We start from the raw sequence: 226343 nt of genomic DNA, 5'->3' as shown, positions 1-226343 counted from the left end.
GCGACCCAGACCATGACGGTCGCGGTGCGCGCGCTCGCCACCCGCGAGCTCGGGTCGGCCAACGCGATGCGCGTCGTCTTGCGCGAGACCATGGTCGGTCTCGTCAACGGCCTCGCCTTTGCCGTGATCACCGGCATCGCGGCGGTGGCCTGGTTCAAGATCCCCGGTCTCGGCCTCGTGATCGGGCTTGCGATCATCTGCAACCTGGTCGCCGGCGCGCTCGGCGGCATCCTGATTCCGATCGTGCTGGATCGGGTGCGGGCCGACCCCGCGGTCGCCTCCGGCACCTTCGTCACCACCGTCACCGACGTGGTCGGCTTCTTCTCGTTTCTCGGCATCGCCACGCTGTGGTTCGGGCTGAAATAGGAGCATGATCCGGAAAAGTGCGAAGCGGTTTTCCGAAAAGATCATGCTGTTAGCGGGGGGCCAGCGGGCCGGTTTATCGTTAATCGCGCCTTAACGGGGTTGGCGGATGATGCTCGCATCTCCACGGGGGCCATTACGGGGGCCATCATGCAGCGCTTGCGGCTCAAGGCGGACGGACGGATCGTCGAACTGCGCGACGGACAGGAAATCCCGCTCGTGCCCGCACACCCGGCGGTGCCGGCGATGCAGCCCTCGGCCACGCAACCGGCCGTGCGGGATCTGCGCCGCCGCGCCCAACTCACCCAGCTCGAATTCGCCGCCAAGCTCGGTGTGCCCGTGGAAACCATCCGCAACTGGGAGCAGGGCAAGCGCGCCCCGCGCGGCCCCGCCCGCGCGCTGCTCGCCGTGATCGCCCATTCGCCGGAGACGGTGTTCGCCGCGCTGTCGAGCGAGCCGACGGCGGCATAGTCCGCCACAAGACGCCATCGCCCCATCCCCGGTGTCATCACCCGCGCATGCGGGTGATCCACTATTCCAGAGGCACCGGTTGTTGAGCCGCGAGGCCGCGGCGTACTGGATCGCCCGGTCGAGCCGGGCGATGACAGATGTAGTGCGGATGCAGTTTCGCGTTCTCGCGACATGATTGTCCGAGTCTTGCTTCTTTCGTTCCGCCCTCTCTTGAAGAGGGCGCAGGGAAAGCCGGGTGCCGATCGCACCCATGGGCCCTGTGCAACAAAAAAGCACAGGGGTAGGACCACAGGTGTAACCGGGAACTCCGGCTTTCCCTGCGCGATGGTTTTACGGCTTATACGTGCTCGCCCCGGCGAGACTGGGCTTGCTTGTCACCGCCCTCGCAAAAACGCTTGCGCGCTTTACGAGAGGACACCTGCCGCTAGGGCGTCAGGCCTGCACGACTTCGCCGTTCGCCTCTTGCGTCCTCGTCAGTTGCGCAATCGGCGTCCACCGCATCTCACCGCAACGTTCGTGACGATCGCGAGCGCCCCTCAATCGGGTGAGACGGCGGCATTAGACCGGTGAGTTGGGGTCCACGTCAAGAGCAAATTCGGAAAAAACGAAGTGGCTCGCGCCCAATCCCTCATCACCGGTTGCTCAATCGCAATGCTACAATGGAAAAATATGTTGTGATATCAATGTATTTTAATGAATTGCATGCAGAATACAAAATGTGCTTGTCGCCTCGCGCGGCTTGAAGCAGACTTTGCGCGGGCAGGAGAGACCGATGACCTTCGATGACGAGGGTAGTGCCAGGGGCACACTACAATCTGCCGGCAGAGGAGCGAGCAATGAGCGATCAGGTGTCCACCATCGCAATGGCAGATACGGCGAAGCCTTCCGGCGTGCGCTGGAAGATCTTCCTGCTGATGCTGTTCCTGATCTCGATCAACTATATCGATCGCGCCTCGCTCTCGGTCGCGATGCCGGTCATCGCCAAGGAGTTCGACATCGATCCGGCGATGCAGGGCCTGATCCTGAGCTCGTTCTTCTGGAACTACGCGCTGATGCAGGTGCCCGGCGGCATGCTCGCCGACCGCTTCAAGCCGCGCATCGTGATCGCTCTGGCGACGCTATTCTGGGGCTTCTTCCAGGCGCTGGCGGCGCTGTCCACCAGTTGGATGCTGCTGCTGTTGACCCGGCTCGGGCTTGGCGCATCGGAAGCGCCGATCTATCCGGCCGGCGGCAAGCTCAACGCGATCTGGATGAGGCAGACCGAGCGCGGCCGCGGGGCCACTCTGCTGGACGGCGGCGCGCCGCTGGGCGCTGCGCTCGGCTCGATCGTGGTTGCCTGGCTGATGGCAGCGTTCAGCTCCTGGCGCGTCGCCTTCGTCGTCGCGGGTGTCGGCACCATGCTGTGCGGGCTGTGGGCCTGGTACTACATCCGGAACGCGCCGCGTGAGCATCCGTCGGTCAATGAGGCCGAGGCGCGCTATCTCGAAGCGGCGCATGCGATCGAGGACGCGGCGACGCCGGCCGCGTCGGGCGCCAGCTGGGTGGCCTATTTCCGCTTTCGCTCGGTGTGGTGCATGTGCCTTGGGTGGATGTTCTTCAACACCACCTTCTACGGCCTGCTGACCTGGATGCCGACCTACCTGTTCAAGGTGCACGGCTTCGACATCAAGGCGCTGGGCGGCGCCTCCTTCATCATCTTCTTCGCAGGCTTCGTCGGCGAACTGGTCGGCGGCTGGATCGGCGATGGCTGGCGGGAGCGGGGCGGGGCGCCGAACACCGTGTTCCGCACCCTGTTCGGCATCGCAGCGATCATGGCGACCATCTCGATCTTCCTCGTCGCCTACGTCACCAATCCCGTTGTGGTCGTGGTGCTGCTGTCGACGACGCTGTTCTTCCTGCGCTGGTGCGGCATGTACTGGGCGATCCCCTCGGCGCTGGCCGGCCGCGGCAAGTCCGGCTTCCTCGGCGGCTGCATGAATCTCGGCGGCAACATCGCCGGCATCACGACGCCGTTGATTGTCGGCTTCATCGTGCAGGCCACCGGCTCCTACTTCCTGGCCCTGATGTATTTCGCCGCCGCGGGCATTGCGCTGTTGATCTGCTCGCCCCTGATCGATTACAGCCGCAAGCTCCCGGTCTAGAGCGTTTTCGAACGAAGTGGATACCGGTTCGCGTGAAGAAAACGCGTCAAAAAAAGTATCTAGAGCCCAATTCCGATTCAATCGGAACGGAAGAGGCTCTAGAACGGATACGGCCGAACCTGCGTTGGGTTCGGCCGGTTGATGAGGTCCGTCCATGACACGTCCTATCCGGCTCGGCATGCTGACGCCGTCGTCGAACACCGCACTCGAGCCGATCACCTACGCGATGCTCGGTGGGATCGACGACGTATCGGCGCATTTCTCGCGCTTCAAGGTGACCGAGATCGCGCTGTCGGAGCAGGCGCTGCGCCAGTTCGACGCCACCGAGATTTTGCGCGCAGCAGAGTTGCTCGCGCATGCCAAGGTTGACGTCATCGCCTGGAACGGCACCTCGGCAAGCTGGCTCGGCTTCGATCGCGACGAGAGCCTGTGCGAGCGGATCACGGCTGCGACCGGGATCAAAGCCTGCACCACGGTGCTGGCCTATCGCGAGCTGTTGCGGCGGATCGGCGCCAAACGCGTCGGGCTGGTGACGCCGTATCGCAGGGATGTGCAGGAGCGGATCATCGCCAACTGGAATTTGGAAGGACTGCACTGCTTTGCCGAACGGCATCTCGCCTTGCAGGACAATTTCTCCTTTGCCGAGGTCAGCGAGGCCGAGGTCGCCGGGATGATCGAAGAAGTGATCCGCGAGGGCTGCGATGCCGCGGTCGTGCTCTGCACCAACATGCGCGGCGCCGGTGCCGCCGAACGGCTCGAGCGGCGATTTGGCGTGCCCGTGCTGGATTCGATTGCGGTGACGCTGTGGGCATGCCTCGCAGCTGCCGCCTGCGATCCGTCGCGCGTGCGCAGCTGGGGCAGCCTGTTCTCGAACCCCGATCTGCGCGCGGCGACCGCGATCCAGATCGAGGATGCGATCTCCAATCATGAAAATGAAGGCAAGCGGTGACTGAAGCCAAGACCGAAGTCAGGGCGACCAGACGCAACAAGGAACCCAAGCGCGCGATGACCGCGCTGCAACGGCGCCGCCTGCGCGTGCCGCGGGTCGGGCTGCATGAGCAGGCGGCGGCGCGGCTGCGCACCATGATCGTGCGCGGCGAGCTGGCGCCGGGGCAATCGCTGGGCGAAGCGGACCTGTCCGACGCGCTCGGCATTTCGCGCACCCCGCTGCGCGAGGCGCTGAAGCAATTGGCGAGCGAAGGCCTGGTCGAACTGCGGCTCAACCACAGCGCCGTGGTGGCGCCGTTCCGCCGCGCCGAGCTGACCGAATTGTTCGAAGCCGTCAGCGGCATCGAGCGCTGCGCCGCCGAGCTCGCCGCTTTGCGCATGGAGGGCGCCGACTTCGAACGGCTCGAGGCGCTGCAGGACAAGATCGAATGGCATCACCGCCGCGGTGAGCTGCGCGACTATTTCCAGGTCAACCAGCAGATCCATTCCGCGATTGTCGGCTTCGCCCGCAATGCGGTGCTGAAGGCAACCCATGAGGCGCTGCTGGCGCGGGCCGAGCGCGCGCGCTTCTTTGCGCTGTCGGTGCTCGGTCGCTGGGATGAATCGGTGCGCGAGCACCAGGAGATTCTGGCCGCGCTTAAGCGCCGCGATGCGGCCCGTGCCGGGCAGATGCTGGCGCATCACGTCCGCCGCACCGGCGAGATCGTCGCCGAAACGCTGGACAATACGCCGGAAGACGCGGCCGTGCCGGACGCACCCGCGAAGCCACGCGGCCGCAAGACGAGGAAAGTTGCGCCATGAAGATCCTGCTGCTCAATCCCAACACGACGGCAGCGGTGACCGATCTTCTGCATGCCGCCGGCAGCAAGGTGGCGTCTGAAGGTACCGAGCTGGTGCCGGTCACCGCCGCGCGCGGCGTGCCTTATATCGCGACCCGCGCCGAGGCGCAGATCGGCGGCGCGATCGCGCTGGAGATGCTGGCCGAGGCCGGCCCCGGCATCGACGCCGCAATCATCGCCGCATTCGGCGATCCCGGCCTGTTCGGCGCGCGCGAGCTGTTTGCGTTTCCCGTCGTCGGCCTCGCGGAAGCCGCGATGCTCACCGCCTGCATGCTCGGCCGGCGGTTTGCCATCGTGACTTTCGCCGGCGCGCTGGCACCCTGGTACGAGGAATGCGTCACCATGCATGGGCTGAGCTCTCGCTGCGCCGGGATCCGCGCGCTCGATGGAAGCTTCCAGTCGATCTCGGAGGTACAGGCCGAGAAGGAAGAGCTGCTGGTCGCGCTCGCCAACCAGGCGGTAGAGCAGGACAAGGCCGACGTCGTGATTCTGTCTGGCGCGCCGCTGGCCGGGCTGGCCGCAAAAGTCCGCGACCGCATTCCGGTGCCGGTGGTCGATCCGGTTGCGGCCGCGGTGCGCCAGGCCGAGACGCTTGCTGTGCTGAAGCCGCGCAAGGCGGTCGTCGGCACCTACCGCCGTCCCGATCCCAAGCCGACGCTTGGGCTCGCCGAGCCGCTTGCCGCAATCATCGAACACCGCTCACCGAAGGAGGGGACGCGCTGATGTCCTTCGACACCATCATCCGCGGCGGCACCGTCGTCACCGCCGCCGACACCTTCGCCTGTGACGTCGGCATCTGCGACGGCAAGATCACCGCGCTCGGTCATGATCTCGGCGCTGCGACCGAGATCATCGACGCCACCGACCGCCTGGTGCTGCCCGGCGGCATCGACAGCCACGTCCATTTCGCCCAGCCCTCCGGCGACGGCATCGTGATGGCCGACGGCTTTGCCAGCGGCACCCGCTCGGCGGCGTTCGGCGGCAACACCACCGTGCTGCCGTTCTGCCTGCAGGAGAAGGGGCAGACGCTGCGCGAGGCGCTGAAGCATTACCATGCGCTGGCGGAGGGCGAATGCCATGTCGACGTCGCCTTCCATCTCATCGTCACCGATCCGACCGAGCATGTGCTGGGCCAGGAGCTGCCGGCGCTGGTCGAGGACGGCTACACCTCGCTGAAGGTCTTCATGACCTATGAGGGGCTGGCGTTGTCGGATCGCGAGCTGCTCGAGACCATGTCGGTGGCACGTGAGAGCGGCGCCATGCTGATGGTGCATGCGGAGAATTTCGACGCCATCCGCTTTCTCACCGATCGGCTGGAGCGCGCTGGCAACACCGCGCCGCGCTTCCACGCGACCTCGCGGCCGATCCCGGTCGAGCGCGAGGCCACCCATCGCGCGATCTCGCTGTCCGAGCTGGTCGATGTGCCGATCATGATCGTGCATGTGTCGAACCGCGAGGCGATGGAGGAAATCCGGCGCGCGCAGCAGCGGGGCTTGCGTGTGATGGGCGAAACCTGTCCGCAATATCTCATGCTGACCGAGAAGGATCTCGATCAGCTCAACATGGAAGGCGCAAAATACGTCTGCTCGCCGCCGCCGCGCGACCTCGCGAGCCAGAAGGCGTGCTGGGAAGGCCTGCAGCAGAAAGTGTTCTCGGTGTTCTCGTCGGATCATTGCCCGTTCCGCTACGACGACCCGCAAGGCAAGCTCGCGCCGAAAGGGCGCACCAGCTTCCGCTGGGTGCCGAACGGAATCCCCGGCGTCGCGACGCGGCTGCCGATCCTGTTTTCCGAGGGCGTGGTGAAGGGCCGGATCGACCTCAACAGCTTCGTTGCCTTCAGCGCCACCAACCACGCCAAGATCTACGGCCTCTATCCGCGCAAGGGCACGATTGCGGTCGGCTCGGATGCCGACATCGCGCTGTGGGACCCCAAGCGCAAGGTGACGATCCGCCATGAGCTGATCCACGACGGCGCGGACTACACGCCCTATGAAGGGCTCGAGGTCACCGGCTGGCCGGTGCTGACCATGGTGCGCGGAAAGGTCGTCGTTGACGAGGGCGCCCTTGTCGGCAGCAAGGAGCACGGCACATATTTGCCGCGCGCCAAGCCGCCGGCGGGAGCAACCATCCCATAACACCCAAAGCAAGAAGGCAGGAGACCACCATGCCCTACGCAACAACTGATGACGGCGTCCGCCTCTATTTCGAGGAGACCGGATCGGGCCATCCATTGATCCTGGTGCACGAGTTCGCCGGTGATTTGCGCAGCTACGAGCCGCAGATGCGGCATTTCGGCAAGCGCTTCCGCACCATTGCCTACAATGCGCGCGGATTTCCGCCGTCTGACGTGCCGGAGCAGGTCGCGTCCTACTCGCAGGCGCGCGCCGCCGACGACATTCTGGCCGTGCTCGATCACATCGGCGCGCCCAAGGCCCATATCGTCGGTCTCTCGATGGGCGGCTTCGCCACGTTGCATTTCGGACTGCGCCATCCGGCGCGGGCGCTCTCGCTGTGCATCGGCGGCTGCGGCTACGGCGCCGAGCTCGACAAGCGCGAGACGTTTCGCGCCGAGGCCGATGTGATTGCGGGCATGATCCGGAAAGGAGGCATGCCGGCCTTCGCCGAGCGCTAGGCCTACGGCCCGACGCGCGTGCAGTATGAGAACAAGGACCCGCGCGGCCACGCCGAGTTCAAGGCCATGCTGGCCGAGCACTCGGCGGTGGGATCGGCCAACACCCAGCAGGGCGTGCAGAAGGAGCGTCCCTCGCTGTACACGCTGGTCGATGAGATGAAGCGCATCAATGTGCCGACGCTGATCATCACCGGCGACGAGGATTGGCCGTGCCTGCTGCCGGGCATCCTGATGAAGCAGAGCATCCCGTCGGCGGCGCTCGCGGTGATGCCGAACTGCGGCCACGCCATCAACATCGAAGAGCCCGACGAATACAACCGGATCGTCGGCGAATTCCTCTCGCAGGTCGAAAGCGGCCGCTGGCCGCAGCGCGATCCCAGAGCGGTGAGTGCCTCGATCACGGGCATGAAGGATTAGGGCTATTCGTATTCTCCCGAGGATTGGAGCAACTCCCGTAACACCGTTGAAGGTGCCGTGATGGAGCCTCTCCTGCGTCTTGATTCGATATCACCGGGTTTGGCCGGTTCATTTCGGCGGGCAAACGACGACCAACGGCGACATGCAGTTGTGGTGACCTGTCTCGTTGCCGTTGCGCGAGTGGGATTGCAGGGGGCCGAAGTGGACGCTGCCCTTGATCTCCTTCGTCATGGCGGAAGCGCCCCGCCCGATATCCGGCAGAAGCTCGACTCCTTAGCCGCGCAGTTTGACGAGCAGTACTTCAAGCTCAGCGGGGAATCTGACGCCACGACGTCAGAAGCTTTACTCGTATTCCGAAAAGCGCGTGCGGCGGCAGCGCTGGCATTTGCCCTCTCTCCCGACTCTGGACAACTTCACGAGGCAATGTACGAAGCGATCATTGCATCGGATGACCATGCGGAAGCTATACGGGTGGCGGATGCGGCACTGAGAGCAAGACAATAGGGTTGGGCTGCGTATAACGCCGGCGCGCGAGCCGACGCCACCGACACTGCAATCGCTTCAATGACATCGATTCAATATCCGTTCGGGCGCGCTGCAACCGCCGCGTGAATCGAATGCGCGACGATTATGTCGCGATGATGCGGCAATCGCAAAACCGACACAGAGCTGTTACGCGCGCTGGCTAATGTGTCGCATGTCGACGTCATAAATCCTTAAAAAATGGGGCAAGAAGTGAAGGCGAAATTCCTTTCAACGGTCGGATTCTGTGTGGTCGCCGCGGCGATCGCGAGCAGCGCTCCGGCGGCGCAAGACGATCACGACCGCGATCATCGTCATCCGCATGACATCCACCCGGCCAGGCCGATCAAGCATCTCGTGGTCATCTTCAACGAGAACCGTTCGTTCGATCATTACTTCGCGACCTACCCGAAGGCGGCGAATCCGTCGGGCTCGATTCCGTTCGTTGCCAAGCCGCATACGCCGAAGGTGAACAACCTCGCCAACGCCAATCTGTTGACCAACAACCCGAACCTCAATCCGGCCAACGGCACCGGCGCGACCAATCCGTTCCGTCTCGACCGCACCCAGGCCAACACGCGCTCGCAGAACCACTCCTACACGCCCGAGCAGCAGGCGGTCGACAACGGCAAGGAAGACCTGTTTCCGGAATTCACCGGGCGCGGCACTGCCGGCGGCGTCGGCGCCTTCGGCACCAACGGGCAGGTGATGGGCTATTTCGACGGCAACACCGTCACCGCGTTCTGGAACTACGCCCAGAACTTCGCGATGAGCGACAATAACTGGACCGACACCTTTGGTCCGTCGACGCCCGGCGCGCTCGAGGTGGTTTCCGGCCAGACCAACGGTGCGCAGAACATCGTCGGCACGTCATCGTCGATCGCCGATGGCCAGGGCGGCCTGACGCTGATCGGTGATACCGATCCTGCCTACGACTCCTGCTCGAGCACGACCAGCCAGGTCTTGATGACCAGCAAGAACATCGGCGACCTGCTCAATGCCGAGCAGATCAGCTGGGGCGCTTCATGGGCGGCTTCGACCTGACGCTCAAGAACGCCAACGGCACCACCAACTGCGGCCGCAGCACCTTCTCGAGCAACGTCAACGGCACGATCGTGGACTACATCCCGCACCACGCCTGGTTCCAGTACTACAAGTCGACCGCCAACCCGACCCATGCGCGGCCGAGCTCGGTGAACGCCGTCGGCCACACCTACGTTCCCGGCAGCAAGGCCGTCGATCCGGCCAATCACGCCTACGATCTCGACGACTTCTACGCCTCGGTGAAAGCCGGCAACTTCCCGGCCGTCTCCTACATCAAGATGCCGGCCTATCAGGACGGTCATCCCGGCAACTCCGATCCGCTCGACGAGCAGGCCGGCAATGTCGAGCTGATCAACTTCCTGCAGAAGCAGAAGGAGTGGGGCGAGACGGCGGTCATCATCACCTATGACGACTCCGACGGCTGGTACGACCACCAGTACGTTGCGCCGACCAGCGCCTCGTATGATCCGACCGCCGATCAGATCAACGGTCCCGGCCAGTGCGGCCGCGGTATCGGCAAGCAGACGCAGCCGAAGGGCCTCGACGGCAAGCCGGTGAACGGCCGCTGCGGACCGGGCACCCGCGTCCCGTTCCTGGTGATCTCGCCCTTCGCCAAGAGGAACTTCGTCAGCCACACCCGCATCTCGCAGGCCTCCGTGGTTCGCTTCATCGAAGACAACTGGCTGCACGGCCAGCGTCTTGGCGGCGGCGCGTTCGACGACAGCGTCGAATCGATCGCGGACATGTTCGATTTCGATCACGGCCGCGGTCACGACCACGACCACGACCATGACGATCGGCAGGATGCGCTGTTCCTCGATCCGACCAGCGGCACCGTGATCGTCAGCCCGCCCGACGACCACCATCATCACTAACGCGCTCGGATTACGGGACGTCAGATGAACGGCCGCACTTTGTGGCTCCTCGGCGCCGGCCTGCTTTGCATGGCCGGCGCTGTCGCTGCGGTGGAGACGCAGCAGCTTCCGGATGCAAGCCAGCTTCCGGGCGCCAATCCCAATCCGGTCCGGCTCGTGCGCCCGCCGGTCGCGCCGCTCTCGGCGATGGCGCAACTCGGCCGCGAGATATTCTACGACGCGTCGCTATCTTCGTCGGGCGCGCTGTCCTGCGCCTCCTGCCACAGCCCCGACCACGCCTACGGCCCGCCCAATGACGGCCCGGTGATGCTCGGCGGCCGCACGCTGACGCGGCAGGGCGCGCGCGCCGTTCCGTCGCTGACCTATCTCGAACGTCACCCGAATTTCAGCATCGGCCCCGAGAAGGACGAGGACGACAACGTCGTCGACCTCGCGCAGATGGCGGCGCTCGGCCAGCAGACCGCGCGCGCGAAGAAGACCGCGACCGCGACCGCCGCGTCGGCAGCGAACATCGTGCCGCAGGGCGGCCTGTTCTGGGACGGCCGCGCCGACACGCTGCAGGATCAGGCGATCATGCCGCTGCTCGACCCCAATGAGATGGATGGTGGCAGCCTCGACATCGTGGCCGACAAGCTGCGCCGCGAGCCCTACGCCAAGCGCTTCGCCGAGCTGTTCGGCGCCGGCATCTTCGACAACAGGCGGCTCCTGGTCGCGGAGGCGATGTTCGCGGTGGCGCGCTATCAGGTGGAGGAGGTGAGCTTCCATCCCTACACCAGCAAGTTCGACTACTGGCTGGAGGGCAAGGCGCGGCTGAGCGAGACCGAGCTGCGCGGCCTGCAATTGTTCAACGATCCCGAAAAGGCCAATTGCGCCGGCTGCCATACCTCGGCGCCGACCCGTGACGGCCTGCCGCCGCTGTTCACCGACCATCAGTATGAGGCGCTCGGCGCGCCGCGCAATGCCGCGCTCGCCGGCAACGCCGATGCCAATTACTTCGATCTCGGGGTCTGCGGTCCGCAGCGCACCGACGTCGCCGAGCAAACGCAATATTGCGGGATGTTTCTGACGCCGACCTTGCGCAACACCGCAACGCGCCGCGCCTTCTTCCACAACGGTGTCTTTAGCCCGTCTTATTCGTCAGAGTGCGCCTGAGAGGCTGGCGAGCGTGGTGTAAAGCGCTGATGCGGCGTAGGATTCGGTTGCAAAGCCAACCCCATCACCTCAACCGCGAACGCCAGGCCCGCCATGACCGATGATACGATTCTGCCCTTCTCGTTTCCAGCCGTTCACGCCAAGAAAGTCACAGCTGCCTTCGATGGCGGTCGGCTGACCTCGAACGGGGCGTGATGCTTCTGGCGATGGCCGAGCGGCGTCTCGGCTTGGCCGACAATTTGGCCCGGGTGTTCCCGGATCGGCGCGATCCGACGCGGGTCGTGCACAGCCTTGTCGATATGTTCCGCGCGCGCATGTTCGCGATCTGCTGCGGCTACGAGGACGCCGACGACCTCGATCATCTGCGGTCCGATCCCGCATTCAAGCTGGCCTGCGGACGGCTGCCGGACACGGGTCGCGATCTGTGTTCCCAACCGACGCTGTCGCGGCTGGAGAATGCTCCGCGCCTGCGCGACGTGATCCGACTGACCTACACTTTGGTCGACGCATGGATGGATAGCTACCCGCGCGAGCCGGCATCCGTCACGCTCGACATCGATGATACCTGCGATGTCGTCCACGGCCATCAGCAGCTCTCGCTGTTCAACGCTCATTATGACGAACGCTGCTTCCTGCCGATCCACGTCTACGACACGGAGAAGAGCCGGCCCGTGGCGGTCGTGTTGCGGCCCGGCAAGACGCCGGGCGGCGTCGAGGTGCGTGCCCATCTGCGCCGCCTGATACGGCATATCCGGACGCGGTGGCACAACACGCGAATTACGTTCCGTGGCGACGGGCACTATGCCCGGCCGGAGGCAATGGCGTGGTGCGAGACCAACGGCATCGACTACATCTTCGGTCTGTCCGGCACCAAGCCGCTCGCCAGAAAACTCGACGAGGCCGCCGACGACATCCGCACGCGACGCGCCATCGAGAACCTGCCGGTTCTGCGTGGCTATACCGAGACGCGCCACAAGGCCAAGTCCTGGGATCGCGAACGGCGTACCGTCGCCCGTATTGAGGCGACGATGCTCGGCCTCGACATCCGTTTCGTCGTCACCAGCCTCGATGTCGGCTCGGCCGAGTGGATCTACGACAGCCTGTATTGCGCGCGCGGCCAAGCCGAGAATCTGATCAAGCTGCATAAGACACAGCTCGCCTCCGATCGCACCAGCTGCCGTTCGGCGCTCGCCAATCAAGTCCGCCTCGTTCTCCACACCGCCGCTTATTGGCTGATGCTGACCGTGCGCGACGCGATTCCCAAAGCCCGGGAATTGGCCACAGCCGAGTTCGCGACGCTGCGTCTTCGTCTCTTGAAACTCGCTGCCCGTGTCGTCGAGACCACGAGCCGCATTCGCCTTGCGTTTGCCGCGGCATGTCCCGAAGCCGACCTGATCCGCGGCTTGCCAGGCGCGCTGCTGCCGCTCGGTCCTTGACCGGCGGGGCGTCCGCCCCCCGTTCGCCCAACCCATCCCTCAAGCGCGTTGCAAAGTACGGGTCGTCAGGCGGTGAAAAGCCGAAGGCAATCCCGCGCGCCTCGTCAGAGCAGATGTGCGGCCACATCAATCGGACTAAAAAAAGCACTCTCACGAATAGGACGGGTTAGCAGCCTCGAGCAGGTGCTCGATTTCTATAATTTCCGCGATACCAATCCGGAGAAGGTGTATCCCCGTGCAGCCGACGGAACAGTACGCAAATACGACGACCTGCCGGGGAAATACCATGGCAATGTCGACGTCAGCGATCCGCCGTTCGAGCGCCATTTGGGCGACACGCCTGCGATGACGGCGCAGGAGGAAGCCGACATCATCGCCTTCCTGAAGACGTTGACCGACGGCTACCAGGTGGAGCGGTAAGCCGCCGCGACCGCCTGCGGAACCGATACGTGAGTTGGCAGGCCGTTATCATGCGCGCATAATGGCCGTATGAATGTCGTCGAAGGCAACGGCGCCAGCATCCCCGCGATCGGGCTCGGCACGTGGGAATTGCGCGGGCGGACCTGCGCGCGCATCGTCGAGCAGGCGCTGCGGCTCGGTTACCGCCACATCGACACTGCCCAGATCTATGACAATGAGCGCGAGGTGGGCGAGGGACTGCGCGCCTCGGGCATCAAGCGCGACGCCGTGTTCGTGACCACCAAGGTCTGGACCACGCATTTCATGGCAAAGGATCTCGAACGCTCCGCCAGGGAGAGCCTGGCGCGGCTGCGCCTGACCGAGGTCGACCTGCTGCTGCTGCACTGGCCCAATCCGCATGTGCCGCTGGCCGAGACGCTCGGCGCGCTGGCGCGGGTAAAGCAGGCGGGACTGGCGCGGCATATCGGCGTGTCGAACTTCAGCGTGGCGCTGATCGAGGAGGCGGTGGCGGCGTGCCCCGAGCCGCTCGCCTGCGACCAGTCCGAGTACCATCCCTATCTCGACCAGACCGATGTGATCTCAGCCTGCGCGCGCCATGGCATGGGCTTCGTCGCCTACAGCCCGATCGCGAAGGGGCGGGTCAAGGGCGACCGTGCGCTGGGCCGGATCGGCGACCGCTATCGCAAGACGGCCGCCCAGGTCTGCCTGCGCTGGTTGCTGCAACAGAATGTGTCCGCGATCCCGCGCACCTCGAAGCTCGAGCGGCTCCAGGAAAACATCGACATCTTCGATTTCGAATTGTCGGATGAAGACATGCGCGAGATTTCGGCAATCGGCAGCGGCAACGCGCGATAGTCGGCGCATTGCGCATGGGCGCCTTGCCCGGCCACCGGGTGACCCGCTGCATCGCCTGACTGGTCTTCGGCCCTGCTTGCAATCTCTGGTTCCAAAATACCTTGACTTCGAAATCCTTTTCCGTTCGCCTTGCTGCGGCCGATCTCTTTTGCCCGATTTTCCCGGCCGACATTTTCAAGGGAGGTTTCGATGAAAATCATAGTCGTTCTCTTGAGTATTCTGTTCGCGGGTGCTGTAACGGCGCCGCTTTTAGTGACTGATGCGGTCGCCCAGCAGAACCCGCCGAAGGCCGGTGCCAAGAAGGCCGGGCAAACGACCGGGCAAGCCAACAACCGCCCCTGCAGGACACGCAACCGCGCGTGCTACTGAGACGTTGCTGCGCGCTGATGATGGGCGGTGGCTCCCGGCCGGGATCCGCCGCCCGAACCAGAATGGGATTGAGGCCGGTCCTGATTGCCCGCTATGGTGCCGGGCAGGGGAGCATCACGACGTGATCGAGTGGGATGAAGTTTCGGCCAAACGCGGATCTGATGGCGTCGGTGTTCGTGCACCTGATACTGCTCGCGCTGATTTTCCTTTATTCGGAGGTCCATCAGTTCGATCCCGTCGCCGCTGACACGGTGCCGGTCGAGATCGTGACGCCGCAGGAGGTCGCCAAGTCCGAGATCAAGGCCGAGCCCGAACCGGTGCCGAGCCCGTCGCCGACGCCCGAATTGCAATTGCCGTCGCTCGACAAGCCGATCGACACCGCCAAGCCGGAGCCCTCCGCGCAGGCGCCGGCACCACAGCCGCAACAGAACGCGCCGCAGCCCGCGCAGAAGCAGCCGAGCCCGCCGGCGCCCAAGCCCAGCCCGTCGCCGCAGCAGACGGCGGCGGCCGTGCCGCCCGCGCCGCCGACGCCTCCACTGACGCCGCAGCCACCGGCGCCGCCGGCATCACCCGCCTATGTGCAGCCCGAGCCGGATCTCTCGGTCAAATACAACGTCATGCTGGGCCTGCCGCCCGACATCTCCGTGCAGGCGCCCGCCGACGCGCCGGCCGGCCCCGGGCCCGGCAAGGACAATTTCGACGCGGCGGCGACCGAGAAGGCCGACGTCGGCTCCAGCGTAGCAGCCGAATTCCGCCGCCATCTGAAGAGCTGCATGAAGCTGCCGCCGACGCTGAGCAGCGGCGACGACGTCAGGGTCAAGCTCAGGGTGTTCATGAAGCCCGACGGCAAGCTCGCCTCATCGCCCTTGCTGATCGAGGCCAGCGCGTCGGCCAAGGGGCCGCTGTTGCTGAAGAGCGCGACCGATGCGCTGGAGGCCTGCCAGCCCTATGCGATGCTGCCGAGGGATCGCTACGGCGAATGGAAGGTGCTCGACCTCGACTTCACGCCGCGCGACTTCGCGTCGTAAGGGCAGGGACGAGCGTCAGCTTCCCATCGCCTGCCAGGCATTCGAGGCGAACTGCCGGCGCCAGATCACGATGACGACGGCGGCGGTGGTGACGAACAGCACCCAGGGGCTGACGAACCAGCCGAGATAGGCGAGCGCGAAGAAGAACGCGCGCTGGCCGCGGTTGAAGTGCCGGCCCGCCGTCTCGAACAGCCGCGTGGTGCGGACCACATGGGCCTCGGCCTCCGGCGTGTCGCGCTGGCCGGCCGGCGGCATCGCGCCGAACAGGATCGCCACATAGTTGAACAGGCGATAGGCCCAGGCGAATTTGAAGAACGTGTAGATGAAGATCAGGATCAGCCCGATGCACTTGATCTCCCACAGAGCGGGCGAGGGCGAGAGGTCGACCGGCAATGCGCCGAGCACGGCGAGCGCGTCGTTGGTGGCGCGCAGCAGCGCCAGCCCGCCGCCGATCGCGATCAGGCTGGTGGAGGCGAAGAACGCGGTGCCGTTCTGCAGGCTGGCCATGATCTGCATGTCGACCATCCGCGCCTCGCGATTGAGTAGATTGCGCACCCAGATCTCGCGATAGACATGCATTCGCGCCGACAGGCTGTCGCGCCCATAGGCGCTGTGCTCCAGCGTGATGGCGTAGACCAGCCATTCCAGCGCGAAGAAGCTGACGGCCAGGATGTCGGCCCAATAGCCGGTCATGGTGCCTTCCTTCGTGAACGCGCGGCTGCCTCTGTGAATGCGCGGCTGCCGCGCCGCGCGGCGTTCCGCGTCATGTACAGGTTGAACGCGTGCAATGCACTATGGCAACATGCGGTGACAACAGGATTCTCCGGACATGCTCAAGCTCGTCATAGGCAACAAGAACTATTCGTCATGGTCGATGCGGCCCTGGCTGGCGCTGCGCGCCAACGCCATCCCGTTCGAGGAAGTCTTCATTCCGCTCTACACCGACAACAAGGCCGACAAGGATCGCATCCTGAGCTTCAGCAAGGCCGGCAAGGTGCCGACGTTGATCGACGGCGACGTCACGGTGTGGGATTCGCTGGCGATCATCGAATACCTCGCCGAAAGATTTCCCGAGGCGAAGCTGTGGCCTGCGGATCGCGCCGCGCGCGCGCATGCCCGCGCGGTCTCAGCCGAGATGCATTCGGGCTTTGTGCCGCTGCGCAGCGAGTGCGGCATGAACCTGCACCGGCCGATCCGTGCCGTCGCGCTGTCGGACGACGCGCGCGCCAATGTGGCGCGGATCCAGGAGATCTGGGCCGAGTGCCACGCGCGCTACGGCAAGCAGGGCCCGTTCCTGTTCGGCGCATTTTCCGGGGCGGACGCGATGTACGCCCCCGTGGTGCATCGTTTCCGCACCTACGCGATCCCGGTGAAGGCCGAGGCGCAGCATTACGTCGACGCCATGATGTCGCTGCCGGCGTTCCAGCAATGGACGCGGGACGGCCTTGCCGAGACGCTATTGATCGATCGATTCGAGGACGCCTAACTGCGTCTTGCGCTTCCGAAATGTGACAGCGGCGGCAAAGATCGCGGCTTGACGCCGCGGGGCCGAAGACGTCGAATCCGAAGAACCGGTTTTGCAAGTCGTGAAAGGACTTAGACCATGGGCATTCTGGATTCCCTGGAGAACTCGCCGGAGTTGAAGGGCATGCTTGGCCAGCTCGGGGCGGCGGTGATCCCCGTCGTGCTCGGCGAGGTGATGGGCAATGGCGGGCAGGGCGGATTGTCGGCGATCGTCGCCAAGCTCCAGCAGGCCGGCCTTGGCGAGCAGGTCAAATCCTGGATCGGCACCGGCCAGAACCTGCCGATCACGGCCGAACAGCTTCAGGAGGTGCTCGGCAGCGACACCGTCAGGCAGCTTGCCGCCAAGTTCAACATTCCGGTCGACGAACTGTCCAAGGTGCTGGCCCAGCAACTGCCGACGGCGGTCGACAGCGCGAGCCCCAACGGCAAGCTGCCGCATACCGCCTGAGGGACGGTGGAACCCGGTTTCGGCCGGGTCTGCGGGCAATTTCCGGCTGGCACATAAATTGCTGCCTATCGCCCTGAAAAACCTGCAAAAATGGTACCTTTGCCATGCCCCAATGTTGCTGGATTTTGAGCCCTGCCCTGTGCTAGGTTGCCGCAGGGTTCTCAAAATGCCGGCCAGAGCTATCGGGACTGTCAGCTCAGCCAGCAATCTCTAAGAAAATGGAGAGGGCGTTGAAGCATAAGTACTCGATTGGCGAGACCGTCTATTTCACGGCCAGCAATGTGGCGCGCCCCGCCGCGAGCGGCACCTACCAGGTGATCCGCCTGCTGCCGACCGATGGTGACGACTGCCAGTATCGAATCAAGAGCTCGACCGAAGCGTTCGAACGGGTGGCCAAGGAGAGTCAGCTCGCGCTGTCCTGATGGAGTTGTGCGCAAGCCGGTGGCTGGAGCGGGTTCCGCGCCGTCGCCGTCAAAAGGCCCTGTTCGCAGACACATTCTGCTGAAGGTCGAGTGCCGGGGTGGCGGCGTTGGCCGTCGCCGATTGTGCTTACGCTGCGTTGAGGGACATCGCGCATGAACTGGGCTTGGACTTCGCTGGATCAGGTGTGGCGCTCGCCGACCTTCCCGATGTGGCTGACCTTGGCCGCCGCCGGGTTCTTTGGGGTGGTCGTTTTGGTCACGCTGCTGCGCGCGGAAAAATCCGTCGCCAACGGCGCGCTGACCGTCATCACGCTGCTGTCGATCGCGGTTGCGGTCGCCGCGACGATCCGCGGCTTCGGGCCGGGCGGAACGGCGTCGCCGGCCGAGACACGCACGGCGCAATTGACCGGCCAGACGGTGCCGGCGCTGGCCTGCGTCGACGACCTCGCGGGAGATGCCGTTCTCAATGCCTGCGAGAAGGTGCTGTTCGGCTCATCGGATACCGCGGCGGCGGCAGTCAGCTATGCGGCAGCCCAGGTCTCGCGCCTGACCGCGCTCGGCGACCTCGCCACGGCGGAGCGCAACGCGACCACCGAGCTGCAGGCACTGCGCCGCGCCATCGAGCATGACCGTTACGGCCTGGTCGCCTATGCGCTGATGGCGCGCGACCACTGCACACCGACCGCGTGCCCCGCGTTCCGCTCGCTCGGCGACAATCATCAGATCATCGCCAACATGAACGAGCGCACCTACGAGAACCTGGTCACGCGCTACGCCTCGTCCTGGAACGCGCCCGCCGGCCAGCCGTCGGCCGCCGGTCTGGTCGCGGCGCTGCCGCAGTCGATACCCACGGGCAGGCCAACCAACGCCGAGTTCCCGAGCGCGGCGTCGACGCCGCCGGTCAGCATCATGACGCCTGAACCGTCGGCGAAGCCGGCTGCCGCGGCTCCGCCGACGGCCGCCCGTGCTGCCGCCGCGCCGCCTCCCGCTCCGAAGCGGCCACCGGCGGCGAAGCGCCCGGTCCAGATCGCGCCGGCTCCCGCCGCGCCCGCGGCACCGGCCGCTGCGAGTGCGCCGGCGGCGGCCGAGGGCCAGGAATAAGCGTGATGATGAGCGCGATGACCGCGGCCTGAGCCGTCGCCATTGCACTGTTTCGCGCAGTAAATCCCGATATCCACCGCCGTGGATAGCGCTCCCTTTTCAAAGTGCGCGCCGGCCGCTACATCCGGCGCATGCCGCTTCATCTCATCAAGCTCGCCGTCGGTTGCGACTCCGTCAAGGAACTCAAGGGCTGGGTCGCCGAACGGATGGCGACCGCGAAGAAAAAGGGCCTGCCGCTCCGTCACGTCCACATCACGCGGATGACACCGAAGCGCGAGGAGGAGCTCCTTGCCGGCGGCTCGCTCTATTGGGTGATCCGCGGCGAGATCGCCGCGCGCGAGAAGATCATCGCCATCGAGCCATTCCGCGACAAGGACGGCATCGGACGCTGCCGGCTGGTCATGCAGCCCAAGGTGATCGCAGTTTCGCCGCGGCCGATGCGGCCGTTCCAGGGCTGGCGTTATCTGACCGCGGACTCCGCGCCGGCAGATCTCACCAAATCGAGCGCGGCCAGCGTGGCGTCGATGCCCGAGCCGATGCGCCGCGAGCTGCGCGACCTCGGATTGCTGTAAGCAATCGGATTGCTTTAGAGTGGCGCTGTGGTCAGATGCAGCCGCGTCCATTCGGACGGTGGCACATCGATGTTCTGTGCGGCCGCCGCACTTTGCTCCATCATATCGATCAGGTCTTTCCCGACGCCCATCTCGCGCAGATACGTGCGGTACTGCTTGGTATAGAGCGCGGTAAGGCCCTCACGGCGTTCTTCGGAGACGTTCGGCGCGATGCGGTGATGGATCGACATGCCGCTCACGACCACATGGCTGTCGGGCGGCAGCGTGCGATGCACACCGCCCGCGAGCATCAGCGCGCAGGCGAGGTCGCAGACGATCCTGGAGACATTTTCCTTGGCGTCCAGCGGGCCGCCCGGCCGTTTGAGCGCGAAGCAGTCGGCTTCGGACTTGCCGCTGCAAGCCTCGACCTCCGTGGTTGCAACTATGGCATCGATGCCGCGGTCGCGCAGGATCCGGCCGAGACTGACCGCGACGTTGAGGTTGGACGCACCCCGGCTATTGATCACGACCGGCAGCTTGCGGCCTGCCTGCCGGTCCAGGATCGCGATTAGCCGCTTGAAGGTATCGAACTGAATGACGCCCTCGGCCGCGATCCACTCCGAACAACCCGGGCCGCAGGCATCGGGGCCGCCATGGGCGACATAGAAGATCATCGCATCCGGCGCCGATCCGATGCCGCCAATCGGTGGCCGGGTCTGCGCCTGCGCCAGGCCCGCGGCCAGCAGCGCGATGCCGAGCAGAATGCCGTGCTTGAAGTAACCAGTCATTCCGACCGCCCCTGAAAGGCGCGATCATCCCTGCGTCGCGGCATCGGAGCAAGCTCAACCGGGCATGGCTACACAGCGATGTTGTCGATCAGGCGTGTGCTGCCGAGCCGTGCCGCCACCAGCATCCGCATCGGGCCGTCCTTCAGCGAGCCGATCGGCGCCAGCGAGGCGGCGTGACGAACCTCGAGATAATCGAGCACGAAGCCGACCTTGGTGATCAGCGCGGCGCCGGCGGCCATCGCGGTTGCGGTGTCCTCGCCGGCACGCAGGCGCCCCGCCGTTTCCTTCATCACCCGATGCAACTCCGGGGCGGTGCGCCGTTCCTCCGCCGAGAGGTAGACGTTGCGGGAGGACATCGCGAGGCCATCGCGTTCGCGCACCGTCCTGGACCCGATCACCTTGACGCCGAGGTCGAGGTCAACAGCCATCTGGGTGACGACCCGGAGCTGCTGAAAATCCTTTTCGCCGAAGATCGCAACGTCGGGCCGGACCTGGGTGAACAGCTTGCCGACCACGGTGGCCACGCCGCCGAAGAAATGCGGCCTGAAGCGATCCTCGAGTCCGGCGGTGGCCGGACCCTCCGGCACGATCCTGGTGGCGAAGCCGTCCGGATACATCGCCTTCACCTCCGGATGCCAGATCAGGTCGACGCCTTCGGCCGCGAGCTTGGCGACGTCTTCCTTCCAGGTGCGCGGATAGGAGCCGAAATCTTCCGTCGGCGCGAACTGGGTCGGGTTGACGAAGATCGAGACGACGACCCGCTTGGCGCGGCGCTTGGCAAGCCGCACCAGCGACACATGGCCGTCATGGAGGGCTCCCATGGTCGGGACCAACGCGACGGCCGCCTTCTTGGCGCGGAAGGCGTCGACGGCGCGACGAAGGGCAGGGACGGTACGAACGACGGTGGGATTTCTCGGCATCTGGTCTCAACTCGTGGGGCGATCCGGGTGGGATGTTTGCGGTTCGGCGGGTGGCGCAGCTTATCAAGACCGCACCGCTATCGGCAAACCGTCGCGTCGCGACCAGCCTTACCCGATCCCGGACGCGAGCGTATTACGCAAGTCATGCCGCCGATCGACGCAGCCATCTTGCCTGATCGATTCATCATTAAGGACGGCTGCAATTGATTTCCTCTCGCGGTGATGCATTTCACTTGACCGCAGCCGTGCGCGATTTGAAGATCATCGCCGGGGTTTGAATCATGTTGGTGCAGGCTAGTCAGGGTCAGTCCGGCTCCGCACATGTCATCGTGCTGGGCAACGAGAAGGGTGGTTCGGGCAAGTCGACCACCGCCCTGCATATCGCCGTCGCGCTCCTGAAGGCCGGACAACGCGTCGCCAGCATCGATCTCGATTGCCGCCAGCAAAGTTTCACCCGCTACATCAATAATCGCCAGGCTTGGGCGCGGCGCTCCGGGCTCGATCTCGAACTCCCGGCGCACCACTGCATCAAGTACGGCGAGACGATGCAGATCGAGGACAACGAGAACGCCGAGTTCCAGCAGTTCATGGCAGCCGTGAGCGCGGTGGAACGTGGCTATGATTTCATCGTCATCGATACGCCGGGCTCGGACAGCTACCTGATGCGGCTCGCGCATTCGATGGCCGACACGCTGGTGACGCCGATCAACGACAGCTTCCTCGATTTCGACGTGCTGGGCACCGTCGATGCCGCGACCTATGCAGTGACCGGCGAGAGCCACTATGCCGAGATGGTGCGCGACACCAGACGCAAGCGCCGCCAGCTCGACGGCGCCTCGACCGACTGGATCGTGGTGCGCAACCGCCTGTCGATGCTCGGCTCACGCAACAAGCAGCTGGTTGCCGACGGCCTCAAGCAGCTCTCGCTGCGGCTCGGGTTCCGTTCGGTCGACGGCTTTGCCGAGCGGGTGGTCTATCGCGAATTCTTCCCGCGCGGGCTGACGGCGCTCGACGACATCGACGAGGCGACGCTCGGTACCCGCCCGAATCTCGGGCACGTCACCGCGCGCGAGGAGGTGATGGGCCTGTTACGCCAGCTCAAGCTGCCGCTCGACGAGCGCGGCCGCCGCCGGGCCGCCAACCGGGCGGAATGGTTCAGCCAGGTCGACAAGCCGCTGGAAGTCCACGACATCATCGGCAGCTAGCGATCGTGAGCAGCAGCGCGTTGATGGCGATCGATCTGAGTTGTCGGGGCGCGGCCGTCGGATTGGCGTTGCTGATCGCCGGCGTGTTGCTGCGCGACCGCAGGGACGCGCCGGCGCGCCTGAGCGCCGCCCTGCTGGTCGCCGTCGCGGCATCAGCGATTTCCTCAGCGCCGGGATTTCCGCGGCCATGGCCATATTGGAGCCTGATCTTGGCCGCTCTTTCCAGCAGCGGGGCAGTCCTGCTTTGGCTCTGGGCGCGCGCGACCTTCGATGACGATTTCGTGCTGCGGCCCTGGCATGGCGCCTTGCTGGTCGCCATTGTCGGCACGCAACTGTTTGACCTCTGGCCCGCAAGAACCGTGCTCAGAGGCGACCTCGATCGACCGCTGTCGTTCGTCTATCTCGGCCTCGCTCTCCTGGCCGCGGCGCAGACGCTCGCGACATGGCGGCTGGACCTGGTGGTGGGACGACGGCGATTGCGCGCCGTCGTCCTGGTCGGCGCGGTGACCTATAGCGTCGCGGGGTTTTTTCACGGCCTTTGGCCCGCGTTCGGCTCCTCCGTTTGGAGCATCGCCAACGCGGTCGGGCTGTGGGCGCTGCTGAGCCTCAGTGGATGGAGCCTGTTTCAGGCGGCCCGAATGCAGCAGGCATCCGCTTTTCTGCCCACCACGGACAGGGTTCCGGGCGAGACCAGTGCTGTGGCACCTGGAGAGGACAAGCCGTCCGCGGTCGACGCCGAATTGCTGCGCCGGTTGCAGCGGCTGATGACCGTGGAACGCGCCTATCGGCGTGAAGGACTGACCATCGGCGCGCTGGCCGCAGAGCTCGGCGTTCAAGAGTACCGGCTGCGGCAGTTGATCAATGAAGGGCTCGGGCACCGCAACTTCAATGCCTTCCTCAATGGCTACCGGATCGATGAAGCCAAGGCGGCCCTGGCCGACCTCGGGCAAAAGCAAGTGCCTGTGCTGACCATCGCCATGGATGCCGGATTCCAGTCGGTCGGTCCGTTCAATCGGGCCTTCAAGGCGGCCACCGACCTGACACCGACTGAATTCCGGCGCGTCGCGCTCGCGAAGCACGCGTCCGGGGCGGGCAACCCGGATGACGTCCCAGGAATCGGCCAGCCGGACTGAGGAATCGGCCAACCGGGTTCAGAACCCGGCGCAGGCGCGGCCGGCTGCGTTTCGAATACGCCAGTTTCCAGGCCAATGACGATCCCGGCCTGAAGCTGGTCATTTACACCGAAATCGGTTGAAATCCGTGGTTTTCCGGTGATTTTTGCCACAGAGTGGCCAAAAAGCCGGAACAAAGCAGCCGAAATCCGGTTTGACTAGGGCGCCATCGCTCCCTTATCCGTCATGCCGGCGGGTGAGGTGCTGCGGTGCCATCGCGCCAACGCGGTAGAAGCAAATGCACAAACTATAGGTGCAGCGCACAACGTTATGGCGTCAAAGCCACAATATTTGGACTTCCTGTCACGGCGCTGTGACATATATTCTGAGAAAGGAGGCCGAAGAGCCTCCGGCGAAAATCAGCCCTGTAAGGCGGGCGCCTTGAGGACGTCATGAAGCGTGGAATTTCCGTTCTGCTTTCGCTCTGTGTGGTGGTCACGGCGGCTTACTTCACCGCGAGCAAGTGGGCGATCCGTCACGAAACCATCATGTTCAAGGATCCGACTCGCGATGCGCGACCGGTCGCAGTCGACGTCGCCGTGCGCTTCGACAAGGAGATGCAGGCCGACGCTGGCATGATCAAGTTGCCGGTTGCGATCCTCAATCATGGCAATACCGTCAAATTCACCGAATATTCCTTCCTCGCGAACGTGTTCGCGGCGCGCGGCTATCTGACCATCAGCATTCAGAACGACCTGCCGTCGGACGGACCGATGGTGACCAAGGTCGGCGAGATCTATGTCGGCCGCTTGCCGCAGTATCAGCGCGGCATCACCAACATCAAATTCGCGATCGAGGAGATGAAGAAGCGTCACCCGAACGCCGATTACAGCAAGCTGACGATGGTCGGCCATTCCAATGGCGGCGACATCGCGATGTATTTCGCCAAGCAGTATCCCGACGAAATCAAGAAGGTCGTGACGCTGGACAATCTGCGCGTGCCGTTCATGACCGACGGCAGGTTCAAGATTTTGTCGTTCCGTTCCCACGACTCGCAGTTCAAGCCTGATCCCGGCGTCGTTCCCGATGCCGAGGAGTGCGAGAAGGCCGGCATCACCGTTGTGAACACCAACTTCCAGCACAACGACATGCGCGACACCGGACCCGAGAAGGCCAAGGACTCGATCCAGGCGATGCTCGATAAATTCCTGGCCGACACCGACAGCGATGTCGCGGCGGTCGACACAAGGAATGCGCCGCCGAAGATTCTGGAGCCGGGTCCCGTCTCGCTCTACGTGCCGATCGAGAAGCGTCAGACCTTCACCGACAAGGTCAAGAAGTCGCTCTCGCTGACCAAGACCGAGACGAAGAAGGATCCGTCGATCACCAATTGACGGGGCCGCCCGGGATCCGATCCGGGCAGAGGGGTCCGCGATCTTGATCGATCCGCTACGTTGACCAACTCGACGGCGCGGCCCACATAGTGTTTGCTGCACGAGGCAAGCGCTGATGGCCGGCAAGACAATCAAACCGACATCCGGAAGCGATGTACGCCCGGCCGACACTCCGGACGTGCCGTCGTCGACCGCGAACGACATCGCCGCGTTCGTGGCGAAGGCGCGGGCGATGTCGCCGCATCGCGCCGGCGCACGCGGCCGGCTGGTGTTCGCGCTCGACGCCACGATGAGCCGGCAGCCGACCTGGGACATGGCATGCACGCTGCAGGCCGACATGTTCCGCGAGGCCGGCTTGCTCGGCAGCCTCGATATTCGCCTAGTGTACTACCGCGGCTTCAATGAATGCCGTGCCACCGGCTGGATCTCCGACAGCGCGCAGCTCGCGCGGCTGATGAGCAAGATCGATTGCCAGGGCGGCAATACCCAGATCGGCAAGGTCTTGTCGGAGACGCGTCGCGAGGCGGTCGCATCGGGCGTGCGCGCGCTGGTGTTCGTGGGCGACGCGATGGAGGAGAGCGTCGACGAGCTCTGCAGCAAGGCCGGCGAGCTCGGCCTGCTCAAGGTACCGGTCTTCATGTTCCAGGAAGGGCACGACGCGGCTGCCGAGCAAGCGTTCCGCGAGATCGCGCGGCTGACGGGCGGCGCATGGTGCAGGTTCGATCCCGGCGCGGCCGCGCAGCTCCGCGAGCTGCTGCGCGCCGCCGCGGCCTATGCCGCGGGTGGCCGCGAGGCGCTATTGCAGTTGGCCAAGACCGCAAGCGGTGCGGCGAAGCTGATCGGTCAGATGAAGTAGGGCGGCGCTGCGTCAGGCCCCGCCTGACGTCACGGTCTTTGCAATTGCGCCGAGCAACGCCGACATGGCGGCGGTCACCGCCTGGGTGTTGTCCGCGACGCCGTGCCGTTCGGCGAGCCAGGCCGGATCGTTGTAGGAGAGCCAAGTGTCGCCGCCGGCGTCCTGCCAGACCAGCGCCTTGAGCGGCAGATCGATCCCGATCGTTTGTGTGGCCTGCATCAGCGGGGTGCCGCCCTTCGCATTGCCGAACACGAAGAGCTCGGTGGGGCGGAGCGCGAGACCGGCGCCGTCGGCGCCCGCGGCGTGATCGATTTGCGCGAACAGGGTCAGCCCGCGCGCCTCGAGTTCGGACTTGAGCCGATCGGCCGTTTGCTTCGGCCCGACATTGCTGCGAAGGCTGATCAGTCCGTCAATCGCCATCAACTGTCCTCCGGTGCGGTCGGCGCAAGCTACTCAATGGCGGGGGCTGGCGCCACGCGGCTGCGCTTCACGCTCCGGTGAGACGAAGGTTCGCATGCTTTTTGTCGCCGGGCCGCCTATATTCTGCGCATGCCAACCCTGATCGCCGGCGTCGTCGCAATTGTCGTCCTGTATTCCGCGCTGCAGATGTTTCGTGCGGCCAATCCCGCCGTGCTCGCGCGCGCAATCAAGATCGGAGGCGGGGTGCTTGCGCTCGCCGTTGCGGCCTTCACCGGTGTGCGGGGCGAATTGGCGGTGGCCATTCCGCTCGGCATCTTCGGCGCCGGACTGCTCGGCTGGTCGCCGTTCGGCAATACCGGCTTCCCCAATTTCGGCGGCATGTTCGGCGGTTCGCGCAGCGCGGGGCAGAGCTCGCGGGTGCGCTCGCAATATCTCGACATGAGCCTTGATCACGGCAGCGGTGTGCTCAGCGGTCAGATCGTGGCCGGACCGCAGGCCGGCCGCATGCTCGACGAGTTCGACCTGTCGCAGCTCCTGGCGATGGTCCCGAGCTTCGACGCCGAGAGCGTCGCGCTACTTGAAAGCTATCTGGACCGCCGCTTTCCCGCCTGGCGTCAGGACGCGCAGGGCGACCGGGCAGGGCGGCAGGGCCGTGCGGCGGCGAGCGGCAAAATGACTGAGGAGGAGGCCTATCAGATCCTTGGCCTGCAGCCGGGCGCGTCGCGCGACGACATCAGCCGGGCTCACCGCACCTTGATGAAGAAACTCCATCCCGACCAGGGGGGCTCGACGTACCTCGCGGCCCGTGTGAACGAGGCCAAGGATACTCTGCTTCGCACGCATCTCTAACTCCGGCTACGCGAACAACGCCACAGCCGAGAGCTGCCTTCCGTCTCTGATCGATGCCCCATGTGGCCCGTCGCTGTCCGGCGTGACCGATGTTCTTTCGGGAAAACTTAACCGTAAAAGCTTGACGAGAAGTTTCATGATTGCGCCGCGCGCTGACGGCTCGGTTTTTCTTGCGGCGGCATGCCAAGCAAAAGGCCGGCGCTTTTGGCGCCGGCCCTTTGAGATCAGCGGTCAAAAGCGTTTTCGAGCGAAGTGAACACCGGTTCGCGTGAAGAAAACGCGTCAAAACAAGGAAGCGAGAGTTTCGGTTCTGATTCAATCAGAACCGAAACTCCGGCGTCGATCAGTTGCGAACGGTGATGCAGGAAATCTCGGCGCGCTTCAGCGTCTTGCAAGCCGCTTCGGCCTGGTCACGCTCGAGACCGGCAAAGCGGGCGCGGTAGAGCTTGCGATTGTCCTTGGCGACGACCTCGGTGAACGGATCCGCCTTGCTGAGCAGGCCGCGGGCCGAGCTGCGCGCGAGATCGATACGCTTGTTGGCTTCACCTTCGGTCTCCAGCGCACCAACCTGGATGATCCAGCCGGTGTGCGCGGCGCTCGGCTTGGCGGCGCTGGTCTGCGGCGCGGCCTGCAGGCTGCGGGTGGGCTCGATCGACGCCACGGCCTGAGGCGCCGGCGGGGCGGGCGCACGCACGGCCGAAGCCGGCAGCACGCCGAGGATGCCATTGCCGGTGCCGAAATTGGCCGGCTGCGGCGGCATCTCCGGCCTCGAGGTCTCGGCGGCGCGCGCCATCATCGCATTGGAGGTCTCGGGGATCTCGCCGCGCGACGGGATCGTGCTGGTGATCGGGGGCGCGGCCTGTGCCGGGCCGGCAGCGGCGAGCTTGATCTGGCCGGCCTTGACCTGGACGGTCTTCACCTTGACCGGCTTCATCGGTTCAGCCGAGCCCGGGATCGCGGCGATCGGCTGGGTCTGGATCACGCCTGAGGTCAGCGGCGCCGGCTCGGGCTTGGCCTGCGGCTCCGGCTTTGCCGGGGGCGGCGGCAGGGCGGCGGCTGCGGCCGCCATCAGGGAGGGCTTGGCCGGGCGCGGCGCCGGCATCGGCGCAGGCGCGGCGGGCTCCGCCGCTGCGACCGGCGTGGTCTCAGCCGAAGCGCGTGCATCGTCTGCATCGGCGACCTCGACATTGGCGTCGGCCGGATTGCGTTCGGTGATCGCTGCGGCCGTGCGGGTGGTCGCACCCTTGCCGATGTTCTCGGCCAGCAGGTTGCGCATGATGGCGTCGCGGGAGCCGCCGCTGCGGCCGCCGAGCACCACGCCGACCAGGAAGCGATTGCCGCGATGGATCGAGGTCACGAGGTTGAAGCCGGAGGCGCGGGTGTAGCCGGTCTTGATGCCGTCGACGCCCTCAACGCTGCCGAGCAGGCGATTGTGACCGGTGATGGTGTGGCCGCGGAAATTGAAGGCCGTCGTCGAGAAGTAGCGATAATAGCGCGGGAAGCGGTCCTGGATCGCGCGGCCGAGGGTCGACTGATCGCGCGCGGTGGTGATCTGCTCGTCGTTCGGCAGGCCCGAAGCGTTGCGATAGGTGGTCCGGCTCATGCCGAGCGCGCGGGCCTTGCGGGTCATCATGCGGGCGAAATCGTCTTCGCTGCCGCCGATCGCCTCAGCGATCACGACCGCGGCGTCATTGGCGGAACGGGTGACCAGGCCCTTGATGGCGTCTTCGACCTTGATGGTCTGGCCGGGCCGCAGGCCGAGCTTGGTCGGGTCCTGTTCGGAGGCGTGCTCGGACACCGGCATCTCGGTGTCGAGCTTCATCTTTCCGGAATCGAGGCGCTCGAACAGCAGATAGAGCGTCATGATCTTGGTGAGCGAGGCGGGGTGGCGCAGGCCGTCGGGACTATTTGATGTCAGCACCGAGCCGGTGTTGCCGTCGACGATGATCGTCGCGAATTGCGGGCTGTAGCTTTCGCGCGCGGGCTCGCTGTTGTGGTGCCGGGCGTAGTGGCGCCGGTGCCGGCGCGCCTCCGCGCTATCACTGGTGATCAGGATCGCCGTCGTGACGGTAACGAGCCCAAGAACGCCAACTCGCAGCGCCCGCGAGGAGGCCAAGGTTGTTCGAAGCATCTACTTCCCCGTCCCAATTTCTATCTAGATCACTGGCTCGTGAGGCGAAATTGTGCCCGGCGGCCATCGATCCTTGCCTGCGCAACCAACCACTTCGGGCAGAACCCATTCGCCGCGGTGGCCGCTCAGGTCGCTCTTCTAGCTAAGGTGTTGTTCACAAACAGCTTTCGGGGCCGTCTGTTGGAAGGCGAACAAGAGCCCGGGAATCAGGTTAGGCGGACCGAGTTTCCAAAAGATTAAGCAACCGTTGCGCAGTCGCCCGGGGTTTAGCGCAAATGCCGAAGATTCGGGCTGTGTGATTGTGCGTTGCACAATATTTGTTGACTTTATTGTGCGATGCGGTATTCTGATCAAGTCAGGGGGCCGGGAGCTTCCCGGCATGGGAAGCTGCGCGTTCAAGTCTGGGAAAAGGACATTCTATCCATGGTCAAGATCGAAGACATTCAGAGCTACGGCAAAGAGCATATGGAGTCGGTTACCGCCTCCGCGAACAACCTGCAGAGCGGCGTCCAGGCCATTGCCACCGCCTATGGCGACTATGCCAAGAAGTCCTTTGAGGACACCAAGTCGTTCGTCGAGAAGCTGTCGGGCGTGAAGTCGCTGGACAAGGCGCTCGAGGCGCAGACCGAGTACCTGCGCTCGTCCTACGAGACCTTCGTCGCGGAATCGCAGAAGATCGCCGGCCTGTACAGCGACTGCGCCAAGCAGACCTTCAAGCCCTATGAGGGCCTGGTCTCCAAGTTCACGCCGGCTGCTCAGTAAGCCCCGCTGATCGAGACAAACGAAAAGCCCGGCCGTTGCGGCCGGGCTTTTTTGTTGTGCCTGAAGCGGGCGGCTACTTCGCCAGCCGCAGCTTGCTCAGCGCCGTTCCGATCGAGTTGAACGCCGACACGATCTGGGTCGAGCTGGTCAGCATGTAGAATTTGTCGGCGCTGCTCGCACAGTTCTGCAAGACGGTCGAGGTCGGATCGGCAGGCGTACCGGTGTTCACCTGGATCGTGTAGATGGTGTACATCGGCCGGCCACCGCTATCCGTCGCGGCCTTCAGATTCTGGCACATCAGCGCCTGCCTTGCGTCGATCGGATTGCCGGATGCCTGCGAGCTGCCGTCGCCGTAGTCGGGCCAGCGGTCCTCGGTGTTCAGACCGTCGGACAAAAGGATGATGACCCGGTTGTAGGTCGTATTGGAATCTTCCGCCGGTGCGTTCAGCGGACCGCCCACCAGCAGTGACTGCCAGGCCCAGGCCAGTCCGACCGCCTGGTTGGTGCCGCCCGTCGGCTGCATGGCGTTGACCGCATTCTTGAGCGTAGTCCAGTTGTAGCTTAGCGGAATGATCGCCTCGAGCGGCGTCGAAACGCTGGTGTTGCAGTAGTACGTGCTGTTCTCATAGTACTCGTTGGCCGGGAACAGCGTGGTGACGTCGGACGACGCCGGCAGCACGCCGGTCGCATCGTTCGGCTGGGTGCGGTCGGCGACGCAGCCCGTCCAGTTGCTGATCGGATTGGTGGACGCCTGCCGCCAGTCGTTCTGCACGGTGGGTGTCTGAGTGGTCGCGGTCCATTTGTTGTTGGTCCATCCGACAACGGCGCTGACGCGGGGCTGGCCCGGATTGTCGGTCGTGTCGTTGGGGCCCGGCTGCGTCCAGTTGTGGGTATACAGATTGCCGGTGCACGACTTGACGCCACCGCTGGTGCTGCAGCTGCAGCCGGACACCGTAGTGCCGCTGGAATCCGTCGGGCAGGCGCAGGACGACGACCCCGTGCAGAATACGCCGGTGCCCGCCGCCGTGCTCACCCAGCAGCCATTGTAGCGCGTGTGAGAGTTCGCATCGACGCTCGGGCAGATGTAGCCTGAATAGGTGCCGCTGGAGGGGATGTTATTCGTGGTGGACGTGCTGGTCGGGTTCCTCACGCAGCTGAAGCCGCCGTTGCTGGTGGTCCAGGGGCATTTCGCGCCAGGTCCGACCGCATGCCAGTTCATCGGCAGGCTTGCCTGCATGGTGCCGTTGGCGGGCTGCGTGGTCGGCGGATTGAGCCAGTCGGTCCAGTCGATCCAGCTCTGGCCGGAATTGCCGGTGCCGACATTGACGACCTTGGCGAACGGAATGACGGAGATGTAGACGTCGCCGTTGCTCTTGCTCAGCGCGCTGAGCTGGTCGATCAGTCCGCCGGTTGCGGCCACCGCGTTGCGCAGCGCGGTAATCTTGCCGTCCTGGGCCATCGATCCGGTGTTGTCGAGGGCGAGCGCGACGCGCATCTTGACGTTGCCCCAGGTGGTGGTCGTCGAGCTGCTGAAATTCATGGTCGGGAAGCCGGCAAGCAGCATGAAGTCAGACTTGATGAAGCCGGATCCGCTCAGCAGAATGGTCGCCGCCGTGCTGGCGGTCGGGGTCGTATAGGTGGCCGAGACGGAAATGCCCTGGCCGTCCTTGTTGGTATAAAGGCCAGTGAAATAAGTCGTGGCCTTGCTCGGGATCTGGGCGGCCGTGATGCTGCCCATGGTCAGATCCTTGGACAGCATCAGTGCGGTGGAATCGAGCGCCGCCTGCATCGAGGAGCGGGCGTTGTTGGCGCGGGTGTAGTCGATCGCGGCACCCACGAAGGCGATCAGCGGCAGGATTGCGAGGGTGAAGATCACCGCGACATTGCCGTCGGTAGCCCTGGAAAACCGGCGGGCAGCCGAGCGGAAGCGATTGGAAATGGCTGAACCAAGCATGGCGCTCTCGTCAAAATGGATTGCTGGGCCATCTCTACGCGCGCGGCTAAACAGATGGTGAATCGGGCTGGGGAAACCCGGCAGCCGGCCCTGCGGAAGGGTCAAAATCAGGGCAAAAGCGCTCGCTATCCTCAATGGCGTCTAAATTGGACGCCCTGATCCTTTGTCAACCTTCCGAGGGTTGCCGCGCCGGGAATCGGACCGGTGGGCCGCCGGGGTTCTGCGCTTGCGGCAGGGCGTCGCGAGGCCCATATTCAGGAGGTCGATCCGGCCGCCGGATCGAACCGGGAGCGGCAATCTGGAAAGCATTGCTGGGGGTTCCGCGATCAGTCTTGCGGCCATCGCGACCACGTTCCAATCGCCAACCGGTTTCCCCTGGGGAATTCGAACGCCTGAGCCATGTTGCGACTTACGTCTACAGCCCTGATCTCCGAGCCGGTTTCGTCCATGCCGGCGGTCGCCGCCGCGCATGCGCCGACAATGAGCAATGACGACAACCGCAACGGCGCGGGCACCGGCCCGTCGACCTCGGTCATCACCAAGGTCAAGCCGAAGACCAAGCGGCCGAACCTGTATCGTGTCCTGATCCTGAACGACGACTACACGCCGATGGAGTTCGTCGTTCATGTGCTGGAACGATTCTTCAACAAGGACGCCGAGGCGGCGACGAAGATCATGCTGCATGTTCACCATCACGGGATCGGTGAGTGCGGCGTGTTTACCTACGAGATCGCCGAGACCAAGGTGACGCAGGTCATGGACTTCGCGCGCAAGCATCAGCATCCACTGCAATGTGTGATGGAAAAGAAGTAGTTCGCTGGAACGATTGACCCGCCGCGGGCCGCGGAACGGGTCTTGCATCGCGTTTCATGACGCAGCCGCACGTCCCGTATGATCACGGGCGTGGCCGCATGCGACGTTCCGGAGCCTGCAATTTAGAGGAAAACCATCGTGTCGGGGCCGGTCTTTCGCCACGATCCGTCGTAACTATATCAATGGCGATCACGAAGGTTGTTATTGCCTGACCCGGTAATGGCGATCATGATGGCCGGGGGCCATAGAGGACGCGAATGCCTACTTTTTCTCAAAGCCTTGAACAATCCTTGCATCGTGCATTGGCGATCGCGAACGAGCGTCACCATCAATACGCGACGCTCGAACATCTGCTGCTGTCGCTGATCGACGACTCGGATGCGGCGGCGGTGATGCGGGCCTGCAGCGTCGATCTCGACAAGCTCAGGACCAGCCTCGTCAATTATCTCGAGACCGAATTCGAGAACCTGGTGACCGACGGCGCCGACGACGCGAAGCCGACGGCCGGGTTCCAGCGCGTGATCCAGCGCGCGGTGATTCACGTCCAGTCGTCCGGTCGCGAGGAAGTGACCGGCGCCAATGTCCTGATCGCGATCTTCGCCGAGCGCGAGAGCCACGCTGCGTACTTCCTGCAGGAGCAGGACATGACGCGCTACGACGCCGTCAACTATATCAGCCACGGCATCGCCAAGCGGCCCGGCGTCTCCGAGGCGCGGCCGGTGCGCGGCGTCGACGAGGAAACCGAGACCAAGGGCAACGAGGACGCCAAGAAGAAGGGCGAGGCGCTCGATACCTATTGCGTCAACCTCAACAAGAAGGCGCGTGACGGCAAGATCGATCCGGTGATCGGCCGCAATGCCGAGATCAACCGTGCGATCCAGGTGCTGTGCCGCCGCCAGAAGAACAACCCGCTGTTCGTCGGCGAAGCCGGCGTCGGCAAGACCGCGATCGCCGAAGGCCTCGCCAAGCGCATCGTCGACAGCGATGTGCCGGAAGTGCTGGCGGCCGCGACCGTGTTCTCGCTCGACATGGGCACGCTGCTGGCCGGCACCCGCTACCGCGGCGATTTCGAGGAGCGGCTCAAGCAGGTCCTGAAGGAGCTGGAGGCGCACCCGAACGCCATCCTGTTCATCGACGAGATCCACACCGTGATCGGCGCCGGCGCCACCTCCGGCGGCGCGATGGACGCGTCCAACCTGCTGAAGCCGGCGCTGGCCTCGGGCACGATCCGCTGCATGGGCTCGACCACCTACAAGGAATACCGTCAGCACTTCGAGAAGGACCGCGCGCTGGTGCGGCGCTTCCAGAAGATCGACGTCAACGAGCCGACGGTGGAAGACGCGATCGCGATCCTCAAGGGCCTGAAGCCCTATTTCGAGGATTACCATCGGCTGAAATACACCAATGAGGCGATCGAGGCGGCCGTCCAGCTGTCCTCGCGCTACATCCACGACCGCAAGCTGCCCGACAAGGCGATCGACGTGATCGACGAGTCCGGTGCGGCGCAGATGCTGGTCGCCGAGAGCAAGCGCAAGAAGACGATCGGCATCAAGGAGATCGAGACCACGATCGCGACCATGGCGCGGATCCCGCCGAAAAGCGTGTCGAAGGACGATGCCGAGGTGCTGAAGCATCTCGAGCAGACGCTGAAGCGCACGGTGTTCGGTCAGGACAAGGCGATCGAGGCGCTGGCTGCGTCGATCAAGCTGTCGCGGGCCGGCTTGCGCGAGCCGGAAAAGCCGATCGGCTCGTATCTGTTCTCGGGCCCGACCGGCGTCGGCAAGACCGAGGTCGCAAAGCAGCTGGCAGCCTCGCTTGGCGTCGAGCTGTTGCGTTTCGACATGTCCGAATACATGGAGCGGCATACCGTGTCGCGCCTCATCGGCGCGCCTCCCGGCTATGTCGGCTTCGACCAGGGCGGCCTGCTCACCGACGGCGTGGACCAGCATCCGCATTGCGTGGTGCTGCTCGACGAAATCGAGAAGGCGCATCCGGATCTGTACAATGTGCTGCTGCAGATCATGGACCATGGCCGGCTCACCGACCACAACGGCAAGCAGGTCAACTTCCGCAACGTGATCCTGATCATGACCACGAATGCGGGCGCGGCCGACCTCGCGCGGCAGGCCTTCGGCTTCACTCGCTCGAAGCGGGAAGGCGACGACCACGAGGCGATCAACCGCCAGTTCGCGCCGGAGTTCCGCAACCGGCTGGATGCGATCGTCTCCTTCGCGCACCTCAATGCCGACGTCATCGGCATGGTGGTCGAGAAGTTCGTGCTGCAGCTCGAGGCGCAACTCGCCGACCGCGACGTCACGATCGAGCTGTCCGAGCCTGCCAAGGCCTGGCTGATCGAGCACGGCTATGACGAGCAGATGGGCGCGCGTCCGATGGCGCGCATCATCCAGGAGCACATCAAGAAGCCGCTCGCGGATGAGGTTCTGTTCGGCCAGCTCAAGGGCGGCGGGCATGTCCGCGTCGTCCTGGTCAAGGACGAGGCGACCGCCAAGGACAAGATCGGCTTCGAATATGTCGAGGGCCCGGTCACGCCGAAGCCGGAAAACCTGCCGCCGCGCAAGCGCAAGCCGCCGAAGGGCGGTCCCAACAACGGCGGCGGAGGCGGCACCAAGGGGCCGGCCTCGAAGGGGCCGATGGTCAAGGCCTGAGGCGCAGTGAGCAATCAAATGAAAAGGCCGGCTGAACAGCCGGCCTTTTTGTTTGGCGACGATTGGCGCATGACGCGATCAATCCGGATCGTGTGCCGCATCACTCGCCCTTCAAGCGCTGACCCTCATGAACCCGCACCTGTTCGGCGCCGCGGCTGCCGACCGATGACAGCCGCAGCGTGCTGAGCACGGCACCGACCAGCGCAAAGCCGACGCCGACCATCAGCGAGATCCTTGTGCCGTCGGTCGGAAACCGCGCCAGCAGCAACGCCACCAGGGCAGCACCGATGGTCTGTCCGAGCAGGCGCGCGGTGCCGAGCATGCCGCTGGCGCCGCCCGAGCGCTCGCGCGGGGCGGCGGCGATCATGGTGCGGTTGTTCGGGGTCTGGAACAGGCCGAAGCCGACACCGGCAAGCGCCATCCGCCAGATCACGTCGATCGGCGTCGCGTTGGCCGGCATGAATGCCAGCGTGCCCAATCCCAATGCGAACAACAGCAGGCCGATGCCGCCGAGCAGGCCGGCCGGATAGCGCTCGACCAGCCAGCCGGCGAGCGGGGCGGCGAAGGCGACCGCGATCGGCCACGGCGTGATCAACAGCCCGATCTGCACCGCGGAATATCCGAAATGGTTCTCGAGATAGAACGGCATCGCGACAAAGGCCAGCATCTGGCCGCAGAACGAGGCGATCGAGGTGCCGATCGACAGCGCGAAGATCGGAATCCGCAACAGGTCGACCGGCAGCAGCGGCGAGGGCAGATGCTGTTGCCGCCGGTACAGCAAATGCGAGGCAACCACGGCGACGGCGAACTCCAATGCGCAGAGATACAGCGCCTCGCCATGGCCGGCGCTATCGAGCGCGCTGATGCCAAACCCGAATGCGATGGCGCTCATCGCAGCGCTTTGCCAGTCGAAGGCGTGCACGGCGGGCATGGTGTGCGGCAGAAAGCGCCAGCCCAGTGCCAGCGTGATGATGCCGAGCGGGACGTTGATGGCGAACAGATAGGGCCAAGTCCCGATCGCCAGGATGAACGAGGCGATGGTCGGGCCGACCGCGGCCGAGATCGCGACGACCAGCGCGTTGACGCCGATGCCGCGGCCGAGCAGCGAATGCGGATAGATGAAGCGAACCAGCGCGGTGTTGACGCTGAGGATTCCGGCGGCGCCAAATCCCTGCAGGATGCGGGCGACGGTCAGCAGCGGCAGCGTGTGCGACAGTGCGCAGAACAGCGAGGCCAGCGCGAACAGCAACAGTCCCGCCAGATAGACCCGGCGATAGCCGATGATCTCGCCGAGCGAGGCCAGCGGCAGCAGTGAGATCGTGATCGCCAATTGGTAGCCGTTGACGATCCAGATCGAGAATGCGGGGCTGGCGTCGAGATCCCGGGCGATGGTCGGCAGCGCCACGTTGGCGATCGAGCCGTCGACGACGGCCATCACGAGGCCGAGTGCGATCGTGAGAATGGCCCAATTGCGCTGCGGCTGCGGCAGCCCGTCGGGATGCTCAATGATCGCGGACGACATGTCGTGAAGTTGCTTTCGGTTCCAGCATCGGCGCGCTTACCGGATGCTGGATTAGCCTGACCTTTGCAACCCCCGAAATGGCAGACGCCGGCCGCGATCGAAACGAGGCCGGCGAGCCGCGCGAGGACGCCTTAGTCCTGACCGAGCAACTCCTTGATGCGACGCTGCAGCTGCCGCTTCTTGATCTCGCTGCGGCGGACCCGCTCGTCGAGATCGCTGACCGGCGTGTCCGAGGTCATGATCCGGAACGCGAGGCCGACCTTGTTGGCCTGGCGCCAGATCAGGCGCGCCAGGAACGAGCGGCCCTTGCGCGCGATGCTTAAGTTCATCTCCTCGGGCAGGCGTGCGGCGTCGCCGAATTCGACGCAGGCTCCACTTTCGCTGATGTTGCGGACGACGCAATCCATCGTCGAGCCGCGCTCATTGATCTCCGCAACCGCACCGTAAAATACCTTGTCGCGTGGGCTCTGGCGCCGGTCCTGCATGCGAAATACTCCAAATGAACGGCAGGACTGTACCGGTCCGGACCTGCGAAAAGAAGGGCGCGGCGGGAACCGGTTGCAGTTAGCGTAAATTGTTAGCATCCGTGAGGGTGCGGATTCTCGGCTATTTTGCGCCGCAAACCGCCATCTGACGCTAATTCGGCAGCCGGCTGTGCCGCCAATCGCGCGGCGACAGGCCGTAATGGTCGCGGAACACGCGGCCGAAATGCGAGAGATCGTTAAAGCCCCAGGCGAACGCTATCTCGCCGATATGGCGATGCGCGTGCGCCGGGGAAGCGAGGTCGCGCTTGCAGCGCTCCAGCCGCTGCGCCAGCACGAAGCGCTGGAACGAGGTGTCCTCATCGGCCAGCAGGCTGTTGACATAGCGCGGCGAGATGCCGAGTGCGGCGGCGGTCTCGGTGTGGCCGAGATCGGGGTTTTGCAGGTGCGCGAGCACATGCGCCTTCAGTCGGTACAGCAGGGCGGAGCGGTGGGTCGAGGCCTGTAGCGCCACGCCGCCGAGACGTTCGCTTATCGCCATCGCGAGCAGGTCGGCGGCCTGATCGGCGAGGCGGATCGCGCTGTCCGGATCGAGCTTGTCGGCGACGTCGGACAGGCCCGAGATAAACTGCCAGGCCAGCCGCTGCACCGGACGATCCGATGAGAACGTGGTCGCGGTGAGGCCCTGGGTGCCGGCAAAGCGCCGGTGCAGCATCGCGCGCGGCACCTGGAAGATGGTTTGCGTGAAGTCGTCGTCGAAGCGCAATTCATAGGGCCGCGTCGTGTCGTAGAACGCGAACTCGCCAGGCTGGATCACGGTCTCGCGGCCGTCCTGCAGCACGGCGCCACAGCCGCGCTGGCCGAGCGCGACGAGGACAAAGTCCTCGCTGGCGCGCGCGATCCGCGACGGGGTGCGCAGCACCCGCTGCTGGCCCGACGAGACGACCGAGCATTTCGCCGCGCCGAGTTGCGCGCTGGTGATCGCGCCGTGGAAGGCGCTGCCGAGCTCGGACTTGCAGTCGAGCTGCACGAACACGTCGCAGACGATGTCCCGCCAGAGCGCGAGGCGCCGATGCGTGGGCGCGTTGTCCGTGGTGAACAGGGCCGGCATGATTTCCTCCCTTCACGAGTGCAAACGCTGGCCACTCCAACAAAGCAAGCTTCGTACCGGGGGCGGCTGGGGGAATCGCCTCCGCAGTCGAATTTTCCTTCCGTCCTGGTCGAACGGCATTCCCGGTCCCGGGGCAGCATGATGTCAGAGGCTGATAGGGCCGATCAAGTACGAACCGGCCGGAATGGCCGGCCGCGAGGAGGACATCATGGGTATCGAACATCCGAAATATCGCGTTGCGGTGGTGCAGGCAGCACCGGCCTGGCTCGACCTTGACGCCTCCGTTGCGAAGAGCATCGCGCTGATCGAGGAGGCCGCCGCGAAAGGGGCGAAGCTGATCGCGTTTCCGGAGGCCTTCATCCCCGGCTATCCCTGGTATATCTGGCTGGACTCGCCGGCCTGGGCGATCGGGCGCGGGTTTGTGCAGCGCTATTTCGACAATTCGCTGAGCTACGACAGCCCGCAGGCCGAGAAGCTGCGGCTCGCGGTGAAGAAGGCCGGCATGACAGCAGTGCTCGGCCTGTCCGAGCGCGACGGCGGCAGCCTCTATCTCGCACAATGGCTGATCGGACCCGACGGCGAGACCATCGCCAAGCGGCGCAAGCTGCGGCCGACCCATGCCGAGCGCACTGTCTATGGCGAGGGCGACGGCAGCGACCTTGCGGTGCATGACCGCCCCGGCATCGGCCGGCTCGGCGCGCTGTGCTGCTGGGAGCACCTGCAGCCGCTGTCGAAATACGCGATGTATGCCCAGAACGAGCAGGTCCACGTCGCGGCCTGGCCGAGCTTCTCGCTGTACGATCCGTTCGCGCCGGCGCTCGGCTGGGAGGTCAACAACGCGGCCTCGCGCGTCTATGCGGTCGAAGGCTCGTGCTTCGTGCTGGCGCCCTGCGCCACGGTCTCGCAGGCGATGATCGACGAGATGTGCGACCGCGAGGACAAGCACGGGCTGCTGCATGTCGGCGGTGGACACGCGGCGATCTACGGGCCGGACGGCAGCTCGATCGCCGAGAAACTGCCGCCCGATCAGGAAGGCCTGCTGCTCGCCGATATCGATCTCGGCGCGATCGGGATCGCCAAGAACGCCGCCGATCCGGCCGGGCATTATTCGCGGCCCGACGTCACGCGTCTCTTGCTGAACAAGAAGCCCTCGAAGCGGGTCGAGCATTTCGCGCTGCCGCTCGACAGTCTCGAGGAGATCGACGCGGCCGCGAGCTGAAGCATCGGGAAATCCAACCGGAGGCGACTGCCATGGAATCCGCGATTCCCACTCATCTGCAAGCAGAACGGTCGCGTCATCGTCGCGTGCCCGACGACTACGCGCCGCCCTATCCGTCGTTCGTCGCGCGCCACAAGCCCGCGGTCAAAAGCGTCATCATGGCCTATTTCGGCGTGCAGGTTCGCGGCGAGCCGACCGCAGCAGCGGCCGAGGCGCTGGCGCAAATCGCAAAGCGCTTTGCCGGGGAGAACGGCTCGACCCATTGGGATCGCGCGCAATATGTCGACCATGCCGGCTTCACCAATGTCGTCTCGGTGGCCTATTGGGACGATGCCGGGCGTTTCGATGCCTGGTTCGACGGCGCGCGCGAGGCCTGGACCGGCAGCGCCGCGGCGGGTGGCGGCGTCGGCCGCTTCATCGAGGTGCTGCGGCCGCATGTTGCGCGCTACGAGACGCTGTTCTCGTCGCTCGGCCGCCCGGAGGGCGTCGCCGTTCTTGCCGATGGCATGAGCGGCGAGGTGCAGGAGCACGCCTATTGGGGCGGCATGCGCGACCGCATCCCGCTGTCCCAGACCGACGCGATGACGCCGGGCGGGGAGCCTCGCGTGATCCGCGAAGGCGCGCGGATCCGCGTGGTTGCGCATGACAATCTCTGCCTGATCCGCTCCGGGCAGGACTGGAGCGACACCGAGGCGTCGGAGCGCAAGATGTATCTCGACGATGTCGAGCCGGTGCTGCGCGAGGGCATGGATTTCCTGCGCGACGAGGGCGTGCCGATCGGCTGCTACGCCAACCGCTATATGCGCGTCGTCGACGCCGAGGGAAGGCCTACCGAAAAATCCTACGGCCAGAGCTGGTGGAAGAGTCTGGCGGCGCTGGAGCGCTGGGCGAAATCGCATCCGACCCATGTCAGGATTTTTGGCGCGGCGATGAAGTATCTGTCGACCTTGGGACCGAACGCAAAGCTCAGGCTGTATCACGAGGTCACCGTCGCCGCCGCCGACGAGCAGTTCTTCGAATATCTCGGTTGCCACGAACGGACCGGCATGCTGGGCGCGGTGCAGGTCGCGACGGCGCAGCCGACCTGAGACGCTGTCTCAAAATGCAGCCGTTAGCCCCCGGGCCTTCCAACTAGCTCCGTCATGCCCGGCCTTGTGCCGGGCATCCACGTCTTTGCTTCCGCACGGCAAAGACGTGGATGGCCGGGACATAGGCGAGCAGAAGCGACGCCGTCCTTCGGACGGCTATGCCCGGCCATGACGAGACCATTAGCAGTCCCCGAAACGCCGGCGGTCAAGCACTGACGCGGTGTCGACCTACGGCCGCAGCCGGCCGCCGCGCTCGATGATCGCCTGCGCCAGTTCTGTGGCCGGGCCGCGCCGGGTCCGGCGGGCGGTGCGGACCACGAATTCAACGCTGCCGAGCGGCGGCAGGCCCGCCGCCGGCATGGCTTCGAGGCCGTCCGGGATCAGACCTTGCGCCTGCGGGGTGATGCCGAGACCGGCGAGCGCCGCGGCGCGCAGGCCGCTCAAGCTGCCGCTGGAGCAGACGATGCGCCAGGGCCTTCCGAATCGCTCCATTGCCTCCAGCACCACGCTGCGGCTGACGCTCGGCGGCGCGTAGAGGATCAGCGGCAAAGGCTGGTCGGGATCGAGCCGCATGCCCGGCGCGGCGGTCCATACCAGCCGGTCCTGCCACACCAGCTGCCCCGCTGCGTCGCCGGGCCGCCGCTTGCCGAGCACGAGGTCGAGCTCGCCGGCGTCGAGCTGCTGGTACAGCACGGCGCTCAAGCCCACCGTCAGCTCGAGATCGACCTGCGGATGGCGGCGGACGAAGTCGCGCAGCAAATCGGGCAGGCGCGAGCTGGCAAAATCCTCCGCGGCGCCGAACCGGACCTTGCCGCGTACCTGCGACCCCGCGAAGTAGTCGCGGGCGCGCGCATTGGCCTCGAGGATCGGGCGCGCGAAGCCGGTCATCGCCTCGCCGTCGGCAGTCAGCACGACCGAATGGGTATCGCGCACGAACAGGCGCCGGCCAGCGGCGGCCTCGAGCTTGCGGATGTGCTGGCTCACTGTCGACTGCTTCAGGCCGAGGCGGCGGCCGGCCTCGGTGAAGTTCTGCGTCTGCACCACGGTGAGGAAGGTTTCGAGCTGGGTCGGGTCGAACATGGCGGCCGGTCCGTCATTACGTAACGTAATGACAATAACACCGGTAAGCGCGGTTCACAATCGACCCGCAAAGACGCACTTTCCAGTCGAGGAAAGGAAGCCACCATGACCACCGCGCGCCTGCGTTCATTCGTGCCCGTCGCCCCCTACATCGCCGCCATCGTCGGCATGGTCGGCCTCGCCACGCTATTGCCGCTGCACGGGCAGGGCACCGTGATCGGCGGCTATGCTACGGATGCTGCGATCGCGCTGCTATTCTTCCTGCACGGCGCCCGCCTGTCGACCTCAGAGGCGCTGGTCGGCGCCCGGCACTGGCGCCTGCACCTCGTGATCTTTCTTTCGACCTTCGCGCTGTTCCCGCTGCTCGGGCTCGCGGCGCATGCGCTGGCGCCGCATCTGCGCTGACGCCGGCGCTCTGGGCCGGCGTGATCCTGATCTGCATCCTGCCGTCGACCGTGCAGTCATCGGTCGCCTTCACCTCGATCGCACATGGCAACGTGTCGGCCGCGCTGTGCTCGGCGACCGCCTCCAATCTGCTCGGCATCGTCGCGACGCCGCTCTTGGCGGGCGTGCTGCTCTCGAGCCATGGCGGGTTCTCCGGCAATGCCGCGCTCGACATCGTCGTGCAGCTGCTGCTGCCGTTCGTGGCGGGGCAATTGTCGCGGCCGCTGATCGGCCGCTGGGTCGCGCGGCACCATGCGATGCTCGGCCTGGTCGACCGCGGCTCGATCCTCTTGATCGTCTACACCGCGTTCAGCGACGGCGTCAGCCACGGCATCTGGCACCAGGTCAATGCGACCCAGATGGCCATCGTGCTCGGCCTCGATGCGCTGCTGCTCGCAACCGTGCTGCTGATCACCCATTTCGGCTGCCAGCTGCTCGGCTTCTCCCGCGCCGACCGCATCGCCATCATGTTCTGCGGCTCGAAGAAGAGCCTCGCGAGCGGACTGCCGATGGCGAGCGTGCTGTTGGCCGGCCAGTCGGGCTGATCGTGCTGCCGCTGATGCTGTTTCACCAGATCCAACTGATGACCTGCGCAGCGCTCGCGCGGCGTTATGCGGGCAACGACGACACGGCCTCACATGATGCGGTGCCGGTGCTGGTGAAGGCGCAGTAAGAGAGGCCTCTCGCCTGTCGTCCCCCGGCTTGACCGGGGGACCCAGTACGCCGCGGCTTCTCCATCACCGACTGGTGCCTCTGGAATACTGGATCGCCCGGTCGAGCCGGGCGATGACACTGTCGGTTTGGAAAAGTCTTCCACGCTCGGCCTTACGCTACGCGACGCGCAGGCCTTTGGCGATCTCCTTCTGCGCGTCGAACTCGCGGCGCAGCCGCGCCAGCTCCTCGGCGCTCAGCGCGTCGGCGTTGCTGTAGTCGCGCTTCCAGGACGCGTCCTCGCTCCAGCGCAGCGGCGATTGCACTGTGGTCTGCGGACCGGGGGCCTGCTCCAGCACGCGCAGCGCGAGCTCCAGCGTGAACGCCTGCGAGGCCTCGTCATGCGGCTTGCCGGCGGAGTTGCCGAGCGGGAAATCCGAGAACAGGAAGCGCGGCACCGCGGCGTGCTCGACGATATCCTTGGCGCAGCCCATCACAACGGTGGGAATGCCATTCGCCTCGAGGTGCCGCGCGACCAGACTGACGGTCTGGTGGCAGACCGGGCAGTTCGGCACCAGCACCGCGGCGTCGACCTTGTCGTCACGGCAGCGCTTGAGGATTTCGGGCGCGTCGGTCTCGATGGTGACGCGATGGCTGCGGTTGGTCGGGGCGCCGAAGAAGCGCGGGGCGACTTCGCCGATCTTGCCGGCCGCAGCGAGGTGCTTGAGCTGCGCCAGCGGGAACCAGGTGCCGCTGTCGGTCGCCGTGGTGTGCGTGCGGTCATAGGCGATGTGCGAAATCCTCAAATCCTGTGGCTGCGACGTGTCGCCGTCATAGACCGAATAGAATTTGGCCCCGCCATTGTATTTCGCGCCGGGACCTTGGTCGCCCCTGATGGGATCGAACGGTGCCGCTGTCGTGATGATGGCGACGCGGGACTGGCTCAGCGGTTTGTTCAGGGGCTGGAACGGGGCGGAGGTGTAATGCGCCCAGCGGTAGGGGGGGGTGTAGCCGATCGCCGCATAATAATCGCGGGTTCGCTTCATGTAGCCGATCGGGGCGTCGTCGTCGGGGGCAAAGCCTGCTTGATCGTCGGAGGCTGCGGCCATTTTGCGCTCCCTTTTGCGCGCCATCATTTCAGTCCATAGCTAGACCACGAGCCTGCGGTGTCAAGCCGCGTTGCGCGGGAACAGATTTGCGATGCGAACGGGTCTTTGCGCCGCATTGGTCATGCTTCTGACGCTGCTGCCGCCGGTCGGCGCCGGCGCGGAGGACGCGCCTGCCGCAGCCCCGGCGACGCCGCCAGGCCCCGAACAGCCCGCATCGCCGCCGGCGGACAAGCCGGCCACACCTGCCGAGACTCCCGCGGCTGCGCCAGCGGAGCAGCCTGCGACGCCTCCGGGGACGCAGGCCGACAAACCTGCGGCGCCTCCCGGGGACACGCCTGCGGCGGCGAGCGACAAGCCCGCAGATGACGCGCGCGAGAGCGACACCCGCGAGGCGATGTGCCTGATGATCGAGTCGGCGGCACGCGCGAATGATTTGCCGCTCGAATTCTTCGCCCGCGTGATCTGGCAGGAGAGCCGCTTCCAGGCCGATGCGGTCGGGCCCATGACCCGCAACGGCCAGCGCGCGCAGGGCATCGCGCAGTTCATGCCGGGCACCGCCAACGAGCGCGGGCTGCTCGATCCGCTCGATCCGGTGCAGGCGCTGCCGAAGTCGGCCGAATTCCTCAGCGAGCTGCGCAACCAGTTCGGCAATCTCGGCCTCGCGGCGGCCGCCTACAATGCCGGCCCGCGTCGCGTGCAGGACTGGCTCGCCGGCTCCGGCTACATGCCGCAGGAGACGCGCAATTACGTCTCCGCGATCACCGGCTCCAGCGTCGACGACTGGGCTGCCGCCGGCCGCAGCGGCAAGATGCCGGCGCGTGCGCCGACCACGAGCTGCCGCCAGCTGATGGCGCTGTTGAAGCGCGCGCCCAATCCGTTCGTGACCGGGCTCGAGCAGCACGTCACGCTGTCGGCAGCCAAGCTGTGGGGCGTGCAGCTCGCCGCCGGCTTCAGCCGCGACAAGGCACTCGCGATGTATGCTCGCGCCATCAAGCGGCTGTCGAGCGTGATCGGCGATCAGGATCCGAGCCTCTTGAGCTCGCGGCTGCGCACCCGCGGCAGCGCCACCTTCTACCAGGTGCGGATCGGCGCCGACACGCGCCCCGAGGCCGACGGCCTCTGCAGCCGCATCCGCAAGGCGGGCGGCGCGTGCTTTGTTTTGAAGAACCGGGCGTGATCCCGTAGATGGGGTAACGGGCCGGCCGCCCGCTCGCTACGGCGCGATTTGGAAGCGCGCTCGCGAGCGGCCTGTTGGTTGGAAGGCGGTCGTCCCTCAAACTGATGGTGTCAATAAACGGAGTCGGGCAAGCCCGCTCCAAGCATCATTAAGGGACGACCATGTACCACTATGCAGGAATCGACGTGTCTTTGGAATGCTCGAGCGTCTGCCTTGTCGATGGGACAGGTAAGATTTTGCGCGAGGCGAGGGTTGCGAGTGAGCCGGAGGCCTTGATCACCTGGTTGCGGTCGCTGGGGTTGGTGCTGGAACGGATCGGGCTGGAGGCTGGTCCGCTGTCGCAATGGCTCTACGCAGCGATGCGGGATGCGGGCCTGGCAGTCGAACTGTTGGAGACGCGGCACGTCCGCGATGCCTTCAAGGCGATGCCGGTGAAGTCGGACCGCAACGATGCCCGCGGGATCGCGCAACTGATGCGGCTGGGCTGGTTCCGGCCGGTGCACTGCAAGTCGATCGAAGCGCAAGAGACGCGGGCGGTTCTGACGGCACGCAAGCTGCTGCAGTCCAAGCTGCGCGACATCGAGAACAGCCTGCGCGGCGTGCTCCGCGGCTTCGGTCTGAAGGTCGGCACGACCACCGAGCGCACGTTCGCCGAACGCATCCGGGAGCTCGTAGCGGGCCATCCCGGACTTGAGATCGTGGCACAGGCGCTGCTCGAAGCCCACGCCGTGCTGCGGCGCGAGTTCAATGGCCTGGATAAGCACACCCAAAAGCTCGCCAGGTCGCACCCTCAAGCCCGCCTCCTGATGACGACACCGTCCGTCGGCCCGATCGTGGCGCTTACCTACGCCTCGGCGGTCGACGACCCGAAGCGCTTCCGGTCCTCGAAGGCGACGGGAGCGCATTTTGGCCTCACCCCGAAGAAGTACCAATCGGGCGAAACCGACTATACCGGCCGCATCAGCAAGATCGGCGATGCCTCCGTGCGCGAGGCGCTCTATCAAGCGGCTCACGTCATGCTGACCAAGCCGGTCAGGAACTGCTCGGCGCTGAAAGGCTGGGCGATGCGGATCGCCCGGCGCGCAGGCCTGCGCAAGGCCAAGGTGGCGCTCGCACGCAAGCTCGCCGTCGTTCTGCATCGCATGCTCGCCGACGCCAAACCGTTCAACCCGATGGCCAAGGCCTCGGCAACCTAAGCAAGGAGCAGCAATCGGTTCTGGGCGGGCCACGACACCAGGCTCTCCCTGAGCGAGGTCCCTGCGCCGGGACGATGGATTCGGTCAGGCCGCCATCCGGGAAGTGGCTCACAACCACGCTTCCGTAGATTGGCCGGCCGGCTCCTCAATGCACCCCATCAGGCGACGGCCTTCGCGCCGATCCCGTACAGAAGCAAGTGCCCGGCGAGTGGATCACGCAAAAAGGGATTGACTTACAAAGGCCCGTTACAGAAGCCCGGATGCAGCGAAGCGAAATCCGGGGCCGGTGCGCCAACGCGAGAAGAGTCCCGGATTGCGCTTCGCTCCATCCTGGCTACTGCATAGCAGCGCTGTGCCGTCACTTGCTTGACCCGTTGAGCATCGCGCCCTAAGCCGCCGCCATTGCAGAACCATCCGGTATCCCGTGGCGCTTCCTCCGCTCGATTCTCCGCAATGGCAGACCTCGTTCCGCGCTTTCCTGTGGGGCGCGCGGTCGATCGGCGCGACGGTGCTGACGCTGGTGCTGTTTGCGACCTATCTCGGCATCGGCGCGCTGGCGCATGATTCCGGCTTCTCGCTGGGCTGGACCCTGGCGAGCACGGCGTTCGTCTGGGCTGGGCCCGCGCAGATCATCGTGATCACGACGCTCGGCTCCGGCGCCACCGTGCTGCAGTCGGCGATCGCGGTCACCGTCAGCGCGATCAGGCTGTTCCCGATGGTGGTGTCCGTGTTGCCGATGATGCGCACCGAGGACACCAAGCGGCGGCATCTGATCCTGGTGGCGCATCTGACGGCGGTGACACTGTGGGTCGAATGCTTCCGCTTCCTGCCGCAGGTGCCGCGTATCAGGCGGATCGCCTTCATCCACGGGCTCGGCTGCGGGCTGGTCACCGTCTGCCTGATCGCCAACACGATCGGCTACACGCTCGCGGCCAACCTCACGCCGCTGCTGGCTGCCGGCATGCTGATGCTGACGCCGCTGGCGTTCCTGTTCTCGACTGCGCGCAACTGCCGCGAGCTCGCCGATGTCATCGCGCTGGTGCTCGGGCTGTTGTTGTTCCCTCTGGCGGCGATGCTGAACAGCGGCGTCGACATCCTGGTCAGCGGCGTCATCGCGGGAACTATTGCGTATGGTGTGCACCGGGCGAGGGCAGGCAGCGTGAGGGCTCGCGCATGAGCAGCTTCATCGGCGACTGGCACGCGCTGGCGATCCTGTTCGTTGCCGGCGTCATCCCCAACCAGATCTGGCGCATGCTCGGCCTGTGGTTCGGCGGCGGCATCGACGAGAATTCCGAGCTGCTGGTCTGGGTGAGGGCAGTGGCCACCGCGATCCTCGCCGGGATCATCGCGCAGATTGTGGTGCAGCCGCCGGGCGCGCTCGCCAGCGTGCCGGACTGGCTGCGCTACGGCGCCGTCGCCGCAGGCTTCGTGGTGTTCATGCTCACACGGAAATCGATCTTCGCCGGCGTGATCGCGGGCGAAATCGTGATGCTGGCAGGCAAATACTGGCTCGGCTGATTGCGGCGAGCGCATTATCCGCTAGTCTCGTTCCCCAAGAACAACAATGGGGGAAACGGCATGCAGCGGCGCGCATCATCGGCATTCATCGTTACTCTGGCCGCGCTGCTGGCGGCGGCGCTGCCGGTCCGTGCCGCCGATTATCCGGCGCGTCCGATCAAGCTCGTGGTGCCCTATGCCGCGGGCGGACCGACCGACGTGCTCGGCCGCATGGTCGGCGAATATCTCGGGCGCGATCTCAAGCAGGTGGTCGTGGTCGAGAACAAGGCCGGCGCGCAGGGCGCGATCGGCGCCGAGGCCGTCGCGCGCTCCGATCCCGACGGCTACACGCTGTTCGTGACGGCCGCCTCGATCTTCGTGCTCAATCCGCTGCTCTACAAGAAGCTGCCCTACGATCCCGCGAAAGACTTCCGCCTGCTCTCGGTGATCACGGATGCGCCGATGATCATGGAGGTTCATCCCTCGGTGCCGGCAACGACGATCGCCGAGTTTGTCGCCTACGCGAAAAAGAATCCCGGAAAACTCAATTTCGGATCGGCCGGCACCGGCGGCACCGTTCATCTTGCCGGCGAGATGTTCAAGCAGATGGCCGGCATCGAGATGACCCATGTGCCCTACAAGGGCGCCGGGCCGGCGCTGACCGATCTGCTGTCCGGCAATATTCAGCTGATGTTCGACACGCTCGGCACCGCGCTGCCGCCGGTCAAATCCGGCATGCTGCGCGCGCTCGGCGTCAGCTCGACCGAGCGGATCTCCGACTTGACCGATCTGCCGACGATTGCCGAGAGCGGCTATCCCGATTATGCGGTCAGCGTCTGGTATGGTATCGCAGCGCCGTCGAAAGTGCCTGACGAGATCGCCGACAAGATCAAGGCCAGCCTCGACCGGGCCTTGATCGACGAGGCGTTTCGCGCTTCGCTGGTCAAGATCGGTTTTCCGCCGCTGCGCCCGAAGAGCCTGGCCGAGATCGACAAATACGTAGGTGCAGATCGCGCGCGATGGGCGGGCGTGGTCAAGGCACTGAACATATCGCTGGACTGACACATGGTACGTGAAATGGAATTGCGCCAGGGCGAGGTCGCCGTCGACATGCCGGCGGCGCGCGATGCCGGCCTGGTCTTCATCGGCCGTATCCGCACGCCCTGGACCTCGCGGCTGGCGACGCCGCGGCAGGGGCGGCATGACGGCCCGGTGTGCCGGCTCGAGATCTTCGAGCCCTGGGTCGCCGCGATCAAGGGCGTCGATTTCTATTCGAACCTCGAAGTGCTGTACTGGCTGCACCAGTCGCGCCGCGACATCGTGCTGCAAAGCCCGAAGAACAACGGCAACACCCGCGGCACGTTCTCGCTGCGCTCGCCGGTACGGCCGAACCCGATCGGCACCTCGATCGTCAAGCTGGTCGGCGTGGAGGGCAACGTCATCCTGGTGCGCGGCCTCGACTGCCTCGACGAGACGCCGCTGATCGACGTCAAGCCCGACCGCTGCGAATTCACCCCACTCGCCCCGCCGCAGGCTGGGGATTTCGAGACGGAGTAGGATTTCTCCGTTGTCATTCCGGGGCGATGCGAAGCATCGAACCGGAATCTCGAGATCCCGGGTTCGTCGCTACGCGCCGCCCCGGGATGACGCCGAGGGCGTCACTTCAACGCCGCGATCAACTTCGCCGCATTCGTCTCCAGCACCTTGCCGTCTTCCTTGTGACTGGCAGGCGGCAGCAGCGCGACGCCGTCCTTGCGCGGCATCACATGCATGTGGAGATGGAAAACCACCTGGCCGCCGGCGGGCTCGTTGAACTGCTGCACCGTGATGCCGTCGGCCTCGAACGCTTTCATCGCGGCGGCGGCGATCTTGTGGGCGGCGCGCGCGACATGGGCGTAGTCGTCAGCCTTGATGTCGAGGATGTTGCGGGCAGGGGCCTTTGGGATGACAAGCGTGTGCCCGGGCGAGCGCGGCATGATGTCGAGGAAGGCAAGCACGTGCTCGTTTTCATAGACCTTGTAACAGGGGAATTCGCCGCGCAGGATCTTCGCGAACGGATTGTTGTTGTCATAGGCGGCGGGCATGGCGGCGGCTCCTCAAAGTCTGCAAGTCTAATGTCTCGGTCGCGGCTGAAACGTCAAGCGTCGTCGTCGACGGTCTTCCGGAACGGACCGGCCTCGGCCAGTTCGCGTCCGACTTCGGCGACATAGTCGCGCTCGCGCTTGAGGTAATCGGCAATCGCTTTGCGCAGGCCGGGGTCGGCGATGAAGTGTGCCGAATAAGTCGTCTGCGGCAGGTAGCCGCGCGCCAGCTTGTGCTCGCCCTGCGCGCCGGCCTCGACCACCTTGAGCCCGCGCTGAATCGCGAAATCGATCGCCTGGTAATAGCAGACCTCGAAATGCAGGAACGGGTGGTGCTCGACCGCACCCCAGTTGCGGCCGAACAGCGTATCCGAGCCGATGAAGTTGATGGCGCCCGCGATCCAGCGGCCGCTGCGCTTGGCCATCACAAGCAGCACGTCCCGGCTCATGCTCTCGCCGATCAGCGAGAAAAACTGTCGGGTGAGATACGGCCGGCCCCATTTGCGCGAGCCGGTCTCCATGTAGAATTCGAAGAACGCGTCCCAGGCGTCCTCGGTGATGTCGGAACCGGTCAGCCAGTGGATGGTGATCCCGGCGGTTACAGCCTCGCGGCGTTCGCGCTTGATCCCCTTGCGGTGGCGCGAGTTCAGCGAGCCGAGGAAATCGTCGAAGGTCTTGTAGCCCTCATTGTGCCAGTGGAACTGCTGGTCGGTCCGCTGCAGGAAGCCATGCGCGCCGAGGAATTTTGCCTCATCCTCACGGGCAAACGTCACATGCACCGACGAGGCCTCGGTGGCGTTGCAGAGCGCCCGCAGGCCCCGTGCCAGCGCCGAGCCGATCGCCTCGCGGTCAGCGCCGTCGCGGATCAACAGCCGTGGTCCGGTCGCGGGCGTGAAGGGAACGGAGACCTGCAGCTTCGGGTAATAGCTGCCGCCGGCGCGGTGATAGGCCTCGGCCCAGCCGCGGTCGAACACGTATTCGCCCTGCGAGTGCGATTTCAGATAGCATGGCACGATGCCGACGATCCGGCCATCGAGCTTTGCCACCAGATGCCGGGGGCCCCAGCCGGTCCGCGGGCAGGCCGAATTGGAGGCTTCGGCGGCCGCGAAAAAAGCGTGGGAAACGAACGGGTTATAGCTCGAACTTGCGGTCGCCTGGCAATTGCCTGCGGAGCCGGGCGAGGCCAGCGTGTCGAGGTGATGGATGCTGTCCGCGTCCGCCTTGGGATTGGCGCAGGCGTCCCATTCGGCGGCCGGAATGCCGCCGATGTCAGCTACAGCCTCTAGGGTGATTTCAGAAGACGCCATCGAGAATGAAGACCGGTGCCTCGTTCGAGCATGATCTTTCCGGAACAGCTGGCTCCACTTCCGGATCATGCTCCGCATTCCGCCATCGCCGATGACGACCAACGCTTGACCAACGCCTTACCAGCCCTTGCCAAGATCGTGCATCGCAGCGACGACTTCAAGGCTGCAAGGGGACATGTCAGGTTCCCGGTGTAAACCCCTCGAAAATGATCTGGTCGGCGTAGCGCGCCGCGCGCTCGCGCTGTTCCGGCGTCCGCACGGTCCAGGCCAGCAGCGGGCAGCCGAACACCTTGCGGGCGATCCAGGGCGCCGGCGCCGGTAGCTGGTTGACCCAGAAGGCGACGAAATGCGGCTCGGTTTTAAAGCCGTGGCGCAGATAGACCATGCTGTCGCGCTGCGCCTGCGTCAGCTTGGTCCAGGAACTGTCGTCATAGGTGCGCTGGGCGGTGATGCCGCGCGGCAGGCCCGGCATGATCTCGCGCAGCGCCAGCACCTGGTCGGGATCGAACGACATGCCGACCACGGGGCCGGAGTAGGACGACAGCACCTCGGCCATCCGAGCTACCAGCTTGCGGTCGCCGTCGAAATGGCTCTTCACCTCGACCACCAGCGGAACGCGGCCGGCGACCAGCGCGCAGAGATCGCTGAGCGTCATCATCTGCTCGGAGGTATTCTTGAACTTCACCGCCTTCAGCTCGGCTGCGGTCTTGCTCGACAGCAGGCCCGAGCCCTCGGTGAGGCGGCCGAGCGCATCGTCATGATGCACCATCGCCTCGCCGTCGGCGGTGAGCTGGATATCGCACTCGATGGCAAAATTGCCCGCGACCGCGGCGGTGGCCGCGGCCGGCATGTTCTCGATGATGCCGCGTGCGGCATCGTGCAGGCCGCGATGGGCGACCGGCCGCTTTGTCAGCCAATCAGGGGCGCGCATCGCTCAGGAGACTTCGAACACGCCTTCGACTTCGACCGCGGCATCCGCCGGCAGCGAGGCGACGCCGACGGTGGTGCGGGCGTGACGGCCCTTGTCGCCGAACGCCGCAACCATCAGGTCGGAGGCGCCGTTCAGCACCTTCGGTCCGTCGAAGAAGTCCGGCGCGGAGTTGATGAAGCCGCCCAGCCGCACCACGCGCACGACCTTGTCGAGGTCGCCGAGCGCGGCCTTGATCTGCGCCAGCAAATTGATCGCAGAGCCGCGCGCCGCCTCGGTGCCTTGCTCGATCGTGACGCCGGCGCCGAGCTTGCCCTTGGCGATCAGCTTGCCTTCGGCGTTGAAGCAGACCTGGCCGGACACGAACAGCAGGTTTCCGCTGCGGACGAAGGGGACATAATTCGCGACCGGGGAGGTCGGCTCGGGAAGTGTGATGCCCTGTGACGCCAGTTTCTGTTCGACGGTACCCGCCATTTTTGATCCCCAGATTGGATTTGAACGAAGCCTGAAACGCGGTCAGGGCCCGGTTTGTTTCGCGCATCATGCCGCCCGTTGCAAGCTAGGGTACGGCAGCAATGACGTTGCTGTTGCGAGTGGAATCGCACGGAAGCGGTCGAAATTGACGGCATTTTCACTGCGCACATTGCCATTTTGTAAAATTTGCCCCAGTTGCGGCGCAATACCACCGTCACTATTGTGGCGAATCCCTGCCTCCCTGAGGAGAAATCATGATTCTGCCGTTTCGGAAGCCGTCGCGTGCCCTGGTGCTGTCGATTGCCGTTGCCGCAGGGTCCGGTCTGGTTCAGGGGCCGGCCGCCGCTGCGGCCAGCGGGCCGTTTCTCGCGCATCAGGCGCTGTACGATCTGAGCCTGGTGAAGTCGCGCGGCTCCAATTCGGTCAACGATGCGCGCGGGCGCATCCTCTACAATTTCTCCGGCAGCTCCTGCGAAGGCTACACCTCCGAATTCCGCCAGGTCTCGGAGCTCGACAGCGGCGAGGGCAAGGTGACGCTCTCAGATCTGCGCTCCTCGTCCTGGGAGGATGCGGCGGGCAAAAGCTACCGCTTCAAGATCGACACCCGAATGAACGACAGCGAACCGGCGCCGGTGGACGGTATCGCCGAGCGCGTAGGCGATCATATCACCGTGAAGCTGACCCAGCCGGTGAAGAAGACGTTCAATATCGACGGCAAGGTCGTGTTCCCGACCGAGCAGATCCAGCACATCATCGTCGCCGCCCGCGACGGCAAATCGGTGCTCGAGCAGACTGTCTATGACGGCTCCGACAATGGCGAGAAGGTCTACAACACGCTGACCGTGATCGGCCGGCCGATCGCAGGCGACCGCGCGCCGTCGTCGCCCGATCCGTCGACGGCGAGCGATGCGATGAAAACGATGACGCGCTGGCCGGTGACGGTGAGCTATTATGACAGCGACGCACGGGCCAAGGACGGCGAGCAGACCCCGGTCTACGCGATGTCGTTCGAGTTCTACGAGAACGGCGTCTCCCGCGCGCTGGTGCTGGACTACAACGATTTCGTGATCTCGGGCGCGCTGGACAAGTTCGACGTCAGGGATTCCAAGCCCTGCAAGTGAGGGGCTAAGCACGCGATACAAACAGCCGTCGTCCCGGGCAAGCCAACGGGTCGGCGCGAAGCGCCGCCCGATGACAGGCTCCGCGCGACCCCGGACCCATAACCACAGGGTTGCGTTGTTGAAGGGGGCTGTGGCCCCAACGTCGCGCAACAATCACCTTCGGTGGTTATGGGTCCCGGCTTTCGCCGGGACGACAACGGAGCAAGCCTGCGGTCCCCGCGAGACCGCTCTGGCCGGAACCGTCCGACGCGAGTACGCTTCCCAAAACACGCGTGTCAGGGAGGCACATCATGAGCAAGCGCGACCATCTTCGGCCCAGCGGCCTTCATCACAATCCGGCTTACTCCCACGTCGTCGTCGCCTCGGGTGCGCGCACGATCTACATTTCGGGACAGGTGTCGGTCGACGAGGAGGGACGGGTGGTTGGCGCCGGCGATCTCGCCGCGCAGACGACGCAGGTGATGCAAAATCTCGGCATGGCGCTGAAGGCCGCCGGAGCCAGCTACGGCAACATCGTCAAGATCACGACCTACGTGGTCGGCTACAAGCCGGAGCTCCGCCCGATCATCGGCAAGGCGCGCTCGGCGTTCTTCGAAGGCATGGAGCCGCCGGCCAGTACGCTGGTCGGCGTCAGCGCGCTCGCGGCTCCGGAATGGCTGATCGAGATCGAGGCTGTCGCGGTCGCGGATTGAGGGCCGTGTCTCTGCCGGACGACGTCATTCCGGGGCGATGCGAAGCATCGAACCCGGAATCTCGAGATTCCGGGTCTGGTCCTTCGGACCATCCCGGAATGACAATCTCCTACTCCTCCGCCGGCTTTGCCGGCCCCTCATAAGCAATGCCCCTGATCACGGCGGCATTGCCGAACTTCTTGCGCAGATTGTCGATGGCGCGTTCGGCGTGCGCCGATCGGCGGTCGAGCATGTCGGAATCGTTGGCCTGCGAGCCTGGGCGCAACGCGCTGACGCCGGTGCCCATCAGGCGGAAGGCGGTGCCGTCGATCTCCTTCGCCAGCATCTCGCGCGAGACCGCGAAGATCTTCGCGGCAAGCTGGGTCGGGGTCTGGATCGATTGCGAGCGGGTGCGTTGACGGAAGTCCGCGGTCTTCAGCTTCAGCGTGATGGTGCAGCCGGAAAGCTCAGAGGTCTTCAGCCGCGCCGAGACCTTTTCGGACAGTTTCCAGAGCAGCCGTTCGAGCGTTGCGAAGTCGCGGATGTCGGTCTCGAAGGTGGTCTCGCTCGAAATGGTCTTGGCGCCGCGGTCGGGCACCACGCTGCGGTCGTCGATGCCGCGCGCCAGCCGCCACAGCCTGCGGCCTTCGCTGGCAAACTGCTTCATCAGCTCGTTCTCGTCGGCGCGCTGCAGGTCGGCGATGACGCGGAAGCCGCGCTGCACCAGCTTCTCCTGCGTGGCAGGGCCTACGCCGTAGATGAAGCCGACCGGTTTGCTTGCGAGCATCTCGCGCGCCTCGTCCTGGTCAAGCGTGGCGAAGCCCCTGGGCTTGTCGAGGTCGGAGGCGATCTTGGCGAGGAACTTGTTGCAGGACAGCCCGACCGAGACGGTGATGCCGATGTCGCGCTCGACATCGCGGGCGAATTTCGCGAGCACCTTGGCCGGGATCATGCCGTGGACGCGCTGCGTGCCGGCGAGATCGAGGAAGGCCTCGTCGATCGACAGCGGCTCGACCAGCGGCGTCAGCGCCTGCATCGCGTGGCGCACCTCGCGCCCGACCCGGACATATTTCGCCATGTCGGGTGGGATCACGGTCGCATCGGGGCACAGTTCCAGCGCCTTGAACATCGGCATCGCCGAGCGGACACCGTAGGTGCGGGCGATGTAGCAGGCGGCAGACACGACGCCGCGCTTGCCGCCGCCGATGATGACGGGGCGGTCGGCGATGTCGGGATTGTCGCGCTTCTCGACGGTGGCATAGAACGCGTCGCAGTCGATATGCGCAAGCGTCAGCGCGGGAAGGGTGCGATGCCGCACCAGCCGCGGCGATCCGCAATGGCTGCAGCGCTTCACCTTGATATCGAGATCGCCGAGGCAGTCCCGGCAGAAACTGAGGGGGCCGTCGTGAGCTGCCGCGGCCGTCGTCACGGCACGTCGCGCTCCCATTGCGGGTCGCCCAGCACCTGACGGGCGGCAGCGATGTTGGTCGGGTCCAGCTCGGAGGCCTTCGCGAACGCCGTCACGGTGGCGTCGTCGCGCATCACGAAATCGAGCACGCTCGCGAGAAATTGAGGGTCGGATGCGGCGTTCCGCAGCGTCTCTGGACCGATTCCAGTCTCGGCCAGAAACAGGCCCAGCCGCTCAGGATCGCCGGCAATAAAACCGAGCGCCTGAATCGCAACGATTTCAGCAACTTCCCGGGGGTTGTGAACAGGCTTTTTCAACGCGCCGGTTTGCCTTTCCGTTAACTTATGGTGTCTATTGAGAGGCCCATCATGCCTGAGTCTTCCGCACGTGTTCAAGCAACGGAAACCACACTGCGGACGTTTGGACTACGGGATTAACGGGTTAGACCGATTCTGGCGCTAGTTTGAATTCACTTTTTCGACGCGCCCCAAGCGCGGTGCGTGAGGTGCCGCAGCGGGGCCTGTCTCCTGGGTTTGGGAGGGACGGGATGGCCAAAACCGTCCTGATCGTGGAGGACAACGAGCTCAACATGAAGCTCTTTCGCGATCTGTTGGAAGCGCACGGCTATCAGACTTCGGGCACCAGCAATGGCTTCGAAGCGCTCGATCTCGTCCGCAAGCTGCGCCCCGACCTGATCCTGATGGATATTCAGCTGCCGCAGGTTTCCGGCCTCGAGGTCACGCGCTGGATCAAGGACGATCCCGATCTGCGCGCGATTCCGGTGGTCGCGGTCACCGCCTTCGCAATGAAGGGCGACGAAGAACGCATCCGCGAGGGCGGCTGCGAAGCCTATTTGTCCAAGCCGATCTCGGTCGGCAAATTTATTGAGACTGTCCGACGCTTTATCGGATAGGGGAGTTGTGGTGCCATGTCCGCGCGTATCCTCGTCGTCGATGACGTTCCGGCGAACGTCAGGCTGTTGGAAGCCCGCCTGTCAGCCGAATACTTCGATGTGCTGACTGCGTCCAACGGGACGGAGGCGCTGGAAATCTGCACCCGCGCCGAATGCGACATCATCCTGCTCGACGTCATGATGCCTGACATGGATGGCTTCGAGGTCTGCCGCCGGTTGAAGTCGAACCCTGCGACCCATTTCATTCCCGTTGTCATCGTCACCGCGCTCGACAGCCCTGCCGACCGCGTGCGCGGCCTTGAGGCCGGCGCCGATGACTTCCTCACCAAGCCGGTGTCCGACGTCGTGCTGATCGCGCGCGTGCGCTCGCTGACGCGGCTGAAGATGATGACCGACGAACTGCGCATGCGCGCCATCACCTCGCTCGAGATCGGCATGCAGGCGCCCGAGCGCAGCGCGATCGCCGACCGGGGCACCGGCGGCCGCATCCTCCTGGTCGACGACCGGCCGTCGTCCTACGAGAAGCTGGCGCCGATCCTGTCTGCCGAGCACACCGTCGATGTCGAAATCAATCCAGCGGACGCACTGTTCCACGCCGCCGAGGGCAATTACGACCTGCTGATCGTTTCGCTCAGCCTCGACAACTACGACGGCCTGCGGCTGTGCAGCCAGGCCCGCTCGCTGGAGCGCACGCGCCAGGTGCCGATCCTCGCCATTTCGGATGCCGACAACAACGCGCGGCTGATGTGCGGGCTCGAGATCGGCGTCAACGACTACCTGCTGCGTCCCGTCGACAAGAACGAACTGCTGGCGCGCGCGCGCACCCAGATCCGCCGCCGCCGCTACACCGATCATCTGCGCGACAATGTGCAGAACTCGATCGAGATGGCGATCACCGATGCGCTGACCGGCCTCAATAACCGCCGCTACATGGAGAGCCACCTCGCGACACTCGCGGAGCAGGCCTCGGTCCGCGGCAAGCCGCTGGCGCTGATGATCCTCGACATCGACTACTTCAAGGCGATCAACGACACGTACGGCCACGATGCCGGCGACGACGTGCTGCGCGAATTCGCCGTCCGGATCCGCAAGTCGATCCGCGGCATCGATCTCGCCTGCCGCTATGGCGGCGAGGAGTTCGTGATTGTGATGCCCGAGACCGACCTGCATGTCGCCGGCATGGTCGCCGAGCGGCTGCGCCGCTCGATCGCAGGTGAGCCCTTTTCCGTCGAAAAGGGCGGCAAGCGGATCACCGTCACGATCTCGATCGGGCTCACCACGCTGGAGCGCAAGGGCGAGCAGGTCACCGACGTGCTCAAGCGCGCCGACACCGCGCTCTATCGCGCCAAGCACGACGGCCGCAACCGCGTGGTTTCGGCGGCGGCGTAACGTCCGCGTTTCACACCATCATATACGTCGTCATACCCCGCGAATGCGGGGTATCCAGTACGCCGCGGCCTCTCGTTTTAAACGACACTGCCTCTGGAATACTGGGTCACCCGCATGCGCGGGTGACGACAGGATAGATGAACCTAGGAGCTTGTCTGGATAGTCGCTGTTCAAATCTGGTCGGGTCTGATTCAACATTGGGCGATGAGCAAGTATTTTCGGCCTTGGAACATCGATCAGACGCTGCTTCTGCCGCCGAATGTGCAGGACTTCGTGCCGAAAGGCCATGTCTCGCGGTTTATGGTTGATCTGGTGCGGGAGAGCCTCGATCTCAGGGAGATCATGGGCAGCTATGTGAGCGGGCTTGGGCAGCCGCCGTTTGATCCGCGGATGATGGTGGCGCTGCTGCTGCATAGCTATGCGAGTGGGCTGTATTCGTCGCGTCGGATTGCCAAGGCCTGCCGGGAGCGGAACGATTTTGTGATGATCGTGGCGCTGGATGCGCCGGATTTTCGGACGATCAGCGACTTTCGCAAGCGACATTTGAAGGCGCTCGGCGCGCTATTCGTGCAGGTTCTGAAGTTGTGCGAGACGGCCGGGCTGGTCAAGCTCGGTCATGTCGCGCTGGATGGTACGAAGATCAAGGCGAACGCGTCGAAACACAAGGCGATGAGTTATGAGCGCATGAAGAAGCGCGAGGCGGAATTGAAGGCCGAGGTCGCTCGCATGCTGGCGGCCGCCGAGGCGGCGGATGCCTCGGAGGATGAGACTTTCGGCAACAGCGACGAACTGCCGGACTGGACCGTCGACAAGCAGAAACGGCTGGCGAAGATCCAGCAAGCGATGGCGGCGCTGGAAGCGGACGCCAAACTGGCGGCGGAGGAAGAGCGCCGCATCGAGGCCGAAAAGGAACAGCAGCGCCAGGCCGAAGGCCGCAAGAAGCCGGGCAAACCGGCGGCGCTGCCATCGGAGGAACCCAATCCCAAGGCGCAACGCAACTTCACCGATCCGGAAAGCCGCATCATGAAGTCGAAGGATGGCTTCGTTCAGGCCTATAATGCCCAGGCGGCCGTCGATGCACATGCCCAGATCATTGTCGCGCAAGAACTGACCCAGCACGGCAGCGATCAGGGCCAGTTGGTGCCCCTGATCGAGGCCATCGAGAGCAATCTTGGCCGCAAGCCGCGGCAGGCCTCAGCGGATTCCGGCTACTGCAGCGAAGCCAATCTCGAAGCGCTCGACACACGCAGCATCGATGGCTATGTCGCGCCCGGTCGCGCCAAGCACCCGACAGTAGCGAACGGAAAAGTCGGCGGCCCGCTGACACAGGCCATGCGAAAGAAGATCGACGATGGCGGCTTCGAAACACCCTACCGATTGCGAAAGCAAGTGGTGGAGCCGGTGTTCGGGCAGATCAAACAGGCAAGAGGCTTCCGCCAGTTCCTGTTGCGGGGCATCGAGAAAGTGCGCGCCGAGTGGACAATGATCTGCACCGTCCATAACCTCCTCAAGCTGTTCAACCTCGCAAACGCAGCCTGAGCCTGCTACTCTACAACAAATGCCCGTCACGAAAACATATCTGGACGGGCTCCTAGATGCAGTTGCAAATGAGTTGCAATAACGAGTGAGTTCAGTCATGTTGGCTGGATGGACGCTCGGACGCCTGAAATGCCTTCTGTTTCTCTTCCCGTTACCGTGCCAGGAGGCTGGCGCGGCGACGCCGCTCATGCGCGCAGCCTGCCCGAGGTGAATGCGACCGTCGCGGTGCCCATTGGTGGCGTGTGGTGGCGGCGGCTGCTGGCGTTCGCCGGGCCGGGCTATCTGGTCTCGGTCGGCTACATGGACCCCGGCAACTGGGCCACCGATATCGCCGGCGGATCGAAGTTTGGCTACACGCTGCTGTCGGTCATCCTGCTGTCGAACCTGATGGCGATTCTGCTGCAGGCGCTTGCGGCGCGGCTTGGCATCGCCACCGACCGCGATCTCGCCCAGGCCTGCCGCGCGACCTATTCGCGGCCGGTCAATTTCGTGCTCTGGCTGGCCTGCGAGGCCGCGATCATCGCCTGCGACCTCGCCGAGGTGATCGGCACCGCGATCGCGCTGAAGCTCTTGTTCGGCATTCCCTTGATCGGGGGCGCGCTGCTCGCGGCGCTCGATGCGTTCCTGCTGCTGCTGATGATGAACCGCGGCTTCCGCTTCCTCGAAGCCTTCGTGATCGCGCTGCTGATCGTCATTGCGGTCTGCTTCGTGGTCCAGATCGCAGCCGCCGCGCCGCCGATTGCCGGCGTGATCGGCGGCTTCATGCCGTCGCGCGAGATCGTCACCAATCCGGAGATGCTCTACATCGCGATCGGCATCATCGGCGCCACCGTGATGCCGCATAACCTCTATCTGCACTCCTCGATCGTGCAGACCCGCGCCTATCCGCGCACCGAGGAGGGGCGGCGCGACGCGATCAAATGGGCGACCACCGATTCCACTATCGCGCTGATGCTGGCGCTGTTCGTCAACGCCGCGATCCTGGTGCTGGCGGCCGCGACCTTCCACAAGAGCGGCCATTCCGACGTCGCCGAAATCGACCAGGCGTTCGAGCTGCTGTCGCCGCTGCTTGGCCTCGGCATCGCCTCGACGCTGTTTGCCGTGGCGCTGCTCGCGTCCGGCCTCAACTCGACGGTGACGGCGACGCTGGCCGGCCAGATCGTGATGCAGGGTTTTCTGAACCTGCGGATGCCCAACTGGGCGCAGCGGGTGGTGACGCGCGGCATCGCGATCGTCCCGGTCATCGTGGTCGCCGTGCTCTATGGCGAGAGTGGCACCGCGCAACTGCTCGTGTTCAGCCAGGTCGTGCTGTCGATGCAGCTGCCGTTCGCGGTGATCCCGCTGGTGCGCTTCGTGTCCGACAAGCGCAAGATGGGCGCGTTCGCGATTTCGCTGCCGGTCGCGGTGATGGCCTGGATCGTCGCCGGCTTGATCGTGATGCTGAACGTGAAGCTGCTGATCGATACGTTCTTCGGCACCTAGAGCGTCTGATGCGCTAGTCCTGCGGCTCGGCCAGCGCTTCACCTGTGGCGTCGACGCGCAGCCAGCCCGACGGCGCGAGCCGTTGCTGCGGCAGGAAGCGGCCCTTGTAGTCCATCTTCTTCGAGCCCTCGATCCAGTAGCCGAGATAGACGTAGGGCAGGCCCTGGCGGCGGGCGCGGGCGATATGATCGAGGATCATGAAGGTACCGAGCGAGCGGCTTTCCAGCCCCGGCTCGAAGAACGAATAGACCATCGACAGCCCGTCGCTGAGCACGTCGGTCAGCGCCACCGCCATCAGCTCGTCGCCGCGGCCGGTGATGGCGCTGTCGGCATTGCGCTTGCGGTACTCGATGATCCGGGTCTCGACATGGCTGTCCTCGACCATCATCGCGTAGTCGAGCACCGTCATGTCGGCCATGCCGCCGTTGCGGTGGCGGCGGTCGAGATAGGCCCGGAACACCGAATATTGCTCAGAGGTCGGCACCGCGGTGCGCTGCTCGCCGATGATGTCGGCGTTGCGGGCCAGCACCTTGCGGAAGTTGCGGGACGGGCGGAATTCGTTGGCGACGACCCGGACCGAGACGCAGGCCCGGCAGGCGTCGCAGGCCGGGCGGTAGGCGATCGACTGGCTGCGGCGGAAGCCGCCATGGGTCAGCAAGTCGTTGAGATCGCCCGCCTTGTCGCCGACCAGGTGCGTGAAAACCTTGCGCTCGTGCCGGCCCGGCAGATAGGGGCACGGTGAGGGCGCCGTCAGATAGAACTGGGGGGTATCACGCGAGTGCTGGGTCACGTCAGATCGTCGGGCTCCACAAACAATACAGGCAGCCGAGTTAGCATCGCCCTCCGGAGGCTAACGGTCAATTGGTTTAGGCGGGCCTAATAATAGACCCGCGCGGCCGGGCTGACCGGGGTCCGGACCGAGCTGTTGATAACGACGGTTCCGAGGATGATGTCGTGCAACAGCCGGCGGCGGCCGCCGACGAGTCCGACCAGCAGCACCAGCGGCGACAGGAACGAAATCGTCACCCAGAACAGCACCGCATGGGTGGCGCCGAGCACGAAATAACCGCGCGCGCCGTACCAGGTGCGCAGTTCCAGATCCATCATGCGCATGCCGATGGTGGCCGAGTGCTGCCCGCCGATCGAGGCGCCGTAATAGACGATGGCCCAGACGATCGAGGCGGGCGACACCAGCCAGAACAGCGCCCAGCCGAGGCCGAGCGTGACCACGCCGAACACCGCGATGAAGATCACCGCCAGGATCACCGGCACCGACAGCACGACGAGGTCGATCAGGAACGCAAACACGCGTCGCGTCAGCACGCCGCGGAACAGGTCCGGCTGCATCAACGGGTCGAACGCGTGCGGGGGAACGCCGCCGTCGTTGCGCCAGGCTTCGTTACGCCAGGTGCCGCCGTCATTGCCATAGGACATGACCAACCTCCGATGAAAGTCCCGCGCAAGACATGGGAGCAGGAGGCTCGCCTGCCAAGTCCGCGCGAACATTAACTAGCGGAAATAATCAGGCGATTCGGCGGCCGGAAGCGCCCGCCCCGGTGTAGGCTGGAGGTTGTGCGACGGCGGGGGACATATGGGAACACAAATCGGGTTGCGCTGCCGCTGCGGAGAGGTTCGAGGCGTGGTCACGAACGCGGCACCAACGGCCGTCAATCGCGTCGTCTGCTACTGCGACGACTGCCAGGCCTTCATGCATCGGGTCGGCCGGGCCGATCTGCTCGATGTCCACGGCGGCACCGACATCGTCCAGGTCGCACCGGCGTCGCTCAGCTTCGTGCAGGGGCATGACAGGATCGTCGGACTGCGGCTGACGCCAAAGGGGCTGTACCGATGGCACACCACCTGCTGCAATTCGCCGGTGGGCAACTCGCTGACACCTGCCGTCCCGTTCGTCGGAATTGCGGTGCAGGCCTTCGACGGCGGCGCGTCGCGCGTGGACGAGGTTTTCGGCAAGCCAACCGGCGCAATCCTCGGCAAATATGCAATCGGCAAAGCCCCGAAGGGATCGACCGGCTTCAAGCCGTCGCTGATCCTGCGCGTGATCGGCAAGGTGTTGGGCTGGCGCCTGCGCGGCAGGACCTGGCCGCATCCGTTCTTCAAGCGCGAGACAAATGAGCCGATCTACCCGCTGACGGTGCTGTCGCAGGGCGAGCGCGAGGCGCTGCGCCCGCTGTGCGGTCCACGTCCAACCGCGCCGGCCGGACCCGTGTAGCGCCCTTACGATTCCGCCTTGATCTTCTCGGCGGCCTGCGGTGCGAAATAGGTCAGGATGCCGTCGGCGCCGGCGCGCTTGAAGCCGACCAGGCTCTCCATCATCGCGCGCTCGCCGTCGATCCAGCCATTGGCGGCGGCGCCCGCGATCATCGCGTATTCGCCGGACACCTGGTAGACGAAGGTCGGCATCGCAAAATTGTCCTTCACGCGGCGGACGATGTCGAGATAGGGCATGCCCGGCTTCACCATCACCATGTCGGCGCCCTCGGCGATGTCGAGCTCGACCTCGCGCAGCGCCTCGTCGGAATTGGCGCTGTCCATCTGGTAGGTGCGCTTGTCGCCGGTCAGCGTCTTGGCCGAGCCGATCGCGTCGCGGAACGGGCCGTAAAATGCCGAGGCGTATTTCGCCGCATAGGACATGATCTGCACGTCACCAAAGCCGTTGTCGTCGAGCGCCTCGCGGATCGCGCCGATGCGGCCATCCATCATGTCCGACGGCGCGATCACGTCGCAGCCGGCTTCGGCCTGGGTCAGCGCCTGCTTGACCAGCACCGCAACCGTCTCGTCGTTGAGGATCCTGCCGTCTTCGATCAACCCGTCATGGCCATGGCTGGTAAAGGGATCGAGCGCGACGTCGCAGAGCACGCCGATATCGGGAAATTCCTTCTTGATCGCATGCACCGCCTGACAGACCAGATTGTCGGGATTGAGCGCCTCCGAGCCCTGCTCGTCGCGCAGCGACGGCTCGGTGAAGGGGAACAGCGCGATGCAGGGAATATTCAGCCTGGCGGCGCGCTCGGCGTCGCGGACGATCTGGTCGACGGTGAGGCGGTCGACGCCCGGCATCGAGGCTACCGGCGTGCGGGTGTTGTGGCCGTCGACCACGAACATCGGCCAGATCAGATCGTTCGTGGTCAGCACGTTCTCGCGCACCAGGCGGCGAGCCCACTCGGTCTTGCGGTTGCGGCGCATCCGGATCGTGAGGTCGAGCGAGGGGGAGGCGAGGGCCTCGGTCTGGCGCCGCGGCGCATCGCGCAGTTCGATCGGGCGCCCGAATTTGATCGCCATGTCTTCTCTCCTCGGGGACGGCTGGTCTGGACCTGATATAAGTCCAGTTCTAGCACCTGACAGGGGCGCCGTCATTGCGCCGCTATTGCACCCCTATTGCATCCTTGGCGCCCTTGATTTGCCGCAACGGCAATTGATTTTGCGCGGCTGGCGGGCCAAGACTGCGCCATGAACCCCATTTGGCAGCCGTTCTGCGGCGATTCGGATGTCTGACACCTCTGCACGCGATCAGGCGCGGGACAACGCCATCTCGGTGAGCGCGATCTCATCCGACCGGATCGAGCCGGACGACAATGCGTGGACGCGGCGCCTCGTCATCTTCCTGCGCATCATGGCCGTCGTCTCGGTCGCCAAGGGCCTCTATCACTGGGCTCAGGTCACCGGCTTCGTCGGCGGCGAGGAGGAGGCGTTCGAGAACCAGTCGATGGCCTGGCAGACCGCGACGATCTATTTCGCTGTCATCGAGCTCGTCGCGGCCGTCGGTCTCTGGCTCGCGACGCCCTGGGGCGCCGTGGTCTGGCTGACCACTGTTGTCTCGATGGCGGTCATCGAGCTGATGTTTCCCGGCATCTATGGCGGCAGCCTCACCGTGGTCGGGCTCGAGGCCGTGATGCTCGCAGCCTATCTCGCGCTCGCCTGGATGGCGGCGCGCGAACGCCCGCCATAGATCCGCACGCCGCGACGGCGGGATCGACTGTTGCCTCGCCGCGACAGCGCGACGAATAGCGGATACCGGCTGCCAATATATGGCTGTCGTGCGCGCAACGAGAAGACAGCGCTATTGGTTCTGTTACGTGGGTGCCACAGATCGTACCCCTTTCGAGACACCCCATCGCGGGAGCGTCTCTGCGGGACCTGCCGTCGGGACCCATTTCTTTCGGATCTTGGCGCACGCGCTAGCCGGCTTTGCGCTGGTCGACGGCGGAACTGGTCTGCCTGCCGCAACACGTGGCCGGCCGCTTACGTGCATCGCGTGCACATCCCGCGACGTGACCCCATAAAATTTTCAGAGAATTTTCCGGTAACCGATCGGTCACCGTAAAGGGTTCCCTCATACCCGTTACGCCACCGTTTCGAATTCGAACGAAGCTGTTTCCGAATGTGACAGGGCAGGCAGACGAAGCGTGAACAGGGGGCTGCAACCGTCAATGAAAAGTTGCGAAAAGCCCTTGATCCATGGGCTTAATCCACGATTCACTGTCTTAAATTCATGATCTCTTTATTCTCTTATTTAAGCGGATATTCAAACGGCCCCCTTACGTTGGACCTATCAGGCGGGACACAAGTTTCGTCGAAATAAAGTCGATAAAAACGACAAACAGGGGAAGTGTCATGATGAAAGCCGTTGCGACAACGGCGGCGGATGCCGCCGATCGCGCTACCGGTCAAGCTCCGGTGCAGCCGCTCTATCTCGAAGCACTGACTTTGGTGGAGCGGCTGCATCGCCGCCTCCTCGACGTCATCAAGGACGAATTCGACCGCCGCGGCCGCGCCGACATCAATTCGGTGCAGGCGCTGCTGCTGTACAACATCGGCGACAAGGAGCTGACCGCCGGCGAGCTGCGCACCCGCGGCTACTATCTCGGCTCCAACGTCTCCTACAATCTGAAGAAGCTCGTCGAGCTCGGCTTCCTCGATCATCAGCGCTCGCGCGTCGATCGTCGCTCGGTCCGCATCCGTCTGACCCCGCAGGGCCAGGAAGTCCGCAAGATCGTCGATGCGCTCTATCAGAAGCACGTCAAGACGGTCGAGCAGGTCGGCGGCATCTCGAACGAGGAGTTCGCGAGCCTCAACAAGTCGCTGCATCGCCTCGAGCGCTTCTGGACCGACCAGATCCTGTATCGCCTCTGATCCTTCCTTTGTTCGCCTGATGGCCAAGCCGGCCGCCCAGAAGACCGGCAGCCTTCCTCCAGTCAACGCATCGGTCATGCCCGGCCGATGCGCTTTTCATGCTGCACCTGCGAAAATAAATCGGGCCCGGCAAGGAACCAAGGCGTTCCCCGAAGCTTATCCCTTGGCCAACAGAAAGGCAGGGATATGCTGGTCGAACGCGGGATCGAGGTGCTGAATGTCGAGGTCGTCGGTGACGCCTACGCGATCGCCTCGAACTATCTGCGCAAATCCGGTGCCATTCCCGACACTTTCGCCACCAATGAGCGCCTCCTCAGCATCATCGTGAAGCTGTTCCAGCGCGGTGAGTTGAACCGGCTCCGCCTCGCCAACAAGGCGATCGCGAAGTTCGAGGCCGAGACGCTGGTGGTCGCCTGAGCGTCAACCCGGAGACATCAATGGAAGCCGCGATCGATCGGATCATGCAGACGTATGATCTGCTGCTCAACCGCACGTCCGCCGCGAGCGACGAAGCGCGGGCGAAGGTGACGGAGTACGTGCAGACGCTGTTCGAGGCGGGCGAGCGTGATACGCATCGGCTGACCGTGTGCGGGCTGACCTATCTGCGCCAGCTCGACGGCAGCACCGATCATGTGAAGGCCGGGTATACCGGGCTGTGAGGTCAGCCTGGTTTCGCAGACCGTCTCCACGTCATTGCGAGCGAAGCGAAGCAATCCATGTTTCAACTTGACGATGCGATGGATTGCTTCGCCGCGTTGCTCCTCGCAATGACGGGGTGAGTTTCTGATTCAACTGTCAAACAGCTAGCCCGTCCTATTCGTGAGAGTGCTTTTTTTTAGTCCGATTGATGTGGCCGCACATCTGCTCTGACGAGGCGCACAGGATTGCCTTCGGCTTTTCACCGCCTGACGACCGGTACTTTGCAACGCGCTTGAGGGATGGGTTGGGCGAACGGGGGGGCGGACGCCCCGCCGGTCAAGGACCGAGCGGCAGCAGCGCGCCTGGCAAGCCGCGGATCAGGTCGGCTTCGGGACATGCCGCGGCAAACGCAAGGCGAATGCGGCTCGTGGTCTCGACGACACGGGCAGCGAGTTTCAAGAGACGAAGACGCAGCGTCGCGAACTCGGCTGTGGCCAATTCCCGGGCTTTGGGAATCGCGTCGCGCACGGTCAGCATCAGCCAATAAGCGGCGGTGTGGAGAACGAGGCGGACTTGATTGGCGAGCGCCGAACGGCAGCTGGTGCGATCGGAGGCGAGCTGTGTCTTATGCAGCTTGATCAGATTCTCGGCTTGGCCGCGCGCGCAATACAGGCTGTCGTAGATCCACTCGGCCGAGCCGACATCGAGGCTGGTGACGACGAAACGGATGTCGAGGCCGAGCATCGTCGCCTCAATACGGGCGACGGTACGCCGTTCGCGATCCCAGGACTTTGCCTTGTGGCGCGTCTCGGTATAGCCGCGCAGAACCGGCAGGTTCTCGATGGCGCGTCGCGTGCGGATGTCGTCGGCGGCCTCGTCGAGTTTTCTGGCGAGCGGCTTGGTGCCGGACAGACCGAAGATGTAGTCGATGCCGTTGGTCTCGCACCACGCCATTGCCTCCGGCCGGGCATAGTGCCCGTCGCCACGGAACGTAATTCGCGTGTTGTGCCACCGCGTCCGGATATGCCGTATCAGGCGGCGCAGATGGGCACGCACCTCGACGCCGCCCGGCGTCTTGCCGGGCCGCAGCACGACCGCCACGGGCCGGCTCTTCTCCGTGTCGTAGACGTGGATCGGCAGGAAGCAGCGTTCGTCATAATGAGCGTTGAACAGCGAGAGCTGCTGATGGCCGTGGACGACATCGCAGGTATCATCGATGTCGAGCGTGACGGATGCCGGCTCGCGCGGGTAGCTATCCATCCATGCGTCGACCAAAGTGTAGGTCAGCCGGATCACGTCGCGCAGGCGCGGAGCATTCTCCAGCCGCGACAGCGTCGGTTGGGAACACAGATCGCGACCCGTGTCCGGCAGCCGTCCGCAGGCCAGCTTGAATGCGGGATCGGACCGCAGATGATCGAGGTCGTCGGCGTCCTCGTAGCCGCAGCAGATCGCGAACATGCGCGCGCGGAACATATCGACAAGGCTGTGCACGACCCGCGTCGGATCGCGCCGATCCGGGAACACCCGGGCCAAATTGTCGGCCAAGCCGAGACGCCGCTCGGCCAGCGCCAGAAGCATCACGCCCCCGTTCGAGGTCAGCCGACCGCCATCGAAGGCAGCTGTGACTTTCTTGGCGTGAACGGCTGGAAACGAGAAGGGCAGAATCGTATCATCGGTCATGGCGGGCCTGGCGTTCGCGGTTGAGGTGATGGGGTTGGCTTTGCAACCGAATCCTACGCCGCATCAGCGCTTTACACCACGCTCGCCAGCCTCTCAGGCGCACTCTGACGAATAAGACGGGCTAGCCCGTCCTATTCGTGAGAGTGCGTTTTTTTAGTCCGATTGATGTGGCCGCACATCTGCTCTGACGAGGCGCGCGGGATTGCCTTCGGCTTTTCACCGCCTGACGACCGGTACTTTGCAACGCGCTTGAGGTGTAGGTTGGGCGAACGGGGGGCGGACGCCCCGCCGGTCAAGGACCGAGCGGCAGCAGCGCGCCTGGCAAGCCGCGGATCAGGTCGGCTTCGGGACAGGCCGCGGCAAACGCAAGGCGAATGCGGCTCGTGGTCTCGACCACACGGGCAGCGAGTTTCAAGAGACGAAGACGCAGCGTCGCGAACTCGGCTGTGGCCAATTCCCGGGCTTTGGGAATCGCGTCGCGCACGGTCAGCATCAGCCAATAAGCGGCGGTGTGGAGAACGAGGCGGACTTGATTGGCGAGCGCCGAACGGCAGCTGGTGCGATCGGAGGCGAGCTGTGTCTTATGCAGCTTGATCAGATTCTCGGCTTGGCCGCGCGCGCAATACAGGCTGTCGTAGATCCACTCGGCCGAGCCGACATCGAGGCTGGTGACGACGAAACGGATGTCGAGGCCGAGCATCGTCGCCTCAATACGGGCGACGGTACGCCGTTCGCGATCCCAGGACTTGGCCTTGTGGCGCGTCTCGGTATAGCCACGCAGAACCGGCAGGTTCTCGATGGCGCGTCGCGTGCGGATGTCGTCGGCGGCCTCGTCGAGTTTTCTGGCGAGCGGCTTGGTGCCGGACAGACCGAAGATGTAGTCGATGCCGTTGGTCTCGCACCACGCCATTGCCTCCGGCCGGGCATAGTGCCCGTCGCCACGGAACGTAATTCGCGTGTTGTGCCACCGCGTCCGGATATGCCGTATCAGGCGGCGCAGATGGGCACGCACCTCGACGCCGCCCGGCGTCTTGCCGGGCCGCAACACGACCGCCACGGGCCGGCTCTTCTCCGTGTCGTAGACGTGGATCGGCAGGAAGCAGCGTTCGTCATAATGAGCGTTGAACAGCGAGAGCTGCTGATGGCCGTGGACGACATCGCAGGTATCATCGATGTCGAGCGTGACGGATGCCGGCTCGCGCGGGTAGCTATCCATCCATGCGTCGACCAAAGTGTAGGTCAGTCGGATCACGTCGCGCAGGCGCGGAGCATTCTCCAGCCGCGACAGCGTCGGTTGGGAACACAGATCGCGACCCGTGTCCGGCAGCCGTCCGCAGGCCAGCTTGAATGCGGGATCGGACCGCAGATGATCGAGGTCGTCGGCGTCCTCGTAGCCGCAGCAGATCGCGAACATGCGCGCGCGGAACATATCGACAAGGCTGTGCACGACCCGCGTCGGATCGCGCCGATCCGGGAACACCCGGGCCAAATTGTCGGCCAAGCCGAGACGCCGCTCGGCCATCGCCAGAAGCATCACGCCCCCGTTCGAGGTCAGCCGACCGCCATCGAAGGCAGCTGTGACTTTCTTGGCGTGAACGGCTGGAAACGAGAAGGGCAGAATCGTATCGTCGGTCATGGCGGGCCTGGCGTTCGCGGTTGAGGTGATGGGGTTGGCTTTGCAACCGAATCCTACGCCGCATCAGCGCTTTACACCACGCTCGCCAGCCTCTCAGGCGCACTCTGACGAATAAGACGGGCTAGGAGCCCGTCCAGATATGTTTTCGTGACGGGCATTTGTTGTAGAGTAGCAGGCTCAGGCTGCGTTTGCGAGGTTGAACAGCTTGAGGAGGTTATGGACGGTGCAGATCATTGTCCACTCGGCGCGCACTTTCTCGATGCCCCGCAACAGGAACTGGCGGAAGCCTCTTGCCTGTTTGATCTGCCCGAACACCGGCTCCACCACTTGCTTTCGCAATCGGTAGGGTGTTTCGAAGCCGCCATCGTCGATCTTCTTTCGCATGGCCTGTGTCAGCGGGCCGCCGACTTTTCCGTTCGCTACTGTCGGGTGCTTGGCGCGTCCGGGCGCGACATAGCCATCGATGCTGCGTGTGTCGAGCGCTTCGAGATTGGCTTCGCTGCAGTAGCCGGAATCCGCTGAGGCCTGCCGCGGCTTGCGGCCAAGATTGCTCTCGATGGCCTCGATCAGGGGCACCAACTGGCCCTGATCGCTGCCGTGCTGGGTCAGTTCTTGCGCGACAATGATCTGGGCATGTGCATCGACGGCCGCCTGGGCATTATAGGCCTGAACGAAGCCATCCTTCGACTTCATGATGCGGCTTTCCGGATCGGTGAAGTTGCGTTGCGCCTTGGGATTGGGTTCCTCCGATGGCAGCGCCGCCGGTTTGCCCGGCTTCTTGCGGCCTTCGGCCTGGCGCTGCTGTTCCTTTTCGGCCTCGATGCGGCGCTCTTCCTCCGCCGCCAGTTTGGCGTCCGCTTCCAGCGCCGCCATCGCTTGCTGGATCTTCGCCAGCCGTTTCTGCTTGTCGACGGTCCAGTCCGGCAGTTCGTCGCTGTTGCCGAAAGTCTCATCCTCCGAGGCATCCGCCGCCTCGGCGGCCGCCAGCATGCGAGCGACCTCGGCCTTCAATTCCGCCTCGCGCTTCTTCATGCGCTCATAACTCATCGCCTTGTGTTTCGACGCGTTCGCCTTGATCTTCGTACCATCCAGCGCGACATGACCGAGCTTGACCAGCCCGGCCGTCTCGCACAACTTCAGAACCTGCACGAATAGCGCGCCGAGCGCCTTCAAATGTCGCTTGCGAAAGTCGCTGATCGTCCGAAAATCCGGCGCATCCAGCGCCACGATCATCACAAAATCGTTCCGCTCCCGGCAGGCCTTGGCAATCCGACGCGACGAATACAGCCCACTCGCATAGCTATGCAGCAGCAGCGCCACCATCATCCGCGGATCAAACGGCGGCTGCCCAAGCCCGCTCACATAGCTGCCCATGATCTCCCTGAGATCGAGGCTCTCCCGCACCAGATCAACCATAAACCGCGAGACATGGCCTTTCGGCACGAAGTCCTGCACATTCGGCGGCAGAAGCAGCGTCTGATCGATGTTCCAAGGCCGAAAATACTTGCTCATCGCCCAATGTTGAATCAGACCCGACCAGATTTGAACAGCGACTATCCAGACAAGCTCCTAGTACCCAGAATCAGAGCTGAGTGATACGGCGGCCTTTGAAACGGCGTTGACGGACCTTTTTCTTGGTCCAGACGAAGGGCTCGGCTCTGTCGTTGTATGCGTTGACGTAGGCATCGATGTGCTCCTGAAGCTGCGTGAGGCTTGTGAAGGAGGTGCCGCTGAGCGACTGCCCCTGCAAGATCGAAAACCATACCTCGACCTGATTGAGCCAAGACGCACTTGTCGGCGTGAAATGAAATTGCACGTTGGGGTGGGCCTTGAGCCAATGCTCGTTCTTCTTGTGGGTGTTGAGGTTGTCGAGGATGACGTGAAGCTTCCGGTTCGGAAAAGCCGCGGTGACGCTGTTCATGAAGTCGAGAAACTCGACGCGGCGTCGGCGTTTTGAATGCGCCGCGATGATCTTTCCGGTGGCGACTTCGAGCGCCGCAAACAATGTTGTGGTGCCATGCCGCTTGTAATCGTGGCTCTGGCCGGTCAAGGCGCGGCCATTGGGCAACTTCAGATAACCCTGCGCTCGCTCCAAAGCCTGGATCGAGGGCTTCTCGTCCACGCACAGCACAATGGCCTTCGCGGGCGGGGCGACATAGAGGCCGACAACATCGGCGGCTTTGGCCGTAAAGTTCGGGTCGTTGCTCTCACACCAGGACTTACGAGCCGCGAGGTCAATCTTGTGGCTGCGCAGGAACCGCCAGACATATTGGACGTCAACATCGCCCAGCGCCCCGGCCAGCAGGGGCCCGGTCCAGCGTGCGAACCCGTCCGGCGGCGGCTTGTCCAGCAGCTTCAGAATCCGCTTGTCGGTGGCCTTCGTATAGATTGGCTGCTTGCCCGGTCGCGGCTTGTCTTGCAGCCCTTCAAGGCCTTGGTCGGCATAGCGATGCCGCCAAAGGCTGACAATCCGCGGCTGGACCCCAACTTCCTTGGCGATCGACCGAGTGCTGCGTCCATCCGCCGCCAACAGAACTATCCGCGCCCGCTTCAAATCGCGCTGCAACGTCACCGGGGAGCGGCAACACGCCTCAAGCACCTTGCGATCTTTCCTCGAAAGGTGGACTTCTCTTGCTTCGGGTATCATCCCGACCTTGAATCACGACTCACGCTTTAAGAACAGTAGGTACTAGTTCGGTGTCATCAACCCGCGAAAGCGGGTGATCCAGTATTCCAGAGACAGGGGTGCTTGAGCCGAGAGGCCGCGGCGTCCTGGATCGCCCGGTCGAGCCGGGCGATGACAGTTGTGGGTGAGGCCACAGCTCCGCATTCTCGCGACATGATTTGTCCGAGCTTTGCTTCTCGTTCCGCCCTCTCCTTGAACAGAGGGCGCAGGGAAAGCCGGGTGCCGATTGCACCCATGGGGCCCGTGCAAAGGTAGAAAGCACGGGGGTAGGACCACAGGTGTAACCGGAGCAACCCGGCTTTCCCTGCGCGATGGGTTACGGCTTACTTCGTGCTCTCCCCGGCGAGACTTGGCTTGTTTGTCACCGCTTTCGCAAAAACGCTTACGCGTTTTGCGAGAGGACACCTGCCGCTAGGGCGTCAGGACCACACGACTTCACCGTCCGCCTCACATGCGTTCGTCGCTTGCATGATCCGCGTCCACCGCATCTCACCGCAACACCCGTGACGATGCGCAGCGCCCCTCGATCGGGTGAGACGGGTTATTCATACACTAAGTTTACTTTCCGATAAACGGAAATATTTTTACCGCGTGGGCTTGACAGGTTTTGCTGAGTTGCCCGTCGGGTTGTTCTGTTGCGGCCTCTCACCGATGAATTCGCTCGTTCGAACTCTGAGAGCCGGGTCTGCAGTCCGCTGCTCTACTGTCACGTTCAAAATTCACCGCACTGAGATCGTTGTGATGATCGAGAAGATGCGCGCCACCTCAGCGTGTCGTGGCTGTGAGCGATGTCACTGTCAGTCTCTGTCTCGCGTCGTAATGCCGCATTCGGAACCGGCAATGTGTGATCGGTTCGTTATGACGCTGGCCGCGCCGACACTACGCTTCCGCTCATTGAAGTGCCGGCCTCTCGAGGCCGTTTTGTCCAAGGCGGATTTTCAATTTTGCAGCGGTGACGGCGGCGAATTTCTCGATCGTGTCGAAGCTGCTCGCGCGTCATCGAAAGTGCATTGGAAAACGGCGACCCCGCAAGGAGTCGCCGTTCGCACATTCGTGGCCGAGCGGGGATCGCGGGCGCAACCAAAAGAAAGACGCGGGAGGGGGATACGCTGGGGCAAGGTTTCACTTTGCTCGTCAGGGCGGTCATCTGCGATACATCCTTGGCGAGTTTTATGCTTTGCCACTAGCTTGCGTTGAGCGGCTCGACGTTCGGCCGGATCGTTCGAATCTGCCATTTGAAGCTTTTGGAGCTGTTCTGCGATGGTTCCGCGACGGCGGCCGGCGGCTAAGCTTCTGTGGCCTAGGTCGAATTTCGCCGTGGCCCCATTTGCTCCATCGAGGCGTCGCGGTTTTGCCGCGCCGCGTTCGCTATGTCCCAACTCTGTTCATATACCTTACTAGGTAACACTGGCGTCATTTGTTCGCGGTCTGTTTCGGTTTTTGGACCGATTGTGTATCCGAGATGATTATACCTCCTCATGGCCGAGGCTTGCCCGCAGGCGTCAGTGACTGAGAAGCCGAACGCGCTGCCGCCGGCGTCATGACGGGGTCCGTCAACGCCCGCTTTAGCTTTTCGGCCTGCTCCCTCGTCAGCTTCTCGGCCAGGCTGTGATCTTGCAATAGCGCTGGCCCCTTGCGCTCTCGATCATAAACCCTCCAGCCGGTGCTTCCTTGCCGAACGAGGAACCTGGCCTGTCCAGTTGCTGTGTAACTCAATGGTACCGCCGATCTGCCGAATAAAATCCGCCGATTAATTCTTCGATCCGCGCGCCAGCTCATTCAACTAGGTGACTCTGGCTCACGTCTAATACGTCATCGCATCCGCGAAATCGTTCAACTCGAATGCTCCTAAATCACGACATATGCCGATCAATATAACGGCACCTCAGCCGGGCGTGCGGTCGTATCGTCCTTTGGTCTAATCCCATCCGAAGTGCTATTCACTTTGTGCCACGCGCAGCAAGAGAGCGAGGCGGATTGCGCGTTGCCGTGTGATGTTGGTTGTGGCGTCGGCTGTGCCGACATCGACGAGGCCTGGCGGCGAGCCGCTCGAAACAAGGCAAGCGAAAACCGACCGGTGAGGTGCGGCGATTTGCAGCACAGGGTAGCCGCGCCCTCCGGCTTGCCGAAGACTGTGGCGAATGGTCGCTAAGGGTGCGCAGACGCGCGATCGGCGAGCGATTCCTTCCCTGGCGGAACGGCGCTCTTCGATCGGCGCTGCGACCACGTGCCCGGATGCGGCCGACGATCAAGGGCTGCATCGGCAAATTCAGGAGGAAGCCCTATGATCTCGTCCCACGTGCGCCTGTTTGGCGCGGTCGTCGCGCTATTGCTTGGGGCGAGCGGTCCGGCGCCCGCGCAGCAGCTCGAGCTCAAGCTGATGGCGCCGGCGGCGCCCGGCGGCGGCTGGGATCAGACCGCGCGTTCGATGCAGCAGGCGCTGGTCGCGGCCGGTGTCGCGCGCAGCGTCCAGGTCACCAACGTCCCCGGCGCCGGCGGCAGCGTTGGCATCGCGCAGTTCGTCAACGGCGCCAAGGGCGACGGCAACCAGATGATGGTCAACGGCTTCGTCATGGTGGGCGCGCTCGCCATGAACAAATCGCCGGTGACGCTGGATCAGGTGACGCCGATCGCGCGCCTCACCGAGGAGATCCAGGTCATCGTCGTGCCGGCGAACTCGCCGATCAAGACGGCGCAGGATCTCGCCGCCGCGGTGAAGGCCGATATCGCCAAGGTGACCTTTGCCGGCGGCTCGGCCGGCGGCGTCGACCACGTGATGGCGGCGCTGTTTGCGGGCACGGTCGGCGCCGATGCGAAGAAGATCAACTACATTCCGTTCTCCGGCGGCGGCGAGTCGCTCGCTGCGATCCTCGGCGGCAAGGTCACGGCCGGCATTTCCGGTCTCAGCGAATACGACGGCCAGATCAAGGCAGGCAAGCTGCGCGCGCTCGGCGTGACCTCGGCGAACCGTTTGCCCGGCGTCGACATCCCGACCTTCAAGGAGCAGGGCATCGACCTCGTGCTGGCCAATTGGCGCTCGGTGGTCGCACCGCCCGGCATCACGCCGGAGCAGCGCAAGGTGCTGAGCGATGCGGTCGAGAAGATGGTGAAGTCCGATGCCTGGAAGGAGATCCTGAAGCAGAAGGGCTGGGATCGTGAAGTCATGACGCCGGACAGCGCTGCCGACAATCTGCCACGCGAGCCGGCACGGCGCGTCGATCGCGCCGGCGTCGTGATCGCGGCCGCGCTCGCTGCACTCGCTGCGGTGCTGGTGTGGGACGCCAGCAAGCTGCCTGCTACCACGATGTACGGAATGGGGCCGGAGGCGATGCCTGTTGTCATCGCCATCGGCCTTGTCATTCTGGCGGTCGGCAATCTCTTCGATGCGCTGCGCGGCAACCTGCCGCCGCGGGAGAGCATGGATCCGAAGCCGGTGTTGCTGATCATCGGCGGCCTTGCGCTCCTGATCGCCATCATCGGCCTCGGCGGCGGCTTCATCCTCGCCACTTCGGCGCTGTTCGTCACCACGTCGGCCGCGTTCGGCCGCCGCACCATCATGGCCGACACTGCGATCGCGCTTGTCATCACGACGCTGGTCTATCTCGCGTTCGACAAGCTTTTGACGCTGAGCCTTCCCGCCGGCCCGCTGGAGCGACTGCTGTGATGGACACTTTCGCCGCGCTGGCGCATGGCATGGCGGTCGCCGTGCAGCCGATGAACCTGCTCTATGCGCTGATCGGCGTGTTCCTCGGCACCGCGGTCGGCGTGCTGCCGGGCATCGGTCCGGCGCTGACGGTCGCGCTGCTGCTGCCGGTGACCTACAAGCTCGATCCCGGCGGCTCGCTGATCATGTTCGCCGGCATCTATTATGGCGGCATGTATGGCGGCTCGACCACCGCGATCCTGATCAACACGCCGGGCGAGAGCGCGTCGATGGCGACCGCGCTCGAGGGCAACAAGATGGCCAAGGCCGGCCGCGGCGGCCCTGCGCTTGCAACCTCGGCGATCGGCTCGTTCGTGGCCGGCACCATCGCCACCATCGGCCTCGCATTCCTCGCGCCATGGCTGGTCGATTTCGCGGTGCGATTCGGGCCGGAGGATTACTTCGCGCTGATGTGCGTCGCCTTCGTCACGGTGTCGGCAACCTTCGGCGACTCGCCGGTCCGCGGCCTCACCAGCCTGTTCATCGGCCTGACGCTCGGGCTCGTCGGCATCGACAAGCTGACCGGTCAGGCGCGGCTTGCGTTCGGCATCCCCGAGTTGCTCGACGGCGTCGAGGTGACGACGCTGGCGGTCGGCCTGTTCGCGGTGGGCGAGGCGCTCTATGTCGCCTCGCGCCGTCATCACGCCGAGGAGAAGCTCGAGCCGGTGCGCGGCTCGCTGTGGATGACGAAAGAGGACTGGCGGCGGTCGTGGAAGCCGTGGCTGCGCGGCACGCTGTTCGGCTTCCCGATCGGCGCGCTGCCGGCCGGCGGCGCGGAGATCCCGACCTTCCTGTCCTATTCCACCGAGCGGCGGCTGACGAAGCATCCGGAGGAATTCGGCAAGGGCGCGATCGAAGGCGTCGCCGGACCGGAGGCCGCCAACAATGCGTCCGCCGCCGGCACGCTGGTGCCGCTGCTGACGCTCGGGCTTCCGACCTCGGCGACCGCAGCGATGATGCTGGCGGGCTTTCAGCAATACGGCCTCAATCCGGGGCCGCTGCTGTTCGCCGAGCGGCCCGATCTGGTGTGGGGCCTGATCGCGAGCCTGTTCATCGCCAACGGCATGCTGCTTGTGCTCAACCTGCCGCTGGTCGGGCTGTGGGTGCGGCTGCTCGCGATCCCGCAGCCCTGGCTGTATGCCGGCATCCTGGTGTTCGCCACCACGGGCACGATCGCGGCCAAGCCGTCGGTGGTTGAACTGTCAATGCTGGCAGCGCTCGGCGTGATGGGCTTTTTAATGCGGCGGTTCGATTTCCCGATCGCGCCCGTTGTGATCGGCTTGATCCTCGGGCCGATCGCCGAAAGCCAGCTGCGCCGTGCGCTGGCGATCAGCCTCGGCGATCCCATGGTGCTACTGCAAAGCCCGATGTCGGCGACACTGCTCGGCATCGCGCTGATCGCGCTGCTGGCGCCGTTCGTGCTCAAGGGATTGGGGCGGTTCAGGGCGAACGAGGATTAGACCGTGGCATGACAGACTGTAAAAGGCCCGCTCCGGGGCTCGCATTTCGGAGCGGGCCAGTCTGGGCACGGCAAATGTTGCCGCGGCGCGAACCTAGCGCGACTAGCTGACACCATCCTGACAGCAGCCGAAAAAGAGAGGTGGCTGAACGCCGCCTCCCTGTTTCCAGGTTTTTCGTGAACTGAATGTTCAGCTCACCACTTGTAGGCGAGGCTCGCCGTGATGCGGCGGCGATCGCCGTAGTAGCAGGAGCTGATCGGCGCGCAGCTCGCGACATAGATCCTGTCTGTTACGTTCACGACGTTGAGCGCCGCGCGCCAGTGGTTGTCCCATTCGTAATGCAGGGCAAGATCGCCCAGCACGAAGGCGGGGACGCGCGCGGTGTTCGCCTGGTCCGCAAAGGACGAGCCGACGTAACGGATGCCGCCGCCGAGGCCGAAGCCGCGCAGCGGGCCGTCGCTGAAGGTGTAATCGGTCCAGACCGAGGCGAGCTGCCGGGGCGTGTTGGTCGGCACAGTACCGATCAGCGCGGGGTTGAGGTCCTTGCTGACGAACAGCTCGTAATTGGTGTAGCTCGCAACGAGCTTGAAGTCGCGCGTGATGTTGGCGACCGCCTCGAACTCGACGCCACGCGAGGTGACCTCGCCGTTCTGGGTCTGGAACAGGGTGTTGTTCGGATCGGTGGTCAGCGCGTTCTTGCGCTTCAGGTCGAACAGCGCGACGCCGAACCGTGCGTTGAGCCCGACCGGCTCGTACTTGACGCCGACCTCGGTCTGCTCGGAGGTTTCCGGCAGCAGCAATTGACCGGCCGCATTGGTGCCGATCACCGGATTGTAGCCGGTCATGTAGGAGACATAGGGCGCAACGCCAAAGTCGAAATTGTAGATCGCGCCGACGCGGCCGGAGAACTTGCTGTCGTCGCGGCTCTGCGAGGCGCCGATCCGGTTGTTGTTGTTGAGATCGACCCAATCCTGGCGGCCCGACAGCACCACGGTCAGGCGGTCGAGCTTGACCTGGTCCTGCAGATAGACTGCGGCCATCCCCTGCGTGAGATAGGCGTTCTGATACAGCGGGCCGCTATACGGCAGATTGGTGCCGTAGACCGGATTGAGCAGGTTGAGGTTCGTGCCCATGCCAAAGCCCTGGCGGTCGTCGATGCCGTAATATTTCAGATCGACGCCGGCGAGCGCAGTGTGCTGCAGAGCGCCGGTCGCGAAGCGATATTCGAGCTGGTTATCGAGGTTGAGCTGTGTGGCGATGCCGCGGGTGTAGAAATTGCCGCGCGTGATGTCGGCGGCGGCCGGCGTCGTCGCGTAGCCGAGCCCGTAGAGGCCGGCATAATAGACGTCGACATGCGCCATGCGCGCGTTCTGGCGGAAGTCCACGCTGTCGGAGATGCTCTTCTGGAACTGGTAGCCGACCATCTCCTGGTCGCGGCGGAACTGGTCGACGCTGGGATCGCCGACGAACAGGCTGGTCGGAATCCGGCCGAACGGCGCGTTGGTGACGGTGCCGACATAGGGCAGGAAGTTCAGCGCGCGGGTGTTGCTGTGCGAGGCCATGCCGAACACGGTGAGGCTGGTGTCGGCGTCGGGCCGCCAGGTCACCGACGGGGCGAAGAAGAAATTGTTGTCGTAGACATAGTCGGTCTGGGTGCCGCCGCCCTGGGCCTGGCCGACCAGGCGGTACTGCACTTGCCCGCCGCCGGGCTGCGCCGTCGCGCCGCCGATGTCGAACTGGGTATAGGCGTTGCCGAAATTGTTGATGCCGGTCTCGATGTAGCGAATGGGCTCGGCCGACGGCAGCTTGCTGACCGCGTTGACGAGGCCGCCCGGCGCCGAGCCGCCATACAGGATGCCGGACGGGCCGCGCAGCACCTCGACGCGTTCGAGATTGAAGGGCTGCAGCTTCCAGCTCGCATAGGAAGTGTAGAACAGTTGCAGGCCGTCGAGGAACAGCGACTCGTTCTGCGCGGGGAAGCCGCGGATCAAGAACCAGTCGTTGCGGAAGTCGGCGCCATAGGTGCCGCCGACCACGCCCGGCGTGTAGCGCAGCACCTCGTCGAACTTGCTGACGATCTTCTGGTCGCGGATCTGCTCGGCGCTGATCACCGTCACCGATTGCGGCGTCTGGATGATCGGCGTGCTGGTCTTGGTGCCGCTTGAACTCTGCCGCGCCAGATAACCGATGACCGGACCGTTGGCGCGTTCGTGTCCGCCGCTTGCGCCGGCGGCTTGCTGTGCGATTTGTTGCTGAGCTTCCGAAGGCGCGGTCGTGGTACGGCGCGCCGCACTTCGCGCACGCGCGGCGCGTTGCGAGGGCTGTTGCTGCGATCTCGCCGCTTGCCGGTGCGGCGCTTCGACGGTCACGGAGGGCAATTGCGTCTGGGCGAAGACGTCGTCCGCACCAGCAACCGAAAGCACCACCGTTGCCGAAACAGCGAGCTGCCTCGACCCAATCCACCTGCACGACATTTATTCCACGCTCCGTAAAAAATTCTCGAGCGAGTCGTTATCACGATGATTGTTGGGAACAGCCTGCGCGCAGTTAGAAGCTATCGAAGCTGTGCGCAAAGCGCGTGCGTGTGACCGGGAGACAACGATTTACGCTGACGTGTGCAGCGACATTGCGCGCATCGCGTGAGAGCTTTGAATCGATCCAGACTGGAACGCTTCGAAGATGCGCGCGCACAGCTTCTCACTAGCGCTTGGTTCGCTTAGCCCGTCCTATTCGTGAGAGTGCGTTTTTTTAGTCCGATTGATGTGGCCGCACATCTGCTCTGACGAGGCGCGCGGGATTGCCTTCGGCTTTTCACCGCCTGACCGACCCGTACTTTGCAACGCGCTTGAGGTGTAGGTTGGACGAACGGGGGGCGGACGCCCCGCCGGTCAAGGACCGAGAGGCAGCAGCGCGCCTGGCAAGCCGCGGATCAGGTCGGCTTCGGGACATGCCGCGGCAAACGCAAGGCGAATGCGGCTCGTGGTCTCGACGACACGGGCAGCGAGTTTCAAGAGACGAAGACGCAGCGTCGCGAACTCGGCTGTGGCCAATTCCCGGGCTTTGGGAATCGCGTCGCGCACGGTCAGCATCAGCCAATAAGCGGCGGTGTGGAGAACGAGGCGGACTTGATTGGCGAGCGCCGAACGGCAGCTGGTGCGATCGGAGGCGAGCTGTGTCTTATGCAGCTTGATCAGATTCTCGGCTTGGCCGCGCGCGCAATACAGGCTGTCGTAGATCCACTCGGCCGAGCCGACATCGAGGCTGGTGACGACGAAACGGATGTCGAGGCCGAGCATCGTCGCCTCAATACGGGCGACGGTACGCCGTTCGCGATCCCAGGACTTGGCCTTGTGGCGCGTCTCGGTATAGCCACGCAGAACCGGCAGGTTCTCGATGGCGCGTCGCGTGCGGATGTCGTCGGCGGCCTCGTCGACTTTTCTGGCGAGCGGCTTGGTGCCGGACAGACCGAAGATGTAGTCGATGCCGTTGGTCTCGCACCACGTCATGGCCTCCGGCCGAGCATAGTGCCCGTCGCCACGGAACGTAATTCGCCTGTTGTGCCACCGCGTCCGGATATGCCGTATCAGGCGGCGCAGATGGGCACGCACCTCGACGCCGCCCGGCGTCTTGCCGGGCCGCAACACGACCGCCACGGGCCGGCTCTTCTCCGTGTCGTAGACGTGGATCGGCAGGAAGCAGCGTTCGTCATAATGAGCGTTGAACAGCGAGAGCTGCTGATGGCCGTGGACGACATCGCAGGTATCATCGATGTCGAGCGTGACGGATGCCGGCTCGCGCGGGTAGCTATCCATCCATGCGTCGACCAAAGTGTAGGTCAGTCGGATCACGTCGCGCAGGCGCGGAGCATTCTCCAGCCGCGACAGCGTCGGTTGGGAACACAGATCGCGACCCGTGTCCGGCAGCCGTCCGCAGGCCAGCTTGAATGCGGGATCGGACCGCAGATGATCGAGGTCGTCGGCGTCCTCGTAGCCGCAGCAGATCGCGAACATGCGCGCGCGGAACATATCGACAAGGCTGTGCACGACCCGCGTCGGATCGCGCCGATCCGGGAACACCCGGGCCAAATTGTCGGCCAAGCCGAGACGCCGCTCGGCCATCGCCAGAAGCATCACGCCCCCGTTCGAGGTCAGCCGACCGCCATCGAAGGCAGCTGTGACTTTCTTGGCGTGAACGGCTGGAAACGAGAAGGGCAGAATCGTATCATCGGTCATGGCGGGCCTGGTGTTCGCGGCTGAAGGTGATGGGGTTGGCTTTGCAACCGAATCCTACGCCGCATCAGCGCTTTACACCACGCTCGCCAGCCTCTCAGGCGCACTCTGACGAATAAGACGGGTTAGCCTTCAGGCACGCCGGCCAGACGCAAACCGGCGATGAACCGGTCGAGCCCGGCGAGATAGGCCGGATTGTTGCTGAACTTGTTGACCTGCAAGCGCCAGATGGTGAAGCTCGGGTTGACGGAAAGGCCTTCCTGCACAGCCCGTCTTGCTTCGTCGGCGTTCCCGAGCAAGCCGAGCGCCGCCGCGAGCGCAAAGTGTGCCCGCGGTAGATTGCGGTTGGTCTCGATGCTTCGCCGCAGCCAATCCACAGCCTTGGCATCTTCAGCGAGATAGATGAGCGTCTCACCCATGAAGTACTTCAGGTAATGCGCATCCACATGATGGGGGCCCAGACGAAGTGCTTCCAGGATGTGGCCTTCAGCCTCGGCTGCGCGGCCGATGAAGCACTTGGCGAAGCCGATACAGCCAAGGGCCGAAGTCATGCTGTGATCGAGCTCCATGGCTTTTTCGTAGGCAGCAATGCCCTGGTCGACCCGGTTCGTCAGCGCATAGATATTCCCCAGCACGAAATGAGCATGTGCGTTGTTCGGCACAAAGGAGAGCGCCTTGATGATGTTTGCCTCGGCTCTCGACAGAGTCGCGGCCGGATCGTCAGCCAAGAGAAAGAAGCACGTGTTGACGTCGATATTGGCCAGACCGATCAGCGCGACCGTGTAGCGGTTGTCGAGCGCGAGAGCGCGCTCGAAGAAGCCGCGCGCCAGCGCCGAGGACTGAGGGGGTAGCCCCTCACACAGGCTGGCCATGCCCTGGATGATAAGGTCGCCGGGGCTCGGAAACATCAGACGCTTCGCGCGCCGTGCTTCATCGAGGATAAGCTGGGTACTGACGAGGTGGGCAAGCCGCAAAGCGATCTCGTCTTGTAGGTCGAAGGGATCGAGGACTTGTTTCTCAAAGCGATCGTCCCACAGGTGTCTACCCGTCACGACGTCGATCAGCTGCGCATTGACGCGGAGCCGGTTTCCGCTGCGCTGAATCGAGCTTTCCAGCACGTAGCGGGCGGTCGCATCCCGGCCGGCCCGTCTGATGTCGACGGCCTTGCTCCCGGGCGCGTGCGGTTTGCGCCGCGCCGCGATGAACAAGTAGCGTGTGCGCGACAGGTCCGTGATCAGGCTCTCAGTGACGCCGTCCGCAAACGCAGCCTGCTCGGGGCCGCCACCAATGCTGGTTAGAGGCAGCACCAGGATTGACCGCCGCGGTGCAGGTTTTTCGTCCACGCGGGCTTCGCCCGCAGCGACGTCCTGATCGGACGCTCCGTCGATCGTTGCGTCGTCGTCAGCGAACAGGCTGGACGATGCTGCTGCCTCCCGGGCGCCGGCGTGCTCTTTGACTTCGTTCACGGGCGCAATAAAGCGGAAGCCTCGGCGAGGCATGGTCTTGATCCGACGCTGCTCGCTGCCGGAATCACCGATCGCGCTTCGCACAGCGTTCAACCTGGTCGTCAATGCGGCGTCGGACACAGCCCGACCACTCCAGATCGCGTCGATCAGTTCGTCTTTTCGGACGACCCGCTCTCGGTTGCGGATCAGAAACTCGAGCAGATCAAACACCTGTGGGGTGATCGAAACGAGCTCTCCCGCGCGGTGCAATTCGCGGGTTCCGGTGTCCAGGACGTGGCCCTCGAAAAAATAACGCAAGCAACCCGCCTCCTCAGGCGTGTCCAGCCGAGCTCCATCGATGGTTGCGGCAGGATAGACGGCCGTCGGGAAAATGTAAGGCGACGGGTCGCCTCGCCTCGGCGGAGCGGGCCAAGCGGTATAAGCGATGATTTGGCGGGCGGGCGGGGACCCGCCGTCCCCTCGCAATCCCCGCCATCCCCACCATATCTGGCATAATTGACCGCCGGGGACCGCAACCGCTTGGCCATTTTGGGGTGATGTGATAACGCTCTGAAACCAGCTTCGACCGCCACTCGTGACCGTCCGCATCCTGCCTAAGGGCTTGCGGCGGTGGAGATATTTCGCCGATGACCTCGTCCTCCAAAACCGCTTCCGCGCCCGATTCCTTCTTCACGGCTGGTCTCGCCGAGGCCGATCCCGAGATCGCCGCCGCGATCAAGGGCGAGCTCGGCCGGCAACGCCATGAGATCGAGCTGATCGCCTCGGAAAACATCGTCAGCCGCGCCGTGCTGGAGGCGCAGGGCTCGGTGATGACCAACAAATACGCGGAGGGTTATCCGGGCGCGCGCTACTACGGCGGTTGCGAATGGGTCGACGTCGCCGAGACCCTGGCGATCGAGCGCGCCAAGAAGCTGTTCGGCGCAGGCTTCGCCAATGTCCAGCCGAACTCCGGTAGCCAGATGAACCAGGCGGTGTTCCTGGCGCTACTGCAGCCCGGCGACACCTTCATGGGTCTCGACCTCGCGGCCGGCGGCCATCTCACCCACGGCTCGCCGGTCAACATGTCCGGCAAGTGGTTCAAGGCCGCGCACTACACCGTGCGCCGCGAGGACCAGCTGATCGACATGGACGAGGTCCAGAAGCAGGCCGAGCAGGTGAAGCCGAAGCTGATCATCGCCGGCGGCTCGGCCTATTCGCGCGCCTGGGACTTCAAGCGTTTCCGCGAGATCGCCGACAGCGTCGGCGCGTATCTGCTGGTCGACATGGCGCATTTCGCGGGCCTCGTGGCCGGCGGCGTGCATGCATCGCCGGTGCCGCACGCCCACGTCACCACCACGACGACGCACAAGTCGCTGCGCGGTCCGCGCGGCGGCCTGATCCTCACCAATGACGAGACGCTGGCCAAGAAGCTGAACTCGGCGATCTTCCCCGGCCTGCAGGGCGGCCCGCTGATGCACGTCATCGCGGCCAAGGCGGTGGCGTTCGCGGAAGCGCTGCGGCCCGACTTCAAGGTCTACGCCAAGAACGTGGTCGAGAACGCCAAGGCGCTGGCGGAGACGCTGCGCAGCCACGGTCTCGACATCGTCTCCGGCGGCACCGACAACCATCTGATGCTGGTCGACCTGCGCCCGAAGGGGCTGAAGGGCAACATCTCCGAGAAGGCGCTGGTGCGCGCCGCCATCACCTGCAACAAGAACGGCATCCCGTTCGATCCCGAAAAGCCGTTCGTCACCTCGGGCCTGCGTCTCGGCACGCCGGCTGCGACCACGCGCGGCTTCGGCGTCGCCGAGTTCAAGCAGGTCGGCGGCATGATCGCGGAAGTGCTCAACGCGCTGGCGCAGTCGCCGGATGGCAAGGCGCCGCTGGTCGAGGCCGCGATCAAGGAACGCGTCAAGGCGCTGACCGATCGCTTCCCGATCTACCAGTAGAGTTCGCTCGTAAGGGTCTCGTCGAATGCGTTGTCCGAGCTGCAACTCTCTCGATACGCAGGTCAAGGACTCGCGTCCGACCGAGGACTCCGCTGTCATCCGCAGGCGGCGCGTCTGCATGGCCTGCAACTTCCGCTTCACGACCTTCGAGCGGGTGCAGCTGCGCGAACTGACCGTCATCAAGCGCAACGGCCGCCGCGTGCCGTTCGACCGCGACAAGCTGGTGCGCTCGCTGCAGATCTCCTTGCGCAAGCGCCCGGTGGAGTCGGAGCGGGTGGAGAAGATGGTGTCGACCATCGTGCGCGAGCTCGAAAGCGGCGGCGAGGCGGAGGTCTCCTCGGAGGCGATCGGCGAGATCGTGATGGAGCATCTGCGCCAGCTCGACGACGTCGCCTATGTGCGCTTCGCCTCGGTCTATCGTAATTTCCGCGAGGCCAAGGATTTTGAGGCCGTGCTCGACGAACTGACCGGCGAAGAGGACCCGCGGGTCGCGACGTTGCGAAAATGATCTTCCGGATTCTGGAAGAGCAGCTCGGGCAGAAAGCCAAACAGGCCAAGGAGACGGCCAAGGCCGCTGATCTGCGCTTCATGCAGCTTGCGCTGGCGCTCGGCCGTCGCGGGCTCGGGCGCACCTGGCCCAATCCGGCAGTCGGCGCCGTTATCGTCAAGGACGGCGTGATCGTCGGCCGCGGCTGGACCCAACCGGGCGGCCGCCCCCATGCCGAGGTCGAGGCGCTCCGGCGCGCCGGTGAGGCCGCGCGCGGCGCGACGCTCTATGTCACGCTCGAACCCTGCTCGCATTTCGGCCGCTCGCCGCCCTGTGCTGATGCCGTCGTTGCGGCCGGGCTCGCCCGCGTGGTCTCCGCGATCGAGGATCCCAACCCGGAAGTCGCCGGGAAGGGACACGCCAAGCTGCGCGCCGCCGGGATTGCGGTCGATGTCGGGCTGTGTGCGGCGGAGGCCGCGCGCGACCATGCCGGACACTTCCGCCGCATCCGCGACAAGCGCCCGCATGTCATCCTCAAGCTCGCGGTGTCCGCCGACGACAAGATCGCAGCCGGCGGCCACAGGCCGGTTGCAATCACCGGCGAGGCCGCACGGAGGCGCGTGCATCTTTTGCGCGCGCAGAGCGATGCGATCCTGGTCGGTATCGGCACGGTCAGAGCCGACGATCCGCTCTTGACCTGTCGGTTGCCCGGCATGGCGGCGCGCTCACCGGTGCGGGTGGTGCTCGATCGCGCGTTGCGCATCTCGGGCGACAGCCGACTTGTGCATAGCGCGCGCGAAACGCCGCTCTGGGTGATGACCTCTGATCTTGCGGAGGCGCCGGCGGCCATGAAGCTCGGTGCTGCCGGGGCAGAGGTGATCCGCGTTGCATCCGGCGCGCCCGTGGGGCTCGACCTGCCGGCGGTGTTGCATGCGCTGGCGGAGAAGGGGATCACGCGGCTTTTGGTCGAAGGCGGCTCGCGCGTGGCAAATTCTTTCGTCGCAGCCGGCCTTGTCGATGAAATCTGGCTGTTGCGCGGACCTGGTACGGTCGGCGCCGATGGCGTTCCCGCGCTGGACGCATTGCCGTTCGACGCAATCACGCAGTCGCCGGGCTTCAAGGTTCGTGCTAGCGAAACCCTCGATAACGACAGTCTCACTATCTACGAGCGTGCGTAATGTTTACCGGAATTGTCACCGATATCGGTGAGATCACCAGCCTGAAGCCGGTGGCGCAGGGGCAGCTGCATCGGATGCGGATTGCCTGCGACTACGACCAGACCACGATCGCTGACGGCGCCTCGATTGCCTGCAACGGCGTCTGCCTCACCGTGGTCGCCTCCGGCACGGCTGACGGCAAGACCTGGTTCGACGTCGATGCCGCGGCCGAGACGCTCGGCTTGACCACGGCCAAGCACTGGGCGCAGGGCGGCCGGCTCAACCTCGAGCGCGCGCTCAAGATCGGCGACGAGCTCGGCGGTCACATCGTGGCCGGGCATGCCGACGGCATCGCCACCATCGTCAAGCGCGACGATCTGCCCGACATGGCGCGGTTTGAGCTGCGAACCACGCGCGAACTGGCGCGTTTCATCGCGGCGAAGGGATCGGTCACGCTGGACGGCGTGTCGCTGACCGTGAATACGGTCGACGACGTCACGTTTTCGGTGCTGATCATCCCGCACACGCTCGCCGTCACCACCCTGAGCGGCTGGAAGGCCGGCAGCGAGGTCAATATCGAGGTCGATCTGATGGCCCGTTACGCGGCGCGGCTGTCGGAGATGAAATAGTCCCGGCTTCGCCGGGCGTTGCAACCAAGACCGAAGTGGTTACTTGGTTGTCCGACCGGGGCAATTCCAGCCCGATGGCCCATGCATTGTGAGCCAAGCCGACCTGAAAAATCGGGCTGTTTGCGGTGACATCCGGGCCGCTATTGCCCTTGGCTTTGCCGTCCGCTGCGCCTAAAACGCAGCACAACTCTTCCCCAAGTTCCGATTGGTATTGCAATGGCTGACGCGCGGCGCGCACCCCTGAAGGACCAGACCGACATCACAGGCGCTCGCGTGCTGATCGTCGAGGCACGGTTTTATGACGACATCCAGGATGCGCTGCTGGAAGGCGCGCTCGCCGAGCTGAAGACCGCGGGTGCCTCCCACGACGTGATCACGGTGCCGGGCGCGCTGGAGATTCCGGCTGCAATCGCGATTGCGATCGATGCGGCGGCGGCGAACGGCAAGCCCTATGACGCGGCGATCGCGCTCGGCTGCGTGGTGCGCGGCGACACCATCCATTTCGAGATCGTCTCGCAGGAGTCCTCGCGCGGATTGATGGATCTGGCCGTGAGTCGGAAATTCCCGCTCGGCAACGGCATCCTCACCGTCAACACCGAGGCGCAGGCCTGGGCGCGGGCGCGCGCCAGCGAGTTGAACAAGGGCGGCGACGCGGCGCGCGCGGCGATTGCGATGCTGCGGATCAAACGCCGCCTGGCAAAGGCCTGACCATGCCTGACAGCAAGAAGCCCGCGAAAGCCCCCGACCGGAAAGCCAACCGGCGCGGCGCCGCACGGCTCGCGGCCGTGCAGGCGCTCTACCAGATGGACATTGGCGGCGCGGGTATCAACGACATCTTCGCCGAGTTCGAGAGCCACTGGCTCGGCAACGAGGTCGAGGGCGAGAAATATCTGCCGGCGGAAGCGGCGTTCTTCCGCGATGTCGTCTCCGGCGTGGTGCGCGACCAGGCCAAGCTCGATCCGCTGATCGACGAGGCGCTGTCGAAGGGTTGGCCGTTGAAGCGGATCGACGCGATTTTGCGCGCGGTGCTGCGCGCCGGTTCCTACGAGCTCGAGCACCGCAGGGACGTGCCGGGCCGCGTGGTGGTGTCCGAATATGTCGACGTCGCGCACGCCTTTGTCGAGAAGGACGAGACCGGCATGGTCAACGCCGTGCTCGATCAGATCGCGCGCCAGTTCCGCGGCGATGAGTTTGTGCGGGGCTGAACCACGAATTCCGCCGTCATCACCCGCGCATGCGGGTGATCCAGGACGCCGCGGCGATTATTGGCAACAAGCTTCCGCGGCGTACTGGATCGCCCGGTCAAGCCGGGCGATGACAGAGCTGAGGGTAAGGCGCGCGACATGACAGAGCGTCACGACAATCCCTCCGGCGAAGATTCCCTCATCGCGCGCTATTTCAAGCCGCTGGCGAGTGATCCGGGTGCGTTCGGGCTCGACGATGATGCCGCCGCGCTGCGGGCGGCCGGCGAGGACATCGTGGTCACCACCGATGCCATCGTCGAGGGCGTGCATTTCCTCAGCGGTGATCCGCCCGACACGCTGGCGCGCAAGGCGCTGCGGGTGAACCTCTCCGACATCGCGGCCAAGGGCGCTGCGCCCGCGGGCTTCGTGCTGACGCTGGCGCTGCGCCGCGCCGAGGAGGCCTGGCTCAAGCCGTTTGCCTGGGCGCTCGGCGAGGACGCCAGCCATTACGGCTGCCCGCTGCTCGGCGGCGACACGGTGTCGACGCCGGGGCCGCTGATGATCTCGATCACCGCGTTCGGCCGGCTGCCGCAGGGCAAGATGGTGCATCGCGCGGGGGCAAGGGCCGGCGACCGCCTGTTCGTGACCGGCACGATCGGGGATGCCGCGCTCGGGCTCGATGTGCTCCAGGGCGGTCCGGTCGCGGCTGATCTGGCGGACGATGCCGCCGGCCGGGATTTTCTTGCCGCCCGCTACCGTGTACCGCAGCCGCGCAACGCATTGGCCAATGCCGTCCGCGCCCACGCCAGCGCGGCGATGGACGTGTCCGATGGTCTCGCCGGCGATCTGGCCAAGCTTTGCGCAGCTAGTGGTGTGACGGCCGTGATCAACGCGCCGAGCATCCCGTTGTCATCAGCGGCCGCGGGGCTCCTCGCGCGCAAGGCGATCGGGTTCGAGACCCTGGTGGCCGGCGGCGACGATTACGAGATCCTGTGCGCGGTCCCGGGCGATCGCGTGGACGCCTTTGTGCGGGAGGCACGGCAGGCCAAGGTCGCGGTGACCGCCATCGGCGGCCTCATCGCAGGCTCATCGCCGCCGAGCTTCCTTGACGGACAGGGCAGGGAACTGGCGCTGAAGCGGCTGTCCTACAGCCATTTTTAAAGCGTTTTCGAGCGAAGTGGGCACCGGTTCGCGTGAAGAAAACGCGTCAATACAGGAATCTAGAGCCCCGTTCCGATTCGATCGGAACGGAAGGTTCTAGAACTGCTGCGCCTGACGGCGCCGATTCTCCTTCTAAATAGCTGCCGATATCGGCGTTTTCGGCCACAGGTGGCGTTGCACAGCGGTAACGATTTTGGCAAGGTCGCGCCCGATTTGAGGCAATCCGTTCTTGGGGAGGATTGTCCTCGCAAAATAAGCGCCTGCCGCCCCCTAGCGGCACAAGAAGGCGCGGGGGTTACATCAAGGATCTGAGGCAACATGACAGCTTTATGGTTGATTGTGCTCTGCGGGGCGCTTTCCATCGTCTACGCGATCTGGGCGACGCAGTCGGTCTTGAACGCGGATGCGGGCAATGCCCGCATGCAGGAAATCGCGGCCGCGGTGCGCGAGGGCGCACAGGCCTATCTGCGGCGGCAGTACACCACGATCGGCATCGTCGGTATCGTGATCTTCGTGGTGCTGGCCTACTTCCTGGGCCTGCTGGTGGCGATCGGCTTTGCGATCGGCGCCATCCTGTCGGGTGCGGCCGGCTTCATCGGCATGAACGTCTCGGTGCGCGCCAACGTCCGCACCGCGCAGGCAGCGACCACCTCGCTCGCCGGCGGTCTCGAGCTCGCCTTCAAGGCAGGCGCGATCACCGGCATGCTGGTTGCCGGTCTCGCGCTGCTCGGCGTCACCATCTACTTCATGATCCTGGTCAAGTTCATGGGTCTGGAGGCGGGCAGCCGCACCGTGGTCGACGCCATGGTGGCGCTCGGCTTCGGCGCCTCGCTGATCTCGATCTTCGCCCGTCTCGGCGGCGGCATCTTCACCAAGGGGGCTGACGTCGGCGGCGACCTCGTCGGCAAGGTCGAGGCCGGCATCCCCGAGGACGATCCGCGCAACCCGGCCACCATCGCCGACAACGTCGGCGACAATGTCGGCGACTGCGCCGGCATGGCGGCGGACCTGTTCGAGACCTATGCGGTGACCGCGGTCGCCACCATGGTGCTCGCGGCGATCTTCTTCGCCAAGACGCCGATCCTGGTGAACATGATGACGCTGCCGCTCGCGATCGGCGGCATCTGCATCATCACCTCGATCATCGGCACCTTCTTCGTCAAGCTCGGCGCCAGCCAGTCGATCATGGGCGCCCTTTACAAGGGCCTGATCGCCACCGGCGTGCTGTCGCTGGTCGGCGTCGCGCTCGTCATCAACTGGTTGATCGGCTTCGGCAAGCTCGACGGCGTCGACTACACCGGCATGGCGCTGTTCGAGTGCGGCGTGGTCGGTCTGGTCGTCACCGGCCTGATCATCTGGATCACCGAGTACTACACCGGCACCGACTACCGCCCGGTGAAGTCGATTGCGGCGGCGTCCGTCACAGGTCACGGCACCAACGTGATCCAGGGCCTCGCGATCTCAATGGAGGCGACAGCCTTGCCCGCGATCGTCATCATCGCCGGCATCCTCGTCACCTACAGCCTGGCCGGCCTGTTTGGGATCGCGATCGCGACCGCGACCATGTTGGCGCTGGCCGGCATGATCGTCGCGCTCGATGCCTTCGGTCCGGTCACCGACAACGCCGGCGGCATCGCCGAAATGGCGGGCCTGCCGAAGGAAGTGCGCAAGTCGACCGACGCGCTCGACGCAGTCGGCAACACCACCAAGGCGGTGACCAAGGGCTACGCGATCGGCTCCGCCGGTCTCGGTGCGCTGGTGCTGTTTGCGGCCTATAACCAGGACCTCAAATTCTTCATCAGCGACTCCGCCAACCACGTCTACTTCAAGGGCGTCAATCCGGACTTCTCGCTCAACAACCCCTACGTCGTGGTTGGTCTGCTGTTCGGCGGCCTGCTGCCGTATCTGTTCGGCGCGATGGGCATGACGGCGGTGGGACGCGCCGCCAGCGCAATCGTTGAAGAGGTGCGCCGTCAGTTCCGCGAGAAGCCCGGCATCATGCAGGGCACCGACAAGCCGGACTACGGCAAGGCGGTCGACCTGCTGACCAAGGCGGCGATCAAGGAGATGATCATCCCGTCGCTGCTGCCGGTGCTGTCGCCGATCTTCGTCTACTTCGTGATCTATGCGATCGCGGGCGGCGGCGCGGCCGGCAAGTCAGCGGCATTCTCCGCGGTCGGCGCCATGCTGCTCGGCGTCATCGTCACCGGCCTGTTCGTCGCGATCTCGATGACCTCAGGCGGCGGCGCCTGGGACAACGCCAAGAAGTACATCGAGGACGGTCACTACGGCGGCAAGGGCTCTGACGCCCACAAATCCGCGGTGACCGGCGACACCGTCGGCGATCCCTACAAGGACACGGCGGGCCCGGCGGTGAACCCGATGATCAAGATCACCAACATCGTGGCGCTGCTGCTGCTGGCGGTTCTGGCGCACTGAGTCCTTGGCGCACTAAGCGGCGCGAAACCAACGAAACGCAAAATCCCGCGGTGCGAGCCGCGGGGTTTTTGTTTTGCACGGACTTCGTTCGGTGTACTGCCGAATTGATCGGCTTTCCGCCAACGATATTCGTCGAGAACCAGACGCGAACGAAACGGAGATCAATCGATGTCGCTCTCATCCGCACGAAACTATGCGCTGCGCGCCTCCAAGTCGCAGGATCAGAAGGAGGCCATCGAGCTGCTGTCGAAGGCGATCCCGGAACTGGCCATGTCGATTGAAGCAACCGACGCCAAGATCAAGAAGATCAACAAGTCTTCGTAGAATCCCGGGGTAGATTAGCGAAGCGCAATCCACCAGTGGGTCTGACCGCGGCGGCGGATTACGCCTGGGCCTGTCATCGGGCCGCGCTTCGCGCGGACCCGGTGGGCTAATCGGCCCCACGGCGCCGTCGCTCCTCGCAGCGCCGCCGGGGCGATCCGCGTGTACTGAACCCTAGCCCGTCTTATTCGTCAGAGGGCGCCTGAGAGGCTGGCGAGCGTGGTGTAAAGCGCTAATGCGGCGTAGGATTCGGTTGCAAAGCCAACCCCATCACCTCAACCGCGAACGCCACGCCCGCCATGACCGACGATACGATTCTGCCCTTCTCGTTTCCAGCCGTTCACGCCAAGAAAGTCACAGCTGCCTTCGATGGCGGTCGGCTGACCTCGAACGGGGGCGTGATGCTTCTGGCGATGGCCGAGCGGCGTCTCGGCTTGGCCGACAATCTGGCCCGGGTGTTCCCGGATCGGCGCGATCCGACGCGGGTCGTGCACAGCCTTGTCGATATGTTCCGCGCGCGCATGTTCGCGATCTGCTGCGGCTACGAGGACGCCGACGACCTCGATCATCTGCGGTCCGATCCCGCATTCAAGCTGGCCTGCGGACGGCTGCCGGACACGGGTCGCGATCTGTGTTCCCAACCGACGCTGTCGCGGCTGGAGAATGCTCCGCGCCTGCGCGACGTGATCCGACTGACCTACACTTTGGTCGACGCATGGATGGATAGCTACCCGCGCGAGCCGGCATCCGTCACGCTCGACATCGATGATACCTGCGATGTCGTCCACGGCCATCAGCAGCTCTCGCTGTTCAACGCTCATTATGACGAACGCTGCTTCCTGCCGATCCACGTCTACGACACGGAGAAGAGCCGGCCCGTGGCGGTCGTGCTGCGGCCCGGCAAGACGCCGGGCGGCGTCGAGGTGCGTGCCCACCTGCGCCGCCTGATCCGGCATATCCGGACGCGGTGGCACAACACGCGAATTACGTTCCGTGGCGACGGGCACTATGCCCGGCCGGAGGCAATGGCGTGGTGCGAGACCAACGGCATCGACTACATCTTCGGTCTGTCCGGCACCAAGCCGCTCGCCAGAAAACTCGACGAGGCCGCCGACGACATCCGCACGCGACGCGCCATCGAGAACCTGCCGGTTCTGCGTGGCTATATCGAGACGCGCCACAAGGCAAAGTCCTGGGATCGCGAACGACGCACCGTCGCCCGTATTGAGGCGACAATGCTCGGCCTCGACATCCGCTTCGTCGTCACCAGCCTCGATGTCGGCTCGGCCGAGTGGATCTACGACAGCCTGTATTGCGCGCGCGGCCAAGCCGAGAATCTGATCAAGCTGCATAAGACACAGCTCGCCTCCGATCGCACCAGCTGCCGTTCGGCGCTCGCCAATCAAGTCCGCCTCGTTCTCCACACCGCCGCTTATTGGCTGATGCTGACCGTGCGCGACGCGATTCCCAAAGCCCGGGAATTGGCCACAGCCGAGTTCGCGACGCTGCGTCTTCGGCTCTTGAAACTCGCTGCCCGTGTCGTCGAGACCACGAGCCGCATTCGCCTTGCGTTTGCCGCGGCATGTCCCGAAGCCGACCTGATCCGCGGCTTGCCAGGCGCGCTGCTGCCGCTCGGTCCTTGACCGGCGGGGCGTCCGCCCCCCGTTCGCCCAACCTACACCTCAAGCGCGTTGCAAAGTACGGGTCGTCAGGCGGTGAAAAGCCGAAGGCAATCCCGCGCGCCTCGTCAGAGCAGATGTGCGGCCACATCAATCGGACTAAAAAAAACGCACTCTCACGAATAGGACGGGCTAGGTGCATGATCTGCGACAAACCTGCGGTGCAGGCCGTGGGTTTTCCGCCATGAAGTTCGAGATGACCAAATGCAACCAGTGCGGCAGCGAGATGCCGATGGGTGTCGACGTCTGTCCAAGCTGCGGCAAGCTGCAGGTCGGTATCAACAGGGTCGGTTCCTACCAGCCTCGGACGATGCTCGCCGTAGGGCTGGCCGCGGCGGTTCTCCTCATCTTCAACTGGTTCAAGACCCCGGCGCCGCACCCGAGCAGCCAGCTCACTTCACCTCCATCTGCAAGCCTTCCTTCTCGATGATCGCGGCGAACTTTTTGGTTTCCGCATCGACGAAATCGGAGAACTGCTGCGGCGTGCCGTAGTCGGCACGCGCGCCCATGCCGGCGATATTCTTCTTGATGTCGTCGCGCTCCAGCATTGCCTTGACCTGGCGGTTCAGTTCGTCGAGCACCGGCGCCGGCGCAGTCTTCGGCAGGAACACGCCAAACCAGGACGAGACGTCGAATTTTGCCAGCTCCGGCGCGCCCTCGCGCATCGTGGGTAGGTTGGGCGCGGATTCGCTGCGCTCGGGCGTCGTGACCCAGAGCCCGTTGAGCTTGCCGTCCTGCACCTGCGGCAGCGATGGATAGAGATTGTCGAACAGGATCTGGATGTCGCCGGCGAGCCCGGCCTGCAGCGCCGGGCCGGCGCCGCGGAACGGTACGTGCGTCATCTTCAGCCCGGTGAGCTGCAGGAACCAGGCGCCGGTGAGGTGAGGGCTCTGTCCGGTGCCGGATGAGCCGTAGGTCAGCTTGTCGGGGTTCTTCTTCAGATAGTCGATCAAGTCGGGGATCGATTTGAGCCCGGTCGACGGATGCGCCGAGACGATGTTCGGGATCCGGATCATGTTGGAGACCGCCTGCAACTGGTCGGCCTTGTAGGTCAGGTTTCGGAAGATGCTGAAGGCGATCGCGTTGGGGCCGGGATTGCCGATCAGGATGGTGTGGCCGTCGCCCTTGGCGCGGGCGACCTCCGATGTGCCGATGGTGCCGCCGGCGCCGGAGCGATTCTCGACGACCACCGACTGGCCCCAGATCGGCTGCAGATGCGCGGCGAGCAGCCGCCCCATCACGTCGGTGGAGCCGCCGGCTGCCGCCGGCACGATGATCCGAACCGTCTCAGACGGCCGCCAGTCGCCGGCACCACGACTGGCGCGCGGCAGGATCGCTGCCGTCGAAAGGGCCGCAGCCCCCGCAAGTACTCCTCGGCGAGAAAGATATCCCTTGGTCAATCCCCTGGTCACGACTTCGCTCCCTGCATGATTTTATTTTGCAGGGAGCGTAGGCATGGCGCGGCTGTCCGGCAAGCGGACGACTTGGCGCAGCAGACTTGGCGTAGCAGACCTGGCGCAGGCCTGCTTCAGGTCGGTGGCGCGGTTACACCAGCGCGTCGGCGTTCTTGGCGAAGGCTTCGTCGTTGGTGAACGGGATTTCGCTCACCTTGATGACTTCGGTCTTGTTGCTTCCGATAATCACGATCTCCTTGAGGAAGGATCCGGGGAAAGACCCTTTCACCGTGTAGGGCTTGGTGCCTTGGCCGAGCGGACCGGTCCATCCCATCACCCTGATGGCGAGACCACCGACCCATTGCTCGTCGCGGATGAGTTTGATTCCTGATGTGAAATTCGGGGCGTTCCCCTTGACGGTGACGGAGAAGAATCCCGGCGCGCCCAAGCCCGTCCAGACATAAACGGCCTGTGCGCTATCGAAAGGTTCCGGTCCATAAAAGCCCATGACGTTGATCTCCCTGCTGAATGAAGGCTGACGAGAGCCCTTGAAGAGCCGATTGGCATGATCGGGCTCATAGCGAGCGTAGCACGAGCATCGCTGCGAGCGTGTGAATATATTGCAAGCAACTATAAATTGATTGGAGCAATCGCTCGGTCGAAGCACGACAAATCAAAATCGCGCGAAGGAGCTGCGCTGTCTGTTTTGCTATCGCAGCGTTGCATTGGTTTTAAATTGAGCGCGCATGTGAAGCCGATGACCAACTTTTCGTGTTGAACAAGAATCGTTCTTGCGCTCAGCCTCTGTGCATGCATACTACCTCAGGGTGTAACTACCTAGAGAAGTATTTTCTAACAAATAAAGCCGAACATTGTAACAGTGCCTTGCTGCCAAGCGATTGGCGCGGGCGCTAACGACACCTCGTATTTTTGGATTGGACAGCGATGGGAACAGTCGACGCACTGATCGTTGTTGATACCGAGGGCGCGCTCTCCAGCGGATCGGCTGTCGACAATTCATTTCTGGTTGACAACAACGGCTATCTCGGGTCGTGGAACGAGGGAACGCCGACGCTCAACACGGTCGTGCAGGACGGCCAGGTCGTGAACTGGAGCGTCACTCCCGTCAGCCCCACGGGCCAGGTGTCGATCACCGGCTTCTCCGGTCAAATGATCTCCACGTCGGTCTGCAAGCCGGCTCCGCAGGTGGGCAACCCGGATGTGTGGTCCGGCCGGGTCGAATCCCACGGTCAATTCGCGTCCCTTTCTTACACGATCGCCCTGTCGATCGGTGGAAGGTCAATGACGCTCAACTCATCCATCAAGATTGTCTAACGCAGGGAGCAGCAGCGTGAGTGCAGATAAAACAGAGCGTGCAGCAGCCGCATTGAGTCAAGTCGATGTGTTGATCGTGGCGGATGTCGAAGGCGCGCTCGCCTCCGGCAACCTTCAGGACAACGTATATATGATCGACACCAACAAACACGCGGGCTCGGGCAGCGAAGGGCAGGCGGAGCTCTACACCGCGGTCAAGGACGGTCAGGTCCTCAACTGGAGCGTGGTCGCGGTGTCGCCATCCAGCGACGTGAACATCACCCAGTTCACCGGCCAGATGATCAACGACAAGATCTGCGTTCCGCAGTCGGTGACCACGCCCGACGGCACCTATTGGTCCGGCCGGGTCGAAGCCCAGGGCTTCAAGGGCAACCAGCAATATTCCTGCGTGCTGACCATGGACGGCAAGGCCATGACCTTCGATCCATTCCTGAAGATATCCTGACCATGCTGAGCCCATCGATCAACGTCGCGAACAGCCTGCTGGCCCAGGCGTTCAACGAGATATTGCGGCTCGACAGCTATTCGATCAGCGCGAGCGGCACGACCATCGGCGTGCTGGTGAAGGACCCCGACTGGCTGGCGCCGGTGCGCAACCGGGTCGGCATGTTGGGGCAGGCCGGCGCGAAATGGATCGAGGACAAGCCCTCGGTCTGGGGACCGGTGCTGACGCAGTTCAGCAACTATGGCAGCGCCTTCGCCGGCGTGGCCGATGCCAAGGCCACCACAAGCGATCAGTGGATCAAGTTGCTGAAGGAGGTTCTGCTCAGCCAGCTCAACAAGTCGATCGACGCCACGAACATCGCGGCGACGGCGCTGCAAGGCCACTATCAGGCTTTCAAGAACATCCAGCCGTTGCTGGAGAGCAGCATCAATGCGGGGTGGGCCGAGCTGCAGGACGAAGAGCAGCAGATGGTCAAGATCGCCGCGCAGCTCACGCGTCTGGAGGATCTGGTCGGCTCGCTCCAGGATTCCATCACCGCGGGCGACATCAGCACCGGCCAGAGCGTGGTCACGACTACGGTGAAGACACTCTACAACGTCGCCACCGGGGTCGGCGAATCCTTCTCCTTCCTCGGGATGGCCGCCGCCGCCTTCACCGTCGGAAAATTCTACTACGACATCATCACCAAGACCGCCGAAGTCGGCGAGACCTTGCAGCAGATCGCCAAGCTGCAGATCGAGGCGAGCCAGGAGGCACAGGCAGCCGCCGGCACCAAGCTCGTGCTGCGGCTGCTCTACAATCTCGAGCTGACATTCGGACGCATCGTCGACGTGATGCCCCAGATCGTGACGATGTGGAGCACCGAGCGCGACAAGGTGCAGCAGGCGATCCAGGCGCTTCAAGCCGGCGCCGACCCGGCGACCTATTTCGACATCTTCACCATCCCGATCGCGAACGCGAACTGGCAGGCGATCAGCAAGTTCGCAATCGCAATACCGGCGACCAAGACCACGGTCGGGCCGCCGGTGACGCTGGACCCGCAGCATCCGATCGCAACCTAGCACGCGCAGGAGAGAGATCATGATGGCACTAGCAAAACTGAAAGTAAAAGCAGCGCCGAAATTGGCGGCGACCACCAAGCTTGAGACCCAAACCCAATCGGCCTTCGTGATCTTGTCATTGATCACCCAGGCGTGTCACGGCATCCTGAACACGGTGTTCGTGCCGCCGTCGCCCAAGCCGAGTTGGTTCGACGACCTCAACAGCAAGCTCGACGTCGCCAAGACGCACGCGCAGGACTGGATCGACAATATCGGGCCCAGCGTCACCGGCGGCGTTCCGGTGCAGGTCATCAACTACGGCACGACCTATTCGGCCATCACCGGCACGATCCAGTCGATCGTTAACGCGCACCCGGACGCACAAGGCGCCGACAACCCCTACGTCAAGCAGGTTCATGAGCTGGTCGCCGCGCTGGAGCAGTCGGTGCAGGTCATCGTCACCAATGCCAACACCACACAGACGCTGATGAAGAACTGGGGCGACCTGATGCAGGCGTCGCACGACGCCCTGACCTCGGGTGCGGTCAGCATTCAGAAGGCGGAAGCGGATCTGAGCGCCGACATCAGCAAGATGAACGAAGCGATCAAGGTGCTCAACGACACCATTCATAACGAGAATATCGCGATCGCGGCGTCCGCTGGCGGCATCGCCATTGGATTGCTTCTCCTGGTGGTGGGTATCGCGCTTGCGCCTGAAACGGGCGGCGCCAGCCTCCTTGTTGCCGGCACCGGCGGCTTGCTGGTCGTCGGTGGCGCCGTGACGTGGGGCGTCATGCAGAGCAAGATCAACAAGCAATTCGACGAGATCGCCCAGGACCAGAAGGAGCTGGACGACGACAAGCGCCAAATGGTCGCCCTGCAGGGGCTGGGCTCCGCCTCGAGCCAGGCGATCCAGTACATCACCGACGCCAGCAACGCGCTGTCCGACTTCCGCACCAGCTGGACTGTGTTCCAGGGCGAACTGCAGGGCGTGCTGGCGAAGCTTGAATCGGCTGAAGCGGCGCTCAGCACCATCGTGGCGGGTGCTTTCACCACCGCTGCAGCCTCGGAATGGGCCGATGCGACGTCGTTTGCGCAGGGGCTGGTCAACGCCCCGGTTTCATATCCGGCCAAGGAACTGGCGATGGACGGCAAAGCCGCTTGATCATCTCGCGGGCACCGCCGCCTGCCGACGGTGCCCGCCTTGCTTGAAAGGAATTCGTCATGTCGAACGACAAGCCAGGCGGCGCACCGGATGTGGGCGGCCTGGGCAGGCTAACTTCTGCGTGCAAGGCGACCTTCGGGGGTCTCGCCGCGGTCACTGCAGCCTGCCATGGTTTGCTCAACGCGCCGCTGATCCAGCCGTCGCCAAAGCCCGACTGGTTCGACGACCTCAACAGCAAGCTCGATGCCGCCAAGGCGCAGGCGCAGGACTGGATCGACAATATCGGGCCTGATGTCACCGGCGAAGTTCTGGTGCTGGTCATCAACCACGGCACGACGTTTTCGGCGATCTCTTCGCAGGTCAGCTCGATTGCGGCTGATCATCCGGATGCGCAGGGCGCAGGCGATCCCTTCGTTGAAATCGGGCTCGAACTCGCCGGCCCACTGGATCAGTCATTGCACGTAACTGTCGCCGGCCTCGAAACGAGGCTCGCAACGATCAATGCATGGGGAGAGACCATGCATGCCCGCGATGCTGCGCTGCGCGCGGCGGCGGACCAATCGCCTGACGCAAAAGCCGCGGCGGCGCTTGCGCTGTCTGCCGCCGAGCAGGTGCTGGGCTCGACCGGCGATGCACTGACGCGTCTGCGTGAGCTCATCGGTGCCTGGGGCGCGCTTCGGGACGCGATGGGCGATGCATTGGCGGAGCTTAGGGCCGGCAAGGTCACGCTGGGCACGTTCGCGGCCGACACTTTCGGCTCGGCCACGCAGGCCGAATGGGCCGCTGCCACGCAGTTCGCGCAGAAGCTGGCGACCGCTTCGATCGGAATCCCCGGCAGGGCCGCGTAACAGAGGGGAGACGAGATGCCTTTCAGCGGTGCGGCGACGAATGCGGAGATCGACGCGAGCATGGGCGCGATCGTGCTGCTCAACTCGTCCTGCCAGGCGGTGATCGAGGCCGAGATCGCGGAGGTCGCTTCCCCCTGGTACGATCAGCTCGACCAGGAGCTCGGCGCCGCCGAGAACCTGGTCGTCGGCTGGCGCCGCAGCGGAGTGCTGTATTTCCAGACCGACATCCTCGATACGATTGCCGCCGCCGGGCAGGCGTTTGTCGCGGCAGCGCCGCAGATCGACGCTCTGTTTGCCGCACTCGAGCAACGCTTCTCGGCCGGCGGCAAGGCCGAACTGATCACCGCGATGCAGGCGCTTGAGCCGCCGATCCAGGCCATGATCGGACAGATCGCGGACTATCTCGGCAAGCTCCAGACGTTCGAGCAGGCGATGCTGCAGGCCGACCAGGCGATGCGCAACACGGTCGGGCAGGTACAGGCCCAGGAGCAGCAGATTCAGGGCGAGATCGATGCGATCAACAACCAGATCAAACTGCTCAACGTGCAAATCCAGACCGACCGCGAGGCGATCGCACGGGCGAAAGCCGCGCGCACGCGCGGCATCATCGAAACCATCTTCGGTGTCGTGTTCGCGCCGCTGACCGGCGGCGCGTCGCTGATCCTGGCCGGCATCGGCGTGGCCTCGATCGCCGAAGCCGAGGGCCAGATCAATGCCATGCAATCGGAGATATCGGGCTATCAGCAGAAGATCGCCTCTGATCAGTCGGCGCTCAGCGACGATCAAAGGATAGTCGCAACGCTGGGCGCGCTCACCATGAGCACCGGGCTCGTGCTGAGCGATATGGCGATGATCGAGAACGCGCTTGATTCGCTCCGGACCGGCTGGACCGCTCTGGACGGCGAGCTCGGCGGCGTGATCGCCAAGCTGCAGGCCGCGACGTCGGCGGCCGACCTCATCGTCAGTCAGGCCTGGTACACCGCTGCTTGCAACGAGTGGAATTTGATCGTCAGCCACGTCGCCGACCTTACCGGGCGGCAGATCGACACCAGCCGGGTGAGAATTGGTTGAGCGTCCCGGACTTTAGCGTCCGGGACTTGGGCGGGGCGCGATAGCTGATTCCGGTCAGTTGAAGCTGAGCAGCTTGAAGAGCGGTGTCAGGTAGGACATTTCCTGGCCCGACGTCGGCGTGGTGCGGCTGACGAAGTCGAAGATCTTGCCGTCCTTGAGGCCGTAATTGGCGAGCCGGCGCACCTGCCGGTTCTTGTCGAAATAGACCGCGATCACGCGCTGGTCGACCACCCGCTGGTTCATGAAGGCAACCGGGCGCGAGGTCCGCTGCGAGATGTAATAGAACACCTCGCCGTCCAGTGTTGCGACGGTCGAGGGCGTGCCGAGCACGATCAGCACCTGATCCTGGCTCGCGCCGATCGGGATCTGCTCGAGCGCTCCTTCAGGCAGGATATAGCCCTTCTGGAATTGTTCGCCGGCGCAGCCGCCGAGGGCGGCGCAGACCAGGCCAATGACGGCGATCGCGCGAAAGCGCGTGAAAAACCCGCGCGCGGAAGCGGCGCGAGACTGTCGTGGAAGAGTGTGGTTCATCGGCGGAACTGATCCGTCCCCTTGCATCGGCCGTGGCATTGACGTACCGGGCAGCTCAATGGATTGCAATCATGCCGCGCTCCAATGGGCGACCGCTCAACAGGTGTCCTTTGGGGAGCCGGCAGCCGGAACCCGTCATGCTTTGGCCGTTCAATCACTTCAGAAGACCCCCGGTGCCCGCGCGCAGCACCATTGAGACCATCTATGGCATGATCGTGACGCAGGCGCGAGAACCGTTATTTTACCGTGACTTGGGCGTTCCCGACACGGTTAACGGCCGTTTTGACCTGCTTCTGATGCATCTCTGGCTGGTGCTGCGGCGATTAAAGTCCGCCGAGGGCGGCGTGGGGCTGTCGCAAGCGCTGTTCGATCATTTCTGCATCGACATGGACGACAACCTGCGGGAAATGGGCGTCGGCGACCTCACGGTGCCCAAGCGCATGCAGGCGTTCGGCGAGGCCTTCTATGGCCGTACCGCGGCCTATGATTTGGCGCTGACCGACAGCGAGGAGGCCCTGGCCCAGTCGTTCTGCAAGAACATCCTCAACGGCCAGAATATCGACCAGGCGCGCGAACTGGCCGCCTATGCCGGGGAGGCAATGGCGGTGCTTGATCACACCGACCTCGCGGCGCTGACCGAGGGCGCGTGGCGCTTTCCCGCGCCGCAGGCTGCGGGGACGGCGGCATGAGCGGCGGGACCACAGGACGGCCCGATGCCGTGCGGGACCCTTGGCGCGTTCTCGTCAATGTCGCGCAAATCCCGGAGACCGGTCTGCATCGCGAGATCGTGGCCGACGAGGCGGTGCGCAAGGCGATGGCCGAGGCCGCGGAGTTGCGCGAGGTGATCTCGGCGCACGCGACGTTCGATCTGCAGCCCAAGCGCGACGGCAGCTGCCACGTCACCGGCAGGGTTTTGGCGAAGGTCGGGCAGACCTGCGTGGTGACGCTCGATCCGATCGAGAACGAGATCGATGAAGAGATCGATGTGATGTTCGCGCCGCCCGAGCAGATCCCGGAGATGGCCGACCTGGTCGACGACGCCGAGGCCGGCGATGAGGAAACGCCGGATCCGCCGGAGCCGATCACAGGCGGCTTCATCGACATCGGCCGGCTCGCCACCGATGCGCTGTTTCTCGGCATAGACCCGTATCCGCGCAAGGTGGATGCGGTGTTTGAACAGGAGGTTGAAGCCCCTGATCCGGAAAATCATCCCTTTGCCGCGCTGAAAGCGCTGAAGGAAAAGCCTAACGGCAAGAAGCCCAAGGGCAGTTGAGGGCGGCTAAGGGCAGCTTTTTTGTTTTGACGCGTTTTCTTCACGCGAACCGGGATCCACTTCCGCTCGAAAACGCTCTGAAGCCACATTTGAGGGGATGGCTTGCTTGCACGGCTTCGCGAGGGATGTCGGTGGTCACTTCAAATAAATGTCGCAATGCGTTGAAATATAATATATTTCTGGTATGTTTGGATGTGTTGCGTGACGGGTTTGACGGCTCGGTCGTTTGCGGTCAAGAGGTTGTGTCGGACCGCGGAAACGCTATTGTCGCGGCCCGGCCGGGACGCGAATTGGTGTTTGGCCGCGCGCCGTTGACAGCGGTGACTTCAAGCTCGCGGCCTGCGTTGAAGGGCTGTGGGAGAGCAGGTTTCCGGGACGTTCATGCCTCAAAAGGTTCGAATCGCGCTTGACGCCATGGGGGGCGATGTCGGCGCATCGGTGGTTATTCCCGGCGCCGCGATCTCATTGAGCCGTCATCCCGGCAGTGAATTCCTGCTGGTCGGAGACCGGGCCCAGATCGAGCCGGAACTCGCGAAGCATCCTGCGCTCAAGGCAGTATCGAAGGTGATCCATACCGACGTCGCCGTGAAGAATGACGAGAAGCCGAGCCAGGCGCTGCGGCGGACCCGCAGGGCGTCGTCGATGTGGCTGGCGATCGATGCGGTGAAGCATGGCGAGGCCGACGTCGCGGTCTCCGCCGGCAACTCCGGCGCCTTGATGGCGATGGGCAGCATCAATTTGCGGACGCTGCCCGGCGTCGACCGCCCGGCGCTCGCCGCGGTGTGGCCGACGCTGCGCGGCGATTCGGTGGTGCTCGATCTCGGCGCCTCGATCGGCGGCGACGCCCACCATCTGGCGACGCTCGCGGTGATGGGCAGCGCGATGGCGAGCGTGCTGTTCAACCTCGAACGGCCGACCGTCGGCCTGCTCAATATCGGGTCCGAAGAGATCAAGGGGCACGGCGAAATCCGCGAGGCGGCCGAGATGCTGCGCGCGATGAACTCGAACCAGTTCGACTATATCGGCTTTGTCGAGGGCGACGCGATCGGCAAGGGGCTCGCCGACGTGATCGTGTCGGAAGGTTTCAGCGGCAATATCGCGCTCAAGGCCGCCGAGGGAACCGCGCGCCAGATGTTCACGCTGCTGCGCGAGGCGATGTCGTCGAGCTGGCTGGCGCGGATCGGCTATCTGCTTGCCCGCGGCGCGTTCCAGAAGCTGCGCGACAAGCTCGATCCCAACAAGTCGAATGGCGGCCTGCTGCTCGGCCTGAACGGCGTGGTGGTCAAGAGCCATGGCGGCATCAACGCGGAAGGCTTTGCCTATGCGGTGGATGTTGGCTATGAGATGGCCCACTACGATCTCCTCACCAAGATCAATCAGATGCTCAACCGCGACGGCAGCGCCCTGGTAAAGGCACCGACCGCGCAGGAGGCTGTCTCGTGACTGCGATACGTTCGGTAGTGCTCGGCTGCGGCTCATATTTGCCGGAGCGGGTTTTGACCAATGCCGAACTGGCCAGCCGGATCGACACGTCGGATGACTGGATCGTGCAGCGCACCGGCATCAGCGAGCGCCATATCGCCGCAGATGACGAGTTCACCTCGCATCTCGCGATCAATGCGGCGCGCGCCGCGCTCGCCGATGCCAACATCGACGCCCAATCGATCGACCTGATCGTGCTGGCGACCTCGACGCCCGACAACACCTTTCCGGCCACCGCGGTCGCGGTCCAGCACGGGCTCGGCATCAACCATGGCGTGGCCTTCGACCTGCAGGCGGTGTGCTCGGGCTTCGTCTTTGCGCTGACCACCGCCGACAATTTCCTGCGTGCCGGCCACCACAAGCGGGCGCTGGTGATCGGTGCCGAGACCTTCTCGCGCATCCTCGACTGGAACGACCGCGGCACCTGCGTGCTGTTCGGCGATGGCGCCGGCGCGGTCGTGCTGGAGGCCCAGGAGCATTCCGGCACGATCAGCGATCCCGGCGTGTTGACGACGCATCTGCGTTCCGACGGGCGCCACAAGTCGAAGCTGTACGTCGATGGCGGCCCCGGCTCGACCAGGACGGTCGGATATCTCCGGATGGAAGGCCGCGAGGTGTTCAAGCACGCCGTCGGCATGATCACCGATGTGATCGTCGATGCGTTCAACGCCACCGGCTTTACCGCCGACGACATCACCTGGTTCATTCCGCATCAGGCCAACAAGCGAATCATCGATGCATCGGCCCACAAGCTGCATATTGCGCCGCAGAAAGTGGTCTTGACGGTCGACAAGCACGGCAACACGTCGGCGGCCTCGATCCCGCTGGCGCTGTCGGTCGCCGTGAAGGACGGACGCGTCAAGAAGGGCGATCTGGTGCTGTTTGAGGCGATGGGCGGCGGCTTCACCTGGGGCTCGGCGCTCGTGCGCTGGTAGCGCGTCATTAAAGAGTGCCAACAGGTTGCCGGTATCTTTCCGGCGTCCGGATGCTGGTCGCTGTTGACCATTGCGCGCTAAGCTTTTAATTTCAGTCAAGAAATTGTTCGCCGAGAGTGCGGGGCAGGCGATGACCACGGGAACCGGAAAAACAGTGACGCGTGTCGATTTGTGTGAGGCGGTCTACCAAAAGGTAGGCCTGTCGCGCACGGAATCGTCGGCATTTGTCGAGTTGGTATTGAAGGAGATCACCGATTGCCTTGAAAAAGGCGAGACGGTGAAGCTGTCGTCATTCGGCTCCTTCATGGTGCGCAAGAAGGGCCAGCGTATCGGGCGTAATCCAAAGACCGGCACCGAGGTGCCGATCTCGCCGCGGCGGGTGATGGTGTTCAAGCCGTCGGCGATCCTGAAGCAGCGGATCAATGGCCATGCCGTCACCAATGGCGACGGCAGCAAGGCCGACTAGAGCGTTTTCAAGCGAAGTGGATACCGGTTCGCGTGAAGAAAACGCGCCAAAACTAGAATCTGGAGCTCCGTTCCGATTCAATCGGAACGGAAAGGGTTCTAGCCATTGAGGCGAGAGGAGCGGGCATTTGGACAAGGCGCCGGATGCGTTCCGTACCATCAGCGAAGTCGCTGACGAGCTTGATATTCCCCAGCATGTGCTGAGGTTCTGGGAAACGCGCTTCGCGCAGATCAAGCCGATGAAGCGCAGCGGCGGCCGCCGCTATTATCGCCCTGACGACGTCGACCTGCTCAAGGGCATCCGCCGGCTACTCTACGGCGAGGGCTACACCATCCGCGGCGTGCAGCGGATCCTGAAGGAGCATGGCATCAAGTCGGTGCAGGGCATCGCCGACCAGACCGCGGCGGTCTCGTTCGGCGCGGTCGAGGAGGCGGTCGGCAACAGCATGGCCGAGCCCGACGAGCTCGAGAGCAATGACGGCCTCGATTTCGACGGCGAGGAGGGCGACGGCGACGAGCAGGGAATCGACTACCGATTCGTCGATCCCGACGAGGATCCGATCCTGTCGACCTACAAGGCGCACGCCCATCCGAGCAAGGCGTCCGCGCAGCCGGGCAAGGCGTCGGCTGCGGCGCCGCCGGTGCGCCCCTCCGTTCCGTCGGCCGATCGCGAGCGGCTCGAACGCGTGCTGCAGGAGCTGGTCGCCTGCCGGCAGATGATCGACGCGGCGATGAAGGACGGCTGAGTCGGGGAACCGGGGTCCCGATTGCGGCCCTGAAAGGCCTGCTTTGCCTTGCGCGAACACAGGATCGCAGCTAATGGAACGGCATCGGAGCGTGGCGCAGCCCGGTTAGCGCACTAGTCTGGGAGACTAGGGGTCGGAGGTTCAAATCCTCTCGCTCCGACCAATACTTAGCCGGATCTCTTATCGGTTAGATTGCACCCCGGGTAACGGACCGGGTAACATCCCATTGCAGCCCCGTGCCAATAACGGAGCGAGCGGTGTAAATCTGGGCAGAAACGCCAACGCTTGTTTCTGACGCGCGCAACCGCTGGTATATTTTAGCGAATCATCCCTCATATTTGGGCTTGAAATGGCTGATCGTTGGCTGGGCGTCGTCGTGTCGGGCGACAGAGTAGTTATGGTGGATGCCGAAATCGACGGCGCAAATCCGCTCATTTTGCAGAGCGACCAAACGCTAACGTTGCAGTCGGGCAACCGAGCTGAGGCCTATTCCACGATCGCTCACCATCTCGCCGACTATGTTCGCGAGCATTCGATCAAGCGCGTGGTGGTGAAAGAAAGCGCCATTAGCCGGAACGCTGCGACAAAAGCGCTTCTTCAATCGGCCGAGTTGCGTGGTGTGGTTATGAGCGCTTGTGGTGGTGTTGTTCGGACCGACGTGAAATCAAAAGCATCCATCAGTCGCACGTTTGGCGATCGTAAGGTGGACGAGTACGTCGCTGACAATGACTTTTGGACGAAGCAGGTTGCGGGAGCCAACTTGCGGATGGGCAGCCGCGAGGCTGCAATCGTTCTGCTCGCCGCGCGGAATGATCAGTGACCTTAATTTCCAACCTTAAAATCGGACCAAAGATAGGTAATGGGCACTTCGGTGAAGTGCATTCAGGCACCGATGACGTACACGGACTGGTCGCCGTCAAAATATTCACCCGGCTTGCGAGCGAGCCCGATTCAGATTGGCAGGCCCGGAAAAAGGGACTGCTCGCGGAAGGGCAGCGACTAAGCCGTGCAGAGCACGCCAATGTGGTTAAGGTCCACGGATTGCTCGAAAGCGCAACGAGCGACGCGGTCCATCTTGTCATGGACCATTGTTCGGGCGGCTGCTTACAGAAAAAGTTTGAGACTGGGCCGATGCCGCTTGCCGACGTCCGAAAGTACGCAAATCATGTCACAATGGGATTAGCTGCGCTGCATGCGAGGAACATGCTCCATCGTGACATTAAACCTGCCAACATCTTGCTCAACAAACACGGCGCAGCGCAGCTTGGCGACTTCGGCCTTGTCACTGACAACATCATCGTCGGGTATGCATCGGTGCAAGGTTACAGCGACCATTTAGCACCGGAGATCCACGGAGGCGGCGGCACAAGCATAAAAACTGACATCTGGGCGCTTGGCATGACTATTTATAGAATCATTCACGGTGCCGCATGGTATGCGCAACTCCCTCCACCCCGTCATGTCGTCGGTCGAGGAGGTTTCGCGAAAAATTTGCCGTTCCTCCCGCACGTTCCAAAGCCGTGGCGCACCGTGTTGAGGACAATGATGCATGACGACCCAGCCGCGCGATACCAGACTGCCAACGAAGCCTTAGCTGCATATTCCAGGCTCCACACGTTGCCGAGATGGGAGTGCTCTCAAAACGCCAACGAGATACGCTGGACGTGCGTGCACAAGAATCGAAGATACTTTGTAGTTTGGGAGCAGACGGCTTCAAGAATGTACAATTGGTCCGCCTGGAGCGAGCCAGTAGGTAAAGGCAACAAGAGAAACCTTGGCTCGTCGATTGGTGTCGGGCTCGACACAGCCGAGCGTGAATTGACCGCGCTATTTGCCAAAATGACGAAATGATCTTAGCGCGCCTTGCGCCAAACCCGCACGTACTGCCCTGTCAGATCATCCGCCGTTAACGGTTTGAGCGCGAACGTCTGCTTGGCAATTTCGCGCCGATCGCCCCGGCATCGATAGCAGTAGGCCTGTGCGGCCACCGTCCCCTGTCGGGGCTTCCACTGACGCTGGCAATGACGACATCTCGGAAATTGGAGCATAGTTGTTCTACCTGGTTCCGAAATCGACAATGGAACATAACAGGAACGAGCGAGTCGCGCAACCCAAAGCAAATATCACTTTTCACGGTTTTCGTTAACGAACTGCGCGTGGTCGCTCGGAAGTCCCTAAATCCGCAACGGCTCCTGGTAAAATGTCGGTCCCTGCGTCGCCATCCACAGCGTGATGGCGACCGACAGCACCAGGTCGTCATGGGCGCCGACGCGCGCGGCGTAGGTGGTTCGGCCGGCCTCTGAAATCTTCCGCTTGAAGTCCTTCATTTCTTCTTTGAGGGCGCTGGCGTCGTTCGCCCCCGCGGCAATGCGCAATTCGCCCGAATGCGACCGCGCCTCAAGGTTCGATATCAGCAACGCCTTGGGCACGTGCCAGGAATCGCCGCTGTGCTGCGTTGCCTCAAGGCCGGCCGTGATCGTGACCCGATAGGGATGCAAGCCGGCAGCGTTGAACATGTCCCCGACCGGCCGACCTACGCCCGTTTCGTCGATTACCAATTTCGGATTGAGCATGTTCAATGGCGGTCGCGCGAGCACGTTTGCAACGCGCTGAATTTGCTCTGGGTACGGCATACCCAAGGGCAACCGCTCCAAGTGGCGGACGTCGAAATGCTCGTCCTTTTTCTGTTTCCACAGTTCCGCCTTTTCGTTCATGGTCCAATCGTCGAGCGGCACCGATTTATGATGCATAACGGATATGGCGGTCGGGTCTGTGCTCTGCCCAATGTCGACTCCGACGTACCAGCGATCGACGGGACGAGCGGGGATCCGACGCCAATCAAATGACCTTTTCGCTATGTCCATAGCGGTCGAACCTCATTGGTGAATATCGAATCAATGATTGACGTCGAAAATGCCGAGTCCTCGCTGTCAACGAACGCTAGTTCGTATTCCTGCGAATAGCGGGTCGGGCCCAGCTCACGGAGCTGTTCGGCCAGGAATTCTTTCGAGATGCGCGGACAGTCGGTCGCCGGCACGCGAAAGCGCCGCCAACTATCATCCCCACTGTGCCACTGCTCATAAAACCACCCGCGCTTGCCGTTGGGTGTGCTGAGCGCGATCAACTGGCCGTTCGACACGGCCAACATGGGGCGCAGCGCTTGGATCAAGTCGTCGTTGGCAAACGCGGCTTCGTCGACAATGACCAGGGCCGGCGCAGACAGGCCGCGGATCGTCTTGGCGTCGCCGGGCAGCGCCAGGATCCGCGAACCGTTGACGAACTCCAGTGTCAATCGGCCTGCAAATTTGACCCCTCGTATTGCCTCAGGAAGTAATGTTACCCGGGATGAAGGTCTCGGTCTCGAGCCGCGGCCAGCTCGGTGGAGAGGCTGTGGGCGGGGCGGAGTGCTCATCACACGCAGCGCCGTCCACAGCCTCGGGCCGTATTTCATCCACGGGCATGGATACGATGGCTATCTCCGCCACCTTCCGCCGGAGGGACCGAAGCAGGCGCTGAACGATCGAATGCTGCTTGTCGCTGAACATCGAAGGATCGATCGTGGCGAGCCTGCCCACGATGGCCAGTGCAGTGAGCTGTGGCTCGACGGCGAGCCAGTTCTCGATGATCGCGAGATGGGGATCGAGCTTCGAGGGCATGCGAATACGCTTTTTATATCGCCGTTTCGGCCGGCGGTGCGTGGCCCGCACTTCGGCGGTGTTTGCCGCCGTGCCGAGCGATCGGGCAAACGAGAGCGGATCAGCCGGCGATACGGTGGGAACCTTCGCAAGACCGCGCTTGCCGATCCGTTCGCCGAGCTCTTCCTGCGCCGTGCGGATCGTGGCAAGCAATTGTATGGGATCGAGAGTCCGATACGTCTGGCGCAGACGGCGCTTGACCGCTGATGGGAGTTTCGGGTGCCCCAGTGCACGTTCGTATGGTGTGGCAGGCGGATGATAGCGTTTGATGATCTTGGCACCCTCGCGGCGCTTCTCTTTGAGCTTGAATGACGGCTGGAAGAAGTTCACCAGCAGGCGCGCCGCCGCGTAGAGACGTGCCATCACGCGGGCCGTCTCGACCCCGTCGAAGCGCCCGTATCCGACGAGCCGCCGGACCACCGCACCGTTCTTCTGCTCCACGAAAGCCTGATCGTTCTTTTTGTAGGCACGTGACCGCGTTACCTCGATCTTCTGTGCTCGGCACCATGGAACGACGACGTCGTTCATGAACGCGCTGTCGTTATCGAAGTCGGCGCCACAGATCACCCACGGGAACAGGCCCTGTGCTCGCGTCATCGCTTCCACGACGAGGCTGCCATCGCGTGTCACCAGGGGCAGGCATTCCGTCCATCCTGTTGCGATGTCCACCATGGTCAAAGTCTGGATAAACGAGCCGGCGACGCTGGTCCCACCGTGCGCGACCATGTCGATCTCGCAAAAGCCTGGCGGCGGGTTTGCCCAGTCATTGAAAGTGCGGATCGGCACCTCGCGTCGAATCGCCGAGTAGAATCCGACTCGCCGCCGGCGCCCCCCAGCAGCCGCAATTTTAACGTCGATCAACATCCGATCGATCGTCGCCGCGCTCAGAGTTGTCAGCAGCGCACGCTCTGCGCTCGTTGGCTTCAGCCGGCCATGCCGCTCGAGTGCGGGCAACAGCACTGGGATCATCGATACGAGGCGCTTACCGCAGACGCGATCGGAGGCTTCCCACAGCGCGATCAGCGCGTCGCGCACGCTGGCGTATTTGCGTCGCCGACTTGTCGCTGGTTCGGTTGGGCTCGTTGCCCCTTCGTCCAGTGGTGGTCTGGGCCTGTCCCTTCCGGCAACCGACAGTGCTCGCACCGCGTGCTTGCGGTGCCAACCCGTCGTTGCTGTCAACTCGTCAAGGATCCGTCCCTTCTCAACTCGTCCAGCCGCACGGTAGCGCCTCGCCACCGCGGCCAACACCTCGCGCCTTGCGCCCATGCTGATCCCGCTCGCCATTGGCGCCACCGACCTGATTCGGTAACGCCGCCCCAGTCATCAGCGGAATTGTTCGGTAACATTTTCGATGAGGCAATGCGCCCCTCATCGGCGTCCAATTTTGACCCCTTCGTGCGGCGGGCTTTGCTGGTAGCGCTCGTCTCGTCGGAGCTGGCCGGGATAGCGGAGGCGAGACGAGCGCGGGTGGCGTGATCGTCGTCTCGGCTCTTGAACCGCCAGCTATCGTTGCCGGTCTCGACAATGTCGCAGTGATGGGTCAATCGGTCGAGCAGCGCTGTGGTCATTTTGGCGTCGCCGAACACGCTCGGCCATTCGCCGAAGGCGAGATTGGTCGTCACGATGACGGAGGCGCGCTCATAGAGCCGGCTGACGAGGTGGAAGAGGAGCTGGCCACCGGACTGGGCGAAGGGCAAATAGCCGAGTTCATCCAGCACGATGAAGTCCATCCGGGTCAGATGCTCGGCGAGCCGTCCTTGCCGTCCGTTGCGGGTCTCGGTCTCGAGGCGATTGACGAGGTCGACTACGTTGAAGAAGCGGCCGCGGGCACCGGATCGGATGCAGCTTCTGGCGATGGCAATGGCCAGGTGGGTCTTGCCTGTGCCGGTGCCGCCAACCAGCACGACATTGCGTTGCTGGGCGATGAAGCCGCCGCTGGCGAGATCATTGACGAGAGTCTGATTGATCGGCGTGCCGTCGAACTGGAAGTCGGCGATGTCCTTGGCAAGCGGCAGCTTGGCAATGGTCAGCTGGTATTTGATCGAGCGGGCCTGCTTCTCGTTGATCTCGGCGTTAAGCAGGTCGCCGACAATGCGCTGAGGTTCGTGCTGGCGCTTGACGGCAGTTGCCATGATCTCGTCGAAGGCAGCCTTCATGCCGTAGAGCTTGAGCTCGCCCATGAGGTCGAAGATTTGGGTTCGTTCCATCAGATGGTCCTCCGGAGGTTGTCGTAGCGGGCACAATCGGCGATCGGTGCATGACGGAGCGTCAGTGCGGCCGGCGTCATGATGTTGGCCGGTGGGGCGGGTTCACGTTGACGGGCCAGGATGTTGAGCACGACATCGGCGGAATGGACGCCATGACCGAGCGCTTCGGCACAGGCCGCTTCCACCGCGGACAGACCGTCAGTCAGCACCGCGGTGAGGATGTCGACCATCTGCCGATTGCCATCGTCGGTGCTGGCAAGCTTGCGCCGGATCCGCTCGATCGCGGCCGGCAGCACCCAGTCTTTGAAGGGAGCGCCGTTGCGCAAGGCACCGGGTTTGCGAGCCAGCACCGGCACATAGTGCCAGGGATCATAGGTCGTCTCGCCGCGGCCAAAGGATCGCGGGTGCTCGGCAACGATGCGTCCATCCTGACGGATCACGATGCGGTCGGCATAAGCCTGGACTTCGACCGGCCGTCCGACTGCGCTGGCTGCGACCGAGTACTTGTTGTTGTCGAAGCGCACCAGGCAGGTCTTCGAGACCGATGCCGTCACCGCATGGAAGCCGTCGAAGCGGCCGGCATAGGGAACGAGCTTGGGACGCTCGGCTTCGAACACTTCCCAGATCGTCTGATCGACCAGCTCCGGGTGGCGATGAGCCTTGGCGTAGGCGATGCATTTGTCGAGCAGCCAGGCGTTTAACTCGTCGAGGTTTTTGAACCGCAGCCGCGGCGTGAAGAAGCGCTCCCGGACCAGCCCGACCTGGTTCTCGACCTGCCCCTTCTCCCAGCCCGACGCCGGCGTGCAGGCGACCGGATCGACCAGATAGTGGCTGCACATCTGCAGGAAGCGGCGATTGTAGAGACGCCCTTTACCGACGAAGATCGTCTCTACGGCGGTCTTCATGTTGTCGTAGATGCCGCGGGTGCAGGTGCCTTTGAACAGAGCGAACGCCCGGTCGTGGGCGTCGAACACCATCTCCTGCGTCTCCCGCGGATAGGCCCGCACGAACAGCATGCGGCTGTGACAGAGCCGGACATGGGCGGCCTTCACCATCACCGTGGTCCCGCTCAGCAAGACCACCTCGTGGCTCCAGTCGAACTGGTAGGCTTCGCCTGGGGCAAAGCTCAGCGGGACATAAGCCGCCGCGGTCGATTGCCCGCGTTCTTTGCTCCACCGCCTGGCGTAACGCCGCACGGCATCGTAACCGCCGTCGTAGCCGCGGCCGCGCAGCTCTTCGAAGATCCGGATCAACGTCAGCTGTTCACGAGCCGATTTGGCCGCGTTCGCCGCCAGCAATCCGTCAAGCTCTACTGCCCATCGTCCCAGCTTTGGCCGCGGCTGCACCTGCCGCTCGTACTCGAAGGAGGTCTCTCCCGACCTCAGCACCTTCCGGACCGTGTTCCGCGACACCTTCAGGTCACGGGCGATCTCCTTGATCGTCTTGCCCTTGATGAAGTGCTCGCGCCGGATCCGGGCAATTGTCTCCACGATCAGCATCCCCCACCACCTGCTTCGTTCCAAAGCAGGCAGCGCAACAGATCAATCTGTAGGGGGTCAATTTTGGACGCCGATCCCCCGGCTTAGGGGGTCAATATTGCAGGCCGAATGACAGACTATGCTGCGGCGAGCGCGCCGAGAATGTTCAACTCATTCGGTTCCTGTCGCCGATATACTTCATCGAAGTCCGCGCCGGCTTCGGTCAAAATCGGGTCAAGCAGCGGCTTTGCCCAAACGCGGAAGTCGGTCGAGTGCGCAACTTCTGCTGCCGATCGAATTTCCTTGTCCGCCTCCCGAATCAACTCGTCGGCGAATTCCAGAGTCGCCACATCGGTCGCAATCTTGGCCAGCTCGGTGCCGTGTGTTTTCCGGAGGATGCCGTTGACCAGTTCGTCATGGATGCTCTGAGGAACGCCACTCAACTCTGCAGGCGCCCTAGCAACTGCAGCGGCAATGAGAGCTGGCTCCGCAAATTCGGACAGTAGCTTGAGTGGATTTTCTGCCTGACAGCGGCGAGGATTCTTGCCGCGAATCAGGAGCGAAGATGACGAAGAAGAGCCGCCGGATGCATTCTCCGGCATTCAAGGCGAAGGTTGCTTTGGCTGCGGTCAAAGGCGACAAGACGCTGGCGGAGCTGGCGCAACTGTTTGATGTTCATCCGAACCAGATCACGATCTGGAAAAACCAGCTCCTGGAAGGCGCCGCCGGCGTGTTTGGGCATGACAAGGCGTCGGCCGAGACGCCGGTCGATTTGAAGGCGTTACATGCCAAGATCGGCGAGCTGGCGTTGGAAAACGATTTTTTGTCCGGCGCGCTCACCAAGGCGGGCCTGCTGAGCGCAAAGCGATGATCGACCGCGGTCATGATCTTTCTATCGTGCGCCAGGCGAAGGTCCTGAAGCTGGCTCGCAGCACGGTCTACTATGAACCTCGGCCAGTTTCGGCCGAGGACCTTGCCTTGATGCGTCGGCTCGATGAGCTGCATCTCGATTATCCCTTCGCGGGAGCGCGTATGCAGCGATCGTTGCTGCGGCGGGAGGGCGTATACGCCGGTCGCCGCCACATCGCGACGCTGATGAAGCGCATGGGGATCGAGGCGGTCTATCGTCGCCCGAACACGAGTAAGCCGGCACCGGGTCACAAGATCTACCCGTACCTGTTGCGCGGATTGAAGATCGAGCGGCCCGACCAGGCGTGGGCAATGGACATCACCTACATTCCGATGCGGCGTGGCTTCGTCTATCTCGCGGCGGTCGTCGATGTGTTCAGCCGACGGGTCCTGGCCCATCGCGTCTCGATCACAATGGAGGCGGCCTTCTGCGTCGAAGCGGTCCAGGAGGCGTTGGCGAAGCACGGCAGGCCCGAGATTTTCAACACGGACCAGGGCAGCCAGTTCACCAGCCTCGAGTTCACCGATGTGCTGCTGGACGCGAAGATCGCCATCAGCATGGACGGCAAGGGCGCCTGGCGCGACAACGTGTTTGTCGAGCGGCTCTGGCGCACGGTCAAATACGAAGAAGTTTATCTCCGCGCCTACGACAGCGTGTCCGAGGCGCGAGCGTCAATTGCCAAGTATCTGGCCTTCTACAATCAGGGACGCCCTCACTCGAGCCTTGACGGGCGCACGCCCGACGAGGCTTACTTCGGCACGCAAGCTATGGTGATGGCCGCATGACCGTCGCCGACGATTTTGTCGTCGCTCTGGTCGGGCTACGCCCTCCCGACGCAACGACAAAATCGTAAGGCCCCGCGTTCAGCATAACCCGGCAGGAATCCACTTAAATCCCGCGGGGCGCTGTCCAAACAACCGGCGCCAGCTCTTAGATCCACTCGGCCGAGCCGACATCGAGGCTGGTGACGACGAAACGGATGTCGAGGCCGAGCATCGTCGCCTCAATACGGGCGACGGTGCGTCGTTCGCGATCCCAGGACTTGGCCTTGTGGCGCGTCTCGGTATAGCCACGCAGAACCGGCAGGTTCTCGATGGCGCGTCGCGTGCGGATGTCGTCGGCGGCCTCGTCGACTTTTCTGGCGAGCGGCTTGGTGCCGGACAGACCGAAGATGTAGTCGATGCCGTTGGTCTCGCACCACGTCATGGCCTCCGGCCGAGCATAGTGCCCGTCGCCACGGAACGTAATTCGCGTGTTGTGCCACCGCGTCCGGATATGCCGTATCAGGCGGCGCAGATGGGCACGCACCTCGACGCCGCCCGGCGTCTTGCCGGGCCGCAGCACGACCGCCACGGGCCGGCTCTTCTCCGTGTCGTAGACGTGGATCGGCAGGAAGCAGCGTTCGTCATAATGAGCGTTGAACAGCGAGAGCTGCTGATGGCCGTGGACGACATCGCAGGTATCATCGATGTCGAGCGTGACGGATGCCGGCTCGCGCGGGTAGCTATCCATCCATGCGTCGACCAAAGTGTAGGTCAGTCGGATCACGTCGCGCAGGCGCGGAGCATTCTCCAGCCGCGACAGCGTCGGTTGGGAACACAGATCGCGACCCGTGTCCGGCAGCCGTCCGCAGGCCAGCTTGAATGCGGGATCGGACCGCAGATGATCGAGGTCGTCGGCGTCCTCGTAGCCGCAGCAGATCGCGAACATGCGCGCGCGGAACATATCGACAAGGCTGTGCACGACCCGCGTCGGATCGCGCCGATCCGGGAACACCCGGGCCAAATTGTCGGCCAAGCCGAGACGCCGCTCGGCCATCGCCAGAAGCATCACGCCCCCGTTCGAGGTCAGCCGACCGCCATCGAAGGCAGCTGTGACTTTCTTGGCGTGAACGGCTGGAAACGAGAAGGGCAGAATCGTATCATCGGTCATGGCGGGCCTGGTGTTCGCGGCTGAAGGTGATGGGGTTGGCTTTGCAACCGAATCCTACGCCGCATCAGCGCTTTACACCACGCTCGCCAGCCTCTCAGGCGCACTCTGACGAATAAGACGGGCTAGAGGAAATACGTACGCATTGGCAGGTCAGTGCTCAAATGATCTGTGATGCAAAGTGGCTCGGATCGGTTCGTCGAGATATCGCTTAACAAGAAAGCTAAAAGCGATTGCAACGAGAGTCATGGTTGGTACCGCTAGCGCTGCATGATTCTGCGCAACCCAACCTGCCGAAGTTCCGCCGAACAATAGCATGAGTAGAACGTAGTGGGTCATATAAAGCGGATATGAAAGATCTCCGATAAACTCGCTAAAACGGTTGATCGACGGACTCCCGATTGCATTAGCGCCCAGCCAAACAAGGAGCGGATATACGATTGTGACGATCAGGAAATCGTAGGGCTTCCAAAGGAAGGGCCAAAAGAAGGTCGCAAGCAGGATAAGTGGAAGGTAATATGCTGCCCGTGGCAACAGCGGTTGCCTGCCAATACGGTAAGCAACAACGCCCGCGATAAATGAAAAACCTACCCGTACAAAGCCAATCCAGAAGGTTCTGCGGTCGTAACCGCCGTTTAGGCTTCCGAAATCGTAGCACGTGTATGCCGTTGCAACCGCGGCGAAGGCGAGCATCGCTAGCAACCATCGAAGCGATAGTTGGCGCAGAAAAAGAGCAAACGTTAGGCTCGCCACATACTCGCAAAGCAATGACCAGGCGGGAGCGACTAAAGGAAAAATAGGAAAGCTGGGATCGCTGAGAAATAGGTGCGGCAATAGAAGTGCGCTGGAGGTGAGGAGAATAAAAAACTCCGTGACACTAAAATTGAATAATGCGGCAGCCACAGGCGCATAGAATCGTCCGATTACAGCCACAACGAAGCCCAACAAGGAGCCAATTACGACCAGCGGATGCAGTCGTATCAGACGCCGTTTAATAAGTTCTGTGGGTGACAATTCTACGCGAGAAGGGTCGTAGGCAAATGCCATTACATACCCTGACAAGCAAAAGAAAAAATCTACAGCGAGATAACCGCGAGGAATCCAGTTCTGAGGACCGAACTGAAAGGGTTCATAAAAATGTAAAAAGGCGACGCAGATGGCAGCAATTCCCCGCATGCCGTCAAGAATGCTCAGTCGCGCGACCCCTTTGGCAGCCAGCGACCCGGGGTCTTCGGGAAAGGCGTTGGGGGGCGGTAAATTCGGGAGGTCGTAGCTGGATTTGAGCATCGCGTTCGACATGTAAGATTCTGCGATTCTATTAACGCATCTGTCGCATTTTCTTTGCATATAATTGCGTATATTTGCATATGCTTTGCATATACCGTGTGCCGCTACACGGTCTGAGCACCGTCAGTTCTGATGCGCCCGATCACATTCGAGCAGGCCAAGGCTCGATACCCGCACCGCTTCACCATGGAGCATGTGCCGGCCTGGACGCGGGAGCGTCCGTGCAATCAGGGCGGGACCGAGACTTGGTTCTCGCTTGCGGGGGTGAGGTCGTACTTCTCGCCGAGCCACTTCACGAACTCGGCCGGCGTCTCGCCCAGCTCGAAGGACTGACGCATGCGCTCGCCGCCATCGTCGTTGACCAGGCCTTCGTAGGCCCACTGTTTCCTGGCCTCGCCCTTGCAGTCGTCCTCGAAGCGCAGCCAGGCAAACTCCTGCGCCACCAGCTGGGCGGCGCTATGCGGATCGATCAGCTCGCCGCCCATGTAGACGTAGTCGCCCCGGTACATCGACGCCTTGCCATCATTGCAGACGGCATGCTTCAGCATGGCCGGGATCACCTCCCAGTCGTACGTACGCATACGACGGAGGCCGCCTGATTGACGCATGCGCGCGGGCACGGCGAGGTCTATGATGGCATTGGGTGAAGGGTGAAGGTCAGGCGGCCTGCTGATTGGCTGGCTTGTCGGCCTGGCGCAGGAGCTTCCATTCCCAGGGCAAGAGCTCGTGCAGACGCGATGCGGGATGATCGGCGATACGGGCCAGGACGTCGGCGAGCCAGGCCTTGGGATCGACGTCGTTGAGGCGACAGGTCGTGATCATCGTCAGCATGATGGCGGCACGGTCGGCGCCGCGCTGGCTGCCGGCGAAGGTCCAGTTGCGCCTTCCCAAGGCGATGCCTCTCAATGCGCGCTCAGCGCAATTGTTGGTCAAGCAGATCCTGCCGTCGTCGAGGAAGCGGGCGAAGCCGTCCCAGCGCCTGAGCATGTAGTTAATCGGCTTCAGGACCTCGGAGGAACGCGAGAGGGTTTCGCGCTCGCGGAGCAGCCAGGCATGCATGTCCTCGAGAAGTGACTTACTCTGTTCCTGGCGAGCGGCACGCCGCTCGCCGGCACCGCGGCCGTTGATGGCGCGCTCGATCTCGAACAACGTATCGAGGCGTCTGACAGCCTCCAGCGCGATCGGGGAGACCGGTTTGCCTTTCTTGCCTTCCCGAGCATTTTTCTCGATATCAGCCAGCTCGAAGAAGCCCCGCCGCGCATGGGCCACGCAAAACGCCGGCGTAATCGGCAGCGCCTTCTTCTGCGGGTCGAACAGCGGCTCGAAGCCGCTGTAGCAATCCGCCTGCAAGATGCCGGCGAAGGCGGCCAGATGTCTCTGTGGATGCTCGCCTCGTCGGTCGCTCGAGGCGTAATAGACCGCTGCCGGCGGCGCAGGCCCGGCGAACGGCCGGTCATCCCGCACATAAGTCCAGATCCGCCCGGTCGTGCACTTGCCCTTCGCCAGAATACGGATGGTGGTGTCGTCGCCATGAAGGCGCTCGGCAGCGAGCACGTGGCGTTCGATCAAGTGGAAGAGCGGCATGACGGCGAAGGTCCCGTGGCCGACCTGGTCGGCCAGCGTCGACAACGGCAGGTCGATCCCCTCGGCCTTAAAGCGCGCACTCTGGCGGTTGAGCGGGATATGCATGCCGAACTTGTCGAACAGGATCGTCGCCAGCAATTGTGGGCCGATGAAGCCGCGCGGCGTGGCATGGAACGGCGCGGGCGGCTGGCTGATCTTCTCGCAATCGCGGCAGGTGAACTTCTCGCGTACCGTCTCGATCAGCTTGAAGCGGCGCGGGATCTCCTCCAGCGTCTTGGTCACATCCTCACCGATCTTCGCCAGCCGCGATCCACCGCAGCAGGCGCAGGTCGTTGGAGTCTCAATGACGACGCGCTCGCGTTCGATATCGTCAGGCCATGGCTTGCGCACCGGCCGCTTGCGCATGAAGGGGCGGACGTTCTGCGTCTTCGCCGCTGCGGCCTGTGCGGCAAGCTCATCCTCGCTCGCCGTGGTGACGAGTTCTTCGAGCTCCAACTCCAACTGCTCGAGCAGCCGTGCCGAGCGCTCGGATCGCTGCCCGTGCAGTTCGCGTTTCAGCTTCTCGATGCGCAACTCGAGATGAGCGATCAGCGCCTCGGTATCCGACAGTTTCGCCTGCGCATTCGCGGCTTGCGCCTGCCAGTTGGCGGCCTTCGCCTCGGCTTTCTGTCGCGCCTCACGCTCGGCCTGCAGCGCCGCCAGGGCACTGACAAGGTCCGATGGAAGATCATCCGGCTTCGATATCATGGAGCCATTGAATCAGATCGAGCAGCAGATTCAAACCGTAAAACGACTATCCGACCCGCGTCGGACGCTGGGTTTCTTGAGGGTTGCGCCAATCGATCCCGGACAACAGATAGCTCAACTGCGCCGGAGAGATCGTTACCGATTCACCAGCAACCGATGGCCAGATGAACCTGCCTCTCTCGAGTCTTTTGGTGAACAAGCAGGCGCCCTGGCCATCGTGCCAAATGACCTTCAATAGATCACCGCGTTTGCCCCGGAAGCAGAAAAGACCGCCGCCCATGGCGTCGCGCTTGAGCACTTCCTGCACGCGCAGAGCCAGGCTCGGAAAGCCGCACCGCATGTCGGTATGGCCCGTCGCCAGCCACACCCGCACGCCCGTCGGGATCGGGATCATCGGCGCGCCAGGCCCCGAGCAATTCGAACGACCGCCTCGATATCCGCACCGGGGCCGAAGACCACGCGCAGCCCCTGAGGGCTCACGATTTCGATCTGACCTGTCTCGACAGCTTCCGTCGTTGGCGGCGTACTTGCCGCAACTATCGCAGGGACGAATGTCGGGCCGATCGAATCCTCTTCGGCCGGATCATGACAGGTCCAAGCCTTGCGCCAGCTCAGCAGAAGCTGACGTGATATCCCATACCGGCGAGCCGTCGCCGACACCAGTCGTGGCCCCGAGAAGCTCTCCTCTACGATTCTGAGCTTCTCCGCACGCGTCCAGCGTCGCCGCCGACCGGTCTCCACCAAATCCATGCGGCTCAGCACCGCACTGTCCTTATGTCCGTCCATAAGGACAGTCAGCTACAGATCGGAAAAACTCGCAAGACGGCCGCCCTCGGACGGATACGAACGATCGACTGCGAGCGCATCTCGGCCGATCCACACTCCTCACGCATCTCGATCCATTCGACCCGAATGGCTGCAAGCGAGTTGGGGTGCTTCTCGCCGCTTTTCGAGCTTGGCAACCTACGCCTCGGTGCCGAGTGTCCACTCATTGAGACACTCCCAGACACAGAGCGCGGCCTCCACCTGCACCGCGGTGTAGGTCTCAGCCTGCTTTATCTTCTTCCTTTGCCATTGTTGATTTCCTCGAGAAGTTTCGCTCCATCGCTGCGCAGGCAGTTCATGTCGATGCGGCACGGGATGCCGTGGTGCTCTTGCACCGGGTTGACGAAAGCCTGGACGATGCCGAGCAGGCGCTGTGCGTATTCCTGAGAGATCATCGGTGGCCGATGGTCCACTTCGCGCTGTCGCGATATTGCTCGTAGAGCGGCTTCAGCGATGGCGCGATGCTCATGTCCACCATGTCATGGTGGCCGCAACACCAGCTGTCGTTCGGATAGCGGGAGATGCATGCCAGCTTGCCACTGTCGGTCTCGTTGTCGTTGAGGACACCGTCGAGCAGGTGGATGTCTTCCTTGATGCCGCAGTAGGAGCAGTGGCAGGCATCTTCAGGATTGTGCTTGAACGTCATCATCCGGCGGTCCTCGCGTTGATCTTCTCCTGGATTTCCTTCGCGACCATGCCGGACCACTTGTCGAGCGCATCGAGCACGAACAGCTGCGTCATTGCGCCGAACTGGCTGTGCTCCATCAGATCACGGACGAACTGAACGTTGGTCTTGGCCTTAGCCATTTGGAAGCTCCGGATGGATGCAGGCCTGGATGGACTCCGAGATCGTGAGCGGACGGTCGGACTTAAAGAAGCGATTGCCATCGCTGATGTAAGCGTGGAACGTCGGCGCGAGCTTGTTGTGGATCTCGCATACACGGTGGCTCACCGGCTCTCCCATCTGGAAGCCGCGTCCGGTCTGCATTGCGGGAGGAACAACGCCGAGCGCGTCGTAGTAGGTCTCTTCGTCGATCAGTTTCCAGATCACGTTCATGGCTCAGTCCTGTGGGAAGAGGAGGGCGACCGCCTCCAGCTGCGAACACATGGTGTGGTGGCCGACGTAGTTGCCGGCTTGCCAGCACCACCAGTGAGGGGTGAAGGCGAGATATGGGCATCTATCGTCGCCTTCGAGGCCGGCGAGGTAACCGGCTTCATAGATGTCGTGCGGCATCAGCTGAACTCGTAGAAGGCGACGGGGTGACCTTCGGGATCCAGCTGCTTGCGATCCGACCAGGCGATGCGGTCGTGCTTCTTGCGCGCGACCATCGTCTTGAAGTCGTCGATCGAGACGATGCAGCCGTACTCGCCCTTGATCTCGCGCCCTTGCAGATGCTCGAATCACTCCTTGGCGGTCGTCAGCGTCAGCTTCTCGTCTTCGTAGCCATGGAACAGGAAGGCCCAGCCGGCGCTGCTCTTGCCGATGTGGATGGCGGGATCGCTGCATCCACAGGTCGGGCAGAACGGGGCCGGCGTCGCGTAGTAGTTCGTTCCCATGTCAGTCCATCCATTTGTTGAAGTGGCGGTACACGCTGACGACAGAGACGGCCTCCATCTGGCGCTTGTGCTCTTCAGGGTGATCCTTCTCGCTGATCACATTCTGCGTCGCGAGATCGACGACGATGTTGAGCTGCATCCTGGGTCTTCATTCGTCGCTTTGGCATTTTGCGTTTGCCTTCATGCAATGCCCAAGGCGCACCTCGGGCGTGAATTTGATCGGTTCAGTTGTTCAGACCAGCGTACTTGCTCTGGTCATCCCAGGAAGCGTCCCACACGGCCCGCATCTGGTTGCCGTTCTCCATGACGGTGACACGCTGCACGCGGTCGCTATAGCTGATGCCGTTGCGATAGAAATCCCGCGCATCCATGAACGATTGGAAATCGTGAATGCCCCAGGATCCATTGGCGAAGAGGATGACCACCTGGAACGGGCTCGGCTTGTTCGAGCGAGAGAGCGATGCATACGGGTCGGTCATTAGGTCACCTCAAGAATTGCACCAGCGGATTGGTTTGCCTGCCGCTGGTCAGGCTGTGCGTCCGGTCGCTCGCGGCTTCACCGGTCCAAAAAACTCAGTCGTCGTACTCATCCGGGTTCACAGTGGGGGTCGATTACTTCTTCATGGCCATACTCCTGGTCTCGGGGTCTCTGTCACCCGACCGATCACTCGATCGCGATGAAGTAGTGCCACACGCCTCGCACTTGCCGGCGCCAGCATCGGGAATTGGCGAAGCCGCCATTGAGGTACCAGTCACGCTTTTTGGTGCGGCGGAATGAGTGAGCCCGGTCCTCATCACATGACTCCCACGCCCTCGCCGTCCTCGTCGAAGACGGCCACGTACCACCAGCCGTCCGACGCCTGTTGCGCGACGTAGGTCCATTCCGGATCGCCGTCGCGGTTCGCCTTGGCGACCGCTTCAGCATCGGCGTGATTGCGCCATTTGGTCTGATTGTTCTCGACGATCCGCGTGACTGTCATGATGGTCCTCGTTGATGCTCTTATGTGAGCGCGGTGGACATCCGATTTGGCAGCTACCGGCGTATACAGCCGGGCTTGCTTGCTGTGGTTGAGGATGACCGCGCTCGCATAAGAGCAGGGGATGGCCGGATAGCGCCGGCCTCGCCACTGCGTTTGGGTCGCAGCAACCTATGAGCGGTGTCCCGTTTCATCATGGTCATGGGTGGCCATCATCGCCAGGCGCGGACGAAACGCCGAAGCTAGGCCGTTTGAAAGTGCGAGACGGGATGAAACCGCTACTCGCCTCGTCCTGCGGGATTTTCCCCTGCCTTTGTGTGCAGACCCACTTCAACCACACACGGGACCTCATCGGCGAAAGATGGTCAGCATCGGCCTCTTTCACCTTCGCGAAAGACTCACTGGCATCCACCCGCCGCGGCCATCAATCGCCCAGCGGTTGGTCCGCCAGTAGAGATCGGACTCAGCGCACACACGCTCGCCGGCCCTGATGCCGGCCTGAAACTGCTCGAAGGTCTCAGGCATGACGTCCCTCCACCAGCAGCTTGCGATGCAGGTGCAGGTAGACCCGGCTCATCATGCGGTAGATGCGCCGCGCCGTGCGGTTGTCCGCCGCAGCGCGCCACATACGGGACAGCTTGCGGTGCAGCCGATCGGCATCGAAGGAGTCCAGCTTGTTCAGCGTGACCATCACAGCCTCCAATGCTGGGCGCGAGCCCGAGCCTCGTCGCGGTTGTCGTTGGCGATCGACGTCTCGACATAGTCGTTCGCGTCGATGCAGCCGATGAAGTCTTCGTCGATGTCGACCTGCATGTTCGCCAGCGGCAGCGAGCATGGCAGGCGGGCGGCGGCGTTGTAGGCTGCCTGGGTCTTTGCGGTCAGGATCACGTGATGAGCCCTTGTTCCTTGGCGAGGTTGTAGAGGCGAGCGAACTCGATGACCTTGTAGATGTCCTCGAACTCCGCTTGCCGTTCCTGTTGGATGACGATGTCGTCATCCTTCTTGGCTTCGCGCCAGCCATCCCGCCAGTCGGAGGCCTCGTAGGTGCCAGGCGAATAGGGGTTGTGGACGTCCGGATCGCCGCCACGATAGAAGGCTTGGCGACCTTCTCGGCGCCGACGTGATGGCCCGCCGCTCATGCTGCCTTGTCCTTCTTCTCGGCGTGTTCCAGCTCAGACTCGGCGCGCAACCACTTCTTGCGGTCCTCGTCGCGGACGATGGATTCGCCCTGGCTGGTGCCGACGATCTGCCCGACGAACGACCCTTTCGAGCCGACGCGGGCAGACTTCACCCAGTCCTTGTCCTTGAACTTAGGCACGACCGGCCTCACACCACGGCCGGTCCAGGGCTCGGACCATGCCTGGCGACGTGAAGGCGACGAAGGTGTCGAACTCCATGCAGCGGGCAGCGGTCGCGCGGTTGACGACGTAGTGCCGGCCGCTGTCGTCCTTGAACTCGAACGCATCCATCCCGCTCTCGCAGAACGCCCGCGTCAGCCTCGCGGCACGGTGCTGGCTCTCGATGATGGTCGGATCGGTCTGGACCCACACGTACATCAAGAGCACCGGCATCAAGTCGCAGATGGAGTGCAAGCTCCCGGGCGACGGCGCCGACTACGCGGAAGCGTCCAAGGAGTTCATGCGGCCAGGACCGGGTGAGACGCTCGGCGAATACCTCCGCACCCACCCCAATGTGAAGCGCGACGACCTCACCCAGCGGGACATCGACGCAATCGCCGAGGGCGGTTTCACCACCAATCCGTAACAACGAGTATCACATGTTCAGTCAAGAGATCATCGACGCCATCGTGCAGGCGGCGAAGGCCGAAGGTTGGCCCGCGTCGGCGCTGCTCGCCGTCGTGGAATGCGAAACCTCGGGCAAGCCGTTCGAGCAGGACGGCCATACGCCCTCGCTGCTCTTCGAGCGGCACAAGTTCTATTCCGAGCTGCAGAAGCACCAGCCGAGCAAGCTCAAGTCCGCCATCATGGCTGGACTCGCGATCCCGAAGTGGAGCCGCAACACCCAGTACAAGGACCAGGGCACCTCTACCGGCCGCCTGAACGTCATCGCGAAGGCGCGCAAGATCGACGAGGCCTGCATGGCCCTGCTCGATCGAGCAGAGAAGGAAGGCTACTTTTAATGGCCATGGATTTTTCTGAGGCCCTGCAGCTCGTGGGGCCGTTCATCGCCATTGCCGGCTTCGTCACCGGCATCTGGTGGAAGGTCGAAGGCAAGATCGATAAGGTCCGCTCCGACGCCGATGCTGCTGTCGCCAAGGCACAGGACAAGGCCGAGGACGCGATGAAGGAGGTGACCGCGTTCAAGCTCAAGGTGGTCGAGGAGTACGCCTCCTGGGATACCGTTAGGGCGATCGAGACTCGGCTCACCGAACGCATGGACAGCTTGTCGGACGCGGTCATGAAGATGCCCGATGCGATCGTCGATCGCATGGTCAACATGATCAAGTTGACATCCAAATAACGCTTGACTGCTCCGTTTGCATTCTGATATTTGCACGAATGCAAATAATGTGCTACCTCCGAGGCCGAAATCTCGGGGGTAGGCACACCCTCGTGGTTTCGGGTTCCCAACCAACCACAGGGTAAAATGACGCTCCTCACCACCGAAGAACGCGCTCGCAGAAAGCAGGTCATCGAAGATCTGCTCAAGCTGGGTTACCACCCGCAGGGGCAGCGTGGGGGCCTCGCCTCCGCCACCAAGACTGCGGAGCGCCGCGACGGCATCAACTATCCGAACTGGGTCCGCGCCGAAGAGGCGCTGAAGCGCAAGCGCCGCGAGAACTTCGCGGTCGACTGGTCGCTCTACATCCCGCCTGTAAAGACCGCCACCGTGACCCGCGGTGCCGAAGAAGCAGGCGAAGAACTGTCCGCCGAAGACCACGCGCACAAGCGTGCGGAATCCCTCTCCGCGGAAGTTACCTCACTCATCACCGCATCGAACTATCCGGTCATCAACCCGGATGCCATCATCATCGACTCCTACCTGGTGCGTCGTTACGACCGCAAGCTGGGAGCCTACGTCATCAAGGAGGGCACGCCCCGCACCTGGATGAGCGACACCCTGCGTGTCGAGCCCGTCGAGGACTCGCGTGGCCGCAGCTTCATCTTCACCGGAGCGCAGAACGACGCTCCGCTCCACGAGGAGTTCTGGGCCAACAGAGCTGGCGCCGGTTGTTTGGACAGCGCCCCGCGGGATTTAAGTGGATTCCTGCCGGGTTATGCTGAACGCGGGGCCTTACGATTTTGTCGTTGCGTCGGGAGGGCGTAGCCCGACCAGAGCGACGACAAAATCGTCGGCGACGGTCATGCGGCCATCACCATAGCTTGCGTGCCGAAGTAAGCCTCGTCGGGCGTGCGCCCGTCAAGGCTCGAGTGAGGGCGTCCCTGATTGTAGAAGGCCAGATACTTGGCAATTGACGCTCGCGCCTCGGACACGCTGTCGTAGGCGCGGAGATAAACTTCTTCGTATTTGACCGTGCGCCAGAGCCGCTCGACAAACACGTTGTCGCGCCAGGCGCCCTTGCCGTCCATGCTGATGGCGATCTTCGCGTCCAGCAGCACATCGGTGAACTCGAGGCTGGTGAACTGGCTGCCCTGGTCCGTGTTGAAAATCTCGGGCCTGCCGTGCTTCGCCAACGCCTCCTGGACCGCTTCGACGCAGAAGGCCGCCTCCATTGTGATCGAGACGCGATGGGCCAGGACCCGTCGGCTGAACACATCGACGACCGCCGCGAGATAGACGAAGCCACGCCGCATCGGAATGTAGGTGATGTCCATTGCCCACGCCTGGTCGGGCCGCTCGATCTTCAATCCGCGCAACAGGTACGGGTAGATCTTGTGACCCGGTGCCGGCTTACTCGTGTTCGGGCGACGATAGACCGCCTCGATCCCCATGCGCTTCATCAGCGTCGCGATGTGGCGGCGACCGGCGTATACGCCCTCCCGCCGCAGCAACGATCGCTGCATACGCGCTCCCGCGAAGGGATAATCGAGATGCAGCTCATCGAGCCGACGCATCAAGGCAAGGTCCTCGGCCGAAACTGGCCGAGGTTCATAGTAGACCGTGCTGCGAGCCAGCTTCAGGACCTTCGCCTGGCGCACGATAGAAAGATCATGACCGCGGTCGATCATCGCTTTGCGCTCAGCAGGCCCGCCTTGGTGAGCGCGCCGGACAAAAAATCGTTTTCCAACGCCAGCTCGCCGATCTTGGCATGTAACGCCTTCAAATCGACCGGCGTCTCGGCCGACGCCTTGTCATGCCCAAACACGCCGGCGGCGCCTTCCAGGAGCTGGTTTTTCCAGATCGTGATCTGGTTCGGATGAACATCAAACAGTTGCGCCAGCTCCGCCAGCGTCTTGTCGCCTTTGACCGCAGCCAAAGCAACCTTCGCCTTGAATGCCGGAGAATGCATCCGGCGGCTCTTCTTCGTCATCTTCGCTCCTGATTCGCAGCAAGAATCCTCGCCGCTGTCAGGCAGAAAATCCACTCAAGCTACTGTCCGAATTTGCGGAGCCAGCTCTCTGCCGTTGCCGCGCTTCTCGCTGCTGGAGCACGCAGTCCGGATCAAGCGCCCCGAGCTGGGCGAGCTGGTACAGTGGTGCGTCGACGGCTACAGCTTCCTGATCGACGGCATCGAGGTCGGCAACCACGGCTTCCGCGGAGCGAACGGTGCCAAGGGCACCGTGGCCGGATTTGCGCGGGCAGGTCGCAAGATGTCGATCGGTGACAAGCACAGCCCCGAGATCAACGAGGGCGTGTACGTCTCCGGCGTCATGAACCTGCGCCACGGCTATAACAAGGGCCTGTCGGGCTGGGCGGTCACCGTGACCATTCAGTATCCGGATGGGAAGCGTTCACTGGCCACGCTCCAAAAGGGCAAGTGGCGTCCGGGACGGCGGGTCATCCGCATGCCGGCTGCGTCTTGCGCTGTCTAATCGCTTGCACGAATGCAAACGATGGTATGCTAACGCTCGACCGACAACAGAAGAACCGGCTCTCCCGTCGCTACAAGGTGCTCAAGCACTACAGCGACGGCGATGAGCCGCGGTGTGCTTGCTGCGGCGAACACAGACTCGAGTTCCTCGCCATCGACCACATCGATGGCGGCGGAAACGAGCATCGTCGCAAGATTGGCAAGTCCACCCGCATGTTCGAGTGGTTGTCGAAGAACGGATTGCCGGAGGGATTTCGCGTCCTCTGTCACAACTGCAATCTGTCGATCGGCTTCTACGGCTACACGCCTCATGAGGCCGGCGAACTTCAGAAGCAGGTGATCGAGGACTACGTCGCCAACCGCCCAGGCCGCGGCGCTCGACATCATGCAGCAAAGCTATCCGACGACCAGATGCGGGTCGTGAAGCAGCGCGTCCTGGCGGGCGAGCGCTACGCAGTTCTGACGGCCGAATACGGCCTGTCCAAAGGCACTCTCAATCACATCAAGAAAGGACGTCAATGGAAGCATGTCTAGTGTACCTCGCTGGGCCAATCTCAGGATTGAACTTCGTCGGCGCGACCGACTGGCGCGAGTACGCGAAAGGCGAACTCAAGCAGTTCGGGGTCAAGGCGCTCTCGCCGCTTCGGGAGCAGGAGCACCTGAAAAGCGTCGGGACGTTTACGAACGCCGCCGCAGAGACCGCCAGGCTGCTGTCGCCGATGTCGACTCCGGTCGGCCTCACGACTCGTGATCGCTGGGACGCCACCCGCTGTGACGTCCTGCTCGTGAATCTGCTCGGCGCCAGGACGGTCTCGATCGGGACCGTGATGGAGATCGCCTGGGCCGACCTGGTGCGCAAGCCGATCGTCATGGCGATCGAGCCGGACGGCAGCAACCCGCATGAGCACGCGATGCTCAACAATTCGATCGGCTTCCGCGTCTCAACGCTGTGGGACGCAATCGATGTCACCCGGCAGCTTTTTGCTGCCTGAACGTTTGTTTGAATGCAAAGGAGTTGAAATGACGGTTATCGGTCTTTCGGGCTTCGCACAGTCGGGCAAGACGACGGCGGCGCTGTACCTGGAGAAGAAGTACGGCGTGCGCCGCAAGCACATCGCCGAGCCGCTGCGAGCGATGCTCGCGGTGCTGCTCCAGGCCAACGGCATGTCGTCAGACGAGATCACCCGATACCTGGAGGGCGACCTCAAGGAGCAGGTGATCTCGTGCCTCGGCGTGACCTCGCGTTACGCCCAGATCACGATCGGCACCGAGTGGGGCCGTGAGCTGATCAGCCAGGACCTGTGGGCCAACACCTGGGCGCGCGGCATCGCTGATGACGAGAGCGTCATGAACGACAGCGTGCGCTTCCCGAACGAGGCGCAGGCGATCCGCAAGCTCGGCGGCATCGTGATCATGATCAAGCGGCCAGGGACCAAGCCGGCGAGGTTCAAGTGGGGGAAGGTCGGGGAGTTCCTGCACGACAGGTTCGGTCTGATGTGGGGTGTCCACGACAGCGAGCGCATCGATCGGATCAAGCCGGACTTCATCATCCACAACGACTCCAGCGTCGAGCAGCTCTATGCCGATCTGGACGAGGCCATGTCGCTGCACTTCAAGAAGGTGCAGCAGACCTCGTTTGCTGGATCCCCGAAGGCGGCCGGTGCCGCTGTTGGGCTGGCGCTGGCAAGCGTGGTGGGACTGTAATGCAGTCCCGCGTCATGTCGCTGGTAGAGGTCGCGACGTCGAGCCTGATCGGGTTCGTCGGCCAACTGGGCGGTGCTGCCGATGTTCGGCATGCACCCCAGCTTCCATCAGACCTTCTGGGATCACCTTGATCTTCATGGTGATCTCGATCACGCAGCTACCTCGTGCGCCGATTCTTCGCCGTCTACGTGAAGCGCTTCGCCGCCTGGTGCCAGGAGCTAGCTAGCCCGTCCTATTCGTGAGAGTGCGTTTTTTTAGTCCGATTGATGTGGCCGCACATCTGCTCTGACGAGGCGCGCGGGATTGCCTTCGGCTTTTCACCGCCTGACGACCGGTACTTTGCAACGCGCTTGAGGTGTAGGTTGGGCGAACGGGGGGCGGACGCCCCGCCGGTCAAGGACCGAGCGGCAGCAGCGCGCCTGGCAAGCCGCGGATCAGGTCGGCTTCGGGACAGGCCGCGGCAAACGCAAGGCGAATGCGGCTCGTGGTCTCGACGACACGGGCAGCGAGTTTCAAGAGACGAAGACGCAGCGTCGCGAACTCGGCTGTGGCCAATTCCCGGGCTTTGGGAATCGCGTCGCGCACGGTCAGCATCAGCCAATAAGCGGCGGTGTGGAGAACGAGGCGGACTTGATTGGCGAGCGCCGAACGGCAGCTGGTGCGATCGGAGGCGAGCTGTGTCTTATGCAGCTTGATCAGATTCTCGGCTTGGCCGCGCGCGCAATACAGGCTGTCGTAGATCCACTCGGCCGAGCCGACATCGAGGCTGGTGACGACGAAACGGATGTCGAGGCCGAGCATCGTCGCCTCAATACGGGCGACGGTACGCCGTTCGCGATCCCAGGACTTGGCCTTGTGGCGCGTCTCGGTATAGCCACGCAGAACCGGCAGGTTCTCGATGGCGCGTCGCGTGCGGATGTCGTCGGCGGCCTCGTCGAGTTTTCTGGCGAGCGGCTTGGTGCCGGACAGACCGAAGATGTAGTCGATGCCGTTGGTCTCGCACCACGCCATGGCCTCCGGCCGGGCATAGTGCCCGTCGCCACGGAACGTGATTCGCGTGTTGTGCCACCGCGTCCGGATATGCCGTATCAGGCGGCGCAGATGGGCACGCACCTCGACGCCGCCCGGCGTCTTGCCGGGCCGCAACACGACCGCCACGGGCCGGCTCTTCTCCGTGTCGTAGACGTGGATCGGCAGGAAGCAGCGTTCGTCATAATGAGCGTTGAACAGCGAGAGCTGCTGATGGCCGTGGACGACATCGCAGGTATCATCGATGTCGAGCGTGACGGATGCCGGCTCGCGCGGGTAGCTATCCATCCATGCGTCGACCAAAGTGTAGGTCAGTCGGATCACGTCGCGCAGGCGCGGAGCATTCTCCAGCCGCGACAGCGTCGGTTGGGAACACAGATCGCGACCCGTGTCCGGCAGCCGTCCGCAGGCCAGCTTGAATGCGGGATCGGACCGCAGATGATCGAGGTCGTCGGCGTCCTCGTAGCCGCAGCAGATCGCGAACATGCGCGCGCGGAACATATCGACAAGGCTGTGCACGACCCGCGTCGGATCGCGCCGATCCGGGAACACCCGGGCCAAATTGTCGGCCAAGCCGAGACGCCGCTCGGCCATCGCCAGAAGCATCACGCCCCCGTTCGAGGTCAGCCGACCGCCATCGAAGGCAGCTGTGACTTTCTTGGCGTGAACGGCTGGAAACGAGAAGGGCAGAATCGTATCATCGGTCATGGCGGGCCTGGCGTTCGCGGTTGAGGTGATGGGGTTGGCTTTGCAACCGAATCCTACGCCGCATCAGCACTTTACACCACGCTCGCCAGCCTCTCTGGCGCCCTCTGACGAATAAGACGGGTTAGCTGCCTGTATGTAATACAGCCTAGAATTGTAACGCTGGGGGTGGGATGCCGGAGACTTGTTGGGGGCCTGTGTGCGAGTGGATTCATATCGTTGCACAATGGCTAAAAATACACGCCATTCCGCTCGCCCCGCTGGCCACTCCATTAGTAGCCATGCTAGCGGGCGCGATTGCGCTCTATTCGATCCATGTTACTCGAGTTACGGCTCGTAGGCGGGCCGCTATCGATTTTTTCCTAAAGACCGACATGGATAAGGGGATGGCGGAGATTTACAAGGCCTTCCGAGATTCCTTGGCTGTGTGGGAAGTTCACGCAGCCGCCAACAGGCCCGTTGAGGAGTTCATAAAGAGTCCGGATGGGAAGCTGACCGACGACTACAGAAACATAAACACCTATCTCAACATTCATGAACTGGTGGCGGTCGGCATCAGGAATAAGGTTTTTGACCACACTGTCTGTTACCATTTCTGGTCTGACGCGCTGGTAGGACATACCGAGCGAACGAAGGCGCTCATCGAGCACGAGGTATCTACCGAAGGGGGGGCCGCCGCCTATTGGGAGCTGCGAAACCTAAGCAGCAAGTGGAAGAAGAGGTTGTTAGCGTGGCAGGCCAAACAGACGAAGAAAGCTGTGCGTTGAGCCCTCTGCGGCGCGGATTTCCTGACAACCCACGCTCGCTAATGGCTTGGAAGATTTTTGCTAGCGGAAACCGCTAACCCTCGGCGGCGTGCGCGTCAGCGCCGCCAGCGCCAGGATATTCCGCCGACTACAATCGTCGAGCAGCCCCCCCCCCGCCCCATCAACGCTAAACCCGCCTAGTACCCAGAATCAGAGCTGAGTGATACGGCGGCCTTTGAAACGGCGTTGACGGACCTTTTTCTTGGTCCAGACGAAGGGCTCGGCTCTGTCGTTGTATGCGTTGACGTAGGCATCGATGTGCTCCTGAAGCTGCGTGAGGCTTGTGAAGGAGGTGCCGCTGAGCGACTGCCCCTGCAAGATCGAAAACCATACCTCGACCTGATTGAGCCAAGACGCACTTGTCGGCGTGAAATGAAATTGCACGTTGGGGTGGGCCTTGAGCCAATGCTCGTTCTTCTTGTGGGTGTTGAGGTTGTCGAGGATGACGTGAAGCTTCCGGTTCGGAAAAGCCGCGGTGACGCTGTTCATGAAGTCGAGAAACTCGACGCGGCGTCGGCGTTTTGAATGCGCCGCGATGATCTTTCCGGTGGCGACTTCGAGCGCCGCAAACAATGTTGTGGTGCCATGCCGCTTGTAATCGTGGCTCTGGCCGGTCAAGGCGCGGCCATTGGGCAACTTCAGATAACCCTGCGCTCGCTCCAAAGCCTGGATCGAGGGCTTCTCGTCCACGCACAGCACAATGGCCTTCGCGGGCGGGGCGACATAGAGGCCGACAACATCGGCGGCTTTGGCCGTAAAGTTCGGGTCGTTGCTCTCACACCAGGACTTACGAGCCGCGAGGTCAATCTTGTGGCTGCGCAGGAACCGCCAGACATATTGGACGTCAACATCGCCCAGCGCCCCGGCCAGCAGGGGCCCGGTCCAGCGTGCGAACCCGTCCGGCGGCGGCTTGTCCAGCAGCTTCAGAATCCGCTTGTCGGTGGCCTTCGTATAGATTGGCTGCTTGCCCGGTCGCGGCTTGTCTTGCAGCCCTTCAAGGCCTTGGTCGGCATAGCGATGCCGCCAAAGGCTGACAATCCGCGGCTGGACCCCAACTTCCTTGGCGATCGACCGAGTGCTGCGTCCATCCGCCGCCAACAGAACTATCCGCGCCCGCTTCAAATCGCGCTGCAACGTCACCGGGGAGCGGCAACACGCCTCAAGCACCTTGCGATCTTTCCTCGAAAGGTGGACTTCTCTTGCTTCGGGTATCATCCCGACCTTGAATCACGACTCACGCTTTAAGAACAGTAGGTACTAGCCCGTCTTATTCGTCAGAGTGCGCCTGAGAGGCTGGCGAGCGTGGTGTAAAGCGCTGATGCGGCGTAGGATTCGGTTGCAAAGCCAACCCCATCACCTCAACCGCGAACGCCAGGCCCGCCATGACCGATGATACGATTCTGCCCTTCTCGTTTCCAGCCGTTCACGCCAAGAAAGTCACAGCTGCCTTCGATGGCGGTCGGCTGACCTCGAACGGGGGCGTGATGCTTCTGGCGATGGCCGAGCGGCGTCTCGGCTTGGCCGACAATTTGGCCCGGGTGTTCCCGGATCGGCGCGATCCGACGCGGGTCGTGCACAGCCTTGTCGATATGTTCCGCGCGCGCATGTTCGCGATCTGCTGCGGCTACGAGGACGCCGACGACCTCGATCATCTGCGGTCCGATCCCGCATTCAAGCTGGCCTGCGGACGGCTGCCGGACACGGGTCGCGATCTGTGTTCCCAACCGACGCTGTCGCGGCTGGAGAATGCTCCGCGCCTGCGCGACGTGATCCGACTGACCTACACTTTGGTCGACGCATGGATGGATAGCTACCCGCGCGAGCCGGCATCCGTCACGCTCGACATCGATGATACCTGCGATGTCGTCCACGGCCATCAGCAGCTCTCGCTGTTCAACGCTCATTATGACGAACGCTGCTTCCTGCCGATCCACGTCTACGACACGGAGAAGAGCCGGCCCGTGGCGGTCGTGCTGCGGCCCGGCAAGACGCCGGGCGGCGTCGAGGTGCGGGCCCATCTGCGCCGCCTGATACGGCATATCCGGACGCGGTGGCACAACACGCGAATTACGTTCCGTGGCGACGGGCACTATGCCCGGCCGGAGGCAATGGCGTGGTGCGAGACCAACGGCATCGACTACATCTTCGGTCTGTCCGGCACCAAGCCGCTCGCCAGAAAACTCGACGAGGCCGCCGACGACATCCGCACGCGACGCGCCATCGAGAACCTGCCGGTTCTGCGTGGCTATACCGAGACGCGCCACAAGGCCAAGTCCTGGGATCGCGAACGGCGTACCGTCGCCCGTATTGAGGCGACGATGCTCGGCCTCGACATCCGTTTCGTCGTCACCAGCCTCGATGTCGGCTCGGCCGAGTGGATCTACGACAGCCTGTATTGCGCGCGCGGCCAAGCCGAGAATCTGATCAAGCTGCATAAGACACAGCTCGCCTCCGATCGCACCAGCTGCCGTTCGGCGCTCGCCAATCAAGTCCGCCTCGTTCTCCACACCGCCGCTTATTGGCTGATGCTGACCGTGCGCGACGCGATTCCCAAAGCCCGGGAATTGGCCACAGCCGAGTTCGCGACGCTGCGTCTTCGTCTCTTGAAACTCGCTGCCCGTGTCGTCGAGACCACGAGCCGCATTCGCCTTGCGTTTGCCGCGGCATGTCCCGAAGCCGACCTGATCCGCGGCTTGCCAGGCGCGCTGCTGCCGCTCGGTCCTTGACCGGCGGGGCGTCCGCCCCCCGTTCGCCCAACCCATCCCTCAAGCGCGTTGCAAAGTACGGGTCGGTCAGGCGGTGAAAAGCCGAAGGCAATCCCGCGCGCCTCGTCAGAGCAGATGTGCGGCCACATCAATCGGACTAAAAAAAGCACTCTCACGAATAGGACGGGCTAGCTCAGGTCTTTGAGACCGGGGACGGTAGGAGGCTAGGAGGGCTGATCTATCCCAGCTCAGTGCAGGACGGCGGAAAGAATCTCGTGGTGTTCCCCGAGGATCGATATACGTGAACCTCCTCCGAATTGATGGACACCTGTAGTAGGCTCGAAGAGCCAGGAGAGGTGTTGGATGGAAGGACGTCAGCGTAGGTCGTTTACGGACGACTATAAGCGGCAAGCGGTCGATCTGGTCGCTTCGAGTGGCCGCTCGATCGGATCGGTGGCCAAGGAACTTGGCCTGCGCGATTCAGTTTTGCGGCGCTGGGTGGAACTACGTGGAACTGGGCGAGAGCCGACGGCTGCGGCGCGGCGCCCCACAACGCAAGCGACGCTGCCGTCGGCGGACCACGCGGCGGAGATCGCTCGTCTGCAGCGAGAGAACGAGCGGCTGCGCATGGAGCGCGACATTTTAAAAAAGTCGATCGCGATCTTTGCTGGGGGGCCGAAATGAGATTCCGCTTCATCGAAGATCGCCGCGCCGACTATCCTGTGACGATCCTGTGCGACGTGCTCGGTGTCTCGCCGGCCGGCTATTATGCTTGGCGCTCCCGGCCGGAGAGCCAGCGATCGGTCGCCAACCGTGAGCTTGTCGACGACATCAAGCGCGTCCATCGCGAGACAAACGGACGCTACGGCAGCCCGCGTATCCATGTCGAATTGAAGGCCCAGGGCCGCGGGGCGAGCCGTGGCCGCATCGAGCGGCTGATGCGCCATCACGGTATCAGGGCCATCATGGCACGGCCTCGCCGGGTGCGGACGACCGATAGCCGTCACGACCTCCCGATCGCGGCGAACCTGCTCGAGCGCAACTTCACCGCCACTGCGCCGAACCGGATCTGGCTCGCCGATATCACCTACATCGAGACCGATCAGGGTTGGCTCTATCTGGCCACCGTCATGGATTTGTACAGCCGCAGGATCGTCGGCTGGGCGATGGCGGATCATTTGCGTGCCGAGCTGCCGCTGGCAGCCTTGCGGATGGCCGTCTCAGCGCAGCGGCCTGGCGCCGGTCTGATCCATCATTCCGATCGCGGCGTCCAATACGCATCGGCGGAATACCGCAAGGTCGTGCAATCTGCCGGCTTGAGGGCATCGATGAGCCGCAAGGCCGACTGCTATGACAATGCTCCAATGGAGAGCTTCTTTCACACGCTCAAAATCGAGCTCGTCTACCACACTCACTATGCAACACGCGCAGAGGCCACACGTGATATCTTTGCTTACATTGAAGGCTTCTACAATCGAACTCGTCGTCACTCCGCCATCGGCTATGTCAGTCCGATCGAGATGGAGCTAAAAGCAGCTTAACCTTGTCCATTTTTTCGGGGGAAGATCATACGGGGACATTTCACGGGCTGACGTTCGTCAGCGCTAGTGCCAAATCACGACCAAAAAGATTCAATATCCTTCACGAAATTTCGGCGAAGGGTCAGTAACGGGAAGTCCGGCGCGCAAATGCAAAGTAGCCGGTGCCGTTAGAGCGATAGCTGCATCGGGTCAAAGGCGATATCCGCTCACTACCGGCTTAGGTCAGCATTACACTAAGCAACGGGCATAAGAACTGGGGTGGTCAGGTGCCCGCTCCCTTAATCAGTGTCAATCGGCCTGCAAATTTGACCCCTCATCGGCGTCCAATTTTGACCCCTCGTATTGCCTCAGGAAGTAATGTTACCCGGGATGAAGGTCTCGGTCTCGAGCCGCGGCCAGCTCGGTGGAGAGGCTGTGGGCGGGGCGGAGTGCTCATCACACGCAGCGCCGTCCACAGCCTCGGGCCGTATTTCATCCACGGGCATGGATACGATGGCTGTCTCCGCCACCTTCCGCCGGAGGGACCGAAGCAGGCGCTGAACGATCGAATGCTGCTTGTCGCTGAACATCGAAGGATCGATCGTGGCGAGCCTGCCCACGATGGCCAGTGCAGTGAGCTGTGGCTCGACGGCGAGCCAGTTCTCGATGATCGCGAGATGGGGATCGAGCTTCGAGGGCATGCGAATACGCTTTTTATATCGCCGTTTCGGCCGGCGGTGCGTGGCCCGCACTTCGGCGGTGTTTGCCGCCGTGCCGAGCGATCGGGCAAACGAGAGCGGATCAGCCGGCGATACGGTGGGAACCTTCGCAAGACCGCGCTTGCCGATCCGTTCGCCGAGCTCTTCCTGCGCCGTGCGGATCGTGGCAAGCAATTGTATGGGATCGAGAGTCCGATACGTCTGGCGCAGACGGCGCTTGACCGCTGATGGGAGTTTCGGGTGCCCCAGTGCACGTTCGTATGGTGTGGCAGGCGGATGATAGCGTTTGATGATCTTGGCACCCTCGCGGCGCTTCTCTTTGAGCTTGAATGACGGCTGGAAGAAGTTCACCAGCAGGCGCGCCGCCGCGTAGAGACGTGCCATCACGCGGGCCGTCTCGACCCCGTCGAAGCGCCCGTATCCGACGAGCCGCCGGACCACCGCACCGTTCTTCTGCTCCACGAAAGCCTGATCGTTCTTTTTGTAGGCACGTGACCGCGTTACCTCGATCTTCTGTGCTCGGCACCATGGAACGACGACGTCGTTCATGAACGCGCTGTCGTTATCGAAGTCGGCGCCACAGATCACCCACGGGAACAGGCCCTGTGCTCGCGTCATCGCTTCCACGACGAGGCTGCCATCGCGTGTCACCAGGGGCAGGCATTCCGTCCATCCTGTTGCGATGTCCACCATGGTCAAAGTCTGGATAAACGAGCCGGCGACGCTGGTCCCACCGTGCGCGACCATGTCGATCTCGCAAAAGCCTGGCGGCGGGTTTGCCCAGTCATTGAAAGTGCGGATCGGCACCTCGCGTCGAATCGCCGAGTAGAATCCGACTCGCCGCCGGCGCCCCCCAGCAGCCGCAATTTTAACGTCGATCAACATCCGATCGATCGTCGCCGCGCTCAGAGTTGTCAGCAGCGCACGCTCTGCGCTCGTTGGCTTCAGCCGGCCATGCCGCTCGAGTGCGGGCAACAGCACTGGGATCATCGATACGAGGCGCTTACCGCAGACGCGATCGGAGGCTTCCCACAGCGCGATCAGCGCGTCGCGCACGCTGGCGTATTTGCGTCGCCGACTTGTCGCTGGTTCGGTTGGGCTCGTTGCCCCTTCGTCCAGTGGTGGTCTGGGCCTGTCCCTTCCGGCAACCGACAGTGCTCGCACCGCGTGCTTGCGGTGCCAACCCGTCGTTGCTGTCAACTCGTCAAGGATCCGTCCCTTCTCAACTCGTCCAGCCGCACGGTAGCGCCTCGCCACCGCGGCCAACACCTCGCGCCTTGCGCCCATGCTGATCCCGCTCGCCATTGGCGCCACCGACCTGATTCGGTAACGCCGCCCCAGTCATCAGCGGAATTGTTCGGTAACATTTTCGATGAGGCAATGCGCCCCTTCGTGCGGCGGGCTTTGCTGGTAGCGCTCGTCTCGTCGGAGCTGGCCGGGATAGCGGAGGCGAGACGAGCGCGGGTGGCGTGATCGTCGTCTCGGCTCTTGAACCGCCAGCTATCGTTGCCGGTCTCGACAATGTCGCAGTGATGGGTCAATCGGTCGAGCAGCGCTGTGGTCATTTTGGCGTCGCCGAACACGCTCGGCCATTCGCCGAAGGCGAGATTGGTCGTCACGATGACGGAGGCGCGCTCATAGAGCCGGCTGACGAGGTGGAAGAGGAGCTGGCCACCGGACTGGGCGAAGGGCAAATAGCCGAGTTCATCCAGCACGATGAAGTCCATCCGGGTCAGATGCTCGGCGAGCCGTCCTTGCCGTCCGTTGCGGGTCTCGGTCTCGAGGCGATTGACGAGGTCGACTACGTTGAAGAAGCGGCCGCGGGCACCGGATCGGATGCAGCTTCTGGCGATGGCAATGGCCAGGTGGGTCTTGCCTGTGCCGGTGCCGCCAACCAGCACGACATTGCGTTGCTGGGCGATGAAGCCGCCGCTGGCGAGATCATTGACGAGAGTCTGATTGATCGGCGTGCCGTCGAACTGGAAGTCGGCGATGTCCTTGGCAAGCGGCAGCTTGGCAATGGTCAGCTGGTATTTGATCGAGCGGGCCTGCTTCTCGTTGATCTCGGCGTTAAGCAGGTCGCCGACAATGCGCTGAGGTTCGTGCTGGCGCTTGACGGCAGTTGCCATGATCTCGTCGAAGGCAGCCTTCATGCCGTAGAGCTTGAGCTCGCCCATGAGGTCGAAGATTTGGGTTCGTTCCATCAGATGGTCCTCCGGAGGTTGTCGTAGCGGGCACAATCGGCGATCGGTGCATGACGGAGCGTCAGTGCGGCCGGCGTCATGATGTTGGCCGGTGGGGCGGGTTCACGTTGACGGGCCAGGATGTTGAGCACGACATCGGCGGAATGGACGCCATGACCGAGCGCTTCGGCACAGGCCGCTTCCACCGCGGACAGACCGTCAGTCAGCACCGCGGTGAGGATGTCGACCATCTGCCGATTGCCATCGTCGGTGCTGGCAAGCTTGCGCCGGATCCGCTCGATCGCGGCCGGCAGCACCCAGTCTTTGAAGGGAGCGCCGTTGCGCAAGGCACCGGGTTTGCGAGCCAGCACCGGCACATAGTGCCAGGGATCATAGGTCGTCTCGCCGCGGCCAAAGGATCGCGGGTGCTCGGCAACGATGCGTCCATCCTGACGGATCACGATGCGGTCGGCATAAGCCTGGACTTCGACCGGCCGTCCGACTGCGCTGGCTGCGACCGAGTACTTGTTGTTGTCGAAGCGCACCAGGCAGGTCTTCGAGACCGATGCCGTCACCGCATGGAAGCCGTCGAAGCGGCCGGCATAGGGAACGAGCTTGGGACGCTCGGCTTCGAACACTTCCCAGATCGTCTGATCGACCAGCTCCGGGTGGCGATGAGCCTTGGCGTAGGCGATGCATTTGTCGAGCAGCCAGGCGTTTAACTCGTCGAGGTTTTTGAACCGCAGCCGCGGCGTGAAGAAGCGCTCCCGGACCAGCCCGACCTGGTTCTCGACCTGCCCCTTCTCCCAGCCCGACGCCGGCGTGCAGGCGACCGGATCGACCAGATAGTGGCTGCACATCTGCAGGAAGCGGCGATTGTAGAGACGCCCTTTACCGACGAAGATCGTCTCTACGGCGGTCTTCATGTTGTCGTAGATGCCGCGGGTGCAGGTGCCTTTGAACAGAGCGAACGCCCGGTCGTGGGCGTCGAACACCATCTCCTGCGTCTCCCGCGGATAGGCCCGCACGAACAGCATGCGGCTGTGACAGAGCCGGACATGGGCGGCCTTCACCATCACCGTGGTCCCGCTCAGCAAGACCACCTCGTGGCTCCAGTCGAACTGGTAGGCTTCGCCTGGGGCAAAGCTCAGCGGGACATAAGCCGCCGCGGTCGATTGCCCGCGTTCTTTGCTCCACCGCCTGGCGTAACGCCGCACGGCATCGTAACCGCCGTCGTAGCCGCGGCCGCGCAGCTCTTCGAAGATCCGGATCAACGTCAGCTGTTCACGAGCCGATTTGGCCGCGTTCGCCGCCAGCAATCCGTCAAGCTCTACTGCCCATCGTCCCAGCTTTGGCCGCGGCTGCACCTGCCGCTCGTACTCGAAGGAGGTCTCTCCCGACCTCAGCACCTTCCGGACCGTGTTCCGCGACACCTTCAGGTCACGGGCGATCTCCTTGATCGTCTTGCCCTTGATGAAGTGCTCGCGCCGGATCCGGGCAATTGTCTCCACGATCAGCATCCCCCACCACCTGCTTCGTTCCAAAGCAGGCAGCGCAACAGATCAATCTGTAGGGGGTCAATTTTGGACGCCGATCCCCCGGCTTAGGGGGTCAATATTGCAGGCCGAATGACATTAATCAGACCTTTGAACGAACTTGCCCGCAGCAAACCCTCCGACGTGATGTCCCGGTATTCAACATCGGCATAGAACTTTGGCTCTACCCATGTTGCTTTCGGCTTCCGGAGAGGTCTGGTCAGCTTTGACTTCGGGCTGACCACAGTGTCGAGCTGCTTCCTGATCTGGCTAGAGACGGTGCGGGACCAGCCCGTCCCGACCTTGCCCATGTAAACAAGGTCTTTGCCTTCCTGCTTGCCGAGATACAGGGCGGCGATGCCGCTCGGGTCTTTGACAAAGCCGACGACAGGGAATTTCGCCTTCTGCACGGACTTGATCTTCAGCCAGTTTTCATTTCGCTCCGATCGATACGGGGCGTCCGCCCGCTTGGATATGATGCCCTCCCAATTCAGCTTGGCGGCATGTTCGAACATCTTCTGGCCGTCGCCGACGAGATGTTCGGAAAACAGCACGGGGAGATTGATGTCGTTCTCGCCTAGCAAACCCAGCAGCGCCTGCTTGCGCTCAAATTGAGGGAGTTTGCGAAGGTCTCCATCACGCCACAGAAGGTCGAAGGCGTAATAGACCAATCGATCCTGCCGACCGGCTGCCAGCTCGGCCTGCAATTCCGAAAAGTTCGTCCGGCCCTCGTGGACCACGACCACTTCGCCATCGATGATCGCTTGACCCGAAATATCGAGCGCGCCAGCTCTGACAGAGAACCGTTACTCACGTGAACCTGCACGCGATAGCCATCGTACTTGATCTCATGGAGCCACTGCTCGCCCTGCGGCGCTTTGGCTTTCAGGGTGGCGAGCTGGGGTCTAATGAACCCCGGCATTTCGATACGCTTTGGCACTCAGGAAACTCACAAATACTCGCCGGACCTTGGAGGCGATGCGAGCCATTTTTGCATACTTCCCGCAGAATCACGAAAAATCAGGAGACGTGACAGCTCTGACACCACCGATGCTATGCTATAGCTCCAGACGAGTTGTCGGATATATCCTCAGAACCCCGACCGAGCAGGCGCTGTCGATCCTATGCCACGAGACCGCGTGGTCTGCACCAGCTACGATCCCCAATGGATTGATAATTGGCCAACCAGATCGCGTGGCGCTCTCATGCCGCGATGCACCAGCGACGATACACCAAATGGTCAGGCCACTTCCCCGCTGGAAGCCCGGTCGACTGGATCGCAGCTGGCCACGTCACCTGCAGCATCCAGTGTCACGGTTGTAGCCGCATGGCCGATGTCACACTGGACAGCCTGCCCCAAGATCGTCCATGGACGCGGATCGGCTGGTATCTGATCTGCTCGGTCTGCGGTGCCACCGGCTCGGTGAATATTGTGCCGAACTGGCATGACATGAAGAGACATGCCGTGCCGTTTTCGCCGGGCTGGCGCTCGAGATGAAGCCATGAAATCCTGTGCAAGGTACGGGCGGTGAATTCGCAAACACACGGGTCATTCGCCCACCTCGATTCGTTGCGCCCACCTCCGACGCCAGTGGCGTGAGGTCGCCGAAGAGTCAACATTTGACCGATTGGGTTATAAGCATGACAGAGCGAGCATTGGGACGTCTTGAGCGCGTCGATCTCCGCGAAATTTGGCTGAGTGAGGCCACCGGCTTCACACCGTGGCTCGCCCGCCCGGAGAACATGGCCGTTCTCAGCGAGACGCTCAACATTGAGCTAGAGCTAGAGGCGCAAGAAAGATCTGTCGGTCCATTTCGTGCAGATCTCTTGTGCAAGGACATTGGCACCGACCGGTGGGTCCTGATTGAAAACCAGCTTGAGCGGACCGATCACACCCATCTGGGACAACTACTGACCTATGCCTCCGGTTTGGAGGCCGTCACAATAGTTTGGATAGCAGCCCGCTTTACCGAGGAACATCGCTCCACGCTCGATTGGCTCAACAAGATAACTGACGAAAGCTTTCGGTTCTTTGGCTTGGAAGTGGAACTCTGGCGGATAGGAACTTCCCCGGCTGCCCCAAAATTCAACGTGGTCTCTAAGCCGAACGAGTGGTCGCACTCGGTGGCGACCGCAGCGCGCGTGATCGATGACGGCGAGCTGTCCGAGAGAAGGCAGTTACAGCTCAGATATTGGACCGCGTTCAACGCGAAGCTTGAGACGATAGGCGGTCCGGTTTCAGGGCGCCGGAAGGCTCAACCACGGGCATGGATGGGATACCCGATCAGCCGAAGTTCTATGTCGCTGAATGGAGTGATCGTAGTTGGAAGGAGGCGACTGCGGGCCGAGCTGTATCTGAGGGGTCCGCAGGCGAAGCGCTTTTTTGCGCTGTTGTTTGAACAGAAGACCGACATAGAGCGAGAGCTTGGGTTTGGTCTCGATTGGCAAGAGCTGCCCGAGGGGCAGGATTCCCGCATCGCGTTTTCGATCGACGCGGACCCGGCCAATGAATCCGATTGGCCTCGTCAGCACGACTGGTTGGCGACACGGCTCAACGAATTTCACAGGGTATTTTCGCCACGAGTGCGCGACCTGGAACCGGAATGAACTGGAAGGATTCGCAACGTACGAGCGGCGGATGGCCCTCGTTGAGCGCTGTAATCTCTATCCTCTCGTTGGTTGGCGTTGCCTACGCTGCGGACCTCACCGGGCAGGCAAGCATCATCGACGGCGACACCCTAGAAATTCACGGCACCCGCATTCGGCTGTGGGGAATCGATCCTCCCGAGAGCGACCAGCTATGCCGGGGCGAGGACGGCCTGCCATATCGCTGCGGAGCGAAAGCCGCAAACGATCTCGCTGCCTTCATGGGTGACGGATCACGACCTGCGCCCCGGTGACCGTCGACCGATACGGTCGCACCGTTGCTTCTTGTTGGCGTTGGATTGGCCGCGATATAGCCAAGGCCGTTATGCCGCTGCTCAGGAACAGGCCCGCCGCGATGAACGCGGTATATGGTCAGGTAGCTTCGTCGAGCCGTGGCGGTTTCGGCAATGCCTCAGACTTGGCGGATGGACCGCAAAGTGCTCGGATGAGGCGCGTTAGACTGGGGCGCCGCTATGTTATCAGCGATAAATTCGTACTCGCGTCTTCATCGCTGTAAGGCCCTTATCCGTGATCCGGTAGGCCAATTCGTTTAACGTCCCTCGGTGCTCGACCCAGCCCTTGCTAAGCAGGTTTGAAAAAGTCTTCCTGCTCACAGGTAGCGTGGTTGCCATCACCCAATCGCGTCCGTGCAGATACTCCATCATTTGGCGCTCGCGATGCGTCGGAGTGGTCATTGCGCTTGTCAGGCCCTAGTTCGAATCGGCAGGCAATTTTTCGGCTCGCTGATGGCCGAGGTAGCAACGAAGGCGAGCCGTGAGAGCCTGCCTATCCTTAACCTCGCATTCCCAAATTACCAACGTTTGCCAGCCAGCTGCCTGCGCGGCCTCAAGTAGTCGTTGGTCTCGTGCTTTGTTTGTTGCTAACTTCTGTGACCAGAAATCCGATCTCGTCTTTGGCACGTGGTGTCCAGAACATCCGGTGTGAGCGTGCCAGAAACAACCATGCACGAATATAGCCTTGCGGCGAGCCGTGAATGCGATGTCTGGACGGCCAGGAACCTTGGCCAATTGTATCCTATATCGGTAGCCAAGTTCTGTAAGTAAGCGCCGAACGATTCGCTCCGGCCCTGTGTCGGAGCGCCGAATACGGGCCATATGTTCGCTGCGTTCCTGAAGTGTGAGCCGGTCAGCCATGTCGGTTCAAATCGGTTGTCTCCACACCTTAGTTCCGTTCCGAGCTGGGTGAGGCTTGAAGCGGTGGTCCGGTATGATAGTCAAGATAGGGAGTCGCGGGCTCCAAAATCAAGCAGGACTGCAAGCAGTCGCGCGATTTGGAATGGCGCAATGGACGTGGCCCAGAAGGAGCTTCGGTGAAGGCGTTAACCGCGTTTGAGACCTGAGCGTCGATAGCTGCGCTCATCAAGCCGGGCGCCGCTTCGGCGGTTACTTTCAAGCACTCCTCCCCTTTGGAATGGGAGGTATCTGGCGAAGCCACCGCTAGTGGTCGACAGACTATAGTATTCAAGTATTGCGGTGCTTGAGGTCCATCGTACCGTTGTTCAATTTAGGCCGCGCCGCTGCATCACGTTCGGCAGGTCTATCACCTTAGCCTGTTCAGCATTAACCAAACGGCGCAGTTCCGCAATCGCGACCTGATGCTCTGCCAGCTGATCACCGGTGTGACGGTCCTCAACCGACCGCAGATCGTTCACGCTCGCCAATTGCCTCAGCTTGGTGTCGAGAGCGCCGATGTTATCGGCCTGCGCCTTCATCTTCTCGTCCTGATCCTCGATCAGGGCCTTCAGCTCGGCGACTAATTCGACGAGGACCTCGCGATCAAAGCTGCGTCTGGCGTCGATTCGTGAGTCGCACCAGTTGTTCCAAGCGGACCAGTCAGGCTCGCGCTGTTTGTGGGTCATGACGTTCACCAGTTGACGTTGTTAACCCGTCCTATTCGTGAGAGTGCGTTTTTTTAGTCCGATTGATGTGGCCGCACATCTGCTCTGACGAGGCGCGCGGGATTGCCTTCGGCTTTTCACCGCCTGACGACCGGTACTTTGCAACGCGCTTGAGGTGTAGGTTGGGCGAACGGGGGGCGGACGCCCCGCCGGTCAAGGACCGAGCGGCAGCAGCGCGCTTGGCAAGCCGCGGATCAGGTCGGCTTCGGGACATGCCGCGGCAAACGCAAGGCGAATGCGGCTCGTGGTCTCGACGACACGGGCAGCGAGTTTCAAGAGACGAAGACGCAGCGTCGCGAACTCGGCTGTGGCCAATTCCCGGGCTTTGGGAATCGCGTCGCGCACGGTCAGCATCAGCCAATAAGCGGCGGTGTGGAGAACGAGGCGGACTTGATTGGCGAGCGCCGAACGGCAGCTGGTGCGATCGGAGGCGAGCTGTGTCTTATGCAGCTTGATCAGATTCTCGGCTTGGCCGCGCGCGCAATACAGGCTGTCGTAGATCCACTCGGCCGAGCCGACATCGAGGCTGGTGACGACGAAACGGATGTCGAGGCCGAGCATCGTCGCCTCAATACGGGCGACGGTACGCCGTTCGCGATCCCAGGACTTGGCCTTGTGGCGCGTCTCGGTATAGCCACGCAGAACCGGCAGGTTCTCGATGGCGCGTCGCGTGCGGATGTCGTCGGCGGCCTCGTCGAGTTTTCTGGCGAGCGGCTTGGTGCCGGACAGACCGAAGATGTAGTCGATGCCGTTGGTCTCGCACCACGCCATTGCCTCCGGCCGGGCATAGTGCCCGTCGCCACGGAACGTAATTCGCGTGTTGTGCCACCGCGTCCGGATATGCCGTATCAGGCGGCGCAGGTGGGCCCGCACCTCGACGCCGCCCGGCGTCTTGCCGGGCCGCAGCACGACCGCCACGGGCCGGCTCTTCTCCGTGTCGTAGACGTGGATCGGCAGGAAGCAGCGTTCGTCATAATGAGCGTTGAACAGCGAGAGCTGCTGATGGCCGTGGACGACATCGCAGGTATCATCGATGTCGAGCGTGACGGATGCCGGCTCGCGCGGGTAGCTATCCATCCATGCGTCGACCAAAGTGTAGGTCAGTCGGATCACGTCGCGCAGGCGCGGAGCATTCTCCAGCCGCGACAGCGTCGGTTGGGAACACAGATCGCGACCCGTGTCCGGCAGCCGTCCGCAGGCCAGCTTGAATGCGGGATCGGACCGCAGATGATCGAGGTCGTCGGCGTCCTCGTAGCCGCAGCAGATCGCGAACATGCGCGCGCGGAACATATCGACAAGGCTGTGCACGACCCGCGTCGGATCGCGCCGATCCGGGAACACCCGGGCCAAATTGTCGGCCAAGCCGAGACGCCGCTCGGCCATCGCCAGAAGCATCACGCCCCCGTTCGAGGTCAGCCGACCGCCATCGAAGGCAGCTGTGACTTTCTTGGCGTGAACGGCTGGAAACGAGAAGGGCAGAATCGTATCATCGGTCATGGCGGGCCTGGTGTTCGCGGCTGAAGGTGATGGGGTTGGCTTTGCAACCGAATCCTACGCCGCATCAGCGCTTTACACCACGCTCGCCAGCCTCTCAGGCGCACTCTGACGAATAAGACGGGTTAATAACCTGCGCGCCGCCCGGCGTGACCGCCCATGCCGCGCGGGCGCGCACTCGGATCGAGATCAGATCGGTTTGAAACGCGGTCTTGGTCGGCATCGCGACTACGCTGCCCGGACCAACGATGTCCAAGAGGCTTTCATCTTCAAAGTGGACCGTTGCTGTCTTGCTGGTCTCGATCTGGGGTGCGTCCTGGTAGCCTGACGCGACCGCAGCTGGCGCGAAGCAGGCCACCGTCTTTGCCGGGAGCCCCAGCGTGGAGAGAACCGGATGATCGAACTTCGGGCCGACCTTGGTTTTCATGATCGTCGCCTCACGCGGCGAGCAGACGAACACTGCACCAGAGGGATCTATATACGTCCTGGCTTTCGCCAGGACGACGGCGGAGAAACTTTGCGCCTACCCCTCCGCCTCGAGCCATTCCGCGGCGCCGCGCCACAGTGCGTCGCGGTGTTCGCTGCGGAAGAAGCCGAAATGGCCGATCGCCTTCGCGCCGGCATCCGCGGGGCGGATCGAGATGATCTCCGGCGTGGTCAAGGTGAATGCGGAGCACAGCAGCTCGACCGCCGGCCGCGTCGCCCAGGTGTCGTCGGTGATGCTGATGGCGCGGAGCTTGCCCTTGAACTTTGCAAAATTCTCGCGCGCGGCAAGCGTCGTGTCGTCGAGCAGATAGCGCTCGCGCATCACCCAGCTTGTCCATTGCTCGAACACGCCCCTCGGCAGGTCCATGCCGAGCCCGGCCCAGCCTGGCAGGTAGTCGAGCGTGCGCGTCAGCGGCAGGCCGATGCCGTTCATGAAGGCGACGACGCGATAGCGCTCGGGCGAGGCCATCAGCTTCCAGGTGGCGGCTTGAGAGGCGATCAGCAGTGCGCGCGGGATCTCGGCATTGTTCGGCAAGAGGCCGAGCGCCTGGCCGCCGAAGGAGTGGCCGACATAGGCAAACGGCAGGCCGCGGTAGCGCTCGCGCATCCAGCTCACGGCGGCGGTGGCATCGAGCGCGGCCCAGTCCGCCATCGTGGCCTTGAACCCGGCCTGCGATTTCGGCTTGTTGAGGCCGGTCGCCGCCATCGGCCGGCTATCGCCGGTGCCGCGGTAGTCGTAGGTCAGCACCGCCGCGCCGCGGCGGGCGAGGTAGCCGGCAAAGCCGCGATAGACTTTTCGGGACACGGCGGTCGCCGAATTGATAAGCACGGCGTGGCGCTTGGCACCGCGCGGCAGGAACAGCGTCGCGGCGAGCGAATAGCCGTCCGCGGCCGGCACGACGATGTCGTCGCTAAAAACGTCGTCAAGCGTGGCGGAGGCCACGGCGATTTCCCTGGCATTCATGGTATGGTCCAGCAAAGGCGAATCCGCATTTTCCTGCAAGAGTTTGACGGGATTGCAGGAATCCTTGTAGCGGGGGACCGGGCGGCTGTGTATAAGCCGGGCTTTCCCGTCGATTAAGTCGCGGTTTTTGCTCAGGAGTTGACCTCATGTCCGAGCGGTGGACACCCGATAGCTGGCGCGCCAAGAAGGTGTTGCAGGTGCCCGATTATCCCGATGCCAAGGCATTGGCCGATGTCGAGGCCCAGCTTGCAACCTTTCCGCCACTGGTGTTCGCGGGCGAGGCGCGCAGCCTGAAGAAGGCCCTGGGGCGGGTCGCCGCCGGCGAGGCCTTCCTGCTGCAGGGCGGCGACTGCGCCGAGAGCTTCGCCGAGCACGGCGCCAACAACATCCGCGACTTCTTCCGCGTCCTGCTGCAGATGGCGGTTGTGCTGACCTATGCCGGCGCGCTGCCGGTGGTGAAGGTCGGCCGCATCGCCGGCCAGTTCGCAAAGCCGCGCTCGTCGCCGACCGAGAAGCAGGGCGACGTCGAGCTGCCGAGCTATCGCGGCGACATCGTCAACGACATCGCCTTCACGCCGGAAGCCCGCATCCCCGACCCGCAGCGCCAGCTGATGGCCTACCGGCAGTCGGCCGCGACGCTGAACCTGCTGCGCGCCTTCGCCACCGGCGGCTTCGCCAATCTCGGCAGCGTGCATCAATGGATGCTCGGCTTCCTGAAGGATTCGCCGCAGTCCCGCCGCTACAAGGAGCTGGCCGACCGCATCTCCGATGCGCTGAACTTCATGCGCGCCTGCGGCCTCGATCTCGAAAGCCATCCCGAGCTGCGCGCCACCGATTTCTACACCAGCCATGAAGCGCTCTTGCTCGGCTACGAGCAGGCGATGACGCGGGTCGATTCCACCACCGGCGACTGGTACGCGACCTCCGGCCACATGATCTGGATCGGCGACCGCACCCGCCAGCTCGATCACGGCCATGTCGAATATTTCCGCGGCATCAAGAACCCGATCGGCCTGAAGTGCGGCCCGTCGCTGAAGCCGGACGAGCTGTTGAAGCTGATCGACATCCTCAACCCCGACAACGAGCCGGGACGGCTGACGCTGATCAACCGCTTCGGCGCCGACAAGGTCGGCGACCATCTGCCGGGCCTGATCCGCGCGGTGCAGCGGGAAGGGCGCGTCGTGGTGTGGTCGTGCGATCCGATGCACGGCAACACCATCACCTCGACCTCGGGCTACAAGACCCGGCCGTTCGACCGCGTGCTGTCGGAGGTGAAGTCGTTCTTCCAGGCCCATGCCGCTGAAGGCACCCATGCCGGCGGCGTGCATCTGGAGATGACCGGGCAGGACGTCACCGAATGCATCGGCGGCGCGCGCGCCATCACCGATGAGGATCTCAACGACCGCTACCACACGGTCTGCGATCCCCGTCTCAACGCCGAACAGTCGATCGATATGGCCTTCCTGATCGCCGAACTGCTGAAGCAGGAGCGTGCCGGCAAGGTCAAACCGATGCCGGCCGCTGCGGGGTTGTGATTTGGGGCAGGTGACTTGGGGACAGTGACTTGCTGAGGTTCTGGCGGGCCACCATCAACTCGCGCAACGGGCTGGCGTTCGCCATTCGCTCGGAGCAGGCGATTCGCGAGGAGGTGGTGGCGCTTGTGCTGTCGCTGCCGCTCGCCTGGCTGGTCGGCGCCACCGTGATGCGCCGGGTCGAGCTGGTCGCGACTGTGGTGCTGGTGCTGGTGATCGAGCTGCTCAACACCGCGATCGAGAAGCTCTCCGACCGCCTGACCATGGATCACGATCCGCAGATCGGCCGGGTCAAGGACATGGGCTCGGCCGCGGTCGGCGTCGCGCTGGTGATGGCCGGGGTGTTCTGGCTGTTCGCCCTCGCCGAGCGCATGGGGGCGTTCTGAGTCTGACCATGATCCGGAAAAGCAAAGCGTAGGAGGTCATCGTGAGCGCCAACAAGGCGATCAAGCTTGCGGTGATCGGACGCGGTCTGATCGGATCGGCGGCTGCGCGACATCTGGCCAAGATGGGCCACGACGTTGCACTGATCGGGCCCGATGAACCGGCGAATTTTTCGCAGCACAGCGGCGTCTTCGGCAGCCACTATGATGAGGGCCGCATCACGCGGACCTACGATCCGGGGCGTTCTGGCGACAGGCGAACCGCGCTACGATTTCGCGCTACGGCGAGATCTCGGCGGAAAGCGGTGTGGAATTCTACCGCGAAGCCGGCGCGCTTCACGTCGGCAACAGCCAAACCACCGATGTCGCTTCGGTCGGCACAATCTGCGCCGAGGACGGGATCGCTTGCGAAGAATATCGTGATGCGCGGCTCGCCGAGCGATTTCCGTATCTCAAATCAACCGCGGGAATGCAGGGCTTTTTCGAGCCGCGCAATGCCGGATACATCTCACCGCGCCGCCTGGTCCGGGCGCAGACGATCGCGGCGGAGCGGGCAGGCGCAGGGATCATCGACGAAGCTGCGCTGGGGATTTCGGAGAACGGCTCCGGCGTGACGATCCGGACGCGATCGGGCAGTGTGGAGGCCGAGCGCGTTCTCGTCGCGACAGGCGGGCATACAGAGTCGCTGCTCGGCCGCTCCCTGGGCTTCACGGTCTATGCGCGCACCGCGGCGCTGTTTCGGCTTGGCGCGGCGGAGGTACAGCGCCTCGCCGGAATGCCGTCGATGCGCTGTCTGGGGCCCAAGGGCGACAATCCCTATATCCTGCCGCCGATCCTCTATCCGGACGGCCAGACCTGGCTGAAGCTCGGCGGTGATCCGGTCGACATTGCGCTCGACAGCGAGGTCGACATCAAGGACTGGTTCCGATCGGGCGGATCGGTTGCCGTTGCTGATCACCTGCAAGGGCAAATCCTCGCCCGTATCAGCGACCTCACATTCGAAGAGCGCCGCGTGGTGCCTTGCATGACCACGTTTGGCGAGACGGGCCTGCCCTGCATCGGACCACTTTCGGAACGGGTGACGGTCGCATTCTGCTGCTACGGCAAGAGCGCGAAATGTTCGGACGAATTGGGCCGGTTGGGCGGCATGGCGCTGCTCGGCGAGGTCAGAGCCGAGCTTGCGCCCTGACCAGCCCCCGACATGGTGCGATTTCTGCAATCGCACCATGACCGGAAGGCGATTGAAGTTTGCCCTCGTGCGGGACAACATAAGAATATGAGCGAACAACAGATCAAGATCACCCTGGCGCAACTCAATCCGACGGTCGGTGACGTCACCGGCAACGCCGCGAAGGCCCGCGCCGCGCGCGAGAAGGCGAAGGCCGACGGCGCCGACCTCGTGGTGCTGTCGGAGCTGTTCGTCGCCGGCTATCCGCCGGAGGATCTGGTGCTCAAGCCGGCGTTCCAGTCGGCCTGCCGCGCCGCGATCGAGGAACTGGCGCGCGAGACCGCCGATGGCGGCCCGGCGATGCTGATCGGCACGCCCTGGGTCGAGGATGGCAAGCTCTACAATGCCTGCGCGCTGCTCGACGAGGGCCGCATCGCCGCGCTGCGTTTCAAGGCCAATCTGCCGAACTACGGCGTGTTCGACGAGAAGCGGCTGTTCGCGCGCGGCCCGGCATCGGGCCCGGTGACGGTGCGCGGCGTGCGCATCGGCGTGCCGATCTGCGAGGACATCTGGCTCGAGGAATCGGAGGAATACGAGAACGTCGTCGAGTGCCTGGCCGAAACCGGCGCCGAGATCCTGATCGTGCCGAACGGCTCGCCCTATGCCCGCGACAAGACTGATCTGCGGCTCTCGATCGTGGTGGCGCGCGTCACCGAGAGCGGGCTGCCGCTGATCTATCTCAACGAGATGGGCGGTCAGGACGAATTGATCTTCGACGGCGCCTCGTTCGCGCTGAATGCCGATCTCTCGGTGGCAGCGCAGCTGCCGGCGTTCGAGGAGAACATCACGACGCTGATCTGGCGCAAGACGCCGGACGGCTGGCGCTGCAACGGGCCGATCACGCCGCAGCTCGAGGGCGACAAGGCGGACTATGCGGCCTGTGTGCTCGGCCTGCGCGACTATGTCCGCAAGAACGGCTTTCCCGGCGTGCTGCTCGGCGTCTCCGGCGGTATCGACTCGGCGCTGTGCGCGGCGATCGCGGTCGATGCGCTCGGCGCCGACAAGGTGCGCGGCGTGATGCTGCCGTTCCGCTACACCGCGCAGGTCTCGCTCGACGATGCCGCCAAGCTCGCGACCGCGCTCGGCATCCGCTACGAGGTGCTGCCGATCGCCGATGCCGTGAACGGGTTCGAGGCGATTCTCGCGCCGGTATTCAAGGGGCTGGAGCGCGACATCACCGAGGAGAATCTGCAGGCGCGGGCCCGCGGCACGCTGTTGATGGCGATCTCCAACAAGACCGGCGCCATGGTGGTGACGACAGGCAACAAGTCGGAGATGTCGGTCGGCTACGCCACGCTGTACGGCGACATGAACGGCGGCTTCAACCCGATCAAGGACATCTACAAGACCGAGGTGTTCCGCCTGTCGAGCCTGCGCAATGCCTGGAAGCCGGACGGCGCACTGGGACCGTCGGGCGAGGTGATCCCGGTCAACATCATCATCCGGCCGCCGACCGCTGAATTGCGCGAGAACCAGACCGACCAGGATTCGCTGCCGCCCTACGACGTGCTGGATGCGATCCTCGAGCGGCTGGTGGAGCGCGAGGAGCCGCTTGCGACCATCATCGAAGCCGGCTTCGATCGCGACGTGGTGACCCGGGTCGATCGCCTGCTCAACATCGCCGAATACAAGCGTAGGCAGGCAGCACCAGGGGTGAAGGTGACGCGCAAGAATTTCGGCCGCGACCGCCGCTATCCCATCACCAACCGCTTCCGCGATTTCGGCCAGGCCTTGCCGGAGCCCGACAACAAGCTGGTGACGCGCACCTCGCGCGCGTCCGCCGAAGCGTTCGAGGGGTGAGCCTGCAACGAAACTCTTCTCCCTCTCCCGCTTGCGGGGGAGGGCGGGGTGGGGGTGTTGCCGCGAGTCAAATCCCCGATGCGGAGAAAGCCCCCACCCGTATCGCATCTTCGATGCGACACGACCTAAGAGCGAGCTTCGCTCGTCTCGACCCCCGCAAGCGGGAGAGGTGGAGCGAGTACGCGGATGGGCCGTCGTTACTTCTTCTGCGGAATGAAGGTCGGTCCGACGGTGCGGATCTGGCCGTCGCTCGCGGGCGCGGCCGGCGCCGTGGCGTCAGCGGCGGCGGGTTGCAGCGGCGCTGTCGCGGCCGGCGCGCCCTTCTTGCCGGCGGCGGCCTTGGTCTGAGCCCGCTGCTGCATCTTCCGCGCGCTCTCCTCGGTGACGATGATGTCACCCTGCTGCTCGGCGGATGCCTTGTCGTCGACGGCCTTCAGCGCCTCCGCCCAGCTCTGGCCGGCCGGCTTGCAGGAGCAGGACGGGTTGAACTCGGTGCGGTACTTGAAGGCGTTCGGCAGCGACGAGTAGGACTGGCCGTTGATCGAGACCGCCTGGTTGATGTCCTCGCCGGGATTCCGGTAGGTGAACAGGCTGGCTTCCGCGGCGGGGCACTGCGCCTTGCAGATTTGCTCGTCGGCGGCGAAGCGTGCCTGCGAGGTCGCGAACGAGATCGGGAAATAGGCGCCGTCGCAGGTGCGGACGCAGACGGTGCGGAAGGTGCCGGACTGTGCGCCATATTGCGCGTCGGGCGGGGGCAGCGGATTGGGATTGTTTTGGCCGCCGCCGAACAGGTTCTCGATGAAATTGCCGGGGCCGCGCGCGGCCGCGGCGTATTGCGGGCCGCAATTGTTCTGCGCGAGCGCGGTCAAGACCGAGCGGCGCTGGTTCTCGCGGTCGGCGCCGCCGAGTCCGCCGGAGCGCAGCCGCTCCAGATTCGAAGTGATCTGGTCGAGATTGGCGCGCATCTGCTGGATCTGGGTGTTGACCGGACCGCACTGCGCCGAGTTGTTATTGAACAGCGAAAAGAAGCCGGAACTGTCGCAGCCCATCCGCCGAGCCTGCGCTGTCACCCGATCGAGCTCGCCCTGCTGCCTTGTGGCCGCATCCTGATAGCGGCGGATTTGCTCGTCCTTGGCCGGATCGCCGGTGCCGCCGCCACGATCAATCGCCGCCAGCTGGCCTTCGAGCCGTCCGCACATCGGATTGGCTTGCGGATTTGCCTGCGCGCCCTGAGGGGCCGGGCCGGGCGGGCCCGGGGGCACCTGCGCGAATGCGCCCGTGGCGGGCAGGGCGATGCCGGCCAGCACGGCGCCGGTCAGAAGCCAGCGGGAGAAGCGAGAACAGGGGCTATTGGGCATATCCGGCCATTAAAACGACGCCGCGCGGCGATCAACGCCAAAGCGCGCGGCCAAGCCGCCTGCAATAGCCGTTTCTCGGGGCAGCGTCACGTCGTTTCCGGGGCGCCGGTGTGGCAATAACCCCGCTTGACCAGCGGCTTGCCGCGGCCTCAGCGCTGACAGGTGATGGCGACGTATTCGCCGCAGACATTGCCCGAGCATTTCTCGTTCGCAGCGTGCGGAACTGCGCCGGTGATCTCGTCCGGATCGACGCGGCGGTAATTGGTGGCCTGCGCAAAATCGCGTGACTGGCAATAGGCACGGGCGGCGGACGCACCGCAGCGGTCGCCGTGCGCCAGGCATTGGTCGATGCCGTAGCCGTCGGCCTGGTTGGCGATGATGAAAACGCGGCTGTCGGCCAATGCGGCCGAGGAGACAAGGACGAACGTGGAGGCAATCAATGCTGAAATGGGCCGCATGGTGCACCAGTGAAATGGCGGGGAATCCGCTGGCCCTTCCGATACGCCCAAATGCTTAATAATGATTAACCATGAGGGCGTTGGCGTGATTTTGGCCCGCCCCGGGCGCTGCAAATCGCCCGAAAACAGCCCCTTGACGCCATGCAGGGGGCATGAGACAGGATGGAACCATGAACGGCCACCTCGCCATCTGCAGCATTTGCCGCGAGATTATTAGCTAGCGATTCGCTGGCTGAGGCCGTCTTTTCTCAATCACCCTGAGATGATCGGACGCCCGGCCGCGAGGACAGGTGATCCATGGAATTGCGCCTTTACGATACGTTGACCCGGGAGAAGCGGCCGTTCGTGCCGCTCGATGCCAATAACGTCCGCATGTATGCCTGCGGACCGACGGTCTATGACTTCGCCCATATCGGCAACGGCCGCGCCGCTGTCGTTTTCGACGTGCTGTTTCGCATGCTGCGCCATCGCTATGGCGCCGGCCACGTGACCTATGTCCGGAACGTCACCGACGTCGACGACAAGATCAACGTCCGTGCCGCGCGGGATTATCCCGGCGTGCCGCTGAACGAGGCGATCCGCAAGGTCACCGAGCAGACCTATCAGCAATACCAGGACGACGTCACGGCGCTGGGCTGCTTGCCGCCCACGGTGCAGCCGCGCGCCACCGAGCACATCCCGGAGATGCGCGCGATCATCGAGAGACTGGTCGCCGGCGGCTTTGCCTATGTCGCCGAGGATCACGTGCTGTTCTCGCCGCAGGCTATGAACGCGGCCAATTCGGAGCTGCCGCGCTACGGTGCGCTGTCGAAGCGTTCGCTCGACGAGATGATCGCCGGCGCCCGCGTCGACGTTGCGCCCTACAAGCGCGACAACACCGACTTCGTGCTGTGGAAACCGTCGAAGCCGGGCGAGCCGTCATGGCCGTCGCCGGCAGGCATCGCGGTCGAGGGCCGGCCCGGCTGGCACATCGAGTGCTCAGCGATGGCCTGGAAGCATCTCGGCGAGAAGTTCGACATCCATGGCGGTGGCATCGACCTGGTGTTCCCGCACCATGAGAACGAGCTCGCGCAGACCTGCTGCGCGTTCAACTCCGACCGCATGGCCAATGTCTGGATGCACAACGGCTTCCTGCAGATCGAAAGCGAGAAGATGTCGAAGTCGCTCGGCAACTTCTTCACGATCCGCGATCTCCTGGCTGATTGGCCGGGCGAAGTGCTGCGGCTCAGCATGCTGCGGACGCATTACCGCTCGCCGCTCGACTGGACGCTGAAGAGCGCGGAAGAAGCCGCGCGAACGCTCGATGACTGGTACGCGGTCGCGGCCGACGCCGAGCCCGGCGCGCCGTCGCCGGCGATGGTCGAGGCGCTTTACGACGACCTCAACACGGCGCAGGCAATCGCCGTGCTGCACGGCCTGCGCAATGCCGCGTCGGCCAGCGAGCAGAGCCGCAAGGAATTTGCCGGTTCGCTACGGCTGCTCGGCTTCCTGTCGGAGAGCGCGGCCGCGTGGGAGGGGCGCAAGCAGCAGGCGAGCGGCGTCGATGCTGCCGCGGTCGAGGCGTTGATCGCCGAGCGCGCTGCGGCGCGCGCGCGCAAGGACTTCAAGGAGTCCGATCGGATTCGCGATCTGCTCGCCTCGATGGGCGTGGTGATCAAGGACGGCAAGGACGCCGACGGCAAACCGGTGACTACCTGGGAGGTTGCGCGATGAGCCGTTCCGCACCCGCATTGCGCCCGTACCTGCCCGACGACGCGCCGCTGCTGGCGGCGATCTTCACCGCCTCGATCATGGATCTGACCGGCGACGATTACAGCGAGGCGCAGCAGGAAGCCTGGGCGGGGGCCGCCGACGACGAGGAGGCCTTCGGCAAGAAGCTCGCCGGCCAGCTGACGCTGATCGCGACATTGCAGGGCGCGCCGGTCGGCTTCGCTTCGCTGAAGGGGGCCGATCACATCGACATGCTCTATGTGCATCCGAGCGCGGTGGGGCAGGGTGCAGGCAGCGCGCTGTGCGACGCGCTGGAGAAGATCGCGAGCGCCCGCGGTACCAAGGCCCTGAAGGTCGATGCCAGCGACACCGCGCTGGAGTTCTTCCGCAAGCGCGGCTACGTCGCGCAGCAGCGCAATACAGTCACCGTCAACGACGAATGGCTCGCCAACACTACGATGCAGAAGACGCTCGACGGTGTCGCGACCCCGGAAGGCCACGCATGAGCCGCGAACGCCTCTATCTGTTCGACACCACGCTGCGCGACGGCGCGCAGACCAACGGCGTCGATTTCACGCTGCAGGACAAGCAGGTGATCGCGGCGATGCTCGATCAGCTCGGCATCGACTATGTCGAGGGCGGCTATCCCGGCGCCAATCCGACCGATAGCGAGTTCTTCAGCAAGAAGCCCGCTTTCGACCATGCGCGCTTCACCGCCTTCGGCATGACGCGGCGGCCGGGCCGCTCGGCGTCGAACGATCCGGGGCTCGCCGCCATCCTCGCGGCCAGGGCGGATGCGATCTGCTTCGTCGCAAAATCCTCCGCCTACCAGGTCCGCGTCGCGCTCGAGACCACCAATGAGGAGAACCTCGCCTCGATCCGCGACAGCGTCGCCGCGGCCAAGGCACTCGGCCGCGAGGTGATGGTCGACTGCGAGCATTTCTTCGACGGCTACAAGGAGAATCGCGACTACGCGCTCGCCTGCGCCAAAGCGGCCTATGAGGCCGGCGCGCGCTGGGTGGTGCTGTGCGATACCAATGGCGGCACCATGCCGCATGAGGTCGAGACCATCGTCGGCGACGTGATCAAGCATGTGCCGGGCGCGAACCTTGGCATCCATGCGCATAATGATACCGAGCAGGCGGTGGCCAATTCGCTCGCCGCGGTGCGCGCCGGCGCGCGGCAGATCCAGGGCACCCTCAACGGCCTCGGCGAGCGCTGCGGCAACGCCAATCTCTGCTCGCTGATCCCGACCTTGAAGCTGAAGCTGGAGTTTGCCGAGAAGTTCGAGATCGGCGTCACCACGGAGAAGATGGCGACGCTGATGAAGGTGTCGCGCACGCTCGACGACATGCTGAACCGCGCTCCCAATCGCCACGCGGCCTATGTCGGCGAGAGCGCCTTCGTCACCAAGACCGGCATCCATGCCTCCGCGGTCATGAAAGATCCGCAGACTTACGAGCACGTGCTGCCGGACTTGGTCGGCAACCACCGCAAGGTGCTGGTCTCGGATCAGGCCGGCCGCTCCAACGTGATGGCCGAGCTCGACCGCGCCGGCATCGTCTATGACAAGGGCGACCCGCGGCTGACGCGTCTGGTCGAGGAGCTGAAGGAGCGCGAGGCCGCGGGCTTCGCCTATGAATCCGCCAACGCCTCGTTCGAGCTCCTGGCGCGGCGCACGCTCGGCAAGGTGCCGGAGTATTTCAAGGTCGAGCAGTTCGACGTCAATGTCGAGCAGCGCTACAACGCCAACGGCCAGCGCGTCACGGTCGCGCTCGCGGTGGTGAAGGTCGACGTCGACGGCGAGCGGCTGATCTCGGCCGCCGAAGGCAACGGTCCGGTCAATGCGCTCGACGTGGCGCTGCGCAAGGATCTCGGCAAGTACCAGAAATACATCGACGGGCTGAAGCTGATCGATTACCGCGTGCGTATCCTCAATGGCGGCTCCGAGGCGGTCACGCGCGTGCTGATCGAGAGCGAGGACGAGACCGGTGACAGCTGGACCACGGTCGGCGTGTCGCCCAACATCATCGACGCCTCGTTCCAGGCGCTGATGGATTCGTTGGTCTACAAGCTGGTGAAGTCGGGCGCGCCGGTGTGAGTGGCTAGGCCGTTATTCCGGGGCGCGTCGACGACGCGAACTATGGTGCGCAATTGCGCACCTGAGAATCTCGAGATTCTCAGATGTGCAATTGCACATCATAGTTCGATGCCTCGCATCGCCCCGGAATGGCAGCATAACGAGAAGGGCGCTTGCATGATCGACCACGTCTCCGTCGGCGTCCACGATCTCGAACGCGCCGCGCGGTTCTATGAACCGACGCTGGCCGCGCTCGGCCTGACCCGTCTGGTCACGCGGCCGGCAACGATCGGCTTCGGCAAGGCCTATCCCGAATTCTGGATCAATCTGCGCGCCGCCATGGCACCCGTGCCGCATGAGAGCGGCAGCCATATCTGCCTGCGCGCCAAGACCACCGCCGAGGTCGATGCCTTCCATGCCGCCGCGTTGGCCTCCGGCGGCTTATCCGATGGCGCCCCTGGCCTGCGCCCGCACGACCGCGTGCGCTACTACGCCGCCTTCGTCCTCGACCCGGACGGCAATCGCATCGAGGCCGTGACGTTTCCGAGCGAGTAGGGTGCGGCTTTCCGCCAGGTCGCGATGTTGCCAAACGCGTCATCCTGAGGTGCGAGCCCTTGCGAGCCTCGAAGGATGCACGGCCCGGCTGGTGGCCGATTCATCCTTCGAGGCTCGCCGAAGAGGCCTCGCACCTCAGAATGACGGTGAGAGGGCTGTGCAAGCCGGCACAGCTCGAAAACTTCTCGCCTACAGCCGCCGCGCCACTTCCGGCGCGAGTTCCTTCGCGGCTTCCGGTGTGCGCGCCACCGCCGAGCGCAGCCGCGGCAGGATGTCGTCGACGCGGTCGGCCATCAGGACGTTGATCGGCAGCGTCGCGCGGATGAATTCGGTCGTGCGCATGTGGCTCAGCAGCGAGAGCAGGGGTTCCCAGAAGCCATCAATATTGGCGAGCAGGATCGGCTTGTGGTGACGGCCGAGTTGCTGCCAGGTCAATTGCTCGACCAGCTCCTCCAGCGTGCCGATGCCGCCGGGCAGCGCCACGAACGCGTCCGAACGTTCGAACATCAGGCGTTTGCGCTCATGCATGTCGGGTGTGACGATCATCTCCTGAACCGAGGTCAGCGCGTTCTCGCGCGCGCGCAGGAATTCGGGAATGATGCCGGTGACGGAGCCGCCATGGTCGAGGGTGGATTTTGCCACCGCGCCCATCAGGCCGATCGAACCGCCGCCATAGACCAGGCGCACGTTGTTTTCGGCAAAGCTCTTGCCGAGCGCGACGGCAGCTTCGATGAAGCGGGGATTGTTACCGGGGCCGGAGCCGCAATAAACACAGACAGTCTTGATTTGGTTCATACGTTCCTTGTGGCACTGCAGCGTAAACAGGGTCAAGACTCGCATATGGGGATTGTGGGCCAAAAAACCCCGTAAATTCCCGCGAATCGCGAACAAATTTCGCCATAAGCCTGTACGTGACATTCAAACGATCTATATGACGAGCACAATGGCAAATCGTGGAAAAGCTGTGGCAGCGGACCGCCGCGCCGCGAACGCGCGGGCGGGCTCCTGATGGTGCCGCCGCAACCGAATGTGACCGCTGCTGCGCCGCCCGCGGCCATGGCGCCGGCCGTCGAGAAGGGGACGCTGCTCGGCACCCTCGTACATCTCTGGCCCTATATCTGGCCGGGCGATCGCGCCGATCTGAAGACGCGCGTGGTCTGGTCGGTGGTGCTGCTGCTGTTCGCCAAGCTCGCGACGCTGTCGGTGCCGTTCACCTTCAAATGGGCGATCGATGCGCTGAACGGCACGGGCTCGGCGCCGGTCGCGCCGTCGAACTGGGTGGTGTGGCTGATCGCCTCTCCGGTGCTGATGACGATCAGCTACGGCGCGGTGCGCATCATCATGGCGGTGCTGACGCAGTGGCGCGACGGCATCTTCGCCCGTGTCGCGATGCACGCGGTGCGGCGGCTCGCCTACATCACCTTCGTGCACATGCACGAATTGTCGCTGCGCTTCCATCTCGAGCGCAAGACCGGCGGCCTGACCCGCGTGCTGGAGCGCGGCCGCTCCGGCATCGAGACCATCGTGCGGATGGTGATCCTGCAGCTGATCCCGACCATCGTCGAGGTCGCGCTGCTGGCTGCGGTGCTGCTCTGGCAGTTCGACTGGCGCTACGTGCTCGCCGTACTGCTCACCGTCGTGGTGTTCATGTACTTCACCTACATCGCGACCGAGTGGCGGATCGAGATCCGCCGCAAGATGAACGATTCCGATACCGAGGCGAACACCAAGGCGATCGACTCGCTGCTCAACTACGAGACGGTGAAGTATTTCGGCGCCGAGGAGCGCGAGGCCAGCCGCTACGACCGCTCGATGGAGCGCTACGAGCAGGCCAGCGTGAAGACCTATACCTCGCTTGCGGTGCTCAACACCGGGCAGGCGATCATCTTCACCGCGGGCCTGACCGCGACCATGCTGATGTGCGCGTTCGGCATCCGCAACGGCACCCACACCGTCGGCGATTTCGTGCTGATCAATTCGATGATGATCCAGCTCTACCAGCCCTTGAATTTCATGGGCATGGTCTATCGCGAGATCAAGCAGGCGATCATCGACATCGAGAAGATGTTCGATGTGCTGGAGCGCAATCCCGAGGTCAAGGACGTGCCGGGCGCGAAGCCGCTCACGGTGTCCTCCGGCAGCGTGCGCTTCGAGGATGTCCGCTTCGCCTACGAGCCCGACCGGGCGATCCTTAAAGGTCTGAGCTTCGAGGTGCCGGCCGGCAAGACGGTCGCGATCGTCGGTCCCTCCGGCGCCGGCAAGTCGACGATCTCGCGGCTGCTGTTCCGGCTCTACGACGTTTCGAGCGGCCGGATCCTGATCGACGGGCAGGACATCAGGAACGTGACGCAGGCCTCGCTGCGATCGGCGATCGGCATGGTGCCGCAGGACACCGTGCTGTTCAACGACACCATCCGCTACAACATCCGCTATGGCCGCTGGGACGCCAGCAATGAGGAGGTCGAGGAGGCGGCACGGCTGGCGCAGATCGACGGCTTCATCCGGATGTCGCCGCAGGGCTATGAGACCCAGGTCGGTGAGCGCGGCTTGAAGCTCTCCGGCGGCGAGAAGCAGCGCGTCGCGATCGCGCGCACGGTGCTGAAGGCGCCGCCGATCCTGGTGCTGGACGAGGCGACGTCTGCGCTCGACAGCCACACCGAGCACGAGATCCAGGGCGCGCTGGAGCGGGTCTCGCGCAACCGCACCTCTCTGGTGATCGCGCATCGGCTCTCGACCATCGTCGGCGCCGACGAGATCATCGTGCTGGACCAGGGCCGGATCGCCGAGCGCGGCACCCATGCGCGGCTTTTGGCCGGCGGCGGCCTCTACGCCAGCATGTGGAACCGGCAGCGCGAGGCCGAGGAGGCCCGCGAACGGCTCGCCCAGGTCGACGACGATGGCCCGGCGCCGAATCGCCTGCCGCCGCCGGTCACCGAATCCTCTGACGATTCCACCCCGGTTGCGGGTGAGAAGCCCTTGCCGACCGCCGCGGAATAGTCGATTTAGGGCATGATCCGGAAAAGTGCGAAGCGATTTTCCGAAAGATCATGCTTAAACAACCAACTAAAGCGCGATGATCCCATCGCGCTTTAGGGCCTCTCCCGCCAAACCGGGCGGGGAAACGCAAGCGAGCTTTGATGTCGATCGCGAATTCCATCCGCGCGCAGATCCCGCCGATCCACCCCGAGGGCTATCCCTTCATCGGCGGCTTCGCGCTGGCGAGCCTGATCCTGTTCTGGATCTGGACCCCGCTCGGCTGGATCGGGACGCTGCTCACGGTCTGGTGCGCGCTGTTCTTCCGCGATCCCGTCCGCGTGACGCCGCTGCGCGACGGCATCGTGGTGTCGCCAGCCGATGGCCGCGTCTCGATGGTGGTGCAGGCGCTGCCGCCGGCCGAGCTCGGCCTCGGCGACAAGCCTTTGCCGCGCGTCTCGGTCTTCATGAGCGTGTTCAACTGCCATGTGAACCGTAGCCCGGTGGTCGGCCGCATCGACCGCATCGCCTATCGCCCCGGCGCGTTCATCAATGCCGAGCTCGACAAGGCGAGCGAGGACAATGAGCGTAATTCGCTTGTCATCTCGACCGCCAACGGGCGCATCGGCGTGGTCCAGATCGCGGGCCTGGTGGCGCGCCGCATCGTCTGCTTCGTCAAGGAAGGCCAGTCGATCGGCGCCGGCGAGCGCTTCGGCCTGATCCGCTTCGGCTCGCGGCTCGACGTCTATCTGCCCGAGGGCACCAAGGCTTTGGTCTCCGAGGGCCAGACCGCGGTTGCCGGCGAAACGATCTTGGCGGATTTCCGCGGCGCCGATCCGGGCCGCACCTACCGCGCCGATTAACTCTGTTTCGCCCGCTCAATCGGCCGGTTCCGGCCGCGATGGCGGAGCCGGGCCATGCTTGCTATATTACCAAGCATGATGCCATCCGATCCCAATTCCACCGAGTTTCGCCGCCGGCGGTTCCGCCCAATTCCGGTGCGGATGCTGGTCCCGAACATGATCACGCTGCTGGCGATCTGCGCCGGCCTCACCGCGATCCGGCTGTCGACGGAAGGGCGGATGGAGCTTGCGGTCGCCGCCATCGTGTTCGCCGCGATCCTCGACGGCATCGACGGCCGCGTCGCGCGCCTGATCAAGGGCCAGTCGAAATTCGGCGCCGAGCTCGACAGCCTGGCTGACTTCGTCAATTTCGGCGTCGCGCCGGGCCTGATCCTGTATTTCTGGACGTTGCACGAGCTGAACAATGGCGGCTGGATCGCCGCGATGGTGTTTGCGATCTCCGGCGGCCTGCGGCTGGCGCGCTTCAACGCCTCGATCGACGATCCGAACAAGCCGGCCTTCGCCGCCAATTATTTCACCGGCATACCGGCGCCGGCCGGCGCGATCACCGTGCTGCTGCCGATCTATCTCGCCTTCCTCGGCGTGCCGATGCCGCCGGCGACGCTGACCGCGTTCTACACGCTCTTGATAGCGTTCCTGATGGTATCGCGGCTGCCGGTGTTCTCCGGCAAGACCGTGAAGATGCGCGTGCCGCCGGAGATGGTGCTGCCGGTGTTCGTCGCCGTGGTGTTCTTCGTCGCGCTGCTGATCGGCTATCCCTGGCACATCCTGTCGGCCGGCTCGGTGCTGTATCTGATCAGCCTGCCCTGGGGCTGGAAGTCCTATCGCGACCAGGAGCGCAGCCTCGCCGCGCAGACGCAGGCGGCGAGTGCAGCCGCGCCGGCATCGGCTGCCGCGCCCTACGCGGCACCGACCGCGGAGAGTGACCGGGACGATCGTCCGACGCATTTGCACTGACACATCTGCCTGACCCGTCATCCCCGCGCAAAGGCTTCGCCTTTGACGCTGGAGGAGCGCGTAGCGCGTCTCGAAGGATGCACGGCCACACTGGGGCCGTCGACCCTTCGAGACGGCCGCTGTGCGGCCTCCTCAGGGTGACGGTGATGAAGTTCGTTCGCGCTCTCCCAAATATCAGCCATGAGCGTGGCTCGGTTGGGTTCGCCGCCGATCTCGGCTATAGGCCTAAGACCGGCCAGCGAACGCCAAAAATCAGGAGAGAAACGCCGTGACGACATCCGCTTCCGCCCCGCTTCCTGCCTCCGTCCTTGAAGCGTTGGCGCGCTACGACACGCCGACGATCTGCAACGCGATGGAGATCGTCGCGCCGGAGCGCCGTCTGATCGGCTACACGGTGAAGCCGCTGGTCTGCCCGTTCCCGACGCTGCCGCCGATCGTCGGCTATGCGCGCACGGTCGCGATCCGCTCGGTGCTGAAGTCCGGCCTCTCGGCCGAGGAGCAGTCGAAGCGCCGCATCGAATACTACGAATATGTCGGCACCGGCTTCGGTCCGCGCATCTCGGTGATCCAGGATATCGACGGGCCCGACGTCGGCTACGGCGCGTTCTGGGGCGAGGTGCAGACCGCCGTGCACAAGGCGCTCGGCTGCCTCGGCGTCATCACCGACGGCTCGATCCGCGACATCCCGCAATGGGCCCCTGGCTTCCAGGCGCTGGCCGGCTCGATCGGCACGTCGCACGCCTGGGTGCATGCCGAGAGCTTCGGCGGCGAGGTCCGCGTCGCCGGCATGACGGTTCGCTCCGACGATCTGATCCACGCCGACAGCCACGGCGCGATCGTGATCCCCTACGAGGTCGCGGCCAAGCTGCCGGAAGCCGCCGAGCTCTGCGGCCGCCGCGAGACGCCGATCCTGGACATCGCGCGCTCCAAGGATTTCACGCTGGAGAAGCTGAAGGAAGCGCTGAAGCGCTCGGCGGAAATTCACTGAGGCGGCATGCGCTGTCGATTTGCGGAACGGCGGGCCGTGAGGCCCGCCGTTCTGCTTTCATGGTCACGCCGGCGCGACCTTGGCGATCTCGGACGCGCCGCGCACCGTCATGTCGATGGCGACATAGAGGATCACGGCCAGGCCGACATAGGCGATCCAGCGATGGTTCTGCAGCAGTTTTGCGATGAAGCTGGCGGCCGCGCCCATCATCGCGATCGAGAGCGCCAGCCCGAACACCAGCACGATCGGCTGCTCGCGCGCCGCACCTGCCACGGCCAACACGTTGTCGAGCGACATCGAGACGTCGGCGACGATGATCTGGGTCGTCGCCTGCAGCAGCGTCTTACGTGGCGTCTCGGTCCCGTCGGCGCCATGCACGGCCGTCGCCTCGTGTTCGGTGGCGCGCAGCTCGCGCCACATCTTCCAGCACACCCAGAGCAGCAGGATGCCGCCGGCCAATAGCAGGCCGACGATCTGCATCAGTTGTGTGGTGACAAGGGCGAACAGGATGCGCAGCAGCGTGGCGGCGCCGATGCCGATCAGGATCGCCTTGCCGCGTTGCTTCTGCGGCAGGCCGGCCGCGGCAAGGCCGATCACGACGGCGTTGTCGCCGGCCAGCACGAGGTCGATGACGACGACTTGCAGCAATGCGCTGAGGGCGTCGAGTGAAAACAGGTCGGACATGGATCATGCTCCCCTTGAGGTCGGGGAGTGGACCGGTTCGACGACGCCGGCTGTTGCCGTCATGCGGACGGAAAATCCGCCACGACGCTGGTCACGTCGTGGGTCGAAGCAGGGCCACTCCAACTGAGTTCCAGTCCGACATCGCAGCTTGTGGCTGCCAGAGGGGCCCGGCCTGGGATTACGGTCGCGTTACCGACGCAGCGCGGCCTGTTCCTCGAAGAACAGCGCCGCCTGATCCGGCTCGCCGAGGATCGCCGCCGCGCACCCCATGAAGGTGAACGCGCCGGCAAAATCCCACAGCGTGAGGTTCGCCGCGCTGCTGCGCACGTGGATCACGCACGCGGCCATCGCGGCAATGGCTGCCTCGGCGAACAACAACAGGCTGAGCGCGGGCAGCACGAGTGCGGGCTCAACCAGGCGGACCGTCAGGATGATCGGCAGCGCGGTGAGCACGCCGAACAGCAGGAGCATGCCGTACGGCTCCAGCGAGGGAGCCCTTCGCAAAATCCGGTCTGGAATGGTCGAGGACATTTCGATCCCTGCCGACCTTTGCCGATCCTGGCCTTGTCGTTCATCTCAACGATATCAGAATGCATTCACCTTGACGCGCGGCGCGGCGCCGCGCGTCGGCAGGTCGCGCGACAAGCTGACCATGCAGGCATCGTATTTGCACTGGTCAGCAACGCCCTTGGGACCGTCTTTCTGCGCGGATGAGGCTGTGTTTGGTGATAAAATCCCGAACCATCACGACGAGGAGCGCCGCCTGCGGCGCGTCGGGAACCAGGAGGCCGAGCAGATGCACGACTGCCGAGTGGGCCATGTGGCCGCTCTGGGTGACCAAGGAGCGGGAGGCCTTGGGCCAGCCATGATGGACGCCGTTTTGGCGCCGCCGGCGCCGTGGCATGCCATGGCAATGTCCGCAAGGGGCCTTTATCTTCGGTGGCAGCGCTGGGCGTACGATCGAAAGGCAATTTCGATGAATATGGCAGGCAAGACGGTGCTGATCACCGGTTCCACCGATGGCGTCGGCCGCTACGTCGCGATGAAGCTGGCTTCCGCCGGCGCCCGGGTGCTGATCCACGGCCGCGATACCAAGCGGGCGCAGACCTTGGCCGACGAGATCAAGCGGGTCTCCGGCCGCGAGCCGATGTTCTATCAGGCCGACCTGTCCTCACTGGCCGAGGTCCGCGAGTTCGCCCAGTTGGTGCTCGACGATCAGGAGCGGCTCGACGTGTTCATCAGCAACGCCGGCATCGGCTCGCAGAATGAGGGGCCGGCGCGGCAGACCAGCAAGGACGGCCACGAGCTGCGCTTTGCGGTGAACTATCTCGCCGGCTTCATGCTCGCACATCTATTGCTGCCGCGGCTCAAGGCGAGTGCGCCTGCGCGCATCGTCAATGTCGCCTCGCTCGGCCAGCACCCGATCGATTTCGACGACGTGATGATCACGAAGAACTACAGCGGCGCGCGCGCCTATGCGCAGAGCAAGCTGTCGCAGATCATGTTCACCATCGACCTTGCCGCGGAGCTGGAAGGCTCCGGCGTGACCGTCAATTCGCTGCACCCTGCGACCTACATGAACACCACGATGGTGCGCGCGAGCGGCGCCACGCCGATCTCGACCGTCGAAAAGGGCGGCGATGCCATCCTGCGTCTGGTCCATGACGACGATGTCGCAGGCCAAAGCGGGTTGTTCTTCGACGGCAGGCGCGAGGTGCGCGCCCATGCCCAGGCCTATGATGCCGAGGCGCGCAGGCGGCTGCGGGCGCTGAGTCTCGCGCTTACCGGCTTGCGGGCTTCCTGACACGGCGCGACGCCGGCGCGCCATGGGTGCGGTCTTGCGCGCGGATCGCCTCGAACAGACGCTTGCAGGCGGCCTGAACGCCGCGATCGGGCACCGTTGCAATGCCGAGCAGCAGGCCGGGTTGCGCGCGCTTCGGTGAGAGATACCAGGGCGAGAGCGGGGCGGGCGCCAGCCCATGCGCGAGCGCCTCGCGCGCGATTGAGACATCGTCGGCCTTGTCCGGCAGCGTCAGCATCACCGCGAGGCCGGCGACCCGGACATCGTTGCTCCACGTCCGCAGCGCAGTCGTCAGCGCATCACGGCTGTCGCAATAGGCCCGCTTGGTTCGCCGGAGATGGCGGATGTAATGGCCATCGCGCATGAACTCCGCGGTCGAAAGCTGTACCGCAGGTCCGGGGGCAGGGGCTAGACACGTCGCCACATCGGCGAACTGCGCCGCCAGCGCTTCAGGGGCAACCAGGAAGCCGAGCCGAAGCGTCGGCGAGATCGTCTTGCTGAAAGAGCCGAGATGGATCACGCGGCCCGCAGCATCGAGCGAGGCCAGCGCGGGCGCCGCGCGGCCATCGAGCTGCAACTCACCGAGATAGTCATCCTCAATGATCCAGGCGCCGGTTTGCGCGGCCCAGTCGAGCAGCTGCGTGCGACGCTTCGGTGACAGCGGCGGACCGAGCGGCGCCTGCTGTCCCGGCGTCACGACCGCGAGCGCTGCGTCGGGCGCGTGCCGCAGGCCGTGCTCGACATCGACGCCATTGGCATCGACCGGGATCGGCACCGGCTCGAGCCGGGCGAGCTCGAGGCCCTTCCGGGTCAGTGGAAATCCCGGGTCTTCCAGCCATGCGCGGCGGCCTTCGAGGCCGAGCACGCGCAGCGCGAGGCCGAGCCCGCCGCTGAAGCCCGACGTGATGACGATCTGCGCTGGCGAGCATTCAAGCCCGCGCGCGATCGCAAGGTGGGCTGCGATCTCGCGCCGGAGTTCGATCTCGCCGCGCGGATCGATGGTGCGCGTCACCGCGCTCAATTCCGCCCGCACGGCACGTGCGCGGATTCGCGCCAAGAGCTTGGCGGGGAGGGTCTCCTGCGCGGGGACACCCATGCGGAAGATGCCCTGACCGCTCAAATCCTGAAACATCTCCACGACCGAGCCGGGAACGACCGGCGCGTCGGGCTTTGCCGCTTTCCTCGGCCGCATCGCGACGGTGGTGCCGTTCGCCTTCGACGACACGATGTGCTGCGCGTCCGCCAGTCTGTCGTAAGCCGCCCGCACGGTGCCGCGCGCGACGCCGAGCTGCGCGGCGAGGTCGAGCCACGACGGCAGCCAGCGCCCGGCACCAGCACGCCATTGTCGATCGCCGCCGCAATCGCCCTGCGGATCTGCTCGGACAGCGGCGTCCGGGCCGACCGGTCGAGCGCGATGGGAAGCGGATTTGGCATGGCCCGTGGTACACCAATTCGGTTCATTCTTGGTGCTTCATTTTGGCCGTGTGCGCCCGCATCTATCCGATAGTAACGGAGGCATCAGATGAAAACCTTATGGACGACGCTGCTGGCCTGCGCCGCACTTGCGACCCCTGCGATGGCGCAATCGGTGACGCCGAAATTCGAGCACGCCATCACCAACATTCCCGGCAAATCGCTGATCGCGGTCGAGGTCAACTTCCCGCCGGGCGAGCCGTCGGCGCCGCACCATCACGCCAAATCGGCTTTCCTCTATGTCTACGTCCTGCTGGGCGCGATCGAGAGCCAGCTGGAGGGCGAGGCGGCGCACATCTATCGGGCCGGCGACAGCTTCTTCGAGCCGCCGGGCGCGCATCACGTGCTCGGCCGAAATGCCAGCGCGACCGAACCGGCGAAGCTGCTTGCGGTGTTCGTTGTCGACAGCAACGACAAGGCGCTGACCGTCTTCGACAAGGAGGGACACAAGCAGTGAGCATGCGGATCGATTACAACAAGGCCGCGCCCGCCGGCATCAAGGCGCTCGGCGGCGTCTACGGTTACATCACGCAGTCTGGGCTCTCCGCGGCGCTGGTCGAACTGGTCTATCTGCGCATCTCGCAGATTAACGGCTGCGCCTACTGCCTCGACATGCACACGCGCAGCCTGCAGAAAATGGGCGTCAAGATCGAGAAGCTGGCGCTGCTGCAGGTCTGGCGCGAGGCGGAGACGCTGTTCGACGCCGAGGAGCGTGCCGCGCTGGCCTGGGCCGAAACCGTCACGCGCGTCGCCGAGACCGCGATCCCGGACGCGGATTATCAGGCGGCTCGCGCGGTGTTCAACGAGAAGCAGCTGGTCGACCTGACCATCGCGATCGGTCTGATGAACACCTACAACCGGATCGCGATCGGCTTCCGCAATCCGCCGCAAGCGGTGGTCGAGCATTCGGCTGCGGCGTGATTTTGTAGGGTGGGTTAGCCGCCCACGAGCGCGGTCGTTCGGCAAGCGATGGTGCAAGGCGTAAGCCACCATCTTTGTTGCGCGTAAGGTGGTGGGTTACGCCTTCGGCTAACCCACCCTACGAATCCTGCTTTGCCTCGACCGGCTTCGTCGCGAATTGCGGAAAGGTCTCGGCGACGACAGGCCCATCCAGCCGCCACGAATAGCAGCCGCCGACGAAGAACGGCGGCTCTTTTACGTCGCGCTGGTGATCGAGTGCGCCGCGGCCCTGCGGGTCCTTGCCCGCGGTCGCGGTCTGGAACAACGTGGTCACCGCAGGACCCAGCAGCTCGGCGAGATGGGTGCAGGTCTCGAGCTTGCCGATCTTGCGCCTGATAATCTCGCGCCAGCCCTTGCCGATGCGCTCGCCGACCAGGCGCTGCAAGATGCCCTCGACATCGAGGCAGGACGGGTAGGGCGTCGAGGCCATCGTGGTGCCGGTCTCGCGGATGGTAAAGCTGTCGTCGACCGCGAGCCGCAGCCGGATGTCGTGCACGGGATCGTCGGGCTGCTGCTCGCCGCGATATTTGTCGTGCCGCGCATACGGCTTGGTGTCGACCAGCCGCGCCTCGACCTCCCACAGCCCGTCGTCGCGGAGATAGCCCAGACATTCGACGGAGCGGCGGTGCATCAGGCGGCGGGGCTTGCCGTCGGCATTGGTATCGGGTGCGGACATCGGAACTCGCTGGATTGAAGCAGAACCGATCCAATCGGCGGGATGCTCCGATGTCAACGCCTGCTGCCGCGCGGCGCTATGCGACGTCCAAGGGGACACCGTCATTCCGGGGCGATGCGGAGCATCGAACCCGGAATCTCGAGATTCCGGGTTCATCGCTGCGCGATGCCCCGGAATGACGTGATCGAAAGCCTTGATTGCCAGAAGCCCGCCTCAACTCACCCGCCGCTCCCTGTTTTCCCAATACGGCTTGCGCAGCTCGCGCTTCAAAATCTTGCCGGCGCCGGAGAGCGGTAAGGGCGTCGAGGTGATGTCGACGCTGCGCGGGCATTTGTAGCCGGCGATCAGCGTCTTGCAGTGCTCCATCAGCTCGTCCGGCGTGGCGCTGGCGCCGCTCTTCAGCACCACGACGGCATGCACCTGCTCGCCCCAGCGCTCGCTCGGGATGCCGATCACGGCGCATTGCGCCACCGCGGGGTGCTGGGCGAGGGCGTTCTCGACCTCGGCCGAATAGACGTTCTCGCCGCCGGAGATGATCATGTCCTTGACGCGGTCGACGACGTAGACAAAACCGTCCTCGTCCATGTAGCCGCCGTCGCCGGTGTGCATCCAGCCGTCGATCACCGCGCGCGCGGTTTCCTCGGGCCGCTCCCAATAGCCCATCATCACCATATCGCCGCGCACCGCGATCTCGCCGACGGTGCCCAGTGGCACGACCTTGTCTTCCGCATCGACGATCTTCACTTCAGCGCCGAGCGTGGCGCGGCCGGCGCCGCGGTGCCGGCCCTTGGCGCGACCGTCGCCGACATGCTCCTTCCAGTGCAACAGCGTCGCGATCGGCGACAGTTCGGTCATGCCATAGGCCTGGGTGAATTCGACATGCGGCAGCGCCTTCATGGCGCGCATCAGCACGGCGTCGCTGATGACAGAAGCGCCGTAGGAGATGCCCTTCAGCGACGACAGGTCATAAGTGCCGAGCGTCGGATGATCGACGAACATCTGGATCATGGTCGGCACCAGCAGCACGTCGGTGATGCGCTCCTTCTGGATCGCAGTGGCGACGCCATCGGGCGTAAAGCCCTGGATCACGACGTTGGATCCGCCGGACAGCAGCACCGAATACATCGCAGCGCCATTGGCGAGGTGGAACATCGGCGCGGCGTGCAGATAGATCGTGCTGCTCGGCCACAGGCCTTCGCCGAGCGCGTTGAGCGCATTGGCCATCAGATTGCCGTGGCTCAGCATCACGCCCTTGGAGCGGCCGGTGGTGCCGCCGGTGTAGAAGATGCCGGCGAGATCGTCGCGCGAGCGCATCGCGTCCGCCATCGGCTCGCTGCGCGCGATCAGCGTCTCGTAGTTCTCCATGCCCGCGGGCGTCTCGCCTTCGTCGGCATAGACCAGCCTGAGGCCAGGGATGGTGGTTGCGAGCGTCGCGCCGACCGGTGCAAACGCCTTGTCGACGAACAGGATTTTGGCACGGCAGTCGCGCAGCGCGTCCTCGTTTTCGAGGGGGCTCCAGCGGATGTTGAGCGGCACGATCACGGCGCCGGCCCAGCCGACCGCAAGGTACAGCTCGAGATAACGATCGGAGTTCAGCGACAGGATCGCGACGCGGTCGCCGTTGTCAGCGCCAAGGCCGCGGATCGCCGCGGCGAGGCGGGCGACGCGGGTGCCGACCTCGCGCCAGTTGCGTCGCCGCTCACCGCAGACGACTGCGAGCCCGTTTGGATTGACCTGCAGCGCGCGCCGCAGCCCGTGTGTGATGTTCACTTCCGTCCTCCCTTGGTGCGTTTCCATTGCGAGGCGGTTTGTCCGCCTTCTCTGCAGCCGGAACGGCTGCTTTGTGCGCCGTTGTTTTGCGCGTTGATGTCGTGGCGATCCCCTCGGTGAGGCGGATCGCGAATTCCTCGGCGACGGCGCGTCCGGTCAACTCACCGCCGGGCTGGAACCAGTGGCCGATCCAGTTCAGCGAACCCGCGATCGCAAACGCCGCGAGCTTCGGGTCACACGGTTTTACCGAACCGTCCTCGACACCCTGTACGATGTAGTCGCGGAAGGCGCGGTCGATCCGGCGCTTCGCGGTCTGCACGATCTTGCGGTTGTCCTCGCTGAGGTCGCGGATGTCGAAGCGGACCAGGCTCTTGCCGTAGTCCTCGGTCATCAGCTCGGCATAGCGGACCACCAGCTTGCGCAGCTTGGCAAGGCCGCTGCCGGCGCCGGCTGAGGTTTCGGCGATGCATTCGTCGACCAGCTCGTTGCCGATCGACCAGCACTCGAACAGGATCTCGTCCTTGCCGCGGAAGTAATTGTAGAGCGCCGGCTTGGTGATGTTGAGCCGCTTGGCGACGTCGTTCAGCGTGGCGCGGTGATAGCCCTGTTCGAGGAACAGTTGCACCGCGGCGCGCAGCACCGCCTCGCGCTTCTCGTCGCGGGCGCGGCGTCGGCTCTCGAAGGGCAGCCAGGGGGACTGGCCGGAGGAGGGGATGTGTCCGTCGTCCATGGGGTGAAGCCGGTGCCGCATTGACTCTGTGTGAGGTGCCGTATATTACCCATGGGTAATATATAGTCCAGCGGGTAATTTTCTGGAGGACACGCGATGACGTCACGCACCTATGTTGCCGGGGTTGGCATGATCCCGTTCGTCAAGCCCGGCGCCAACGCGCCGTATCACGTGATGGGCGCCGAGGCCGCCAGGCTCGCGCTTGCCGACGCCGGCCTCGACTACGACCGCGTGCAGCAGGCCTATGTCGGCTATGTCTATGGCGACTCCACCTGCGGCCAGCGCGCGCTGTATCCGGTCGGCATGACCGGCATCCCGATCGTCAACGTCAACAACAACTGCTCGACCGGCTCGACCGCGCTGTTCCTGGCGCGGCAGGCGATCGAGTCGGGCGCGGCCGATTGCGTGATGGCGCTCGGCTTCGAGCAGATGAAGCCCGGCGCGTTAGGGGCCGTGTTCACCGACCGCCCCAGTGCGTTCGACGATTTCGATGCCGCGGCCGACAAGCTGGTCGATGCGCCCGGCGTGCCGCTGGCGCTGCGCTATTTCGGCGGCGCCGGCTTGAGCCACATGAAGAAATACGGCACGCCGCTCTCCGCGTTTGCAAAAGTGCGCGCCAAGGCGAGCCGCCACGCCAAGAACAATCCGCTGGCATTGTTCCGCAAGGAGGTCACTGCCGACGACGTCATGAACGACCAGGTGATCTGGCCCGGCGTGATGACCCGGTTGATGGCGTGCCCGCCGACCTGTGGCGGCGCCGCCGCAATCCTGGTCTCGGAGAAGTTCGCCGACCAGCACGGGCTCAACAAGCAGGTCCGCATCGCGGCGCAGGCGATGACGACCGATACGCCGTCGACCTTCGGTGCCGACGACATGATGCAGGTGGTCGGCTACGACATGACGCGCGATGCCGCCAAAAAGGTCTATGAGGCCGCCGGCATCGGGCCTGCGGATCTCGACGTTGTCGAGCTGCACGACTGCTTCGCCCATAACGAGCTGATCACCTATGAAGGGCTCGGCCTGTGCGCTCAAGGTGAGGCCGCGAAGTTCATCGACGACGGCGACAATACTTATGGCGGCAAGTTCGTCACCAATCCCTCAGGCGGCCTGTTGTCGAAGGGCCATCCGCTCGGTGCCACCGGCCTTGCGCAGTGCTACGAGCTGACGCGGCAGCTGCGCGGCACCGCGGCGGCGACGCAAGTGGAGGGTGCGCGGCTCGGCCTGCAGCACAATCTCGGCCTCGGCGGCGCCTGCGTCGTGACGCTCTACCAACGCGCCTGAGGTCGTCATGGTCGATCAATCCGCTGTCGGGCGTGCGTTCACGCCGGTGACCGCACGCGTCGAGCTGGGTCGCCTGCGCTTCTTCCTCGACACGCTCGGCGAGAGCAATCCGGTCTATCGCGACGAGGCGGCCGCGCAGGCGGCGGGTTTTGCGGCGGCACCGGTGCCGCCGACCTATCTGTTCTGCCTGGAGATGATGGACGCAACGGTGCCGTTCGAGTTCCTGACCGCGCTCGGCATCGATCTCGCCCGCGTGCTGCATGGCGAGCAGCGCTTCGACTATCACGCCCCCGTTGTGGTCGGCGACACCCTGACGTTCCACCCGCGCGTCACCAGCGTGACCGACAAGAAGGGCGGGGCGATGACGCTGATCGTGGTCGACACCCCGGTCACCAACCAGAGCGGCGATCATGTCGCCGATGTCTCGCGCACCATCGTGGTGCGCAATGCGAGGCCGTCATGAGCGCTGCACATCCGTCGGTCGGCGACCGCATCGTCCACAAGGAATTCCCGCCGATCACCCGCCATCGCCTCGCGCTGTATTGCGGCGCCTCCGGCGATCACAATCCGATCCATGTCGATATCGACTTCGCGAAAGCGGCCGGCTTTCCCGACGTGTTCGCGCACGGAATGCTCGTCATGGGCTATCTTGGCCAGGCGCTGACCGACGCGGTCGCGCTGTCGCGCATCCGCTCGTTCTCGACCCGCTTTGCCGCCATCACCCAGCTCGGCGCCCAGCTGACCTGCGAGGGCACGGTGACCGAGCTGATCGAGCAGGGCGGCGAGAAGCGGGCGAAGGTCGCGCTGACGACGAAAGATCAGAACGGCGAGATCAAGCTCGCGGGGGAAGCGGTTATTGCGCTGTAGGGGATGAGGTCTCGCCGCGCGCGATTGTGTGCTCCCTCGCCCCGCTCTTGCGGGGAGAGGGTTGGGGTGAGGGGCTGTCTCCGCACACACGGTGACAGCAGGACTCGCGGAGGCTCCCCCTCACCCGGAACGCATCTGGCGATGCGTTCCGGCCTCTCCCCGCAAGCGGGACGAGGCAAGGTGGAGCTCGCGGAGATGATGTTGTTCTAGGGAGAGATCATGTCGAAACTGCAAGGCAAAGTCGCGCTCATCTCAGGCTCTGGCCGCGGCATCGGGCGGGCGATTGCGCTGAAGCTTGCGAGCGAGGGCGCGCGCGTCGTGGTCAACGACCTCGATGCCGAGCCGGGCAATGCCGTCGTCGCCGAGATCAAGGCAATGGGCGGCGAGGCGATCGCGGTCAATGGCAGCGTGACCGAGGCAGGCTTTGCCGATCGTTTCGTAGGGCACGCGATCGAGCAATTCGGTGGCCTCGACATCATCGTCAACAATGCCGGCTACACCTGGGACTCGACGATCCAGAAGATGACCGACGAGCAGTTCCAGGCGATGCTCGACGTCCATCTGGTTGCCCCGTTCCGGATCATGCGTGCCGCGTCCGAGCCGATCCGGCTGATGGCGAAGCGGGAGGCCGAGGCCGGCCGCGAGGTGTTCCGCAAGGTCGTCAACATCTCCTCGATCGCGGGCCTCTACGGCAACGCCGGGCAGGCGAGCTATTCTTCCGCAAAAGCCTCGCTGGTCGGGCTGACGCGCACGATGTGCAAGGAGTGGGGGCGCTACAAGGTCAACGTCAATTGCGTGGCGTTCGGCCTGATCAACACCCGCCTGACCCAGCCGATCGAGACCCAGCAGAAGACCATCGACGTCGCCGGCCGCGACATCAAGGTCGGCGTCCAGCCGCAGATGCTGGAGGCGATGGGCCGGATGATCCCGCTCGGCCGCGGCGGCACGCCGGAAGAGGCGGCGGACGCGGTCTATCTGTTCTGCGCTCCGGAATCGAACTACATCAGTGGTCAGGTGATCGTCGCGGGCGGCGGTCTTCTGATTTAGCACGAGGAAAACATGCACTACCGATCGTCCTGGATGACCGAGGAGCTGGACACGTTCCGTGACCAGTTCCGCAAATTCCTCGCCAAGGACCTTTTGCCGCACGCCGAAAAATGGCGCGAGCAGAAGCTGGTCGACCGCTCCGCCTGGCGCGCGCTTGGCGAGATGGGCGCGTTGCTGCCGAGCGTGCCGGAGGCCTATGGCGGCTTAGGGGCCAGCTTCGCCTATGATGCCGCGGTGCTCGATGACCTCGAGAGCACGGTGCCGGAGCTGACCACCGGCGTCTCCGTGCACAGCGCGATCGTCGCGCATTACATCGTCAATTACGGCTCGGAGGAGCAGAAGCTGCGCTGGCTGCCGAAGATGGCGTCCGGCGAGATGGTCGGCGCCATCGCGATGACCGAGCCCGGCACCGGCTCCGACCTGCAGGCCGTCAAGACCACGGCCAGGAAACAGGGCAATGCCTACGTCATCAACGGCCAGAAGACGTTTATCACCAACGGCCAGGCCGCTGATCTCGTCATCGTGGTGGCGCGCACCGGGGCTGCGGGCTCGAAGGGCATCTCGCTGATCGTGGTGGAGACCGCGGGCGCGGAGGGCTATCGGCGCGGGCGCAATCTCGACAAGATCGGCCTGCACGCCTCGGATACCTCGGAGCTGTTCTTCGACAATGTCACGGTGCCGCCGGAAAACCTGCTCGGGGCCGAGGAGGGCAACGGCTTCGTGCAGCTGATGCAGCAATTGCCGCAGGAACGGCTGGCGCTCGCCGTCGGCGCCGTCGCCTCGATGGAGCGCGCGGTCCGGATCACCGCGGAGTACACCAAGGAACGCACCGCGTTCGGCAAGCCGCTGCTCGAATTCCAGAACACCGCCTTCAAGCTCGCCGAGCGCAAGACCGAGGCGATGATCGCCCGCGTGTTCGTCGACTGGTGCATCGAGCGCCTGGTTGCCGGCGACCTCGACACCGTGACCGCCTCGATGGCGAAATGGTGGTGCTCGCAGAAGCAGGTCGAGACCGCCGACGAATGCCTGCAGCTGCACGGCGGTTACGGCTACATGCAGGAATATCCGATCTCGCGCATGTTCATCGATGCCCGCATCCAGAAGATCTATGGTGGCACCAACGAGATCATGAAGCTCCTGATCGCGCGCTCGCTATAGCGCTTCGCTCCGACCTCAAGCACTGTCATGGCCGGGCATAGCCGTTCGAAGAACGGCGTCGCTTCCGCTCGCCAATGTCCCGGCCATCCACGTCTTCCTTCACGCAAAAACCAAGACGTGGATGCCCGGGACAAGCCCGGGCATGACGGGTGAGTGCAAACGTTCCAGCCGGCCGCCGCCCGCTCTGCGGAAATCGGCGGGCGCGGCGCGCTGCCCTTTCCCTGCCGCATGGCTCGATGCCGCCGCCGCATCCCGCGGCGAGTTCGGCCTTGCGCCATATTGCCGTCTATCATACCCCCGTCGGACCATTTTCCGCGCGAGCCGCGCGCGCGCCAATGCCTGCAGGGAGCCCTCATGACCAAAAGCAATGCCCGCACCGGAGGCCAGATCCTGATCGACCAGCTGGTCGCGCAGGGGGTAGAGCGCGTCACCTGCGTGCCGGGCGAGAGCTATCTGGCGGCGCTCGACGCCCTGCATGACAGTCCGATCGACGTCGTGATCTGCCGCGCCGAGGGCGGGGCGGCGATGATGGCGGAGGCCTATGGCAAGCTCACCGGGCGGCCCGGCATCTGCTTCGTGACCCGCGGTCCCGGCTCGACCAATGCCGCGCACGGCGTGCACATCGCGATGCAGGATTCCACCCCGATGATCCTGTTCGTCGGCCAGGTCGACACCGGCATGCGCGAGCGCGAGGCGTTCCAGGAACTCGACTACAAGGCGGTGTTCGGCACCATGGCGAAATGGGCGGTCGAGATCGATCGTCCGGACCGCATTCCGGAGCTGGTCGCGCGCGCCTTCCGCGTCGCGCTCCAGGGCCGCCCGGGACCGGTGGTGATCTCGCTGCCGGAGAACATGCTCACCGAGACCGCGGCGGTCGCCGACGCGCCGAAGGTCGAGCCTGCGGTGACCTGGCCTGCGCCTTCGGATCTCGAACGCCTCGGCACGATGCTCGCCGGCGCCAAGGCGCCGATCGTGGTGCTCGGCGGCTCGGCCTGGACCCCAGAGGCCGCAAAAGGCATCGCGCGCTTTGCCGAGCGTTTCGACCTGCCGGTCGCGACCTCGTTCCGCCGCGCCTCGCTGTTCGACGCTGACCATTCGCACTATGCCGGCGATCTCGGCATCGGCCCGAGCCCGAAGCTCAGGGATCGCTTCACCGGCGCCGACGTCATTCTCCTGATCGGCGGCCGCATGTCGGAGATGCCGTCATCGTCCTACACGCTGCTCGACATTCCCGTACCGAGCCAGAAGCTGATCCATGTCCATCCCGGCTCCGAGGAGCTCGGCCGGGTCTATCAACCGGCGCTGGCGATCCAGGCGACGCCAGCCGCCTTCGCCGCGGCGGTCGAGACCATGAAGCCGTCGGCCGCGCCCGCCTGGAAGGGCGAGGCGGCGAAGGCGCACGCGGATTATCTCGCCTGGACCGACAAGCCGCGCGAGCTGCCCGGCCATTTCCAGTACGGCGAGGTCGTCACCTGGCTGCGCGATCGTCTGCCGAAGGATGCGATCGTCTGCAACGGCGCCGGCAATTACGCCGGCTGGATTCACCGCCACCATCGCTTCCACACCTTCGCAGCGCAGCTCGCGCCGACCTCGGGCTCGATGGGTTACGGCGTGCCGGCGGCTGTGATGGCCAAGCGGCAGCATCCGGATCGCGTCGTCGTCGCGTTCGCCGGCGACGGCTGCTTCCTGATGAACGGGCAGGAATTCGCCACCGCCGTGCAGTACGACGCGCCGCTGATCGTCGTCGTCATCGACAACGCGCAATACGGCACCATCCGCATGCATCAGGAGCGCGACTATCCCGGCCGCGTCGTCGGCACTCAGCTCAAGAACCCGGACTTTGCGCTTTATGCCAAGGCGTTCGGCGGCCATGGCGAGCGGGTCGAGCGCACCGAGGATTTCGCACCCGCCTTCGAGCGCGCGCTGGCCTCCGGCAAGCCTGCGATCCTGCACTGCCTGGTCGATCAGCGCGCGCTGTCGGTCGGCAAGGACTTTGCGCCGCAGCAGGCTGCGCGCTGATGGCGGAGCCGGCCGGCCGTCACGTCGCGATCATCGGCGCCGGCGCGGTCGGCGTGATCAGCGCCATCGAGGCGCTGCGCTGTGGTCACCGAGTCACGCTGATCGATCCGGGCGATCCCGGCGGTGAGCAGGCGGCGAGCTATGGCAATGCCGGCTGGCTGTCGTCGCATTCGGTGATCCCGCCGGCCGAACCCGGCACCTGGAAGAAGGTGCCTGGCTATCTGATGGATCCGCTCGGGCCGTTGTCGATCCGCTGGTCGTATCTGCCGAAGGCGCTGCCGTGGCTGATCAAGTACCTGCTGGCGAGTCGCACCGAGGCGCAGGTCGAGGCCACTGCGCGGGCGATGCGCGATCTCCTGAGGGACGCGCCGCTGCTGCACCGGCAACTCGCCGAGGAAGCCGGCGTGCCCGAGCTGATCGAGCGGCGCGGGGTTATGCATGTGTTTCCCTCGCGCGAACCGTTCGACCGCGACCTCGGCTGGCGCATCCGCAAGCGTGTCGGCATCGAATGGCTCGAGCTCAACGAAGACGAGATGCGCCAGCACGAGCCCGATCTGCATCCGCGCTACAAGTTCGGCGTCGTGGTCGAGGAGGCCGGCCGCTGCCGCGATCCCGGCGCCTACGTCGCAGCGCTCGCCGCCCACGCCATTGCGAACGGCGCCGAGCGTGTCGCCGCCAAGGCGGTCGGTCTCAGACTTGCGGGCAACCGGCTCGCCGCCGTGGTTACCACGACCGGCGAGATTGCCTGCGACGCCGCGGTGGTCGCGGCCGGCGCGCGCTCCAGGCAACTGACCGCGTCGATCGGCGATCCGTTGCCGCTGGAAACCGAGCGCGGCTACCACGTCATGATCGAGAATCCGGAATCCGGACCGCGCAATTCCATGATGGCCTCGGACGCCAAGATGGTCGTCAACTGGACCGACAAGGGCCTGCGCGCCGCAGGTACGGTGGAGATCGCGGGGCTCGACGCCGCGCCGAACTGGAAGCGCGCCGAGATCCTGCGCGAGCATCTCTTCAGCATGTTCCCGAAACTGCCGAGGGATATTCCGGCGTCGCGGATCAAGACCTGGTTCGGTCATCGCCCGAGCATGCCCGACGGACGGCCCTGCATCGGCCATAGCAGCGCCACCCGCGACGTCGTCTATGCTTTCGGCCACGGCCATGTCGGCCTGGTCGGCTCGGCCCGCACCGGCCGGCTGGTCGCGCAATTGCTCAGCGGCAAGGCGCCGGAAATCCCGCTCGGGCCGTTTGCGCCGTCACGCTTTCTGTAACGAAGCCAGATCATCGGAAGGCCTCGACCGGATCGAGCCGCGCCGCGCGCCAAGACGGATAGAGCGTGGCAAGCAACGACAGCGTCAGCGCCATGATCACGACCGCTGCGGTCTGCGCGATGTCGACCTCCGCCGGCAGCTCGGACAGGAAATAGAGCTCGGGCGGGAACAGTTGGATGCCGGTCAGCCATGACAGGAATTGGCGGATCGCTTCGACATGGCGGCATACGAAAAGACCGACCGCGAAGCCGACCAGCGTTCCCACCACGCCGATCGAGGCTCCGGTGATCAGGAAGATCCGCATGATCGCGCCTTGCGAGACGCCCATCGTCCGCAGGATCGCGATGTCGCTGCCCTTGTCCTTCACCAGCATGATCAGCCCGGACACGATGTTCAGCGCCGCCACCAGCACGATCATGGTCAGGATCACGAACATCACGTTGCGCTGGACCTGAAGCAGGCCAAAGAAGGTCGTGTTGCGCTGACGCCAATCCACCAGGAAGACCGGCCGCTCGGCCGCTTCCGTCACCGTTCTGCGAAACTGGTCGACCCGATCGGGATCAATGGTGAAGACCTCGATCCCGGTGACGTTCTTGCCGCGGTTGAAATAGGCTTGTGCTTCGATGATCGGCATGAAGATCAGACCGGCGTCATATTCGGACATGCCGATCTCGAATACGGCCGATATCGGGTACTTCTTGATCCGCGGCATGATGCCCATCGGCGTGGTCGCGCCGCGCTGCGCGACCAGCGTGATGCCGTCGCCGACATGCGCCGAGAGTTGATCGGCGAGCCGGCGGCCGATGACGATCCCCTGGCCCTCGTCAAAATGCTCGATCGATCCCTCGATGGTGTTGCTGACCGAGGGCAGGCGGGAGAGGTCGGCGGCGCGAATACCGCGCACGAGAACACCGGAGGCGTTGGACGACGATGCCAGTGCCATGCCGTCGACCACGGGGACGACGAGGCGGATGCCCTGCAGCTGGCTGATGCGCTCGGAAACGTCCTGCCAGTCGGTCAGGGGCCTTTCCACCGGCTGAATCAGAATATCGCCGTTGGAGCCGAGGATCTTGCCCAGCAGCTCCTTGCGAAAGCCGTTCATGACGGCCATGACGATGATCAACGTGGCGACGCCGAGCATGATGCCCAGAAACGAGAACCCGGCGATCACAGAGATAAAGCCTTCCCTGCGCCGCGCCCGCAGATAGCGCGCGGACAGCATCCATTCGAACGGTGCGAAGGGCGCAGTTTGCGATGGCTCTGCCAAAGTCCTGCTCATTGGCCGGAGAGACCGGCATTCTGTCTGCTTGCCGCGGGATTCGCCAGCGTCCCTGCGGCCGCGTCAGCTCTCGCCGGCCCAGGCGGTGATCGCCGCCGGTGCGATCACGCGCCTTGGGGTGTGCGGGTTGATCGTTCCGGCGCTGACATCTTGCGCCTGATCGAGCAGGGTGCGCGCGAATGCCTTGGCGTCCAGTTCGCTCGCGAAGGTGCGGGTCTGGCGTGGAAAGCGGTGGTGTCCGGCGTCGGAATTTCTCACCGCGAACGAGACGTACCAGATGGCCTTGTCCGTCTTCATCGCGCGTCTCTGACGGCGGTGATCCGCCCGCGCGATCGGGACGTCGTGCTCGGTGCCTGATATGCAAAAAGTGCCAAAGTGAAGGATCCTGAAATTCAACAGATGACGACTAAATGACTCCCCGGCGGATAGGCAATGCGACAGAATCGGCATTCATGCCGATACTGCCGCGATCTGACCGCTCAACCGATGGATGAAATGACAATGCTCCGCTGCTGGGTTGGTTCCAGCGAGCCGAATGCCGCGACTTTCCAGCGCTTTCGAACTGTACGAGCGCGCATGCCGTGCCGACAAGCAGCGGCGCCGGCCTGCGCCGCGATGGCGGTGTGATGATCCGGTTCGGCTCTCGTCGGCAAAATCTCCAACCGTCCACCGACGGTTGGAATTCTGTCGTGCAAGTGGAAACGGAAATTCGCGGAAGCAAAGCTGTTCAGTGTGGACGCGTGCTGCTGAGAGGAGCTGTGCCCATCGCGGTCGTTAAACTCTGAAATTCATTCTTCGCATTTTGACTCTCGGCGCGCTCGCGCCGCAAACATCGAATAAATCCCAAGTTGTGGCGTAGCTCACATGCACTGATCTGCGCAGCGTGTAGATTGCTGGCCATTGAAACGAACCGCTCAGTGATGCTGTCTGCTCCAGAAGGAGCCTCCGGCCAAAGCCCGGAGAAAGCCACGAGCGGGGTACGTGACGCCATCACTTGCGAGCAGCAATTCGACCAGGGTGAGCATGCAGGCGCGCGCGCCTCCGTGTGTAACCGCGGTGCAGTTGGCACGCGCTTGTTCGCCGCGATGACGGTCGAAAGTTTTTCAGTCTGACGAACGAAACAGCAGCGTCATTTATTTTGAGAGGAGTGCACTATGGGTTGGGCTCCGAATTGGGTCGGCGTCAGCGGCGGTGTTGCCGCGCCCGGAACGTCAATCACCTCGATTGCCAGGTACCCGCAGCATCTCGATGTCTTCTGTGTCGGCAGCGACAACGGGATCTACAGCGCGTGGTGGGATATCGCCACGGGATGGTCGAACTGGTTCAGGGTCGCCGGCGGTGTCGCTGCCCCGGGGACGACCATCACGGTGGTCGCCCGCAACCCCAACCATCTCGATCTGTTCGCAGTGGGGTCGGACCACGGCATCTACAGCATCTGGTGGGACGCCAACGGCGGATGGGCCGGGAGCTGGTTCAGGGTCGCCGGCGGCGCGGCTGCCCCCGGCACCTCGGTCGCGGCGATCGCCCGCAACCCCAATCATCTCGACCTGTTCGCTGTCGGAACGGACATGAGAATCTACAGCATCTGGTGGGACGCCAACGGCGGATGGGCGGGAAGCTGGTTCAACGTGAGCGGCGGGGTGGCTGCCCCGGGCACGTCGATCACGGCGCTTGCCCGCAACCCCAACCATATCGACCTGTTTGCCGTCGGATCGGACCACGGCATCTACAGCACGTGGTGGGACGTCAACGGCGGATGGGCGCACTGGTTCAGGGTCGCGGGCGGCGCCGCGGCGCCGAACACCTCCATTGCGGCCGTCGCAAGATATCCGACGCATATCGATTTGTTCGCTGTCGGTACCGACCACAGGATCTACAGCATCTGGTGGGACGCCAACGGCGGATGGGCGGCGAACTGGTTCAACGTGAGCGGCGGGGTCGCGGCTCCCAATACGTCGATCAACGTCGTGTCCCGCTCCCAACCACCTCGACGTCTTTGCCGTCGGCACGGATCATGGCGTCTACAGTGTTTGGTGGGACGCCAGCAGCGGATGGAGCAACTGGTTCAAGATCGCCGGCGGAGTTGCCGCCCCGAACACGTCCATCAACGCGCTGAGCCGCTATCCGGACATCCTGGACGTCTTCGTCGTCGGGACCGATCAGCACATCTATACGATCTGGTGGCTCGACGAGATGTACTTCTCGATGCAGCATCAGCAGCAGACCAACTGGTGCTGGGCGGCGACCGCGACCAGCGTCGCGCTGTTTTACAAGCCGGGAAGCGGGTGGACGCAGTGCGGGGTTGCCAACCAGGAGCTCGGCCGCAATGATTGCTGCGGCGCGGGCGCGTCCGGGGCCTGCAACGTGCCTGGCTATCTCGATCAGGCGCTCTCGATCGTCGGCCATCTCGACCATTGGGTGGGTGGCATTGCCAGCGTCGCCCAGGTCGAGACCGAGGTGACGTTCGCCCGCCCGCTCGGGATCAGAGTGGCCTGGTCTGGCGGCGGCGCCCACTTCCTATGCATAATGGGGCACTATCACGCCGGGGGGATCGATTGGATCACGGTCGACGACCCGATCTATGGTCGCTCGAACGTCAACTACACGACGTTGCAGACCAAGTATCAGGGCACTGGTTCGTGGACCCACACCTACTACACCAAATACTGAGGAGCGTTCGATGGCTGTTCTCACCCCGTCCCCCCCACCACAGGCGACCGAGGCTGTGCAATCGATCTTCCGCGACGCCCACCACAGGGCGCTCAGGTCCCCGGCATTGAGCAAGGCTGCCGGGCCGCTCCAGGCTGTCGAGCCCCTTCAAGTGTTCACGCTGGGTCTCGACGATCTCCTGGCCAAGAAAGACCTGCAGGCGGCAAAGTCGACCGGATGGATCTTTCTCGTGCACGACGGCAACCAAACGCTTGCGTCCGCGGAAGCGGTCCCCACCGGGACCGGCGATGAACAGGTGCTCTCCGCCCTCAATGAAGGGCGCGCCGTCGGGTCCACGGCGGAGGCGATCCGGACGGTTCGTGGCTTGCCCGAGGTGAGCAAGGACGATTTCGAGCTCCGGCTTCTGCGCGTTCCCGCTCTCTATGTCACCGCGCTCTGGCTTCACAAGACCGCGGGGACCGGCGATCTGGTCGTGCCGCTTGCACCATCGCCGGTGGACGCTCAGATCGGCCAGGCGGCGCCTGCCTCCCAGCTGATCGATGAGCTCAGGTACAAGGCCGGGCAAGCGAACCGGGCCGCGCCTTAAAGCGTTCGAGCGAAGTGGATACCGGTTCGCGTGAAGAAAACGCGTCAAACGAGAATCTAGGGTCCCGTTCCGATTCAATCGGAACGGGACCCTAAACCAGGCCGCAGCGCCCGGCTACGCGTCCGGGAGATCGCCGAAAACCTCGACCAGGCGAAAGCGTTCGCACATCAGCATCACGTCTTCGCTGAATCTTCCGAGGCGGCCGAAAAAAGCGCGATGCGCATCGCGCCAATAAGCCAGGCTTCGGTCGCCTTCGCCCTCGTCACGCGCGAAGCTGGCATCGACCTCACTGAAGCGCCGATACGTCACCTCGGTGGTTTCGATGACGCAGCGGGGCTCGCCGCGACCATCGAGCACGATCCAGCGCTCCCCGGGCGCCGAGGTGTTCGGCTCGTCTTCCGTGCTGCAGGTCGCGGTCTTGACGCCGTCGGTCACGAGTTCGACGAGTTGATCGGCGAGGGCGGGATTGTCGCCGAACGCGAACGCGCGGAGGTGCTGGTACCGTTCGGGGATCGGCTTTGGCATGGGGACAGCGTAGCCGGCCCGGGCCGGCACGCAAGCGCTGCGCGGGACGAACGTCTCTGGCCTGGGCGCGGTCAGCTTCGCAACGCAAGAATACGCAGAAGAATGGCGCGGCCGCCACGCGACAGGCGATCGTGAAACAATTCGGAGAGCCGGTCTCCTCGCTTCCGCAGTGAGAGCCGCCTCCGCAACTCATGGGCGCGAGGCAGCGAGCAAAACAGAAAGTCCCGACGGAGCTGGCGAAGGCGCTTGCCATAGCCTCTCACATCGGTGCTCGCATAGGCTTCCATTAAGGTGCGGATCAAATAGCCATCGCTCGGATCTGGATTGGATTCGTAGGCAACGCTCGATGATCGCATGGACACGGGTTCATCGGTCGTCGACAGAAATATGTTCATGCGGATCAGCCCATCTGATACGCCGGTCGCCTCTTTGCTGAAACTTCCGTAGTTCACTGAGGGCAAGGCAGCGAGTTGCCGGCGCAAATTTTCGAGCGTCGCCGACGGAATCTTCACGCCGTTGCCCGCGCTGGTGTCGAGCCTGTTGGCGCGCACCGTGGCATACAAGTCGCCCCAGAACTTGTCCCAGGCGGCTGTGCCGGTGCGGTTAGCGGATGGATTCTTGCGCACGCTATAGGTCGTTTGAGTGAGATAGGCCGCCAATTCGCCCATGTGGCGCGTAACGGTGCCATCAGGATCATAGACGTCGATCATGGCGTGGACGCATTCATGCAGCAGCAGCGCCCGATCACCGTCATTTGCGGGCGGTGACTTCTTCTGTGTCAGCAGAATATCCGCCGTTTGATCGTAGAAGGCGAGATCCTCGGTGCCGCCCTTGACCAGGATATTGCCGGCGCGAATGTGATCGCGAACTGTCGTCAAGTATTCGCCTTTAATGTGAATCTTAGAGCTGGCGCCGGTTGTTTGGACAGCGCCCCGCGGGATTTAAGTGGATTCCTGCCGGGTTATGCTGAACGCGGGGCCTTTCGATTTTGTCGTTGCGTCGGGAGGGCGTAGCCCGACCAGAGCGACGACAAAATCGTCGGCGACGGTCATGCGGCCATCACCATAGCTTGCGTGCCGAAGTAAGCCTCGTCGGGCGTGCGCCCGTCAAGGCTCGAGTGAGGGCGTCCCTGATTGTAGAAGGCCAGATACTTGGCAATTGACGCTCGCGCCTCGGACACGCTGTCGTAGGCGCGGAGATAAACTTCTTCGTATTTGACCGTGCGCCAGAGCCGCTCGACAAACACGTTGTCGCGCCAGGCGCCCTTGCCGTCCATGCTGATGGCGATCTTCGCGTCCAGCAGCACATCGGTGAACTCGAGGCTGGTGAACTGGCTGCCCTGGTCCGTGTTGAAAATCTCGGGCCTGCCGTGCTTCGCCAACGCCTCCTGGACCGCTTCGACGCAGAAGGCCGCCTCCATTGTGATCGAGACGCGATGGGCCAGGACCCGTCGGCTGAACACATCGACGACCGCCGCGAGATAGACGAAGCCACGCCGCATCGGAATGTAGGTGATGTCCATTGCCCACGCCTGGTCGGGCCGCTCGATCTTCAATCCGCGCAACAGGTACGGGTAGATCTTGTGACCCGGTGCCGGCTTACTCGTGTTCGGGCGACGATAGACCGCCTCGATCCCCATGCGCTTCATCAGCGTCGCGATGTGGCGGCGACCGGCGTATACGCCCTCCCGCCGCAGCAACGATCGCTGCATACGCGCTCCCGCGAAGGGATAATCGAGATGCAGCTCATCGAGCCGACGCATCAAGGCAAGGTCCTCGGCCGAAACTGGCCGAGGTTCATAGTAGACCGTGCTGCGAGCCAGCTTCAGGACCTTCGCCTGGCGCACGATAGAAAGATCATGACCGCGGTCGATCATCGCTTTGCGCTCAGCAGGCCCGCCTTGGTGAGCGCGCCGGACAAAAAATCGTTTTCCAACGCCAGCTCGCCGATCTTGGCATGTAACGCCTTCAAATCGACCGGCGTCTCGGCCGACGCCTTGTCATGCCCAAACACGCCGGCGGCGCCTTCCAGGAGCTGGTTTTTCCAGATCGTGATCTGGTTCGGATGAACATCAAACAGTTGCGCCAGCTCCGCCAGCGTCTTGTCGCCTTTGACCGCAGCCAAAGCAACCTTCGCCTTGAATGCCGGAGAATGCATCCGGCGGCTCTTCTTCGTCATCTTCGCTCCTGATTCGCGGCAAGAATCCTCGCCGCTGTCAGGCAGAAAATCCACTCAAGCTACTGTCCGAATTTGCGGAGCCAGCTCTCTTATCCACGTAGAACTCGATGCCAAGCGCTACCGGGTCGCTCAATGTATCCAGGACGTCGCCTTCGGTCAGTGGCATGACCTGCCTCCCTTACGAGATTGAGCAATGATGGTCCGGCCAATCTCTGGTAAAAGAAACCCCTCCTCTCAGGAGGAAGATCATCGAACTGCGCCTCTCCGATACCGCTTTTGGGCAGGCTTGGCGGCGTGCGGGGCGTGCCATTTTGATGCGGCAACCTCACCTGAGATTGCGTTTAAATGTGTCTGGCCAGGCGCACCAGGGTTCAAAGGGTATGCTGTGCCGTCGTACGAACGTTACCTTTCACAATCACTGAGGACACCATCATGCCGGAGAAGTCTGCAAAAGGCATCGATCGCCGCGATCTGATAATGGCATCCATTGCCACGGTCGGCTCCGCGGCCGCCGTCGCCGTCAACGCTGGTGCTGCGAATGCCCAGGGCGCAGCGACACCTCTTGGCAATCCGGCATCAGGAACGGTCTATACCGGCGATGTTATCGAAGGCAAAAAGGTCGTCAGTGCGCTCGACGTCAACGACCTAGAGCCCGGGAAGAAACACCGTTTGTATTTTCAGGGCGTTGAGATGCCAACCGGACAGCACTGGTATGTGTCTGTGACGGTCGCAAAGGGAGCAAAGCCGGGCAAGCGCGGCGTCCTGACCAGTGGCGTGCATGGCGACGAGATGAGTTCCGTGCATACGGTCCAGACCGTGATGAACCAACTCGACCCGGCGCAGATGTCGGGCACGGTGATGGCGGTCACGGACGTGTCCCGCCCGGCCCTGGAAAGCATGCAGCGCAGATGGCCCAACCAGGGCAGGGGCATCGATCTGATCGATATGAATCGGGAGTGGCCCGGGAACGAGAACGGCGCCACCGCACCCAGCCGACACGCCGGGCTTCTGTTCAAGCGGCTGCTGCGGCCGAACGCCGACTTCGCGATCGACTTCCACACAGGGACCACCGGATTCGAAGTTACCGCATTCAATATTGGCGGCATGGATGTGCCCGCGGTCAAGGCGATGGTTGAGCTCTATCCCGTCGGCCAGATCTTCGACAATCATGTGTATCCCGGTGTCCTGCACAACGCGTTCATGGACGTCGGCATCCCGTCCTTCACGCCGGAAATCGGCGCTGCGCGCGTCCTGGACCCTGAGATGATCTCTCTCTTCGTGGAAGGCACAATGAACGTCCTCAAGCATCACGGCATCGTTGCCGGGCCGATGGGACGTACAGGCAAGGACGTGACTGTCTTTGTCGGTAACAGCGCGTACCCGATCCTGGCCACCGCGGGCGGTCTCGTTGAGCATCTGGTCAAGCTCAACGACAAGGTCGAAGCCGGACAGAAAGTTGCGATCCAGCGCAATAGCTTCGGCGAGGTGATTGCGGAGTATACAAGCGGCGTGGCCGGAGAGATAACGGGCCAGCGCAGCGATGCAATGTCCGAGCCCGGCAACCCCTTGGTATTTATCCTTTTCAACAAGCCGGGGCCGAAGGACGTTCAGGTCTATCCGGAGTAGTTGCGTCACGCGCGAAGCCGGCATCGACCTCGCTGAAGCGCCGACTTGTCACCTCGGTGGTTTCGATCACGCAGCGGGGCTCGCCGCGCCCATCGAGCACGATCCAGCGCTCCCCGGGCGCCGAGGTGCTCGCCTCGTCTTCCGTGCTGCAAGTCGCGATCTTGACGCCGTCGATCACGAGTTCGAGGAGCTGATCGGCGAGTGTTGGGCTCAGCTGTTTTCCGAATTTGCAAACGGCAAGATGCGAATGCGCCTGCCGGTCGCCTTGAACATCGCATTGGCCACCGCTGGTCCGATCGGCGGAACGCCGGGTTCGCCGACGCCGGTTGGCGGAGCCGACGATTTGACGATGTGAACCTCGACCGCTGGCATTTCGTTGATTCTCAATACGTCGTAGCCGTCGAAATTGCCCTGGACGACCTGGCCCTTGTCGAGCGTAATCTGTGATTTCAGGATCGCACCAAGCCCGAATCCGATGCCTCCCTCCATCTGTGCGCGAACCTGATCGGGGTTCACGGCTATGCCGCAATCGACGGCGCAGACGACGCGGTGGACCTTGGGCAGTCCCTTGTTGTCGACCGAAATCTCTGCCACTTGCGCGACATAGGAGTGGAACGACTCGGCGACGGCGACGCCGCGAAAGCGTCCCGCAGGGGGCGGCGTGTTCCAACCGGCTTTTTCGGCGGCAAGCTGCAGGACCGCCGCGTGCCGCGGCTTGTCCTTCAACATGGCCAGCCGAAACTCCACCGGATCCTTGCCGACTGCATGCGCGATCTCGTCGATGAAGGCCTCGAGCGCGTACGCTGTGTGCGTGGATCCCACCGCGCGCCACCACAGCACGGACACCGGGGAAGTTGTTGTTGTCAGGTCGACGCGCAGATTTGGAATGGCATAAGGCTGGTTGGCCATCCCCGCCACCGACAGCACGTCCACTCCATTCTTGACGAGACCCGCCTCCATCACCGTGCCTTTGGAGATGGACTGGCCAACGAGTGTGTCGCGAAGAGCGATCAGACTGCCGTTCTCGTCGAGCCCCGCCCTCATTTTGTGGATGAAAGCTGGACGGTAGCGACCGGCGCGCATGTCATCTTCGCGGGTCCACTGGACCTTGACGGGCGCTTTCCATCCGATCGCTCTCGCCGTCGCGACCGCCTCGACAATGATGTCGGAATCGACGGAAGCGCGTCGACCGAAACCGCCCCCGGTCTTCATCACGCGCAAAATCACCTTATCCGGTGCAATGCCGGCAACCTTGGCTGCAACCGCCTGATAAAGGTCGGGCATCTGATGGCCGCCCCATACTTCGAGCGTCCCATCAGGATTCATTCTTGCGGCAGCGTTGATCGGCTCCAACGGAGCATGCGCCAAGTATGGGAATTCATACTGCGATTCGATCACCTTCGTTGCTTTCATAAACGCCGCATCGACGTCGCCGACATTGGCTACAACGACTTCGCCCCCTTTCTGGGCGGCAGCGCGATATTCTGCGGTGATCTCGCTAGAACCTCGCTTCTCGGCTTTGGTATCCTCCCACTCAACGCTGACGACCTCGCGGGCTTTCATGGCCTCCCACATTCCCGTCGCAACGACCGCGACGCCCCGCGGGATTTCGACAACGTCGACAACGCCCCTCATCGCCTTGGCTTTCGATCCCTCGAAGGATTTCAACGTCGCGCCAAAGAGCGGCGGATGGATCACCACCGCCGTGAGGATGCCAGGCTCGCGCAGGTCGATCGTGTACCGCTGCGTGCCGTTGGATTTGGGCCGGGAGTCGTATCGAGGCAGCGCTAGGTTGCCGATGTATTTCCATTCGCTGGGCTGCTTCAAGGCGACGCTCGTCGGAACCGGACCACTCGCGGCACTCGCGGCCAGCGCACCATAGGTCGCCGACTTGCCGGACGCGTGGCTCACAACGCCGTTCTCCGCCTTGATCTCGGCGACCGGCACATTCCAGTGTTCCGCGGCAGCCGCGATCAGCATCGTGCGCGCGGTCGCGCCAGCCCGGCGATAACGCTCCCAGGACGAGGCGGTCCCGCTGGATCCGCCGGTCATCTGAATCTTCCCGCCAAAGGGAATGTTGCCGTACAGCGCTGTATTCCCGGCCCCGCCGACCACGGTCACTTTCGACCAGTCGGCATCGAGCTCTTCCTGAACCAGAGTGGCAATGCCGTGATAGATACCTTGGCCCATGTCCATTTGCGACGAGTGGATCGTCACAGTGTCGTCTGGCGCGATCTGCACATATCCGACAAATGGGTTCGCGCCCGGCTTGGCGGCATCCGGTACTACATCAGACTTCGCTGAGAAGCCGACGACGAGGCTCGAACCGAGCGCTGTCGCCCCGATGAGGAACGAACGACGAGATGGCTCCGAGCCGGGCGGGAGCGAAGCAAGAGATGAGTCGTGCATGTCAGGCCTCCAGCAGCTTGGCGGCTTCGTGGACGGCAGCTCTAATGCGATGATAAGTGCTGCAGCGGCAGAGATTACCACTGAGCGCGTCATCGATGTCGGTGTCGGTCGGCTTCCGGTTCGCTGTTAGCAAGGCGATCGTAGCTACCACCTGACCCGACTGACAGTAACCGCACTGCGGGACGTCGAGTTTGGTCCAGGTCGTCTGAACGACCTCAGCCACCTTTCCGGAGACGCCCTCGATGGTGACGATGCTTCGGCCTTCAGCATCAGCGATCGTTGTCTGGCAGGCGCGCGCGGGTTGTCCGTCGATGAGAACGGTGCAGGCCCCGCAAAGAGCCTGGCCGCAACCGTATTTGGTGCCAACCAAACCGAGATCATCTCGCAAAACCCAGAGCAGCGGCTTGCCGGCGTCGAGGTCAATATCTGTCGTCTGCCCGTTCAAGGTCATTCGCATGCTGGCTCCTCCCATTAAACTTGCCGCTGCTGTCGGGCACGCGCGCTGTCTTTAGGCGGAAGCTGCGACTCGGTGATCTTCTCGACCGCGTTCGACACCAACGGCCAATAATCTCACCTCGAAGACATTCTCCTGATGCCCGAGCCGGATCGGCCGCCTCTGATATGCGCGACGGCGGCGTGCGAGATGGCCGAGAGCGCGGCGGCATCCGCCGCTAGTAGTTGAAAAAAGTTGCAGCGCGAAAATTGCATGACGGACCCCGAAGCGTGACCGCACGATCGCGTATTTGCAATTGTAAAGAATAGAGCTGGAACGCCTGCCGACAGCACCAGCGGCTGCCTATTGCAATCCTCGGGGATTTCGGCACGCCCCGGTGGCAGCTCTCACGGAAAAGACTACATCGATTGCCGGAAAGCTTGCAAGGGGCGTGACGTCTCTGGTTGGCCCCCGAGGGCGCGCTCCATCATGGCGGAGTATCCGACCACGTCGGCCGCCGGGATGGCTGCTAATCGCCTCTCAAAAGGACCTTCCACGGAACGTCCCTCCACAAGTGGCATCAAAGCACAATCGGGAGCCTAACCGCTAGCGGGCGCAGTCTGCCAAGTAAAGGGTGAAGAAGTCGTTCTGAGCTGCAAGCCACTCCGCAGCGATGTCGCCTTTAGCCGATTCCGTTGAAACAGACCGGCAGCATTCCATCGTAATGGCTGTTCCGATGTGGCTGCGCTAGCGGCCCGCCATTAGTCGGCCACCTTGATTGTCGTCGCGGTGGCGCCGAGTCTATTTCTGGCCCTTCGCAGACCTCGTGCAATGTTCGTTTCTGCGCCGCCGTTGGCGGACAAGTGGACGTCGCGGATTTCTGAGCACATGCATGCCCTAGCTGGCTTCGCCCTCTTTGCGGGCCGCGGCAATGGCCTTCTCGACTTCCGCGGCGAGGGCCGCAAGATCCTCGGCAAGCTTGGCAAACAGTTCGCGCTTCTGGATGTCCGTGGCCAGGTCGCGGATCAGGGCGCACTCCGCAGCGTCGGTGCGAAGTTTCTCGAGATGCGTCAGCATGTCCTGCATTTATCTGTCCCGCTGCCGTTTTCGGCAAACGGTAGGCGGCACGGAACCCGGCGACAATAACGTGTGATAGTGCCGGGCATGGGGCCGCGCGCCGGCTGATGCGTCCGCGAGCGGCCTCGACGACAGGCAACTCGGCATAACCCGGCAATCTCCAATGATAGCACGATTTCGTTTTTTTCGGAAATTCCTCTTGATGCGGCCCCCAACTCAGCAGTCTAATGCCGCCGTCTCACCCGATCGAGGGGCGCTTCGCGATCGTCACGAACGCGGTGTGAGATGCGGTGGACGCCGATTGCGCAACTGACGAGTGCGCATGAGGCGGACGGTGAAGTCGTGTGGTCCTGACGCCCTAGCGGCAGGTGTCTCGTCGCAACACGCGAAGGTGTGTTGCGACGGCGGTGACAAGCAAGCCCAGTCTCGCCGGGGAGAGCACGAAGTAAGCCGTAACCCATCGCGCAGGGAAAGCCGGATTGCTCCGGTTACACCTGTGGTCCTACCCCCGAGCTTTCTACCTTTGCTCGGGGCCCATGGGTGCGATCGGCACCCGGCTTTCCCTGCGCCCTCTTCAAGAGAGAGGGCAAACGAGATGCAAGACTCGGACGATTCATGTCGCGAGAATACCGATGCGTGGGTCACGTCACAAACGCTGCGACAATTTCAGTGTCGTCCCGGGCAAGCGAAGCGCGACCCGGGACCCATAACCACGAATGGCAATTATGCGAGCGACGCTGGGGCCATAGCGTGTTCAACAACAGAACCCTGTGGTTATGGGTCCCGGCTTTCGCCGGGACGACAGTGAGTATGACGTGACGGCGGTGTCCCTCCCGCTACCCGATCCGCACCACCATCTTGCCGAGCGCCGCGCGGGTCTGCATCGTTGTGAACGCTGCACGGAAATCCTCGAACGCAAACACCTTGCCGACCACCGGCGTCAGTCGGCCGTCGTTCAGCCATGCCGACAATTGCATCATCACGCGCGCCTGCGCCTCGGGTTCGCGGCGCGCGATCTGGGCGGCGTCGACGCCGATCAGAAGCCCACCTTTCAACAGCGGCAGATTGAACGGCAGCGCGGGGATGCTGCCTGCCGCAAAGCCGACCACGACATGGCGGCCGTTCCAGGCGATCGAGCGGAACGCCTGCAGCGAGACCTCGCCGCCGACCGGATCGAAGATCACGTCGGGGCCATGGCCGCCGGTTGCGTCCTTCAGCGCGTCGCGCCAATCGGGTCTCGTGTAGTCGACGACAGCATCAGCGCCAAAGCTTGCGGCGAAGTTGCGCTTCTCCTCGGTCGAGGCCGCGGCGACGACCCGCGCGCCGAGCAGCTTGCCGATCTGGATCGCGGCAATCCCGGTGCCGCCGGCGGCACCGAGCACGAGCAACTGCGCGCCGGATTGCAGCCGGCCGCGCTCGCCGAGTGCATAGAGCGCGGTGAGGTAGTTGGTGCGGAAGGCGGCTGCGGCCTCCATCGACAGGCCGTCGGGCATGATCTCGACGGCGGCAGGCGGCACCACGATCTGCTCGGCCAGCGCGCCCGAGCGCGCCGCGCCCATCACCCGCATGCCCGGCGTGATGCCGGTGACGTCGCTCGCGACCTGATCGACCACGCCGGCGAATTCCGCGCCGGGCGTAAAGGGCAGGGGATCCTTGGTCTGGTAGCGGCCCTCGACCTTCAGCCCGTCGACAAAGCCGATGCTCGCGGCGTGGACCCGGACGCGGATTTGTCCGGGGCCAGGTTCGGGAGTGGCGATCTCCTTCAACCCGATCTGATCGATGGGCGCATATTGCTCGACGACGACCGCCTTCATCCTGTCCTGCTCATTGGTTCGTTTCCTCTAGAGCCGTTTCCGTTCCGATGGAATCGGAACGGAGCTCTAGATTCTTGTTTTGACGCGTTTTCTTCACGCGAACCGGTGGCCACTTCGCTCGAAAACGCTCTGAGCCAACCTATCTCATGTCCGTTGTTCTACGGGGAGGCCTTTTGCGCATGCAGCGGCAGCGTCGCATGCGGAAAGCCAGCATCTTCAACGACATCGCGAAAAGACCGGCGTTTACCGTTGTTATCCCTACCAAATTCGGTAACGCGTCCTTAATGGCATTAACGTTAGGGTTTTTCCACGCGGCCCGCCTTGGGCTGCGCGCCGTCCAGGACAGGCGGGTTGCGTTCGCGTTGGAGTTTTTCATGGATATCATGACAGGCGCCGGGCTGTTGGCCGGCATCATCGTCATCGCGGTGATGATGTTCATGGGCGGCGACCTGCACATGTTCATCTCCGAACACGCCATGATCATCATCTTCGGCGGTTCGATCGCGGCGACGATGATCCGCTTTCCGCTCGGCGTGATGCTGCACGGCCTGCCGCTCGGAGCCAAATTTGCCTTCACCATGAGCCGGCTCTCGGCCCGCGACCTCGTCGACGAGCTCGCCCGCATCGCCGAGATCGCCCGCAAGCAGGGCCCGGTCGGCCTCGAGAAGGTCGAGACCGACGAGCCGTTCCTCGCCAAGGGCATCCGCTACGTCGCCGACGGCTACGACCTCGAATTCATCCGCGACAACATGGAACGCGACCGCGACAATTTCCTGATGCACCTCGACGAGGGCAGCAAGATCTATCGCGCGATCGGCGACTGCGCGCCGGCGTTCGGCATGATCGGCACGCTGATCGGCATGGTGCAGATGTTCGCCAACATGACCGACCCCTCCAAGCTCGGCCCGTTCATGGCGACGGCGCTGCTCGCGACGCTGTACGGCGCGCTGGTCGCCAACCTGTTCTGCCTGCCGATCGCCGACAAGCTGCACGGCAAGCTGCTCGACGAGGAGACCAACCGCACGCTGATCATCGACGGCATCCTGATGATCCGCGACTCCAAGAGCCCGGCGCTGGTGCGCGAGATGCTGCTCGCCTATTTGCCGGAGAAGCATCGCAACGAGGAAGGCGAGCCGGTCCCGGCCTGACCGGACGGCGCTTTCAGGAAACGCAGCGATGGCCAAGAAAAAGCGCGGCGACGCTCACGGTGGAGGTCACGGCTGGTTCGTGACCTTCGCCGACCTGATGGGCCTGATGATGAGCTTCTTCGTGATGCTCGTCGCGTTCTCCACCATGGACAACAACAAGCTGAAGATCGTCGCCGGCTCGATGCGCGACGCCTTCGGCGTGCAGACCGACGTGCGCTATTCCGGCATCGTCGAGTCCGACGGCCTGCCGACCCGGCCGAAGCTGAAGAATGTCGAACACATCTCGCCGGAGGAGTCCTCGGCCAATCCGACGCCGGACGAGAAGGAGCGCAGCCAGATCAACGGCGCGCGGCTGAAGATCGACCGCGAATTCGCGCTCGCCTCCGCCTCGCTGCGCCAGGCGCTGCAGGACATGCCGGAATTGACCGAGATTTCCAAGAACATCATGTTCGAGGAGACCAAGGAGGGGTTAAACCTCGAGATCGTCGACCAGGACGGCCGCTCGATGTTCGCCGACGGGTCCAGGGAGCCCTATGAGCGCACCCGCCGGCTGATCCAGAGGCTCGCAGCTCCCTTGAAGGCGACGCCGCTGCGGGTCGCGATCGTGGGGCATACAGCCGCAGGCTTCGTGCCGGCGCGCAGCGACTACGACGCCTTCGACCTGTCCGCGGACCGCGCCAATGCGGTGCGGCAGATCCTGGAGCGGGAAGGGCTGCCGCCGTCCCATATCTTCGCGGTTTCCGGCAAAGCTGACGGCCAGCCGCTGTTTCCCGACGATCCGACCTTGCCGGCCAACCGTCGCGTGACGATCACGTTGATGCGGGAAAATCCGCCGCTGCCGCCGGATCTGAAGCCGTAGCTCCGGGTTACATGCTACCGTCAAGCTCGTAATGTTGCGCGGTTGACACGCGGAGCGGAAGCGTCGATAGCCGCGCGGATCAAAATCAACCGATCGGGCGTTCCAATCTCGCCATGGCTGCCAGCGTCTCATCCACCGAAGCCCAGGAGGGGCAAGGCTCGGGCCAAGGCACAGGCCAAGGAACGGGCCAAGGCACCTCCGGCTTCTGGGCCCTGACACTGGGCAGCATCGGGGTGGTGTTCGGCGATATCGGAACGTCGCCGCTCTACGCATTCCGCGAGGCGGTCGGCGGCGCCGCGCATGGCCAGCCGGTCACCCGCATCATGGTGCTCGGGGTGCTCAGCCTGATCCTGTGGGCGCTGTTCACCGTCGTCACCGCCAAATACGTGCTGCTGCTGCTGCGCGCCGACAACAATGGCGAGGGCGGCACGCTGTCGCTGATGGCGCTCGGCCAGCGCGCGATCGGACGGCGCAGCTGGCCGCTGCTTGCGCTCGGCGTGGTCGGCGCCTCGATGTTCATCGGCGATTCCATGATCACGCCGGCGATCTCGGTGCTGTCGGCGGTCGAAGGTCTCAAGCTCGCCACGCCGCATCTCGAGCACTATGTGGTGCCGCTGACGATCCTGATCCTCGTCCTGCTGTTCTCGGTGCAGAGCTCCGGCACCGCCCGCGTCGCCTCCGCCTTCGGGCCGGTGATGGTGGTGTGGTTCGCCGTGCTGGCGGTGATGGGGCTGGTCCACATCACGGACGATCCGTCGGTGCTGGCGGCGATCAATCCGTATTACGCGCTCCAGTTCATGCTGACCCACGGCACCATCGGCCTGGTGACCTTGGGCGCAGTGTTCCTCGCGGTGACCGGCGGTGAGGCGCTGTATGCCGATCTCGGGCATTTCGGCCGCAAGCCGATCCAGTCAGGCTGGCTGTTCTTCGTGCTGCCCTCGCTGCTCCTGAACTATTTCGGGCAGGGTGCGCTGGTGCTGTCCGATCCCTCGGCGATCGAGAACTCGTTCTACCGCATGGTACCCGACGTGCTGTTGCTGCCGCTGGTCGGGCTCGCCACGGCCGCGACCGTGATCGCGAGCCAGGCCGTCATCACCGGCGCCTATTCGCTGATCAGCCAGGCGGTGCAGCTCGGACTATTGCCGCGCTTCGAGGTCCGCTACACCTCGGAGACCCATGCCGGGCAAATCTATTTGCCGCGCGTCAACCGGCTGCTGCTGGTCGGCGTGCTGCTGCTGGTGTTGCTGTTCCGCACCTCGAGCGGGCTCGCCTCGGCCTACGGCATCGCGGTCTCCACCACCATGGTCGCCGACGGCATCATGGGCTTCATCGTGATCTGGAAGCTGTGGAACTGGCGCGTGGCGTCGGCCGCGGCACTGATCCTGCCGTTTGTGATCGTCGACATGACCTTCTTCAGCGCCAATCTGCTGAAGCTGTTCGAGGGCGCCTGGGTGCCGCTGTTGTTCGGCGCCGTCATGGCGACGATGATCTGGACCTGGCGCCGCGGCGCCGCGATCTTGATCGCCAAGACCCGCCGCATCGAGGTGCCGCTGCGCGACCTGATCCACAGCTTGGAGAAGCGGCCGCCGCACATCGTCAAGGGCACCGCGGTGTTCCTGACCAGCGATCCCAGTTTCGTACCGACCGCGCTGTTGCACAATCTCAAGCACAACAAGGTGCTGCACGAGCACAACGTGATCCTGACCATCGAGACCGCACCGACGCCGCGCGTCGATCTGTCGGAGCGCGTCAACATGGAGAAGGTGAGCGACAAGTTCACCGCGGTGCGGCTCCGCTTCGGCTACATGGAATCGCCGAACGTGCCGAAGGCGCTGGCGGTCGCACGCAAGCTCGGCTGGCAGTTCGACATCATGGCGACGTCGTTCTTCGTGTCGCGCCGCTCGCTCAAGCCGTCGGCCCAGTCCGGGATGCCGCAATGGCAGGACCATCTGTTCATCGCGATGAGCCGCTCCGCCAACGATGCCACCGACTATTTCCAGATCCCGACCGGCCGGGTGGTTGAAGTGGGTACCCAGGTAACTATTTGATGCGGCAACGAATTCTACAGTTGAAAAGCCGTGATCTATGCGTGATATGCATGGCGGAGGCCTGAATCCGGGCTAACCTATGCATTCCTGCCGGGAGTATAGCCCTGCGACCCGGCATTGTGCGGTGCGGCAGAAGACAGAGGCGCAGCTTCCCATGTCATCCGAGAGTGCGATCACCGCGGCGGAAGCGCCGGCGGCAAATGGCCATGGCGAGGCGCATTCCACCGCCACCTTCAAGGCGCTGATGCTCGGCAGCATCGGTGTCGTCTACGGCGACATCGGCACCAGCCCGCTCTACGCGCTGCGCGAAGCCATTGTCGCGGCCAGCGGCGGTGAGGGCGGCGTGACGGCGCATGCGGTGCTCGGCGTGCTCTCGCTGATCCTGTGGGCGTTGGTCGTGGTCGTGACGCTGAAATACGTCGTGATCCTGCTCCGCGCCGACAACAATGGCGAGGGCGGGACGCTGGCGCTAATGGCGCTGGCGCAGCGCGCCGTGACCAAGGGCGCCGGCGCGATCGTACTGCTCGGCATCATCAGCGGCGCGCTGTTCTATGGCGACGCCGTCATCACGCCGGCGCTGACGGTGCTGTCGGCGATCGAAGGCATCAAGCTCGCGACCGCGACGTTCGATCCGTATGTCGTCCCGATCACCGTGGTCATCCTGCTGTTCCTGTTCTCGGTGCAGTCGCGGGGCACCGCGCGCGTCGCCGCTTTCTTCGGACCCGTGATGTGCGTGTGGTTCGCCGTGATCGCGATCGCAGCGCTGCCGCACATCGCGCGGCATCCCGAGGTGCTGTACGCACTCAATCCGCTCCTTGCGGTGTCGTTCATGCTGCATCACGGCGTGATCGGCTTCATCACGCTTGGTGCAGTCTTCCTCGCGGTGACCGGCGCGGAGGCGCTCTATGCCGATCTCGGTCATTTCGGCAAACGCCCGATCCAGGCCGCCTGGCTGTCCATCGTGCTGCCGTCACTGGCGCTGAACTATCTGGGGCAGGGCGCGCTGCTGATCGCCGATCCCAAGGCCGTCGAGAACCCGTTCTTCCTGATGTTCCCGGACTGGGCGCTGATCCCGATGGTCGCGCTTGCCACCGCGGCGAGCGTGATCGCCAGCCAGGCCGTCATCACCGGTGCCTATTCGCTGACCCGGCAGGCGATCCAGCTCGGCCTGATGCCGCGGTTCGAGATCCGCCACACTTCGGAAGCGCATTCCGGGCAGATCTACATGCCGCGCATCAACCGCTTCCTGTTCATTGCGGTGATCGTGCTGGTGCTGATGTTCCGTTCGTCGAGCGCGCTGGCATCGGCCTACGGCATCTCCGTGACCGGCACCATGGTGGTGACGGCGATGATGGGCTTTGTGGTGATCTGGCGGGTCTGGAAATGGTCACCGATCGCCGCCGCCGCGCTGGTTGCGCCGTTCCTGTTCCTCGACATCACCTTCCTTGCCGCCAACCTGCTCAAGGTGTTCGAGGGCGGCTGGGTGCCGCTCGCGCTTGGTGGGGCCATGATCTTGGTGATGTACACCTGGCGGCGCGGCAGCCGGCTGTTGTTCGAGAAATCGCGCAAGCTGGAATTCCCGCTCGACGATCTCGTGAAAATGCTAGAGAAGCGGCCGCCGCAGCGGGTCTCCGGCACCGCGGTGTTCCTGACCAGCGACCCTGTCAGCGCGCCGACCGCGCTGATGCACAGCCTCAAGCACTACAAGGTGCTGCACGAGAAGAACGTCATCCTGACCATCGAGACCGCGCCGACGCCGCGGATCGATCCGTCCGAGCGGGTGCGGATGGAGCAGCTGAGCGAGACCTTCTCCAAGGTGACGCTGAAGTTCGGCTTCATGGAACAGCCGAACGTGCCGAAGACCCTGGCGATTGCCCGCAAGCTCGGCTGGCAGTTCGACATCATGTCGACCTCGTTCTTTCTGTCCCGCCGTGCGCTGAAGCCGGCGGCGCATTCGGGCATGCCGAGCTGGCAGGATCATCTGTTCATTGCGCTGAGCCGTTCGTCGAACGACGCCACCGACTATTTCCAGATCCCGACCGGGCGGGTGGTCGAGGTCGGCACACAAGTCACGATCTAGGAGCCCGTCCAGATATGTTTTCGTGACGGGCATTTGTTGTAGAGTAGCAGGCTCAGGCTGCGTTTGCGAGGTTGAACAGCTTGAGGAGGTTATGGACGGTGCAGATCATTGTCCACTCGGCGCGCACTTTCTCGATGCCCCGCAACAGGAACTGGCGGAAGCCTCTTGCCTGTTTGATCTGCCCGAACACCGGCTCCACCACTTGCTTTCGCAATCGGTAGGGTGTTTCGAAGCCGCCATCGTCGATCTTCTTTCGCATGGCCTGTGTCAGCGGGCCGCCGACTTTTCCGTTCGCTACTGTCGGGTGCTTGGCGCGTCCGGGCGCGACATAGCCATCGATGCTGCGTGTGTCGAGCGCTTCGAGATTGGCTTCGCTGCAGTAGCCGGAATCCGCTGAGGCCTGCCGCGGCTTGCGGCCAAGATTGCTCTCGATGGCCTCGATCAGGGGCACCAACTGGCCCTGATCGCTGCCGTGCTGGGTCAGTTCTTGCGCGACAATGATCTGGGCATGTGCATCGACGGCCGCCTGGGCATTATAGGCCTGAACGAAGCCATCCTTCGACTTCATGATGCGGCTTTCCGGATCGGTGAAGTTGCGTTGCGCCTTGGGATTGGGTTCCTCCGATGGCAGCGCCGCCGGTTTGCCCGGCTTCTTGCGGCCTTCGGCCTGGCGCTGCTGTTCCTTTTCGGCCTCGATGCGGCGCTCTTCCTCCGCCGCCAGTTTGGCGTCCGCTTCCAGCGCCGCCATCGCTTGCTGGATCTTCGCCAGCCGTTTCTGCTTGTCGACGGTCCAGTCCGGCAGTTCGTCGCTGTTGCCGAAAGTCTCATCCTCCGAGGCATCCGCCGCCTCGGCGGCCGCCAGCATGCGAGCGACCTCGGCCTTCAATTCCGCCTCGCGCTTCTTCATGCGCTCATAACTCATCGCCTTGTGTTTCGACGCGTTCGCCTTGATCTTCGTACCATCCAGCGCGACATGACCGAGCTTGACCAGCCCGGCCGTCTCGCACAACTTCAGAACCTGCACGAATAGCGCGCCGAGCGCCTTCAAATGTCGCTTGCGAAAGTCGCTGATCGTCCGAAAATCCGGCGCATCCAGCGCCACGATCATCACAAAATCGTTCCGCTCCCGGCAGGCCTTGGCAATCCGACGCGACGAATACAGCCCACTCGCATAGCTATGCAGCAGCAGCGCCACCATCATCCGCGGATCAAACGGCGGCTGCCCAAGCCCGCTCACATAGCTGCCCATGATCTCCCTGAGATCGAGGCTCTCCCGCACCAGATCAACCATAAACCGCGAGACATGGCCTTTCGGCACGAAGTCCTGCACATTCGGCGGCAGAAGCAGCGTCTGATCGATGTTCCAAGGCCGAAAATACTTGCTCATCGCCCAATGTTGAATCAGACCCGACCAGATTTGAACAGCGACTATCCAGACAAGCTCCTAGGGTCCACGATCCAGCGTTTCTGCGCAGCATCTAACCCGTTTCGGACGCTTGATTTTCTCCGCGCAAGAGGCGACTTTGCGGCCCGGAACGGCGAGCCGCGCGACGCTCGCCAACTGATTGTCGGGAGGATATTTCCGTGGCGGACCACAAGGTGGAAGATTTGTTTCCGGACGAGGTGTCAAAGGGCATAGCGGAAGGCCGCTATCTCCTGGTCGACGTCCGCGAGCCCAATGAGGTTGCCGTCGAGGCCTATCCCGATGGCGTCGTGGTGCCGCTGTCGACCTTCGACCCGGCTGCGATTCCCGATCCGCAGGGCAAGCAGGTGGTGTTCGCCTGCCGCTCCGGCAAGCGGTCGGTGACGGCCTCGCTGGCCGCCCAGGCCGCGGGCCTGCCTTACGACAAGCATCTGGCGGGCGGCATCATCGGCTGGAAGGCGGCGGGACTGCCGACCAAGACGGGCGGCTGATCCCTGACATGACCTCCATGAACAAGGTCTTCGCAGACCTTCCCGTCACGATCTTCGAGGCGATGTCGCAGGCTGCGCGCGACAACAACGCCATCAATCTCGGCCAGGGCTTTCCCGACGATCCCGGACCGGAGGACATTCGCCGCGCCGCCGCGGACGCTTCCGTCAACGGCTACAACCAGTATCCGTCGATGATGGGCATCCCGGAGCTTCGTCAGGCGATCGCATCGCATTACGGTCATTGGCACGGGCTCAAGCTCGATCCGATGACCGAGGTGATGGTCACCTCCGGCGGCACCGAGGCGCTGACCTCCTCGATCCTCGCGGTGGTCGAGCCGGGCGACGAAGTGGTCTGCTTCCAGCCGGTCTATGATTCCTATTTGCCGATCATCCGCCAGGCCGGCGGCATTCCGCGGTTGTTGCGGCTCGAGCCGCCGGAATGGCGGCTCAACGAGGAGATGCTGCGCAGCGTCTTCAACCACAAGACCAAGGCGGTGCTGTTCAACAATCCGCTCAACCCGGCCGCCGTGGTCTATCCGCGCGAGGACCTCGAGCTGCTGGCGCGGTTCTGCCAGGAGTTCGACGTGGTCGCGATCTGCGACGAGGTCTGGGAGCATGTCGTGTTCGACGGCCGCGAGCATATCCCGTTGATCACGATCCCGGGCATGCGCGACCGCACCATCAAGGTCGGCAGCGCCGGCAAGATTTTCTCGCTGACCGGATGGAAGATCGGCTTTGTCTGCGCCGCGCCGTCGCTGCTACGGGTTGCCGCCAAGGTGCACCAGTTCCTCACCTTCACGACGGCGCCCAACCTGCAAGCGGCTGTTGCGTATGGCCTCGGCAAGCCGGACGACTATTTCCTCGACATGCGCAAGGACATGGCGCGGAGCCGCGACCGCTTGACCAAGGGGTTGGAGAGCATCGGCTTTCCGGTGCTGCAGTCGCAGGGGACCTATTTCCTCACCGTCGATCTGTCGCCGCTCGGGCTCAACGAGACCGATGCTGAGTTCTGCTGGCGAATTGTGCATTACAAGGTCGCGGCTATTCCAGTGTCGGCGTTTTACGAACAGGATGCGGTGACGTCGGTCGTGCGTTTCTGTTTCGCCAAGAAGGACTCGACGCTCGACACCGCGCTGGAGCGGTTGTCCGACGCGGTGCATCGTCGCAAGAGGTAGACCAGAATGCAGAAGCAGAACCGTCGTCTCGTCAGCTTCGTCGGTACGGTCGCCACGGTTCTGTTGTTCGCTGTCTCCGCAAGCGCGGAGGAGCGCACGGTCAACTTCTACAACTGGTCGAACTACATGGCGCCGGGAGTCCTTGAGGACTTCACCAAGGAAACCGGCATCAAGGTCGTCTACGATACGTTCGACGCCAACGAGACGCTGGAGACGCGGTTGCTCGCCGGCAAGTCGGGCTACGACGTCGTGGTGCCGACCGGGTATTTCCTGCAGCGCCAGATCACCGCGAAGGTATTCCTGAAGCTCGAGAAGTCGAAGCTACCGAACCTCGCCAATGCGTGGCCGGTGGTGACCGGTGAGCTCGCCACCTACGATCCCGGCAACAATTACGGTGCCAACTACATGTGGGGCACCACCGGCATCGGCTACAACGTCAAGATGGCGGAGAAGATTCTCGGGCCTGATGCGAAGATCGACAGCTGGGACATGGTGTTCAAGCCGGAGAACCTCGCCAAGTTCAAGGATTGCGGCATCCACATGCTGGATTCCGCCGACGATATCCTGCCGGCGGCGTTGAGCTATCTTGGCCTCGATCCGAACTCGACCAAGCAGGCCGACCTCGACAAGGCCGCCGATCCCGTCATCAAGATCCGGCCCTATGTTCGCAAATTCCATTCGTCCGAATATCTCAGCGCGCTGGCCTCGGGCGAGATCTGCTTCGTGGTTGGATGGTCGGGCGACATCATGCAGGCGCGCAGCCGGGCGGCGGAAGCCAACACCGGCGTCGAGATCGGCTACACGATCCCGAAGGAGGGCGCGCAGATGTTCTTCGACAATCTCGCGATCCCCGCCGATGCCAAGAATGTCACTGAGGCCTATGAGCTGATCAACTATCTCTATCGTCCCGATGTCGCGGCGAAGAACTCGAACTTCCTGTCCTATGCCAACGGCAATCTGGCGAGCCAGAAGCTGATTGATCCGAAGATCTTCAACGACAAGAACATCTACCCCGACGCGGCGATGCAGAAGAAGCTGTTCGTGATCACGGCGCGCGATCCGGCGACGCAGCGGATCATCAACCGGCTGTGGACGCGGGTGAAGACCGGACGTTAGGGCTGGGGTGCGCGCACCAAGGCAATCATGTGCTATTGCGCTCGACGCGCTGAGATATTTCAGACGTTCACAAGTTAAATCGAGCAGTCACAACAGCTGATTGGACACCAGTGTACGTGTGTGTCCGATAGCCCTCGATGTTCGTTGCGATTGCCGCAGAAGCAAAGATGCCCAGTCAGCTGATTCATTTTGTCCGTGACGATCTCGAGTTTATTGCAGGCCGAGCGCTGGAGACTCCCATACGATCTTGCGCCGCGTTGGACGCGGCGACTGGGCGAATAATCTTCATCAAAGACGAGACCGTTCAGTATGGCGGTTCGTTCAAGTTTCGAGGAGCAATTCTCGGAACGAGAAACGCCGCGCGAGGAGTTGTCGCCGCAGGATCAGGAAATTTTCCAATTGCAGTTGGCCTGGCCGCTCAGGCGCTGGACAAGCCTGCTTGTTTGATCATGCCCGCGGACGTAGCGGCCTTCAAAAGGGAGCAGGCTCGAGAAACCGGAGCTGAGATAAAAATCGTCGAGCGGTCGGAGTTGGTCGATTGTGCGCGAATGGAGGCCCGTCAACGCGGTTGGCGTAACCTGCATGCTTTTGAAGACGTCGAGATGATTGCTGGAAGCTATACCGTGGGTTCGGAGATCGCAGCTGCCATTCAGGCAAGTGGCCCAGCGTCCGATGCAGTGATCGTTGCCCGTGGCGGCGGCGGGCTGGCCGCCGGTGTTGCCCTTGCTTTGCGTTCTTGGTCCATTCCGGCAGCAATCTATGTTGCCGAACCGGCGACCCACCAACGCTACGCGCGTGCCCGCGAGATTGGAATGCCGGTCCGGATTGATCCTCCCGGAGAGACGCTATGTGACGCCTTGCGCTCCCGCCAGATTGGAGCGCGGGCCTTCGAAATTCTGCAACGATCGAATGTTCAGGTGAGCGCCGTTAACGACGAATCTGTGCAACCCGCTGCCGGGCTGCTTCTTGGAACATGCGGTATCCGGGTCGAGCCCAGCGGCGCCTTGGCGATGGCGGCAGTCTTGGGAGGCGTCGTCGACAGCGAGCGATCGCGGGTATGGGTAGTCGCTTGCGGAGGGAAAGAGCTGGCGCCGGTTGTTTGGACAGCGCCCCGCGGGATTTAAGTGGATTCCTGCCGGGTTATGCTGAACGCGGGGCCTTACGATTTTGTCGTTGCGTCGGGAGGGCGTAGCCCGACCAGAGCGACGACAAAATCGTCGGCGACGGTCATGCGGCCATCACCATAGCTTGCGTGCCGAAGTAAGCCTCGTCGGGCGTGCGCCCGTCAAGGCTCGAGTGAGGGCGTCCCTGATTGTAGAAGGCCAGATACTTGGCAATTGACGCTCGCGCCTCGGACACGCTGTCGTAGGCGCGGAGATAAACTTCTTCGTATTTGACCGTGCGCCAGAGCCGCTCGACAAACACGTTGTCGCGCCAGGCGCCCTTGCCGTCCATGCTGATGGCGATCTTCGCGTCCAGCAGCACATCGGTGAACTCGAGGCTGGTGAACTGGCTGCCCTGGTCCGTGTTGAAAATCTCGGGCCTGCCGTGCTTCGCCAACGCCTCCTGGACCGCTTCGACGCAGAAGGCCGCCTCCATTGTGATCGAGACGCGATGGGCCAGGACCCGTCGGCTGAACACATCGACGACCGCCGCGAGATAGACGAAGCCACGCCGCATCGGAATGTAGGTGATGTCCATTGCCCACGCCTGGTCGGGCCGCTCGATCTTCAATCCGCGCAACAGGTACGGGTAGATCTTGTGACCCGGTGCCGGCTTACTCGTGTTCGGGCGACGATAGACCGCCTCGATCCCCATGCGCTTCATCAGCGTCGCGATGTGGCGGCGACCGGCGTATACGCCCTCCCGCCGCAGCAACGATCGCTGCATACGCGCTCCCGCGAAGGGATAATCGAGATGCAGCTCATCGAGCCGACGCATCAAGGCAAGGTCCTCGGCCGAAACTGGCCGAGGTTCATAGTAGACCGTGCTGCGAGCCAGCTTCAGGACCTTCGCCTGGCGCACGATAGAAAGATCATGACCGCGGTCGATCATCGCTTTGCGCTCAGCAGGCCCGCCTTGGTGAGCGCGCCGGACAAAAAATCGTTTTCCAACGCCAGCTCGCCGATCTTGGCATGTAACGCCTTCAAATCGACCGGCGTCTCGGCCGACGCCTTGTCATGCCCAAACACGCCGGCGGCGCCTTCCAGGAGCTGGTTTTTCCAGATCGTGATCTGGTTCGGATGAACATCAAACAGTTGCGCCAGCTCCGCCAGCGTCTTCTCGCCTTTGACCGCAGCCAAAGCAACCTTCGCCTTGAATGCCGGAGAATGCATCCGGCGGCTCTTCTTCGTCATCTTCGCTCCTGATTCGCGGCAAGAATCCTCGCCGCTGTCAGGCAGAAAATCCACTCAAGCTACTGTCCGAATTTGCGGAGCCAGCTCTGAACGTACCGTCGCCTGGATGCAAGGGTCAGTGACGCCAATAGCGGACCACTACCGCCACCGCCGGTGCAGCCAGAGCCATTGATCCGGATATTCGCGGACCCAACCTTCGACGACGTCGGTGATCGCCTGCATCGTGCCCTGGATGTCGATCTCGCCGGATGCGTCGAACACCGGCTTCACTTCCTCGGAGACTTCGCCGCGGAAACGGCCGTCGGGCAGGCGGATGATCCGCGTGCCGTGGATCGGGCAGTCGATCTGCCGGCGCAGGCGCGCCAGCAGCGGGTTCGCCGTGGTCTTGCGGCCGAAGAAAGTGACGGGAACGCCGTTGGTCAGATACTGATCGACCAGCATCGCAACGTGCTGGCCGTCTTGCAGGGCCTTTGCCAGCTTGAGCGGCGCGTCCCGGCCGGCCGGGACCAGCGTGCCCAAATTGACGGCCCGGATCCGTTCGATGGCGCGGTCGGCGGCTTCGATGTTCGGTCGCCGGAACAAGACGACGGCTTCGAGGCCATGCGCCGCGGCAGCGAGCGGAGACAGCTCCCAGTTGCCGAGATGTGCGGCAAAGAACAGCGCTGGTTTGCCGTCGTCCCGCAGCTGATCGAACAATTGCTTGCTGCGTCCGGAGAATTCGACACGGCCGGGCCTGTCGGGATGTGCGGGGTCGTGGTCCCAGATGCGATCGAGATGCGCAAATTCGGCACCGATGCGGCCGAGATTGTGCCAGACCCCGGTCAGGATCGTCTCGATCTCTTCCGGTGACTTCTCGGGGAAGGCCGCCTTCAGGTTCTCGCGGCCGATGCGATCCTCGCGCAGCCGGCGGCCGATGAAATGCGCGGCGTGACCGAAGAAATTTGCGGTCTTGTCCGGATCGAAATAGCGCGTGGTTCGCAACAGCCCGGTCGTCAGCGCGCCGATTGCAACGCCCGCCACAGGCTTGGCGGCGTCGCGGAGACGCGCACGGGTACGAAGGAGCAGGCGTTTCATCTGATGAGGCGAGGGCGCCGGCCTAGGCCGGCTCGCGCGTCAGGATCAGCGAGGCGTTCTGCCCGCCAAACCCGAACGAGTTCGACATCACGGCGGTCACCTTGGCGTCGCGCGCCTTGTTGCCGACCACGTCGAACGGGATCGCGGGGTCGGGCACCTCGTAATTGATCGTCGGCGGAATCCGCTGATGCTCGAGCGTCAGCAGCGAGAAGATCGCCTCGACCGCGCCGGCGGCCGAGATGGTGTGGCCAACCATCGATTTGTTCGACGACACCGGAATGTTCGGCGTGTGCTCGCCGAACACGGCTGCGGTCGCCAGATATTCCATCTTGTCGTTCTCAGGCGTCGAGGTGCCGTGCGCGTTGATGTGGTCGATCTGGTGCGGCTCCATGCCCGCATCAGCAAGCGTCTTGCGCACGCAGCCGATTGCCGGCTTGCCGTCGGGGGCCGAGCGGGTGCGGTGGAAGGAGTCGGTCAGCTCGCCGCAGCCGGCGACGACGCCCAGGATGCGCGCGCCGCGCGCCATCGCGGCCTCATAGCTCTCCAGCACCAGGGCGCCGGCGCCTTCGGCCATCACGAAGCCGTCGCGGTTCTTCGAGAACGGCTTGGAGGCGCCCTGGGGCGGATCGTTCTGGGTCGAGAGGGCCGAGAGCAGCGAGAAACGCACCATGGCTTCTGGGTTCACCGAACCGTCGGTCGCAATGCACAGCGTCGCATCGGCTTCGCCGCGGCGGATCGCCTCGACGCCGAGCTGGATCGCGGTCGCGCCGGACGCGCAAGCCGTCGAGAGCGAGATCGGCGAGCCCTTGGTGCCGAAGGTCTCGGCGAGGTTGAGCGCGACGGAGCCGAAGGTGAACCGGCGATGGAAATGCGCAAACTTGCCGCCGCTGCAGGTCGCCAGATAGTCGATGATTCCAAAGTCTTTGGTCGGGACGGAGCGCGCGACCTCGAGCCGCTGCGGCCACTCGGTCTCGATCGGCGCGACTGCCAGAAACAGCGGGCCGGGGAAGTCGCCCTTGCTGCCGATGCCGGATTGCTCCAGCGCTTCCTCGGTCGCAACCTCGGCCAGACGCTGCGACAGGCTGGTCGAGGAGAATGGGTCGACGGTGACGAAATCGACGGCGCCGGCCATCGTCGTCTTCAGGCTGTCGATCGGGAAGCGCGTCACGGTCCTGATGCCGGACTCGCCCGCGGTGAGACGCTTCCAATTGTCGGTCTTGCCGCCGCCGAGCGACGTCACGATTCCCATGCCGGTCACGACAACGATCGGTCGGCCGAATTTATCGCGTGGTGCTGTCATGGTTTCCCCGTCGGTACTTGCGCCGGACTTAAAGCGCGATGAGCCTCATCGCGCTTTAGCTATTTGTTTGAGCATGATCTCCGCGCAAACGCTACGCGTTTGTCGCGAGGGAAAACCGCTTCACACTTTTCCGGACCATGCCCTAACTGACGGCCTCGACCAGTGCCATGCCTTCGCCCTGCCAGTGGCCGACCCCCAACACGACAATCTGGGTTGGCGCTTCGGTCTTTTCAACCTCCAGCCCGGTCGGATCGTTGGCCGGATAGAGCGCGCCGCGCGAGATCGACAACGCTGCCAGCGCCAGCCCGAGCGGGAACTGCGCCTCCATGGTGTGCCCAAAGGTCGTTCCGGTGGCGCGCACGGCGAGACCGGGGTGCTGACCGAGGAATGCGCGCTCCTCAGTGGTCGCGGGCTCGGCGCCGGTCGCGCCCGTGATCAGCATGGCGTTGTCGTCGCTGACGCCGAGCTTCGGCCACATCGCTTGTAGCGATTTCGTCACGGCGCCGGGCTCCTTGCGCTTGGCAAGATCGGCGACCACCCTGGTCAGCCTGGCGTAGGGCTTGGCGCCGCGGGCCTCGGCGTGCTCGCGCGACTCCATCACCAGGAAAGCGCCGGCAGAGCCGATCGCGAAGCCCGGGTTGTTCCTGCGGGCCCATACCGCGCTATGCCGATCCTTGAGGGCGAAGTCGCCAAACGTGTAGAGCATCAAGAGGTCGCCGCGATCGCCATTATGCGCCGCGCCGACCAGCGCGATGTCGCTCTGTCCAGCGCCGATGCGCGCGACTGCGATCCGCGCAGCGTCGATGCTTGAGGCTTCCTCGCCCATGAAGGTGCGCGATGTCCCGCACACGCCGTGAACGATCGCGATGTTGCCGGCAAGCAGATTGGAGAGCTGCGCAAGGAACAGCGTCGGGCGCAGTTCGTTCATCAGCTTTTCGTTGAGCAGGGCAGGCGGCAGCTTGCCCTGCGCATCGGCGTTCATGATCGCCAGGTCGACATTGAGGTCACGCTCGCCGCCACCGGCTGCGATGATCATGTCCATCCGCGACAGGATTTCCTGATTGCCTTTGACGCCGGCGGAATCGAGCGCCAGCCCGGCGGCATAGGTGCCGATGCGCTGCCACATCTCCATCTGGCGCTGGTCGCCCTTCTTCGGGATCTGGGCGTCGAAGCTGACCGGGGCGATCGGATGGATCACGTAGGGCGCGAGACGCTTCTCGTCGGCATTGACGCGCCGTTCGCCAAGCGCCTGCCAATGCGCGTCCAGCCCTTCGCCGAGCGAGGAGAGCAGGCCGACGCCGGTGATCCAGACTTCCTTCTCAGCCATTGGTCATTGCCTGCATCGGAAAGCCGATCTTGTTGGCCATCGCATCCATGTGCACACGCAAGTCCGGGTGAGGGAAGGGGATGTGGCGGAAGGTCAGCTCGGCATTGCACTTGAGCTCTTTGCCGACGCGAACCTTCGCCGAGGTCACGGCGAAGCCTGAACCTTCGTGTTCGATCTTGGCTTCGATCCTCAGGACCGAGCCGGGGCTGACGAAGCCGCGCATCTTGGCTTCCTTGACCATGGCGAGGAAAGGCATGCGCTCGAACTTGGTCAGACCGAGGATCAGCCAGCCCGAGCTCTGGGCCATTGCCTCGGTCAGCAACACGCCGGGCATGATCGGGTAGCCCGGGAAGTGCCCCGCGAATACGGAGTGGCTCTCGGGCGGGACATCCGCCTCGACGACAATGGTTCTTGCGTCGAGGTCGAGGTCGACGATCCGGTCGATCAGCTGAAAAATTTCGAGCTGCATGATGGGCGATTACGAGCCCGTGCCCGTGCCCGCATTCTTGGCCGCAACCAACTCGTCGATGCGGTCGGCGAGATTCTTCAGCACGAAGTACTGCTCCGTCGTTGCCTTGCCGTCGTTGACCTCCTGGGTCCACTTCTCGAGCGGCATCTTGATGCCAAAGGCCTTGTCGATGGCAAAGGCGATGTCGAGGAAGTCGAGGCTGTCGATTCCCAGATCGTCGATCGCGTGGCTCTCCGGCTTGATCGTGTCGCGCGGGATGTCGCAGGTCTCCGCGATAATGTTGGCGATCTGCTCGAATGTGGAGGACATCATTAAGCCTTTGATATATTGAAGGTAATTCCGGGACTCTCGGAGGAGGCGGGCGCGTTGCCCCGGAATGCCCTTATTGCTGCTGCCGGAGTCGTGTGCCCGTATATCGGAGCAGGGCCGTTAGTTCAATGGAGCTTGGCCGGCCTGGCAAGGGCGGTTTTTGGGCAGGGTTCCGGCCAGCCTAGTTGCGCGGCATCACCGTAATCTTCGCGCAATCGCGGCGGCCCATCAGCACGCAGTCCTGGGTCTTGCGCAAATCGGCGATGCTCATGGCCAGCCAGATACCGATTGCGGTGAGCGCCACGGTGAAGGCGAAGGCGGCGATATTGGCGAGCATGCGCTGGCGGAAATCGTCCGGCTCCTCGCGCGGCTTCTCATAGCGAGAGAGATCGTTGGCAACGGAAGCGGGACGGGGCGATCGGATCGGCTGCTCGCGCTTGCCGGGCGGCTGCGCCGAGGTGCGCGGCCGGAATTTGAGCACCACGTGCTCGTCATCCGAGGAAATTGGCCGCTGCGTCTTCACTGTTGTCAGTCCGGTCGCGTCGCCGCTTATGTCTAGCATGTTCGCCGCGCTTCACATCTAAAATCTTGGTGCGCGCAGAGGTGGTATTCATCCTTCGATCGTCTCGTGGAACCGACTGTAATCGATCCTGAGACGGCCGTCGTCGGTCGCGCGCAAAATTTCCGCATAGCGATGGCCGAAGCGGATGTCGGAATGTTCGTACGATTTTCGCGCATGCACAGTTTGCGCTGCAACGTCGTCATAGCCGGATACGATGAGGCCGAGCCCGGCATTGACGGCTTCCAGGTCCGAGGCGCCGAGGCCGTGGAGCGGGCTGTCCTGGTCGATCACATGAAACACGGTCCAGCTCAGTGCCAGCGCCGGGCTTTCGCTGCGCACCAATGGCAGCTCGTAGAACCGGCGATAGGCCATGCCTTCCTTGCTGACGCCGCTCTTGAATAGCCACAGCCGCGCGGTGGCATTGGCGATGATGTTATGCCGCTCGTTGGCGAGACGGATCATCAGCGTCAGCCGTCCCTCATGGTTTGAGATCACGGGACTGTCGGCGAACAGCAGCCGCGCGCTCGGCCGCGAGAAGCGGGCGAAGATCAGCCCGGTCATCAGCGACATCGAGAAGATGCCGGTGAAGAGTTCGATGGTGGCGATGAAGTGCCCGTAATGCGTCTGCGGGTGCATGTCGCCGTAGCCGGCGGTCGAAAGCGTTTCGATGCTGAAATAGAGGTAGTCGATGTATTGGCCGTTGGGCACGTTAGCGATCGGATGATCGCCGAGCCAATAGAACAAGGCGAACACGGCGTTGAATACGACGAACACCAATGCTGCACCGCCGATAAAGGCGGGCCAGGATGCCGTCATGCAGCGATGACTTAATGTCTGCCCAGAAACTGAGCTCCAACCCCTCGGTCACGACCTCGCGGTTGCCGAAGCGGACCGTGCGGGCCTTCACGCGATCGTTTGCTCTCAAAGCCATCCGCCGAACCGGCTCTTTCACCTGTCTGCGACATCATGACATAATGGAACCTATTCCGGAGTGCCGGTCAAACGGGAGCACACATCATGGCCCATACGCGCGAGCCCTACGTCAAACCGGTCCCGATCATGTCGCTGCGACCGACCCAGATGACGGTCGGCATGCATGAGGTAAAGGAGAAGCGGAGGCGCTGGCGCGAGCACAAGTCCGACAAGAAGCGTGCCGAGCTTCTGGGCAAGCACATGATCCCGGTCGTCCATGGTCCCGACGATCGCTATTACGTGGTCGATCACCATCACATGGCGCGGGCGCTGCACGAGGAGGGCGTCAAGGACATCCTGGTCACCGTGATCGGCGATCTCACGATGGTCGAGCGTGACGTGTTCTGGGGCGTGATGGACAACAAGCGCTGGGTCTATCCTTACGACTCCAAGGGCGAGCGCCGGCATTTCAGGGACATTCCGAAATCGATCAAGGACCTCAAGGACGATCCGTTCCGCAGCCTTGCCGGCGAGATGCGCCGGGCCGGCGGTTTCGCCAAGGACACGACGCCGTTCAGCGAATTCCTGTGGGCCGATTTCCTGCGCCGTCACATCCCGCGCAAGACGGTGGAGAACAATTTCGCCAAGGCGCTGGAGAAGGGGCTGGCGCTCGGCCGCAGCGGGGGAGCGGTCTATCTGCCCGGCTGGTGCGGCCCGGCGTCTGACGACTGACCGGGCGCGGCCTCCGACTTGTGCTGGTCCTCCTTGCCGCCGAGCGCGTGGTGCAGCCAGCGCTCGGTGCGCTTGCCGAAGGTGAGCAGCAGGAACGCCAGCACGAGTGCGGTTGCGACGATCGGCCAATGTCCGGCGCCGCAGACGATCCCGATGCATGCGGCAAAGAACGCGCATGCGGCGCTGGTCAGGCCGCGGACCTGAAAGCGGTCGCCCTGCCGCACGATGACGCCGGCGCCGAGAAACCCAATTCCCGTCAGCACGCCCTGGATCACGCGGCTCACCGCATCGGTGAACTGGCCGGGCGCGGCGGCTTGCAAGGCCAGCAGCACGACCGTGGCGGTCGAGAGGCTGACGAGACCCAGCGTCTTCAGGCCGATCGGCTTGCCGCGCAGGTCGCGGTCGAGCCCGATCGCGCTGCCGGCAAGGGTCGCCACGCCGAGGCGCAGGATGATCTCGCTCCAGTCCGTCACCGCGCCCTCTATTTCGGCTGCCGGCCGAGCATGTAGAATGCGGCGTTCGGCCGCATGCCGGTGACGTTCGCGAGCCGGTTCGACAGCGCGAAGAAGGCCGCAACCGCGGCGATGTCCCAGACGTCGTCGTCGCTGAAGCCGTGGGCGGCGAGCGCCGCGAAGTCGGTCTCCGCGACCTCCTCGGCCGTGCGGCTCACCTTCATGGCGAAGTCGAGCATCGCGCGCTGCCGCGGCGTGATGTCGGCCTTGCGGTAGTTGACCGCGATCTGGTCTGCGATCTCGGGATTCTTGGCGCGGATGCGCAGGATCGCGCCGTGGGCGATCACGCAATACTGGCACTGGTTGGCGGCGCTGGTCGCCACCACGATCATCTCGCGCTCGGCCTTGGAGAGGCCGGAGTCCTTCTCCATCAGCGCGTCGTGATAGGCAAAGAACGCGCGAAACTCGTCGGGGCGATAGGCCAAAGTGAGGAATACGTTCGGCACGAAGCCGGACTTCTCCTGCACCGCCAGGATGCGGGTGCGGATATCCTCGGGGAGCTTGTCGAGAGCGGGTGTCGGGAAGCGCTTGGCAGTCGGCGGCGTCATGAGATGGTTCCGGCATGCCGCGGGAACGCGGCGTCAGGCGAAACCATAGTGGATGACGGCTCCGGCGCAAGGCGCATCGGCGCCTTGCGCGATCCCGCTAGCGCAGCGGCTTCTTCAGCAGCGAGAAGCGATCCGGATCGAGGCCCAGCGATGGCTGCAGCATCGGCGCCTCGGCCGGCGCCATCGTGCGCGGCGGCGCAGGCGAGGTGAGGCTGGAGTTGAGGCCGGGGTCGTTCGGCGCGGTATCGCGATGCGAGGTGGCGCCGCGCCAGCGTTCCAGCACGGCGCTGACGAAATGCAAATCATGCCCGGCGGTGACCGACGGCACGGTTGCGATGGTGGCCTCGCCGCGCGGCAGCTGGTGCGGCGGCACCTCCTTGAAGCGCAGCCGGGTCGGCAGCGCCACACCTTCGCCGAACGCCAGCACTTCGCGGGTGCCGAGCGAGGGCACGAACGACAGCAAATTGGCGGCCGCGTCCGAGACCGCGGAGCGCAGCAGCGCCTGGTCGCGGTCGTTGGCAAGGCGCATCGTGAACAGCGTGTTGCACTGGGAGATGATGGTCGCGTCGAGCTCGGCCGGACGCTGGGTGATCAGGCCGAGATAGACGCCATACTTGCGGCCTTCCTTGGCGATGCGCGACACCGCCTTGCGGGTCGGCCCGAACCCGATATTGCGGTCGGCGGAGGCGTAGCGGTGAGCTTCCTCGCAGACGAACAGCATCGGCGACACGCCGTCGCTCCACAGCCCGAAATCGAACGCCATGCGGCACAACACCGACACCACGGAATCGACGACCTCGGCGGGGAAGCCCGCGAGCTGCATGATGGTCATCGGCTTGCCGTTGGCGGGCAGGCGGAACAGATGGCTGATCACCTCGGCCATGGTGTCGCCGCCGACATTGGCATTGTCGAACATGAAGGCGTAGCGCGGATCGTTGCGCACCGCGTCGATGCGCGAGATCAGCTTGTGATAGATGATGCGCGAGGAGCGGTTCTCCAGCTTGCCCATGCGCTTGTCGATCAGCGAGATCAGGTCGACCAGGCGATAGGGCACCGGCGTATCGACGGTGTAGCCGACCTGCTTGGGGTCGACGCGCTTCAGCCCGAGACCGACCCGGTCGGAGTTCTGGTACTGGGTGTAGAGGCCCTTCGCCATCGGAATCACTTCGGCGAGGATGTCGAGCTCTTCAGCCACGCCGGGGCGGCCGCCGAACAACACGTCGACGATCTCCTCGAAGTTGAACAGCCAGAACGGCAGCTTGAGGTTTCGCGGGTTCAGCACCTGGGCGCGCTCGCCGAAGCAGCGGCCGTATTCATTGTGCACGTCGAGCAGGAAGATGCGCAGGTTCGGCCGCGATTTCAGGATCTCGTTGAGCAACAGCGAGACGCCGGTGGATTTGCCGACGCCGGTCGAGCCGAGCACCGCGAAGTGCTTGGAGAGCATTTCCTCGACGTCGACATAGGCGATGACCGAACGATCCTGCTGCAGTGTGCCGACATTGATCTGGTCCGAGCCGCTCGGCGCATAGACCGTGCGCAGCTCCTGGTTCGTGATCAGGTCGGTGCTGTCGCCGATGGTCGGATAGTGGGTGACGCCGCGCTGGAATTTCGGGCGGTCGCCGCCAAGGATTTCGCCGAGCAGGTCGACGGAAGCGGTCGCCATGTACTGGTCGGACGGCGGCAGGTGCTCGCACGACACTTCGGTGATCATGGCGACGATGACCGAGCTCGCGCAGCGGATGCTAACGAACCGGCCGACGGTCGCGCGCATTTCTGAAAGTTGCATCTGGCCGCCGGCCAAAAGCCCAACCCGGGCCTGCGAGCCGCGCACAGAGATCACACGTCCGAAGGATGTCACAGTTCTCGCCTGGCTCGTTCTCGAAATCTAAATGTCCGGACCAATATGCCAGCCCGGGGCTGGAAAAACCGTTAAGTCGCCGGGGGTTCGTATCGGCTAAATCTACACCTTCCCGGTGACGATTTGTTTCTGTCGTGTCGTGAGATCGCGCCCTGTTGCGCGCTCCGGCGGCGAAATCGTCGCTTTCCGGCACAGCCGCGATTGTTTCGCGGTTTTGCCGTTAACGCCGCATTCACCATCTCCGAGGAGTGAGCGGCGGCTCCGTAGGTTTACGGAGACTGCGGTGCGATTGGCCGCGCGCCGTGTCATGGTATCGTGTAACCGATTGCTAACTGCGACTTGTAACGTCCTTTCCATTTGTGCCGCGTAACGATGCCGCGCTCGGGGAGAGATCAGCGTGCGCATCGAACACCGCAATTCATTGTCAGGGAATGTCGACGACGGCTCGACCAAGGGGCTGGCGTTCTGTGCCGGCATGCTCGTGGGCAGCCTGCTCGGAAGCGCGACCGCGCAGTGGAGCGAGCGCGAAGGCCTGTTGATGGCGGCATTTGCGATCATGGCCGTGATCGTCTTCCTGTTGCTGAAGCGGCACCAGGTCTCGGACGACCGGCTCGCCGCCGAACGGCGCAATCTCACGACCGCCGTGAACAACATTCCGCAGGGGCTCGTGCTCTACGATGCGTCGGCGCGCATCATCATCTGCAACCGTCCCTATATCGAGATGTTCGGGCTCTCGCCCGATACCGCGAAGCCGGGCTGCACCATGCAGCGGCTGATCGCGCACCGTCAGGAGACCGGCTCGTTCGATGGCGACGTCGAGGATTTCTGCGATACCATCATCGGCAACGTGAAGCTTGGCCGGGCCACGCGTCAGCTCACGCGCGCGCCGGGCGGGCGCGCGATCGAGATCGTCAACAAGCCGCTGCCGGAAGGCGGCTGGGTGGCGACCATCGAGGATGTCACGGAGCGCACGCGCACCGAGAACAGGATCGCCTACATGGCGCATTATGATGCGCTGACCGATCTGCCGAACCGTGTGCTGTTCCGCGAGCGCCTGGAGCGGGCGCTGAAAGCGCTCCGGCCCGACGAGCAACTCGCGGTCATGTACATCGACGTCGACGAGTTCAAGAGCGTCAACGACGCGCTCGGCCATCAGATCGGCGACGAACTGCTCAGGGCGATCGCCGTTCGCCTGCGCTCCTGTCTCGGGGAGGGCGACGTCGCAGCGCGGCTCGGCGGCGACGAGTTTGCCGTGATCCAGACCGCCATCCGCGACCAGACCCAGACCATGCAGCTGCTGGCCGCCATCTATCAGGCGATCCGCCAGCCGGTCGACTGCAGCGGGCATCTGATCACTACCGATGCGAGCATCGGCATCGCGGTCGCGCCCGCCGATGGCCTCGACCTCGATCAATTGCTGCGCAACGCCGACCTCGCGCTCTATGGCGCGAAGAGCGACGGCCGCCGCACCTACCGGTTCTTCGAGACCGGCATGGATGCGCGCGCCAAGGCGCGGCGCAGTCTTGAGCTCGAGCTGCGCCAGGCGATCGCCGACGGCAACTTCGAGCTGCATTATCAGCCGCTGCTCCATCTCGAGGACAGCCGGGTCAGCTGCTGCGAGGCGCTGCTGCGCTGGCGTCATCCCGAACGCGGCATGATCTCGCCGGCGGATTTCATCCCGGTCGCCGAGGATACCGGTCTGATCAACGACATTGGCCATTGGGTGCTCAACACCGCGTGCCGAAGCGGTGAACTGGCCGGAACATATCCACGTCGCCGTCAACGTGTCTCCGATCCAGTTCAAGAGCCAGACGCTGGCGCTGAACGTCGCCGCCGCGCTGGCGGCGTCCGGGCTCGCGCCCTCGCGGCTCGAACTCGAAATCACCGAGGCCGTGCTGATCCGCGACGACGAGGCCGCGCTCGATATCCTGCATCAGCTGCGTGAGCTCGGCGTCCGCATCGCGCTCGACGATTTCGGCACCGGCTATTCGTCGCTGAGCTATCTGCAGCGCTTCCCCTTCGACAAGATCAAGATCGATCGTGCGTTCATCAAGGATCTCGCCGGGGCCGGCGCGTCGTCCACGATCGTCCAGGCCGTCGTGAACATTGCCGCCGCCAGCGACATGACCACGACCGCGGAGGGCGTCGAGACCGAGCAGCAGCGCAACATGCTGCGCATCCTCGGCTGCACCGAGATGCAGGGCTATCTGTTCAGCCGGCCGGTGCCGGCCGCTGACGTCCGCAAGCTGCTGTCGTCGCATCGCGAGGCGGCCGTCTCGGTCGCCTGACCGCCGGCCTCGATCGCTTTCACTGGTGTGATTCCGGCCGCGGACTGCAGCGCGGGCGCCGGCCATCTTGTCGATACGCACGCCGAATAATTTGTTGACGAGACCTAATCCTTTGTACAGTAGTACAAATCGACGCGCCGCCGCCCGCCCGAGCGAAAAGACGTCGATCCGGCGCCGCCGCGGAAGGAGACCGCCCCATGCAGCCGGAACCGATCTTCGATCTCGCTCATCTCGGGCACATGGAGCTGCTGACGCCGAAGCCGGACGACAGCCTGAAATTCTTCGTCGACGTGATGGGCATGACGGTCAGCGGCCGCAACGGCGAGTCGGTCTATCTGCGCGGCTGGGACGACTATGAGCGCTATTCGCTGAAGCTCACCGCGTCGAACAATTCGGGGATGGAGCACATGGCGCTGCGGGCCCGCAGTCCGCAGGCGTTGGAGCGCCGCGTCGCCGCGCTGAAAGGCTCGGGCTTCGATATCGGCTGGATCGAAGGTGACATGGGGCAGGGACCGGCATTCCGCTGCCGCGATCCCGACGGCCACGTCATCGAGCTCTATTACGAGACCGAGTGGTACGAGGCGCCGGCCGAGCTGAAGCCCGCGTTGAAGAACCAGGCGCAGCGCTTTCCGGCGCGGGGCGTCAATGTCCGCCGGCTCGACCATCTCAATTGTCTTGCGGTCGATATCAAGGCCAACCGCCTGTTCTTCGAGAACTACCTGGGATGCCGCACCACCGAGCAGATCGTGCTCAACGACGGCACCGAAGCCGCGATGTGGATGACGATGTCGAACAAGAGCTACGACTTCGCCTACACGCGCGACCACTACGGCAAGCGCGGCCGGTTCCACCATGTCACCTACGCGCTCGACAGCCGCGAGGAGATCCTGCGCGCTGCCGACATCTTCCTCGAACACGGCGTGCATATCGAGACCGGGCCGCACAAGCACGCGATCCAGCAGACCTTCTTCCTCTATGTCTATGAACCCGGCGGCAACCGCGTCGAAGTCGCCAACGCCGGAGCGCGCCTGATCCTCGCGCCGGACTGGAAGCCGATCGTGTGGACCGAGGAGGAGCGCAAGAAGGGACAGGCGTGGGGGTTGAAGACGATCGAGTCGTTCCACACCCACGGCACACCACCGGTGAAAGATTAGAGCGCGCGTTCGCCCGGCCGCCGCGCAATCGGCACGCTTGGCACAGTGCATCTCATTGCGGAATGCAGCACTGCGCATTGCAGCCTTGCCTCGCCTCGGCCGTTTGGTGTTAGGCTGCACCTCGTAACGTCAGAGGAAAACGTCGATGAGCGAACACACGACGGACAAGCGCGCGCGAGAGGCGTCTCGCAGGCAATTCCTTCAGGCGGGTGCAGCACTGGCCGGTGGCTCCGCGATGGCGGGAGTTGCCGGTTCTACCGCGCTTGCCGAACAGGGGAATAATCTTCCGCCCAATGTGCCGGAATGGATGAAAGCGCCCGGCGAGGCGATGGGAAGCCAGCCCTATGGCACGCCGTCGGTTCACGAGAAGGGCGTCGTCAAGAACATCTCGAAGACGCTGCCGCAATATATCTCCGCCTCGGGCCGCACGCCGTTGCAGGAGCTCGACGGCATCATCACGCCGAACGGCCTGTTCTACGAACGCCACCATGGCGGCGTGCCGACGATCGATCCGGCCGAGCACCGGCTGATGCTGCACGGTATGGTCGACCGCCCGCTGCTGTTCACGATGGAGGACATCCGCCGCTTTCCGTCGCAGTCGCGCATCCACTTCATCGAATGCTCCGGCAATCCGGTCTACACCAAGCCCTACGGCAAGACGGCCTCTGACCTTGTCGGCCTCGTGAGCTGCGCGGAATGGACCGGCGTGCCGCTCAAGACGGTGCTCGACGAAGCGGGGCTGCAGGCCGGCGCCAAATGGATCGTGGCTGAAGGCGCCGACGCCGCCGCATTGACGCGCTCGATCCCGATCGAGAAATGCCTCGACGACGCCATGCTGGTCTACAGCCAGAACGGCGAGCGACTGCGCCCGCAGCAGGGCTATCCGTTGCGGCTTCTATATGGAAGCCAAATCGATCATCACGCGGCCGTCCGGCGGCCAGAAGCTGACCACGCAAGGCTTTCACGAGATCACCGGGCTTGCCTGGAGCGGTCACGGCAAGATCAAAAGCGTGGAGGTCTCGCTCGACGAGGGCAAGAGTTGGCAGCAGGCCGAACTCCAGGAGCCGGTGCTGACGCGCGCGCTCACGCGCTTCCGGCTGCCCTGGCACTGGGACGGCAGCCCCGCGGTGATCCAAAGCCGCGCCATCGATGAGACCGGCTACGCGCAGCCGACGTTGGCCGAATTGGTTGCGGTGCGTGGTCTCAACTCCTTCTACCACAACAACGCGATCTGGCCCTGGCGCATCGCTGCAAATGGCGAGGTGAGCAATGGCCAGGCGTAATGTAAAGGTGGCCGCTTGGGTGAGCGCGATCGCGATGTTCGGCATCGCCGCGCATGCCGAGGAGCGCTACGGCATCGGCCGGGCGGCGACGCCGGCGGAGATCGCCGGCTGGAACATCGATATCGGCCGCGACGGCGCGGCGTTGCCGCCAGGCAGCGGTAGCGTCGAGCGCTGCCGCATCGTGTTCAGCGAGCAATGCGCGGCCTGCCATGGCGACAACGGGCAGGGCGGCGTCGGCGATCGCCTGGTCGGCGGGCAGGGCACGCTGGCGAGCCCCAAGCCGATCCGCACGGTCGGCAGCTATTGGCCCTATGCCTCGACCTTGTTCGACTACATCCGCCGCGCGATGCCGCAGAACGCGCCGCAGTCGCTGAGCAATGAGGACGTCTACGCGGTGTCCGCCTACATCCTCAGCCTCAACGGCGTCGTCCCCGCTAACGCCGTGCTCGACGCGAAATCGCTCGCCGCCGTCAAGATGCCGAACCGCGACGGGTTCGTCTCCGACCCGCGGCCTGACGTGCATAACCGCTGAAGCGCGGGGCGGACGTCCCTCGCGAACCGCGGTTGGCGTGCCGCGCAGACGGCTGCCTCGCGGCATCGTGACTTGCTGGTCCCTGTGCCCGGACGGTGGTCGTCACCACATCGATCGCGGGCACAGGGACGGCGCTGCCGTCCTTGCACAGTCTCTTGGACTATTTTCAATCGATGCATCGGAGAGATCGTATGGCCGGACTCAAGGCCGTTGCAGCCGCTGTGCTGCTGGTGGGAATGACGTTCACGCCGGTCTTGGCCCAGATGTCGGAGCCGGCACTTTTCGACGCGCAGAATCCTGGGCGTAGCGCGATCAACGGCGGCGCCCTGACGCCGTGGGGCGAGGCTCAGCTGGCGGCGCAACAGGGCGGCAACCCGGCCAACGCCTATGGAGCGATACCGGCGGCGCCGTCCGCCTCCTGCGCCCGCTACCGTTCGTTCGACCCTGCGTCCGGCACCTTCCTTGGCCGGGACGGCCGCCGCATCCCTGCCAATAGGGCCCCGCACACGCTTGGCGTAGTTCTTGGCCGTCGTTCTTGGCGGTGGATAAGCGCGCCGGCTGTCGCCTGGCGCCCGAACGACTGCGGGTCGGGCGCGTTATAGTCTGCCGATCGTGTCGGGTCCGCCGGACCCGAGCGGCGGAGGCACCTGACGTGACCGACACCCTGGCCGGTTTCTGGGACCGAAAGTCGACCTCGGACCTGTTGCGCGAGGCGGCGCGCGCGGACGGCGACGCCGAGACGCCGATCTTCAAGCGCTCGCTCTCGGCGCTGCAACTGGTCACGCTCGGCATCGGCGGCATCATCGGCGCCGGCATCTTCGTGCTGATGGGCCACGCGGCCGCCGCCAATGCCGGTCCCGCGGTCACGCTCTCCTTCATGCTTGGCGCCGTCGCCTGCGCGTTCGCCGGCCTGTGCTATGCGGAGATGTCGTCGACCGTGCCGATCTGCGGCAGCGCGTACACCTATGCTTACGCGACGCTCGGCGAACTGATCGCCTGGATCATCGGCTGGGACCTGATCCTCGAATACGCGGTCGGTGCGATCGCGGTCTCGGTCGGATGGTCCGGCTATTTCGTCAGCTTCATGCGCGATTTCGGCATCAACCTGCCGCAGCAATTCACCTCGGCGCCGCTCGCCTACGACGTCAACAGCGGTGCGTGGTCGGCGACCGGCGCGGTCATCAACATCCCGGCGATGGCGATCATCGCCTTTGTCACCGCGCTGCTGGTGGTCGGCATTCGCGAGTCCGCGCGCTTCACCGGCTTCGTCGTGGTGGTGAAGCTCGTCGTGATCGCGTTGTTTCTCGCGACCGCCGCATCC

Annotated in this window: 217 protein-coding genes, 1 tRNA gene and 14 pseudogenes (2 of these 232 only partly in view); 132 read left to right on the top strand and 100 right to left on the bottom strand. The window is 63.8% G+C overall.

The features are described 5' to 3' along the window. From mgtE to HAP54_RS41400, 16 genes and pseudogenes are all read left to right on the top strand, one after another. On the top strand, positions 1–366 hold the 3' end of the coding sequence (gene mgtE, locus HAP54_RS41480) for a magnesium transporter (RefSeq protein ID WP_166297001.1). 1056 nt of this gene lie to the left of the window's left edge; only the last 366 of its 1422 coding nucleotides appear in the window; its start codon lies beyond the left edge, outside the window; its stop codon occupies positions 364–366. A 147-nt stretch (positions 367–513) separates the two neighbouring features. Then, complete coding sequence (locus HAP54_RS41475) at positions 514–834, top strand: helix-turn-helix domain-containing protein (RefSeq protein ID WP_175619304.1); 321 nt, start codon at positions 514–516, stop codon at positions 832–834. A gap of 836 nt (positions 835–1670) precedes the next feature. Then, on the top strand, positions 1671–2975 hold the full coding sequence (locus HAP54_RS41470; protein ID WP_166296999.1) for an MFS transporter: 1305 nt from the start codon (positions 1671–1673) through the stop codon (positions 2973–2975). Between the two features lie 154 nt (positions 2976–3129). Further along, positions 3130–3924 carry a maleate cis-trans isomerase family protein gene (locus tag HAP54_RS41465; RefSeq protein WP_166296997.1) on the top strand — a complete coding sequence of 265 codons (795 nt, stop codon included), beginning with the start codon at positions 3130–3132 and terminating at the stop codon, positions 3922–3924. Further along, a complete protein-coding gene (locus tag HAP54_RS41460) occupies positions 3921–4724 on the top strand; it encodes a GntR family transcriptional regulator (protein WP_166296995.1) in 804 nt (267 codons plus the stop codon). Before HAP54_RS41465 ends, HAP54_RS41460 begins: the two co-directional genes overlap by 4 nt. Further along, complete coding sequence (locus HAP54_RS41455) at positions 4721–5485, top strand: aspartate/glutamate racemase family protein (RefSeq protein WP_166296993.1); 765 nt, start codon at positions 4721–4723, stop codon at positions 5483–5485. The genes HAP54_RS41460 and HAP54_RS41455 overlap by 4 nt, the downstream gene beginning before the upstream one ends. Continuing rightward, positions 5485–6897, top strand: a complete 1413-nt coding sequence (hydA, locus tag HAP54_RS41450) for a dihydropyrimidinase (protein WP_175619303.1) — start codon at positions 5485–5487, stop codon at positions 6895–6897. Before HAP54_RS41455 ends, hydA begins: the two co-directional genes overlap by 1 nt. 29 nt (positions 6898–6926) lie before the next feature. Next, positions 6927–7811, top strand: a pseudogene (locus HAP54_RS52665) (alpha/beta fold hydrolase). A 201-nt stretch (positions 7812–8012) separates the two neighbouring features. Then, positions 8013–8315: a hypothetical protein gene (locus HAP54_RS41435; protein ID WP_166296991.1), complete on the top strand. Its 303-nt coding sequence runs from the start codon at positions 8013–8015 to the stop codon at positions 8313–8315. A gap of 231 nt (positions 8316–8546) precedes the next feature. Continuing rightward, positions 8547–10252, top strand: a pseudogene (locus HAP54_RS41430) (phospholipase C). A 24-nt stretch (positions 10253–10276) separates the two neighbouring features. Then, on the top strand, positions 10277–11404 hold the full coding sequence (locus tag HAP54_RS41425) for a cytochrome-c peroxidase (RefSeq protein ID WP_224741559.1): 1128 nt from the start codon (positions 10277–10279) through the stop codon (positions 11402–11404). Positions 11405–11497: 93 nt separating this feature from the next. After that, positions 11498–12840, top strand: a pseudogene (locus HAP54_RS41420) (IS1380-like element ISBdi2 family transposase). Positions 12841–13023: 183 nt separating this feature from the next. Then, a complete protein-coding gene (locus tag HAP54_RS41415; RefSeq protein ID WP_224741560.1) occupies positions 13024–13260 on the top strand; it encodes a hypothetical protein in 237 nt (78 codons plus the stop codon). Between the two features lie 69 nt (positions 13261–13329). Beyond that, entirely contained in the window at positions 13330–14115 is a 786-nt protein-coding gene (locus HAP54_RS41410; RefSeq protein ID WP_166296989.1) for an aldo/keto reductase, read from the top strand. A gap of 189 nt (positions 14116–14304) precedes the next feature. Then, on the top strand, positions 14305–14484 hold the full coding sequence (locus HAP54_RS41405) for a hypothetical protein (RefSeq protein WP_029083270.1): 180 nt from the start codon (positions 14305–14307) through the stop codon (positions 14482–14484). A 134-nt stretch (positions 14485–14618) separates the two neighbouring features. After that, positions 14619–15512, top strand: coding sequence for a hypothetical protein (locus tag HAP54_RS41400; RefSeq protein WP_166296987.1), 894 nt, complete (start codon positions 14619–14621; stop codon positions 15510–15512). Between the two features lie 15 nt (positions 15513–15527). Here HAP54_RS41400 and HAP54_RS41395 read toward each other — a convergent pair whose 3' ends face one another. Then, entirely contained in the window at positions 15528–16205 is a 678-nt protein-coding gene (locus HAP54_RS41395) for a DUF599 domain-containing protein (RefSeq protein ID WP_166296985.1), read from the bottom strand. A 136-nt stretch (positions 16206–16341) separates the two neighbouring features. Between HAP54_RS41395 and HAP54_RS41390 the strand changes: the two genes are divergently transcribed. The 5 genes from HAP54_RS41390 to HAP54_RS41370 all read left to right on the top strand — a co-directional run bounded on the left by HAP54_RS41390 (position 16342) and on the right by HAP54_RS41370 (position 19579). Beyond that, on the top strand, positions 16342–16998 hold the full coding sequence (locus HAP54_RS41390) for a glutathione S-transferase family protein (protein WP_166296983.1): 657 nt from the start codon (positions 16342–16344) through the stop codon (positions 16996–16998). A 117-nt stretch (positions 16999–17115) separates the two neighbouring features. After that, complete coding sequence (locus tag HAP54_RS41385) at positions 17116–17484, top strand: YidB family protein (RefSeq protein ID WP_166205628.1); 369 nt, start codon at positions 17116–17118, stop codon at positions 17482–17484. A 218-nt stretch (positions 17485–17702) separates the two neighbouring features. After that, positions 17703–17906 carry a hypothetical protein gene (locus HAP54_RS41380; RefSeq protein WP_018272021.1) on the top strand — a complete coding sequence of 68 codons (204 nt, stop codon included), beginning with the start codon at positions 17703–17705 and terminating at the stop codon, positions 17904–17906. A gap of 153 nt (positions 17907–18059) precedes the next feature. After that, entirely contained in the window at positions 18060–19007 is a 948-nt protein-coding gene (locus HAP54_RS41375) for a hypothetical protein (protein WP_166296981.1), read from the top strand. A 131-nt stretch (positions 19008–19138) separates the two neighbouring features. Further along, positions 19139–19579: a DUF1489 family protein gene (locus tag HAP54_RS41370; protein ID WP_024581318.1), complete on the top strand. Its 441-nt coding sequence runs from the start codon at positions 19139–19141 to the stop codon at positions 19577–19579. A 14-nt stretch (positions 19580–19593) separates the two neighbouring features. Here HAP54_RS41370 and HAP54_RS41365 read toward each other — a convergent pair whose 3' ends face one another. Together HAP54_RS41365 and panC are read right to left on the bottom strand one after the other, a co-directional pair. Continuing rightward, positions 19594–20346, bottom strand: coding sequence for a hypothetical protein (locus HAP54_RS41365; protein ID WP_175619302.1), 753 nt, complete (start codon positions 20344–20346; stop codon positions 19594–19596). Positions 20347–20414: 68 nt separating this feature from the next. Further along, on the bottom strand, positions 20415–21266 hold the full coding sequence (gene panC, locus HAP54_RS41360; protein ID WP_166296979.1) for a pantoate--beta-alanine ligase: 852 nt from the start codon (positions 21264–21266) through the stop codon (positions 20415–20417). 281 nt (positions 21267–21547) lie between these two features. Here panC and HAP54_RS41355 point away from each other — a divergent pair, with 281 nt between their 5' ends. From HAP54_RS41355 to HAP54_RS41340, 4 genes are all read left to right on the top strand, one after another. After that, entirely contained in the window at positions 21548–22471 is a 924-nt protein-coding gene (locus HAP54_RS41355) for a division plane positioning ATPase MipZ (protein WP_166296977.1), read from the top strand. Between the two features lie 23 nt (positions 22472–22494). Next, positions 22495–23604, top strand: coding sequence for an AraC family transcriptional regulator (locus HAP54_RS41350; protein ID WP_224741561.1), 1110 nt, complete (start codon positions 22495–22497; stop codon positions 23602–23604). A gap of 431 nt (positions 23605–24035) precedes the next feature. Then, a complete protein-coding gene (locus tag HAP54_RS41345; RefSeq protein WP_166296973.1) occupies positions 24036–24977 on the top strand; it encodes an alpha/beta hydrolase in 942 nt (313 codons plus the stop codon). 115 nt (positions 24978–25092) lie between these two features. Further along, positions 25093–25833: a VWA domain-containing protein gene (locus HAP54_RS41340; protein WP_166296971.1), complete on the top strand. Its 741-nt coding sequence runs from the start codon at positions 25093–25095 to the stop codon at positions 25831–25833. Positions 25834–25845: 12 nt separating this feature from the next. On the opposite strand, the gene HAP54_RS41335 is transcribed toward HAP54_RS41340, so the two are convergent. After that, a complete protein-coding gene (locus HAP54_RS41335) occupies positions 25846–26253 on the bottom strand; it encodes a DUF302 domain-containing protein (RefSeq protein WP_166296969.1) in 408 nt (135 codons plus the stop codon). 129 nt (positions 26254–26382) lie between these two features. On the opposite strand from HAP54_RS41335, the gene HAP54_RS41330 reads away from it, so the two are divergent. After that, a complete protein-coding gene (locus HAP54_RS41330) occupies positions 26383–27102 on the top strand; it encodes a DnaJ domain-containing protein (protein WP_166205620.1) in 720 nt (239 codons plus the stop codon). Positions 27103–27445: 343 nt separating this feature from the next. Here the strand turns inward: HAP54_RS41330 and HAP54_RS41325 are convergent, their stop codons facing one another. Continuing rightward, on the bottom strand, positions 27446–29233 hold the full coding sequence (locus tag HAP54_RS41325; RefSeq protein ID WP_166296967.1) for a D-alanyl-D-alanine carboxypeptidase: 1788 nt from the start codon (positions 29231–29233) through the stop codon (positions 27446–27448). 423 nt (positions 29234–29656) lie between these two features. On the opposite strand from HAP54_RS41325, the gene HAP54_RS41320 reads away from it, so the two are divergent. Next, a complete protein-coding gene (locus tag HAP54_RS41320) occupies positions 29657–29995 on the top strand; it encodes a phasin family protein (protein ID WP_029083285.1) in 339 nt (112 codons plus the stop codon). Positions 29996–30068: 73 nt separating this feature from the next. Here HAP54_RS41320 and HAP54_RS41315 read toward each other — a convergent pair whose 3' ends face one another. Continuing rightward, positions 30069–31949 (bottom strand): TadE/TadG family type IV pilus assembly protein, encoded by a 1881-nt coding sequence (locus HAP54_RS41315; RefSeq protein ID WP_166296965.1) that lies wholly within the window; start codon positions 31947–31949, stop codon positions 30069–30071. Positions 31950–32429: 480 nt separating this feature from the next. Here HAP54_RS41315 and clpS point away from each other — a divergent pair, with 480 nt between their 5' ends. Together clpS and clpA are read left to right on the top strand one after the other, a co-directional pair. Then, on the top strand, positions 32430–32762 hold the full coding sequence (clpS, locus tag HAP54_RS41310) for an ATP-dependent Clp protease adapter ClpS (protein WP_029083287.1): 333 nt from the start codon (positions 32430–32432) through the stop codon (positions 32760–32762). Between the two features lie 257 nt (positions 32763–33019). Then, complete coding sequence (gene clpA / locus HAP54_RS41305) at positions 33020–35428, top strand: ATP-dependent Clp protease ATP-binding subunit ClpA (RefSeq protein WP_166296963.1); 2409 nt, start codon at positions 33020–33022, stop codon at positions 35426–35428. Between the two features lie 100 nt (positions 35429–35528). Here the strand turns inward: clpA and HAP54_RS41300 are convergent, their stop codons facing one another. The 3 genes from HAP54_RS41300 to HAP54_RS41290 form a co-directional block, all read right to left on the bottom strand. Further along, complete coding sequence (locus HAP54_RS41300) at positions 35529–36950, bottom strand: MFS transporter (protein ID WP_166296961.1); 1422 nt, start codon at positions 36948–36950, stop codon at positions 35529–35531. Positions 36951–37081: 131 nt separating this feature from the next. Then, positions 37082–37435, bottom strand: coding sequence for a PilZ domain-containing protein (locus tag HAP54_RS41295; protein WP_166296959.1), 354 nt, complete (start codon positions 37433–37435; stop codon positions 37082–37084). Positions 37436–37586: 151 nt separating this feature from the next. Continuing rightward, positions 37587–38543, bottom strand: a complete 957-nt coding sequence (locus tag HAP54_RS41290; protein WP_166296957.1) for a helix-turn-helix domain-containing protein — start codon at positions 38541–38543, stop codon at positions 37587–37589. A 208-nt stretch (positions 38544–38751) separates the two neighbouring features. Between HAP54_RS41290 and HAP54_RS41285 the strand changes: the two genes are divergently transcribed. After that, positions 38752–39762 carry a carbon-nitrogen hydrolase family protein gene (locus tag HAP54_RS41285; protein ID WP_166306941.1) on the top strand — a complete coding sequence of 337 codons (1011 nt, stop codon included), beginning with the start codon at positions 38752–38754 and terminating at the stop codon, positions 39760–39762. A gap of 32 nt (positions 39763–39794) precedes the next feature. Continuing rightward, positions 39795–40850 carry a phenylacetaldoxime dehydratase family protein gene (locus HAP54_RS41280; protein ID WP_166296955.1) on the top strand — a complete coding sequence of 352 codons (1056 nt, stop codon included), beginning with the start codon at positions 39795–39797 and terminating at the stop codon, positions 40848–40850. A gap of 228 nt (positions 40851–41078) precedes the next feature. On the opposite strand, the gene HAP54_RS41275 is transcribed toward HAP54_RS41280, so the two are convergent. Continuing rightward, the gene (locus tag HAP54_RS41275) at positions 41079–41930 is read right to left on the bottom strand and encodes a LysR family transcriptional regulator (protein ID WP_166296953.1); all 852 of its coding nucleotides are present in this window, start codon (positions 41928–41930) and stop codon (positions 41079–41081) included. 120 nt (positions 41931–42050) lie between these two features. Between HAP54_RS41275 and HAP54_RS52660 the strand changes: the two are divergent. Next, a pseudogene (locus tag HAP54_RS52660) lies at positions 42051–43047 on the top strand (bile acid:sodium symporter family protein). Between the two features lie 157 nt (positions 43048–43204). Here HAP54_RS52660 and HAP54_RS41265 read toward each other — a convergent pair. After that, on the bottom strand, positions 43205–44134 hold the full coding sequence (locus HAP54_RS41265; protein WP_166296951.1) for a glycine/sarcosine/betaine reductase selenoprotein B family protein: 930 nt from the start codon (positions 44132–44134) through the stop codon (positions 43205–43207). 91 nt (positions 44135–44225) lie between these two features. Between HAP54_RS41265 and HAP54_RS41260 the strand changes: the two genes are divergently transcribed. The 6 genes from HAP54_RS41260 to tsaA all read left to right on the top strand — a co-directional run bounded on the left by HAP54_RS41260 (position 44226) and on the right by tsaA (position 49561). Further along, a complete protein-coding gene (locus HAP54_RS41260; RefSeq protein WP_248114369.1) occupies positions 44226–45311 on the top strand; it encodes a lytic transglycosylase domain-containing protein in 1086 nt (361 codons plus the stop codon). Between the two features lie 161 nt (positions 45312–45472). Next, complete coding sequence (locus tag HAP54_RS41255; protein WP_166294930.1) at positions 45473–46507, top strand: IS110 family transposase; 1035 nt, start codon at positions 45473–45475, stop codon at positions 46505–46507. A 424-nt stretch (positions 46508–46931) separates the two neighbouring features. Beyond that, positions 46932–47684 carry an AzlC family ABC transporter permease gene (locus HAP54_RS41250; RefSeq protein WP_166296949.1) on the top strand — a complete coding sequence of 251 codons (753 nt, stop codon included), beginning with the start codon at positions 46932–46934 and terminating at the stop codon, positions 47682–47684. Further along, positions 47681–48025 (top strand): AzlD domain-containing protein, encoded by a 345-nt coding sequence (locus tag HAP54_RS41245; protein ID WP_166296947.1) that lies wholly within the window; start codon positions 47681–47683, stop codon positions 48023–48025. Before HAP54_RS41250 ends, HAP54_RS41245 begins: the two co-directional genes overlap by 4 nt. A 60-nt stretch (positions 48026–48085) precedes the next feature. Further along, positions 48086–49066, top strand: a complete 981-nt coding sequence (locus HAP54_RS41240) for a Bug family tripartite tricarboxylate transporter substrate binding protein (RefSeq protein WP_224741562.1) — start codon at positions 48086–48088, stop codon at positions 49064–49066. 3 nt (positions 49067–49069) lie between these two features. Next, complete coding sequence (gene tsaA / locus HAP54_RS41235) at positions 49070–49561, top strand: tRNA (N6-threonylcarbamoyladenosine(37)-N6)-methyltransferase TrmO (protein WP_050425557.1); 492 nt, start codon at positions 49070–49072, stop codon at positions 49559–49561. 101 nt (positions 49562–49662) lie between these two features. Here the strand turns inward: tsaA and HAP54_RS41230 are convergent, their stop codons facing one another. The 4 genes from HAP54_RS41230 to HAP54_RS41215 all read right to left on the bottom strand — a co-directional run bounded on the left by HAP54_RS41230 (position 49663) and on the right by HAP54_RS41215 (position 52794). Next, positions 49663–50088, bottom strand: coding sequence for an HIT domain-containing protein (locus tag HAP54_RS41230; protein WP_166296945.1), 426 nt, complete (start codon positions 50086–50088; stop codon positions 49663–49665). Positions 50089–50141: 53 nt separating this feature from the next. Then, positions 50142–51392: a GNAT family N-acetyltransferase gene (locus HAP54_RS41225; protein WP_166296943.1), complete on the bottom strand. Its 1251-nt coding sequence runs from the start codon at positions 51390–51392 to the stop codon at positions 50142–50144. 178 nt (positions 51393–51570) lie between these two features. Next, positions 51571–52323 carry a glycerophosphodiester phosphodiesterase gene (locus HAP54_RS41220; protein WP_166296941.1) on the bottom strand — a complete coding sequence of 251 codons (753 nt, stop codon included), beginning with the start codon at positions 52321–52323 and terminating at the stop codon, positions 51571–51573. 3 nt (positions 52324–52326) lie between these two features. Then, a complete protein-coding gene (locus HAP54_RS41215) occupies positions 52327–52794 on the bottom strand; it encodes a RidA family protein (protein WP_166296939.1) in 468 nt (155 codons plus the stop codon). 254 nt (positions 52795–53048) lie between these two features. On the opposite strand from HAP54_RS41215, the gene HAP54_RS41210 reads away from it, so the two are divergent. Continuing rightward, on the top strand, positions 53049–53915 hold the full coding sequence (locus HAP54_RS41210; RefSeq protein WP_224741563.1) for a cell envelope integrity EipB family protein: 867 nt from the start codon (positions 53049–53051) through the stop codon (positions 53913–53915). 290 nt (positions 53916–54205) lie between these two features. Beyond that, positions 54206–54607, top strand: coding sequence for a RidA family protein (locus HAP54_RS41205; protein ID WP_165123990.1), 402 nt, complete (start codon positions 54206–54208; stop codon positions 54605–54607). A gap of 109 nt (positions 54608–54716) precedes the next feature. On the opposite strand, the gene HAP54_RS41200 is transcribed toward HAP54_RS41205, so the two are convergent. Then, the gene (locus HAP54_RS41200) at positions 54717–56033 is read right to left on the bottom strand and encodes a DNA polymerase IV (RefSeq protein ID WP_166296937.1); all 1317 of its coding nucleotides are present in this window, start codon (positions 56031–56033) and stop codon (positions 54717–54719) included. Further along, positions 56012–56311 carry a DUF3572 domain-containing protein gene (locus HAP54_RS41195; RefSeq protein ID WP_166296935.1) on the bottom strand — a complete coding sequence of 100 codons (300 nt, stop codon included), beginning with the start codon at positions 56309–56311 and terminating at the stop codon, positions 56012–56014. Before HAP54_RS41195 ends, HAP54_RS41200 begins: the two co-directional genes overlap by 22 nt. A gap of 230 nt (positions 56312–56541) precedes the next feature. On the opposite strand from HAP54_RS41195, the gene HAP54_RS41190 reads away from it, so the two are divergent. The 4 genes from HAP54_RS41190 (at position 56542) to HAP54_RS41175 (ending at position 61317) form a co-directional block, all read left to right on the top strand. Then, positions 56542–56907 carry a response regulator gene (locus tag HAP54_RS41190; RefSeq protein WP_028336390.1) on the top strand — a complete coding sequence of 122 codons (366 nt, stop codon included), beginning with the start codon at positions 56542–56544 and terminating at the stop codon, positions 56905–56907. 15 nt (positions 56908–56922) lie between these two features. Then, a complete protein-coding gene (locus HAP54_RS41185) occupies positions 56923–58296 on the top strand; it encodes a PleD family two-component system response regulator (RefSeq protein WP_166296933.1) in 1374 nt (457 codons plus the stop codon). 204 nt (positions 58297–58500) lie between these two features. Beyond that, positions 58501–59835 (top strand): IS1182 family transposase, encoded by a 1335-nt coding sequence (locus tag HAP54_RS41180; RefSeq protein ID WP_166202952.1) that lies wholly within the window; start codon positions 58501–58503, stop codon positions 59833–59835. A gap of 108 nt (positions 59836–59943) precedes the next feature. Beyond that, positions 59944–61317, top strand: a complete 1374-nt coding sequence (locus HAP54_RS41175; protein WP_166296931.1) for an Nramp family divalent metal transporter — start codon at positions 59944–59946, stop codon at positions 61315–61317. A 13-nt stretch (positions 61318–61330) separates the two neighbouring features. Here the strand turns inward: HAP54_RS41175 and HAP54_RS41170 are convergent, their stop codons facing one another. Both HAP54_RS41170 and HAP54_RS41165 read right to left on the bottom strand, forming a co-directional pair. Continuing rightward, positions 61331–62107, bottom strand: coding sequence for an arginyltransferase (locus HAP54_RS41170; protein WP_166296929.1), 777 nt, complete (start codon positions 62105–62107; stop codon positions 61331–61333). A gap of 86 nt (positions 62108–62193) precedes the next feature. Further along, positions 62194–62751 (bottom strand): RDD family protein, encoded by a 558-nt coding sequence (locus HAP54_RS41165; protein WP_166296927.1) that lies wholly within the window; start codon positions 62749–62751, stop codon positions 62194–62196. Between the two features lie 157 nt (positions 62752–62908). On the opposite strand from HAP54_RS41165, the gene HAP54_RS41160 reads away from it, so the two are divergent. Beyond that, positions 62909–63547 carry a DUF6151 family protein gene (locus tag HAP54_RS41160; protein ID WP_166296925.1) on the top strand — a complete coding sequence of 213 codons (639 nt, stop codon included), beginning with the start codon at positions 62909–62911 and terminating at the stop codon, positions 63545–63547. A 5-nt stretch (positions 63548–63552) separates the two neighbouring features. On the opposite strand, the gene hemB is transcribed toward HAP54_RS41160, so the two are convergent. Continuing rightward, positions 63553–64617 carry a porphobilinogen synthase gene (gene hemB, locus HAP54_RS41155; protein ID WP_166296923.1) on the bottom strand — a complete coding sequence of 355 codons (1065 nt, stop codon included), beginning with the start codon at positions 64615–64617 and terminating at the stop codon, positions 63553–63555. A 205-nt stretch (positions 64618–64822) separates the two neighbouring features. Here hemB and HAP54_RS41150 point away from each other — a divergent pair, with 205 nt between their 5' ends. From HAP54_RS41150 to HAP54_RS41135, 4 genes are all read left to right on the top strand, one after another. Next, a complete protein-coding gene (locus tag HAP54_RS41150) occupies positions 64823–65284 on the top strand; it encodes a DUF6163 family protein (RefSeq protein ID WP_029081124.1) in 462 nt (153 codons plus the stop codon). Between the two features lie 665 nt (positions 65285–65949). Continuing rightward, on the top strand, positions 65950–66468 hold the full coding sequence (ldtR, locus tag HAP54_RS41145) for a transcriptional regulator LdtR (RefSeq protein WP_018271925.1): 519 nt from the start codon (positions 65950–65952) through the stop codon (positions 66466–66468). Positions 66469–66654: 186 nt separating this feature from the next. Then, positions 66655–66885, top strand: coding sequence for a hypothetical protein (locus HAP54_RS41140; RefSeq protein WP_029081125.1), 231 nt, complete (start codon positions 66655–66657; stop codon positions 66883–66885). 20 nt (positions 66886–66905) lie between these two features. After that, positions 66906–67127, top strand: a complete 222-nt coding sequence (locus HAP54_RS41135) for a hypothetical protein (protein ID WP_021078384.1) — start codon at positions 66906–66908, stop codon at positions 67125–67127. 316 nt (positions 67128–67443) lie between these two features. Here the strand turns inward: HAP54_RS41135 and HAP54_RS41130 are convergent, their stop codons facing one another. The 4 genes from HAP54_RS41130 to HAP54_RS41115 form a co-directional block, all read right to left on the bottom strand. After that, entirely contained in the window at positions 67444–68787 is a 1344-nt protein-coding gene (locus tag HAP54_RS41130; protein ID WP_166296921.1) for an IS1380-like element ISBdi2 family transposase, read from the bottom strand. Positions 68788–69079: 292 nt separating this feature from the next. Beyond that, complete coding sequence (locus tag HAP54_RS41125) at positions 69080–70423, bottom strand: IS1380-like element ISBdi2 family transposase (RefSeq protein WP_166204320.1); 1344 nt, start codon at positions 70421–70423, stop codon at positions 69080–69082. 177 nt (positions 70424–70600) lie between these two features. After that, entirely contained in the window at positions 70601–71935 is a 1335-nt protein-coding gene (locus HAP54_RS41120; protein ID WP_166202952.1) for an IS1182 family transposase, read from the bottom strand. A gap of 70 nt (positions 71936–72005) precedes the next feature. Continuing rightward, positions 72006–73070: an IS630 family transposase gene (locus HAP54_RS41115; RefSeq protein ID WP_166204319.1), complete on the bottom strand. Its 1065-nt coding sequence runs from the start codon at positions 73068–73070 to the stop codon at positions 72006–72008. Between the two features lie 2323 nt (positions 73071–75393). Between HAP54_RS41115 and HAP54_RS41110 the strand changes: the two are divergent. The 3 genes and pseudogenes from HAP54_RS41110 to HAP54_RS41100 all read left to right on the top strand — a co-directional run. Continuing rightward, positions 75394–76329 (top strand): annotated as a pseudogene (locus tag HAP54_RS41110) (Bug family tripartite tricarboxylate transporter substrate binding protein); the annotation flags it as partial. 12 nt (positions 76330–76341) lie between these two features. Next, entirely contained in the window at positions 76342–76773 is a 432-nt protein-coding gene (locus HAP54_RS41105; protein WP_414646238.1) for a tripartite tricarboxylate transporter TctB family protein, read from the top strand. Next, positions 76773–78272 carry a tripartite tricarboxylate transporter permease gene (locus tag HAP54_RS41100; protein WP_166296917.1) on the top strand — a complete coding sequence of 500 codons (1500 nt, stop codon included), beginning with the start codon at positions 76773–76775 and terminating at the stop codon, positions 78270–78272. Before HAP54_RS41105 ends, HAP54_RS41100 begins: the two co-directional genes overlap by 1 nt. 194 nt (positions 78273–78466) lie before the next feature. On the opposite strand, the gene HAP54_RS41095 is transcribed toward HAP54_RS41100, so the two are convergent. The 3 genes from HAP54_RS41095 to HAP54_RS41085 all read right to left on the bottom strand — a co-directional run bounded on the left by HAP54_RS41095 (position 78467) and on the right by HAP54_RS41085 (position 84264). After that, a complete protein-coding gene (locus HAP54_RS41095; RefSeq protein WP_166296916.1) occupies positions 78467–80746 on the bottom strand; it encodes a TonB-dependent siderophore receptor in 2280 nt (759 codons plus the stop codon). 414 nt (positions 80747–81160) lie between these two features. After that, complete coding sequence (locus HAP54_RS41090; RefSeq protein ID WP_166296915.1) at positions 81161–82504, bottom strand: IS1380-like element ISBdi2 family transposase; 1344 nt, start codon at positions 82502–82504, stop codon at positions 81161–81163. A gap of 122 nt (positions 82505–82626) precedes the next feature. Continuing rightward, positions 82627–84264: a winged helix-turn-helix domain-containing tetratricopeptide repeat protein gene (locus tag HAP54_RS41085; RefSeq protein ID WP_166296914.1), complete on the bottom strand. Its 1638-nt coding sequence runs from the start codon at positions 84262–84264 to the stop codon at positions 82627–82629. A 329-nt stretch (positions 84265–84593) separates the two neighbouring features. Here HAP54_RS41085 and glyA point away from each other — a divergent pair, with 329 nt between their 5' ends. From glyA to HAP54_RS41035, 10 genes are all read left to right on the top strand, one after another. After that, entirely contained in the window at positions 84594–85895 is a 1302-nt protein-coding gene (gene glyA, locus HAP54_RS41080; RefSeq protein ID WP_166296913.1) for a serine hydroxymethyltransferase, read from the top strand. Between the two features lie 25 nt (positions 85896–85920). Further along, the gene (gene nrdR, locus HAP54_RS41075; RefSeq protein ID WP_029081130.1) at positions 85921–86403 is read left to right on the top strand and encodes a transcriptional regulator NrdR; all 483 of its coding nucleotides are present in this window, start codon (positions 85921–85923) and stop codon (positions 86401–86403) included. Continuing rightward, the gene (gene ribD / locus HAP54_RS41070) at positions 86400–87560 is read left to right on the top strand and encodes a bifunctional diaminohydroxyphosphoribosylaminopyrimidine deaminase/5-amino-6-(5-phosphoribosylamino)uracil reductase RibD (RefSeq protein ID WP_166296912.1); all 1161 of its coding nucleotides are present in this window, start codon (positions 86400–86402) and stop codon (positions 87558–87560) included. Before nrdR ends, ribD begins: the two co-directional genes overlap by 4 nt. Next, complete coding sequence (locus HAP54_RS41065; RefSeq protein ID WP_166296911.1) at positions 87560–88168, top strand: riboflavin synthase; 609 nt, start codon at positions 87560–87562, stop codon at positions 88166–88168. The genes ribD and HAP54_RS41065 overlap by 1 nt, the downstream gene beginning before the upstream one ends. A 216-nt stretch (positions 88169–88384) precedes the next feature. Next, on the top strand, positions 88385–88876 hold the full coding sequence (gene ribH, locus HAP54_RS41060) for a 6,7-dimethyl-8-ribityllumazine synthase (RefSeq protein ID WP_092114727.1): 492 nt from the start codon (positions 88385–88387) through the stop codon (positions 88874–88876). A 2-nt stretch (positions 88877–88878) separates the two neighbouring features. Beyond that, positions 88879–89373 (top strand): transcription antitermination factor NusB, encoded by a 495-nt coding sequence (nusB, locus tag HAP54_RS41055; RefSeq protein WP_166296910.1) that lies wholly within the window; start codon positions 88879–88881, stop codon positions 89371–89373. 138 nt (positions 89374–89511) lie between these two features. Next, positions 89512–90513, top strand: a complete 1002-nt coding sequence (thiL, locus tag HAP54_RS41050; RefSeq protein WP_166296909.1) for a thiamine-phosphate kinase — start codon at positions 89512–89514, stop codon at positions 90511–90513. 318 nt (positions 90514–90831) lie between these two features. Beyond that, positions 90832–92952 (top strand): sodium-translocating pyrophosphatase, encoded by a 2121-nt coding sequence (locus HAP54_RS41045; RefSeq protein WP_166205509.1) that lies wholly within the window; start codon positions 90832–90834, stop codon positions 92950–92952. 168 nt (positions 92953–93120) lie between these two features. Beyond that, positions 93121–93276 (top strand): hypothetical protein, encoded by a 156-nt coding sequence (locus tag HAP54_RS41040; RefSeq protein WP_166296908.1) that lies wholly within the window; start codon positions 93121–93123, stop codon positions 93274–93276. A 296-nt stretch (positions 93277–93572) separates the two neighbouring features. Continuing rightward, the gene (locus HAP54_RS41035; protein WP_166296906.1) at positions 93573–94916 is read left to right on the top strand and encodes an IS1380-like element ISBdi2 family transposase; all 1344 of its coding nucleotides are present in this window, start codon (positions 93573–93575) and stop codon (positions 94914–94916) included. A 428-nt stretch (positions 94917–95344) separates the two neighbouring features. Here HAP54_RS41035 and HAP54_RS41030 read toward each other — a convergent pair whose 3' ends face one another. Together HAP54_RS41030 and HAP54_RS41025 are read right to left on the bottom strand one after the other, a co-directional pair. Further along, positions 95345–96352: a Bug family tripartite tricarboxylate transporter substrate binding protein gene (locus HAP54_RS41030; RefSeq protein ID WP_166306929.1), complete on the bottom strand. Its 1008-nt coding sequence runs from the start codon at positions 96350–96352 to the stop codon at positions 95345–95347. Between the two features lie 145 nt (positions 96353–96497). Further along, positions 96498–96854 carry a hypothetical protein gene (locus HAP54_RS41025; RefSeq protein WP_029081139.1) on the bottom strand — a complete coding sequence of 119 codons (357 nt, stop codon included), beginning with the start codon at positions 96852–96854 and terminating at the stop codon, positions 96498–96500. A gap of 437 nt (positions 96855–97291) precedes the next feature. On the opposite strand from HAP54_RS41025, the gene makC (HAP54_RS41020) reads away from it, so the two are divergent. The 6 genes from makC (HAP54_RS41020) (at position 97292) to makE (ending at position 102250) form a co-directional block, all read left to right on the top strand. Beyond that, entirely contained in the window at positions 97292–97681 is a 390-nt protein-coding gene (gene makC, locus HAP54_RS41020; protein WP_166296904.1) for an alpha-pore-forming tripartite toxin MakABE regulator, read from the top strand. A gap of 16 nt (positions 97682–97697) precedes the next feature. Further along, on the top strand, positions 97698–98126 hold the full coding sequence (makC, locus tag HAP54_RS41015; protein WP_210297472.1) for an alpha-pore-forming tripartite toxin MakABE regulator: 429 nt from the start codon (positions 97698–97700) through the stop codon (positions 98124–98126). Positions 98127–98128: 2 nt separating this feature from the next. Beyond that, the gene (makB, locus tag HAP54_RS41010; RefSeq protein ID WP_166296902.1) at positions 98129–99187 is read left to right on the top strand and encodes an alpha-pore-forming cytotoxin subunit MakB; all 1059 of its coding nucleotides are present in this window, start codon (positions 98129–98131) and stop codon (positions 99185–99187) included. A 61-nt stretch (positions 99188–99248) separates the two neighbouring features. Then, positions 99249–100331, top strand: coding sequence for an alpha-pore-forming cytotoxin MakA (gene makA / locus HAP54_RS41005; RefSeq protein WP_029081143.1), 1083 nt, complete (start codon positions 99249–99251; stop codon positions 100329–100331). A gap of 59 nt (positions 100332–100390) precedes the next feature. Then, positions 100391–101179 (top strand): hypothetical protein, encoded by a 789-nt coding sequence (locus tag HAP54_RS41000; RefSeq protein WP_166296900.1) that lies wholly within the window; start codon positions 100391–100393, stop codon positions 101177–101179. Between the two features lie 15 nt (positions 101180–101194). After that, a complete protein-coding gene (gene makE / locus HAP54_RS40995; RefSeq protein WP_166296898.1) occupies positions 101195–102250 on the top strand; it encodes an alpha-pore-forming cytotoxin subunit MakE in 1056 nt (351 codons plus the stop codon). A 54-nt stretch (positions 102251–102304) separates the two neighbouring features. Here makE and HAP54_RS40990 read toward each other — a convergent pair whose 3' ends face one another. Further along, the gene (locus HAP54_RS40990; protein ID WP_224741565.1) at positions 102305–102781 is read right to left on the bottom strand and encodes an outer membrane protein assembly factor BamE; all 477 of its coding nucleotides are present in this window, start codon (positions 102779–102781) and stop codon (positions 102305–102307) included. Between the two features lie 137 nt (positions 102782–102918). Between HAP54_RS40990 and HAP54_RS40985 the strand changes: the two genes are divergently transcribed. The 9 genes from HAP54_RS40985 to HAP54_RS40945 all read left to right on the top strand — a co-directional run bounded on the left by HAP54_RS40985 (position 102919) and on the right by HAP54_RS40945 (position 109533). Next, complete coding sequence (locus HAP54_RS40985; RefSeq protein WP_166296894.1) at positions 102919–103470, top strand: ubiquinol-cytochrome C chaperone family protein; 552 nt, start codon at positions 102919–102921, stop codon at positions 103468–103470. Beyond that, positions 103467–104054: a YceD family protein gene (locus HAP54_RS40980; protein WP_166296892.1), complete on the top strand. Its 588-nt coding sequence runs from the start codon at positions 103467–103469 to the stop codon at positions 104052–104054. The genes HAP54_RS40985 and HAP54_RS40980 overlap by 4 nt, the downstream gene beginning before the upstream one ends. Before the next feature lie 381 nt (positions 104055–104435). Then, complete coding sequence (gene plsX, locus HAP54_RS40975) at positions 104436–105497, top strand: phosphate acyltransferase PlsX (protein WP_166296890.1); 1062 nt, start codon at positions 104436–104438, stop codon at positions 105495–105497. Next, on the top strand, positions 105494–106471 hold the full coding sequence (locus HAP54_RS40970) for a beta-ketoacyl-ACP synthase III (protein WP_166296888.1): 978 nt from the start codon (positions 105494–105496) through the stop codon (positions 106469–106471). Before plsX ends, HAP54_RS40970 begins: the two co-directional genes overlap by 4 nt. A gap of 130 nt (positions 106472–106601) precedes the next feature. After that, complete coding sequence (locus HAP54_RS40965; RefSeq protein ID WP_021079083.1) at positions 106602–106937, top strand: integration host factor subunit alpha; 336 nt, start codon at positions 106602–106604, stop codon at positions 106935–106937. Positions 106938–107064: 127 nt separating this feature from the next. Further along, positions 107065–107682: a MerR family transcriptional regulator gene (locus HAP54_RS40960; RefSeq protein WP_166296886.1), complete on the top strand. Its 618-nt coding sequence runs from the start codon at positions 107065–107067 to the stop codon at positions 107680–107682. A gap of 85 nt (positions 107683–107767) precedes the next feature. Then, a tRNA-Pro gene (locus tag HAP54_RS40955) sits at positions 107768–107845 on the top strand. Positions 107846–108031: 186 nt separating this feature from the next. Continuing rightward, positions 108032–108502, top strand: coding sequence for a hypothetical protein (locus tag HAP54_RS40950; RefSeq protein ID WP_166296884.1), 471 nt, complete (start codon positions 108032–108034; stop codon positions 108500–108502). Next, the gene (locus HAP54_RS40945; protein ID WP_224741566.1) at positions 108499–109533 is read left to right on the top strand and encodes a serine/threonine-protein kinase; all 1035 of its coding nucleotides are present in this window, start codon (positions 108499–108501) and stop codon (positions 109531–109533) included. Before HAP54_RS40950 ends, HAP54_RS40945 begins: the two co-directional genes overlap by 4 nt. Before the next feature lie 323 nt (positions 109534–109856). Here HAP54_RS40945 and HAP54_RS40940 read toward each other — a convergent pair whose 3' ends face one another. The 6 genes and pseudogenes from HAP54_RS40940 to HAP54_RS40915 form a co-directional block, all read right to left on the bottom strand. Next, complete coding sequence (locus HAP54_RS40940) at positions 109857–110396, bottom strand: hypothetical protein (RefSeq protein WP_248114370.1); 540 nt, start codon at positions 110394–110396, stop codon at positions 109857–109859. Between the two features lie 140 nt (positions 110397–110536). Then, complete coding sequence (locus tag HAP54_RS40935; protein ID WP_166296880.1) at positions 110537–110974, bottom strand: terminase large subunit domain-containing protein; 438 nt, start codon at positions 110972–110974, stop codon at positions 110537–110539. Positions 110975–111005: 31 nt separating this feature from the next. Then, positions 111006–112412 carry an integrase catalytic domain-containing protein gene (locus HAP54_RS40930; protein WP_166295107.1) on the bottom strand — a complete coding sequence of 469 codons (1407 nt, stop codon included), beginning with the start codon at positions 112410–112412 and terminating at the stop codon, positions 111006–111008. 329 nt (positions 112413–112741) lie between these two features. Continuing rightward, positions 112742–113584, bottom strand: a pseudogene (gene istB, locus HAP54_RS40925) (IS21-like element helper ATPase IstB); the annotation flags it as partial. Between the two features lie 8 nt (positions 113585–113592). Then, a pseudogene (istA, locus tag HAP54_RS40920) lies at positions 113593–115083 on the bottom strand (IS21 family transposase); the annotation flags it as partial. Between the two features lie 116 nt (positions 115084–115199). Beyond that, positions 115200–115505, bottom strand: a complete 306-nt coding sequence (locus HAP54_RS40915) for a hypothetical protein (protein ID WP_166296878.1) — start codon at positions 115503–115505, stop codon at positions 115200–115202. A gap of 122 nt (positions 115506–115627) precedes the next feature. On the opposite strand from HAP54_RS40915, the gene HAP54_RS40910 reads away from it, so the two are divergent. After that, positions 115628–116757 (top strand): IS3-like element ISRj2 family transposase gene (locus tag HAP54_RS40910; RefSeq protein ID WP_166204126.1). Its coding sequence is split into 2 segments (ribosomal slippage): positions 115628–115880 and positions 115880–116757, totalling 1131 coding nucleotides; the frame shifts between segments, so codons are not numbered across the junction. A gap of 148 nt (positions 116758–116905) precedes the next feature. Here HAP54_RS40910 and HAP54_RS40905 read toward each other — a convergent pair. From HAP54_RS40905 to HAP54_RS40810, 20 genes and pseudogenes are all read right to left on the bottom strand, one after another. Next, positions 116906–117904, bottom strand: a pseudogene (locus HAP54_RS40905) (IS1380 family transposase); the annotation flags it as partial. A gap of 150 nt (positions 117905–118054) precedes the next feature. After that, positions 118055–119200 carry an acyltransferase family protein gene (locus tag HAP54_RS40900; protein WP_224741567.1) on the bottom strand — a complete coding sequence of 382 codons (1146 nt, stop codon included), beginning with the start codon at positions 119198–119200 and terminating at the stop codon, positions 118055–118057. Positions 119201–119415: 215 nt separating this feature from the next. Next, positions 119416–119736 carry a hypothetical protein gene (locus HAP54_RS40895; protein ID WP_166296874.1) on the bottom strand — a complete coding sequence of 107 codons (321 nt, stop codon included), beginning with the start codon at positions 119734–119736 and terminating at the stop codon, positions 119416–119418. Positions 119737–119845: 109 nt separating this feature from the next. Then, positions 119846–121519 (bottom strand): IS66 family transposase, encoded by a 1674-nt coding sequence (tnpC, locus tag HAP54_RS40890; RefSeq protein ID WP_166205228.1) that lies wholly within the window; start codon positions 121517–121519, stop codon positions 119846–119848. 46 nt (positions 121520–121565) lie between these two features. Beyond that, complete coding sequence (gene tnpB / locus HAP54_RS40885; RefSeq protein ID WP_063676425.1) at positions 121566–121913, bottom strand: IS66 family insertion sequence element accessory protein TnpB; 348 nt, start codon at positions 121911–121913, stop codon at positions 121566–121568. Next, the gene (gene tnpA / locus HAP54_RS40880; protein ID WP_166202956.1) at positions 121910–122305 is read right to left on the bottom strand and encodes an IS66-like element accessory protein TnpA; all 396 of its coding nucleotides are present in this window, start codon (positions 122303–122305) and stop codon (positions 121910–121912) included. The genes tnpB and tnpA overlap by 4 nt, the downstream gene beginning before the upstream one ends. Positions 122306–122574: 269 nt before the next feature. Further along, entirely contained in the window at positions 122575–122739 is a 165-nt protein-coding gene (locus HAP54_RS40875; protein WP_156928823.1) for a hypothetical protein, read from the bottom strand. Next, on the bottom strand, positions 122736–122993 hold the full coding sequence (locus HAP54_RS40870; protein WP_029083455.1) for a hypothetical protein: 258 nt from the start codon (positions 122991–122993) through the stop codon (positions 122736–122738). The genes HAP54_RS40875 and HAP54_RS40870 overlap by 4 nt, the downstream gene beginning before the upstream one ends. Beyond that, the gene (locus HAP54_RS40865; protein ID WP_166296872.1) at positions 122990–123151 is read right to left on the bottom strand and encodes a hypothetical protein; all 162 of its coding nucleotides are present in this window, start codon (positions 123149–123151) and stop codon (positions 122990–122992) included. The genes HAP54_RS40870 and HAP54_RS40865 overlap by 4 nt, the downstream gene beginning before the upstream one ends. Then, positions 123144–123401 (bottom strand): hypothetical protein, encoded by a 258-nt coding sequence (locus HAP54_RS40860; RefSeq protein WP_029083453.1) that lies wholly within the window; start codon positions 123399–123401, stop codon positions 123144–123146. The genes HAP54_RS40865 and HAP54_RS40860 overlap by 8 nt, the downstream gene beginning before the upstream one ends. A 3-nt stretch (positions 123402–123404) precedes the next feature. Further along, the gene (locus HAP54_RS40855) at positions 123405–123578 is read right to left on the bottom strand and encodes a hypothetical protein (RefSeq protein ID WP_156928822.1); all 174 of its coding nucleotides are present in this window, start codon (positions 123576–123578) and stop codon (positions 123405–123407) included. Positions 123579–123745: 167 nt separating this feature from the next. Next, a complete protein-coding gene (locus HAP54_RS40850; protein ID WP_166296870.1) occupies positions 123746–123901 on the bottom strand; it encodes a hypothetical protein in 156 nt (51 codons plus the stop codon). Position 123902: 1 nt separating this feature from the next. After that, positions 123903–124040, bottom strand: coding sequence for a hypothetical protein (locus tag HAP54_RS40845; protein WP_156928821.1), 138 nt, complete (start codon positions 124038–124040; stop codon positions 123903–123905). A gap of 85 nt (positions 124041–124125) precedes the next feature. Beyond that, positions 124126–124380: a hypothetical protein gene (locus HAP54_RS40840; protein ID WP_029083451.1), complete on the bottom strand. Its 255-nt coding sequence runs from the start codon at positions 124378–124380 to the stop codon at positions 124126–124128. Between the two features lie 315 nt (positions 124381–124695). Beyond that, entirely contained in the window at positions 124696–124881 is a 186-nt protein-coding gene (locus HAP54_RS40835; protein ID WP_029083450.1) for a hypothetical protein, read from the bottom strand. Between the two features lie 514 nt (positions 124882–125395). After that, a complete protein-coding gene (locus HAP54_RS40830; RefSeq protein ID WP_156928820.1) occupies positions 125396–125569 on the bottom strand; it encodes a hypothetical protein in 174 nt (57 codons plus the stop codon). Next, positions 125569–125766: a hypothetical protein gene (locus HAP54_RS40825; RefSeq protein WP_029083449.1), complete on the bottom strand. Its 198-nt coding sequence runs from the start codon at positions 125764–125766 to the stop codon at positions 125569–125571. The genes HAP54_RS40830 and HAP54_RS40825 overlap by 1 nt, the downstream gene beginning before the upstream one ends. Further along, positions 125763–126017 carry a hypothetical protein gene (locus tag HAP54_RS40820; RefSeq protein ID WP_166296868.1) on the bottom strand — a complete coding sequence of 85 codons (255 nt, stop codon included), beginning with the start codon at positions 126015–126017 and terminating at the stop codon, positions 125763–125765. Before HAP54_RS40820 ends, HAP54_RS40825 begins: the two co-directional genes overlap by 4 nt. Continuing rightward, on the bottom strand, positions 126014–126196 hold the full coding sequence (locus HAP54_RS40815) for a hypothetical protein (protein ID WP_156928819.1): 183 nt from the start codon (positions 126194–126196) through the stop codon (positions 126014–126016). Before HAP54_RS40815 ends, HAP54_RS40820 begins: the two co-directional genes overlap by 4 nt. Beyond that, positions 126189–126434: a hypothetical protein gene (locus HAP54_RS40810; RefSeq protein WP_166296866.1), complete on the bottom strand. Its 246-nt coding sequence runs from the start codon at positions 126432–126434 to the stop codon at positions 126189–126191. The genes HAP54_RS40815 and HAP54_RS40810 overlap by 8 nt, the downstream gene beginning before the upstream one ends. 25 nt (positions 126435–126459) lie before the next feature. Here HAP54_RS40810 and HAP54_RS40805 point away from each other — a divergent pair, with 25 nt between their 5' ends. The 4 genes from HAP54_RS40805 to HAP54_RS40790 all read left to right on the top strand — a co-directional run bounded on the left by HAP54_RS40805 (position 126460) and on the right by HAP54_RS40790 (position 128166). Continuing rightward, entirely contained in the window at positions 126460–126642 is a 183-nt protein-coding gene (locus tag HAP54_RS40805; protein ID WP_166296864.1) for a hypothetical protein, read from the top strand. Positions 126643–126655: 13 nt separating this feature from the next. After that, a complete protein-coding gene (locus HAP54_RS40800; protein WP_166296862.1) occupies positions 126656–127018 on the top strand; it encodes an N-acetylmuramidase domain-containing protein in 363 nt (120 codons plus the stop codon). Next, positions 127018–127359, top strand: a complete 342-nt coding sequence (locus HAP54_RS40795; protein ID WP_166296860.1) for a hypothetical protein — start codon at positions 127018–127020, stop codon at positions 127357–127359. The genes HAP54_RS40800 and HAP54_RS40795 overlap by 1 nt, the downstream gene beginning before the upstream one ends. A gap of 126 nt (positions 127360–127485) precedes the next feature. After that, positions 127486–128166, top strand: a complete 681-nt coding sequence (locus tag HAP54_RS40790; RefSeq protein ID WP_166296858.1) for a hypothetical protein — start codon at positions 127486–127488, stop codon at positions 128164–128166. A 35-nt stretch (positions 128167–128201) separates the two neighbouring features. Here the strand turns inward: HAP54_RS40790 and HAP54_RS40785 are convergent. Further along, a protein-coding gene (locus HAP54_RS40785; RefSeq protein ID WP_166204126.1) for an IS3-like element ISRj2 family transposase occupies positions 128202–129331 on the bottom strand; the annotation gives its coding sequence in 2 pieces (ribosomal slippage) (positions 128202–129079 and positions 129079–129331; 1131 coding nt in all). Between the two features lie 94 nt (positions 129332–129425). On the opposite strand from HAP54_RS40785, the gene HAP54_RS40780 reads away from it, so the two are divergent. From HAP54_RS40780 to HAP54_RS40765, 4 genes are read left to right on the top strand one after another with little or no spacing between them, the layout of a single operon-like run. Next, positions 129426–129833 carry a hypothetical protein gene (locus HAP54_RS40780; protein WP_166296856.1) on the top strand — a complete coding sequence of 136 codons (408 nt, stop codon included), beginning with the start codon at positions 129426–129428 and terminating at the stop codon, positions 129831–129833. A 26-nt stretch (positions 129834–129859) separates the two neighbouring features. Beyond that, positions 129860–130366, top strand: a complete 507-nt coding sequence (locus HAP54_RS40775) for a hypothetical protein (protein WP_166296854.1) — start codon at positions 129860–129862, stop codon at positions 130364–130366. A gap of 26 nt (positions 130367–130392) precedes the next feature. After that, positions 130393–130824, top strand: coding sequence for a hypothetical protein (locus HAP54_RS40770; protein WP_166296852.1), 432 nt, complete (start codon positions 130393–130395; stop codon positions 130822–130824). Next, entirely contained in the window at positions 130796–131536 is a 741-nt protein-coding gene (locus tag HAP54_RS40765) for a hypothetical protein (protein ID WP_166296850.1), read from the top strand. The genes HAP54_RS40770 and HAP54_RS40765 overlap by 29 nt, the downstream gene beginning before the upstream one ends. A gap of 393 nt (positions 131537–131929) precedes the next feature. Here HAP54_RS40765 and HAP54_RS40760 read toward each other — a convergent pair whose 3' ends face one another. Further along, the gene (locus tag HAP54_RS40760; RefSeq protein ID WP_166204320.1) at positions 131930–133273 is read right to left on the bottom strand and encodes an IS1380-like element ISBdi2 family transposase; all 1344 of its coding nucleotides are present in this window, start codon (positions 133271–133273) and stop codon (positions 131930–131932) included. 170 nt (positions 133274–133443) lie between these two features. On the opposite strand from HAP54_RS40760, the gene HAP54_RS40755 reads away from it, so the two are divergent. Continuing rightward, positions 133444–134037, top strand: coding sequence for a DUF4760 domain-containing protein (locus tag HAP54_RS40755; protein WP_176422113.1), 594 nt, complete (start codon positions 133444–133446; stop codon positions 134035–134037). Positions 134038–134226: 189 nt separating this feature from the next. On the opposite strand, the gene HAP54_RS40750 is transcribed toward HAP54_RS40755, so the two are convergent. After that, a complete protein-coding gene (locus HAP54_RS40750; RefSeq protein ID WP_166204319.1) occupies positions 134227–135291 on the bottom strand; it encodes an IS630 family transposase in 1065 nt (354 codons plus the stop codon). 167 nt (positions 135292–135458) lie between these two features. On the opposite strand from HAP54_RS40750, the gene HAP54_RS40745 reads away from it, so the two are divergent. Together HAP54_RS40745 and HAP54_RS40740 are read left to right on the top strand one after the other, a co-directional pair. Then, the gene (locus tag HAP54_RS40745; RefSeq protein WP_166204320.1) at positions 135459–136802 is read left to right on the top strand and encodes an IS1380-like element ISBdi2 family transposase; all 1344 of its coding nucleotides are present in this window, start codon (positions 135459–135461) and stop codon (positions 136800–136802) included. A 342-nt stretch (positions 136803–137144) separates the two neighbouring features. Then, positions 137145–138322, top strand: a protein-coding gene (locus HAP54_RS40740; protein WP_414645828.1) for an IS3 family transposase whose coding sequence is annotated in 2 segments (ribosomal slippage) — positions 137145–137436 and positions 137436–138322 — 1179 coding nt in all. Because the reading frame shifts where the segments join, the coding sequence is not laid out codon by codon here. 347 nt (positions 138323–138669) lie between these two features. Here the strand turns inward: HAP54_RS40740 and HAP54_RS40735 are convergent. The 4 genes and pseudogenes from HAP54_RS40735 to HAP54_RS40720 form a co-directional block, all read right to left on the bottom strand. Further along, positions 138670–140076 (bottom strand): integrase catalytic domain-containing protein, encoded by a 1407-nt coding sequence (locus HAP54_RS40735; protein ID WP_166296846.1) that lies wholly within the window; start codon positions 140074–140076, stop codon positions 138670–138672. Positions 140077–140501: 425 nt separating this feature from the next. Beyond that, positions 140502–141224, bottom strand: a pseudogene (gene istB, locus HAP54_RS40730) (IS21-like element helper ATPase IstB); the annotation flags it as partial. A gap of 8 nt (positions 141225–141232) precedes the next feature. Next, a pseudogene (gene istA, locus HAP54_RS40725) lies at positions 141233–142723 on the bottom strand (IS21 family transposase); the annotation flags it as partial. A gap of 83 nt (positions 142724–142806) precedes the next feature. Continuing rightward, on the bottom strand, positions 142807–143484 hold the full coding sequence (locus HAP54_RS40720) for an ATP-dependent DNA ligase (protein ID WP_312022781.1): 678 nt from the start codon (positions 143482–143484) through the stop codon (positions 142807–142809). Positions 143485–143915: 431 nt separating this feature from the next. Here HAP54_RS40720 and HAP54_RS40715 point away from each other — a divergent pair, with 431 nt between their 5' ends. Both HAP54_RS40715 and HAP54_RS40710 read left to right on the top strand, forming a co-directional pair. After that, complete coding sequence (locus HAP54_RS40715) at positions 143916–144236, top strand: hypothetical protein (protein WP_166296844.1); 321 nt, start codon at positions 143916–143918, stop codon at positions 144234–144236. A 143-nt stretch (positions 144237–144379) separates the two neighbouring features. Continuing rightward, a complete protein-coding gene (locus tag HAP54_RS40710) occupies positions 144380–145345 on the top strand; it encodes a DUF4268 domain-containing protein (protein WP_166306923.1) in 966 nt (321 codons plus the stop codon). Between the two features lie 518 nt (positions 145346–145863). On the opposite strand, the gene HAP54_RS40700 is transcribed toward HAP54_RS40710, so the two are convergent. From HAP54_RS40700 to HAP54_RS40675, 6 genes are all read right to left on the bottom strand, one after another. Then, complete coding sequence (locus HAP54_RS40700; RefSeq protein WP_166296842.1) at positions 145864–146049, bottom strand: hypothetical protein; 186 nt, start codon at positions 146047–146049, stop codon at positions 145864–145866. A gap of 45 nt (positions 146050–146094) precedes the next feature. Then, on the bottom strand, positions 146095–146538 hold the full coding sequence (locus HAP54_RS40695; protein WP_166296840.1) for a very short patch repair endonuclease: 444 nt from the start codon (positions 146536–146538) through the stop codon (positions 146095–146097). Positions 146539–146903: 365 nt separating this feature from the next. After that, positions 146904–147263 (bottom strand): hypothetical protein, encoded by a 360-nt coding sequence (locus tag HAP54_RS40690; protein ID WP_166296838.1) that lies wholly within the window; start codon positions 147261–147263, stop codon positions 146904–146906. A gap of 192 nt (positions 147264–147455) precedes the next feature. Next, complete coding sequence (locus tag HAP54_RS40685) at positions 147456–148799, bottom strand: IS1380-like element ISBdi2 family transposase (protein WP_166295177.1); 1344 nt, start codon at positions 148797–148799, stop codon at positions 147456–147458. Positions 148800–148893: 94 nt separating this feature from the next. Beyond that, entirely contained in the window at positions 148894–149223 is a 330-nt protein-coding gene (locus HAP54_RS40680) for a hypothetical protein (protein WP_166296836.1), read from the bottom strand. Between the two features lie 96 nt (positions 149224–149319). After that, positions 149320–150246: an alpha/beta fold hydrolase gene (locus HAP54_RS40675; protein ID WP_166296834.1), complete on the bottom strand. Its 927-nt coding sequence runs from the start codon at positions 150244–150246 to the stop codon at positions 149320–149322. A 146-nt stretch (positions 150247–150392) separates the two neighbouring features. On the opposite strand from HAP54_RS40675, the gene HAP54_RS40670 reads away from it, so the two are divergent. The 4 genes and pseudogenes from HAP54_RS40670 to HAP54_RS40655 all read left to right on the top strand — a co-directional run bounded on the left by HAP54_RS40670 (position 150393) and on the right by HAP54_RS40655 (position 155189). Then, a complete protein-coding gene (locus tag HAP54_RS40670) occupies positions 150393–151781 on the top strand; it encodes a class II 3-deoxy-7-phosphoheptulonate synthase (protein ID WP_166296832.1) in 1389 nt (462 codons plus the stop codon). Positions 151782–151810: 29 nt separating this feature from the next. After that, the gene (locus HAP54_RS40665; protein WP_165123196.1) at positions 151811–152164 is read left to right on the top strand and encodes a diacylglycerol kinase; all 354 of its coding nucleotides are present in this window, start codon (positions 151811–151813) and stop codon (positions 152162–152164) included. A 122-nt stretch (positions 152165–152286) separates the two neighbouring features. After that, positions 152287–153350: pseudogene (locus HAP54_RS40660) on the top strand (NAD(P)/FAD-dependent oxidoreductase). An 87-nt stretch (positions 153351–153437) separates the two neighbouring features. Next, positions 153438–155189 (top strand): NAD+ synthase, encoded by a 1752-nt coding sequence (locus HAP54_RS40655; RefSeq protein ID WP_166296830.1) that lies wholly within the window; start codon positions 153438–153440, stop codon positions 155187–155189. A gap of 197 nt (positions 155190–155386) precedes the next feature. Here HAP54_RS40655 and HAP54_RS40650 read toward each other — a convergent pair whose 3' ends face one another. Both HAP54_RS40650 and HAP54_RS40645 read right to left on the bottom strand, forming a co-directional pair. After that, on the bottom strand, positions 155387–156547 hold the full coding sequence (locus HAP54_RS40650) for a DUF2865 domain-containing protein (RefSeq protein WP_175619300.1): 1161 nt from the start codon (positions 156545–156547) through the stop codon (positions 155387–155389). A 149-nt stretch (positions 156548–156696) separates the two neighbouring features. After that, complete coding sequence (locus HAP54_RS40645; RefSeq protein ID WP_166306917.1) at positions 156697–157005, bottom strand: hypothetical protein; 309 nt, start codon at positions 157003–157005, stop codon at positions 156697–156699. Positions 157006–157302: 297 nt separating this feature from the next. Between HAP54_RS40645 and cysS the strand changes: the two genes are divergently transcribed. From cysS to HAP54_RS40625, 4 genes are all read left to right on the top strand, one after another. Further along, complete coding sequence (gene cysS, locus HAP54_RS40640; RefSeq protein WP_166296828.1) at positions 157303–158718, top strand: cysteine--tRNA ligase; 1416 nt, start codon at positions 157303–157305, stop codon at positions 158716–158718. Next, a complete protein-coding gene (locus HAP54_RS40635) occupies positions 158715–159221 on the top strand; it encodes a GNAT family N-acetyltransferase (protein ID WP_166296826.1) in 507 nt (168 codons plus the stop codon). Before cysS ends, HAP54_RS40635 begins: the two co-directional genes overlap by 4 nt. Continuing rightward, a complete protein-coding gene (gene cimA, locus HAP54_RS40630) occupies positions 159218–160816 on the top strand; it encodes a citramalate synthase (protein ID WP_166296824.1) in 1599 nt (532 codons plus the stop codon). The genes HAP54_RS40635 and cimA overlap by 4 nt, the downstream gene beginning before the upstream one ends. A 156-nt stretch (positions 160817–160972) precedes the next feature. Further along, on the top strand, positions 160973–161350 hold the full coding sequence (locus HAP54_RS40625; protein WP_166296823.1) for a VOC family protein: 378 nt from the start codon (positions 160973–160975) through the stop codon (positions 161348–161350). A 189-nt stretch (positions 161351–161539) separates the two neighbouring features. On the opposite strand, the gene HAP54_RS40620 is transcribed toward HAP54_RS40625, so the two are convergent. Further along, positions 161540–162145 carry a TIGR00730 family Rossman fold protein gene (locus HAP54_RS40620; protein ID WP_166296821.1) on the bottom strand — a complete coding sequence of 202 codons (606 nt, stop codon included), beginning with the start codon at positions 162143–162145 and terminating at the stop codon, positions 161540–161542. Between the two features lie 261 nt (positions 162146–162406). Here HAP54_RS40620 and HAP54_RS40615 point away from each other — a divergent pair, with 261 nt between their 5' ends. The 4 genes from HAP54_RS40615 (at position 162407) to HAP54_RS40600 (ending at position 167131) form a co-directional block, all read left to right on the top strand. Continuing rightward, positions 162407–164347, top strand: coding sequence for an ABCB family ABC transporter ATP-binding protein/permease (locus tag HAP54_RS40615; protein WP_414646237.1), 1941 nt, complete (start codon positions 162407–162409; stop codon positions 164345–164347). A 140-nt stretch (positions 164348–164487) separates the two neighbouring features. Further along, positions 164488–165186, top strand: coding sequence for a phosphatidylserine decarboxylase (locus tag HAP54_RS40610; protein ID WP_029078560.1), 699 nt, complete (start codon positions 164488–164490; stop codon positions 165184–165186). 78 nt (positions 165187–165264) lie between these two features. Next, entirely contained in the window at positions 165265–166143 is an 879-nt protein-coding gene (gene pssA / locus HAP54_RS40605) for a CDP-diacylglycerol--serine O-phosphatidyltransferase (RefSeq protein ID WP_166306914.1), read from the top strand. Positions 166144–166411: 268 nt separating this feature from the next. After that, positions 166412–167131: an RraA family protein gene (locus HAP54_RS40600; protein WP_166296818.1), complete on the top strand. Its 720-nt coding sequence runs from the start codon at positions 166412–166414 to the stop codon at positions 167129–167131. A 63-nt stretch (positions 167132–167194) separates the two neighbouring features. Here the strand turns inward: HAP54_RS40600 and HAP54_RS40595 are convergent, their stop codons facing one another. Further along, a complete protein-coding gene (locus HAP54_RS40595) occupies positions 167195–167815 on the bottom strand; it encodes a TerC family protein (protein WP_166296816.1) in 621 nt (206 codons plus the stop codon). Between the two features lie 189 nt (positions 167816–168004). Then, entirely contained in the window at positions 168005–168286 is a 282-nt protein-coding gene (locus HAP54_RS40590) for a hypothetical protein (protein WP_166296814.1), read from the bottom strand. Positions 168287–168791: 505 nt separating this feature from the next. On the opposite strand from HAP54_RS40590, the gene HAP54_RS40585 reads away from it, so the two are divergent. Further along, the gene (locus tag HAP54_RS40585) at positions 168792–169619 is read left to right on the top strand and encodes an SDR family NAD(P)-dependent oxidoreductase (RefSeq protein ID WP_166296812.1); all 828 of its coding nucleotides are present in this window, start codon (positions 168792–168794) and stop codon (positions 169617–169619) included. On the opposite strand, the pseudogene HAP54_RS40580 reads toward HAP54_RS40585, so the two are convergent. Then, positions 169597–171050, bottom strand: a pseudogene (locus HAP54_RS40580) (PLP-dependent aminotransferase family protein). The gene HAP54_RS40585 and the pseudogene HAP54_RS40580 sit on opposite strands and share 23 nt — an antisense overlap. Positions 171051–171138: 88 nt before the next feature. Here HAP54_RS40580 and HAP54_RS40575 point away from each other — a divergent pair. Further along, positions 171139–171546: a cupin domain-containing protein gene (locus HAP54_RS40575; RefSeq protein ID WP_166296811.1), complete on the top strand. Its 408-nt coding sequence runs from the start codon at positions 171139–171141 to the stop codon at positions 171544–171546. Beyond that, a complete protein-coding gene (locus tag HAP54_RS40570; RefSeq protein WP_166296810.1) occupies positions 171543–172010 on the top strand; it encodes a carboxymuconolactone decarboxylase family protein in 468 nt (155 codons plus the stop codon). Before HAP54_RS40575 ends, HAP54_RS40570 begins: the two co-directional genes overlap by 4 nt. A 118-nt stretch (positions 172011–172128) precedes the next feature. Here the strand turns inward: HAP54_RS40570 and HAP54_RS40565 are convergent, their stop codons facing one another. From HAP54_RS40565 to HAP54_RS40555, 3 genes are all read right to left on the bottom strand, one after another. Next, positions 172129–172725, bottom strand: coding sequence for a DUF2889 domain-containing protein (locus HAP54_RS40565; protein ID WP_166296809.1), 597 nt, complete (start codon positions 172723–172725; stop codon positions 172129–172131). Positions 172726–172938: 213 nt separating this feature from the next. Then, positions 172939–174495: an acyl-CoA synthetase gene (locus HAP54_RS40560; RefSeq protein WP_166296808.1), complete on the bottom strand. Its 1557-nt coding sequence runs from the start codon at positions 174493–174495 to the stop codon at positions 172939–172941. Beyond that, positions 174425–175225 carry a TetR/AcrR family transcriptional regulator gene (locus HAP54_RS40555; RefSeq protein ID WP_166296807.1) on the bottom strand — a complete coding sequence of 267 codons (801 nt, stop codon included), beginning with the start codon at positions 175223–175225 and terminating at the stop codon, positions 174425–174427. Before HAP54_RS40555 ends, HAP54_RS40560 begins: the two co-directional genes overlap by 71 nt. A gap of 96 nt (positions 175226–175321) precedes the next feature. On the opposite strand from HAP54_RS40555, the gene HAP54_RS40550 reads away from it, so the two are divergent. The 7 genes from HAP54_RS40550 (at position 175322) to HAP54_RS40520 (ending at position 182868) form a co-directional block, all read left to right on the top strand. Beyond that, the gene (locus tag HAP54_RS40550) at positions 175322–176506 is read left to right on the top strand and encodes a lipid-transfer protein (RefSeq protein WP_166296806.1); all 1185 of its coding nucleotides are present in this window, start codon (positions 175322–175324) and stop codon (positions 176504–176506) included. Between the two features lie 7 nt (positions 176507–176513). Then, positions 176514–176969 (top strand): MaoC family dehydratase N-terminal domain-containing protein, encoded by a 456-nt coding sequence (locus HAP54_RS40545; RefSeq protein ID WP_166296805.1) that lies wholly within the window; start codon positions 176514–176516, stop codon positions 176967–176969. Then, complete coding sequence (locus HAP54_RS40540; RefSeq protein WP_166296804.1) at positions 176966–177373, top strand: MaoC family dehydratase; 408 nt, start codon at positions 176966–176968, stop codon at positions 177371–177373. Before HAP54_RS40545 ends, HAP54_RS40540 begins: the two co-directional genes overlap by 4 nt. Positions 177374–177592: 219 nt before the next feature. Continuing rightward, on the top strand, positions 177593–178420 hold the full coding sequence (locus tag HAP54_RS40535) for an SDR family NAD(P)-dependent oxidoreductase (protein ID WP_166296803.1): 828 nt from the start codon (positions 177593–177595) through the stop codon (positions 178418–178420). Between the two features lie 12 nt (positions 178421–178432). Further along, the gene (locus HAP54_RS40530) at positions 178433–179578 is read left to right on the top strand and encodes an acyl-CoA dehydrogenase family protein (RefSeq protein ID WP_166296802.1); all 1146 of its coding nucleotides are present in this window, start codon (positions 178433–178435) and stop codon (positions 179576–179578) included. 354 nt (positions 179579–179932) lie between these two features. Then, entirely contained in the window at positions 179933–181597 is a 1665-nt protein-coding gene (locus HAP54_RS40525; RefSeq protein ID WP_166296801.1) for a thiamine pyrophosphate-binding protein, read from the top strand. Continuing rightward, the gene (locus HAP54_RS40520) at positions 181597–182868 is read left to right on the top strand and encodes an NAD(P)/FAD-dependent oxidoreductase (RefSeq protein WP_166296799.1); all 1272 of its coding nucleotides are present in this window, start codon (positions 181597–181599) and stop codon (positions 182866–182868) included. The genes HAP54_RS40525 and HAP54_RS40520 overlap by 1 nt, the downstream gene beginning before the upstream one ends. 10 nt (positions 182869–182878) lie before the next feature. On the opposite strand, the gene HAP54_RS40515 is transcribed toward HAP54_RS40520, so the two are convergent. Both HAP54_RS40515 and HAP54_RS40510 read right to left on the bottom strand, forming a co-directional pair. Then, on the bottom strand, positions 182879–184147 hold the full coding sequence (locus HAP54_RS40515) for a lipoprotein-releasing ABC transporter permease subunit (RefSeq protein ID WP_166296797.1): 1269 nt from the start codon (positions 184145–184147) through the stop codon (positions 182879–182881). 63 nt (positions 184148–184210) lie between these two features. Further along, positions 184211–184444: a hypothetical protein gene (locus HAP54_RS40510; RefSeq protein WP_166296796.1), complete on the bottom strand. Its 234-nt coding sequence runs from the start codon at positions 184442–184444 to the stop codon at positions 184211–184213. Between the two features lie 857 nt (positions 184445–185301). Here HAP54_RS40510 and HAP54_RS40505 point away from each other — a divergent pair. From HAP54_RS40505 to HAP54_RS40495, 3 genes are read left to right on the top strand one after another with little or no spacing between them, the layout of a single operon-like run. Continuing rightward, on the top strand, positions 185302–186477 hold the full coding sequence (locus tag HAP54_RS40505) for a hypothetical protein (RefSeq protein ID WP_224741572.1): 1176 nt from the start codon (positions 185302–185304) through the stop codon (positions 186475–186477). After that, positions 186410–186817: a hypothetical protein gene (locus HAP54_RS40500; protein WP_224742011.1), complete on the top strand. Its 408-nt coding sequence runs from the start codon at positions 186410–186412 to the stop codon at positions 186815–186817. Before HAP54_RS40505 ends, HAP54_RS40500 begins: the two co-directional genes overlap by 68 nt. A gap of 10 nt (positions 186818–186827) precedes the next feature. Then, positions 186828–187403, top strand: coding sequence for a hypothetical protein (locus tag HAP54_RS40495; RefSeq protein WP_166296794.1), 576 nt, complete (start codon positions 186828–186830; stop codon positions 187401–187403). Positions 187404–187517: 114 nt separating this feature from the next. Here the strand turns inward: HAP54_RS40495 and HAP54_RS40490 are convergent, their stop codons facing one another. The 3 genes from HAP54_RS40490 to HAP54_RS40480 all read right to left on the bottom strand — a co-directional run bounded on the left by HAP54_RS40490 (position 187518) and on the right by HAP54_RS40480 (position 190106). After that, entirely contained in the window at positions 187518–187928 is a 411-nt protein-coding gene (locus HAP54_RS40490; RefSeq protein WP_166306911.1) for an ASCH domain-containing protein, read from the bottom strand. A gap of 71 nt (positions 187929–187999) precedes the next feature. Then, a complete protein-coding gene (locus HAP54_RS40485) occupies positions 188000–188806 on the bottom strand; it encodes a hypothetical protein (RefSeq protein WP_224741573.1) in 807 nt (268 codons plus the stop codon). 170 nt (positions 188807–188976) lie between these two features. Continuing rightward, a protein-coding gene (locus HAP54_RS40480; protein ID WP_166204126.1) for an IS3-like element ISRj2 family transposase occupies positions 188977–190106 on the bottom strand; the annotation gives its coding sequence in 2 pieces (ribosomal slippage) (positions 188977–189854 and positions 189854–190106; 1131 coding nt in all). Positions 190107–190538: 432 nt separating this feature from the next. Here HAP54_RS40480 and HAP54_RS40475 point away from each other — a divergent pair. Beyond that, the gene (locus tag HAP54_RS40475; RefSeq protein ID WP_166296793.1) at positions 190539–191732 is read left to right on the top strand and encodes a M14 family metallopeptidase; all 1194 of its coding nucleotides are present in this window, start codon (positions 190539–190541) and stop codon (positions 191730–191732) included. On the opposite strand, the gene HAP54_RS40470 is transcribed toward HAP54_RS40475, so the two are convergent. From HAP54_RS40470 to HAP54_RS40450, 5 genes are all read right to left on the bottom strand, one after another. After that, positions 191689–191946: an ASCH domain-containing protein gene (locus HAP54_RS40470; RefSeq protein WP_166306908.1), complete on the bottom strand. Its 258-nt coding sequence runs from the start codon at positions 191944–191946 to the stop codon at positions 191689–191691. The two genes, HAP54_RS40475 and HAP54_RS40470, sit on opposite strands and share 44 nt — an antisense overlap. Further along, positions 191943–194141, bottom strand: a complete 2199-nt coding sequence (locus tag HAP54_RS40465; RefSeq protein ID WP_166296792.1) for a xanthine dehydrogenase family protein molybdopterin-binding subunit — start codon at positions 194139–194141, stop codon at positions 191943–191945. Before HAP54_RS40465 ends, HAP54_RS40470 begins: the two co-directional genes overlap by 4 nt. Before the next feature lies 1 nt (position 194142). Further along, positions 194143–194598 carry a (2Fe-2S)-binding protein gene (locus HAP54_RS40460; RefSeq protein ID WP_166296791.1) on the bottom strand — a complete coding sequence of 152 codons (456 nt, stop codon included), beginning with the start codon at positions 194596–194598 and terminating at the stop codon, positions 194143–194145. 873 nt (positions 194599–195471) lie between these two features. Beyond that, the gene (locus HAP54_RS40455; RefSeq protein ID WP_166293448.1) at positions 195472–195660 is read right to left on the bottom strand and encodes a hypothetical protein; all 189 of its coding nucleotides are present in this window, start codon (positions 195658–195660) and stop codon (positions 195472–195474) included. A gap of 827 nt (positions 195661–196487) precedes the next feature. After that, a complete protein-coding gene (locus tag HAP54_RS40450; RefSeq protein ID WP_166296790.1) occupies positions 196488–197465 on the bottom strand; it encodes an NADPH:quinone oxidoreductase family protein in 978 nt (325 codons plus the stop codon). A gap of 374 nt (positions 197466–197839) precedes the next feature. On the opposite strand from HAP54_RS40450, the gene HAP54_RS40445 reads away from it, so the two are divergent. From HAP54_RS40445 to HAP54_RS40430, 4 genes are all read left to right on the top strand, one after another. After that, positions 197840–198613, top strand: a complete 774-nt coding sequence (locus HAP54_RS40445) for a motility protein A (RefSeq protein WP_029078588.1) — start codon at positions 197840–197842, stop codon at positions 198611–198613. A 28-nt stretch (positions 198614–198641) separates the two neighbouring features. Beyond that, on the top strand, positions 198642–199472 hold the full coding sequence (locus HAP54_RS40440) for an OmpA/MotB family protein (protein ID WP_029078589.1): 831 nt from the start codon (positions 198642–198644) through the stop codon (positions 199470–199472). A gap of 113 nt (positions 199473–199585) precedes the next feature. Continuing rightward, on the top strand, positions 199586–201520 hold the full coding sequence (locus tag HAP54_RS40435) for a potassium transporter Kup (RefSeq protein WP_166296789.1): 1935 nt from the start codon (positions 199586–199588) through the stop codon (positions 201518–201520). 154 nt (positions 201521–201674) lie between these two features. Further along, a complete protein-coding gene (locus tag HAP54_RS40430) occupies positions 201675–203600 on the top strand; it encodes a potassium transporter Kup (RefSeq protein WP_166296788.1) in 1926 nt (641 codons plus the stop codon). A 52-nt stretch (positions 203601–203652) separates the two neighbouring features. Here the strand turns inward: HAP54_RS40430 and HAP54_RS40425 are convergent, their stop codons facing one another. Continuing rightward, on the bottom strand, positions 203653–204987 hold the full coding sequence (locus tag HAP54_RS40425) for an IS1182 family transposase (RefSeq protein WP_166202952.1): 1335 nt from the start codon (positions 204985–204987) through the stop codon (positions 203653–203655). Positions 204988–205184: 197 nt separating this feature from the next. On the opposite strand from HAP54_RS40425, the gene HAP54_RS40420 reads away from it, so the two are divergent. The 4 genes from HAP54_RS40420 (at position 205185) to HAP54_RS40405 (ending at position 208929) form a co-directional block, all read left to right on the top strand. Continuing rightward, positions 205185–205514: a rhodanese-like domain-containing protein gene (locus HAP54_RS40420; RefSeq protein WP_016848419.1), complete on the top strand. Its 330-nt coding sequence runs from the start codon at positions 205185–205187 to the stop codon at positions 205512–205514. An 8-nt stretch (positions 205515–205522) separates the two neighbouring features. Beyond that, a complete protein-coding gene (locus HAP54_RS40415; protein ID WP_166296787.1) occupies positions 205523–206689 on the top strand; it encodes an aminotransferase in 1167 nt (388 codons plus the stop codon). A 6-nt stretch (positions 206690–206695) separates the two neighbouring features. After that, positions 206696–207805 carry a polyamine ABC transporter substrate-binding protein gene (locus HAP54_RS40410; RefSeq protein WP_166296786.1) on the top strand — a complete coding sequence of 370 codons (1110 nt, stop codon included), beginning with the start codon at positions 206696–206698 and terminating at the stop codon, positions 207803–207805. A gap of 137 nt (positions 207806–207942) precedes the next feature. Beyond that, positions 207943–208929, top strand: coding sequence for a pyridoxal-phosphate dependent enzyme (locus HAP54_RS40405; RefSeq protein ID WP_166296784.1), 987 nt, complete (start codon positions 207943–207945; stop codon positions 208927–208929). Between the two features lie 103 nt (positions 208930–209032). Here the strand turns inward: HAP54_RS40405 and HAP54_RS40400 are convergent. The 8 genes from HAP54_RS40400 to HAP54_RS40365 all read right to left on the bottom strand — a co-directional run bounded on the left by HAP54_RS40400 (position 209033) and on the right by HAP54_RS40365 (position 216019). Beyond that, positions 209033–210162 (bottom strand): IS3-like element ISRj2 family transposase gene (locus HAP54_RS40400; RefSeq protein WP_166296389.1). Its coding sequence is split into 2 segments (ribosomal slippage): positions 209033–209910 and positions 209910–210162, totalling 1131 coding nucleotides; the frame shifts between segments, so codons are not numbered across the junction. Positions 210163–210300: 138 nt separating this feature from the next. Beyond that, positions 210301–211236, bottom strand: coding sequence for a lipid A biosynthesis lauroyl acyltransferase (locus HAP54_RS40395; protein WP_166296782.1), 936 nt, complete (start codon positions 211234–211236; stop codon positions 210301–210303). Between the two features lie 22 nt (positions 211237–211258). Then, positions 211259–212536, bottom strand: a complete 1278-nt coding sequence (locus tag HAP54_RS40390; protein WP_166296780.1) for a beta-ketoacyl-ACP synthase — start codon at positions 212534–212536, stop codon at positions 211259–211261. A gap of 142 nt (positions 212537–212678) precedes the next feature. Then, complete coding sequence (locus HAP54_RS40385; protein WP_166296778.1) at positions 212679–213863, bottom strand: beta-ketoacyl-ACP synthase; 1185 nt, start codon at positions 213861–213863, stop codon at positions 212679–212681. Further along, on the bottom strand, positions 213856–214332 hold the full coding sequence (locus HAP54_RS40380; RefSeq protein WP_166296776.1) for a 3-hydroxyacyl-ACP dehydratase FabZ family protein: 477 nt from the start codon (positions 214330–214332) through the stop codon (positions 213856–213858). Before HAP54_RS40380 ends, HAP54_RS40385 begins: the two co-directional genes overlap by 8 nt. 9 nt (positions 214333–214341) lie before the next feature. Continuing rightward, positions 214342–214641 (bottom strand): acyl carrier protein, encoded by a 300-nt coding sequence (locus HAP54_RS40375; RefSeq protein WP_024582229.1) that lies wholly within the window; start codon positions 214639–214641, stop codon positions 214342–214344. A gap of 181 nt (positions 214642–214822) precedes the next feature. Continuing rightward, on the bottom strand, positions 214823–215164 hold the full coding sequence (locus tag HAP54_RS40370; RefSeq protein WP_166306905.1) for a hypothetical protein: 342 nt from the start codon (positions 215162–215164) through the stop codon (positions 214823–214825). Between the two features lie 87 nt (positions 215165–215251). Beyond that, a complete protein-coding gene (locus tag HAP54_RS40365) occupies positions 215252–216019 on the bottom strand; it encodes an ion channel (protein ID WP_224741574.1) in 768 nt (255 codons plus the stop codon). A 201-nt stretch (positions 216020–216220) separates the two neighbouring features. Here HAP54_RS40365 and HAP54_RS40360 point away from each other — a divergent pair, with 201 nt between their 5' ends. Further along, positions 216221–216847 (top strand): ParB-like protein, encoded by a 627-nt coding sequence (locus tag HAP54_RS40360; RefSeq protein ID WP_166296774.1) that lies wholly within the window; start codon positions 216221–216223, stop codon positions 216845–216847. On the opposite strand, the gene HAP54_RS40355 is transcribed toward HAP54_RS40360, so the two are convergent. From HAP54_RS40355 to HAP54_RS40345, 3 genes are all read right to left on the bottom strand, one after another. Further along, entirely contained in the window at positions 216808–217320 is a 513-nt protein-coding gene (locus HAP54_RS40355) for an MgtC/SapB family protein (protein WP_166296772.1), read from the bottom strand. The genes HAP54_RS40360 and HAP54_RS40355 overlap by 40 nt on opposite strands. 8 nt (positions 217321–217328) lie before the next feature. Next, positions 217329–217907, bottom strand: a complete 579-nt coding sequence (locus HAP54_RS40350; RefSeq protein ID WP_166296770.1) for a peroxidase-related enzyme — start codon at positions 217905–217907, stop codon at positions 217329–217331. Between the two features lie 97 nt (positions 217908–218004). After that, the gene (locus tag HAP54_RS40345) at positions 218005–219765 is read right to left on the bottom strand and encodes an ATP-binding protein (protein WP_166296768.1); all 1761 of its coding nucleotides are present in this window, start codon (positions 219763–219765) and stop codon (positions 218005–218007) included. A 499-nt stretch (positions 219766–220264) separates the two neighbouring features. Here HAP54_RS40345 and HAP54_RS40340 point away from each other — a divergent pair. The 6 genes and pseudogenes from HAP54_RS40340 to HAP54_RS40315 all read left to right on the top strand — a co-directional run. Further along, a pseudogene (locus tag HAP54_RS40340) lies at positions 220265–222053 on the top strand (putative bifunctional diguanylate cyclase/phosphodiesterase); the annotation flags it as partial. Positions 222054–222250: 197 nt separating this feature from the next. Beyond that, the gene (locus tag HAP54_RS40335; protein ID WP_166296765.1) at positions 222251–223207 is read left to right on the top strand and encodes a catechol 2,3-dioxygenase; all 957 of its coding nucleotides are present in this window, start codon (positions 222251–222253) and stop codon (positions 223205–223207) included. Positions 223208–223352: 145 nt separating this feature from the next. After that, positions 223353–224490, top strand: a pseudogene (locus HAP54_RS40330) (molybdopterin-dependent oxidoreductase). Between the two features lie 34 nt (positions 224491–224524). Then, the gene (locus tag HAP54_RS40325) at positions 224525–225022 is read left to right on the top strand and encodes a c-type cytochrome (protein ID WP_224742012.1); all 498 of its coding nucleotides are present in this window, start codon (positions 224525–224527) and stop codon (positions 225020–225022) included. A 191-nt stretch (positions 225023–225213) separates the two neighbouring features. Next, on the top strand, positions 225214–225624 hold the full coding sequence (locus HAP54_RS40320; RefSeq protein WP_166296760.1) for a BA14K family protein: 411 nt from the start codon (positions 225214–225216) through the stop codon (positions 225622–225624). Positions 225625–225686: 62 nt separating this feature from the next. Beyond that, on the top strand, positions 225687–226343 hold the 5' portion of the coding sequence (locus HAP54_RS40315; RefSeq protein ID WP_166306902.1) for an amino acid permease. The gene runs 831 nt beyond the window's last position; the window shows 657 of its 1488 coding nt (coding positions 1–657); its start codon is at positions 225687–225689; its stop codon lies beyond the right edge, outside the window.

Source organism: Bradyrhizobium sp. 2S1, from assembly GCF_011516625.5.
Classification (GTDB): domain Bacteria; phylum Pseudomonadota; class Alphaproteobacteria; order Rhizobiales; family Xanthobacteraceae; genus Bradyrhizobium; species Bradyrhizobium septentrionale.
Note: the sequence above shows the minus strand (reverse complement) of the source record. Positions and strands in the feature narration are given on the sequence as shown.

Excerpts from the sequence above, each read along its gene's own strand:
- HAP54_RS40515 (WP_166296797.1), bottom strand. The coding sequence starts at position 184,147 with ATGAGCAGGACTTTGGCAGAGCCATCGCAAACTGCGCCCTTCGCACCG.
- HAP54_RS41320 (WP_029083285.1), top strand. The coding sequence starts at position 29,657 with ATGGTCAAGATCGAAGACATTCAGAGCTACGGCAAAGAGCATATGGAG.
- HAP54_RS41040 (WP_166296908.1), top strand. The coding sequence starts at position 93,121 with ATGTCGCTCTCATCCGCACGAAACTATGCGCTGCGCGCCTCCAAGTCG.
- HAP54_RS41280 (WP_166296955.1), top strand. The coding sequence starts at position 39,795 with ATGGAATCCGCGATTCCCACTCATCTGCAAGCAGAACGGTCGCGTCAT.
- HAP54_RS40690 (WP_166296838.1), bottom strand. The coding sequence starts at position 147,263 with ATGACCCACAAACAGCGCGAGCCTGACTGGTCCGCTTGGAACAACTGG.
- HAP54_RS41365 (WP_175619302.1), bottom strand. The coding sequence starts at position 20,346 with ATGACTGGTTACTTCAAGCACGGCATTCTGCTCGGCATCGCGCTGCTG.
- HAP54_RS40465 (WP_166296792.1), bottom strand. The coding sequence starts at position 194,141 with ATGCACGACTCATCTCTTGCTTCGCTCCCGCCCGGCTCGGAGCCATCT.
- HAP54_RS40525 (WP_166296801.1), top strand. The coding sequence starts at position 179,933 with ATGACCAAAAGCAATGCCCGCACCGGAGGCCAGATCCTGATCGACCAG.
- HAP54_RS41370 (WP_024581318.1), top strand. The coding sequence starts at position 19,139 with ATGCCGCTTCATCTCATCAAGCTCGCCGTCGGTTGCGACTCCGTCAAG.
- HAP54_RS40405 (WP_166296784.1), top strand. The coding sequence starts at position 207,943 with ATGTTCGTTGCGATTGCCGCAGAAGCAAAGATGCCCAGTCAGCTGATT.
- makE (WP_166296898.1), top strand. The coding sequence starts at position 101,195 with ATGCCTTTCAGCGGTGCGGCGACGAATGCGGAGATCGACGCGAGCATG.
- tnpC (WP_166205228.1), bottom strand. The coding sequence starts at position 121,519 with ATGATATCGAAGCCGGATGATCTTCCATCGGACCTTGTCAGTGCCCTG.
- hydA (WP_175619303.1), top strand. The coding sequence starts at position 5,485 with ATGTCCTTCGACACCATCATCCGCGGCGGCACCGTCGTCACCGCCGCC.
- HAP54_RS41405 (WP_029083270.1), top strand. The coding sequence starts at position 14,305 with ATGAAAATCATAGTCGTTCTCTTGAGTATTCTGTTCGCGGGTGCTGTA.
- HAP54_RS40440 (WP_029078589.1), top strand. The coding sequence starts at position 198,642 with ATGGCCAAGAAAAAGCGCGGCGACGCTCACGGTGGAGGTCACGGCTGG.
- HAP54_RS41475 (WP_175619304.1), top strand. The coding sequence starts at position 514 with ATGCAGCGCTTGCGGCTCAAGGCGGACGGACGGATCGTCGAACTGCGC.
- cimA (WP_166296824.1), top strand. The coding sequence starts at position 159,218 with ATGAGCCGCGAACGCCTCTATCTGTTCGACACCACGCTGCGCGACGGC.
- plsX (WP_166296890.1), top strand. The coding sequence starts at position 104,436 with ATGCCTCAAAAGGTTCGAATCGCGCTTGACGCCATGGGGGGCGATGTC.
- HAP54_RS41200 (WP_166296937.1), bottom strand. The coding sequence starts at position 56,033 with ATGGGAGCGCGACGTGCCGTGACGACGGCCGCGGCAGCTCACGACGGC.
- HAP54_RS40360 (WP_166296774.1), top strand. The coding sequence starts at position 216,221 with ATGGCCCATACGCGCGAGCCCTACGTCAAACCGGTCCCGATCATGTCG.
- HAP54_RS41315 (WP_166296965.1), bottom strand. The coding sequence starts at position 31,949 with ATGCTTGGTTCAGCCATTTCCAATCGCTTCCGCTCGGCTGCCCGCCGG.
- HAP54_RS40620 (WP_166296821.1), bottom strand. The coding sequence starts at position 162,145 with ATGAACCAAATCAAGACTGTCTGTGTTTATTGCGGCTCCGGCCCCGGT.
- HAP54_RS40685 (WP_166295177.1), bottom strand. The coding sequence starts at position 148,799 with ATGACCGATGATACGATTCTGCCCTTCTCGTTTCCAGCCGTTCACGCC.
- HAP54_RS41340 (WP_166296971.1), top strand. The coding sequence starts at position 25,093 with ATGGCCGGCAAGACAATCAAACCGACATCCGGAAGCGATGTACGCCCG.
- HAP54_RS40870 (WP_029083455.1), bottom strand. The coding sequence starts at position 122,993 with ATGATGACGTTCAAGCACAATCCTGAAGATGCCTGCCACTGCTCCTAC.
- HAP54_RS40900 (WP_224741567.1), bottom strand. The coding sequence starts at position 119,200 with ATGTCGAACGCGATGCTCAAATCCAGCTACGACCTCCCGAATTTACCG.
- nrdR (WP_029081130.1), top strand. The coding sequence starts at position 85,921 with ATGCGTTGTCCGAGCTGCAACTCTCTCGATACGCAGGTCAAGGACTCG.
- HAP54_RS41245 (WP_166296947.1), top strand. The coding sequence starts at position 47,681 with ATGAGCAGCTTCATCGGCGACTGGCACGCGCTGGCGATCCTGTTCGTT.
- HAP54_RS40380 (WP_166296776.1), bottom strand. The coding sequence starts at position 214,332 with ATGCAGCTCGAAATTTTTCAGCTGATCGACCGGATCGTCGACCTCGAC.
- tnpA (WP_166202956.1), bottom strand. The coding sequence starts at position 122,305 with ATGGACGGACATAAGGACAGTGCGGTGCTGAGCCGCATGGATTTGGTG.
- HAP54_RS41425 (WP_224741559.1), top strand. The coding sequence starts at position 10,277 with ATGAACGGCCGCACTTTGTGGCTCCTCGGCGCCGGCCTGCTTTGCATG.
- HAP54_RS40670 (WP_166296832.1), top strand. The coding sequence starts at position 150,393 with ATGTCCGAGCGGTGGACACCCGATAGCTGGCGCGCCAAGAAGGTGTTG.
- HAP54_RS41255 (WP_166294930.1), top strand. The coding sequence starts at position 45,473 with ATGTACCACTATGCAGGAATCGACGTGTCTTTGGAATGCTCGAGCGTC.
- HAP54_RS40625 (WP_166296823.1), top strand. The coding sequence starts at position 160,973 with ATGATCGACCACGTCTCCGTCGGCGTCCACGATCTCGAACGCGCCGCG.
- HAP54_RS40810 (WP_166296866.1), bottom strand. The coding sequence starts at position 126,434 with ATGTACGTGTGGGTCCAGACCGATCCGACCATCATCGAGAGCCAGCAC.
- HAP54_RS40375 (WP_024582229.1), bottom strand. The coding sequence starts at position 214,641 with ATGTCCTCCACATTCGAGCAGATCGCCAACATTATCGCGGAGACCTGC.
- HAP54_RS41400 (WP_166296987.1), top strand. The coding sequence starts at position 14,619 with ATGAAGTTTCGGCCAAACGCGGATCTGATGGCGTCGGTGTTCGTGCAC.
- HAP54_RS40875 (WP_156928823.1), bottom strand. The coding sequence starts at position 122,739 with ATGATCTCTCAGGAATACGCACAGCGCCTGCTCGGCATCGTCCAGGCT.
- HAP54_RS40760 (WP_166204320.1), bottom strand. The coding sequence starts at position 133,273 with ATGACCGATGATACGATTCTGCCCTTCTCGTTTCCAGCCGTTCACGCC.
- HAP54_RS41100 (WP_166296917.1), top strand. The coding sequence starts at position 76,773 with ATGGACACTTTCGCCGCGCTGGCGCATGGCATGGCGGTCGCCGTGCAG.
- HAP54_RS40765 (WP_166296850.1), top strand. The coding sequence starts at position 130,796 with ATGTCACCCGGCAGCTTTTTGCTGCCTGAACGTTTGTTTGAATGCAAA.
- HAP54_RS40460 (WP_166296791.1), bottom strand. The coding sequence starts at position 194,598 with ATGCGAATGACCTTGAACGGGCAGACGACAGATATTGACCTCGACGCC.
- HAP54_RS41455 (WP_166296993.1), top strand. The coding sequence starts at position 4,721 with ATGAAGATCCTGCTGCTCAATCCCAACACGACGGCAGCGGTGACCGAT.
- HAP54_RS40650 (WP_175619300.1), bottom strand. The coding sequence starts at position 156,547 with ATGCCCAATAGCCCCTGTTCTCGCTTCTCCCGCTGGCTTCTGACCGGC.
- HAP54_RS41175 (WP_166296931.1), top strand. The coding sequence starts at position 59,944 with ATGGACGCTCGGACGCCTGAAATGCCTTCTGTTTCTCTTCCCGTTACC.
- HAP54_RS41130 (WP_166296921.1), bottom strand. The coding sequence starts at position 68,787 with ATGACCGATGATACGATTCTGCCCTTCTCGTTTCCAGCCGTTCACGCC.
- HAP54_RS41125 (WP_166204320.1), bottom strand. The coding sequence starts at position 70,423 with ATGACCGACGATACGATTCTGCCCTTCTCGTTTCCAGCCGTTCACGCC.
- nusB (WP_166296910.1), top strand. The coding sequence starts at position 88,879 with ATGCCTGACAGCAAGAAGCCCGCGAAAGCCCCCGACCGGAAAGCCAAC.
- HAP54_RS41225 (WP_166296943.1), bottom strand. The coding sequence starts at position 51,392 with ATGGCGTCTTCTGAAATCACCCTAGAGGCTGTAGCTGACATCGGCGGC.
- HAP54_RS40555 (WP_166296807.1), bottom strand. The coding sequence starts at position 175,225 with ATGGACGACGGACACATCCCCTCCTCCGGCCAGTCCCCCTGGCTGCCC.
- HAP54_RS40950 (WP_166296884.1), top strand. The coding sequence starts at position 108,032 with ATGGCTGATCGTTGGCTGGGCGTCGTCGTGTCGGGCGACAGAGTAGTT.
- HAP54_RS40590 (WP_166296814.1), bottom strand. The coding sequence starts at position 168,286 with ATGCTCCTGCTGTTCGGCGTGCTCACCGCGCTGCCGATCATCCTGACG.
- HAP54_RS40695 (WP_166296840.1), bottom strand. The coding sequence starts at position 146,538 with ATGGCTGACCGGCTCACACTTCAGGAACGCAGCGAACATATGGCCCGT.
- ribH (WP_092114727.1), top strand. The coding sequence starts at position 88,385 with ATGGCTGACGCGCGGCGCGCACCCCTGAAGGACCAGACCGACATCACA.
- pssA (WP_166306914.1), top strand. The coding sequence starts at position 165,265 with ATGCCATCCGATCCCAATTCCACCGAGTTTCGCCGCCGGCGGTTCCGC.
- HAP54_RS40385 (WP_166296778.1), bottom strand. The coding sequence starts at position 213,863 with ATGGCTGAGAAGGAAGTCTGGATCACCGGCGTCGGCCTGCTCTCCTCG.
- HAP54_RS40755 (WP_176422113.1), top strand. The coding sequence starts at position 133,444 with ATGCCGGAGACTTGTTGGGGGCCTGTGTGCGAGTGGATTCATATCGTT.
- HAP54_RS41115 (WP_166204319.1), bottom strand. The coding sequence starts at position 73,070 with ATGATACCCGAAGCAAGAGAAGTCCACCTTTCGAGGAAAGATCGCAAG.
- HAP54_RS40450 (WP_166296790.1), bottom strand. The coding sequence starts at position 197,465 with ATGAAGGCGGTCGTCGTCGAGCAATATGCGCCCATCGATCAGATCGGG.
- HAP54_RS40610 (WP_029078560.1), top strand. The coding sequence starts at position 164,488 with ATGTCGATCGCGAATTCCATCCGCGCGCAGATCCCGCCGATCCACCCC.
- HAP54_RS41285 (WP_166306941.1), top strand. The coding sequence starts at position 38,752 with ATGGGTATCGAACATCCGAAATATCGCGTTGCGGTGGTGCAGGCAGCA.
- HAP54_RS41190 (WP_028336390.1), top strand. The coding sequence starts at position 56,542 with ATGGCCAAAACCGTCCTGATCGTGGAGGACAACGAGCTCAACATGAAG.
- HAP54_RS41095 (WP_166296916.1), bottom strand. The coding sequence starts at position 80,746 with ATGTCGTGCAGGTGGATTGGGTCGAGGCAGCTCGCTGTTTCGGCAACG.
- HAP54_RS40565 (WP_166296809.1), bottom strand. The coding sequence starts at position 172,725 with ATGTCCGCACCCGATACCAATGCCGACGGCAAGCCCCGCCGCCTGATG.
- HAP54_RS40700 (WP_166296842.1), bottom strand. The coding sequence starts at position 146,049 with ATGATGGAGTATCTGCACGGACGCGATTGGGTGATGGCAACCACGCTA.
- HAP54_RS40895 (WP_166296874.1), bottom strand. The coding sequence starts at position 119,736 with ATGCTGAAGCATGCCGTCTGCAATGATGGCAAGGCGTCGATGTACCGG.
- HAP54_RS40710 (WP_166306923.1), top strand. The coding sequence starts at position 144,380 with ATGACAGAGCGAGCATTGGGACGTCTTGAGCGCGTCGATCTCCGCGAA.
- HAP54_RS41375 (WP_166296981.1), top strand. The coding sequence starts at position 18,060 with ATGAACTGGGCTTGGACTTCGCTGGATCAGGTGTGGCGCTCGCCGACC.
- HAP54_RS40795 (WP_166296860.1), top strand. The coding sequence starts at position 127,018 with ATGGCCATGGATTTTTCTGAGGCCCTGCAGCTCGTGGGGCCGTTCATC.
- HAP54_RS41300 (WP_166296961.1), bottom strand. The coding sequence starts at position 36,950 with ATGTCGTCCGCGATCATTGAGCATCCCGACGGGCTGCCGCAGCCGCAG.
- HAP54_RS40860 (WP_029083453.1), bottom strand. The coding sequence starts at position 123,401 with ATGAACGTGATCTGGAAACTGATCGACGAAGAGACCTACTACGACGCG.
- HAP54_RS41090 (WP_166296915.1), bottom strand. The coding sequence starts at position 82,504 with ATGACCGATGATACGATTCTGCCCTTCTCGTTTCCAGCCGTTCACGCC.
- HAP54_RS41215 (WP_166296939.1), bottom strand. The coding sequence starts at position 52,794 with ATGGCGGGTACCGTCGAACAGAAACTGGCGTCACAGGGCATCACACTT.
- HAP54_RS40425 (WP_166202952.1), bottom strand. The coding sequence starts at position 204,987 with ATGAGCAAGTATTTTCGGCCTTGGAACATCGATCAGACGCTGCTTCTG.
- HAP54_RS40850 (WP_166296870.1), bottom strand. The coding sequence starts at position 123,901 with ATGGGAACGAACTACTACGCGACGCCGGCCCCGTTCTGCCCGACCTGT.
- HAP54_RS40365 (WP_224741574.1), bottom strand. The coding sequence starts at position 216,019 with ATGACGGCATCCTGGCCCGCCTTTATCGGCGGTGCAGCATTGGTGTTC.
- HAP54_RS41220 (WP_166296941.1), bottom strand. The coding sequence starts at position 52,323 with ATGCGCGCCCCTGATTGGCTGACAAAGCGGCCGGTCGCCCATCGCGGC.
- HAP54_RS40535 (WP_166296803.1), top strand. The coding sequence starts at position 177,593 with ATGTCGAAACTGCAAGGCAAAGTCGCGCTCATCTCAGGCTCTGGCCGC.
- HAP54_RS40635 (WP_166296826.1), top strand. The coding sequence starts at position 158,715 with ATGAGCCGTTCCGCACCCGCATTGCGCCCGTACCTGCCCGACGACGCG.
- HAP54_RS41265 (WP_166296951.1), bottom strand. The coding sequence starts at position 44,134 with ATGGCCGCAGCCTCCGACGATCAAGCAGGCTTTGCCCCCGACGACGAC.
- HAP54_RS40790 (WP_166296858.1), top strand. The coding sequence starts at position 127,486 with ATGACGCTCCTCACCACCGAAGAACGCGCTCGCAGAAAGCAGGTCATC.
- HAP54_RS40320 (WP_166296760.1), top strand. The coding sequence starts at position 225,214 with ATGGCCGGACTCAAGGCCGTTGCAGCCGCTGTGCTGCTGGTGGGAATG.
- HAP54_RS41150 (WP_029081124.1), top strand. The coding sequence starts at position 64,823 with ATGTCTGACACCTCTGCACGCGATCAGGCGCGGGACAACGCCATCTCG.
- HAP54_RS41185 (WP_166296933.1), top strand. The coding sequence starts at position 56,923 with ATGTCCGCGCGTATCCTCGTCGTCGATGACGTTCCGGCGAACGTCAGG.
- HAP54_RS40775 (WP_166296854.1), top strand. The coding sequence starts at position 129,860 with ATGCTAACGCTCGACCGACAACAGAAGAACCGGCTCTCCCGTCGCTAC.
- HAP54_RS41465 (WP_166296997.1), top strand. The coding sequence starts at position 3,130 with ATGACACGTCCTATCCGGCTCGGCATGCTGACGCCGTCGTCGAACACC.
- HAP54_RS40805 (WP_166296864.1), top strand. The coding sequence starts at position 126,460 with ATGGAGTGCAAGCTCCCGGGCGACGGCGCCGACTACGCGGAAGCGTCC.
- HAP54_RS40510 (WP_166296796.1), bottom strand. The coding sequence starts at position 184,444 with ATGAAGACGGACAAGGCCATCTGGTACGTCTCGTTCGCGGTGAGAAAT.
- HAP54_RS40410 (WP_166296786.1), top strand. The coding sequence starts at position 206,696 with ATGCAGAAGCAGAACCGTCGTCTCGTCAGCTTCGTCGGTACGGTCGCC.
- HAP54_RS41385 (WP_166205628.1), top strand. The coding sequence starts at position 17,116 with ATGGGCATTCTGGATTCCCTGGAGAACTCGCCGGAGTTGAAGGGCATG.
- HAP54_RS41390 (WP_166296983.1), top strand. The coding sequence starts at position 16,342 with ATGCTCAAGCTCGTCATAGGCAACAAGAACTATTCGTCATGGTCGATG.
- HAP54_RS40855 (WP_156928822.1), bottom strand. The coding sequence starts at position 123,578 with ATGCCGCACGACATCTATGAAGCCGGTTACCTCGCCGGCCTCGAAGGC.
- HAP54_RS41325 (WP_166296967.1), bottom strand. The coding sequence starts at position 29,233 with ATGCTTCGAACAACCTTGGCCTCCTCGCGGGCGCTGCGAGTTGGCGTT.
- hemB (WP_166296923.1), bottom strand. The coding sequence starts at position 64,617 with ATGGCGATCAAATTCGGGCGCCCGATCGAACTGCGCGATGCGCCGCGG.
- HAP54_RS40980 (WP_166296892.1), top strand. The coding sequence starts at position 103,467 with ATGAGCGGCGGGACCACAGGACGGCCCGATGCCGTGCGGGACCCTTGG.
- thiL (WP_166296909.1), top strand. The coding sequence starts at position 89,512 with ATGACAGAGCGTCACGACAATCCCTCCGGCGAAGATTCCCTCATCGCG.
- HAP54_RS40455 (WP_166293448.1), bottom strand. The coding sequence starts at position 195,660 with ATGCAGGACATGCTGACGCATCTCGAGAAACTTCGCACCGACGCTGCG.
- HAP54_RS41240 (WP_224741562.1), top strand. The coding sequence starts at position 48,086 with ATGCAGCGGCGCGCATCATCGGCATTCATCGTTACTCTGGCCGCGCTG.
- HAP54_RS40335 (WP_166296765.1), top strand. The coding sequence starts at position 222,251 with ATGCAGCCGGAACCGATCTTCGATCTCGCTCATCTCGGGCACATGGAG.
- HAP54_RS41140 (WP_029081125.1), top strand. The coding sequence starts at position 66,655 with ATGCTGGTCGAACGCGGGATCGAGGTGCTGAATGTCGAGGTCGTCGGT.
- panC (WP_166296979.1), bottom strand. The coding sequence starts at position 21,266 with ATGCCGAGAAATCCCACCGTCGTTCGTACCGTCCCTGCCCTTCGTCGC.
- HAP54_RS40390 (WP_166296780.1), bottom strand. The coding sequence starts at position 212,536 with ATGACAGCACCACGCGATAAATTCGGCCGACCGATCGTTGTCGTGACC.
- makB (WP_166296902.1), top strand. The coding sequence starts at position 98,129 with ATGCTGAGCCCATCGATCAACGTCGCGAACAGCCTGCTGGCCCAGGCG.
- HAP54_RS40540 (WP_166296804.1), top strand. The coding sequence starts at position 176,966 with ATGAGCGCTGCACATCCGTCGGTCGGCGACCGCATCGTCCACAAGGAA.
- HAP54_RS41120 (WP_166202952.1), bottom strand. The coding sequence starts at position 71,935 with ATGAGCAAGTATTTTCGGCCTTGGAACATCGATCAGACGCTGCTTCTG.
- HAP54_RS40985 (WP_166296894.1), top strand. The coding sequence starts at position 102,919 with ATGCTTTGGCCGTTCAATCACTTCAGAAGACCCCCGGTGCCCGCGCGC.
- tnpB (WP_063676425.1), bottom strand. The coding sequence starts at position 121,913 with ATGATCCCGATCCCGACGGGCGTGCGGGTGTGGCTGGCGACGGGCCAT.
- HAP54_RS41410 (WP_166296989.1), top strand. The coding sequence starts at position 13,330 with ATGAATGTCGTCGAAGGCAACGGCGCCAGCATCCCCGCGATCGGGCTC.
- clpS (WP_029083287.1), top strand. The coding sequence starts at position 32,430 with ATGAGCAATGACGACAACCGCAACGGCGCGGGCACCGGCCCGTCGACC.
- glyA (WP_166296913.1), top strand. The coding sequence starts at position 84,594 with ATGACCTCGTCCTCCAAAACCGCTTCCGCGCCCGATTCCTTCTTCACG.
- HAP54_RS41025 (WP_029081139.1), bottom strand. The coding sequence starts at position 96,854 with ATGGGCTTTTATGGACCGGAACCTTTCGATAGCGCACAGGCCGTTTAT.
- HAP54_RS41290 (WP_166296957.1), bottom strand. The coding sequence starts at position 38,543 with ATGCCGGCCCTGTTCACCACGGACAACGCGCCCACGCATCGGCGCCTC.
- ribD (WP_166296912.1), top strand. The coding sequence starts at position 86,400 with ATGATCTTCCGGATTCTGGAAGAGCAGCTCGGGCAGAAAGCCAAACAG.
- HAP54_RS40800 (WP_166296862.1), top strand. The coding sequence starts at position 126,656 with ATGTTCAGTCAAGAGATCATCGACGCCATCGTGCAGGCGGCGAAGGCC.
- HAP54_RS40990 (WP_224741565.1), bottom strand. The coding sequence starts at position 102,781 with ATGAACCACACTCTTCCACGACAGTCTCGCGCCGCTTCCGCGCGCGGG.
- HAP54_RS41045 (WP_166205509.1), top strand. The coding sequence starts at position 90,832 with ATGACAGCTTTATGGTTGATTGTGCTCTGCGGGGCGCTTTCCATCGTC.
- HAP54_RS40545 (WP_166296805.1), top strand. The coding sequence starts at position 176,514 with ATGGTCGATCAATCCGCTGTCGGGCGTGCGTTCACGCCGGTGACCGCA.
- HAP54_RS40840 (WP_029083451.1), bottom strand. The coding sequence starts at position 124,380 with ATGACCGACCCGTATGCATCGCTCTCTCGCTCGAACAAGCCGAGCCCG.
- HAP54_RS40505 (WP_224741572.1), top strand. The coding sequence starts at position 185,302 with ATGGGTTGGGCTCCGAATTGGGTCGGCGTCAGCGGCGGTGTTGCCGCG.
- HAP54_RS40585 (WP_166296812.1), top strand. The coding sequence starts at position 168,792 with ATGAATATGGCAGGCAAGACGGTGCTGATCACCGGTTCCACCGATGGC.
- HAP54_RS41210 (WP_224741563.1), top strand. The coding sequence starts at position 53,049 with ATGATTCTGCCGTTTCGGAAGCCGTCGCGTGCCCTGGTGCTGTCGATT.
- clpA (WP_166296963.1), top strand. The coding sequence starts at position 33,020 with ATGCCTACTTTTTCTCAAAGCCTTGAACAATCCTTGCATCGTGCATTG.
- HAP54_RS40680 (WP_166296836.1), bottom strand. The coding sequence starts at position 149,223 with ATGAAAACCAAGGTCGGCCCGAAGTTCGATCATCCGGTTCTCTCCACG.
- HAP54_RS41295 (WP_166296959.1), bottom strand. The coding sequence starts at position 37,435 with ATGCAGGACCGGCGCCAGAGCCCACGCGACAAGGTATTTTACGGTGCG.
- HAP54_RS41035 (WP_166296906.1), top strand. The coding sequence starts at position 93,573 with ATGACCGACGATACGATTCTGCCCTTCTCGTTTCCAGCCGTTCACGCC.
- HAP54_RS40675 (WP_166296834.1), bottom strand. The coding sequence starts at position 150,246 with ATGAATGCCAGGGAAATCGCCGTGGCCTCCGCCACGCTTGACGACGTT.
- HAP54_RS40595 (WP_166296816.1), bottom strand. The coding sequence starts at position 167,815 with ATGTCCGACCTGTTTTCACTCGACGCCCTCAGCGCATTGCTGCAAGTC.
- HAP54_RS40430 (WP_166296788.1), top strand. The coding sequence starts at position 201,675 with ATGTCATCCGAGAGTGCGATCACCGCGGCGGAAGCGCCGGCGGCAAAT.
- HAP54_RS40865 (WP_166296872.1), bottom strand. The coding sequence starts at position 123,151 with ATGGCTAAGGCCAAGACCAACGTTCAGTTCGTCCGTGATCTGATGGAG.
- HAP54_RS40395 (WP_166296782.1), bottom strand. The coding sequence starts at position 211,236 with ATGAAACGCCTGCTCCTTCGTACCCGTGCGCGTCTCCGCGACGCCGCC.
- HAP54_RS41135 (WP_021078384.1), top strand. The coding sequence starts at position 66,906 with ATGGAAGCCGCGATCGATCGGATCATGCAGACGTATGATCTGCTGCTC.
- HAP54_RS41330 (WP_166205620.1), top strand. The coding sequence starts at position 26,383 with ATGCCAACCCTGATCGCCGGCGTCGTCGCAATTGTCGTCCTGTATTCC.
- HAP54_RS40615 (WP_414646237.1), top strand. The coding sequence starts at position 162,407 with ATGGCGCCGGCCGTCGAGAAGGGGACGCTGCTCGGCACCCTCGTACAT.
- HAP54_RS40845 (WP_156928821.1), bottom strand. The coding sequence starts at position 124,040 with ATGCAGCTCAACATCGTCGTCGATCTCGCGACGCAGAATGTGATCAGC.
- HAP54_RS40490 (WP_166306911.1), bottom strand. The coding sequence starts at position 187,928 with ATGCCAAAGCCGATCCCCGAACGGTACCAGCACCTCCGCGCGTTCGCG.
- HAP54_RS40475 (WP_166296793.1), top strand. The coding sequence starts at position 190,539 with ATGCCGGAGAAGTCTGCAAAAGGCATCGATCGCCGCGATCTGATAATG.
- HAP54_RS40520 (WP_166296799.1), top strand. The coding sequence starts at position 181,597 with ATGGCGGAGCCGGCCGGCCGTCACGTCGCGATCATCGGCGCCGGCGCG.
- HAP54_RS41335 (WP_166296969.1), bottom strand. The coding sequence starts at position 26,253 with ATGGCGATTGACGGACTGATCAGCCTTCGCAGCAATGTCGGGCCGAAG.
- HAP54_RS40645 (WP_166306917.1), bottom strand. The coding sequence starts at position 157,005 with ATGCGGCCCATTTCAGCATTGATTGCCTCCACGTTCGTCCTTGTCTCC.
- HAP54_RS41000 (WP_166296900.1), top strand. The coding sequence starts at position 100,391 with ATGTCGAACGACAAGCCAGGCGGCGCACCGGATGTGGGCGGCCTGGGC.
- HAP54_RS40965 (WP_021079083.1), top strand. The coding sequence starts at position 106,602 with ATGACCACGGGAACCGGAAAAACAGTGACGCGTGTCGATTTGTGTGAG.
- HAP54_RS41160 (WP_166296925.1), top strand. The coding sequence starts at position 62,909 with ATGGGAACACAAATCGGGTTGCGCTGCCGCTGCGGAGAGGTTCGAGGC.
- HAP54_RS40445 (WP_029078588.1), top strand. The coding sequence starts at position 197,840 with ATGGATATCATGACAGGCGCCGGGCTGTTGGCCGGCATCATCGTCATC.
- HAP54_RS41065 (WP_166296911.1), top strand. The coding sequence starts at position 87,560 with ATGTTTACCGGAATTGTCACCGATATCGGTGAGATCACCAGCCTGAAG.
- HAP54_RS41345 (WP_166296973.1), top strand. The coding sequence starts at position 24,036 with ATGAAGCGTGGAATTTCCGTTCTGCTTTCGCTCTGTGTGGTGGTCACG.
- HAP54_RS40495 (WP_166296794.1), top strand. The coding sequence starts at position 186,828 with ATGGCTGTTCTCACCCCGTCCCCCCCACCACAGGCGACCGAGGCTGTG.
- HAP54_RS41205 (WP_165123990.1), top strand. The coding sequence starts at position 54,206 with ATGAGCAAGCGCGACCATCTTCGGCCCAGCGGCCTTCATCACAATCCG.
- HAP54_RS41260 (WP_248114369.1), top strand. The coding sequence starts at position 44,226 with ATGCGAACGGGTCTTTGCGCCGCATTGGTCATGCTTCTGACGCTGCTG.
- cysS (WP_166296828.1), top strand. The coding sequence starts at position 157,303 with ATGGAATTGCGCCTTTACGATACGTTGACCCGGGAGAAGCGGCCGTTC.
- HAP54_RS40550 (WP_166296806.1), top strand. The coding sequence starts at position 175,322 with ATGACGTCACGCACCTATGTTGCCGGGGTTGGCATGATCCCGTTCGTC.
- HAP54_RS40820 (WP_166296868.1), bottom strand. The coding sequence starts at position 126,017 with ATGAGCGGCGGGCCATCACGTCGGCGCCGAGAAGGTCGCCAAGCCTTC.
- HAP54_RS40940 (WP_248114370.1), bottom strand. The coding sequence starts at position 110,396 with ATGAACGAAAAGGCGGAACTGTGGAAACAGAAAAAGGACGAGCATTTC.
- makC (WP_166296904.1), top strand. The coding sequence starts at position 97,292 with ATGGGAACAGTCGACGCACTGATCGTTGTTGATACCGAGGGCGCGCTC.
- HAP54_RS40325 (WP_224742012.1), top strand. The coding sequence starts at position 224,525 with ATGTTCGGCATCGCCGCGCATGCCGAGGAGCGCTACGGCATCGGCCGG.
- HAP54_RS41180 (WP_166202952.1), top strand. The coding sequence starts at position 58,501 with ATGAGCAAGTATTTTCGGCCTTGGAACATCGATCAGACGCTGCTTCTG.
- HAP54_RS40530 (WP_166296802.1), top strand. The coding sequence starts at position 178,433 with ATGCACTACCGATCGTCCTGGATGACCGAGGAGCTGGACACGTTCCGT.
- HAP54_RS40575 (WP_166296811.1), top strand. The coding sequence starts at position 171,139 with ATGAAAACCTTATGGACGACGCTGCTGGCCTGCGCCGCACTTGCGACC.
- HAP54_RS41355 (WP_166296977.1), top strand. The coding sequence starts at position 21,548 with ATGTTGGTGCAGGCTAGTCAGGGTCAGTCCGGCTCCGCACATGTCATC.
- tsaA (WP_050425557.1), top strand. The coding sequence starts at position 49,070 with ATGGTACGTGAAATGGAATTGCGCCAGGGCGAGGTCGCCGTCGACATG.
- HAP54_RS41275 (WP_166296953.1), bottom strand. The coding sequence starts at position 41,930 with ATGTTCGACCCGACCCAGCTCGAAACCTTCCTCACCGTGGTGCAGACG.
- HAP54_RS41350 (WP_224741561.1), top strand. The coding sequence starts at position 22,495 with ATGGCGATCGATCTGAGTTGTCGGGGCGCGGCCGTCGGATTGGCGTTG.
- HAP54_RS40830 (WP_156928820.1), bottom strand. The coding sequence starts at position 125,569 with ATGGTCACGCTGAACAAGCTGGACTCCTTCGATGCCGATCGGCTGCAC.
- HAP54_RS40745 (WP_166204320.1), top strand. The coding sequence starts at position 135,459 with ATGACCGATGATACGATTCTGCCCTTCTCGTTTCCAGCCGTTCACGCC.
- HAP54_RS41395 (WP_166296985.1), bottom strand. The coding sequence starts at position 16,205 with ATGACCGGCTATTGGGCCGACATCCTGGCCGTCAGCTTCTTCGCGCTG.
- ldtR (WP_018271925.1), top strand. The coding sequence starts at position 65,950 with ATGATGAAAGCCGTTGCGACAACGGCGGCGGATGCCGCCGATCGCGCT.
- HAP54_RS40435 (WP_166296789.1), top strand. The coding sequence starts at position 199,586 with ATGGCTGCCAGCGTCTCATCCACCGAAGCCCAGGAGGGGCAAGGCTCG.
- HAP54_RS40750 (WP_166204319.1), bottom strand. The coding sequence starts at position 135,291 with ATGATACCCGAAGCAAGAGAAGTCCACCTTTCGAGGAAAGATCGCAAG.
- HAP54_RS41470 (WP_166296999.1), top strand. The coding sequence starts at position 1,671 with ATGAGCGATCAGGTGTCCACCATCGCAATGGCAGATACGGCGAAGCCT.
- HAP54_RS40655 (WP_166296830.1), top strand. The coding sequence starts at position 153,438 with ATGAGCGAACAACAGATCAAGATCACCCTGGCGCAACTCAATCCGACG.
- HAP54_RS41230 (WP_166296945.1), bottom strand. The coding sequence starts at position 50,088 with ATGCCCGCCGCCTATGACAACAACAATCCGTTCGCGAAGATCCTGCGC.
- HAP54_RS40350 (WP_166296770.1), bottom strand. The coding sequence starts at position 217,907 with ATGACGCCGCCGACTGCCAAGCGCTTCCCGACACCCGCTCTCGACAAG.
- HAP54_RS41380 (WP_018272021.1), top strand. The coding sequence starts at position 17,703 with ATGGAGAGGGCGTTGAAGCATAAGTACTCGATTGGCGAGACCGTCTAT.
- HAP54_RS40835 (WP_029083450.1), bottom strand. The coding sequence starts at position 124,881 with ATGACAGTCACGCGGATCGTCGAGAACAATCAGACCAAATGGCGCAAT.
- HAP54_RS40415 (WP_166296787.1), top strand. The coding sequence starts at position 205,523 with ATGACCTCCATGAACAAGGTCTTCGCAGACCTTCCCGTCACGATCTTC.
- HAP54_RS41165 (WP_166296927.1), bottom strand. The coding sequence starts at position 62,751 with ATGTCCTATGGCAATGACGGCGGCACCTGGCGTAACGAAGCCTGGCGC.